Genomic DNA, 222,607 nt, shown 5'->3' with positions numbered 1-222,607 from the left:
TCGAGGTTGGGTTGCTCGCCCTTGCGGATCGATTTCACCGCGCGTTCGAGCATTTCCATGTACAGGGTAAAACCGACTGCCTGAATCTGCCCGCTCTGGCCTTCGCCGAGCAGCTCGCCCGCACCGCGGATCTCCAGGTCGTTGGTAGCCAGAACGAAACCCGCCCCTAGGTCCTGGGTATTGGCGATGGCTTCGAGGCGCTTTTCCGCGTCCGGGGTGATCTGCTGGCGCGGCGGAGTCAGCAGGTAGGCGTAGGCCTGGTGGTGACTGCGCCCCACACGGCCGCGCAGCTGGTGCAGCTGGGCCAGGCCGAATTTGTCGGCACGCTCGATGATGATGGTGTTGGCGCTGGGCACGTCGATGCCGGTCTCGATGATGGTCGAGGCAATCAGTACGTTGAAGCGCTTGTGGTAGAAGTCGCTCATCACCTGTTCGAGCTCGCGCTCGCGCATCTGCCCGTGGCCGATGCCGATGCGTGCCTCGGGCACCAGTTCGGCGAGGTCGGCGGCGCATTTCTCGATGGTCTTCACATCGTTGTGCAGGTAGTACACCTGGCCACCGCGCAACAGTTCGCGCAGCAGTGCCTCCTTCACGGTGCTCTTGTTCTGCTCCATGACGAACGTGCGCACCGACAGCCGCCGCGCCGGCGGCGTGGCGATGATCGAGAGGTCACGCATGCCGGCCACGGCCATGTTCAGGGTGCGCGGGATCGGCGTGGCCGTCAGGGTCAGGATGTCGACCTCGCTGCGCAGGGCCTTGAGCGCTTCTTTCTGGCGGACCCCGAAGCGGTGTTCCTCGTCGATGATCACCAGGCCCAGGTTCTTGATCTTGACGTCGTCCTGCAGCAGCTTGTGGGTACCGATGACGATGTCGATCTTGCCTTCGGCCAACTGCTCGACGGCGGCGCCGACTTCCTTGGCCGACTTGAAGCGACTCATTACCTCGACACTGACCGGCCAATCGGCGAAGCGGTCGCGAAAGCTGTTGTAGTGCTGCTGGGCGAGCAGGGTGGTCGGCACCAGAATGGCCACCTGGCGACCACCGTGCACGGCGATGAACGCGGCGCGCATGGCCACTTCGGTCTTGCCGAAGCCGACGTCGCCGCACACCAGGCGGTCCATCGGCTTGGGCGCCAGCATGTCGTGGCGCACCGCGTCGATGGCCGACTGCTGGTCCGGGGTTTCCTCGAAGGCGAAGCCGGCACTGAACGTGGCGTAGTCCAGCGCCGGATCGGCGAAGGCATAGCCTTTGCGGGCAGCACGGCGGGCATAGATGTCGAGCAGCTCGGCGGCCACGTCGCGGACCTGCTCGGCCGCCTTGCGCTTGGCCTTCTGCCAGGTTTCCGAGCCGAGCCGGTGCAGCGGCGCCAGCGCGTCGTCGCTGCCGGTATAGCGGGCGATCAGGTGCAGGTTGGCCACCGGCACGTACAGCTTGGCGTTCTCGGCGTAGGCCAGGGTCAGGAACTCGGCAACCTGATTGTCGATCTCCAGCGTCGCCAGACCCAGGTAGCGGCCCACGCCGTGGTCGATGTGCACCACCGGCGCGCCTTCACGCAACTCGGTGAGGTTCTTGATGACATTGTCGTTGGCGGCGTCGGCACGCTTGTCGCGACGCCGCCGCTGCATGACGCGCTGGCCGAACAGCGGGCTTTCGGCGATCAGGGCCAGGGCCGGGTCGAGAATCTGCAGGCCCTCGTCCAGTGGCGCGATGGTGATCGCCAGGCGCTCCTTGCCCTGGGCAAACTCCTCCCAACCGTCCACGGTCCTCGGGCGGACCTTGAGCCGCTCGAGCAACTCCAGCAGCACTTCGCGGCGGCCAGCCGATTCGGCGGTGAACAACACCCGTCCGGGGAACTGGTCGAGGAATCCGGCCAGTGCAGCGAGGGGCTGGCTGGCCTTGGCCTCGATGGCCAGGTCGGGCAGTTGCGCCGCGGCGAAGCGTTCGCGGCCCGCTCCCGGCTCCAGATCGTCCTGGCTGACGATGACGCGCGGCCAGGTCTTCAGTTGCGCAAAGCAGTCTTCCACCGGCATGAACAGTTCGGCTGGCGGCAGCAAGGGCCGCGCGGGATCGACCCGGCGCTCTTCATAGCGGTTGCGCACATCGCTCCAGAAATGCTCGGCGGCCTGTTCAATGCCGGGCAGGGAAAACACTTGGGTGTCCTGGGGCAGGTAGTCGAACAGGGTCGAGGTTTCTTCGAAGAACAGCGGCAGGTAGTACTCGATGCCGGCCGGCGTGATGCCGCTGCTCAGGTCCTGGAAGATCGGGCAGCGCCGGAAGTCGACGTCGAAGCGTTCGCGAAAGCGCGCCTTGAAGCGGGTCACCGCCTCTTTCTGCAGGGGGAACTCGCGCGCCGGCAGCAGGCGGATCGATTCGACCTTGTCGATGGAGCGCTGGGTCTCCGGATCGAAGGTGCGCAGGGTCTCGATCTCGTCGTCGAACAGGTCGATCCGGTAGGGCAGTTTGCTGCCCATGGGGAACAGGTCGATCAGCGCGCCGCGCACGGCGAACTCGCCGTGTTCATAGACCGTGTCGACATAGCGATAACCGCTGGCTTCCAGGCGCGTGCGCATCTGCTCCACATCCAGGCGCTGGCCAACATCCAGCACCAGGCTGCTGCCGAGCAGAAACTGGGTCGGTGCCAGCCTGTGTAGGGCAGTGGTGATGGGCACTACCAAAACCCCGTGCGCCAGCTCGGGCAGGCGGTAGAGGGCGGCGATGCGCTGGGAGATGATGTCCTGATGCGGCGAGAACAGGTCGTAGGGCAGGGTTTCCCAGTCGGGGAAATGCAGCACCGGCAACTGCGGGGCGAAAAAGCGCAGTTCCTGTTCCAGCCGATCGGCGCTCTGGCTGTCGGCGGTCAGCAGCAGGGTGAAGCGCTTGGCGGCATTGGCCGCTTCGGCGATCGCCAGGCTCAGGGCGGCCCCGGGCAGGTTGCCCCAGGCATGTTTGCCTGCCGAGGCAGGGAGTTGCGGAAGGCGCAGAACAGGCACGGGAGGTTGAGCTCCAAGCGTTGCGGCGGAAAACGGGGATTGTACCGGGGCGGCCGTGGGCTGTCAGGTGCTGTTATGGCGTTGTACCCATGCGGCGGCCTTTGCGGGCGGATCGCGTAGGTTCTGGGATGATGGGCATTGCCTTTTCTGGCAGCGGACAGTGCCAGCGAGGGGCACGCGACGTTTCTCGCCATAAAACCGCCGGGTACGTTCTACACCATTGGCACCTATGGGTTTTTTTGACGGCCCCATTCGCCAAACTTCACGACGCCGATAAGCGCGGATTGCTCCAGCCGCGCGGCGAAGTCATAATGTAGCCCGTTTTCTCAGCCCCTACATGTGGAAGGTTACCGTGACTCAGAAGCCCGACCAGTGTCTTGGTGAATGGATCGATCGTGAAGCACTCGCCGAAGCGATGATTCCGTTGATCGGCCAGCTCTACCGCAATAACAACGTAGTCACCTCCATCTACGGCCGCAGTCTGATCAACCGTTCGGTGATCGAACTGCTCAAGGCGCATCGCTTCGCTCGCCACCGCCAGTCCGATTCCTCGGAGCTGTCGGTGCACGAGACGTTCCCGCTGATCAAGGCGATGAGCGAACTCAAGCTGGGCGCCGCCTCCGTCGATCTGGGCAAACTCGCGGTCAAGTTCAAGGAAAGCGGCAACGGGCGCAGTGCCGAACAGTTCGTGCGTGAAGAACTGGCAGACGTGGTCGGCAAGCAGAACGAAGGCGAGCGTACCGGTACCGACGTGGTGCTGTACGGTTTCGGCCGCATCGGCCGCCTGCTGGCGCGGATTCTGGTCGAGAAGGCCGGGGCTGGCGATGGTCTGCGTCTGCGCGCCATCGTCGTGCGCAAGGGCGCCGACAACGACCTGGTCAAGCGCGCCAGCCTGCTGCGTCGCGACTCGGTGCACGGTTCGTTCGACGGCATCATTCATGTCGACGAAGCCAACAGCACCCTGACGGTGAACGGCAACCTGATCCAGGTCATCTACGCCAAGAACCCGAGCGAAGTCGACTACACCCAGTACGGCATCAAGAATGCCCTGCTGGTCGACAACACTGGCGTGTGGCGCGATGCCGACGGCCTCGGCCAGCACCTGGCCTGCCCCGGCATCGACCGCGTGGTGCTGACCGCACCGGGCAAGGGCAAGCTGAAGAACATCGTGCACGGCATCAACCACGGCCAGATCACCGCTGACGACAAGATCGTTTCGGCGGCGTCCTGCACCACCAATGCCATCGTGCCCGTGCTCAAGGCGGTCAACGACAAGTTCGGCATCGTCAACGGCCACGTCGAAACCGTTCACTCGTACACCAACGACCAGAACCTGATCGACAACTTCCACAAGGGCGACCGTCGCGGCCGTTCCGCGGCGTTGAACATGGTCATCACCGAAACCGGTGCTGCCACTGCCGCTGCCAAAGCCTTGCCTGAACTGGCCGGCAAGCTGACCGGCAACGCGATCCGCGTACCGACGCCGAACGTCTCCATGGCCATCCTCAACCTGAACCTGGAGAAGGCCAGCACTCGCGAAGAAATGAACGAGTACCTGCGCTACATGGCGCTGCATTCGGACCTTTCCCGGCAGATCGACTTCGTCAACTCGCAGGAAGTGGTATCGACCGACTTCGTCGGCTCGCGCTACGCCGGTGTGGTCGATGCCGAAGCCACCATCTGCAATGACAACCGTGTCGTGTTGTACGTCTGGTACGACAACGAGTTCGGCTACAGCTGCCAGGTAGTGCGCGTGATGGAAGACATGGCGGGCGTCAACCCTCCAGCTTTCCCTCACTGAGCCTGACCGCTGAATGAAAACGCCCCGACTGGTTCGGGGCGTTTTTTTTTGCGGGGTATCAGGCCTGCGCCGCCAACGCAGTACGCTGCGCATGGCGGTCGCCACGAAACAGCACCAAAGTCGCCACCAGGCCCAACACCGCCGCGCCACTGAGCCAGATGCCCGGTGCCGCCTTGTTGTCCAGGGCATGAATCAGATAGGTGCACGCGACCGGGGTGAACCCGCCAAACGTCGCCGTGGCCAGGCTGTAGGCCAGGGAAAACCCGGTGGTGCGCACGTCCAGCGGCATGATCTCGGTCAGCGCCACGACCATGGCACCGTTATACGATCCATACAGGAACGACAACCACAGCTCGACCGTCAGCAGACGCGCGAAGCTGGGGTCAGCCACCAGCCATGACAAGGTCGGATAGGCCGTCAGAATCGCCAGCAGCGTGGCCGCCAGCAGCAACGGTTTGCGCCCGATGCGGTCCGACAGCGCGCCCATGATCGGCAACCAGATGAAGTTGGAAATGCCCACCGCCATGGTTACCAGCAACGCATCCATGTCGGACAGGTGCAGCTCGTTCTTGCCGAATGTCGGCGTGTAGGCAGTAATCAGGTAGAACGACACGGTGGTCATCACCACCAACGCCATGCCCGCCAGCACCAGACGGAAATTCTGCGCCACCGAATGCACGACCTGCTTGAGCGTAGGCCGGTGAGTACGGGCCTCGAACTCGGGCGTCTCTTCCAGCGAACGGCGAATGAAAAAGATCACCGGCACGATCATGCAGCCCACCAGGAACGGCACCCGCCAGCCCCATTCGCCCATCTGTCGTGCATCCAGGAAGTGGTTGAGCAATACCCCCAGCAGGCCGGCGAAAACCACGGCGACCTGCTGACTGGCGGACTGCCAACTGACGAAGAAGCCCTTGCGCCCCGGTGTGGCGATTTCGGCCAGGTACACCGATACGCCGCCAAGCTCGACGCCTGCCGAAAACCCCTGCAGCAGCCGGCCGAGCAGCACCAGCAGCGGCGCCGCCACGCCCAGGGTCGCGTAGCCCGGTACGCAGGCAATTAACACCGTGCCCATGGCCATCAACGCCAGGGTCACGATCAACCCTTTGCGGCGCCCGTGCCGATCGATGTAGGCACCGAGAAAGATCGCCCCGAGCGGGCGCATCAGAAAGCCGGCACCGAAGGTGGCCAGCGATAGCATCAGCGATGCGAAGGCGCTGTCGGCCGGGAAGAAGGTCTTGGCGATTGCCGTGGCGTAGAAGCCGTAGACCATGAAATCGAACATTTCCAGGAAATTGCCGCTGACAACGCGAAAGATCGCCTTGCCTTTACCCACCTCAGACGTCATGGCCGTGCTCACTCTACTTGATCTTGTTGGTGATCCCTGGACTCGAATACCTGGCCCAGCAGGCACGGGTATCCAGCACCGGGAACATATCTTGTAACGATATGTTGCAGATCGACCTCAGGTAAAGTGAATTCGTTCGCTAGCTAAGTAACAGAATGGACAAGTAACTGCCGACTTCGCTCAGGCAGGACGCCAGCTCACTGCGTGAATGCCGAATTTCTCTGCCGAGGGCTGGCTGGTCTTGGCTACGTGTTCACGACCGAATCGACCGATGCGGCCCACCCCGGCGTCGCAGCTCGCCCAGTGCCAGGCTTCGCTGGCGTCCATTTTTTCAGCTCTGATGACGAATGACTTGGGATCGCCGTGAAGGGTGTAGTCGATGACGAACAGTTTCGCGTTGTTCATGGGGCCGGGGTTCTTCCTTGTGATGTGCGGCGTGATGTGCGTCGGAGTATGGCCCGCCAGAAAAATTCCGTCGGATCGGCGCGCCCGCGCCAATCCGCGGATTGCACGGCAGCTCGTTCAGCCCAGGCCGGCCTGGCGGGCCAGCGCGGTTGCCAGGCTCGGGGCCAGCGGCAAGGTCGGCAATAACGTCGCCTGGTAGGCATGGTAGAGATCGGGCTTGCCCGGCCAGATGGTCCCTGCCGGTCGATTGTGCGCGTCGAGTTCGTGGTGCCAGCTGCCGTGCTCGCGGTCGATCAGGTAAAGGTCGATGTAGTCCCAGAACTCGCGATACCAGTGCTCGTAACGGCTATCCCCGGTGCGCTGGTACAACGCTGCGGCGGCAGCCACCGCCTCGGCCAGCGTCCAGTGCAGGCGTTGAGCGACCACTGGCCGGTGCTGCCAGTCGATGGTGTAGACAATGCCCGGCTGGCCGTCCACGGCCCAGCCCAGGTCGCAGGCTGCGGCGAACAGGCGCTGGGCGTCGTCGGCCAGCCAGCCTGGGTTAGCCAGGCCGATGCGGTGCCGGGAGGCTTCCAGGTGCAGCAGCAATCGGGCCCACTCGAATGCGTGCCCTGGAGTTTGCCCGTATGGGCGAAATTCGTCCGCTCGGCGCTCGTGGTTATAGTCCTCCAGGGGTTGCCAGCAGGCGTCGAAATGTTCGACCGGCAGGTAACTGGCAGCGGCCGCGTGGTGGTGAATCAGCCGCTCACTGATCGCCAGTGCACGAGCCAGCCATTTATCCTCGTTGCAGACGTCGGCCAGCGCCAGGCAGGCTTCCACGCCGTGCATGTTGCTGTTGCCACCGCGGTAGCTTTCCCGGTCGGTCCAGTCCTGGGCGAAGGACTCCAGCAATGCCTGCTCCTCCTCGCACCAGAAGCGTCGTTCCAGCACATCGACCGCATCCGTCAGCAACGCTGTCGCGCCGGGCCGTCCGGCGGCAACCGCCGAGCTCGCCGCCAAGGCAACGAAGGCATGCAGGTAGGCTTGCTTGCGCTCTGCAGCCACGGGTTTCTCGCTGGCATGCCAGCCGCCGTGACGTGCGTCACGCAGCGGGCCCTGCAGCGCACGGATACCGTGGTCGACCATGGCCGCGCTGCCTGGGAGTCCCTGCAGGCAGGCGAGGGCGAAGCTGTGGGTCATGCGCGCGGTCTGAATGGTCAGTGCGCCGCTGGACAGCAGCGGTTGGCCGCGGTGGTCGAGGTCGGCGAAACCGTTCTCGATCCGCGCGGCCTTGGCAAACTCCAGCAATCGCTCCCCCTGCAGGGCCAGCCACTGCCGGTGGGCGGGAAGGGTCAACCAACTGTTCGCGGCGGGAGTAAGGGGCTCCATCTGTACCAATGCCTCGCTAGGGAATGCAGGAAGCATCCAGCATAGCGGGGCGCATTGGCGCTTGGGCGGCACCGACCCTCAGAGTCAGGCTTGTGGCAGATTCGGCCTATTGATAGGACTCTTCATCCTCGTCATCTTCTTCTTGAAGCGGCACGGTGGCATCTTTGGTGGTCACTGAGCCAGGATCCTCGCTGCCTGGATCGTTGATGAAGGGCACACCGGTGGGGCCTTTCTCTTCTTTGCCTTCTGTTTCAGGTGTCATGGTCATTCTCCTGTTGGCGACCTGCAGGCGGTCGCCTCAGACGTTGGACGCCCGGGCACGCACGACGTTCATGCTGACCATGGCCACCACCGCAACCAGGGCAACCAGCACGCTGAAAAACTCGGCTGAATGATGCAGGCCGAACTGTGGAATGCTCACGCCGACCGCAATCACCGGCACCGACATGGACAGGTAGTAAACGATGAATAGCGCCGAGGTCACGCCGGCTTTCTGGCCGGCAGGCGCGGCATTGGCCACTGCGCCCATGCCGGCGCGGAAGGTCACGCCCTGGCCGATGCCGCTCAAGGCGCCGCCCAGTACCAATAGCCATAGCTGGGCGCTGGCGATACTCATGCCCAGGCAGGCCACGCCCACGATCAGCACGCTGCAACCGATGCTCATTTGCGCAGTGTCGCGGATCCGCCGGACCCAGGCCTGGCCGACGACCGAGCCGGCAAACAGCACGAAGATCACGGCGCCGATCACAACCCCACCGTCGTGACCCATGACCTGACGCATGATCGACGGCACCAGCGAGGTGAACAGTCCCGTCACGCTGAAACCGGCGAGGCCGGCAATGGCCGCAGGAATGAACGGCCCGCGCACCGCCGCTGGCAGGCTCGGACGCTGGAAAGCGAGCCGCGGCTTGGCCGGGCGTTGTGCGGTCTCTCTGACAGCCAGGATGGCTGCGGTAGCTGCCAACAGCAGCAGCAGGTGGACGATGAACGCCAGGTGTACGGGCCAGGGCAGGAATTGCGAAGTCACCCCGGCCAGCAATGGCCCCAGGCCCAGGCCGAGCATGTTGGCTGCGGTGGCGACCAGGGTTGCATTGCCTTGCCAGCGCTTGGGCGCCGCTTCGATCACCGCCACCGTGCCAGTACCGGTCATGATACCGGCCGAGAAGCCCGAGATCAGCCGACCGACCAGCAGTCCGCCGATGGAGTCGGTGCAAAGGAAGATCAGCGCACTGAGCGCGCCCATGGCCAGGCCGGCCAGCAGCATCGGTCGCCGGCCCAGTTGGTCGGACCAACTGCCGACTGCCAGCAGGGCGAAGATCACGCCGGCGGCGTAGATGGCGAAGATCAAGGTCACCCAGGTCGGACCGAAACCCAGATGCTGTTGATACAAGGCATACAGCGGCGTTGGCAGGGTGGTGCCGATCATGGTGATCAGAAAGGCCAGGGCGATCAGCCAGAAGCCAGCCCGGTCAGTGCAGGTGCCGTCTGTGACGTCAGGGTCTTGCGCAGGTGTTCGAGTCATCGGTTTCGGCCAGATCGGAGAGGGCGGTCGGAGTAACTGCGTGTGGCAATCAGCCGTACGCCCGTAAACAGCGGCGTCCGGCTTTGCCTCACGGGTGCTTGAAATGCGCGCCGCGACGCAACCGGATCGGCCCTTCGGGTTCGCTGTCCGGGTCGAGCCGCACGTCGCCTTGAGTCACGTCGATGATTCGAGCCGCGGCCAGCGCCCTGGCCACCCGGCGAACCTCGGGCATCAGCGCGCGCCACTGTGGCTCATCCGCCTCCAGCGAGCGAGCCACCTCGGAGGGGCAGATCGAAGCGCCGGGAGCGCGCTGTTCCAGCAGTTGCAGGACGCGGCTGGCGATGACGTCGTCGGGATGGCTCATGGAGGGCGTTCGTCCTTGCAGGCGACATGGCGAATATGAAAACAACTTCAGCCATGTTACCTGCAACGTCCCGCAGTGGACATCTCGACCCGTTCGCGATTCAGGCGCTGGCGGCCTCGTCCGGGGTGAACTCTTTCTCCATGTGCCGTTCGATCTGCTCCAGCGACTTGCCTCGGGTTTCCGGCACGCACGTCATCACGAAGATCAGCGACATGACGTTGATCACCGCGAACAACATGAAGGTGTAAGGCCCAAAGCCGGCCAGTGCGATCGGGAACATGAACGCCACCGACGCATTGCACAGCCACTGGAAGCACACTGCCGTGCCGGTCATCAGGCCACGCAGGTGCGAAGGAAACAGCTCGGACATCAGCAGCCAGTAGACCGGGGCGATGAAGGTCTGCATGAACAGCAGGAACATCAGGATACAGGCCAGCGCCAGATAGCTCTGCAACAGCGAAGCGGGCAGCATGGTCAGCACACAGCAGAGCAGCACCTGCGCGAGGATCACGAAGCACAGGCCAGTCATCAGCATCGGCCGCCGGCCATGACGGCCGACCAGCCAGATGCCGATCAACGTGGCGATCACCGAAGCCACGCCGTTGCCGATGGTGGCAGTGAGTGCCGCGTTGGTACCCAACCCGGTGGACTTGAGGATGACCGGAGTGAAGTACATGAATGCGTTCACCCCGGTAAGCTGAGCGACGAAGCCCAGCCCCATGCCCACCAGCAACAGGCGACGCAGCCAGGGCTCTGCCCAGATCGAGGACCAGCTGACATCGGCGCGTTGTTCTTCGTTCTGGGCAATGATCTCCTTCATTTCCTTGTCGACCTGCTTCTTGCTCGATCGCAGTCTTTCCAGCACTTCGCGCGCCTCGTCCATGCGCCCCTTGCTGGCCAGCCAGCGCGGTGAGGTGGGCACGAAGTGCATGCCGATCCACAGCAGGGCAGCCGGGATCACTGCGATGGCGAGCATCCAGCGCCAAACATCGGGGGTGTGGGCGAAATGCGCGAGCAGGGCGTTGGAGACGTAGGCCACCAGCTGCCCGGTAACGATCATCAACTCATTCTGGCTGACCAGGCGGGCACGCTTGTTGGGCCCGGCGATCTCGGCAATGAACATCGGCACGATCGCCGATGCCCCACCGACTGCCAGTCCCAGCACGAAGCGTGTGGCGATCATGATCGCGACCGTCGGCGCGAGGGCGGAACCCAGGGCGCCGATCATGAACAGGATGGCCAGGCCCTTGAGCGCCGTCAGGCGCCCGTATTTGTCGGCCAGATGCCCGGCGAACAATGAGCCGAAGGCGGCGCCCAGAATCAGCGAGGAAGCCACCAGGCCCTCGGTGAACGGAGTGAGGCCCAGGCCACCCTGGTCCGGGCCCTGGGTCATGAAGGGCAGGGCGCCGGAAATCACCCCCGTGTCGTAGCCGAAGGCCAGGGCGCCCATGGTGGCGATGATCGCCACGCGCACGACGATCTGGCCGGGAGAGGTGCGTGTGGCGTCGTTTTCCTCGCCCGCAGGTGGAGTGTCAGGTGCTGTGGTGTTGGAACTGGACAAGGCTCATTCCTTTCATTGCGCGCAGGCAATGCGTCGTGATGCGCCACGCAGGATCGCGCACGAAAGGAGCAGGGCAGGTATCAGCGTTCGGTGTTGCGATGCCGGCCTGGGAAGGGGTCACTCCCAGAGGTCGGCGGCTCCAGCGGATATTATGATTATGTCGAACTGCTTGAATGTTGAAGTCTTCGAACCGCATTCGAAAACACTGCCTGTGCGCTTTTCGCGACCATCTGCCGGTATGGCGCTGGGCTGTGAGTCTTATGAACCAAGTGGTTACAAAAAGTTTTGTATCGTTTGAAATTAAATGATGTCAGTGCGCGCTGTGCAGGCACGGCAGCGGCGCTCTGCTAGCATAGAGGCTCGAATCGCAGGAGAAACCCGTGAGCCGCAAGAATCTGAACCGCACCCCCGAGCAAGTCGCCATGGCCCGCCGCTCCGGGGCGCTTGCCGCTGACGTACTGCGCATGATTGCACCGCACGTGCAGGCCGGCGTGACCACACAACACCTGGACGAGCTGTGCAATGCCTACATCGTCAACGAATTGAAAGTAATCCCGGCCAACGTTGGCTATCACGGGTTTACCAAGACGGTGTGCATTTCGGTGAACCAGGTGGTTTGCCACGGTGTGCCCAGCAACGATGTGGTGCTGGCCGACGGCGACATCGTCAATATCGATGTGGGCGTCATCAAGGACGGCTGGTTCGGCGACACCAGCCGTATGTACTACGTCGGTGAGCCAAGCGCGCTGGCAAAGCGGCTGGTGGACACCACTTACGAGGCAATGCTGGCCGGTATCGAAGTGGTCAAGCCGGGTGCGACCTTGGGCGACATCGGCCACGCCATCCAGAGCGTGGCGCACCGTGAGGGGTTCAGCGTTGTACGCGAGTACTGCGGGCATGGCATCGGACAGATCTACCACGACGATCCGCAAGTGCTGCACTACGGCCGCAAGGGCGAGGGGATGCGCTTGACGCAAGGCATGATTTTCACTATCGAGCCGATGATCAACGCCGGGAAGGCTGGAACCCGCCAGTTGGCGGATGGCTGGACCGTGGTGACTCGCGATCAGTCGTTGTCCGCGCAATGGGAACACATGGTGGCCGTCACTGCCGATGGCCACGAAATTCTCACGCTGTAGCGCGCGAGCGGCGGCTTTTGCGCCTAGACCGGATCCAGCGGGACCAATTCGCGCACGCGTGCCACCACTTCGTTGATGTCGAAGGGTTTGTCGTATACGGCGTTGAAAAGTTCGGGCGTTGCCCGACCGACGTTGCCTTGGGCACCACTCATCAAAAGAATGGGCACAGACTCGAACGAGGCGTGACTACGGATCTTCTGCGCCAGTTCGAGGCCGTTCATGCCAGGCATCATGAAGTCGGTAATGACCAAGGCCGGACGCTCGCGATCGAGGATCTCCAGCGCACGCTTGCCATTACCGGCCTTGACGGCCATATAGCCTTCGTCTTCCAACGCGTAACCAAGAATGTCGGCGATGAGATACTCATCGTCGACGATCAGGATAGTGGCCATGTCAGTTCGACCCCGGCAGCATCACGGATTCGAAATCGTGGAGGCACTACCTGATAACACTGCCTCTGCATTTGTGAACGCCTTTCTCAGGTCGATTCCGTGACCATGAATGACCAGCTCCAATAACGACGGATCGTAGTAGCTGTCTCTCACTTTAAGAATGGACAGCAGGCGCTTTAGTTCAGACTCATGTTCGACGAATCGCGTCAGCAGGATGTTGTCGACAATGCTGGAGAGGTCGGGCGCCGGCGAGGTGATCTCAGGGCCGAACAGGCCGCGAACCTCCCAGGTGGCGAATACCGTCACGCCGCGGGCGCGCAGCTCGCTCATCAGGGTACTGAAGAACTCGGTCAGGCGTACCGTGCTGGTCGCCGTGCGGGCCATGCCGCCCAGGCTGTCGATGAGCAGGCGCTTGATGCCATGGACCTCGACGTGGCGCAACAGCCGTAATCCCAGACCGTCGAGCAGCCCTTCTGTGGTGGGCTGCCAGCACACATGCAGAGCACCGCTGGCTTGCAGCGCTTCGAAGTCATGACCCAGCGATCGTGCCTTGACCTGCAAACGGCGCTCGGATTCGTACATGCCAAACAGCATGCCCGGCTGTTCAGGCGTGGACGCGGCGAGGAAGTTGATCCCCAGGCTGGTCTTGCCGATGCCCGACGGCCCCATCACCAGCGTCACCGAAGAGCGCGGCAGGCCACCGCCAATCAGGTTGTCCAGCGCGGGAATGCCGCTGGGTATGCGGCTGAGATCGGTGGGGTCGGGGCAGGAGGGGCGGCTGTAGAGGCTTTCCAGGCGTGGATAGACCACCAGCCCATCGTCGGTGATCTCGCATTCATGCAACCCTGACAGCGCGCCGCTGCCACGGGTCTTGCGCAGTTGGATGCGGCGAACCGAACGGGTGTTGAACAGCTCCTCGCCCAGTTCGATCACGCCATCGACCATGGTGTGCTCGGGGCTGCCGTCGTCCAGTCGCGAGCTGGTCAGGAACAGCACCGTGCACCCGGCGAACGCCGCGTGACCCTGCAGTTCGGAGATGAACTTCTTGGTGTCGATCTGCGAGTCAGCCTTGGAGCGGGCGTTGAGTACCCCGTCGACGATCAATACCGTCGCTTTCTGTCGACTGATCTCGCGGCGCAGCAGTTTGACCACTTCGTCCAGGCCCTCGTTTTCCAGGGTGTCGAACGCACTGACGAACTGGATTTCGTTGCCTATCCTGGAGGCATCGAAAAAACTTAAAGTGGACAAATATTGGAACAGCCGCTCGTGGGATTCCGCGAGCAGCGTGGCGACCAGAACCCGGCCGCCCTGGCTCACGTGATTGAAGCCCAATTGGTTGGCCAGGATGGTCTTGCCCGAACCCGGACGACCCTGCACGATGTATGACGCACCGGCCACCAGCCCACCCTTGAGCAACAAATCGAGCCCTTCAATCCCGCTCGCGAGGCGCTTTAGCTGTTCCAATATCCGATCTGCCTGTATGGGTTGTGCGTGATCGACCGCGTCTGGACGACGGTAACCGATCCTTCAAATGCTGGGCATTCTATACCTTTTTGACCAAGCCGGTGCATCCGAACCCATGCCCCTGTAGCAGCGGCGCGAGCCGCGTCCGGCAGCACCGCGCAGCCACTGATCTACCTCAACCACCGCTAAACGGACTTGCGCCGACGTTCGTAATGTTCCAGCAACGGCTGGGTGCTGATGCCATGCACCAGAATGCTCAAGGCCACCACCGACAACGTCAGGCTGATGCACACCTGTTCGACCGACTCCGGCAGTTCGTGAGCCAGCGCGTAGCACAGGTAGTAGATCGAGCCGATCCCGCGGATGCCGAACCAGCCCAGCAACGCCCGCTGATGACCATCGAGCAGGCGGCGACTGACCAGCAACCACACGCTCAGCGGGCGGATCACGCAGAACAGTGCCGCCGCCAGGCCGACCGCACGCCAGTCCCAGTAGGCAGACAGGGTCGCTCCCAGAATGGTGATGAGCAGCACTTCCATGGACCGCTCCACCAGATTGCCGAACACCAGAATGTCGCCCATCATCACCCCGGCGGCCAGTTGCCCGTCCTCAAGATCTTTGGGATGGGTGACGGTACCTTCTTCGGGCGCCAGATCCCGGTGACCCACCACCGGCTTGGCCAGATGCTCCGAGGGAACCTCGGATCCCGAGGTACGCACCTCCGCCTGACGCAGCCCCAGGCCGGCCGCGAACACCGCGAGAAATCCGAAGGCGCCCAGGGACGCTGCGCCGAAGTACGACAGCGCGATCAGCGCCAGAGCCAGAAAATCGTTGGGCGAGTCGGTGCTGTCGGCATTGCGCACGCGCAGGTAGATCATCAGGTGACCGATGGCCCGGCCCATCCCGTAACCGACCAAAAGCCCGACCGGCACGCCCCACAGCAGGTTTTCCAAGGCCCACTGGCCCAGCCAGTGGCTGTCCAGACTGCCATGGTGCAGCATCAGCAGGCTCAGGATCACGAAGGGAAAGGCCGTACCGTCGTTGAGCCCGGCTTCACCCGACAGCCCGAAGCGCACGCGGTCGAAGTCCTGCGCGCTGTTCACCTGAACCATGGAGGCCAGCACCGGATCGGTCGGCGCCAGCATGGCCCCAAGCAGGGTACTCACGCCCCAGGACAAGCCCAGGCCGTAGTGCGCCACCAGGCAGACGCCCAGAATCGACACCAGCATGACCGGACCCGACAGCATATAGGCCGCTCGCCACGCGCTGCGCCCCAGGCCAAGTCGTAACTTGATCCCGGTGCTGAACAGCGAGAACAGCACGGCAGCCTCCGCCAGGCGCTCGAGCCACGAGGCGGTGTCCTTGAAATCGGTGGTGAACAGGCCAAGCCCCATGGGACCGATGGCCACGCCGAATGCCAGGCACACCGCAGAGGTCGTCACCGGCAGCCAGCGCAGGTAAGACGCCGTCAGCGCCAGCATCAACAGCAGGACGCCCAGAACGGCCATCCACAAGATAAAGCTCATCAGGCCTCGCCGGGCTTGCGCCCATGAAATGGCTACAAAATGTAACCGCTTCTGCTGTGACTGCCAGAGAGAGCGTTAGTTGAGTGGCAAAACGTCGCGGCCAGAGGCTATTGGCACAGGCGGCGAGCTGACGTTATGGATTACCCGAGAGACCATAGCTCTGCTTGACACGGTCCATGATCCCCGTGCGATTCGACGCATTGACCGTCTTCATCTGCCCCATGAGGTTTTCACCGGTCTTGCTCGCAAGCAGATCCTCATGAGTCTTGGCAATCTCTCCGAGCTCCTCCGCGCCATGCACCACACCGGTCACGGTCCATGCCGTCGACAATACCTTGAGTCCGAACTTCGCTACTGGATGCGGCACCACCGCAGCAGCGCCGTCCAGGCCTGCCTTTACCGTGGCGCCGAACGACAGGCCGGTGATCAGCTTGTCTTGCGTCAGCTCCTGCAGGTCGTGCAGTGACGCTTGCAGTTCCTCGGCCTTGGTATCGGAAAGCGTTGCCAGCTCGGCAGTGCCTTGCACGGCTTTCTGGGTGTTTTTGATAGTGGCCTTGATGCTGTGGGCAACGCCGTTCACCGCATCCGTGGCAATAGCCCCCGCCAGAGGCGCTTTGCTGATTTGCGAAAGGTCGCCGGTCTGGCTGAATTCGACGACGGTGCCGACACCTTCAGCGCCCTTGAGCACTGCATTGACGCCTGGCAGCTGCCCGTGCGCGAGGTGATCCGCCGTCTCCGCACGGCCCTTGGCACTGTTCAGAATCTGTTGCCCAGGGCTGAATTGTTCCTTCATCCGCTGGACCTTGCCAATGGCATTGTCCGCTCGCCGGTCGCCCATGGAGGCGTTTATCGGAGTGGCGGCTGGCTGTGCTGGCGCTTGCGACTGACGTTCGTGGTACTTGTACGCCTCGTAGCTGATCCCGGCTGCGCCGACTCCGCCCTTGAACACGGCGCGCAACATTCGGCCATCGTCATCCACTGCAGACGACGGCGAGTTGCGCACCATGGCATACAGATTGAGCCCATCCACCGTCCCCGCCGGATCGGCGCTCAGCCAGCGTCCGGCCCAGGGCTGATAGTAGCGGTAGCCATAGTAGTAGAGACCGGTGTCGTCGCGTTCCTTGCCCGAGTAACGGAGGGTCTTGTAGCTCGCCTCGACCTGGTTGCGGCAGGCCCAGACCGCCGTGGCGCCGAACGGGAAGAATTCCTCGCGGCTGATTACCTGGCCGTCGCCATCGAGTTCCAGGCCATGACTGCCCAGCAGGTCGGTGTAGCTGTAGCGCAACTGGTCGTTGGCCAGGCCCTCGGGGCTGCCGTCAGGCCAGTGCAGCAAGCGAATATGTTCGCCCACCTTGAGGCAATGCAGGGTCTGGCCGTCCTGCTGGCGCAACTCCAACCCCGGCAGGTAGCACGTACTTCCCTGCGCATGGGTCTTGCGCAGTCGTTGGTGCTGCTGGCCGTAGAGGTAGTGCTCGGTGCCTGCCCCGGCGCGTGTCACGCTGGCCAGCTGCATACGATTGTTCCAGGCTGTAGATTGGGCGCCGTCCAGTGCGCGTTGCTGCCCGGCGGCATCGAACTGGCGATCGATCAGTGCCGGGTCATCGCACACGCTGCTCAACACGGCCCGGTTGCTGCACGCCGAAGTCGTAAGCCTGACGGTGTAGCCGGCATTGGTTGTTGGCACGGTGTGCCGAATGCTCAGCAGGTTGCCGGCCTCGTCGTACGCATAGCGACGCTGGTATGAGGCGTAGGCGCGGGTGTCGACGGGCAGCGCAGAGGGCAGGTTGCTCTGCATCTGGCCGAGTGCGGCCATCTGCCGACCGCTGGCCAGGATCAACTGCGACAGCGAGTCGTAACGGTAGTCCTGCTGCGGATCGATTCTCTGATTGCGCCAGAAGCGTGTCTGCTCCGCTTCGTTGCGCACCTGAGTCACCCGGCCGGTCGGGTCATACCGGTAGCGCAGCTCCTGCAAGGTCTGGTGGTCGCTGGCGCGGTGGGTACGCATGCCGGCCAGGCGTTGGGTGTCGGCTGCATAGGTATGGGTGATGACGACACCGTTGGCATGCCGCTCGACTTCTTTCTGCCCCCCAGCGGCGTAACTCACGTCCAGCACCACCGGCGTCTCCAAGCCGCCATTGCGAGTGACCCAACTGGCCCGGTACTGCCCGCAACGGTCATGGCCATGGCGTTGCCGATGGCCCCTGGCATCCTCGCTGGCGATGATTGCGCCGCAGGCATCGAAGCTCACCGTACTGGTCAGACTTTGCGGTTCCAGGCACCGCGCCTCGCCTTGGGTATCGTCCTGCGCCCAGTCACATTCGGTGTGACCTGCGAGCAGTTGCAGGGTCTCGCCGGCGATTGCACCGAGCAGGCTGCGCGCTTGCACGACGTGTCTGCCGGCGCTGTCGAAACGTGTCTGGCAATGGCCGGCCAGGTTGAACGCTTTGGCCTCTGCGTCAACGCCCGCCCATTGCCAGCGCTCGGCGGTGCGAAAGGCTTGTTGGGCAGAGCGTTCACGGATTGATAGCAGCCGGCCGGGGAGAGGCGCCGTTTCGTAGCAGCGCGTCTGCTCGACACCGTTGGCCTGCCAAGTCATCGCCTCGCGGCCACAGGCGTCGTACAGCGTTCGCGTGTTGCCGGCATCGACACTGCGGATGTACAGGCATCGACCGGTCAAGCTGCGCACCTGTACCAGGTTGGCGGCCATTTCGGGACGCTCGGCCTGGGCTGCGTGAAGGCGCGGATCGATACTGCTGATCATTTGTCCGCCGGCGTCATGGCTGTAACGGGTGATGCGGGCTTGTGCGGGACCCGCTTGGTCGCGGTGGTAGGAGATGTCGCGCAGCACTCGCGCCCGGCCGTCGAAGCAGCGCAGGGCAGGGGTTGCAGCATGGATGGTATGAGCAGCAGAGTCAGTCATGGCAGTACCGATAAACAGGAATCAGGGGTGGGTTTCCTGCAGTTGTAACCTGCCGTGTTTCTGCCCGCCCCGAGTGGGCGCTGTGATGACCCGCGCTACAGCGCTCGGCACCGATTGACAATTCCCCGATCCCTGACCATAGTTCCTCTCACGCAAACGTTTGCGGGTTTCCGCAGGCTGCGCTCGAAAACAATCATAAGATCGGAGTAACCCCATGAAGCTGCCCTTCGCCGGACGCCTGCTCGCTGTCTCCCTGATGGCTGCCATCGGCGCCATCGCCCCGTTGCAATCCTCTTTTGCCGATACCCAGAAGCCCAAGGTCGCGCTGGTCATGAAGTCCCTGGCCAACGAATTCTTCCTGACCATGGAAGACGGCGCCAAAAGCTACCAGAAAGAGCATGCTGCCGATTTCGATCTGGTCTCCAACGGCATCAAGGACGAGTCCGACACCGCCAACCAGATCCGTATCGTCGAGCAGATGATCGTCGCCAAGGTCGACGCACTGGTCATTGCGCCGGCAGACTCCAAGGCGCTGGTACCCATCATCAAGAAAGCCATGGATGCTGGCATCAAGGTCGTCAACATCGACAACCAGCTAGATGCCGGGGTGCTGAAAAGCAAAGGTATCACCGTACCGTTCGTGGGCCCCGACAACCGCAAGGGCGCCAAGTTGGTGGGTGATTATCTGGCCACCCGCCTGAGCGCCGGCGACCAGGTCGGCATCATCGAAGGCGTACCGACCACCACCAACGCGCAGATGCGCACCGCCGGTTTCAAGGACGCCATGCAAGCGGCGCAGATGAACATCGTCTCGGTGCAGTCGGGTAACTGGGAAATCGACAAGGGCAATGCTGTCGCTTCGGCCATGCTCAACGAGTACCCGGACCTCAAGGCCCTGCTGGCCGGCAACGACAGCATGGCGCTGGGCGCGGTGTCTGCAGTGCGCGCCGCCGGCAAGGCGGGTAAGGTCCAGGTGGTCGGCTACGACAACATCAATGCCATCAAGCCGATGCTGAAAGACGGCCGCATCCTGGCCACGGCCGACCAGTTCGCCGCTCGCCAGGCGGTGTTCGGCATCCAGAATGCCCTGGCGCTGGTCAAGGGCGACAAGCTCGACGTCGACGCCAACGGTGTCATCCAGACCCCGGTCGAGCTCGTCACCAAGCCTTGATGCAGTGCACCTCGCGGCAGGTCCGGCCAGTGCCGGCCTGTCGCCCGCAGGTGTGCCTGGAGAAACCTATGACATCCAACGTAGTGCTGTCGGTCAGCGGCATCGGCAAGACCTATGCCCAGCCGGTGCTGTGGGACATCGATCTTGAGTTGCACCGCGGCGAAGTGCTGGCCTTGACCGGCGAGAACGGCGCGGGCAAAAGCACGCTGTCGAAGATAATCGGTGGTCTGGAAGCACCCACCACCGGTCAGATGCAGTTCCAGGGCCAGCCATGGCTGCCGGGCAGTCGCACCGCAGCCGAGCGCGGCGGGGTGCGCATGGTCATGCAGGAACTCAACCTGCTGCCTACCCTGACCGTCGCGGAAAACCTGTTCCTCCATGACCTGCCCAGTCGCGCTGGATGGATCGACCGTCGACGCCTGCGTGAACAGGCCCGCCAGGCCATGGCACAGGTGGGCCTGGATGCCATCGACCCGGACACCCTGGTCAGCGATCTGGGCATCGGCCATCAGCAAATGGTCGAAATCGCCCGCAACCTGATCGGCGACTGCCAGGTGCTGGTGCTCGACGAACCCACCGCCATGCTCACCGCGCGCGAGGTCGACATGCTGTTTGCGCAGATCCTGCGGCTGCGCGAACGCGGGGTGTCGATCATCTACATTTCCCACCGTCTGGAAGAACTGGCGCAGGTCGCCCAACGCATCGCCGTGCTGCGCGATGGACGGCTGGTGTGTGTCGAACCGATGGCGCGCTACGACAGCGAGCAACTGGTGAACCTCATGGTCGGGCGCGAGCTGGGCGAGCGTATCGACCTGGGCGAGCGACGCATCGGCGCGCCGATGTTCAAGGTGCAGGGCATGACCCGTGGCGACAAGGTCAAGGACGTATCCTTCGAGGTGCGCCAGGGCGAGATCTTCGGTATTTCCGGATTGATCGGGGCAGGGCGTACCGAACTGCTCAGGCTGATCTTCGGCGCCGATGCCAGCGATGCCGGTACCGTTGCGATCGGCCAGCCGCCCGTGCCAGTGAGCATTCGCAGCCCTGCCGATGCCGTTGCCCACGGTATCGCACTGATCACCGAAGACCGCAAGGGCGAAGGCCTGCTGCTGTCGCAGTCGATCAGCGCCAATATTGCCCTGGGCAACATGCCGGCGATTTCTGCGGCCGGCATCGTCGATAGCAAGGCCGAACGAGCCTTGGCCCAACGCCAGATCGAGGCCATGCGCATCCGCAGCTCCAGCCCGGCGCAGACGGTCGCCGAGCTTTCCGGCGGCAATCAGCAGAAGGTGGTGATCGGCCGCTGGCTGGAGCGTGACTGCAATGTGCTGCTGTTCGACGAGCCGACCCGCGGCATCGACGTAGGTGCCAAGTTCGACATCTACGCCCTGCTGGGCGAGCTCACCCGCCAAGGCAAGGCACTGGTCGTGGTGTCCAGCGACCTGCGCGAGCTGATGCTGATCTGCGATCGCATCGCAGTCCTCTCGGCGGGCCGCCTGATCGACACCTTCGAGCGCGAACACTGGAGCCAGGATGAATTGCTGGCCGCCGCGTTCGCCGGTTATCAAAAACGCGATGCGCTGCTGGCCGAGCCTGCAGCAAGGACCCCTGCATGAAAACTTCGACACTGCTCAAAGACACGCCCGGCGCAAAAACCGGCGGCACTTATCTGGGCCTTGGCACCTACCTGGGCCTGGCTGGCGCATTGCTGGCCATGATCGTGCTGTTCTCCCTGCTCAGCAGCCATTTCCTCTCGTACAGCACCTTCAGCACCATCGCCAACCAGATCCCCGACCTCATGGTGCTGGCGGTGGGCATGACCTTCGTGCTGATCATCGGCGGCATCGACCTGTCGGTGGGGTCGGTGCTGGCGCTGGCGGCCTCGGCGGTGAGTGTGGCGATTCTCGGCTGGGGCTGGAGCGTATTGCCCGCAGCCCTGCTCGGCATGGGTTGCGCAGCACTCGCCGGCACCATCACCGGCTCGATCACCGTGGCCTGGCGCATTCCGTCGTTCATCGTCTCCCTGGGCGTGCTGGAAATGGCCCGCGGGGTCGCTTACCAGATGACCGATTCGCGCACCGCCTATATCGGCGATGCCTTCGCCTGGCTGTCGGACCCGGTAGCGTTCGGCATCGCACCCTCGTTCCTGATCGCCCTGGGTGTGATCGCCATCGCGCACCTGACTCTGACCCGTACCGTCTTTGGCCGCTACCTGATCGGCATCGGTACCAACGAAGAAGCCGTGCGCCTGGCCGGCATCAACCCCAAGCCCTACAAGGTGCTGGTGTTCTCCCTCATGGGCCTGCTGGCGGGCGTGGCCGCGCTGTTCCAGATATCCCGGCTGGAGGCGGCCGACCCGAATGCCGGCGCTGGCCTGGAACTGCAGGTGATCGCCGCCGTGGTGATCGGCGGAACAAGCTTGATGGGCGGGCGCGGCTCGGTCATCAGCACCTTTTTCGGCGTGCTGATCATTTCCGTGCTGGCGGCCGGCCTGGCGCAGATCGGCGCAACCGAGCCGACCAAGCGCATCATTACCGGCGCGGTGATCGTCATCGCCGTGGTGCTCGACACTTACCGCAGCCAACGCGCGCGCAAGCGGGGCTAGCATGGCGACCATCAAGGACGTGGCGGCGCGCGCCGGTATCTCCTACACCACTGTTTCGCACGTCGTGAACAACAGCCGGCCGGTCAGCGCACACGTGCGGCGCAAGGTCGAGTCGGCGATCGCCGAGCTCAACTACGTTCCCAGTGCGGTGGCGCGTTCCTTGAAAGCGCGCAGCACAGCGACCATCGGCTTGTTGGTGCCCAACAGCGTCAACCCGTATTTCGCCGAACTTGCGCGCGGTATCGAGGACTGCTGCGAACGCAACGGCTACTGCGTGATCCTCTGCAACTGCGACGACGATCCGCAGAAACAGCGCAACTACCTGCGCGTGCTGTTGGAGAAGCGCGTCGATGGTATCGTCTTCGCCTCGGTGGGCGGCGATGCCGCGCTGACCGATATGCTCGCGGCGGTCAGAACGCCCATGGTCATCGTCGACCGTGGCCTGCAGCAGGTGGCAGCGGACCTTGTGTGCATCGATCATGAGCAGGGTGGCTACCTGGCCACCCGGCATCTGCTCGAGTTGGGCCATCGCGCCATTGCCTGCATCAGCGGGCCGCAACATACCCACGTGGCGCAGCTGCGCCTGGACGGCTACCGTCGTGCGCTCGCCGAGTACGCCGTGCAACCCGCGCCCAAGCATGTCCTGCACAGCGATTTCACCAGTCCGGGTGGCTACCGTGCGGCGGTCAAGCTGCTGGCGGGATCGGCGCCCACGGCGATCTTTGCCGCCAACGACATGATCGGCCTGGGCGTGCTGCGCGCGGCCGCCGAGCGTGGTATCCGGGTGCCCGAACAGCTGTCGGTCATCGGTTTCGACGATATCCAGCTCAGTCGCTATGTTTATCCGGCCCTGACCACCGTCGGCCAGCGTATCGGCGAATTGGGCGAGGTCGCTGCCGAGCGGCTTCTGGCCCGCATCGCCGGAGCGGCCGGTGCAGCTGCGACGCAACAGGTCATCGCGCCACAGATCGTGGTGCGCGAGTCCACGGCGCGATACGCCGGTCTTTCCCATGAATTGCGCTGAGAGTGGTAGATGATGCAAGCAAACGTATTGGTAATAGGCAGTCTGAACATGGACCTGGTGGCACAGGCCGAGCGTTTGCCGCAGGCGGGAGAAACCCTGCTGGGCCAGTCCTTCGCGACGGTGCCGGGCGGCAAGGGCGCCAACCAGGCAGTCGCGGCCGCGCGGTTGGGCGGGCAAGTGGCGATGATCGGCTGCGTCGGCGCCGACGCCTATGGCCAGGCGCTGCGCCAGGCGCTGGCCGATGAAGGCATCGACTGCCAGGGCGTGCGGGTGGCTGAGGCCGTGGCGACCGGGATCGCGATGATCGTGGTCGATGCCAACAGCCAGAATGCGATCGTCATTGTCGCGGGCGGCAACGGCCAGCTCGACTGCGCCGACATCGAGCGTTTCGATCGCCTGCTGCTGGGCGCCGATGTGGTGGTGTGCCAGCTGGAAATCCCCTATGACGTGGTGGCTTTCGCCTTGCAGCGCGCTCACGAAGCAGGCAAGACGGTCATTCTCAATCCGGCGCCGGTCAGCGGGCCGTTACCGCAGCAATGGCTGGGCTGGGTCGATTATTTGATCCCCAACGAAACCGAAACTCAGGCGCTCACCGGCCTGAGCGTCAGCTCGGTGGCCGAGGCCGAGCAGGCGGCCAGTCTTCTGCGCCAGGCCGGCGCCGGCAAGGTGCTCATCACCCTGGGTGAGCAGGGCCTGCTGTTTGCCGACGGCGCGCAGCCCCGGCATTATCCTGGACGCAAGGTGCAGGCGGTGGATACCACGGCGGCTGGCGATACGTTCGTCGGTGGCTTTGCCGCGGCGCTGGCCAGAGGCCTGGACGAGTCACAGGCCATTGCGTTCGGCCAGGCCGCCGCTGCACTGTCGGTCACCCGCGCCGGCGCCCAGCCTTCCATCCCGACCCTGGCGCAAGTGGAGCAGGTTGCATCGTGAAAAAGACCGCCTTGTTGAACATATCGCTTTCGCAACTGGTTGCGTCCCTTGGCCATGGCGATATCGTCGTGATCGGCGATGCCGGTTTGCCGGTACCACCGGGCGTGCCCTTGATCGATCTGGCCTTGACGCCAGGCATTCCCAGCTTCATCAGCACGCTGGACGTGCTGCTCAGCGAAATGCAGGTGGAAAGCCACGTGATCGCCGAGGAGATGCTGCAGGTGCTGCCGCCGGCGTCGGCGCGAATCCAGCAGTTGCACGAGCAGGGCGCCCTCGGTGTGCGCCAGTCGGTCAGCCATGCGCGGTTCAAGGAGCTGTCGCGGAACGCTCGCGCCATCGTGCGCACTGGCGAATGCCAGCCCTACAGCAATATCGCCCTGTTGGCGGGCGTCACTTTCTAGACTTACCACTGAGCACAAGGAGTGCAACATGCAACGTTCCCTGCTGACCCTGCTTCGAGGATTTTCATTGATGGCCCTGCTGACCAGCGCTGCCGCCACGGCGGCCGACAAGATCGATCTGATCATCGACACCGACCCCGGCGCCGACGATGTCGTCGCCTTGCTGCTGGCCCTGGCTTCGCCCGAGGAGATCAACGTCCGCGCCCTCACGACCGTGGCCGGCAACGTGCGCCTCGACAAGACCTCGCGAAACGCACGCCTGGCCCGTGAGTGGGCGGGTCGCGAAGATGTGCCGGTCTATGCCGGTGCACCCAAGCCGCTGGTCCGCGAGCCGATCTATGCCGCCAACGTGCATGGTGAGGAGGGCGTGCCTGGTATCGCCGTGCATGAGCCGAGCAAAGGGCTGGCCGAGGGCAACGCGGTGCAGTATTTGATCGATACCTTGAGCAATGCCGAACCCCACAGCATCACCCTGGCGATGTTGGGGCCACAGACCAACCTGGCGCTGGCTTTGATCCAGGCGCCCGGCATCACCCAGGGCATAAAGGAAGTGATCGTCATGGGGGGCGCGCACTTCAATGGCGGCAATATCACCCCGGTGGCCGAGTTCAACCTGTTCGCAGACCCTCACGCCGCCCAGGTGGTACTGGCCAGCGGCGTCAAGCTCACCTACGTGCCACTGGATGTCACTCACAAGGTTCTGACCAGCCCGGCGCGCCTGCAGCAGTTGGCTGCCTTGCAGAACAAGGCCGGGCCGCGGGTGGTGGATATCCTGCAGGCGTACGTGAAGGCCGACATGGAGCACTACGGACTGCCCGGCGGCCCGGTTCACGATGCCAGCGTGATTGCCTATCTGCTGGCGCCAGAGCTGTTCAGCAGGCGCAAGGTCAACCTGACCATCGACAGCCGGGAGGGCCCGAGCTTCGGCCAGACCGTGGCCGACTGGTACGGTACGCTCGAGCAGCCGGCCAACGTGTTCTGGGTGAACGAGGGGAATGCACAGGGCTTTTTCGATCTGCTGACCCAACGCCTGCAGCGTCTGCCCTGACCGGCCGAAGCGCCGGTGCGTCACGGGCTATGGAGTGGGCACGTTCTTCAAGGGATGCGCCACGGTATTGCCCGTCGCTGCCACGTGTTCGTGGGCGTAACGCTCGAACACCTGCATGACGAAGCTGCGCGCCGCATCGGTGCCCAATGCCTTGACCAGCACGTCGACGCCGATGATCGCCAGCTCCTCGGGCGTACCGGGGCTGAAGGAGCTCTGGCCCTGAGGCCACTGGACCTTGATGTCCGCCTTGATTGATACGTTTGCCATGTTGCTCTCGCCAACGGTCACGAGCGAACGACGTTCGCTCCACGTGGCCAAGTAAAGCATTTTCGCCAACGCATTACACCGGCCCTTGGGCAGATGGCAGGGTGCGTGTCAAACTTCGGTCAATTCTTCGGCATGGAGGCTCATGTGCAAATCGACCTCAAACAAAGCGACTCACTCACCCTGTACGCGGTCCGTGCCCTGATCGCCTCGGGCAATCCGGCCATCCACAACCAGCTGCGCGTGACCCGTGACGGCATTGCCTTCCTCTCCACCGAGGCGGTGGGGGGCACGGATATAGAGGGCCTATGCTTCCGCCTGGAAACCTGGGCCGCCGGATCCGGTTACGTAGGCGCTGCTGCGGCATCCGACGCCACCTGGGTGAAGCAGATCCACACCGCTCTGCAGACCCACTGGCCGGTGCCCCGGTCCGACTACATCGACCTGTACTGACCGGCGAACACACATCCGGTGACGATTTCTCTGACACCGCGTGACGTTATGCTCGGGCAGACTAGGCCAAGGTGCAACCAAATTGGCTACAGGCGGTCGCACAACCTTACTTACTGAAAAACCACTGAAAAGAGGAGGCTGCATGCCTTTCCCGCGCAAGACCTTGTTGATCCTGATGGCAACCCTGGCTGTAACGGGCTGTTCTACATCCGGAACCTCGACCGGACAGTCTGCCGCTGCCGCCCCTTCATTCGACGGGCGCTGCAACGCTGATGGCGCACGCTATACCGTTGGCAAGCCGGTTTCCGCAGACCTGCTCGAACAGGCCAGGGTCAAGGCTGGCGCACAGGTGGCCCGTGTCCTGCGCCCGCACGACATGGTAACCCTGGAATACCGTTCCGACCGCCTCAACCTCAACGCCGATGACAGCGGCCAGATCACTCGCGTCAACTGCGGCTGAGCAGACGCTTCACTCGACACGAATCGCAGGCGAAAAAAAACCCGTCACATGGACGGGTTTTTTCAGTTGCCGAGATTACTCTGGGCGAACTTGAGCAGCTTGCATGCCCTTTTGGCCTTTCTCAGCCACGAACGAAACGGTCTGGCCTTCTTTCAGGCTTTTGAAACCGTCGGATTCGATAGCTTTGAAGTGTACGAACAGGTCGTCACCGCCACCTGAAGGAGTGATGAAGCCGAAGCCTTTCTCATCGTTGAACCATTTTACGGTGCCGGTCTGGCGATTAGACATGGTGAATCTCCAAGAAACATAATATTCAGTAGTGCTGTGCTGCTCAGGCCAACTGGGCACACGGGGCCTATCATAGTCCAAAACCTGGACTGTGAACCCCTTTTGATTGGGTCAAGAACCAAAGTTGTCGCAAATTGACCTGTCTGAAACTGCTAAGCCCCTTATTTCATTGAGGTTTGCAGCTGAAAAATGTTTTAAAAAAAAACCGCATTCCGTCGTGCATGATTCGCTTGACCGAAGCGGTCGACCCCAAGAACGCCGTTGACGTCCCTTGGGGCAGTCCTGCATCGCCTCTGCCAGGACTACTGGTTATTGCAAACCAGCACTTCCTTCATCAGCTTCTGGCGCAGAGCCATTGGCGGCTCTACCTGTTTGTTGGTGAGCTGGTCGATCTCGGCCTTGCTGAATTTCTCCTCGATCACTTTCGCGCCGCAGCTGCAGTGTGCCTGCGCCTTGGCGGCATCCACGCCTTGCTTCACGGCCGCAGCCTGGCACTGGGCGGTGTACTCGGCCTTGGCATCGGCGGACAGCGCGGCAGCCTGGGCCGCGAATGGAAGCACCAGGGCCAGGCAGGCACTCAGGGGAAGAAGTCGTTTGAGACCCATAATGAATAGCTCCTTGTTCTCAGGCGGTTTTGACTCATCTCATCTGAGGGGTGAAGAGGGCAGCAAGTTCAGCCAATGGCCCAGTTGCCGTATCGTGCACATGACGCACCAAGTCGACGCATCTTCTGTGCTAGGATGTTCGGCCCTGCGTTCGGCGCTGCCTTGAGTAGGCACCGAGGCGCGGGATTCACCTTTTTCGATTGCTCCAGTCACTCTGGTTCGTATTCCGGTCGGCCGCAAGGCTCCTGCCAACGTAAGGCGGGCATACCGGGCGAATCGCGTACTGGCTCATCCCAACCCATGTGACCTTTGGTAGGGGTCACCACTAGGAGAGGAGGCGCCATGCCCACCATTACTCTTCCCGACGGCAGTCAGCGTTCGTTCGATCACCCGGTTTCGGTCGCCGAGGTCGCCGCGTCCATCGGCGCCGGCCTGGCCAAGGCCACCGTTGCCGGCAAGGTCAACGGCCAACTGGTCGATGCCTGTGACCTGATCAGCGCCGACGCCACCTTGCAGATCATCACGCCAAAGGACGAAGAGGGGCTGGAGATCATTCGCCACTCCTGCGCCCACCTGGTCGGCCACGCGGTCAAGCAGCTGTACCCGACTGCGCGCATGGTGATCGGTCCGGTCATCGAAGAAGGCTTCTACTACGATATCGCCTACGAGCGGCCTTTCACGCCGGACGACATGGCGGCGATCGAGCAGCGTATGCAGCAGCTGATCGACACCGAATACGACGTGGTCAAGAAAGTCACCCCGCGTGCCGAAGTCATCGACGTGTTCACCGCTCGTGGCGAGGACTACAAGCTGCGCCTGGTCGAAGACATGCCGGATGAGCAGGCCATGGGCTTGTACTATCACGAAGAATACGTCGACATGTGCCGCGGTCCACACGTGCCGAACACGCGTTTTCTGAAATCCTTCAAGCTTACCAAGCTGTCGGGTGCCTACTGGCGCGGCGATGCAAAGAACGAGCAGCTGCAGCGTGTCTATGGCACCGCGTGGGCCGACAAGAAGCAGCTGGCGGCCTACGTCAAGCGCATCGAGGAAGCCGAGAAGCGCGATCACCGCAAGATCGGCAAGCGCCTGGGCCTGTTCCACCTCCAGGAAGAAGCGCCAGGCATGGTCTTCTGGCACCCCAACGGCTGGACCGTGTACCAGGTGCTCGAGCAGTACATGCGCAAGATCCAGCAGCAGAACGGCTACCTGGAAATCAAGACGCCCCAGGTGGTGGACCGCAGCCTCTGGGAGAAATCAGGGCACTGGGCCAACTACGCCGAGAACATGTTCACCACGGAGTCGGAAAACCGCGACTACGCCATCAAGCCGATGAACTGCCCGTGCCATGTGCAGGTGTTCAACCAGGGCTTGAAAAGCTACCGCGAGTTGCCGCTGCGCCTGGCCGAGTTCGGTGCCTGCCACCGCAACGAGCCTTCGGGCGCGCTGCACGGCATCATGCGCGTGCGTGGCTTCGTGCAGGACGATGCGCACATCTTCTGCACCGAAGAGCAGATGCAGTCCGAATCCGCTGCCTTCATCAAGCTGACCATGGACGTCTACGCCGACTTCGGCTTCAAGGACATCCAGCTCAAGCTGTCGACGCGTCCTGAAAAGCGTGTCGGTTCCGACGAGTTGTGGGATCGCGCCGAGTCAGCCTTGGCCGCCGCCCTCGACGCAGCCGGGCTTCCCTACGACCTGCAGCCAGGCGAGGGTGCCTTCTACGGCCCCAAGATCGAATTCTCGTTGAAGGATTGTCTGGGTCGCGTCTGGCAATGCGGTACACTGCAGCTCGATTTCAACCTGCCGATCCGCCTGGGCGCCGAATACGTCACCGAAGACAACGGTCGCAAGCATCCCGTGATGCTGCACCGGGCAATCCTGGGTTCGTTCGAGCGATTCGTCGGGATCCTGATCGAGCACTACGAGGGCGCATTCCCGGCCTGGCTGGCGCCGACACAGGCAGTGGTGATGAATATCACTGATAAACAAGCCGATTTTGTACAGCTTGTCGAAAAAAATCTGACGGAAAGCGGGTTTCGTGCCAAGTCCGACTTGAGAAATGAAAAGATCGGCTTTAAAATCCGTGAGCATACTTTGCTCAAGGTTCCTTATCTCCTGGTCATCGGGGACAAGGAAGTTGAAACGCAAACTGTCGCTGTGCGTACCCGTGAAGGCGCTGACCTGGGCTCCATGCCCATCGCGCAGTTCACCGAGTACCTTGCACAAGCGGTTTCCCGGCGTGGTCGCCCAGATTCGGAGTAATTATTATTAAGCGTGAAATGAGACAAGATAAACGAGCTGCACCGAAAGCCCCGATCAACGAGAATATCTCGGCACGCGAGGTTCGGTTAATTGGCGCTGACGGCGAGCAGATTGGCATCGTCTCTATCGATGAAGCGCTTCGTATCGCTGAAGAATCGAAGCTGGATCTGGTGGAAATCTCCGCTGACGCCATCCCGCCCGTATGTCGGGTGATGGACTACGGCAAATCGATCTTCGAGAAGAAGAAGCAGGTTGCCGCGGCGAAGAAGAACCAGAAACAGATTCAGGTCAAAGAAATCAAGTTTCGTCCAGGGACGGAAGAAGGGGATTACCAGGTAAAACTCCGCAACCTGGTACGTTTCCTGAGTGATGGGGACAGGGCCAAGGTATCCTTGCGATTCCGCGGCCGTGAGATGGCGCATCAGGAGCTGGGTATGGAGCTGTTGAAGCGGGTCGAAGGTGACCTGCTCGAATACGGTTCCGTCGAACAGCATCCGAAGATGGAAGGACGCCAGCTGATCATGGTCATCGCCCCCAAGAAAAAGAAGTAACCACCAGGGCACGGCAGGCCTTGCGGTTATGTTTATCAATTGAATGTGGAGTACCCGAACATGCCAAAGATGAAAACCAAAAGTGGTGCAGCTAAGCGGTTCTTGAAAACCGCTAACGGCATCAAGCACAAGCACGCTTTCAAGAGCCACATCCTGACCAAAATGTCGACCAAGCGTAAGCGTCAACTGCGCGGTAGCAGCTTGCTGCATCCGTCTGACGTGGCAAAAGTCGAGCGCATGCTGCGCCTTCGTTAATTTCGGTCAAAGATAGAGGACTAACTCATGGCTCGTGTTAAGCGTGGCGTCATTGCCCGTAAGCGTCACAAGAAAATTCTGAAACTGGCTAAAGGCTACTACGGCGCTCGTTCGCGCGTATTCCGTGTTGCCAAGCAAGCGGTAATCAAGGCAGGCCAATACGCCTACCGTGACCGTCGTCAGAAAAAACGTCAGTTCCGCGCCCTGTGGATCGCTCGTATCAACGCCGGTGCTCGTGTTAACGGTCTGTCCTACAGCCGTTTCATCGCTGGCCTGAAGAAAGCGTCCATCGAGATCGACCGCAAGGTTCTGGCTGATCTGGCAGTGAACGAAAAAGCGGCGTTTGCTGCGATTGTCGAGAAAGCTAAAGCCTCGCTGGCCTAAGTACCCCGACAATCACCTCAGCCTGCCGTCGGCGGGCTTGGGTGTTAAACGTCATGAATAGGGGAAGAGCCTTCAAGCTCTTCCCCTATTTCGTATCTGGAGTCTGTACATGGAAAACCTGGATGCGCTGGTCTCTCAAGCTTTGGAGGCCGTGCAACACGCTGAAGACATCAATGCCCTGGAGCAGATCCGGGTTCAATTCCTTGGCAAGAAAGGCGAACTGACCCAGGTGATGAAGACCTTGGGCAACATGCCTGCCGATGAGCGGCCCAAAGTGGGCGCGCTGATCAACGAAGCCAAGGAACGTGTCACAGATGTCCTCAATGCGCGCAAGACGGCTTTCGAAGAAGCCGAACTGAGTGCCAAGCTCGCCGCCGAGCAGATCGACGTCACCTTGCCTGGCCGTGGCCAGACCACTGGCGGCCTGCATCCGGTCACCCGGACGCTGGAGCGTATCGAGCAGTTTTTCACCCATATCGGCTACGGCATCGCCGAAGGCCCTGAGGTGGAAGACGATTACCACAACTTCGAAGCGCTCAACATCCCAGGCCATCACCCGGCCCGTGCGATGCATGACACCTTCTATTTCAATGCAAACATGTTGCTGCGCACCCACACCTCACCGGTGCAGGCGCGGACCATGGAGTCGCAACAGCCGCCGATCCGGGTCGTCTGCCCAGGCCGGGTCTATCGCTGCGACTCGGATATCACCCACTCGCCGATGTTTCATCAGGTCGAGGGGTTGCTGATCGACCGCGACATCAACTTCGCGGACTTGAAAGGCACCATCGAGGAATTCCTGCGGGTGTTCTTCGAAAAAGAGCTGGCGGTACGCTTCCGCCCCTCGTTCTTCCCCTTCACCGAGCCTTCGGCTGAAGTCGATATCCAATGCGTGATGTGCAGCGGTAAGGGCTGCCGAGTCTGCAAGCAGACCGGCTGGCTGGAAGTGCTGGGCTGCGGCATGGTGCACCCGAACGTGCTGCGCATGTCGGGTATCGACCCCGAAGAGTTCCAGGGTTTTGCTTTCGGCATGGGCGCAGAACGTCTGGCCATGCTGCGTTACGGCGTCAACGACTTGCGCCTGTTCTTCGACAACGACTTGCGGTTCCTCGCGCAATTTCGCTAGCCGTAACGAATCTTTCAGGAGAGCAGGATGAAATTCAGTGAACAATGGCTGCGCGGCTGGGTAAGCCCGCAGGCCTCGCGAGACGAGCTGGTTGCACGTCTGTCGATGGCAGGTCTGGAAGTGGACAGTGTGACCCTGGCCGCAGGTGAGTTCAGCGGCGTGGTGGTGGGTGAAGTGCTTGCCACCGAGCAGCACCCGGACGCCGACAAACTGCGCGTGTGTCAGGTCAGCGATGGCAGCGAAACCTTTCAGGTGGTTTGCGGTGCGCCGAACGTGCGCCCCGGCCTGAAGATTCCGTTCGCCAAGCTCGGCGCCCAGTTGCCGGGCGATTTCAAGATCAAGAAAGCCAAGCTGCGCGGCGTCGAGTCCAACGGCATGCTCTGCTCGCAGTCCGAGCTGCAGGTTGGCGAAGGCAATGACGGCCTGATGGAGCTGCCGGCAGATGCTCCAGCGGGTGAGGATTTCCGGGTGTACCTGGGCTTGGACGATGCCAGCATCGAGGTCGACCTGACGCCCAACCGCGGCGATTGCCTGTCGCTGGCAGGCCTGGCGCGGGAAGTGGGCGCGCTCTATGCCGCGCCTGTGACCCGTCCGGAAATCGCCGCAGTAGCCCCGGTCAGCGCCGACGTGCTGGCAGTGGACGTGTCGGCGCCTGCCGCCTGCCCGCGCTTCCTCGGCCGTGTGGTGCGCAACGTCGACCTGTCCAGGGCCACCCCGCTGTGGATGGTCGAACGTCTGCGCCGCAGCGAAGTGCGCAGCATCGATGCCGCGGTAGACATCACCAACTACGTGATGATCGAGCTGGGCCAGCCGATGCATGCCTACGACCTTGCCGAAATCGACGGCGGCATCCGTGTGCGCATGGCCGAGGAGGGCGAGAAGATCACCCTGCTCGACGGTCAGGAAGTTGCACTGCGCGGCGACACGCTGGTCATTGCCGACCACGCGCGCCTGCTGGGCATCGCTGGCGTCATGGGCGGCGAGAACAGCGGCGTGACCGCCAAGACCCGCGACGTGTTCCTCGAGGCGGCGTTTTTCGAACCGATCTCGGTGGCCGGCAAGGCCCGCTCGTACGGGCTGCACACCGACGCGTCCCATCGTTTCGAGCGTGGTGTCGATTCGAACCTGGCCCGTGAAGCGATGGAGCGTGCGACCGCGCTATTGCTGGAAATCGCCGGCGGCGAACCGGGTCCGATCGTCGAACACGTCAGCCAGGAACATCTCCCGCAGATTGCGCCGATCACCTTGCGTGCCGAGCGGGTCAGCCAGATGCTGGGCCTGGAGATGGGCAGCCGCGAAATCGAAGGGCTGCTGACCGGCCTGGGCCTGGGTGTCACGGCCAGCGGGGAAGGGCAGTGGTCCGTGGAAGTGCCGAGCCATCGCTTCGATATCAGCCTGGAAGTCGATCTGATCGAGGAACTGGCGCGTCTCTATGGCTACAACCGCCTGCCCGTGCGCTACCCGCAAGCGCGGCTGGCGCCTCAGGCCGCCCCCGAGGCACGTTCCGACCTGCCGGCCTTGCGCCGCCTGCTGGTTGCCCGTGGTTACCAGGAAGCTATCACCTACAGCTTCATCGATCCCAAGCTGTTCGAACTGTTCAGCCCTGGCGTCGAGCCGCTGCTGCTGGCCAACCCGATCTCGGCCGACATGGCAGCCATGCGCTCGTCGCTGTGGCCAGGCCTGGTCAAGGCCCTGCAGCACAACCTCAATCGCCAACAGGATCGCGTGCGCCTGTTCGAGAGCGGCCTGCGTTTCGTAGGTCAGCTCGAGGGCTTGAAGCAGGAGCCCATGCTGGCTGGCGTGGTCTGCGGCAGTCGCTTGCCCGAAGGCTGGGCGCAGGGTCGCGAGACTGTGGACTTCTTCGACGTCAAGGCCGACGTGGAAGCTGTGCTCGGCTTCGCCGGTGCGCTGGATGCCTTCACCTTCGTTCCGGGGCAGCATCCCGCCTTGCATCCTGGCCAGACCGCGCGGATCGAGCGCGATGGTCAGTTGGTCGGTTATCTGGGCGCATTGCACCCGGAACTGGTGAAGTCGCTGGGTCTGGATCGCGCTGTCTTCGTCTTCGAGCTGGTGCTTGCCGAAGTGTCCGAAGGTCGTCTGCCGAAATTCCAGGAGCTGTCGCGCTTCCCCGAAGTGCGCCGCGACCTGGCGCTGCTGGCGGACCGGGACGTTGCCGCCAGCGCAGTGCTCGCGGTCATTCGCGAGAACGCAGGGGAATGGCTTACGGACCTCAGGCTGTTTGACGTCTACCAGGGTAAAGGCATTGATCCTCATAGAAAAAGCCTGGCTGTTGGCTTGACCTGGCAGCATCCATCGCGCACTCTTAATGACGATGAGGTGAATGCCACGACTCAAACAATCCTCACCTCGCTCGAACAAAGGTTGAACGCCACGTTAAGGAAGTAGCGCATGGGGGCTTTGACGAAAGCTGAAATGGCGGAACGTCTTTATGAAGAGTTGGGCCTGAACAAACGAGAGGCCAAGGAATTGGTCGAGCTTTTCTTCGAAGAAATCAGGCACGCTCTTGAAGACAACGAGCAGGTCAAATTGTCCGGTTTTGGCAATTTTGACCTTCGGGACAAACGCCAGCGGCCTGGCCGCAATCCGAAAACCGGTGAAGAAATCCCGATCACGGCTCGCCGCGTGGTCACCTTTCGTCCAGGGCAGAAGTTGAAAGCCCGAGTTGAGGCCTATGCTGGAACCAAGTCATAACGACGAGCTCCCGCCCATTCCCGGCAAGCGCTACTTCACCATCGGTGAAGTGAGCGACTTGTGCGCCGTCAAGCCACATGTGCTGCGGTACTGGGAGCAGGAGTTTCCTCAACTCAACCCCGTGAAGCGTCGCGGAAACCGTCGGTATTACCAGCGCCAGGACGTGCTGATGATCCGCCAGATCCGCGCGCTGCTGTACGACCAGGGCTTCACCATCGGCGGCGCGCGTCTGCGCCTGTCCGGCGACGAGGCCAAGGATGACACTACGCAGTACAAGCAACTGATCCGCCAGACGATCTCCGAGCTCGAAGATGTGCTGAGTGTCCTCAAGAAGTGAATTTCTGGAAAAGAATACTTCCATAATTCAAATGCTTAAGGTATATTTCTCGACGTTCTCAGAGGTTCTGGAACAGCTTTACGCTCGGTCGGGGCGTAGCGCAGCCCGGTAGCGCACTTGCATGGGGTGCAAGGGGTCGAGTGTTCGAATCACTCCGTCCCGACCATTTATTTCAATGACTTAGCCACCTTCGGGTGGCTTTGTTGTTTATGCCATAGTGACTTTTCAAGTGACCTTGGCTTTTTGCTCAACCCTGCCTCCTTTTCAGAATCGTCAGCGCTGGTGCGCGCGAGTCGGTTACTGATACCTTGTTTGCCGCGGTAATGAGCTGATCCAACTCTGCTGCCGAGTAGTGGCTGGTAATGCTTCCGTTCTTGTGTCCCAGCAAAGCCTTGCGATCCTCTTCGGTCACGCCTGCTGCACGTAGCCTTCTGCCAAAGGTGTGCTTCAGGTCGTGAACTCGAATCCTGGTGAACCCGTCATGGGCTTTGCGTATATGGGTTTCAAGCCACTTCTTCGTTGCCCTGATGCGGGCGCGCTTCCATGCTGAGTCGTTCATGCGGTTGATGGTGGTGCCCACGCCATGCTCGTCTGGTTTGCCAAACGGGAAGACGTGCTTGGCGTGCTGACCGCGCTGTTTTTCAATGATCGACTTGGCCACATCGTTGAGCACCACCAGGCGCTCGTCGCGATTCTTAACTCCCGCCTTCTCACTCCTCCCGCCAAACCCCGCCGGTATCAGGAACACGCTCGTTTCCAGCTCAGGTACCGCAATCTCCCAATCCCACTGAAGCTTGCACACCTCTTGCTCACGACAGCCGGTGTTGACCTTGAACATTCCCATAATCTGCAGGTGCTCGGGCAACTGCGAAAACAGGATCGTTTGCTCCTCCCAGGACAGTGGGTAGGGCTTGCGTGCCGACGTCCGCTCATCCAGCAGAGAGATCATCGGTACGGTATCAAGCCAGGGTCGCTTTTGTTCGTCGCGCCACTTCCGCGCACACAGGTTCAGAACGCGGATGACGCGCTGAAGGGCAATGTTCACTGTCCTGTTCGTAACCGGGCGCCCCTTGAGCGGATTCAGCTTCGACTTTATGTAGGGCGCCAGCGCATCGTCATCAATGTGCGTGATCGGCATATCGCCTATGAACGGGTCGAGCTGCGCCATGTACGTTGCCGAGATGTGAATGGACGGTTGATCCTTCACCTCCATCAAGAACTTGATAGACGCCTCCCGCCAGGTGCGCACATCCCGAACCCCGTATATCTTCCGCTCCCGGCGCTTTTCCAGCAGGTGAATCAGGTACTGCTCAGCTTCTGCCCGGTCACGAGTGCCAGTACTCTCTTGAATTCGCTCTCCTCGGTATTTCTTGTCGATTTTCCAGATGCCGCTCGGCATTTGCTGGAGGCCAGAGATTGCTTTTTGGGCCATGCCGTTGCTCCTTTACCCCGGCCATGACGCTCGCTGCGGGGCTGATTGTTGTCCTGAACTGGGGTTTTATCAATGGCCTTGGCCTGGATGTAGGCATCGGCCCACTCATCCAACTCATGCCGGTCAAAGGCGATGCCCTGCTTGCCAATCGGGAATTCCCGAACATGGGGCCGGACGGTCTTGTCGAACTCGGCCCGACACATGCCTAGGTAACCGGCGGCGTCGCGGGCACGGATAAACCGGGGTGAGATAGCCGCCTGTGCAGCTGTGGCGTTCGCCATAGGTACTGCTCCGTGCCGCGCTTGGCGGCAGAAGAGGTTAAAGGTTTCGAAGTTCTTTTCGCTGCTCCGGTGATTGAGCGGGATAACCGAAGTGAAAACGCCGCTTGCCCGTGTAACCGCACTCGCTGCATCCTGACGACGGGCCGCAACTGCAGCCACCCTCACATCCGCAACTGCATCCGCTACAAGCCAGCGTCACAACGCCTTCCTCTTCGACCTCGCCTTCATCTGTGATCCAGTACTTACGCCGGCGATCAAGCCTGAAGCCTGCTAACGCTTCAGCCTGCTCATATGTTGCAGGCTCTACTCGAAATCCGTGTTCCGCGCCTGGATCTGCGACTGATCGCATTACTTTTGGCATGCAGAAATCTCCGCCCGCCGATCACCGGCAGGCTGCATAGATGGGAGGGGTTAGCGTTTTTCGAGGGTGGTGCTCACGGCCTCGACGATGATCGGGCCGATGATCCTTGTGTTCGCGATGTGGTCTTTGAAAACCTTGTTCAGGCGACCAATCGCGGCTTCGCGTGCCTGGTCGTGAACTTGACCCGTAGTGCAGTCGGGGCCCCAAGATCCCAGGCTTGATAATTCCAGGGTGACCGTCACCTTTGCGCCGGTGCTTGTTCTCGCGCGTTGTTTGCTCATGGCGTCACCCGCTTGAACTCGACCGCCCACACCCACGGGTTGGCATCCCAGGCAGTCGGACCGTTGATTGACGACCACAACAGCTCGAAAGATTTGCGGGGATCAGCGCTGTAGGTCTCCTTTCCTTCGACGTGGTACCAGTCGCCGAGCGCTGCATGATCGGCGTAGAGCCTCACACCTTCGGCCATGGCCTGCTTATCGCTGATGGCCTGCAGTCGCTCGACCCGCACATCGGTTATCTCGAGCAAGATGCGGCACGCCGCGCGCGGCATGTGAATGCTGGGCTTCCACTTGATGCCGTAATCTTTGCGCGCCTCTTCCGCATAAGATCCTGGGGGGCAATCAGCGGCATATGCGTATCGCTGCAATGGCCCTTCGGGATCTGGCCGGTGCTCAATGCCAGTTCCGCGAAGGTCGGTGAACGTCTCGCGCACCCAAAGCCGGTCGCCTGGCTGGCCGAAGGGGCAGAAGTCCGTGTAGTACCCGATGCTGTTCGGATGCAGCGGGCCTTCGCTTGGCAATTCATGACACTCGCCAAGCTGAACTCCGTAGCCGATGTTCTTCAACGCTTGCGCATTCAGCGCCCGGCGCGTGACTGTCTTCCGGCCATCCAGGATGGCGCGCACCATCGTGGCCGAGAACAGGATCGGGCGTTCCTTGATTTGATTTTCCATGGACATAGCTCCGCCACACCGCTACAGCGGCTGACTTTGAATTGAGGGGGTAGGGGTTACTTGGCGATGACGTCGGCGCTTGCGATGAAGCGGCCGAGGATCATGCCTGCAGGAAGTTGCAGGCAGAGCCACACGATGACGCATTGGGCAATGATGATGGTCATGCTGCTACTGCCTCCCGCGCCGCGGCGCGCCATGGATCGTTTGCTCGGGCAAGTGCGGCCATTGGCGGTGGGCTGACGCTGTTGCCGCACATGTGCACCTGCTCTGTCTTCGTGAACTTCCGGCCGTCGGCGCCCTTGTCGATGATGTAGTCAGCGGGGAAGCCCTGGGCGCGGTACAGCTCGTGCGGCTGCAGCATGCGCAGGCAGATGTCGACGATCACATAGGGGGTGCCTTTGACCATGACGGTTACCAGGGCGAGCCGATCCTTGGTCGTGATCGTCGGCGCCGGGCTGCTGCAGCCGCTGACGTTCTCCGTGCCGTAGTAGCTGATCAGGAACGCCGCAACGCGCAGCGCGCCTTCTTCATGCTCGGGCGACAGCTTCAGCTCCACCAGCGAGCTCTTGCCGCCACCGCCGGCTGTGATCGTCGGTGCCGGTCCGTCGATAGCCTGGCCGACGCTGGCGCCGAACTGGCGCTCCATGAAAGCGGTGACCAGTCCGTGGTGAGTGCCGCCGGCGCTGATAGTGTGAAGTGGGTCGGCGGTGTCACGCGCATCGCAGTTGCCGCGCAGGTGCACCAGGTTGGCGGTTACCAGCTGCTGCTGGCTTCCGGTATTGGTGACTGTGGTCATGGGCTCGTCCATGGGCTTGGCATCGGTGGTGTTGAATCCGCCGTTCATTTGGGCCATGACTGCCGTGCACACGCCCATGGCGTGCGCGGAGCCGGCCGGGCGCTGGTAGTTGCCGCCGCTGGTGATGGTTGGCAGAGGCTCATCGAGCGCTTTGCCGGCATCGTCAAATCGAAACTTCACAAGGTGAGCCGCGGCGATTGCATGGCCGCCGGATGCAGTGACGGTACCGAGAGGTTCCGCAGCTTCCTTGGTGCCCTGGCCCCATCGCTGGACGCCGCCCGGCTTGCCTTCACCATGTGCTACGGTGACCATCACAGGGCTGATCAATGTCAGCTCGCCCCGGTTGGCGCACGTCACAGTTGGCAGCGGCTGGCCTGGATCGTTTATCCGGTCGCTACCCTGATGCGTTGCTGGCGCGATGATAGGGCTGGCCATGGCGAATGATCCCCCGCGTGGCCACGACGTCACCGTGCGCAGCGGCTCATGAGCAGACTGGGCGAGCTCGCCGGACCAGTTCGCGATCGGCACGATGAAAGGGCTGGGGCTGTCTATCACGAACTTCTTCATGCCCTTGGCTACGCGTCGCAGGGTGGCCGGGGCCAGGTCCTTCTTGCGGCCGAAGATGCTTTTGCTCGGCACCGACCAATCGATGCAGTCTGCGGCGGTACGCCACTTCAGCTGGCCCTTGGCGGGCTTGCGAGCGTGCGTTGGCTCTGGCCACACGATGGGCTGGCCATCGCACCGGGCGATCATGAACAACCGCTCTCGGCTGGTGGGCGCCCCGAAGTCGCAGGCCTTGATGACCCGCCACTCGACGGCGTAGCCCATGCCTTCCAGCAGTGCGACGAATCGGCGCCAGGTCGTGCCGCGGCGTTTTGGGTCGGGCACCAGGAACTGCAGGTGCACAGGTACTACTTCGCCCGGCGCGGCGACCTGGCCGCCCAGCTTCATCACCCGCCCGGTGACTTTGTCACGCTTTGCGATCAGCGGGCCCCACTGCAGGATCTGCTTCACGTTCTCCAGGCTGATGACGCGTGGGCGCTTCTTGCCGGCCCACTTCAAACCGATCCACGAAAGGTTACGGATCTCGCGCTTGCGCGGCTGGCCACCGGCCGCCTGGCTGTGATGGGTGCAGTCGGGGCTCATGTGGAACCAGCCCACGGCGCGGCCGCCGGATTCCTCGTCAGGATCACCCTCGAACACGTCGGTGGTGTAGTGGCGAGCAGCCGGGTGGTTGACGGTGTGCATGCTGATCGCTGCGGGGTTGTGGTTCTTGGCCACGGTCACCGCGCGACCCAGACCCATCTCCAGCCCGGTACCGGCGCCGCCACCCCCACAGAAGAAGTCCACCACGATCTCGTCGTCTATCGGGCAAAAGCCGAGGCTGTATTGGGTATTGAAGTCGAACTGGTGTTTCTTTTGGTGTGCGGACATACGAAGCCTATCTGGATAGCGTGATTGGTTGAATTGAGATAGATTGGCGTGATTATTTTGGATGGAACCGATATGAGGCGATTTAGATTCTGGTGCGAAGAAACAACTGATTGGTGGGCCGCTCAGAAAGTCGAATGGTATGCCGCTCATGGGACAGTTATTTATATAGGCATTATCATTTTGGTTGTGGCTGCGAAACTTGACGAATTGCTCCAGCTTAAGTTGAACGAATTGGGGGATTTCTTAGCCGGTGCTTTTGGGCCAGTAGCATTTCTATGGCTTGTCTTGGGGTTTCTACAGCAAGGCCGAGAGCTTAAGCTAAGCTCTGACGCGCTGCGTCTTCAAGCCGAGGAAGTTGCCAAATCAGTAAAGCAACAAGCCTCTTTGGCTGAGGCTCAGCAGCGAAGTCTCGAAAACTATGAGAGATCATTAGAGCCTCTTCTGCAACTTGAATATTTGGGGCCGACTAATTACCTCGAGGTGGGTGATGTCTTAGTGGCAGAAAGATTCTTGCTTGAGAATAAAGGGAGCTACTGCGAACATGTCTTCGCCCAGGCGTTGATCAAAGATGAGGAGGTTGTTAGCGTCAGGCTCAGTCCGTTGTCAAAAGGTGAGTCCAAAGAATTTATGTTAAAAGATGTTTTTCCTATTCATGAAGATTGTGAGATACAAATCCACTATACTAAGTCTAGCGGTTTGTCAGGCAGGCAAAGTTTTTTTGTTTATAGATATCCAGTTGAGAATAAAACACGAATCCAAATAATCAAGAGAACCTTTGAAAATAGCATGCCGGGTGTTCCACCGGTTTTCTTTCCTTCTTGATCCCAGTCTGATCGCTAGTTTGGCCGCAGTAAAAATTTCTTAGTCAGGGAGCATGGTTCGATAAGCTAAGTCAATGAGGCAATGCAGTGATCCTAGATGCCAGCAGTAATCAAGCATGGGCATTTCTCGCCTCTTGGCGCATCTGGCGATTTCTATAGAAGGCGCCGTCTAATGCTTTTCTTGGCAGCGGGAAAAGAAAAGATAGCTGTCAAGCTTTCAAAAAGTTGGCCGATAAGTACCTTATCATAAAGGAGGCTTGACCAATGCGACGAAAAGCAACCAGTGAAAGAGAACTTGCTGACGCTATTAACAGTGGCGCAGACGAAATCGAAATTGAAGGCGATTTGTGCGCGAAGGTTGTCAAGATAAAAGCCAAAGGGAAAGTCGCCTGGCTGATTGCATTCGGCGCGTTGTCCATAGCAGCTGGATCCGCGATAGCAGCCTTCAAGATTCATAACGCCAAAGCTAAAGCTGCTGCTGCAAGTGGAACGCTTTTACTTGGATCAATCCCGGCGGTCTCCCTAGGACCGGTAGTGGCTACAAGTGCAATAAAAATAGCAACCTTTGCTGGCCGTACCTCTGCACTTAACGAACTACGCGAATACAAGATTAAAGAGAGAAACGCGGAATTTTTGATTTTGGCTCGGAAGTAATCGGATCAACCACCCCATTCGCGTGATGTTGCTGAAATATAAGCGCGCTCTTCCGTTGGAAATCCAGGGCCACAGAACGCGTGCGTACATATTTATGGCGCAATACTTTCTGTCTGCCGAGGCGTTCAGAGTGATAGGTCAAGATAGGGGGAAGGGCAACCGAATCAGACGCCGGGGCGGCCTTTGAACGCGAGCCAGATGTAGTGACGGCCTTTGGCGGTGACCTTGATCTTGCTGGTCTGCTTGTTCCAACTGATCAGGCGCAGCTCGTCGAGGATGGTGGTTAGCGTGTGGCCCTGGTGCCAGCCGGCCAGAGCCTTGATGCAGCCTTGGGCGAGCAGACCGCGAAAGTCGGTATGGCCGAAATTAGTGCCGTCGAAAACGGCTTGCATCTGGTTGTCAGACACAAGGTCGATAACAGCCCTCACGTCTGGGTCGCGCCGGTAGCACTTGTGGGTCATGGCAATCTCCATTGCAGGCGCCGCCCTCCGATATCTCGGTGAGTGGCAAATAGGGGTGGGTTTGGGGTATAGATGATGGCCGGCATGAGGCCAAATCAAGGAGCTATGTATGACCCGAATATCGTTCGAAGGGCGGCCAAACAAATTTGTCTACCGCGACGTCAAGTACCGAATCACAAGCATCATCGCCGCCGACGGAAAAGTAGTTCGCGTCAATGTCGATGCTCAGTTCAATGAAGAGCAAGGCGAAGTCCGAATCAAATCCCTTCAGAGCGGCTGGGATAACGAGGAGAGCGCGATAGCTGCAGGGCATGAAACCGCCGAGAGAATAATTGACGATCACCTCGCTCAGCCCTGAGGGGCTAGGACCTCGTCGCCTGGCTCCCTCAGCAGCTCCCGCCGAGTTTCGCTATCGAACCGCTTGCGCCACGATTCCTTAATCTTCAAATCGTGGCGCGGCATGAGTGCTTCCCGGGCCGCTTCAGGCCCCAGAGAGTGGATATACCGGATTGCCAGGGTCATCACTGACGCTTGCTGGCTGTCTTCGGTCCACTCCATCAGCTTTTTCAGCTGATCCCGCGTTCCTTTCATGCACCAGAGCCGCAGTTCCTCCTCTCTGCGCGCCGCCCGGTTATTCGCAGTCACTTCCGATCGCTCTTTTGTATCCATCGCCATCACGCCGCCTCCTGCGCTTGTTCCTCTGGCAGGTAGTTGTCCAGCGCCTGCCACACGATCTGATGCGGCGCCTTGGACATTGCGGCCATGGCCACGATCTTCTTCACGCCTGCGTCCTTGGCGCGGTTACCGGAACTGGCCAGCAACTCGCGCAAAACGCCGGCGGAAGGGTGAAGGTGCGCGGCCAGCGCCATGTGCACCAGCACGTCCAGGCCATCCAGCGGCCGACTTCCAGCGCGCCACCACATGTGCGGCTTGCCCACGGCGCCGCGCTCGCGGCAGGCCTTGCCCTGGGCCTCAAGTTCGGCCAGGTCTGCGCGGGCCTGTTGAATCGTCATGCCGGCCGCATCCGCCAGCTTCTGCGCCGTCATTCCTGCGGCCTGGGTGAGGTAACGCCATAGTGGGGTCATGTTGAATGCCACTCGGTGGGAGGTTGTAGTTGTGGGCGCGGCGCCGGGCGTTGGCCAGCGTGCTGATGCGCCTCATGCTGCGCGGGCTCGCTGCCAGACGCCCATGGCCGTGAACACAGCGTTCGCCTGGGCCTCGGTGAGGCTTACCTGGTCGGGAACAGCTATCCAGCCAGAACCGATCACATGCTTTTGGTTGGCTGACGCGCAGACCTCTGCGTGCTTCTCGATCATCAGCGGCTCAAGGTTCGCCACCAGGTGCATGCCTGCCGTGGTGAACTCCGTTGCCTTGCTGTACTGGGCGCCGGTGGGGTCCTGGCAGAACACCGCGATGTAAACCGTCCAGCGGTGGGCAATATCGCAAAGGGCATTGGCCACCGGCAGGCTGCAGATCTGCTTGCAGGTCTTCCAGTTGACCATGATCTGGATATCGCCAGGCTCGACGTTGGCCACTGCGGCATGATTGGTACGCACCAGGGCCCGGCGGGCGCGGTCGATCTGGACGCGCCGGTTGCAGGCTTTGCGGACCTTGCTCATAGCTGGGCCGCCAGTTGGCGCAGCGCGATGCGATCGCTGCGGGAGAGCGGTGGCTTGCGGCGCTTGAGGACCGTTTCAGGGTCTACCCAGGCCTTGCGGGGTGGCTCGGGCTTGAACTCGTAGGAAGCCAGAACTTGAACCCGGCCGCCCCGGGCGAGGAATGCCGCGCGCGCCGCGTCGATGCGGGCTTGCTCTTCGGCAAGGGCCGCGATTTTCTCGTTGCTGATCATGCTGACTGCTCCAATGGTGTGAGCTCGATTTTTCGCTTGTCCTTCGCTGCAACCACTTGCAAGACCAGGTCGTCGAACCCAATCGCAATTGCCTTGGCAGCATTGAAGGCCGACTGGAGCCCAGCCATGTCGGTAGCGGTGGCAATATCCGCAAGGGCATCAATCAGCAGTTCCTTGGCGCGCGCTTCCGGACTGACACCCGAGTTGAGCCAAGCCAGCAGCTTCTGGCCGGTTGCCTCGGTGATCAGCTCGGGCTTGTCGAACAGCTTCGTTCGATCTTTGCTGGCCATCGCGGTGTGCACGTCGTGTGTCAGATCCAGCACCACGGTGAACTCGTAGTCGGTGCCGTCGCGCTGTTCCGACTTCATGCCCAGCTTCACGATCTTTTTGCCCTCACCCTGGACTGTTTCCGTCTTACTGCGCATGGTGCAGATGACGTGAAGGGTGCTGGTCAGGATCTTGTTGGTCAGCTGACGGTGCCGGGGCGTGGTTTCGTTCCAAGCGGCCCAGGTGTTGCCCCGAAACTTCTGATGGGCGAGCGCCTCATTCGATTCCAGGCAGCCACCTGGCCCGGTCCACTCATGTGAGTAGCTGTCGATGATCAGCACGCTGTAGCCAGCCGCCTCGGCTGCGGTGATGGCTTCAACGTATCGTTCAGGCGAGAAGGGCGCCTGCAGCTCCAGAACATCGAAGTCGGCGATGTCGGAGTAAAGTGAGGCACTGCCCTGCTCGGTGTCGATAACCGCGATCCGTCCTCCCAGACCTTTGGCCATGAGCAGGGCGGAGTAGGTTTTTCCTGAGCCCGACGGCCCGGCAAGTGCCAGCCGTAGCTTGGCCTGCTTGCGTTCAGCTTTCTTGAACATGAGTGGTTGCCTCAGTTGGCGTTGTTTTCCCATTCCCGCTCGATCAAGCGGGCTTCGTCTTCGTATGCGGCGCGGTCGTCGCCAGTGAATTGCTCAGGTGCGAACTCGCCGACCTGGGCCCAATCGAGATGGGCGGCCATGCGTGGTGTGCTCATGGGGTGCTCAGTAAGCGATGGTGATTGCCGGGATCTGCTTGCTGGCAATCAGTGTGATGGCCTGCTTTGCGCAAGCTTCGGTCATGCCGTGGTTCAGGAAAGCTGCGATGGCGGCACGGTTAATGGCGCGTCGATGCTCCACATCCGCCTCGCGCAGCCTTTCCTGACGGATGATCTCTTCGGCAGCTGCCTTCTGGCGCGCAAGCTCGTCGAGTCGGGCCTGTTCCACAGCTTCAGTGTGTCGACGTTCAGCGGCGATTCTGTTTTGCTCTGCGCGCTGCTCAGCGGCCAGGCGATCCGCTTTTTCCTGTGCCGCTGCGCGCTCGGCTTGCTCGGCCTGGAGCTTCAACTGCAGCTCGCGCTGTGCTGCGGCTTCGCGCTCAGCTTGTGCGCGCTGGTCGGCTTCGCGTTGGGCTCGCGCCGCTGCTTCACGGGCAATGGCGGCTTCATGCTCGGCGCGTTCCCACTCAGCTTTTTCAGCATTGAAGCGAGCGATCTCGGCCAGTTCGGCTTCATGCTTTTGCCGCACTGCCAGGGTGTCACGAAGCGTCTTCAGCGAGTCGTCTTTGGCGCGCGCTGCCTCGGTTTCGAACTCTTGCCACCGATCACCCAGTTCAACCGCCTCGACCATTTCGATGCGGCCCAGCAGGTCGTCAACGATGATCCCTTCGAGGTCGGAGGCCAGCACAGTGATGCGCAGGATCGCGTCACGGTGACGATCGATCCGAGCATCCTCTGCGGCCTGCCATTCATCCAGCGGCTTGCGCACTTCCTTTTGCCAAAGCTCCAGGGTGTCCCATACGCGCTTCCGCTCTGCGTCGATCTTCTTCGGGAGCTCCTTCTGCTTGGCAGACAGCGCTTTGCCAACAGCTTCGAGAGCGGTCTTGGACTTGGCAATCTGATGCGCCATCGACGCGTACCGATCACGACCCTTTTGAGTGGTCAGCTCGGGTAGCGTTTTGTTGAACTCGTCCACCTTCAGCCGGACCTGCTGCAACCAAGGCTCCAGGCCTTTTTCAGTGGTGAATACCTGGAGCGCGGTTTCTGCCGGCGGCACTTCTGCCAGCTCTTTGGATTGGGTCATGCTGACTCCTTGCGCTCCATTTTGAGCGTCGTCGTGGGTGAGAGGCCTAGTACCGCAAGCACTCTGCATTTGTTGGATGGCGCGATTTATACGGCCCGGCAGTCCGGCCAATCGCCTACTCTCGGCGGCCTGTCGCCGCGCAGCGATAAGTGCGTTGCTCTCGTCGTCGAACCAGTCGTCAACGGAAGCAGTTGACGACTCGGAGGACATTCGGCGATCGCTTTCGAGAGCTTGGAAGCTGTCCGCATAGCTCTCGTTGACGCTCATTGCCGGCCACCGCCGATTCGATACCTCAGAACGTGAAGGCGCCGGCCGTTCGGTGCAGGATCTTCATACTGCTCGACTGGGGCGCCGTAGAAGCCGCGACGCTCAGCCAGTCGATATGCCTCGCGCATGTCGAACGCGCTGACGTCCTCCAGCTGTTCGTCTCGGATGCTTTTAACCATTGGGGTAGTCATGCAACCTCCCGACGACTTGAGCGGCACAGGAGCGCTACGCGGCGGCTACGCACGGCTTGAATTCGCTGATGCATCAGCGTCGACTCGCTGTGCGTGATATCGCCAGCGTAAAGGGCGTACGAAACGAGTCCGGCTGCCCAGCCCAGCTCATATTCGAACCCGAGCGAATGTTCCAGCGCCATGTTGCTTGCGGTTTCGATGTGACCATCGAAGGCCGACCTGGCTGTTCTGTTGATCATGCTCGAATCCCCCTGATCAGCTGCCGCGCCAAGTCATGAGCGTGCGCAGCATCTGCCAGGCACTGCTGGGCATACTTGAAGTCGCAAGCGACCAAGAAACCGCGCGCTCGGGCGGTGTGGCTGAATGCAACGTCAAAGCACTGCTTGATCGCCGACCGTGGCCAAGCTTGGCTTGAGCGGCGGCGCGGAAGTTTCTCCAATCGTTTGGCCATGGTGGTGTCCTCGGTGGGTTATGCCGCTGAAGCCATCAGCGCCGCGTAGGCATACAAAGCTTCTTGTTTGGTGTCTCCGAATGCGTAGTTGCTGGAAGCCTGGAGATCTTCAAAGCCTTCGCCGACCACGCACCACGCGGTTCCGTCCTTCATCACGCGGACCTTCCACCATGGCTTCTGGAAGCCGTCGCTGTTGCATTCGTTGCAGGCCCAAGTGCCGCCGTAGACGAAACCGGGGGTTCTACACTTGCCGTGCGGGAAGGGATGAACGAAGTAGGCTTTTCCTGCTGCGATCTTTTGATCGGCGGCCCACCATCCCTGCTCGCGCTCCCAGCGGTACGCTCCACGGATAGCGCTGTAGAGCTCTTCGCCCTGAATCCGGGAGTTAAAGCCGCCAGCAACGTGCGGCCCGCAAGCTGCGATGTTTGGAAAGTCTTGAGCGAACTGAATGGCTTTCGGTTGCTTGTTCATTATTCGATCCTCTGACCGCATTGGTCGGATGCCAGGCAACAGGGACCAAGCTGGGCGTGAATAGCCAGCCTGGCACCCGCCGATGCGGTCGTATGGGTTTAAGGGGTAATGCAGGGGGCCGCGTTGCGCGGTGCAGAATCGTCCGCATCCCGCTGCGCACTCTTTGAATGCGCAGGAGGATGGTTCACTTGTGAGCTTCTGGATCTTTCAGGTGCTTATCGAAAAGCTTCCGATGTCGCCGGGCAAAGCGAGCGACGTAGGCGATCACCGCAAGGGTCAACACTGTGAGCAGCAGCGGGTAGAACTTGAGGCTCAGGAAAGCAACCAGTGGACCCAAGATCGCTATGGGGAAAAAGAACAGCAGAACGTCTGGCTGGCTTTCCCCTTTCTTGTCCTTCCACCAAAGGTATTGGCCGCTGCCCTCAGTGGTGTAGGGCGTCCATCCTCGGAGTCGGGCCATCAGCTCCAGCACCGGGTTGCGGCCTGGCTTACCGTCATCAATCCATGCCCAGGTATGGGCCCAAACCTTTCCGGCCAGCACCGACAGCATCATCAGCACGAAGCAGATCCCGCCAGCCACCATGCACACTGCAACCTGTCCCCCAAACTCTTCAGGTAAAGCCATAGCCATATCCTCGTTCGTTGATTTCCCGTCTGGCCCTGTCTCCAAGGCCAGCCAGTGAAATTGTCAGGCCGCGAACAACTCTTGTTGCTTCGGCGCGGGAAGTACGAATGACAGGAGCCTCGCCTCAGGCCAGTCAGTCACATCGGTCCAGCCTGCATAAAGCGCCAGTCGTTCTGCAGGGTGAAGCCAGCGACCAGTGCTTTTGTCAGGACTTATGCAGAATTTGAAACCTTGATCTTTCAGGCTCATCGTCTTGCTCTCCGTCGTATTTCCAAAACGCCCGGTCGCCCAGGCGCTTCAGTAAATCGTTCGGCTCTCCACCACGCGCATCGCCCGAGTCCTCTCTTTGGCCAGGTCACACATTTCGTGTCCGGTGTTCTTCCTGGATGGCTTGCGTGGTTTCGCGTGCTCTCATGAGGGAGCACGGCCAGTTCCAGAGCTGGCATGGGATCGACTGTTTGTTGCTCGCACTTACCTGTGAAGGGGTAGTCGGTCGCGAGGATCTTGGCGGTGGTAAAGAGCGGACCGATCCGCTGAGGGCCTTGTGAGGGGCTGTTGCGTCTCGATGGAGCAAATATGCACCAGTGCAATTCTTATGTCAATGCACCAGTGCATAAATTTGTTCATGCGTGCATGAGAGAGAAATCCGACAGATCAGGGTTCACATTTCGGAAAGGCGTCGCTATGCTTTGCGGATTACTGGATATACATACAGCTTTGGAGGTGCGGTATGGCAAGGCAGGTAGAGGCGGCGCAACAGGAGCGCCAGGGAATGTCAGGGATGGAGCGCCTGAGCTTGCGCGTATCCGAAATGATCAATCACCCGGTAGCGCAGCTTCAGCGGTGGGTGCTGATTCACCGGATCGATAGCGATGGAGATCAGGAGTGGGAAGAGGCGCTGAGCCAGATGGCCGCGACTGACGAGTTGGAACTGGAGCACCGCGAAGATGGGAGCGTGCTGGTGCGATGGGAAGAGCTTGAGAAGACAGGCACGCCAGGTGTGGACGAGTGGGAGCAGGATAGCGGAGTGAAAGCTGATCCATGGGCGGCAAATCCCGACACGTCGCCTTTCTAACAGACACAAAAAAGCCCGCTCATATAGCGGGCCTGCCAAGAATGAAAATCACGTCTCTGTGATAAATAGCCTGTGCAGCTCGCCATCCTTGAACACTGGGCGCGCACGAACCTTGAGGCTGGCGTGACTGCCCATAGCTTGAGTGTATGCATTGTTCGGAAAGGAAAGAGCGATGTCGGTGATTTTCCCATGTACCGAGCCAGAATATCCCTCAATCTGCACCCGACACACGCCTGTATCCACGCTGAGGGCGTAGATCCGGGATATAACGTAGCTTCCGGGCTCGCCAACTGACACCTCGCCGTTAGAGCGAATGGCCAACGCCTCTGGTTCCGTAATCTCGACGGGATGATCAGAGTCTGCGAACTGTGTGATTTGATCACACGACTTGCCAACTGGGGCCAAGGTATTCCGCATGGGAGTTCTCGCGGCCTCAACCAAAATAGGGAGCGTGGCCAGAAGTTTATCTGTCAATCTTTCCATGGATTGATGGGCGTTGTCATTGGCTCTGATCAATCCGTTCGCCATCACGTGTTTGAGATCCGATGAGTTCTTGAGCTCTTCCCTGAGCACCTCTATGAAATCTTTCACGTCCGATTTTCCCGAGAGCGCTTTCTTGACGTAGGCCAGAACCTGGGAGGTCATCCAGTCAAATGTCTTTTTGTAGACATCCGCAAAGGCAGGCATCTGGTGTGTGATACCTGTAAGTATAACCAGTGTTTGCTCGAAAGACCCCTCTTTAGGCGGCGCTGAGAAGCACCTTATGTCGGAGTGTTGGCGCGATGCTAAAACCTCGCCATATATGCAGTAGTGGCTGATTAACCTGTAGAGTCGTGAAGCGCCCTCCACCGATTTGGCGTACTGGCCGGCATCCAGCAAATGGCGGTTGGCGTCCAGTCCCTCGTACTTCATGTTCATGTGACCGGTAACGCCAGTCATCTCATTCCAACCGACCATGGCACATCCTTGATTGCGTCGTTGTAAAGCTCCGGCTGAAGTCTAAGTCCAGTCTCAAATCAAACCGGCGCGCCATTCCATACGTACAGCACCCGCGCCAGTATGTGAGTGTCGTCCACTCTGATCTCTTCAGGATCATGGCGCTCGTTGTCCGAGATCATCTTGAAGCGCTCCTTCCCCTTTTTCTGCAGGCGTTTCACGTACAGCATCTCGTCGTGCGAGAAGAGGTAGATCCCGTCGCCGGTGAACTCCCGGATCGTCACGTCCACCAGCAGTGGGTCTCGATCCTTGATCGTCGGCGCCATCGACTGGCCCCAGCCGGTGATCATCTTGAGGTGGAAGTGCTCCTTAAACCGGACGCCCATTTCCCGCAGGTGGCGCGGGCTAACGCGCACGTCCTGGAGCATTTCAGGGTATTCATGCGGGATCTGCCCGCCACCCATCGCGGCGCGGACGTCGTAGTGAGCAATCCAAACTTCATCGCCGACCTGACCTGGGCGGGAGAAGTCGACGGTGATGACGTTGTCGCCTTGTTCCGCCGTGGCAAGGATTCTCTGCTTCAGTCCGTCGGGCAGCTTCGACGCACGCGCAAGCATTTCCTTCACTGCATCCATAGTGGATGAGGTGCTGGGCTGCGCGACTGACTCTCCCTCAGCTGCCAGGTCCAGAGGCGCATACCCTCTCAGCTGATCAGTGCTGATCTGGAAATGATCGGCGATCGGCCGTACTTGGGTATCGGTAGGGTTTTTGATTCCCTTGGGCCCGTTCGGCTTCAATATTCGCGAGATTGTCGGCTGCCCAACCTTCGTCAGTGCTGAAAGCCTGGCTTGGTTAAGGCCTTCGCGAGCCATCAGCTCAGCCAGAATTTTATCGATAGTTTTATGCATGAGTGCAATCGTCGCCTTGAGCGGTGCATACATCAATAGATCAGGCCGTTGACAGTTATGCACCAGTGCATGATCATGTGCATATCTACAAAAGGAGGCAGCCATGAGCGCTACCGATCTTCCGAAAAAACTGGATGCATTGCTGGGCTCTGGGCTGACCTACAAGGCCATTGCGGAGCGAGCTAAATGCGACATCTCGACCATTTTCCGCATCCGCAACGGCCAGATCAGCAACCCCAGCTACATCGCGGGCATTGCGATCGACCAGATGCACGGTGAACTGGGCAAGTCCGCTAAGCCATCACCCAAGAAATCCGCCGCTTAAACCAATTCATCAGCCACAAGGAGCAACACATGTACGACGAGCCACGCCACCTGAAAGACCGGGAGATCAAGTCCCGCTACGACGACGAAACCTACGAGGCCCTCAAGGCCGTAGCGCGCCTGCACAAGCTGCAGCTCGCCGTGTTCGTCCGCATGTGCGTCGAGGAGAAGCTGGAAAGCATCGTTGAGCGCGATGTTACCGCCAACCAACAAATGGGCTGAAGTCCCTGAAGGAGGCCACGTGCCTGAAACAACCATCAGCCATGGGATCGACGCCCGTCTCTACGAAAAGCTTGAACGGCTGGCCAAAGCCGAGGGGATGACCCCCGACGATCTGGCCGCAAAGCTTGGCGCAGAACGGTTCTTCGAGAAGACCAGGCCAAAGGGGGCAGGGAAGATCCGAAACCTGCCAGTAGCGAAGCGAGCGCCCGCAAGGGACTCGACAGGCCCTGATAAGGGTGAGGGAGGGACTGATGAAGGCCCTGAATAGCTGGACTACCAAATCGCAGGCACAAAAAAGCCCGGCGGCAACCGGGCTTCTTCAACTGCAATTCGTAACGCATCTCTGGAGCGAATAATGACCGAATCCAACGTAACAGGCAAGGGCCTCTCCAGTCCCGCGCCACAAAATGATGGCGATGAAAACGTGGCGCGCACTATGTCGTCGCGTGAGATTGCCGAATTGACCGGTAAGCGTCATCCCGACGTGAAGCGCGACATCGTTTCTATGCTCTCCGACCTGAAAGCAGATGCGCGCAGTTTTGCTCACATCTACCTGGACAGCCGTCGGCGCGAACAGACGGAGTATCTGCTCGACCGTGAGCACACTGACTGCCTGCTCACCGGTTATTCGGCAATGTTGCGGATGCGCGTGATTCGCCGCTGGAAGGAACTGGAAGCCCAGGTTTTCTCCCCACTGAAGAAAATCAACGGCGCCAAGGTAAACGGCGAGATAGCGATCTTCGAATGCTATACGCGCCTGCTCAAACCGTCTCCATCAAGCCAGATGCTCATGCTCTCCAAGATCGCAGCCAATAACGGCTTGGAGTCCACCTTCCTCCCGGGCTACGCCATCGACGCCGCTCCCGATGCCACTGGTGGCGGCTCCATGCCTACCAGAGCGGTCACGGCGCTGATTAAGGATCACGGGCTGCCCACCACGGCTGCCGCCTTCAATCGCGGCTTGGCCGCCGCTGGCTTCCTCAGGAACATGCAGCGCAAGAACTCCCGTCAGGAGATGGTCGACTTCTGGTCGATCACTGAAAAGGGCCTGCGCTACGGCAAGAACCTCACCAGCCCCCAATCACCCCGCGAGACGCAACCTCACTGGTACGTCGACCGCTTCCTCGAGCTTGCCGATCTGATCGGCAAAGGACGTCCGTAATGGCCGGAGACTGGATCAAAATGCGCATCGATCTTCAGACGCATCCGAAAGTTTTCCGCATTGTGTCCGCATTGAAAGCGGACAGGTTGCGGGTCATTGGTGGACTGCATGTCGCCTGGAGCATCTTCGACACCCATTGTGATGACGGTGTGTTGGTCGGATACACCGCTGAAGCGATGGACGCTGTCATCGGCTGGCAAGGCTTTACGCAGGCCATGATCGACGTCCAGTGGGCATCTATCAATGATGCTGGAAGCCTTGTAATGCCCCGCTTTGACGAGCACAACGGCGCCAGCGCCAAGCGCCGTGCAAACGACAATGAGCGGAAACGTGCAGCCCGAAAGTCGGGAAATGTCCGCAATGTGTCCGCTAGCGATGCGGACAGTTTGCGGACCAGAGAAGAGAAGAGAAGAGAAGATCAAAACCCTCTCTCTGCGCGCGAATCTGTCGACCCTCGCATGCCCAGCGAAATGACGCTCGACTGGGCGCCTGACCAAAAGCTGCTCAAGACCTACGCCGTGCACTCGGGTGTGGCTCTGAACCTATTCACCGAGGACGCGCGCCGTGCGTTCACCGCTCACTATGAGCCGCGCGGGCAGGTGAACACCCAGGCCGAATGGGTACAGATGCTGGTCAAGTGGGTGCTGAACGACCGCAACCGTGCCGTAGCCTCGAATGTCCGGCCGTTCCCGGCGCGCCAGAGCAACGAGCCCGACTTCGACGACACCTCATGGGCCGATGGCCTTGTGGTGAAGACATGAAGTCCGTGAACCAGCTGATGGCAGCAGCCACCAATCTGCCGGCGGTCGAGCCTACCCAGGCCATCCCCGTCTCCCCGGAAACCACCGAGGTGGTCAACGCGCTGTTCCGCAAGCTGCGCGGGATCTTCCCGGCCTGGCGCCAGGCATGGCCATCCACCGAAGCGCTGAATGCTGCCAAGGAGGAATGGATCAAGGGTTTCGCCGCGGAGGGTATCCGCTCGCTCGAGCAGATCGAGTTCGGTATCCAGAACTGCCGCAAGGCCAAGAAGCCATTCGCTCCGAGCGTCGGCGAGTTCATCGCCCTGTGTCAGCCCAGCCCCGAAGACTTCGGCATGCCACCGGTGGCGGACGCATGGATCGAAGCGCTGATGGGCACGTACAGCCATGAAGCCGTCCACCTGGCGGCCAAGGCCACCGGTGTGTTCGATCTGCGCGCCGCCAAGCAAGACGACAAAGGCCTGCGTCAGCGTTTCGACCGCAACTACGAAGTGATCCTGCGCCGCGCCCAGGAAGGGCAGCCACTGGACGGCAACATCCTGACCGGCATCGGGCACGACAGCCAGAAGACCGAGCTGGAGCTGGCGAACGAGCGAGCAGATCGGCAGGCGCAGGCGCGGATCATCCAGCAGGGCATACCAGCAGACGGCGCCTCGGCGCGCGCGTTGCTGATGGCGAAATTTGGCAAGCGGAGGGCTTCGTAATGAGCAACGACAAGACACGTCAGGAGTTTGAAGCCTGGGCTGCAACCAAAGGCATGGCCATGCACCTGGCTCGTGCTGAATCCGGGCTGTACGTGAGCCGGGTGACTCAGAACTACATGGACTGCTGGATGGCTTCGCGGGCCGCGGTGGTGGTTGATCTGCCTAAGCCATGGCAAACCAATGTCGGCGCAATGCTGACGCCTAACGGCGTTCGATTCGCCATCGAAGCTGCCGGCCTGAAGGTGAAGCCATGACCGAGATCATCATGCGTAACGCCCAGGACACCAGCCGCCTGATGGGCTTCCTGCGCGGTACCGACTTCACCAAGCCCAAGAAGATCGTCATCAAAGATCTGGACCGTAGCGGCGAGCAGAACAAGCTGCTCCACGCGCGCCTCACCGATATCGCCAGCCAAGTGGAACACGCCGGCAAGAAGTGGGACGTGCTGATCTGGAAGCGCCTGCTGACTGCAGCCTGGCTGCGCGAGTCCGGCGACAAGCCGCAGATGATCCCGGCCATCGACGGACACGGGTTCGACGTAATTTATGAGCGCACTTCGAAACTCACCGTGAAGCAATGCGCCGAGCTTCTGGACTGGGTGGAAGCGTTCGGCGGCGAGCACCGGGTGCGGTGGACGGCCAAAGACAATTGGGGAGGGCGGTACTGATGGGCCATCAATTCAAGCCGGGCGATCTGGCTCTAATCGTCAAGGCTCACCATCCCGAGAACATAGGGAAAGTAGTGGAGCTGATCCGCTTTGATGATAGCGAGCTGATCGACCATCTTCCCTTTGCGGATACATACACCGAAAACCCAGGTCGACAGCCGTGCTGGCTCGTTCTTGGCGAGATTACCATCACGCGCGTGGCTGGCGAGGGCCTAGGGCTCCGTACCAATACCACAGCAGCGTTTCTCCAGTCACACCTGATGCCTTTAAGCAAGGATTCAGAACCAGAGCAGCAGAAGACCAAGGAGGCCGAGCAATGCTGAGCCAGAAGCAGCCACGCCCGAAGAAGTGCAAGGTCGCCACCTGCAGGGCCTCATTCGTGCCCACGAAGAGCTTTCAGACCTGGTGCAGCCCTGACTGCGCCGTGGTGATCGTTCGTGCCAAGCAGGCATCCGAGCGGAAGTCGTTCGAGCAGCGCGAACGCCGGGAGATCAAGGTCCGCAAGGAGAAGCTGAAGAGCAGGGCGGACCACACCAAGGAAGCGCAGGCGGTGTTCAACGAGTGGGTGCGACTGCGCGATGCCGACCTACCATGCATCAGCTGCGGCCGCCACCACCAGGGCAAGTATGACGCTGGCCACTATCGTACCGTCGGTAGCAACCCCGCGCTGCGCTTCGAGCCGCTGAACTGCCATAAGCAATGCGTGCCCTGCAATCAGCACAAGTCGGGCGACATCGTGAACTACCGGATCAACCTGGTGCACCGCATAGGCGCTGTGAAGGTGGATTGGATCGAAGGGCCTCATGAGCCCCAGCGCTACACCATCGAACAGTTGAAAGAGATCAAGGCGCACTACCGGGCGCTGATTCGAGAATTGAAGGGGAGGGAGTCAGCATGACCTATCGAAACGTAGTGGCAGCAGTAGTCCGCGCCCTGGCGGTCGAAACGATCAACAGCGCCGGCGGGTGCGATTTTGAACCCAAGGTGCAGTGCGCGAAGCAGAAGGGCGAGATCGTGGGCAAGGAGGCTGCCTTCCTCGTCGACTGCATGGTATTCAGCCGACTGCACAAGAACCTGAGCGCCAACCACTGGCGTGCGCTGGTGGCCAAGTACTCGACCCACGCCGAGCGCAAGCATGCAGCGATCAGCGAAATCACGAAGGGTTACCGATCACCGGCCCCCGAACGGTTCCGTCATTGCGCGATCGTCACCTGGGCTATGCCGCGGCTCGCCGGGGTGGAGGGTAAGCGCAGCACGAACGTATTGCCGGCTGCCTGGTACGAGATGGACAACTGGAGCGATGAGCCCCATCCAATCAAGACGCAGGAGCGGTGGCGCCGGGACATTCGCAAGGGGCTGGAGGCGATGGTTGACTTGGCCCTGACCGAGGCTCAGCACATCCTGGAAGATGAAGAGCTATTGGTTGCAGATGTCGCTTGACGGATACTGATCCAATGAGCCATTATCTACCCATCCTGTCATTCCTTCGTGTGTAGGGGATTGACCATAATAAGCCCGGTCATAAGCCGGGTTTTTTTGGCTTTGGAGTCATTGATTTTGATCGGTCCCGTCGGACGAGCGCTTTTGTCAATTGTCGCACTCTTCACTCTTTTCATCGCCTGGGGCGGAGTTTGTGTAGAAGTCTGGCTGATATTAGTAGTTGACTCTCTTGTAGTGAAAATACTTTTCACGGTTCTGTCAGCTTTTTCCATATGGTTAGCCTGGAAGTCCACGCCTGAGCTCTTATGGGCGGCAGGCTTAAAGGGAAAGGCCACATAGACGCAAAATTTACTAAGCCTAAGACCCGCCCTTGCGGGTTTTTTTGTGCCTGCGGTTTGCCCAACCCCTCGGAACCTCTGATCGTCATGTTCAGCGAGGGCCTCATTCGTACCTGTGTGCTCCCCTTGGCCGAACCCATCCGGCCCTTTTATTCAACTCTCCCCAAGAGGGAGGAACGTCGGACTACCACCATGCCCGAGAAAAACCCTGACTTCTGGGCTCAGGTCTGGTTAGTCCTTTCGACACCGCTCTGGCAGGGCGCAATCATGGCCACAACCATCTCACTACTGCGTGTGCTCTACGAGGGCAAAGAAGCCAACAAGGGGCGAGTCATCCTTGAGGCCCTGATCTGCGGCGCCCTGAGTTTGTCCGCCAGTAGCGTGATCGAGTGGATGGAGTGGCCTTCGAGCCTGTCCGTCGGTGCCGGCGGTGCGATCGGGTTCCTCGGGGTGACAGCCATACGTGAACTGGTGACCCGCTTCCTGGGCCGCAAGGTGGATTCGATATGACCGTACTCAAGGCTCTAGCCGCAGCGGTGATCATCACGCTCGTGGGGGTACTGCTGATAGGCATCCAGCAATACCGGGTCGTAGCGCTGCAGGGCATGGTCAGCGTAGAGACCAAGGGCAAGAACGACGCCATTGCCGCCAACCTCGAAAGCCAGAAGACCATCACCACTCTCCAGGGCGAGGCCAAGCGCAACGCCGACTACCTGTCTGACCTCACCAAACGGTTGAAGGCCAGCGAGCAAAAAGCCCAGCAGGCGAGGAAAGACTTTGAACAACTCAAGCGCACCAGCAAGCCTGTTCGTGATTGGGCTGCTCAGCCTCTGCCTGACGGCCTGCGCGGGAAGCCCGCAACCGGTAGCGGTAAAGACAACGGCGGTAAGAATTGAGGCGCCCGAGATGGTGCCGTGTGAGCGGGTGAGCGCTACCGACGATGACCTGGCGCTGAATGGCGACCTCTGGGCATTGAAGGATCGAGCCATCAACCTGCTCGACACGTGTGCAGACCAGGTGGACGCGCAGATCCTCCGCAGCCAGACCAAATAACTCGCGCCACAAATTCACCACCGCCATTTCGTGGCGCGGGATAGATCATTTTATGACCACATCAAAACCGCGAATCAAGATTCAGGACGGTAAGGTCGTAACTGCCGACAGCCTTTCGAACATGGTCGCCAACATTGGCACCAACCGTGACAAGCGCACGCACAGCCAATTCGGCTTCGAGTTCGTCAATCAGGTGGAGCTGGAAGCGGCGTATCAGTCCAACTGGCTGGCTCGGCGCATCGTCGACAAGCCGAACGAAGATGCCCTGCGCGAGTGGCGCGCATTCAACGGCAAGCAGGCCAAGCAGATCGCTACCGAAGAGCGGCGCCTGGGTGTGCAGCAAGCCTACCTCGACACCTGCTGCTGGGCTGACCTGTACGGCGGCGCGGCACTGCTGATGGTGACAGGTCAGGATCTGGGCAAGCCGCTCGACCTGGACAAGATCAAGAAGGGTGGGCTGAGGAACCTGGTGGTGTTCGACCGCTGGGACATCCAGCCCATGGACTTCAACTACTCCGACCCGCTGGCCAGCAACTGGATGCTCCCCGAGTTCTACATGATGGTGAATGGGACGCAGCGCATCCATCACAGCCACATCATCCGCCGCACTGGGGCGCGCCTGCCACGTCGTATGCGCATGTTCGAGCAAGGCTGGGGTGACAGCCGCCTGCGTCGCTGCATGGCTGACCTGCGCGATGTGGTGGCGACCAAGGGCGGTATTGCCTCTCTGGTACTGGAAGCCAACGTCGACACGATCAAGGCGAAGGGTTTGAAGGCAGCTTTGGCCGGCCCCCAGTGCGACCAGATCACCGAGCGCTACCGGATGTTCGGCATGATGAAGTCGATCGTGAACCTCGGCCTGCTGGATGCTGACAACGAAGAGTTCGAGCGCAACAGCATCTCGTTCTCTGGCCTGAGTTCGATCATGGAGCAGTTCATGGTGTGGACGGCAGGCGCTGCCGAGATGCCAGTGACTGAGCTATGGGGCCAATCAGCCTCCGGGCTTGGCGCTACGGGTGACGGTGACCTGAAGACCTACCACGGCACCATCAAGGGCAAGCAGGACGGCCAGATGCGACTGGACCTCGAAGCACTTGACCAAGTGCTGATCCGCTCGGCGCTGGGTGCCTATCCCGACGAAATCGAGTTCGAGTGGAATCCTCTGGCGCAGACCTCCGGTGTCGAGCAGGCGCAGGAAGACCTCGCTGAGGCTCAGGCCGACTCGCTCTACCTGGAGAACGGCGTGATCCGCCCAAGCCATGCCATGCGCAAGGCCCAGGCGAAAGGCACCTACGCCATCACCGACGAGCAGATCGCCGCGCAAGAGAAGCTGGAGAAGGATCAAGCCGATGGCAATTTCGACGACGGTGAAGGCCTCCCGGGTTTCTCCCTTGGCAAGTCTGATGGCGATGAACAAGGCGGCACGGGAAAAGCGGAAAAAGAAGCCCCAAGCGCCTAAGCCGATCTACCCCAGCAAAGAGGCAGAGCAGTACTACCGCGGCCAACTGCGCGGGTTGGTGCGGCTGATGGCCTCCGAGCTGGTTGCCGCGGTCGAGCCAGAACTGAAACGCTTGAGGCCCGACTACATCGCCGATAGCCGCATCACCCTGGACGGCAGCTGGACTGACGAGATTCTTAAGGCCATTCGCAGCGTGTCTCAGCGATTCATCTCGCCCCTGTTCGAGGCACAGATACAGCGGGTGGCGGCCAGTACGGTCAGCCGGGCCGAAGCCGACAATGCAGAGGCCTTCCGTGACTCGGTCAACAAGGCCGTTGGCGTCGACTTCCAGATGATTGCCAGACCGCAGGGGATGCAGAACTACCTTGAGGCCTCGACGGCTGAGAACGTCAACCTGATCAAGTCCATCCCGGCCGACTACTTCCGCAAGGTCGAGTCGCTGGTGCTGGGCGGGATGAAGGAAGGCCTGGCCCCCGCGGTCATTGCCAAGCAGATCCAGCAGGAAACCGGTGTCACTGCCCGGCGAGCCAAGCTCATCGCACGTGACCAGATATCACAGCTCAATTCGGACCTGACCCGACAGCGCCAAGTGGCCGCCGGCATCACCTTCTACAAGTCGGTCGATGCTGATGATCAGCGTGTATCGGGCAACCCGGCCGGCAAGTACCCGAACGCGAAGATCAGCTGCTACGGCATCGCCCGGCAGGAAATCGGTCACGGCCCCGGCGTGTACCCCATCGCCGATGGCGCCTCATGGGGTGGCAAGACAGGCCTGCACCCAGGCAAGCACCACCCGCTATGCCGCTGTGTCGCCATCGCCATGATCCCCGGCGTGAATTACTTCCCCGACAAGAACGGGTAACACATGAAACGAATGACATTCGACGAGACGTTCGCGCCTACGTCTCGCTTCCTCACGCCTGAAGGTTTCCTCTGCGTGAAAGGGATTGCAGCACGCACCGGGGTCTATCAGTACCTCTCCAGCGAGCTCGACCTGGACGGGCCTGAGCGCATCGTCAACGTCTACCGATCTCCCGAAGAGGTGTTCTCGCCTGAGTCGATGGCGACCTACCTGCACAAGGACGTCACCAACGACCATCCCGCCGACCTCGTCGACTCGAAAACCTTCAAGGATGTGTCGGTCGGCCACGTGCGCGGCGTTGAGCGCGACGGCGACAACCTGGTCGTCGACATGATCATCAAAGACCAGTCTGCCATCGACGACATCCAGTCGGGCAAGGCCGAGCTGTCCCCTGGCTACCTGGCCGAGTACGTGGAAGCCCCCGGCATCGACCCGGTGTCCGGTACCGCCTACGAGTACGTGCAGCGGGACATACAGATCAACCACAACGCGGTTGTAGAAGCAGCGCGGGCCGGAAAGGTCGCCCGCATTTTTGACCACAAACCGAAAGGTATCCCCAATATGGCGACCCGGAAAGTCTTCCTAGACTCCAAGAAAAGCCGCTCCATCATTCTGGACGAAGAGGCCGCACAGGTAGTCGAAGACGCCGTGTCTGCCCTGCAACGCTTCGCCGACGAGCAATCCGAACGCGCCGACAAGGCCGAAGCCACTAAGGACTCGGCCGAGGAAGAGCTGGAAGAGGCCAAAAAGGCCACCTCCGACGCATCGATCGGCCTGCGCGTCAAAGCCACCCTCGACACCATAGCCCTGGCCGCCAGGGTCGTGAAGTCCTTCGACGCCAAGGGCCTCGTCTCTCCGATCGAGATCAAGCGCGCCGCCATGGCGCAGCTCAAGCCGACACGCGACTGGGCAACCAAGTCCGAGGCCTACGTGGTCGCCGCCTTCGATGCTGCCGTTGACGAAGCGGCCGAGAAGGATGACGACGAAGACGAAGACGGCACCAAAACCAACGACAGTCTGCGCCAGTTCGCCAAGGACGCCTTCAACGCGCCGAAGCTGACCACCGACGGTTCCACTGTCTACGACAAGTTCCTGCGAGGTGAAAAGTAATGGCGACCGCATTCGATACGTTCGGCCAATACGCCGGCAAGGCCTTCGAGGGTCAAATCAATGACCTGGCGATGGCAGACGTCACCAGCGTCGTAGCTGAAGTCGCCATCCCGTTCGCTCGCGCGGTCGTGGTGGGCTCCGCTGCCAAGCGCGGCAAGCTGCCCGTTGCGGCTGCTGGCTTTTTCCTGGGCATCTCCGTCCGCAAGCCGGTGGGCGTGAGCGGCACCTACATGACCGGTCAGGCCGTCGACAACGGCAACACCGTCGGCGCCTACCGCGTCAACGAGGAAGTCAGCCTGGTCAGCCACGGTCGTGTCTGGGTCAAGACCCTGGGCGGCGCGGTAGTCGGCGGCAAGGTCTACGCGCTGCCCACCACCGGTGAGCTGACCAACGCCGCGACCGCTGGCAACCATGAACTGGTGGGGTGCTCGTTCCTGACCGCTGCCGCCGCCGGCGAGCTGGCCCTGGTGCAAGTGAAAGCCATCGCCAACACCACTCTCGCCGCTTAAGGATCGAACGAATGAAGACTTTCGACGCTTCCCCCCAGGCGCAACTGGGCTTCCTGATTGGTCAGCTGACCTACGTTGAACAGGAAGTGCTGCGCCAGCCGTACGCCGACATCAAGTACCCCACGATCCTGAGCGTGGACACCTCCGCCCCGGACTACGTCGAGTCCATCGCCTTCAAGGTCCTCGACTACAAGGGTGAGCCTGCTCCGATCGGTGACGTTTCCCACGACTTCCCCCTGGCTGAAATCGCGGCCAAGGTCGGCGGTGTGGATGTTGTCCAGGCCGGCCTGGGCTACACCTACACTCAGATCGAAGTTGGCAAGGCCATGCAGATGGCCAGCGCCCAAGGCTTCGGCGGTGCGATCAACTACCTGGCCGAGAAGCCAATCGCAACCCGCACCCTGACCGAGCAGTGGCTGGACCGCGTTGCCTTCGTTGGTGATGCGCGCTGGCCTTCGCTGGCCACCGGTGGCCTGGTCAAGTATCCCGGCGTGCCGATCCTGGCAACCGGCACCCTGCTGGGTGGTGCGAACAAGACCATCGCCCAGATCCTGGCCCAAACGCCTGACGCCGCGGCCCAAGAGCTGCTGAGCCTGCTGAACAACCTGATCCTTCAGGTATACGCGACGCAGACCAACAGCATCTTCCGTCCGACGCACATCCTGCTGCCGCTCAAGCAGTACGGCCTGCTGACCACCTTCCGCATCCCGAACACTGCGGAAACGTTGATCAGCTACCTGGAGCGTGTGCTGAACGTGACGTTCGAGCCGATTCTGCAGCTCGCCGGCGCTGGCGTGGGCGGCACTGACCGGATGATGGCGTACACCAAGAATCCTCAGTTCGCCAAGTTCCACCTGCCCATGCCGTTCACCTTGAACGCGCCGATCCCGTCTCACGGCGGCCTGCGCTTCGAAGCTGCCGGTGTCGTGCGCACTGCCGGTACCGAGCTGCGGGTTCCGCTGTCCCACGCCTACGTCGACGGCATCTAAGGGGGTCCCATGACTTCGAAGAAGGTTTACACCAACGTCACCGCCAGCCCTGTGGTGCTTTCCAATGGCACCAGTGTTGGCGCCGGCGAGCAAACCACCGCAGAGCAATACGAACTGGCCAAGGGCTCGTTCTGGGAGGAGCACGGCGTGCTCGTCTCGGGCGAACCGAAGCTGAGCGATGACGGCTCCCGCCAGATCGACGAGCTGCGCGCCGAGAACGACAAGCTGCGTGAGGACCTGTTCAACGAGCAGGCAAAATCGCAGAAGTTGGAAGCGGACGCCAAGGACATGCCCGCCGAGCTGGAGAAGGTTCGCAAGAGCCTGATCGAGGAGCAAGTGCGGTCGCAGAAGCTGGAAGCGGACCTGAAGGCCGCCCTGGCCAAGAAGTAAGCGGCACCTGCGGAGAATCGTATGGTCTCCATCACCAACACCAGTTCGCACCGGATCGATATCGCTGATTTGTCCTTGGCGCCTGGCGAGGCCATCGAGCACTTCGACGATGCCGATGCGGAGCGGCTGAAAAGCTCCATGTTCTTCAAGGCGGGCTGGCTCAGGATCGAGCCGACGCCTGAACCCGTAGCACCCGAATAGCCCCGCCCAGTGCGGGGCTTTCACTTTCTGGAGTTTGCACATGGCCGAGCTGACCATCGAAGTAACGCCCGAGATCATTGCCGACTTCCGAGCGTTCTACCCTGAATTTACTGACAGCGCCGTCTGGTCTGATGCCCAGATCACCCGTGCGCTGTACATCTCGCGAGGCGAATTCGGCGGCTGTGGCTGTGCCGGATGGGGCGACTACAAACCCTATTCGTTCCTGCAGCGCGGCTGGTTCGCCCTCGCGGCGCATTACCTCACCTGGCTAAAGATGCAGACCGCTGCCACTTCGGCAGACGGCAGCGCATCGACGCCATACGCCCAGGCCAGCAAGAGCGTACGAGACGAATCCGTGTCCTACGCCATCCCGGCCGCAAACGCATCGCTCACGACGTGGGAGGCGGCTCTGGCGCTGACCCCTTACGGCGTCGAATACCTACACCTGCGCTCGCGGGCTGGGATGGGAGCCATCTGCGTATGATCCGGCCGACTGTCAGCCTCATCAATACCCAGCAGGTCGAGCAGGCGCTCAAGGATCTTGCCAAGCGCATGACTGGGCCTACTAAGGTGCTGGTCGGCGTTCCCAAGGGCGCAGGCACTTATGAAGACGGTTTAACGCTTGCCACGGTCGCAGCCGTGAACAACTTCGGATCTGCGGACGGCCTTATACCGCCGCGGCCTGTGCTTCAGCCTGCTGTCGAGAAAGGCGCCCCGCAGTACCAGCGTCTGGCTGAAGTGATGATCCCCAAGGTCCTCAGCGGCCAAATGGAAATGCGCATGCTGCTCGAGCAGATGGGCACCCTGGCTGAGGGTCACGTAAAGCAAGAAATCACTGACCTGCGAACCCCCCCGAATGCTGCATCAACGATCGCGGCGAAGGGTTCGGACAATCCATTGATCGATACCGGCGCTTTCCGCCAGTCCATCCGCTATGTCGTCGACGACGGCAGAGAAGCTATCGAAGAGGGTCTGTGATGGGCCTGAACATGCGCGGCCACGTCAGCGGCCCATTCATCACCCACAAGGGCGTCCAGCTCAATCGCTACGACAGCCGCGTTGTGGACTTCGAGCAGAAGCTGACCCTGGTCTACTTCGACACATTCGATGCCAACGTCCAGCCGGTGAGCGACAAGGAAATCGAGTTCTTCCAGATCGGCGCCGAGCGAATCAACGACGTCCGCGTCATCCACCGCAACGACGGCAAGGGCATCGAGGTATCCACCGAGGGCAAACTGGCCGACATCCTCGTCTTCGCGGAGACGCCAGACAAGCCGGCCACATGGTGGAAGTCCATCGCCACTGATTACCGCCCCTGGCACAACTTCTGCCGCGCGGTGATCGCCAAGCTCGACCCGAGCGAGATCGCCAAGCTGCAGGGGCAGACCAATGCTTGATACCAAGGCGCTGTGCAAGACGGTGTGCCGCATCGTCGTCGCGGCCACCGGACTGCCAGCCGATCACGTCATCGTCGGTGATCCGGGCGGGCCAGCGCCGGCTGGCTCCTACTGCGCTGTCCGCCTGCAGAACCCTGAGCAGTTCGGCCAGGCCCACGCCACACAGCGTGATGTGCCGGCCCTCGACGATCCCCAGTACGAGGACATCATCGTCAGGGTGGCGACCCAGTTCACCCTGGGCTTCAGCGTAAACTTTTACCGGGACGGCGCCGTGGCGAACGCAGCGGCGCTATGCGAGGCCAACAAGCGAGAGCCGGTCAAGTCTCTGCTCCGCTCGGCAAAGCTCGGATGGTCCCGTGTATCCGGCATCAACAACCTCACCGGCCTGTACCAAGGCGGCATGGAAGAACGAGCCCAGCTCACCCTCTACCTCTACGGCGAATCCATCGCAGAAGACCGCGTGCAGCGGATCTATCGCGTCGGCTTCGAAGTGCAAACCGAACAATCTGGCGCGATAGCGCAAGGGGAAGTAAATGGCTTATCCGGCTGAAAGCATCATCAACATCAACGCGCTGATCAGTTCGGCCGGACTCGGCACTGCCAACTTCGGCGCGGGCATGTTCTTCGCTGACTTCGACTCGTCCAGCGACGCCACCTTCACCGCTGGCACCTATCGCGACTACGGCTCGGCCTCTGCTGTCGCGGTCGACTTCGATATCGCGTCTGATCCATACCGAGCCGCGCTGGCCTGGTTCTCGGCGCTGCCCAAGCCCAAGACCCTGCGCGTCTATCTGCGCATCGAGGAAGACACCCCTGTCGAGTCGCTGAATGACGCGATCAACAAGGGCATCTGGTTCTACTGGTACGAGTTCGAAACCAACATCCGGGCCAACATTGCTGATGTGCTCGCGCTGCAGGTTGCCGGTGATGCTGCCGGGAAGTTCTGGTCGTTCACCACCAATGACGCCGCAGTGCGCGACCCATCCCTGACAACTGACGTCGTCAGCCAGGCCAGGGCCAAGGGATCGCGCCGCATGTTCCTGCTGAGCCACGCCACCGCGCCTTACGCGGGCTTCGAGCTGGCGGCAGTGTTCAGTCGCGTCAACTTCAACGCCGCGAACACCACCATCACGGGTGAGTTCAAGAAGCTGCCCGGCATCACCGCCGAGAACCTGGCGCTGACCGCCTACAGCGCCATGAAGCAGAAAGGCGCTGTGTTCTACACCGTTGTCGAAACCGGTGGCGAGCAGGACAGCGGCCGAGTGATCAACTCGAAGACGACCTCCACCTACGGTGAGTTCATCGACGACGTGTTCAACCTGGATGCGTTCGTCAACTTCCTGACCGTGGGCCTGTACAACGCCCTGGCGAAGGTGCCGACCAAGATCAAGCAGACGCCCGAGGGCCAGCAGATCCTGATCGACGCCGCCGCGCAGATCGGTGAGAAGTTCATCGACAACGGCTACCTCGGCGCTCGCAACTACACCAGCGAGGCCACCGGCGAGGAAGTTCTGAGTCGTGGCTACGAAGTGCTCACCGTCGCCAGCGACATCCTCAACATCTCCGACGCTGAGCGCTCCGCGCGCGGCGCGGCCCCTATCACCATGCGCATCTTTCGAGCTGGCGCTATTCATGCGGTCGACGTCACCGTCAACGTTGATTAAGGAGCGCTAGACCATGGCACTGAATGACCTGTCTGTAGAAAACACGATCGTCGTGATCACCGGCGTCGGGGTGATTGACGACTGGGGCCGCACTGATCCCCCGTTCATCGTTGAGCCTATCGACGACCAAGCGAATCTCAGTCGCGGCCTTGGCGGGAACGCTGTTCGCTTCCACCGCAAGAATCCCGGCCTTCGCCTTACCCTGAACCTGATGCCCGGCAGCCCGCAAGCGCTGGCGCTTCAGGCGCAGGTAGCAGCAAGGTCGGAGGTGTCCGGCTCGTACGCATCCATCGCCGGGCTGGAAGGCGCAGTCTTCTCCGAGGGTGTTGTGACTCGCGGTAAATCGATGGCTCGCGGCGGCCCAGGCATGAACGACGCCACCTTCATCATGGAATTCAACAAGGGCGTGATCGTATGAACCAGGCCGAGTTGATGGTTCGCACTATCGAGCACGAGGGTGTGACCTACCGCTTCGCCATGCCGAGCGCCGAGAAGCAGCGCGCCATCCTGTTCCGGCTCGGCAAGTACGGCGTCGAGCCCATGATTCGCGGTTTGGCGCTCGCCGAGGTCGGCGCCAGCTCGTCGATCGCGGTCGCTGGCGGCATCGTCGGCACCATGCTGGCGCGGATTCCCGAAGACGACTTCAACCTCATCTGCGACTCGCTGCTGGGCAAGCTCTTCGTCGAAGGCAGCACGACGCCGGTGACGCTGAATGACTTCTCGGGTCGGCTGAAGACGTACTTCACCGTGGTGGTTCTCGCCTTGGGCACCACATTCGAGGATTTTACCGGACTCCTGACCCTCTTCCAGAAATCTACCGATTCAACCGAGTCGGTGGTTCCGGGCCAGGAGAGCGAGTCAACCCAGCCATCGACTGGGAACTCTGGCGACCCTGCATAGGCATTCCGGGCCTATGCCCGCCGCTGTGTCAGTACAAGGATCTGCAGGACGGAACCTACTCGCTCGGGTGGGTGAAGCGGGCCAATCTGGCCATGGATGAAATGCTCTACGCGCGCCACCTCTCAGATCTCAGTCGAGACAGCTGAGCCAGCCGGTGCCGGGCATTTCCCCCACGCAGATGCGCCGTCGCGCGGGTTGGTCTTTTGTGGGCACCAGCCCGCCTGCTTCAGTTCGTCAATGATGCTGTCGCGTTCGCTGCAGTACTCATGCGTCAACGCCTGATCCCCCGAGCCGCCTCTGCACTTGCCATTCAACTCCTCGGCAAGATTTATCAGGGGCTGGGCGCGCTGCAGCTTGCTGTCGGCGCTGACCATCGGCGCGAACAGAACGAGCGCGCATAGAGCTGATACCGCTGGGTAGTTGGTTCTCATGGGTGCGCCCTGCCATTTTCGGAAAGATCCATTTTAGCCCAGGCACGGTCGCACTTGGGGCCTTCAATCATGACTACAAGGTGACTCTGTGAAGGTCTTGGAGCAGTTTTTAATATCGCTCGGCATGAAGGTCGACGAGAAGTCCTTCCAGACCGCCGATAACGCATTCGGCGGCCTGACCCGTTCGGCTCTTCAGCTCGGCGCTGTACTCGCGGGGAAGCTCGCCATCGACAAGGTGGTCGGCGATTTCAAGCAGGCTGGCACCGAGCTGAACAACTTCAACAAGCTCACCGGTCTCGGCGCTCAGAACGTTCAGATGCTGGGCCAGGCCATTGCCGCTCAGGGCGGCAGCGCTGCCGACGCTTTTGCGGACATGAAGAAGATCCAGGACCTGATGGCATCGCCCATCACCGGTGACACCGGATGGTTCGGTGATGTCGCAAAGCTCGGCCTCAACCCTGACGCAATCATCGGCGCGCAGGACACCGCCGAGGCCCTGGCCAATATCGCTGGTGAGTTTGAGCACATGTCGGCGCTGAACCAGCGTCTCGCTGGTAATGCGCTTGGCCTGGACGACTCAACGGTCCGTCTACTGATGCGTGGCCGTGCGGAGGTCGAGAAGCAACTCGACGTGCGCGGCAAGCTTGGCTTGATGACTGAGCAACAGATCGAAGACTCCGCCCGGCTCACGAAGGCATCCAGCGAACTGGACATCGCGTTCACCGACATTGGCAACACCATTGCCGGCGAGCTTGCTCCCGCCTTTGCGGAGATGGCCGAAGACTTCGTGTCGTTCTATCGCAACAACAAGGACCTCGTAGATTCAGGCCTCAAGGAGTTCTTCGGCGGCCTGGCCGACAACATTCAGCTGGTGGCGGTCGCCATGACGCTGATGGGTGGCTCTGCTGCCTTGAAGGGGCTCGCTACGTTGAGGAACCTGGTCGGCTTGGGCGGAGCAGCAGCTGCGGCCCGCACTGCTGCCACCGCTGGTGCTGCCGGTGCCGGTAGCGCTGCTGCTGGTGCAACGGCCGGCGCCTCAATGCTGGCTGTCGGTGCCGGCGGTGTCGCCGCAACGCTGTACTCGAGCAAGCTCAACGAGAACGAAGACACAGAGCTCCTGAACAACAAGCTGAAGAAGGGTGGCACGTTGGCTGCCGGGGCGACGGTCGACTTCTTCAAGGCCAAGGGCTGGACCGAAGAGCAAGCGATGGGCATCGCGGCCAATCTCCAGCAAGAGAGCGCTTTCAAGGCAGACGCCGAGGGCGACAACGGTGCGGCGTACGGGCTCGCGCAATGGCACAAGGATCGCCAGGCCAGCTTCGCGAAATTCGCCGGCAAGGACATCCGGCAATCGACCGGCGCCGAACAGCTCGAATTCGTCAACCACGAACTCACCAGGGGCAACGAGCGGACTGCCGGTAACAAGCTCCGCATGGCCGCGACGCCCTACGAGGCTGCAAGTGTTGTCTCCACCCAGTACGAGCGGCCGAAGGATAGAGATGGTGAGGCTGCTAGGCGTGGCGAAATAGCCGAGTCCTACGCCGGGTCCCGCGCAAGCGAAGCGGTATCGCGCGCGCCAGAGCTGACTGCCGAGCAAGTCGCACAGCTCATTCGTGGGGTCGAAAGGCCGGACAAGCCGGAAACCGGATTGCTTGATGGCGTCGAGTCCTGGATCGAATCCCACCGCAAGCCCCAGCAAGACTATTCGGTGAATACGGTTGTTCAGCACTCTCCAGAGCAAGTGCGCGCGGCATCCCCGGAGCAGGCCTCGAAAGCCCCACCCGCGGCGATGAACGACAACCGGCAATACCACATCCATGGCGCGGACACCGAGAAGGTTCGTCAGCTGCTCAATGAACAGATGGGCCAACTCGCCGAGCAGACCGCGCAAGACTTCAGGAGTCCAGAGCAATGAGCTTGATGAGCATCTTCACCAAGACCCTGCCCAAGATCGGGCCGCTGGAGTTCGACGCCAAGCTCGAAGGCATTGCCAGCAAGGCCGTGGTGCTCACGCAGTACCCGGTCGAGTTTGGCGCGAATGCCAATGACCACGCGATCCTGATGCCGAACCGGTACCTGCTCACCGGTGCCGTTTCCAATACCCCGCTGGGGCTGGGCTTGAGCGATATCGGGATGATGGGTGCCGGCGCCGTTGCCACCGCCGTCGGGGGTGTCGCAGGGGCTGCCATCTCGGCAGTGTCGGCATACCTGCTATCAGGATCAGAGGACACTCGGGCGGCCACCGCCTGGGCGTCGCTTACCGCAATCCTGGAGGCGCGCGCCAAGTTCGACCTCGACACCGGCAAGGAGATCATGCGCGACATGATGCTCATTCGGCTTGATGAGCGGACTCGGCCCGAGAACGAAGACGGCCTGGTCTTCATTGCCGAACTCCAGCAGCTCAGGACGCGCACTTCAAAGGTCGGGCGCGGCGTTACCTCTGCCGACCAGCTTCTCCAGAACGATACGGTGGCCACCCAGGGCGCCCCTATGGTCGACAACGGTTCCGCTTCCGTCGAGGTTATCCAATGAGCCGATTCAAGGTTGAGCTGCAGGCTCTGCCGGCTCAGAAATTCACAGCCAGGCTTGGCAGCAGCACGCTGACGATCGAGCTTCAGTGGATGGCTCGTGCCGAGGTGTTCCGCGTGAACATTTTCACCGCCCAGGGCGCGACCCTGACAGCCGGCCGCTACCTACTGCCCGGCGCAGATCTGCTCGCCGGCCTGTATCCACCGCCGGGCGCGAACTATGGATCGCTGATGCTGGAAGGCGACATGGCCACCCCGGCCAATCTGGGGATCAACAACATGCTGGTATGGGCCGATGAGTGACGAAATATTCCTGCGCCGATATCGCCTGAAGGTGGGCCGGGATACCGGAACTCTCACCTACGAGATGAACCCCTTCGATACTACTGAGGGTGACCGTGACGGTCTCCGTATCGCCTTCCAAGTGACGCATTTCGCCGGCGGCGCCTTCAGTATCGCCGAGATCACTATCTACAACGTCAACCGCTACTCCACCCGGCAAATGCTGGGCGACGGTATCGCCAAGAAGTACGAGTTCATTTCGCTCGAGGCGGGATACGAAAGCCAATTCGGCGCCATATTCAGCGGCCAGATCACAAACGCCCAGCGCGTGCTGGAGGAAGGCGGCTCAACCCGGGGTGTTCGATTCTTCTGCAGGTCGACCGCCAAGGAACGTGATCAAAACCTGATCAACGTCACCCTGGCGCCCGAGACAGATCCGGTCCAGATCATTGAGGAATGCGCCCGTCCATTCGGCGCTGAAGTCCAGTTCTACGGTGACTTCGCCAACCTGAAGAGGCGCTCGCGCGGCACCGTGCTGCAGGGGAATCCAATCGCCTGCATGAACGAACTGGCTGAGGCATACACCTTCGACTGGATGGTAGAGAACGGCGCGATGAAGATCATCAAGCGCGACTTCGCCATGCGCGACCAGGTCTATGTCATCAGCTCCGATACAGGAATGATCGGCTCTCCCATTGTGAGTGATACGGAGGTGGGTATTCGTTGCTCCCTCAATCCGAAGCTACGGCTCGGCGACACCATAAAGCTGGAGTCTATGGCGCCGCGGTTCGAGTTCTCAGGTGCTTTCTACTACGACATCCCCCGCACCATTGGTGAGGGTTACTACAAGATTTATTCGCTGGTGTTTGCTGGCGACTCCCATGGCGATCTGTGGGAGAACCAACTCAGCTGCTTGCGCCTCGGCGCTGCGGCGCAGGCCGGCATATCTGCGAGGGCTACTCGATGAGCGAATCAATGAACGATCCGCTCCCATCCCGCACGCAGTCCAGGTTCAGCCAGATGCTGCGCGACTCGTTCGGCGAATACCTGAAAGACAACATGCGCACCAGCGTCCCAGGGCACGTGCTGACCTTCAACCCAGTAAACCAGATGGCCGAGGTCCAGATCGGCCTGATGCTCGAGGACAGGCTGGGCAACCAGCACGCGCGCCGGCCGATCATATGCGTCCCGGTCCAGTTCTGGGGCGCCGCTGGCGGAACGCTGGAATGTCGGGTGGGCAACGGCACCGAAGGCGCCCTGTTCTTCTCGCAGGAGTGCATCGACTCATGGGTTGACCAGGGCGGCGTGGCGGTCAAATCCGAGCCTCGCCGATTCTCGATGAACGACGCCTACTTCATCCCAGGCATCCGCTCGCTGCCGGGCGCTATCACGGACTTCGCCAATGACGGTATTCGCCTGCGCAGCAACGACGGCAGTGCGTACTTCTGGATCCATGACGATAAGACGCTTGAACTGGATGGCATCTCGCTCAACGTGAAATGCACATCCAACTTCGAGAAGCCGGTCAACTTCGAGCAGGCCGTGACCACCGAAACCACTATCACGAACCAGGGCATCAGCATCGGGTTCGAGCACGGTCACATCGGTGTGCAGGCAGGTAATGGCGTAACAGGGGTGGTGAATCCATGACCGTTCGAAGGCTCGACGAAGACGGCGACCTGGCTATGGGTCAGGTCAAACTGCTGACCGGCTACGCCGCGGCTGAAGTCGCGCAGAACGTGGTCACTCGACTCAAGTTCTTCTTGGGCGAGTGGTTCCTTGACACCTCGGACGGCACCGACTGGTTCGGTAGCGTCCTGGGCAAAGGTTCAGCCATGGCTTCACGCGAGTCCGTCATACGGCGCCGCATCCTGCTGACACCCGGGTGCGCCGGCATGACCGCCTTCGCGGTCACCGCAGACATCGCAACGCGCGAGCTTACGGTGAGCGCCACGATCGTCAGTCAATCCGGCGAAAGCGCCGACATCAACTATGTACAGGCGATTGTCTAATGGCTCAAATCACCGACCAGGGTATCGCTGGGCAATCCCTCAACGACTATCTGGGCGACATCAAAGACGGCACCCTTGCCATCGACCCGGACTGGAACATCGATCCTGACTCGCCAGACGGCCAACGGATCGGGATCGAGGCCGAGCTACTGGCCAACCTCGACGAGAATGTCGTTGACGCCTACCGAAGCAAGGACCCCGACAGCGCCCAGGGCGAGGCCTTACGCAACATCGGGAAGATATCCGGTGTGCAGATCCGAGCCGCGACCTTCTCCGTCGCCAGCATCTCGGTCACTGGCCAGGCCGGTGCGGTCATTCAGGCCGGCTCACAGGTGCGCAGCCGCATCGACAACACGCAGTGGCTGACAACCTCGGCCATCGTGATCGGCGTGAGCCAGACCGGTACCGGATTCGTCACCTGCGCGGTGCCCGGTCGGGTGCTCGCTGCCACTGGCGACCTGACGATCATCGGTACGCCTCAGGCCGGCTGGTCGTCGGTCACGAGCATGGAGGCTACGCCCGGTACCGCTGCCGAGTCCGATTCCGAATTCCGGATCAGGCGAAACCGGTCTGTATCTCTGGCCGGCAGCAACATGAAGGACAACATGCTGGCGAACATTGCCAACGTACCCGGCGTCACTGACGTGAAGATCCTGGAGAACAACAGCGATTCGCCCACTGATCCGGACGGTATCCCATACACAGCTATCGCGGTCATCGTGAACGGCGGCACGGATGCTGACATTGGCCAGGCCATGTACGAGAAGTACAACCCCGGCACGCCGATGTATCCGCGCTACAGCACCAAGACCGATAGCTGGGTCGACGCCCCAGGCGCAACCGGCGTCAAGGTTGAGGTGATCTCCGCTCGCACTGGCAACGTGGAGACGATGACCTTCCAGCGAGCGATAGGGCTTCCAGTCCACGTGGCACTGAACGTCAAAAAGGTCGGGAACCTGCCGAGCGATATCGAAGACAGACTGCGCAAGGCGATCATCGAAGACTCAACACGCACGCTGTTCTCGGGTGAGACGGTCACTGGCTTCAACCAGGGCGGCTATGACATCGGCGAGTTGGTCCCAGTGGGCCGCCTGTACACCCCGGTGAACAAGATCCTCGGCCAGTACGGTGACAGCTACATCCAGACGCTCACCATCGGCCTCTCGGCCGGCAGCCAGGGCCTAACCCCGATTCAGCCTGGAATCGCCCAGATGGCAACCTTCGACGCCGAAAATATTGTGGTAACGGTGACCTCATGAAAATGGATCACGTCGCGCGCGCCAAGCTGCGCATCATCAATCAGTACCGCGGCAAGCCGCGCATGACCAAGTGGCTGACGCTGCTGCCGGACATTGCCAACCGCCGGCTTGAGGCGCCGCTCGACCAGATCACCCAGAGCTACGACGTAGATACAGTCACCGGTGAAATGCTCGACGTCATCGGTCGTATCGTGGGCATTCCGCGGCCCATCCTCAGGGGGGCTGCCTACGACGTCTTCGGGTACGCAGGCAACGACAACTACACCAACTACAACGTCGCGCCGTACATCGGCACCGGTGCGGACGTAGACGCGCCGCTGAACAACGACCTCTACCGCAAGCTGATCAAGGCCAAGATTGCCCGCAACGTCAGCGACGGTACGAGTGACAGCATCATCGAGCTGCTGGAGATCGTGATCGGCGTCAAGGTCACTGCGCTGTCCAGCAACGGCGACAAGTCCTTCGACATCGGGATCGCGTCGGAACTCGACAACACCACCCAGTACCTGCTCGACAACTTCGACCTGATCCCGCGCCCTCAGGGCACTCGCATCGGTCAGATATTCATCCTCCCTACGAACATTGCCGCTATCGAGCAGGCCTCGAATCGCATCTATTCGTTCGCCAATTTCACGCTTCCAGGAGATGTAGCCTAATGGCCAGACAGCCTTTCAATACGCGCTGGGCCCAGGGTGTGGAAACGCAAGACAACGAGAACGTCTACCAAGCCCCTGGCGATGTTCGGTTGGACAAAGGCTGGGAGGGCGGGCAAGACAAGGACGCGCCACGGGCTGGGCAGGAAAACTGGTGGCACAACCGCGTAGATACGGCGCTGCAGGACCTGGAGCGCCGTGGGGCGATGACCTGGCATGCACAAGCGGTATACGCCGCCGGCGCGCCGTGCTTCGCGAGTGACGGCAACTACTACGAGTCGCTTGCCGAAAACAACGTGGGGAACATCCCACAGAGCAGCACATCCTACTGGCGCCTGATCGGCCTGAGCCTCTACTCGAGCTTCAGCGTTGGTGAGTACAAGGACGTGTCGCACAACGGATCGCCTGATTCCGGCTGGCTGAAGTGCACGGGAGCGGTATTGCTGCGCGCTGCTTACCCAAAACTATTTGCGGTTATCGGTACCACCTACAACATCGGGCAGGAATTGAGCACTCAGTTCAGGCTCCCGGATTGGCGCGGGCTTTTTCCTCGCGTTCTAGATGACGGCCGCGGCATCGACAATGGACGCGTGCTAGGCAATGCGCTGCAGGCGAGCCAGAACTTGGCGCACTCGCACAACGCAACCACAGCCAGCGCCGGCCAGCATACCCATACCACCACAATCCCCAGGGAAAGGATTGGTGACAGCCAAATCAACAACAACACCGTACTCGGGGACCAGTCAACAGAAGGCTTCAATAACCTCCAATCAAGCGCCGCCGGCGCGCATACGCACACGGTCAGTATCACTAGTAATGGCGGCTCAGAGGCGCGATCGGTGAACTTGGCCCAGGTCCGATGGATACGATACCTATGAGCCAGAAGACTGTTTACCAGTACGACGCGCAGGGCTGGTACCTGGGCGAAACGACCGCTGACCCTGACCCGCAGGTAGCGGGCAACTGGCTGCTACCCGCCAGCACCACCGAAACCAAACCCCCAACATTCACGGCCGGCAAGATCCCCAAGTGGGTCGGCTACAAGTGGAAATTGATCAACCCTTAGGTGGCATATGGAACGCAAGGTTAAGAGACGCTTCACCGACAAGATGGAGCTCTTCTGCCTCGCCTATGTCGAGACCGGTAACGCCTCCGAGGCGTACCGCCGGGCCTACAACACCACGAACATGGCCGAAAAGACTGCCCAGCGCGAAGGCTACAACACCCTCCAAAAGCCGCAGGTGCAGGCGCGAATCGAAGAGCTAAGGACAAAAGTCATGGAGCGGCATGAAATCACGGTCGACACGCTCCTGCGTGAGCTGGAGGAGGCGCGCAAGGCTGCTCTAGGGGCAGAGACGCCCCAAGCAGCGGCTGCGGTAGGTGCCACCATGGGCAAGGCGAAGCTGCTCGGCCTGGACAAGAAGATCGTGGAATTGAGCGGCAAGAACGGCGCACCTATCGAGACGAAGTCCAGCGTCACAGTTGACCAGCAGGCGCTGAACTCGGTCCTGGGCTGCTTATGAATGATCTGCTCGACTGGGAGGCAATGAGCAGCGCAGAACGGCAGGCAGCAAGACTTATCAGCGAGCATTCACCCCTGTCGTTCATGCGCGTTTGGTTTCAACTCAACCAGGGCATGAAGTTCCTCTGCAACTGGCACCACCGCTACATGGACTACACCGCCCTGCAGGTGCTGGAGGGCAAGCTCAAGAACGTCGTCTTCAACATGCCGCCAGGAGGGACAAAGACCGAGTATTGGTCCATCCACCTCCCGGCCTACGTCATGACGAAGTACGACCGGACGCGCAACCTCAGCGTCTCGTACTCGAAGGCCCTGGTGGAGGAGAACTCCAACCGCATCAAGTCGATCGTCGAGAGCAGCGAGTATCAGGACCTCTGGCCCTGCTCGCTGGGCAAGTCAGACGTGGCCAACTGGATCATCTGTGACGAGGACGGTCGCAACAAACACCAGATGTTCAGTCGCTCAACGGGCGGGCAGATCACTGGCGTGCGTGGCGGCTACATCTCCGGAGGGTTCACCGGCTTTATCAATCTGGACGATCCAGAGAAGGCTGATAGCGCGTTCTCGGCCACAATGCGGGCCAAGGCCCAGCGGATCGTTACGAACACCCTACGTAGCCGGCGTGCGTCACCTGACACGCCTGTGATCTGCACGCAGCAGCGCCTGCATACCGACGACGTGTCTGGCTTCCTGCTCAAGGGCGGCATGGGCCTGGACTTTACGCACATCAAGGTCCCGGCTCTGGTGACGCGCGACTACATCGAAAGCCTGCCTCCAGAGATCCAGGAGCACGCCGAGCGCGACGTTTTCAGCGGGCCTTCGGTAGTGCGGGGCGGCATCGAATACTGGTCCTATTGGCCGGCCAAGGAATCGGTCGCCGATTTGATGGCTCTGTGGGACCGGGATTCCTACACCATGGTGAGCCAATACCAGCAGGAGCCGGTGGCGCTCACTGGCGGCATGATCGATGCGGACTGGTTCAAGACCTACGACCAACTGCCTTTTCTGGTCTGGCGCGGCGTATACGTTGACACAGCCCAGAAGACGGGAGAGCAGCACGACTACTCGGTGTTCAGCCATTGTGGCCTGGGCATCGACGGCAATCTGTACATCATCGAGATCGTGCGCGGCAAGTGGGATGCGGGCGACCTCGAGGCCGAAGCGTTGCGAGTTTGGCAGCGCTGGCAGCCCTGGGACCAGTTCCGGCCGGCAGCGCTTAGATACATGCGCGTCGAAGACAAGTCGTCCGGTACCGGCCTGATCCAAACGATCAGCAAAAAGGGTGCTATCCCGATCGAGCCACAGCCCCGCGGGCCGGCGGCCAACAAGGTCACCCGGTGCATGGATGCGGTGCCATGGTTCAAGTCCGGGCGCGTGTTCGTTCCAGCGCTTTATGACGAGCAGGGCAGAAAGATCGAGCACGTCCGTGATCACCGCGGAGGGTCCGTGGCGATCACTGACTGGGTGGTTCCTTTCCTAACCGAGGCTGCCGCCTTCACCGCAGACGACAGCCACGCATTCGATGATCAGGTAGACACGATCTTCGATGCCGTGGCGGACATGCTTATCAGCAACAGTGGCGACTTCTTCTCCAGCGGCTGGCTTTAACCAAATCTGAAATTCCACGCTGACCAGCCTGGTCGCGCTCATTAAATTCGCCTTAAGGAAATGACATGGCTGACCAGACTCAGCGGCTAGAAATCGCCACCGTAAAAGCGGAGGTCGGTAGCAACATCCTCTACCTGTTCTCGAACGCTGCGGAAAATGCGCAGCCCATCGTGACCGAGTCCGGAGAAATCAGGAACTTGAAGCAGGTGATTGCCGCCATCCAGGAGGATGGAGCTGAGAAGATCAGTGTCGCAACCACGATTTATCAAACCGCTGCCGCCGGCCTCGCTGCTACTGCAGATGGCGGGATCTATCTTGTGCAGTCAGGTGATGCCGATAAGATTTACACCGTGTGGCGAAATCAAGCAGGTGCTGCAGTAAATACCGGCAAAACTGCTATGTCTTCGCAGGCCATTCAGGACGCTCTTGCGGCTTCAAATGATGCTGCTCAGGCGGCCGAGGACGCTGCGGATGTGGCCACCAATCGCACGGCAGGCCTGCTTCAGCCTTCGGCACTTGCTCCAGCAGCGCGAGATAATGGTCTGCCGCTACAAGTTGGCGATCGTTACTTCAATACAGCGTCTCAGGCCGAGTACATATATTCAGCAAATGGCTGGGCGGCAAATGATAGCATTGAGGCTTTAGAAGAGCTCAAAGATGGTCTTGGTGACAAGGCGGACACCAGTAAGGGTATAGCTCTGGTCTCGCTATATCAATTTGGCGCCGCTGCGCCAGGACAAGAAAGGCCTATTAAGAAAGGTTTTTGGACTGATACCCCCAGCGGAGCTAACCTTTGGCGGTTTCGTGACCGAATTCTGGTCGGTGCGGCAGCCCAGGCGAATGGTGCCGATGATCCTGGATCCGACAAGACCTGGGTCGGGTACACCTCTGGCGGCCTAATGACCTATTTTGAAACAAGGTCTACCGCAGCAATATTTTCAGATAACGGGGTCATCGCAGGAGCATTTGCTAGCAGGAGCTCAGATCAGGATGTGGTGAAGGGAGGGCCATGTATTGCGGTTGCAGGCCTGGCCTATAATAATAGGGCCAACAAAACCGCATGGGGTGGATACTTTACAGCTGTAAAAGATAATGACACCGTAATGTATACTCATGGTGCTGAGGTAGATATTGCGAACCGTGGGTCGGTGGTTGATATAAACCCGTACAACATGACCGTACCGGGTCAAACGGTTGCAGCTTGGTTAAGAACAGGCGGTGAAACTGCTGAAAGTGGGCAAGCTGTTAATCCTGCATCCGCGTGTATGGGGGTTGTCGGGAGTGTTAGCAGTAATCCAAATGCAGTATTCAGAAAAGGCATAGTATTTGCCGCGAATGCTATTCAGGTTGACGCGACAGGAAAGGCCCCTGCGATAGTATTGGCCCGCAATCAAAAGATAGAGTGGGTTCTGGATGGTAGCGGCTCTAAAGCGGGCGAGCTAAGGTCTGATGCAACCTCGTCAACTAATAGGCTGAATGCTTCATTCAACAATAATGGATTTAGCTTATTCAGCGTATCATCAGGTGGTTCTGAAGTTGAGTCCTTCAGATTTATCGGGAGCCCCACTGCAGCAAACTTTCTTGAATTTAGGCCCGCTAACTCTGGCGGACGTCCTACTATAACGGTTCAGGGGAATGATGCTAACATAGACGCTGCTATTGCGGGCAAAGGTAGTGGAGGTGTAAGGCTTAGGGATGGCGCGGGCTCCGAGAGAATTCAGGTAAATACCAATGGTGTTGGGTTCTTCGGTAGTGTCCCTATCTCAAAGCCCACGGTTTCTGGTTCAAAGTCTGGAAACGTTGCACTTGACAATCTTCTAAAGGCATTAGCCGATTACGGGCTAATAAGCAACTCTACTAGTTAAAATTCAGGTATCCAAATGCAGGTAGATAGAATCGAACACAAGGAAGCTTTGCTCGAGCTGCTTATGCAAGCTTCATTTCCTGGAAAAATGATAGATTTCGTTCATGAACTGCAGGAGTCCATAAGAAGCGCAGACGTCGTTGCTCCTGAGGGGGTGAGCGAAGGAGGTGACGGATCATGATTTCCTAAGTCCTGTGGTGGCCTAGGATGCCATTAGGGGCCGCGATTATCGGTGACGGCTGTTTTCAAAAAGATAGCACTAGCCTGTATCCAAGCAATCTCCTATGATTGGCGGAAATTCGCCAGATGGAGCAGGCACAGTGGAAGAACCAAACGTGAAGAAATGGAGCGCTAGCGACATATCTAATTCTCCTCACATGGAGCCCGAAGGGGTGGAACTTCTGGCGGCGAGGCTTTCGGGTGCCAAGGTCTTCTTAGAGTATGGCGCGGGCGGGAGTACGGTATTTGCAGCATCCCATGGGGTGGAGTCCATATATTCGGTAGAGTCTGATCGTGGCTTCCTATCAGCAGTATCTGATAAATTATCAACCTTGACCTCGTTCAATCCAAGTTTTACACCTGTTTTTGTAGATCTGGGGCCTACAGGTGATTGGGGGGTTCCTACTGATAAGTCGACAGCCGAAAGATGGCCGTACTACTGTTCAAAAGTATGGGATGGTTTTCTAGCAAACGACGTCTATCCGGACGTGGTTCTAGTGGATGGGCGTTTCAGAGTTGCGTGTTTCTTAGCTTCACTTATATTTGCTAAGGAAGGTTGCACAATACTTTTTGATGATTACACAAACCGCCCCCACTATCATATTGTTGAGAAATTCATTAAGCCAAAGTCTATATCTGGGAGAATGGCCGAATTCGTCGTGACTAAGCGTTTGCCCACTAAAAAGATAGTTCTCGAGCTAATCAAGCATTCTACATCTATGTCTTAATTCAGGGGTGGAGTATTCCGAGTTGCTGTTCGCTATCTCAATTTATCTATAAGCAGCTATATGCTGAATAGCCCGCCTGGTGCGGGCTTTTTTTCGCCTGGAGAAAAGCATGCCCATAACCGAGATGCAGTTTCTGCAGATCATCCCCAACGCCGGCCAGAAAGCCGGCGTTTTTGTTCCTGTACTGAACGCAGCGATGTTCGCCTTCAACATCAGCACGCCGGCGCGCGCCTCGGCCTTCGTTGCTCAGGCAGGCCATGAGTCTGCCAACTTCACCCGACTGGTGGAAAACCTGAACTACTCAGTGGAGGCGCTCCTGTCGAAATTCAGCCGGGCGCGGATCAGCGAGGCCCAAGCCCGGCAGTACGGCCGGACCGCTGCCCGCAAGGCCGACCAGGTGTCTATTGCCAACTGCATCTATGGCGGGGATTGGGGCAGGCTCAAGCTGGGCAACACTGAGCCAGGCGATGGGTGGAAATTTCGCGGGCGGTCACTGATCCAGGTAACCGGCCGCGCGAACTACAAGGCGTGCGGGCGATCGCTCGGGCTGGATCTGCTTACAAGTCCCGAGCTACTCGAGCAGCCCAGGCACGCAGCAATGGCCGCCGGTTGGTTCTGGTCGTCGCAGGAGCTGAATGCGCTGGCGGACGCCGGCAACCTTGGCGATATCGGCAGCATCATCAACACCGGCAAGCCCGGGCGTGTTCCGCTGGGCGCCGAGGAACGCCGAGCCATTTACCAGCGTGCTTTGAAAGCGCTGGCGTAACACCGCGCGACACCCTCTGTAGGTCGTCCGAAATGGGGTTCCAAACACCCTGCAAACAACCAAGCACGCCATTGGGGGCGGCTTTTTCGAGGTAGTCACGATGGCTTCATACACCGCTCAAAATACGTTCGCCTGGCGTCTCTCCAACTCACCGGTCGTGCTGACCGCTGCAATCACGTCCGGCACAGTCGTTGTAGAGAAACAGGCCGGGGAAACGTGGGTACCCGCCTTCACATTCACAGAAACCGGCTGCCAGGCCTTGTGGTTGGGGCGAGGGAAATTCCGTGTCACCCCGACCGGAACTGCAGTCTACGAGGTCGATGAGCTATGACAGTCACCGCAGGCAATGGGATCGCCACCGGGTCGGGCACCAAAGCCTCGATTCAAGGTGTTATTGCCGGCGGCGGTGATCGGCGCGGGCTGCAGTTGATTCCGAACTACAAGTTCGCGGTCGACCTTGCCGGTTGGTCGGCTGATCCCAGCTACGTGCGAAAGACAGAAGCGGGGTTCAATGGCGGCAACCCGTTCGTCGAGTACAACGGGGTATCTGGCGACTTCAGCAACTTCACCACGTCAAACGACGCCGCCTCAGGCCTGCCTGTAGAACCGTCCACGACCTACGTGGTCAGCGGGACCAGAACCGCGAGCTTCACCGGGAACTACCCTCAGGTGCAGATCAACACCGGGGCAGATGATGGCGCAGGTCATGCTTTCCCTGGTACCAACCTTGCGTCTATGCGATTCGCGGCTGCTGCAACCGAAACCCGCTGGTCGCTTCAGTTCACTACGGCCGCCGACACCAAACGAGTCTGGATCAGATTCCAGGGCTTGGGCGGGGTCGGCAGGTTGAGGCTGATGAATTTCAACCTGACCAAGGGCGCCACCGTTCAGCCGTACTGGGACTACTTCAATAATGCTAAGTGAAGTCAGCTCAACGTGTGTTTGGATGTGGCCTAAAGCCAGTACAATGGTAAAACTACTCGCAGTACCCGAGCCTGGATCATTCCATAACAAGCAGCGCTTGTGACGCTCCATGATTACTTGAGGAGCGTCTGTCAGAAAAATTTGACGCTAACCTGGAATCAACCAACGAACCGGCTTCAGCCGTCGTATTAACCAGGTGATCGCACCGGATACCACCGATACACCAGCTAGCAGCGCCGGTACTGCAAACCAAGGGTTAATGAAGTGCCAGTCATACCCCCGGCGCTCAAACTCCCAAATTACTGCCGGATGAATTAGGTAAACACCGAAGCTTAGGCTCCCAAAGAATACCAGCCACCGATCGATCATAGGCCATCGATTGCTGAGTGAATTACTTATCCAGCGCAGTGAGCAGAATAATGCAAAGGCAGCAATTACGACTAAGGGGGCGAAATATTCATAGTACAGCTCCGTATTCACCGCGACGTCCTTGGAGTAATACCACGTGCAGAAGGCAGTAGCGCCAGTTGCCGCTGCCCAAATGAGCATGCCAAGTGCTGCGCGTATTGAATTCATGTGCATGTGCTTGTACAGAAGCGCTCCCGCAAGCATGTATGCGGGGTAAATGTAAAAAAACTGGGTGTCGAACCCTAGCCATCCAGAGTTCAGGAAACGGTTGATGAAGGGGATGACACTGGCTGCAAATAACCAAATCAACAGCACCATGATCTGCATGCGAAGTGCAGTGTTGCGGTAAAAGGCTGCCAAGATGGGAATAACAAAATAAGCAGCCAACAGACTGTACAGATACCAGAAGTGTCCGATTACTGGGCCCCGCGCTATGGTACCCAGCCACGTGGACGGAGGTGCGACAGCCTGTCTTATGGATAAATAGATGAAAAATATTAACGACCAGGCAACCAAGACGTAGAGAATACGCCATGCTCGCTTTAGAACACTGGACACGTTGTGATCGCGTGGCAACAATAGCGCACCAGTGATCATGAAGAACAACGGTACGCAGACCCTAGAAACGCTTTCCCAAATATTGATTGCCCACCAGTGCGACTCATGGATACCGGCAAAACCTTTGCCTGAAATATGAATGAGCAAAACCATGAGAGTGGCTACGATCCGCAGTGCATCGAGAGAAATATCATGCGCAAAGCGAGTAGGGGCAGCCGGGGAAGGCTGGTGATAGCCAGCTGGAGAGGGGGCAGGGCTAGTCATAAAGGGCCATCATCGAAAAAAGCGGAATATATCAGCTAATCATCAAACGGTGTAACTGATGAATTTTCATTGCGTAGGGGACAACATAGGTCATACCGCGATTCCCGAAAATAGTGCAACGAGAGCGTCGCTCGCAGAGCGCTAAGGGCGCTGGATAATTATGTGACCGGTGTGGGATGCTCAGCACAGCCCCATGATGCAGGCCACTATGGCTATCCACGCCAGTCCGGCCAATGCCAAACAGACGGCGAACGGGAAAAGCGGACCGCTTGGACCTTTGCCATTCATGCAGAAGCTGGGTCCACGTTGCCGACGATCCACAGCAGATCGCGCCACGGGAACCTGCTCTGACCGCCCATCAGCTTGCAAGTCGGACTGTGCACGAACGGCTTGCTTGAGTCGCAAAGCTGCTGGTACCCATCGCAGGTTCTGCAGCGAATGTGAGGGAAGGGGTCATCGTGCACGGACCAGAGCTTGGCCCAGGTGTCGATGTCACTCAGCTTGGGTGTGAGGTTCAGCCATTCCAGCGTGTCCATGTGCGCCTCCGTTGTCCTGGTCCAAGCATAGTGAGCGCTGGTGCTCTGCGCTAGTAGGCTCGGCTGGAGACGGATCTGGCGCTGCAGACGTTTCGGGTAAGGGGTAGGGAATCTCAGCTGCTTGCCGGGCGGCCATCTGCATTCCGCGCATCTTGTTGCCGATGGCTGACAGCTCGACGTGAGCAGCGGAGAGGTCGCGCTTGTAGGAAGCCAACAGGTGCAGAGCCTGATCGCGCTCGCGCGCGGTGACGGCATGAATGTCCACCAGCTTCAGGATGTTCGCCCGCGCCTGGCGCAGGTCGGCGGCAACCTGCTCGTACTCTGCCTGGACCAGGGCAGCCTGCTGCTTCCATATCTGGGCTTCGGTGGGTATGCCAAGGCATCCGAACTCTTCGTCTTCGATTTCCATACTGCTGCTCGCCAATACTGTATGCGTGTACAGTAGTCGAGGTCGGTCGGATTGCTCAAGGGTCGGTCGATGGGTGGTGCAGGGGTGAGGGATGTTCGGTCGGCAGAACGCCGGGGGAGGGAAATGCTAGTACGCAGGCGTTTTCGAGTATTTCTGTGAGGTCCGGTAAAACACAGTAGAGCATCGTTGCAGCGAGCGCCCGGCGCGAGGCCTTGTGTTTACTGGGTTTCATCCCCATCCGCTAGCATGGGGTGCAAGGGGTCGAGTGTTCGAATCACTCCGTCCCGACCATTTATTCCTGAGTAAAATCAGACAAGAAAGCCACTTCTCGAAAGTGGCTTTTTTTTGTCTTCATTTTCACACGAGCCCTTATATCGAGGGCAGGCCCAGCGCTAGGGCTGCTTGTTGTGCTCCTGATTCGATACAGCCGCAGGTGGTTGGTGAACTTCGCCACTATCACCAGACGAGTGAGTTTTCAGCGGCGCAACAGGAGCGCCATGGAAGGTCAGAATAAAGCGTCTGAGTCTGCGCGTGTCTGAAGCCCGCCCTTGGCGGGCATCTGGATTTATTTCAAGCAACCAGGCGCTGTACCGCTGCAATCGCATCTCCATGCTCCAGCTCTGCCTTACGTAACTCGTACGCTGTTTGCAGGTTGAGCCAGAACTCTGCAGTGGTATCCAGGCAGACGGCCAAGCGCAAGGCCATGTCAGCCGATACGCCACCACGCTCAAGCAGAATGTTATTCACGGTCGGCGTAGATACGCCTAAAGCTCGGGCCAGAGCAGCGGCACTGAAGCCCATTTCGTGCTGAAAATCCTCGCGAAGAATCTCGCCGGGATGTATGGGACGCATGCCATTCTTGAACATGATGCACCTCAGTGATAGTCGACAATCTCAACGTTTTCAGGGCCGTTCTGGGTCCATATGAAGCATACCCGCCACTGCATGTTGATGCTGATGCTATGCTGGCCGGCTCTGTCACCTTCCAAGGCGTGAAGCCGGTTTCCGGGCGGTGAGCGCAAGTCTCGAAGCTCCTTCGCAGCATGCAGCGCGGCCAGTTTACGCTCCGCGACTGACTTGATGTCTGCCCAGCGCCTTGTCCTGCCGGTGGTGAAAAGAACTTCCGTATCGGCGCATGCAAAGCTTCGAATCATGGATTAAACGCTTAACGTTATTCGTTAAGAGCGAGCATACGCCTTTCAACGCCGTAATCAACTCATTGTTGAACAGGGTGTCCGGCAATCCTTCGAACAACTATTTCGAGGTGGGTTTCGGCGATACTTTCTAGCGGGGTGGCGATGAAACAGCTCCGCTCATGCTCACTGAAGCCATTACCTAACCAAGTCAAACGCTCTCAAAACCTGTTCAAAGGAATCTTCAGGCTGCACAACCCACTTTCATCAGCAGGGGGCAGATTCCCGGCGCGGATATTCACCTGGATCGCCGGCAGCAACAGCGCCGGGACCGACAGGCTGACATCGCGGGCCGTGCGCATGCGTACGAACGACTCGAGATCGGACGCGTCACCGACGTGAATGTTCTTGGCGCGTTGCTCGGCAACGGTGGTGATCCATGACGCTTTCCGGTTGGCAGGAGGATAGTCGTGGCACATGAACAGTGTGGTCTGGGGGGGCAGGCTCAGCAGCCGTTTAATCGAGTCATACATCTGTACGGCGTCTCCGCCGGGGAAATCACATCGGGCAGTGCCCACATCAGGCATGAACAGCGTATCGCCGACAAAGACCTGTGTGTCTGCGACTCGATAGGCGACATCTGCAGGTGTGTGGCCAGGCACGTGCAGAACCTGCACCGGTATGCTGCCGATGTGGAAGATCTCGTCCGCTTCGAACAGCGTGTCGAACTGCGAGCCATCCAGCAGGAAGTCGGGTTCGAGATTGTAGATATCCCGAAACGCGCTCTGCACCACCGTGATCTGCGCGCCGATGCCGATCTTGCCGCCTCGCTTGGCTTTGAGGTAAGCGCTGGCCGAGAGGTGATCGGCATGCGCGTGTGTTTCCAGCAGCCACTGTACCTGCAACCCGTGGCTGTCCACGAAGGCGATGATGCGGTCGGCGTTATCGGTGCCGATCCGCCCGGCTTTGGCATCGTAATCCAGCACCGGATCCACGATTGCACATGCGCCCCCTGATGCTTCGAAAATGACATAGCTCACCGTGGAGGTGGCGGTGTCGTAGAAACCTTCTATCTGGGCCGTCATCGGGCAACCTCTTCGATTCACGTCGTTACACTATATTGAAACATATACTATTCAATCGTAGACTGTCGACCGATCAACCATCGGGGCTTTCCATGACTGCTCAATTATCCACCGAAGAAATCGGTCTGTTGCGCGATTCTGCGTCCAAGGCGTGTGCCTTGCTGAAGGCCTTGGCGAACGAAGACCGTCTGTTGCTGCTGTGCCAATTGACCCAGGGCGAGCGAAACGTAGGGGAATTGGAGGCATTGTCCGGGATCAGGCAGCCGACGTTGTCGCAGCAGTTGGGTGTACTGCGCGACGAAGGAATGGTCAACACCCGCAGAATGGGCAAGTACATCTACTACTCGTTGGCCAGCTTCGAGGTGGTCTCGCTGATGCAGACCTTGTCGGGACTTTACTGTGGCCAAGCGCTGAAGAAGTAAGCCTCTGCACGACCCGTTGCTTGTCGCTGTGCCATCGCACCTTGCGTGGCTCGGCCGGGGCGCGGTGTTGGAACTCTCACACGGTGGCTAAGCCCGGGGTTTGTAATGGAGCAAGTGATAAAGCGAATAGACGCATCGTTCTCGGTGGCGGGCCAACTCGATCCGCAGGACGTGCCTGAGGTGCGAGCTCAAGGGTTCGCCAGCCTGATCTGCAATCGCCCTGACCATGAAGGTGGGGCTGAGCAACCCAGCCATCTGGCCATGCAACGAGCAGCCGTCGCGTCGGGGCTGGAGTTCCGATATCTACCCGTTGCCAGCTCTGGTGCTACGGCAGCACAGGCTCAAGCGCTGAACGCGCTTCTGGAGCAGTTGCCCAAGCCGGTGCTTGCCTACTGCCGTACCGGCAATCGGTCGGCCAAGCTGTACGAGGCGGCAACCAAAGGCAACCTTCTGACACAGCAGTACGATGTAGTCGTCATGGGCGCAGGCTCTGCCGGCATCACTGTTGCGGCCGGTCTGCTCAAGCGAGATTCGTCTTTACGCGTTGCGATCGTTGAACCCTGTACCGAGCATTACTATCAGCCCGCCTGGACGCTGGTGGGCGGGGGCGCTTACCCCATCGATGCCACCGTCCGCCCCATGCAAAGCGTCATTCCTCAAGGCGCATGCTGGATCAAGGCGTCGGTGTCGGCCTTCGCTCCAGACCGCAAGCTGGTGTTGCTCAGCGACGGAACCGAGCTGGCGTACCTGCAACTCATCATCTGCCCGGGTCTGCAACTGGCCTGGGAACAAATCGAAGGGCTTGAAGAGACGCTTGGCAGGAACGGCGTGACGTCGAACTACCGGCACGACCTGGCCCCCTATACCTGGGAACTGGTGCGTTCGCTGCGCAGCGGGAAGGTCTTGTTCAGCCAGCCTCCAATGCCGATCAAATGCGCGGGCGCGCCGCAGAAGGCGATGTACCTGTCCTGTGATCACTGGCGCAAGGAGGGCGTGCTGCAGTCGATTTCGGTCGAGTTCAACCTGGCAGCTCCCGTGCTGTTCGGGGTTGCCACGTTCGTCGCCCCGCTGATGAAGTATGTCGAAGCCTACGGCGCGAAACTCGCCTTCCAGTCCAATCTGGTCAGGGTCGATGGCCCGAGCAAGACCGCATGGTTCGATGTGACAGACACGGCCGGAAACGTGACGCGCGTGGAAAAACACTTCGATGTACTGCACGTCGTGCCACCGCAGCAAGCGCCGGATGTGATTCGCCGCAGCGAGCTCGCCGACAAGGCCGGATGGTTGGAGGTCGATCCAGCCACGTTGCAGCACCCGCGCTACCCTGAAATATTTGCCCTGGGGGATGTCTGCGGCACCAGCAACGCCAAAACCGCAGCGGCTGCGCGCAAGCAGGCAGTCGTGGTCGCAGACAACCTCATCGCACTGCGCAAAGGCCGTCAGCTGCCTCGACGTTATGACGGCTACGGTTCGTGTCCGCTCACGGTCGAAAACGGCAAGGTCATATTGGCCGAGTTCGGCTATGGCGGTAAATTGCTGCCAACGTTTCCGATGGACCCGACCATCCCGCGCAGGTCGGCCTGGTTCCTCAAGGCCCGATTGCTACCGTGGTTCTATTGGAATGGCATGCTCAAGGGGCGTGAGTGGCTCACCGCCTGCTCTTCGAAGTGACCTGATGCTGACATTCATATTGGGCGCATGTGTCGGCCTGGTGCTGGGGCTCACCGGGGCAGGTGGTGGGATCCTGGCGATTCCGGCCCTGACCCTTGGGCTGGGCTGGTCCGTGACCCAGGCCATGCCCATTGCCTTGCTCGCAGTAGGTAGCGCCGCCCTGGTCGGCGCGGTACAGGGCTTGCGCCAAGGCCTGGTGCGCTACAAGGCGGCAGCCACGATGGCCGTTGCCGGGTGGCTCGTCGCCCCCTTGGGGCTTTACGCGGCCGCGCGGGTCTCCAGCACCTTGTTGATGACTGTGTTCGCGGTGGTCATGCTCGTGGTGGCGTGTCGAATGTACGTGCCGGTCAGAGGCGCCGAGCATACATCAAGCACGCTGCAGCGCAACTGCATGCTCGATCCTGCGACGGGCCGCCTCGACTGGAATGCCCGGTGCCTGGCCACGCTGGTCTCGATTGGTGGGGCCTCGGGGTTTTTCACCGGTCTGTTGGGTGTGGGGGGAGGGTTTTTCATCGTCCCCGCTTTTCGAAAGTTCAGCGACGTGCGCATGCATGGCGTGGTAGCCACCTCGTTGATGGTGGTCACGCTGGTCTCGCTGGGTACCTTGGCCCATCTGTTCAATCAGGGCGTTACATTGACTTGGGCGGGTGCCTTGTTCACCGTTTCGGCGCTGGTCGGGATGATCGCTGGTCGACTCGCGGCGCCGAACATACCCGCGCCGCTCTTGCAGCAAGGGTTCTCCCTGCTGTGTGTGGGCGTGAGTTTGATGATGCTGGGCAGGGCATTCTGTGGGGTTGGTTGAGCTATTGATGCACTACCTTGCCGTTGCGTGATCAGGTCGTCATCACTACCAGGCTTGGTTTCGACGCGTCACTGTGTCGGCGCCCACTCTGCAGGTATAGGGTTCAAGGACAGCCCGGTATGTTTGACACCTCTTGGGAGGCTTGTTGAAGCATGTCATTGAGTTCGACCGCATCGCGGCTTGCGTAAATTCGTCCGCCGGTGTGTTCAGCCATGCAGTTGGAAAGAGCGTTTTTACCGATGTTGACGACGTTGACCTTCAGCCTCGGCTGGTTCTGCGCGATACGTTGGGATACGGCACAGGCATCCTGCTGACAGTTGTCTTCGCCGTCAATGAACATCACGATATAGGCATCGCGATTGCGTCCGTCAACTTTTGATGCCGCTTGCGCAAGGCTCTGGGCCAATGGCGTTCCTTGGTCGGCCTCCAGGCCGTGGATGCCTTTGATCAGCCGTAGTCGTTGTGACGTAGGGAATACTCCGTAGTCCGCGACTCTGCCGCAGCCTTCGAATGCCATGAAACCCACGTCGATCTGCGGCTGTAGGTTACCGATCATTTTGGCCAGCGACGCTTTGGCCACTTCAAGCCGAGTGGGCCGGGTCAGCAGTGGTGCCACTTGCGGGTCGCGAGGATCGAGACGAGCGCCAACTTCGCCGTACCATCGATCGTCAGCGGGTGAGGTTTTGACGTTGAGGTTCATCGAGCCTGATGTGTCTAGCACTACGACGAATTGCGGCGGCAACGCCGGGTCCACCGGTTTAGGGCAGGCCTTTGCCGACTTGGGCTCCTCGGCGGTTTCAGGTATTGGTGCCCGGGGTGGCGCTGGGGGATGCTGGGGTTCAGATTCCACAATCGGCTGAGGCGCCGGTTCGGGCAGAAGATCAGGTGGCCGAGCCACGACTTCAGGCTCGATTGCCGAGAGCAATGTTGCCGGCTGCGTGTACAAGGCCGGTGCCTGTAGGAACCACCAGGCGAGCAAGGCCAGCATCGGCAACAGCAGCAATGCTAGCAACATCCATGGCCATCTCTGCCAGCGAACCGGGGCATGTACGGCGACGGCCGTGGCAGCTGAGCTGAGGGGCGGCACATGCCTGGGTTTGAGCATATGCCAGCGGACAACTAGCGGTTCGCCGTTGAGGCTGTAAAGATTTTCGGGCAGTGGTTCGCCGATGAGGCTGCGCAGGCTGGCGGCGATGTCGGGCTCGCCCCGGCTGTGCAGTGCATCGGCGGCTAGGCCAAGCGAGTGCTGGCGCTGCTGATAGGTTTGCATCAGTTGGCGTTGCTGGTCTTCGCTCAAGGCGCTGAACCCGAAGGCCTGGCCACCCAGCTCGGTCCACCACTCCGGCACCGTACCGCTGCCAGCACGCGGAATGGCGTACAGGCTGGCGATGTTGGATGCGCAATGCTTGCGAACGATCTCCATCCTGGCGTCGAGTGCGGGCATGATATCCGCAGGCGTGCTGGCATCTCGGATGATCCGCTGCATGTCAGTTATCTCTTGGGAAGGCACAGACGCTCCTTGCGGAGCGCTGCTTGGTTTTATTGGTCGAAGCCGAGGCTGAGCTGGAGCTTGCTGACTTTTTTCTGCAGCGCTTTTAGCTCTTCTTGCTTGGCCGCAAGCTGCGCGGGGTTGCCGCTCGCAGGCTGGTTCTGTGCGGCTTGCAGTTGGCTTTGGAGCGCGTTGATTTGTTTCTGCACACCGGCCTTGTCGGCATGGCGAGTCTTGAGCGTAGATAGCAGTTGCCCTAACGACAGGTTCAGCGACGCTTGAGCTTGCTGTTGTGACTGCAGGTCCTTGCGAGTCGACGCTTGCTCGGCGGCTATGCCGTCGTAGACACGTTTGAACATTGCATTTTCATTACGAGCGGCGGTCAGCTCGTTTTCCTTGCTTCTGACTTGATCACTGTAGCCACCGGTGTAGTCGCAGTTCATCTTGGTGATCATGCTTGCGTCACGGTCGGTGGCGTCGCATGAGCCGGGAGCCGTGGCGCATCCGGAAAGCGCTATTGCGCCTCCCAGGCAAATAAGCAGGCGAGCGGTCGTGTTCATGAGATCAACCCAAGGTGATTGCGGAGCGTTGGCTGTACAGACCGTCGACTTCTTTCTGCAGCGTGGCGACCTTTTCATTCATTTTCAGAATGTTGATATCGACTGTCTTGAGCTCGGCGCTGGTGCCCTGCGCGCGTTCGGCGTCGGCGACCTTGGTGTACTCGGTCACCTTGCTGCGCATGTTGCCCAGTTCTTTTCGCAGATAAGTGATGTTTTCATCGATGCCCGCGATGTCGGTCTGGGCCTTGGCTTTGTCTAGTTTCTTGGCAGCGATGTCACGCTTGATCTGAGCGATGTTCTGTTGATCGTCGGCGATGACCTGCTGCGCGACCGCTGTACGGGCAACTACTTTGTCGGTGTCGGCCTGAACGTCCCTGGTCATGACCTGCAGGCGCTCGGTGGTATTGGAGTATTGGCTGCGTCGCTGATCCAGATAGTAGTTGGCCCCCATCGCTACGCCGCAGGCCGCGATGCCGGCAACGACGGCGCACGCTGCCTTGTTGCCCGAGTTGGATAAGGCGCAGGCCAACACGCCAGCGCCAGCGGCGACGGCACAGGCCTGATAGCCGGACTTGGTGAAAAACTCGGCCGATGCTCCTTGCGTCAGGCGCGGGTCAGGCGAGTTGCCTGTCAGGCTGCTGCCGGTGGACGCACACCCGGTCAGCAGAATGCTGCCTGCCACGACGAAGCTGATCAACAGCTTGGAATGGAAACGCAGGCCTTGAGTCATGGTGTAGCTCCTTGATGTGTACGGATAGGTTATTGCTTGACGGCTTTGCAAGCGGTTAGCCAAGCATCGGCGTCGATTTTCTGCTTTTGCAGGAAGATTTTCTGATTGCTCCAGTGGGCCTTCAGGTAAGGCTTGAGCGCTTGCAACTGCTTGTTGCGGTCCATGAGCTCGTCCATGACCGGAACCTGTTTTTCCAGCAGCGGCTGGCCGTACAGCGAAGCGGATTCCACCAGACTACTGGCGTAGTAAAGCCCGAGCTTGTGGACGCGGTTCTTCTGCTCTTCGAGTTTGGTTTGACGCATGTCGCAGGTGGGGTCTTTCTCTAAGCCTTCGCAGTTGAGCGCGTAGTTCTTTTGCATGAAGTCCAGATATTGGCCATCATCGAGCATCTTGGTGCATAGGAATGCACCCAGATTCAGACTGGCACGGATGGCCTGGTCACGGTTTTCTTCCTGCAGCAGGTTGGCAGCACGCAACTGGTTTTCCAGCGCCTGTAGCTTTTCCTTCAATGCCTTGTCATCGACGCTGGAAGCGAGGCTGTTCAGCGCCTGGACGGTACCTTTGCCGTCGCTCTGGGCAGGCTCCTCGCTGCCGGTTCCCAGGGTTTTCCAACTGTTTTCGATCGCCTTGACGCGCTCGCGAGAGGTCAGGGTCTGCGAAACCATGGCCAGCCTGAAACCGGTGGTCTTGGTTTTCATCTGGCCATCGGCGTTGTAATACGGATCTTCCTGGCGCAACGAAGTACGGATATCTGCTGATGCTGTCAGGTAGTTGCCACCTCGCACTACATAGCCGCCCGCCTGACCGTGCAGACGATCAAGTTTGTTCAGCCGAAAAGGCTCGAACATCATCTCATCGACATTGCCGAGCAGGTCGTGAAGGCCCAGCGGGTTGGGCTTGAGCAAACCGCCAAGCTGCAGCTGCCCGTTCGAAGACTGAGATCCGGCGAACCATTCGTAGGCGTTGATGTTATCCGGCATGGGGTAGCGGGTGTCGCGAAACTCCGCCGCGTTGACGTCGACGCCACCTCGTGCAGCGAACTCCCATTCCACTTCTGTGGGCAGGCGCAGGAAACCTGCGGAGCCGTCTTCTTTGGGCAATTTGTCTGCCGCATTTCTGCGCAGCCAAAGGTTGTATTTGTCTGCTGTCTGCATCGCGTCGAACCAGCTCACGTTGACTTGGGGCAGGCGCAACTTGTTGGACGGCTCGGGGCACTTTTCATCCGTCAGCGCGCGGTATTGCAGTTGGGTCAGTTCGTATTTGGCCATCAGGTAGTAACGGGATTTGTCGGTCTTGGCACCGGTGAAACTACCCGCGATGAAGGCAGGGCGGGTCTGTTCCACGTAGCCATATTCAGCACCGTCCTGACCCATCTTGATCGGAAAGTCATCCAATGGTCCGGCGAGCGGGATGTAGACTTTGCGAAATACCATGGCTCCGTCGCATGGCATGGGCAGAACCACGTCTTCCTTGTCCGGCAAGGGGTTGAATTGCTTTTCTCCCCAGGCAACCGCTGAGGCGTCGAGCCAAGGGAGCATTGTCAAAGGCAGTAGCAAGGCAATACGTTTAAAGTTCACGCAGACTCTCCGCGGGTTGAATACCGATAGCTCGAACGGCGCCGATGAGGGCGACCAGGACAGCCACAAGTAGGGACAGGACCAACGCGGTAAGCGCGTGCCAGGGCGTGATGTGGCAGACGAAAGCGCCTGTGCTCTGAGTGATGCCGAGCAATTGATCGAACAATCGACTGCCAGCCAGGTAGAACGCCAGTCCGCCAGCGTAGCCGACCAGGCTCAGCATGACGGCCTGCAGGATCACGAACCCAGCGACGGCCGGGCTGCTGAACCCCAGCAGACGCAGGACTGCCAGGCTCTTGCGCTTGCGATCGATGTTGGCCAGAAACGCGCCGACCAGCGAGGCGATACAGCCGGTCAGCGCGGCGGCTGCGATGACGCCAAAAATCAGGCCTAGCACACGGTTGATGGCTTTCACGTTTTCTATGTCGGCCAGCCGACTCGATGTTTGAATGTTCTGTCCTGTCAGCCACTGCTCGAGCGCGGCCACGCTGTCGATATTTCGCGCATACACCCTGGCCCGCGCGTAAAGCGGCTGGAGCGCGCCTAACGGCCTGCCGGAGTTCAGGCCGAACGCCGGAACCTGATAACCGTCGCGAAAATGTTCAAGCGATAGCAGCAGGGTCGGTGCGATGAAAGCTGCCGCGCGACCGAAGCGCGAGGCATCTAGAATTGCCACGACGTTGAGGTTGATTTCGCCCAGTTCGCTGACGCCATCCAAGCGGCGTGCGGCCCGCAGTCGAACGCTGCTGCCGATCTCGGCCTGCAGGCGTTGTGCGGCGGAAGCGCTCAGGATCAAATCGTTGCCCTGCAGCGAGCTGGCTGGCGTGTTCAGCAAGGGATCGCCGGCCTGAGTGGGAATAATTTCTGCGTTTTCGACAAACCGCTGCAGACCGATCTGCAAATCAGCCTGGGCGTTGAGCGAACGGGTCTGACCAATCGCGAAACCTGTCTCGGGCATTTGTTGCAAGCGAATAACCCATGGCTCGTCGAAGCTGCCGCTGCTGAGCATCTTCACTTCCAGATTGCGCGGATCGCGCATGAGTTCATTCTGCAACTGGCTCACCACGCCGTGCTTGAGCCCGAACAACAGCAGCAACGGTGCGATCACCGCGACCAAGGACGCTGCGATACAGAGCGAAACTTTGCGGTCGTGCCACAGATCTTCGACCGCGAGCTTGCAAAGCAGACGCAGCCTATCAATCCATAGGTTCAAAGCGTGTCTCCCCGGCATGGCTGATGGCGCCCATGCGATTTAGCCCGAAGTCCCGGACCAGCGCCCAGTCGTGGGACACCACCAAGGCGCTCAGACCCAGTTCCGCTACCAGACTCAACAGCAGCTCGAACAAACGCTGGGCGCTGTGCGGGTCCAGCGCTGCGGTCGGCTCATCGGCCAACAGCAACTGCGGTTCGTGCGCAATCGCCCGCACGCAGGCCACGCGCTGCCGCTCGCCGATGGACAGCGCGTGTGGAAGTTTGTCGAGTAGAGCATCGAGCCGCAACGCACCGATCGCCCCCTCTACATGACTGCTGTGTTCGCTCATGCCGAGCAGGCGGCGCGGCAGACTGATGTTGTCGCGCACTTTGAGAAACGGCAGCAGGCCGCCACTTTGCAGAATGAAACCCAAATCACGAGAGCGGACCTGAGTCAGCGCGGCCTGATCGTCTGCCGCAAGCATCTGCCCGATGTCCAGTCCATCGCGCCCGAGCCGGAATTGCCCCAGTTGTGAAGGTGCCAACAGCAAACCGATTGCCTCCAGCAAGGTGCTTTTGCCACAGCCGCTTTCCCCGGTGATCGCGAGGATTTCGCCGGCACCGAGCTGCAGGCTTGGCAGGCACACACGGTGGGCTTGTGCACCGTGTCCACGTTGCACAAGCAAATCTTGAATGTCGAGCATGGGCTGAACGATCTCGCTACGGCATCATTTCAAGGGGTACTGGATAGACGTTGTCCCTTGCATCGCTGTCTTTGGCCAAGGCGACCCAACGGTCGACGTCGGCGTTATAGCGCTGGTAATGGCGAAGCTTGGTGCTCAGGTTGCGGATGAATTTTTCCTGCGCAAGTCCGTCCCAACTTTTCCATGTCTCCTCATCTAGATTGAGCACTTCGCTGTGATAGGGCAGGTCTTCAAGGTATTCACCCAGCACACCCAGCTCTGCGACCTTGGCGTTGTTGTTTTGCTTGAGCTGGTTGGGGTCGGCACCCATGGTCGCAGCCACTGCGCGCAATTTTTCGAACATGTCCGTGGGTGAAATCAGACCTTCGTTGGCCGCGTCGAGAATCTGCTTCATCACGTCACTCAGGTCACTGAGCTGAGATTTGGTCAGCAACACGCGCACGTCTGTAGTGGGGATGTTCTGCTTGATCAAATCGCGGTCGGTGATCCATGCCTTGAACACCGGCGGGGCCTGGGTTTGGTTCTTTTCACCCAGATAGGCCAGTTGCATGGCATAGCCGATCAGGGCTGCGTCCTCCAGCATTTTCTTATCGGCGGGATCCTGCCTGGCGTTCGCTGCACTGCCTATCGCCTCGTCGCCCCTGTAAGCGGCCTTGACCTGAGAGGTGATAGCGGTTGCAAGCGAGTCCACCTTGCGGCCGAACTCTTGGACATCTCCGGCATTCACCGGGTAGTACAGGGAGGTATTGGTGCCCGGATAAGTCGATAGATTGCGGTATTGCGCCTCCGCCCGAGCGTGATCCTTGACGCCCGCTGGGGTCTTGAGATGCAGCGTGTACACGGCAACCCCTGGATTGGCTGCTTCGAGACGCACCTGATCGGCGTTCAGCCCCGTGTTGGAAAGTTTGTCAGTGCCTTCCAGCGCGCCGGCGTCGGTAATCAGTACCACATAGCGCGCGCCGAATTGACTCCAGTCCACTTTGTCGATGCTGTGCATGACGCCTGCGTAAGCGTCTTCATCGAAGGCGCCACTGGAAACCTTCGCCTGCTTGAGGTCCGCCACTTTGGCCAGGAAGTCAGCACTGTCCTGCACCTGATTGGGATCCGCGTACATTTTGCTCACGTATTCCAGGCCGGGGACGGCCTTGGTGCTGGAGCGGAACGCGACCAGACCGAATTTCACCTGCTTGCCGAGGTTCTCTTTTTCGATCTGTTGATAGACCTTGCGAATGGCTTCCCGTGTCCGATCAATGTACGGGTCCATGGAAATGGTCGAATCGATGACGAACACCACAGCCGCGCTGAACTCCTTCAACTGGCTCGGGGCAGGGGTGTTGGCAGTACCTGCTGCGCCGGTTGCAGTCTCTGCACCAGCGCTGGCCGTCGCTGGTTTTTCATCGGTCTTGCTGACCGACGCAACGTTGAGAATGCGGGTGCGAAAACCCGTTTCAGTCATCACCTCTTCGCCGCTCAATACCGGTAGCAAATAGAACTGCTTCTGCATGTCGACGAAATATTCAGGCTCCTGGGCCAAAACGCCCGGGGCCAGCGCACCTTGCTTGAGCTTGGCACGCAGCGGGGCGACCTTGCTCACAGGATCTGGTGCATCGAGTATACCTTCCAGCGTCGGACGTTCCTTGAAGAACAACAGACGATCACGGTTCGCGGGATTGGTGAACGCCAATGTCAGCTGCATCTTCCATTCTACGGTGCAGGCAGACGGTAGCCAGCCAATGGTTTTGCCGTAGCTGTCCGCCCCGACCTTGAGCCATTCCGCGTTGGCCGCCTGTGCGCGCTCGTACACGTAGAAACGGCTGAAGGTCGGTTGAGCGATGCCATCCGTGGCGCCGGCAGCGGAGCTCAACTGGCAGCCCGGCGTGGTCAAGACACGTTGGAACAGGGTTTTCTTGCCGGCCTGAATCAGCGGTTTATCGGCCGCATAGGCCCAAGGACCGACAGCACAAAGCGTCATTAGCGCGAAGCTACCCAGCATGCGTTGAAACGCGCTCATGGCTTGAGCTCCTCGAAACGTTGCTTGGCATCGGCATTGTTCGGCTCAAGCCCAAGAATGGTTTCGTACCAATAGGCGGCGGTGGCTTTATCCGGTTCGGCAAAGCAGTCGCTGGGCTGATGGTATTTGGGGTCGTATTCATGGGCGTAGGCAGTAGCGATCAATAGATCGCCTGCCTGCGAGCGGTTGGCGTACAGACGTTGGGCAATGCCGCAATGCTTGCTGGCCTTCGCCGTCTCGATGATCTTCAATAACTCGGCACTGGCAGGCGCCTGCTTGATGCATGCTTGAACGAAGGCCAGTTCAGGTTGGCTGTTCATGCTTTCCAAAGTGCACGCGGCAACCGCCGAGGGCCTCGCGGGTTCGACAGTAACTTCCGGCGTCGCAGGGGCTTGGGTTTTGCCATTGAGGAAAAACCAGAAGCCTGCCGCTGCGAGTATCAATACCAGCAAGCCAAGAATGATCGGCAGCAACCGGCTCTTTTGCGGCGGTAGTGCGACTGCAGGTCGCTCCACCGTCTTGCTTTGAATCGGTTCGGATCGAGGCTCGACCTCAGGCGTGGTGGGCGTAACGGTTACAGGCACTGCCGGGATGTCCAGCGGCTCGCTTGGCACCGTCGGGGTGGCCAGGTCAATGCCGCCATAGATACCTCGGGTTTCACCACCCGCGCTGGACGCAAGCAGCCCTGCTCCGGGACGGACCACGCCACGGTCGCTAAAACTCAATCCTTGCTCGCGCAGCTCGATCTGGAAGTTGGAGTTGGCGCTGCCTTCGAGTAACGGATCGACAACGTCGGGGCCAACCAGAGTTTCCAGCGACTCACCACTGGCCCCTTCGCTGAAATGTGGCACCTTGAACCAGAATGGATTACTGCTCCATTGCTTGTGTTCTTGCAGGTAAAACCCATCCTGGTTGCGCTGGATGGAAAACTCCAGACGCTCGTGGGAGCCTTGCCATTTCTTCACCGTCAGGCAGGCCTGCCCTGGCACGGCGGGTTCCAGGCCCAATAGATCAACTCGAATCGACATCGCTTATCTCGCTTTCAACGCGGCGAGCACATGGCCCAGCCGTTCATTCTGTTCGGATGTGATTTCCCGGCCCGCGCTGTGACCTGCGTTGCCCAAAGTAAGTGCGGCCAGACCTGACAACCAATCGCCGACGAACAGTTTCGCCTGGTTGGCCGGTTGCGCCGGCAAAACCGGCAGCTGCCCCGGTACCACATCGCCGTAAAACGCATAGAGGTGGTCTTTGCTTCCTACCAGACTTTTCGGACGCTGCTCTAAAGGTGTCTGGATAAAGCCGAACCACGAAACGAAATCACGCAACACCAGCTGCACCTCAAGTACCTGACGCTCTACCAATTGATCGCGGCGCGCCCCGCTCTGAGCCCGCTTCAATACGGCTTTGGTCAGTTGTCCGGGTACATTCTGTCGGTAAGCTGCAGTGATCAGTTCGTCGGCCACCGCTTCGATGACCGGTTTGCTCAGACCTAGCAGGTTCAGCAAATTCTGTCGGTTGGCAAGCTCACGAAGATGAGCGATCCAGGCGTTGAACACAGCCTTGGCGAAGCGATGATCGGTACCCTCCAATTCAGGTACGACCGACCAAGGCTCTGCGCCATTATTATTGCCGTCGTCTGCATCGAAAGCCGCGCCAAAATCGGCGAAGTCGAAGCCCCCGCTATTGCCGTAGAGGCTGGTTGGCGGGGTATCGAGTGGAACGTCCTCAATAGCGTGTGCGCTTTGTTCCTCATAAATGCCGCTGAGATACAGATCGCGCACGCCATCGGAAGTCAATTGCAGGTTGTCGATTAATTCGCCAACAATTGCCTGGTTCCTGCCTACGTGTTGCAGAATCGACTGGGCCTGGCTGCGTTTGGCCGCCATCGCGCCGTCACCGTCGCACTGATACCAACTGCTCAGGCCGTGCGTGGTGAGATCTTCGAGGCATTCGGTCAATTGGTCGCGGATACGTGACAGCTTGAACTCGGTATTGGCGACATCCTTGAAGCTTTCGCTGAAGCGCTTGATGCCGCCATCGTTTATTTGCAGCAGCGCTGCCCACGCCTGCGCGGGCTGGTAGATATGCCTGCCGACCAAGCTGTTTGCGCTGAAAGTCTGGCCTAGCAGATCGATGCGCTCCTGTGAGCGTTCGAGGATGCGCAACTCGTCGCCTGTCTGGCCATGAAGCTCGATGAAAGGTGTTTCCATGCGCGGCTTGCGCACCAGATAAGTATTCTGGAAGGGCAGGCCAGCCCAGTCGGTCATCCAGGGGAAGCCGCCGAATCGCTCGATCATGGTCAGCTTGACCATACCTTCCCAGCCGGCATCGAGCATATTGGCCGGCGTGTTCAGTGCGCCGGAGATACGTTTGTCGAGCATAGTCAGTGCCCAGATCAAACCGACGCCTGGGCGTTTGCTCCGTTCGTTAGCATTCACGCCTTGGGTTTTTTCGATCCAGCGGGTGAGGACAGGGCCAACATCCGGAACGTCACTTTGTTTGTCCGATGCAGTGCACACCACCAAAGCGTTCATTTCCTGGCAATCGGTGTAGCGCTCGAACAGGTAAGCGACTTTGCCGCGCAACAACAACTGTGCAACCACATTGTCGTCAGCACCGCTGGAGTCCTTCAGTTCGCGCAGTTTCATTCGGCCGCGATAACCGGGGAAGTCCAGTAGGTCGACTGTGTTGACCACCGCATCTTTGGGTTCATTTATCAGGCAGAACGTCATCTCGGTCGTCAACGCAGCCAGTTGCGCCACGGTGACTGACGTGCTGGCGCCCAACCGCCCCTCGCGCTGAGGCCGAACGTCAATCGACAGGTCGGCACTGGTGTCGAACCGATTAAGTATGTCGACGTTCATGATGCTGTCGGCCTGGCTGTAGTCGCCGTGCCCGTCGCGACTGACCAATGCAGCAAGGGGTACGAACACTGCACGTGGGTGACCCAGTTTGGCCAGCGCCGCACTGAGCTTTTCGTAAACGCGGGTCAACGCGGGTTGCTCGCCCCATAAGATCGAAAACACCTCGGCACGCTGCTGAACGCTCAGGCGTGGCGCCAGGCGCAGCACCTGCGGCCAGTACAGGTGCTGCAGTTTCTTGACCGAGCCTTTGAAATTATCGTTGAGGTAGTCCCATAGCGAAACCACGTCATCGGCGCTGAGGCCAGGCACGTCCACAGGACTTTCCCGGCCTTCGACAGCCTTGAGGATCCGCTGGATGCGTGCCTCGTCGATTTCGTACTCGATCTGCTCCAGATCGAAATCTTTAAACCACGCATTGGCCAGAATCTTGGCAATTTCAATCTCGTTGAATAGCTTGAGTTCTACCGGGAACGCCGGATCCGGGCTCGGCAATGCCGCGCGGCTGAATCGCGTGACCAGCCCGGTCGCTTCCTTGCCACCACCCACCGGATTGATGTGGGCGATGAAGTCCAGAGTCTCGGTACCGAAGCGCGTTTCCAATTGGCCACTTTCACCTGCGGCCAACGCCGAAATCAGGTACGACTTGCCTGCCTGGGAAAGGCCGAAAAAACCAATCGTCATGGGCGTACTGGCGACCCGCTCCAGATTGCCCGCAAGATTGCGGGCGCGATGCAGACGTACGTTGAGGTTGTCGGCTTCACCGTCCAGGCGCGGCGCATTGGCGCGTGTCTGCTCGATCCATTGCAGCGCCTGGCCAGCCCCGTTATGCACCGCAGCCCAGCTGGCTGCCAGCTCGGTTTGTTGTTTGCTCAGGTCGCTCATTTGCGTTTCACACTTCCACTGTCGAGCCAATACTTGGTCTCGCTCAGGCCTGCGTCGAGCATGGTGTTGAGTTCCAGCTCCAGGTCACTGCGCGGGTTGAAGTTGACGTTGTTGCTATTGGATTCAATGCCCGCCACCGTTAATCGGTCGCTGACCAGTCCATGCTTGCGAGTGTGCTTGTCCGGCGCTTTGACTTCGAACCGCACCTTGAGCAGCGGCGCCTGATCGTCGGTGCCGACGGCCCTGGAGAATTTGTCGCGACCTGCCGCCGTGAAACGCAGCGTGTACAGCGGCGATGCCGCCCAGCGCTCGGCAGCGAGCTGGCGGAAGCCCAGACGCAGATCGCCGCGCATTTCCAGTTGTGGACTGTCGGCGTCATCACCGGTACCCACCAGCGGTAGCTGGATCTTGCCGTCGTGGGATTGAACATCGCGGTAAAGGACATCGGCGTCTTTGATGACGTTGTTCAAGTCGATCACGCCAATATGCTTGACTGTCGAGTAGGGCTTGAGCGCTGAAGACCGGAAGTAGAAGTTCGGCACGCTGTGGTTGGCACACAGCAGGCACAGCATCGCCCCTACGGAAGCTGTGCTCTTCGGGTCGTCGATCAAGCCGCTCTTGTGAAACGGGTACCAGCCGCCGGTGCGATAGTTCTGCAGCGGCAGGATTCGTCCTGGGGGTAGCGGCAGCATTTTGCGAATGAACGCCTGTACACCAGGCAGCCGGGACGGTCTACCGGTCAGCAACAGTACGTCACAGGGGTAGTGAAAGATCACCTCGCACAACGCACCAAGAATTTTGCTAATGTTGATTTGGTCGTTGAGAAACGCCGCGTGCAGCTTCTGCAGGTCAAAGGTGATCGATGTATCGAACAACTCGAACGTACAGAGTGCACCGACTTCGCGGCGTACGGCTCCCTGTACGTACTCAAGTACGGCCTGGCCAATCGCTTTGTCGCCCAATAGCTCCCGGTAGCTATGAACGCAGATGTCCGCAGGGGTCTCTGGATCGTACTGCTCGTAAGCCTTGAGTAGTGCCAGGCCTAGGGGTGTGAACACTTGCAGGTTCAACTGCTGGCGTAGAATCATGTCTTGTGCGCTGGCCGTTTCATCGCCGCACAGGCGCGACATCAACGAGCCGGGGGATTGGACGCCCGCGCCGAGCAGCGCTTTTTCAAAGCTGGGCAGCACGAAATCCTGGATGACGTCGAGCAAGATATCGTCGCCGGCCACCTTGAAACCGTCGCGGAAGCGCTGTTCTGGCACGATATGGACATTGCTGCCACTGCCCACACTGCCGGCACGGTCCAGACGATAGTCGGTGATCACCAGGTCGGTGGTGCCACCGCCGATATCGATAGTAGCCAGGGTGATGCGTTCGCGATCGGTTTTATCCGGACGGGCGAGGGTGTCGAAAAACTCCTCCGGGTGTCCGGCAAAATTTTCGTTGATCTCGGTATACAGATACACGAGCTGACCGCAGGAGGCCTCATCCCACTCCACGCGGACGCTGGGTACCGGTGTACGCGGTGGGGTGAGTTCATCGGTCTGCGGGTCTTCTTCGCCAGCGTGCCAGCCCATGCTTTTCCATACCAGACCAATAGCTTGTTGCACCCGCTCGTTAAGAATGTTGCGTTCGGCCTGGGGCATGCCAGGCGGCACGGTCAGGGTGATGCTTTTGAGCTGGCGCGGCACACGGGTGTGGCCTTGACGCGAACGCTGCGCGGGGCTGTTGATCTGCGACATTGCCTGCGCCAGGACCTCGGCAAGCATGAATGTCATCAAAGAACTGCGCGAGTAACGCGGCATGAACACTGGCAACCGGTCGTCGTCATCCAAGGTGTACAGGGCTTCGCCGGTTTCGTTGATTAGATGTGAAAATGGTGCGGCGGTGGCATAGGGCTCGTTGTCGGTCTTGATATACGAGCAATTGAAACGCCAGCCATGGCCGTACGGGTTTTCGTCCCATAAGTAGCGTTTCGGGCTGGAAAGCCCGGTTGAGCCTTCGGTCCCACGACGGCGACTGGCCAGTCGACTGGCTTCACTGCCCACACGGGCAATCGTTGCCCATTGGAAGGCATCGTGTCGCCCGCTTTTGACCGAACAGTGGTCTTTGCCGAAGTACGCCTGGGAAAACTCGACGCGACTTTCGAACGGCTGGTTGTAGGTGTGCTCCGGCGTGATGAGGTCTCGCAGCTCCAGCACGTAATTCTGTTTGAGCCCGGAACCTGCCTGGCCGTGGTTCTCGATCAGAATGCCGCAGGTACGCGAATTGCCGACATCGAGCACCAGATCCACTGGAATCGGCTTGACCTGGCCCCCGCTGTCGTTGGCGACTACTTTCAACTCGGGAATCTCAACCCGGGTCTTGTTTTGCTGACGCGCATGCGTAGCGCTACCGAGCAGGCTCAGCACGTTCAGGTAATGCGCGAGGTGATGACCGGCACGTATGTCGATGTCCAGTTCTTCGCGAGAGCGGTGTGCATTGCCCTCGTTGAAGACCTCCAGCAACCATTCATTGACCCAACCCTGCGCCAGGAACCACCGCGTTTCGCGCGCTTTGGTTGCCAACTTGAAAGACACACCCGAGCTGATGTCCTCTTCGTTCGGGGCCAGATAGGCAGTGCCGTCGCGTTTAGGCATCACGCGGCTGTCGAACGCCATGGTCAGACGGTGGCTGTTGCCATCGATGTCAGGTACCGGCAACTTGACAATACGCATCCTGGCCCAGTTGGTTGGGCCTTCATCGAAGCGGTGGGGCGGCATGAACCGAAAGAACGGCAGCGGTAACCAGAGACCGTCCAGCAATTCCAGACTGCTGCGCATGTCGATGCTGAACACCGGTTTGGTCTTCTCGATTCTCTCGGCCTCTGGTTCGTAGAAGAAAAAGTCCTTTTCTTCGTTGTAGACCAACCGGCAGATGAGCCCATCGGTCATGGGTGCGAACTCGCCGGCTTGTTCTTTTCGCACGTCGAGCCGCAACGCGAAATCCAGGAACTGGACACCTGTGTCGCTGACCAGTGAAACGGTATCTTCGAATTGCGTAACTTCAGTCAACATGTCAGTTCTTCCAGTCTTATTCGGTCAACTGCCGCATGGACATGGGAAATTTCTCGGTACCATAACCGCCGGTGCAATCAGCGATGTTTCTGGCACCTTTCCCACATTCGATCTTTGGCATGTCGTAAGTGCTGCCGTCGCCGCAGGCGGCCTGGGCGCTGCTTTCGATGGACAGATTTCCGTTGTTCATCGCCGCCGTAACCGGCCCGGAACAACTGACGCCGTTCGCCTGGCGAACAGTGACTTCGCCCCTGCCATCCTTGAACTGATATTCCAGACGTAGCGGTCTGCCGGTGCGCCGATCCTGAATCCCTGCGCCTGCCCGGTAGTGACCGTCGAGGAAGTCTGCAGCACCGTCTCGCGCGTTTTCAGGAATGCTCAAGGGCGAAGCCGGTTTGTCGACAGCCGCCTGTGTAGGTTTGAATTCGGGCTTTCCGGCTGACTCGTCGGCTGGTGTCGGCTGTGTTTGCGCGACCGCGTCCTGTGCAGATACCGGAGGCAGCGCCTGGGGCTCGATGTTGGTGGCTTTGTGCGGATCGGGCGCAGCACCGCCGGCTTCATTGGTCACCGCGCCGTTACGGTCGACAACGGGTGCGTTCAATTCGCCAGCGCCATCGAGCTTTGCATGGGGCAGGCTAGGTAAGTAAGACACCTCTGGCAAAGCCGGGGCGGGCATGCCTGGAATTGCCAAAGTCGGTACGCAGCTGCGCAGCCCAAATAGCAACAACAGCAATAGCAGCAGCAAAAGAGGTAACAGCCACCACCAGCGCCGCCACCAGGATCGGCGAACCGGCATGGATGCCGCCGGCTCGACGACAGGCGCCGGCGCAGGTGTAACGGCTGGCTCTACAGTGTCTTCAGGTGGGTACAAACAGCGTAGCGGGTTACGACCCGGGTCGGCGTTGGCGTGTTGAAAGCCCCAAAACGTCAAGACCGGCTTGCCGGCGACCAGGTAGACGAAATTTTCGTCAGGGAAGTGAACGACGCGCTTGAGCAGTTTGCCGAAAACCGCTTTGTCGCCTTGCTGCTGGACAGAGTCCGCGCCCAGAAAGCGTTCACTCAATTGCTTCAGTGCAGCGTCGAGTGCTTCCAGCTGCAGACGAGCAGGCGCGCGTTCCTCTTCGGTTGCTGCGCTCCAGGGAATGACATCGCCGTCGAGGCTGCTGTACCAGTCGATCTTGTTGCCCAGCTCATCGCTTTGAGGGATTGCCAGGTGCTCGACCAGCGTGGGGTTCTTGCGTCGAATCGCTTCGAGTAATTGCAATGCGGCTCGGTACACTGGCTGACCTGTTTCGCCAAGCGCAGTGAATGACTCGCTCTTGCCACTACGTAATAGTGCGCCTTGCATCCTTGCTCCAAACGACAGTTAAGATGGGTAAGCGTTAGCGAAAGGCTCCTTGCTATCCCTGTAACTCGGGACAGTACTGGCAAAGGGCTGGCGCCGTCAATTATGCATGTCGCCAGCATTCACTAAAACCACAAGACCAGGAACTGCAACGGGAATCGCCCTGACCATTCACCGAGCCTTGCTCGGTGAACACGGTGTTAAAGTTGCTTGAACAACTTTTGTCCGTAGCGGCCTTCATGAGCCGCGTATAGGATAGAACGTCATCACACCCGCGATACGTTGATTAATCATTTCATTGCATTACGCCTGACTCATCGCTTTCATGTCATGCCCTTGAATCCGGAAACCCGATGGCAAAGAAACCTGGCACGAAGTCCGCCACCCACGACGTCTCTGAGCGCAAGAAAGCGTCGAGCCTGACTTTGATCGATGTGGCCAAGATTGCTGGCGTTTCCCCTATTACCGTTTCCCGAGCGCTGCATCGCCCTGAAGTGGTGAGTAAACAGGCGAGGGAAAAAGTCTTGGAAGCGGTGCGCGTCACCGGTTATGTATCCAACATGTTGGCCGGGGGGCTGGCGAGCAGCAAGTCGCGGCTGGTGGCGATCTTCCTGCCCACCATTGCCAACTCCATTTTCGCCGACACGGTGCAAGCCTTGATGGACCGTCTTGCCCAGGCAGGCTATCAAACCCTGCTGGGCTTGACGGGCTACTCTGCCGAACAGGAAGAGAAGCTTCTTGAAGCCGTCCTCGGTCGTCGGCCTGACGGCATCGTCCTGACCGGAACCCTGCACACCGACTCCAGCCGCCTGCGTCTGGCCCAATCGGGTATTCCGGTAGTCGAAGCGTGGGACTTGAGCGAGGAGCCGCTGGACATGCTGGTCGGGTTTTCCCACGAAGAGGTAGGGAAAGCTACGGCTGTACACCTGCTCGCCAAAGGCTACAAGCGCTTTTCAGTGATCACCATCAGCGATCCACGCGGCCTTCGCCGTTGCGAGAGTCTGATTGCCGAGTTGCAGCGTCAGGGTGCGGCCGAGGTCCCGATGCAGATCATGACACCGCCCGCCACCCTGGAAGTCGGTCGTGCGGGCCTGCGGCAGCTTTTCGAGCAGGGGGCGACACCTGACGTTGTGGTCTGCAGTTCTGACACCATCGCTCAAGGTGTGCTCGCCGAGGCCGCCAGCCGTGGTCTGCACGTGCCCGCCGACCTGGCGGTAATGGGCTTCGGCGACTTGAGCAGCGCTGCCCATGTGTATCCAGCGCTGTCGACAGTGTGTGTAGACGGCAAACGCATTGGCGATCAGATTGCCAGAGCACTGCTGGAGCGCTTCCACTACCCGGCCGGCAGCACTGCGCCCGTTCGAATCGACACTGGATTTACCCTGGTCGATCGACAAAGCACCTAATTCATTTTGTCTGAAAACCGACGAACGCGCTCTTGAATGATTGCGCAATCAGCGTAGGATTCTCGGCAATATCATCCTGGGCGAGGCAAGGATGACTTTTTTCGATCTTGAAATGATTGCGCAATCACTCGGTCTTCATGCAGTCGACGTCAAGCTCGCACCGCGACAAACACAATAAGGATAATAAAAGTGAAGACACCCGCATCGGCGACGCCAAGACGCCCTTCAGTTGGAAGAATGTTCGCGCCATTGGTGCCAATCGGATGATGCTGGGTATCTACTTCGGTCAGTTCTGTTTGACTTCCATTACCTGGTTCTTCCTGACCTGGTTCCCCACCTATCTGATCGAAGCCAAGGGCATGACCATGCTCAAGGTCGGTCTGGTTCCGGCTATTCCCCCCATCGCCGGTTGCCTGGGCTGGTGCATCGTCGGTGATGTCTCGCCAAAGCGTGCCATGGGCATCAGCGGCGCGATGTTCAACTTCTGCGGCAACATCGCCAGCATCGTTACCCCGATTGCAATCGGCGTGCTGGTCACTCAGCTGGGTTCCTTCGATGCGGCGTTGATGTATGTGGCCGCCATGGGGCTGCTCGGCGCCTTCGCCTACTTGTTCATCGTTGGCCCGCTCAAGCGCATGGACATCGACGAACTCAACGACTCGCCGACGCCTGTATCCGAGCCACTGAAGAGCTAACTGGCTCATGCACGCTCTTGATGACGCATAACCCACTTTCACAACAAGGAAAGCACCATGCTCGGACAACAAACCATGCCTGGACAACAACAAAACCACACATCATCCGACGGCGACCGAATCGCCTACGTCAAGGTCTCCTCGGTCTTTCTGCCCCTGGCCAACCCTATCAGCGACGCCAAGGTGCTCACGGGCCGGCAGAAACCGATGACTGAAATTGCGATTCTTTTCGCCGAAATCGAGACGGTCGATGGCCATAAGGGCCTAGGCTTCAGCTATTCGAAACGGGCCGGTGGTCCGGGGCAATTTGCCCACGCCAAGGAGATCGCGCCGGCGTTGATCGGTGAGAACCCGAGCGACATTGCAAAGCTGTGGACCAAACTGTGCTGGGCAGGAGCTTCGGTTGGCCGCAGTGGCTTGTCAACTCAGGCCATCGGTGCATTCGATGTGGCACTGTGGGACCTCAAAGCCAAACGTGCCAACCTGTCTCTGGCTCGTCTTCTGGGCGCGCAACGTGACTCGGTACGTTGCTACAACACCTCAGGTGGCTTTTTGCACACACCGCTGGACCAACTGTTGAAAAATACGGACCTGTCGCGGGAAAAGGGCATTGGCGGCATCAAACTCAAAGTCGGCCAGCCTGATTGCGCCATTGATGTCGAGCGAGTCAGTACTGTGCGTAGGCACCTCGGCGACAACTTCCCGCTGATGGTGGATGCCAATCAGCAATGGGATCGTCCGACGGCGCAGCGCATGTGTCGGCGATTCGAGGAGTTCAATCTGACCTGGATCGAAGAACCGCTGGACTGCTACGACGCCGAAGGCCACGCTGCGCTCGCGCAGCAGTTCGACACACCGATCGCTACGGGCGAGATGCTGACCAGCGTCGCCGAGCACGCCGAATTCATCCGGCTGCGAGGTGCGGATTTCCTGATGCCCGATGCTCCCCGGGTTGGGGGTATCACCCCCTATCTGAAAGTCGCCGCGATGGCCGAACAGGCTGGGGTGATGTTGGCTCCCCATTTTGCCATGGAGCTGCACGTGCACCTGGCGGCGGCTTATCCGACCGAGCCCTGGGTCGAGCACTTCGAATGGCTCGAGCCACTTTTCAACGAACGCCTCGAAACGCGCGAAGGCCGCATGTTGGTGCCGACGCGCCCCGGCCTGGGGCTTTCCCTGAGCGAGCAGGTCGTTCCTTGGACCGCACAGGTGGCTGAAGCGGGCAATCGTCCATAGTGGGGTCACGGACACGCCAGTGGAGCCTGCGCGATGAACTGATTTATGTCTCCTCTATTCGGCCCTGTGTTCTGCACTACCTGCCCCAGGACGCACTTGGCGTTTTACCGACGTTCAACGCGTCGCGCAAAGATCGCCGATCACCTCGGCGCGGGGCAATTGCTCCATGCGCATGAGGGTATCGCTCAAGGTTGCAACGGCTTGCGTATCCAAGGCCTTGGCCGCGTTGTGGTTGAATTTGGTCATGATGCTCTCCAGAGGGGCTGGCTGGTCGGCGGTCCTGCCGGCCGGACTGTGCGCTCGCACGGTCAGCCGCGTCCCGTTGTGCAATCGAATGTGCAACTCGGTCAGGTAGTTGCCTGGTCTGGCTAGAGAGGGAGTGGGGTGAGGCAGGGCATGTATGCGTTGCATGAGCGCCAGCGCTTCGGCGTCGTTGAAGGCGTTTTCGCTGAAGCTGTCAAGTACGATGCGGCCGTCGATCAGGGCGCGGGCCAGGCAATATTGCACGCTGAATTTGGCATCCAGGCTGGTCCGTAGCAGAGAGCGGTCGACATGGGTCAGACGCAGTGGATGCAGGTAAACCTCGATGCCTGCAACGTCGCGAACCTCGAAAGGGTGGTCACGGCGCAGCGTGAGCAAGGCATCGAGGCTGGTGTGTGTGCTGTCGCAGCAGGGGTAGAGCTTGATGCCGATACCTGGCTCCACGATGTCCAGGGGAGCAGCCCAATTCTGCAATGCCAGTGCTGGCGTATAGTTTCCGGGGCCGTTGAACACTTCGAAGAAACCTTGGCGATGTTCGAAGGCATCCAGGCTTGCGGTGAAACCGTTGCGGGTCAAAAGCGCTGCCATCAAGCCGTTCCTGGCGGCATGGCCGACGTGGTAGGGCTTGGCCATGGTGCCGAAGTTGGCCTTGACACCCGAGGCCAACGACACACACAGCGCCAAGGCCATCGAGGTCTGCTGTTCATCGAGGCCAAGCAACCGAGCACTGGCCGCAGCTGCGCCGAACACGCCTAAGGTGGCAGTTGGGTGCCAGCCCTTGTCGTAGTGATGAAAATTGACGCTCTGTGCCAGGCGTGCCTGCGTTTCGAAGCCGGCCACGTAAGCCAGCAACAGCTGGCGGCCGGTGTGTCCCCCTTCTGCAGCCAAGGCCAACAAGGCCGGCAGGATCGGCGCGGTAGGGTGCCCGCCCATGGCGATGTTCACGTCGTCGAAATCCAGCGCATGGGCTGCAGCACCGTTGACCAGGGCCGCGCACAGCGGGTCCAGTCGTTCGTGTCTGCCCAGTACCGGTACTGCGCCGAGGGTGTTCAGTCCCCCGGTCTGCAGCAGCGTGTGCACCACGGGTTCACGTGCGCCTGCCAAGGCACAGCCCACGGTGTCGAGGATGGCGAGCTTGGCATTCCATAAGGCCTGTGGGGATAAGTGCTCGAAGGTCAGACTGCAGGTGCGTGCTGCGATGGCAGAGGTCAGTTTCATTGTGAGTCCAATCGTGAAGGGAGGTATCGACCAGGCGTGTCGGTACCTCGTTCAAGGCCGCATTGCCGGGATGGAGTCAAATTCGCCATGCAGAGCGGGATCTACCTGGAGACGGAGATTGCCCCGGTCAGGACGGCAAAAGTCATGTAGGCCAGCGATGCCAGCAGCACCCATTTCCAGGCAAATTTCTGGAAGTCGCCCAGGTCTGCCTTGATGATGCCGAGCAAGGCCCACAAGGGCGCCGAGGCCGGGCCTATCGAATGGGCCATCTGGCCGATGACGGCGGCACGAGCGATCTCCATGGCGGGGATGTCGTAGCGCGCGGCCATTTCCGCCAGTACCGGCACGATGCCGAAGAAGTACGCGTCGTTGGCCATGAAGAAGCTCAGGGGAATGCCGATCAGCGCGGTGGCCAGTGGGATCAAGGAGCCGAGGTGGCTGGGCAGACTGCCCACGAAGGCTTCGGCCATCGCCGTGGTCATGCCGGTTTGAGTCAAAATCCCCGTGAAGACCCCTGCGCCTAATACCAGCATCACCACAGGCACGGCACTTGCTGCATGCCGCTGAATGACAGCGCCTTGGTCGGCAGCACGTGGCACATTGACGAACAGTGCGATGACGAAACCGGCGATGAACAACACCATGAGGTTGGCTACACCCAAGACCGGGCACACCAGCAGCAGGACGGTCAGTGCAGCGTTCAATGCCGTCCGCCAGTTGGCGGCGTGCTCGACCTGGCAGCTCTCGGCGATGATCTGCGCTGAAACCTGCGCACTGTGCTGCGGATCGATTGCCTTGCGCGCTTTGCGCCCCAGCACGTAGGCAATGAGGCAGACGAAGGCGCAGGACAGGATCATCGGGCCGAGCATTGCCGCGAAATACTCGCTGGCGTCCAGGTGCAGGATACTGACGGCCCGTGTTGCAGCACCGCCCCAAGGGGTCGTCCCGGACACGGTACCCAGCGCCATGGTGGCGATGGTCGCGATGATCAACGGGTTGATGTGAAGCCTTTTGTAGAGCGGCAGGAAAGCCGAGCAGATGATCATGTAGCTGGTGGTTCCGTCGCCATCCAGGGCGACCAGACAGGCGAGGACGGCGGTGCCCACGCAGATATTGACTAGGTCGCCTTTGGATATGCGGATGATCAGTCGCGATAGCGGATCGAACAAGCGCGCATCCATCATCAAGCCGAAATACAGCACGGCGAACAACAGCAACACGGCAGTGGGTGCTACCGTCTTGATGCCGGCGGCGATCATTTCGCCCAGCTGTGCGCCCTGGCCGGTAAACAGCAGGAAAAATGCTGGCACGACTATGATCGCGACGAAGGCCGTCATCCATTTGCGGATGACGCACAGCATGAACACACCCAAGGTGGCAAAACCGAGGAGAGCCAACATGTTGGTGCTCCTCAGCAGGCGTCGAATGGGACAGGAACAATAAAGGGGACGGGCGGATGGGGCAGGCAGTGATCTGTCTGCGAGACCAGGTTGTGTCGTGGGTTCATGAGCGGTGCCTTTTGTTTTTATTGTGTCTGGGTAGTGCTGCTGACGAGAATTGCAGCGCTTGATAAAAAGATATCAACGCCAGGCCGTTAAGCCTAACGACAAATGCTAAACACAGATTGAAGTCTGGCTTAATAGCTAATAGGCTCTTTCCATGAAGCTCGATATCGAAAAACTCAGAGTGGTGGCACAAGTCGGCAGAGTCGGCTCGATGACCGCTGCCGCACGCAGCTTGCACCTGACCCCCTCCGCGGTTTCTCAAACGGTACAGCGTGTGGAAAGCGTCATCGGGCTGCCACTGTTCGAGCGTCGACCCCATGGCATGGCGCTTACCGATGCCGGGGAGCGGGTCATGCGCCGGGTCAACCTGATCGAGGCACAGATGGCGCAGCTCGAGACGGAACTGCGCAGTGTTGCCGAAGGCCGCGCCGGCCACCTGTCGCTGGGGGTGTTTCCGACGCTGGGGTCTTCATTGTTGCCGCGAATTGTCATGCAGTTCAGGGCGCGGCATCCGACCATCACCTTGGATGTGCGCAGCACTCGTCTGGTGGCGCTGCGTCAACTCATCGGCTCGGGTGAGCTCGATCTGGCCATTACTTGGACATACCCGTGGCTGAACGAACCTGGGTCGACCTTGCAGCTACGCACGGACCCTACGGTGGTATTGCTGCCAGCAGGGCACGCAATGGCGCAGGAGGCAGGACCTCTGAACCTGGCTCAGCTCGCCAAGGAGGCTTGGGTGTGCCGGTCCGATGGTCATGAAATCACCGAGCTGCTGCACCGCACCGCTGCCCAGTGCAAGTTCACGCCACGCATCGCCCTGTTGGCCAACGACTATCAGGAAACCCAGGCAATGGTCGCTGCAGGGTTGGGCGTGGCGCTGGCACCGAAACTGTCCACCACCACCTGTAGGGCGGATATAGTCGTTCGCGATCTGGATGATTCCGTGCCGTCACGGCAATTGCATCTGGTGCAGGCACCCAATCGAAGCAGCCCGGCGGTCGAGCCTATGATCGAGCTGCTGCGCACGCTCTTGAGTGAATAAACACCCGACACCAATCGATGGGCGACACGATGGTCAGGGCCTCACTGTTTCACCAGGCTCAGCACCGCCCGGGCGAATGCCTCCGGTGCCTCCTGCGGAACGTTGTGGCCCACGCTTTCGAGGATCGATCGACGAACAGGGCCGCTGAATCGGCGTAGCGCCTGCTGCTCATCCTGAACCGGGGTGACACCGTCGCAAGCACCGGCCAGGATGACCGTTGGCACGGCAATGACGGGTTGCTTCGCCAGCCTCTGTTCGATGGCCGCGTACTGCGCATCGCCGTCGACCAGTCCAAAGCGATGGCGATAGGAGTGCGTGACCACGTCGACGAAGTCGGGAGTGTGGAACGACTGCGCCGAGGCCAAAAACACCTCATCGGTGAATGCCCAGGTCGGCGACCATAGTTGCCACAGCAGCTTGCAGAAGGCATCCCGGTCGGCTTCAAGGCCTGCGTAGCCACGGGCGTTGTGAAGGTAGTACTGATACCACAAGCGCTGCTCGGCTTGCGGGGCGGCGGGGCGGGTCGCATGGGCAATGTCCTGGATGTTGTAGCCCGGCTCGCAACTGACCAGTCCCACGACGCGCTCGGGCCACAGGGCGGACACCACGCACGCTGCGCGGCCACCCCAGTCGTAGCCGGCAAGTACGGCCTGGGGAATTTTCAAAGCATCCAATAATGCCAGCAGGTCCGACCCCAAGGCTGCTTGCTCACCCGAGCGAGGCGTGTTTGCGTCGACGAAATGCGTGCCCCCGTATCCGCGCAGGTAGGGGACGATGCATCGGCAACCGGCAGCGGTGATCCGTTCGACCACCGCGTCGTAGGCACAGATGTCGTAGGGGAAGCCATGCAATAGCACGACCGTGGGCCCATTGGCTGGGCCAAGGTCCCGGTACGCCACGTCGAGCACACCTGCTTGAATCTGTTTCACTGGCTCATCCTCCTTTGGGTGATAAAGCTGTGACAACGGCGCGACTGTCACATCTCGTTCGATCATGGGCGTGGTTATTGATATGTTATGTTATATCTATTCATATCCTCCACTGATGCGATGTATGCCATGCCCGCCACCCTCCATTACATTCAGTCGCCCGAGCCCGCCGTGCTGGCGGAGATCCTGCGCGACGACATAAACCTGGCCATCTGGACGCGGCAATTTTCGCCCGCGATTGCGAGTTTCACTGATGCGTTGTTGTGCCGTGACGATCCACTATCGGAGTCGCGAGTGATTGAGTTACAGGGGGAGGAGCCGCCGGATCTGACCGGGTTGGCTGCCGCTTTCGCTCAGTGTGAGGGTTACGCCGAGTTCGTCGAGGACGTCGCCTGGTTGATCCAGGCCTACGGTTGCCTGTTGGGTGCCGAGCGTATTGGCCTGCGTCTGCGCATTCTGGACAAGTCGATGTGTCCGCGTTATCACGTCGATTGGGTCTCCGTGCGCTTGATCACGACGTACGCCGGCCGGGGCAGCGAATGGCTCGAAGAGGGTGCGATGCCCAGGGCGGGGCTGGGGCAGGCCGGGTCCGAACCGGTGGATGCACCGCACAAGCTGCTGGCGGCTGACGTGGCCTTGTTCAAGGGTGAGCGATGGATGAGCAACGAAGGGCGCGGAATCATTCATCGCTCGCCGCAGGCACGGGCTGGCGAGCGCCGCCTGATCATGACGCTGGATTGGCTGAAATGAAGGGCGGCTCGCGGACTTAGTGTTGGTGCGCCTCGCCGACGAAGGTCAGCGAGGTGAAGAGGCTGCGCTCTGAAACGTCCTTGCGATCGATCGCAGCTACCTTGGCTTGAGCCGCGATGACGTTCAACCCGGCGTTGCGCACGATGACGGTGGCGCGACCTCGTGCATCGGTGACGACGCTACTGGCGTCCGACATGCCTCGGTAGTCATCGAGCAGGGCAATGCCACCGGCCGGCTTGCCATCGATCGTCAGTTCAACGGGTAATGGATTACCGACGCCTACTTCGCTCGGATCTTTCAACGGCCGAATGACCATGGCCAATTTCAGCGCGTCGGGGATCTGCGCGTGTGCTTTCAGGATCGCCAGGCTGTACTTGTAGCTGTGACTGGCGCTGACTGCGCCAGGTACGTCAGCCATTGCCTTGTTCACCGATTCTCCCTGAGCGTTCTTGCTCCAGACACCGTTGTCCAAAGCAACGGCGAGCACGGCGGGCTGCGCGTCTGGATGCAGACGGGCGTGGTCGCTGAACCGCTCGACCGTCACCGGGATCATCTGCCCGCGTTCATCGTAGGCCCAGGCACCTTTTATTTTTTCCGCCACATAGGCCTGGTCTTCGGCGCCGTGCCCGTAGACGACTTCGAACTGGCCGTAACGCTGCTCCGTCCAGATGCCGTGGGCAGATGCGCCTTGGGCGCCGAGAAGGGTTGCCGCGACGAACACTGACAATACCGTTTTCATGAGTCTTCCTGAGCGTTTTCAAAAGTGGGAATCAGAGGGTTGGACGCTATCGCCAGGCATCGCCTGTCGGGCGCGGCAAGCATTCATTTGGTTCTAGTAAAAGACAGTTTCCACAGGCTATATTAATACGTTATACCATAACTAAATTGGAATGATCTATGTACGGATATGCGTGTCGAGTCAAGCGCCTGATGATGGCCAGCGCCGCCCTGACCGGCAGTTTCGGTTTCTACATGCCGCTGTCGGCTCAGGAGTCAGCGCCTTCAGAGCCGACCGAGCTAGCTCCCATCGAGGTATCCGGCGGTCGAAACGGCACGAGCGCAGCGCCACCGCTGGTGCGCAGCAAGGTCGGTAACGCTTCGCAAAGCCTGCCGGCCGCCGTCTCGACGATAACCGAAGAAGACATCCGCACCCTCAACGTAGATCGCGATATCTCCAACATCTACCGGCGCGTGCCGGGTGTGGTGGCCAACAACATCGACCAGGGCGACACCGGCAATGGCTTTCGGATGCGCGGGTTCGCCACCAACGGCACCCACGGCTCCGACGTGGCTGTGTCCGTCGACGGTGTACCGCAGAACATTCCTTCCAGCCAGGGCGGAGCGGGGCACGGCCCGGTGTTCATGGAATGGCTCACGCCGCAGATGATCAAGCGTGTGGACGTCATCAAGGGGCCGGTGTCTGCGCTGTACGGTGATCAGAACCGGGCCGGTGCGGTGAACATCGAAACCCTTGACGGTGGTGACGTAGCGTCCAGCATCGGGGTGGATGTCGCCAGCTTCGATGGCCAGCGGACTAACTTGGTACTAGGCGGTGAACATGAAGGCCTGGAGTCACTGTTGGTGACTGACCTCTACAGGACCAACGGCTACCGCAAGGCCGCCGAAAACCAGCGCGACAACTATTTCTGGAAGCTTTCCAAAGTCATTGGCGATGCGAAATACTCGGCGCGGTTCAGCCATTACGAATCGGACTTCAGGAATGACGGCTACCTGAGCCTGCCCGCACTGAAGGCGGGCACCGTCGGCCGCCGGGATACCGACAACCTGTATGGCTTCGGCAATGCCAATCGCAATACCTACGTGTTCAATCGGTCGCCGGCCGAGGGCGAGGCGGGCCTGTACTACACGGCCTATTACGAAGACTTCAGGCGCGTACGCGGCATCTCCAACGGCACGAACACACATAACTATGGCAAGGACGATCGTGACATCTACGGTGGGCGCCTGGCCTATAACTTCGTGTATGAAGACACGGCATCGCTCATGGTCGGTACGGACGTGCGTCGCGACAAAGGCGATGCGTTTCGCCAGCAGTACCGCAACTTCCAGCCCACGCAAAACTTCTACTACGACTTCGACATGGACCTCATCACCTATGGGGTCTTCGCGCAGGGCCAGTACAAGCCCATCGATTCGCTCAAGTTGCTCGCCGGTATCCGTCACGATCGGTTCGACTACGATATCGACAACCTGAAGTTCCGAGACGCCAGTACCGGCTACAACAGCTCGGTGACAACGCCCAAGTTCGGCGTGGCATGGACACCGATCGATCAGCTCGAACTGTTCACCAATGTGGCTCAGGGTTTCCGCTCCCCAGCGGCGGAGTACATCAGTTCAGGCAGCAGCAGTGCGCTTCCGCTCAGGGACACGGGTGGACAAATAAACGGCAGCGTGCGCCCCAGCAAGGTCAAGTCCTACGACGTGGGTTTTACCCTGCGGCCTACCGATAGCCTGTCCAGTACCACCGAGTTCTATTACATCCAGAACGACAGCGAGACCGTGCAAACCTCACCGGGTGTGTACGAGCAAGTCGGTGACACCACGCGCAAAGGGCTGGAGACCAGTGTCAACTATCAAGCCACGTCGACCGTCAGTAGCTACATCAGTTATGGCCGGATCATCGATGCGGTCATCACCAACCCGGCGCCGGGTATCGGTGCGCGACTGGTCGTTCCAGAGCACACCTACAAGGCGGGCGTTGAGTATCGAGACGGGTTCATGGGTGGGCAAGTTACTTTGAATGCCGATGCTTATCATCTGGGCGGCATTCCCTATTACGTCGGTACTGGCAGGAAGACCATGCCTGCCTACACGCGCTATGACCTTCGGGCCAGTTACGACTACAGCGACTATCAGTTCAGCGTCTATGGAACGTTCCAGCCTCATCGGTACGGCAGCGAAGTCGCTTATGGTACCAACACCGGTCTGGTGATCGTTCCGCAGCCGTCCACGACTCTGGGTGCCTCGGTCAGGTATTTCTTTTGACGATCAGGGACGTCGTCACCACAGATCATTTTGGGTGATTACTCTGCGCGATTCATCTCGATAGCCCAGCAGTAAGTTGTAATCATCCAGTGCGGTTTCCTGGACGGTCACGATGCCCAACACCTCAGCGACCTCGGACAGATTGGCCAGGGCAGCATTCATCGCCGCTCGGATCGATTCCGGCTCCGGCCCCTGAAAGCCGGTGATGAACGGCAAGGTCGGCGCATCGGCGGTACGTGCCAGCACGCGTACGCCCGCCACTTCGCTGTGTGCATGCCGAGCCAGGTAGGCGAACGTCACGCTGTCGACGGCGGCCAGGTCTGCTTGATCCAGAGCGACATGGGCGATGCTCTGGCGATGACTGCCAGTTGCTTCGAGGTGTTTGAAAAATCGGCCTTCGCGCACATGGGGGATCAGGGCATGGCGCAGCAGGTTCATGCCGCTGTTGGAGTCGATGCTGTTGTAGGCGCCGCGGCAATCGAAAAACTCAGGCAAGGATTGCCGCGGGTCATCGCGTCGAACGAGCAAGAGGCTGCAGTGCTGTCCGGCCGATGCATCGGGCAGGGTGAAACAGGGGCGGCCCACCACGCGGACTTGTTTCTTGAGCTCGGTGACCAGAGGGAAACCGCAGGTTTGCGCAAGCAGCAGTCGCGGATGCAGCCAAAGCTCGTGCAGGGAACTCTGCCAGTTGCCCCGCCGCTGAATGCCCAGCAACTGCAGGGTTTCTTCCAGCCAGCGCTGGTAAGCGCTCCCGACTGCGGTGGGTGCAGGGTACATCGACAGTTCGGCGATCACTTCAGGACTCATGTTCAGGCTCTGGCGCTGCGCGGGTGCAGGGGGCTGTCCACGGGGCGCACCGCATAGTTGCGAAACAGCTCGCTGTAGCCGTTGACCAGAAAATGCCCGCTGCGTTGCAGCCAGTCCGCGCGGCGCTCGCGGTACACACGGGGCAGGTAGTACCAAGGCAGCCCGGGCAGGTCGTGGTGCACCAGATGCAGGTTGAGGTTGAGGAACAGCCAGCGCCAAGGCCAGCCCGCCTCGTTGAGCACCGAGCGCTGCTCTGGCGCGTCGGCAGGGCGATGTTCGTAATAGGAGCGGACCATGGACAGCGCCAGCGCCAGAACGCTCGCCAGCAGGTAATCGAAGACAGCCACGCCGTGGGCGGTGATGAATCCGCACAGCGCCAGCACGCAGAGCAGATGGGTGCCCCACATCAGCCACGCTTGCGCCTCGCCGCGGACCAGGCGTGCGCACTGCTCCTGAACAAGGCCGGCAAGCGCCAGGGCCGGGCCTACGCAGAGACGCCCCAGCAGGGTCTTGTTCAACCAGTGCAGCGCCCGGCCGAGCCCTGCGCTGCCTGACCAGGCCTGGGCATCAAGGTAACGGCTTTCCGGGTCGTCGCGCGGCACCGTGATCGTCTCGTCGCGGTGATGGGCCAGATGGCTGTCGCGGTACAGGGTGTAGGGATACCAGATGGCCAGCGGGGCATAGCCCAGGACCTTGTTGACGCTGCGCCAGCGGGTAGGGTGGCCGTGCAGAAGTTCATGCTGCAGTGACATCCACAGGGTAAGCAGCGGCACCAGCAGCAATACGGTGAGCGGTCGCCCGATGAACGAACCGAATTCGATCAGCGCCCACCAGGCGCCATAGGTGCCGAGCAGCAGCAGCCAGGTTGGCCAGTCGCTGCGCGCGGTCCAGGTAGTCTGCAGTTTCAGGATCGACTGACGGTGACGGGAATCGAGATAATTGGGCATAAGGACGACACGAATGCTGATCGGTATGTCGTCGACACTAGCATTGGTGCTTATGCCTGGATAATCACTAAACGGTTTCAGTAAATTCCTGAATGGAATAAGAGGCTTGTATACTGGACTTTGTGGGATACGAGGCTTTTCGAGCTACGCCGCCTTGGCCATCCTGGATGCGGCCCCTTTTAGATCTTGAATGGACAGGGCCAGAGCGCCCGCCTGGTTTTCAACGAGCAAGACATCATCTATGAGATGGTCGATGTTTCTGCTGCGCAGAAACAGGGCGTGGCCGCGGAGCATTTGGTAGATCATTTCCAACTGACGTGCCGCGTCATGGACGTCTTCCTGCATTTCCGTGATGTGGGTGGTGGGCATGCGGTGCTCCGAGGGCTCTATCGTTGTTTTGGCGTCCTGGCCACGGGATGAGCGTTGTTTCATTTAAGTGTGGTCAGTCTATCGGCCACAGCCCGCGTAGCTTAAATAGTCTTTTCCGATACAGGCTATAGGCCATTATGTTGCTGGATTGGATCGGATACGCCAGCATCGACGGACAGGGCCTTGCATGGCCGCCGGTTTTGCCAAGAGAGGACTTTTCGATGAGCGATGTCAGATACCGCCGCCTGGGCCGCCATGGCCTGCAGGTTTCCGAAATCACCCTGGGCACGATGATGTTCGGCGGCCAGACCGACGACGCCACCGCCAAGCGTATCGTCGACGATGCCTTGGAGCAGGGCATCAATGCCATCGATACGGCGAATAATTACAACGACGGCGCTTCGGAAATCGCGGTCGGCAAGCTGATCGCCGGCCAGCGCTCGCGTTGGGTGCTGTCGAGCAAGTTCGTCAACCCCAACCCCGGCGTGCAAGGGCCGAATGGACGCGGGGCTTCGCGCCACAGCGTGATCGAGTCGGTAGAAGGCAGTCTGCGCCGCTTGCAGACCGATTACCTCGACCTCTATTACGTGCACCGTGAAGACCCTTTCACGCCGGTGGAAGAGACCGTACGCGCCCTGGCCGATCTGATTCGCGCCGGCAAGATCCGCGGCTACGGGCTGTCGAACCACAGCAGTTGGAAGCTTGCCGAATTCTGCCGGGTGGCTGACCTGCTGGGCGTCGAGCGGCCGACCGTGAGCCAGCCGCTGTACAACCTGGCCAATCGGCAGATCGAAGCCGAGCATCTGCCGGCAGCCGAGCATTATGGCATCGGCGTGGTGTCCTACAGCCCGCTGGCGCGAGGCGTGCTGACTGCCAAGTACGACCCCGGTGCCGAACCGGGTGTCGATACCCGGGCAGGGCGCAGCGATCCGCGCCTGCAGCAGACCGAGTGGCGCCCGGAGTCGCTGAGCCTGGCGCAGCGCATCAAGGATCACGCCCAGGCCCGCGGCATCACCTCCGGGCAATTTTCCTTGGCCTGGGTGCTCAACAACCAATTGATCAGCTCGGCCATCGCCGGGCCTCGCACCGAACAGCAATGGCGTGACTATGTGCCGGCGTTGCGGTACCAGTTCACCGCCGAGGACGAGGCGTTCATCGACGCGCTGGTGGTGGCGGGCCATAGCTCGACGCCTGGCTACACCGACCCGAGCTACCCGGTGACCGGGCGTCGCGTTCAGTTCTGAGCCGCGGCGCAAATCGTCAACGGCGCCTGGACGGCGGCGGCGATCGTGCTTCCTGCCTGTGGGCGGCCGTATAGGTAGCCCTGGGCATAGTGGCAACCATTCTCCGCCAGCCATTTCGGCAGGTAGGGCAGGTGGAAGTCCTCGATGCCTTCGGCCGTGACCTTCATTTTCAGACTGCGTGCCATCCCCAGGATGGCTTCCACCATGGGCAGGTGGTCAATGCTGCCGGCCTCGAAGAAGGAGCGGTCTATCTTGATCTTGTCGATGGACAGCCGCGTCAGATGGTACAGACCCGAATAGCCGATGCCGAAGTCGTCCAGCGCCACGCTGATGCCGTAGGCGTGCAGCTTGCTCAGGTTCCGCTGGGCGGCGTCGAGGTTGCCCACCAGCGCTTCTTCAGTGATCTCCACTTCGAAGCGCTCGTAGGGGAAACGTTCATGCCTGAGTTGCTCGGCCAGGCGATCGGGGAACAGCTCATCGGTGATCATGGTGGCGCTGACATTGAGCGACAGGTGCAGTGTGTCGTCCCAGAAGCTGGCTGCCCTGCAGGCTTGCTTGACCAGTGAACGGGTCATGGCCGGAATCAGGCCAAGGCGCTCGAGTATCGGGATGAAGTCGCCAGGCATGCCGGTGCTGCCGTCGGGCCGGGCCCAGCGTGCAAGTACCTCGAAGCCCACGATCGTCTGCGACGGAAGGGTGACGATGGGCTGGAAGAACGGCACGATTTCCTCGCGCTCCACCGCGTGCCTGAGGGCTTGGTCGAGGTCGGCTTGCGCCCGCAGCTGCCGCTCGTATTCGTTGTCGTAGAAATTGAACATGGAGCGGCCCGCGTTCTTGCCTCGGTACATCGCCGTATCGGCGCAGTGCAGCAGTGCGGACGCCTCGGTGGCATCGATCCAGGAACGCGATATGCCAATGGTCGCGCCCAGCCGCACGGGGGTAGAGGGTTCGACAAAGGCTTCGCTGACCTGCTGGATGGTCGTTGCGGCAATGTCGCTCAGCTCGCGCTCATCCCTGTAATCCAGAAACAGCAGGCAAAACTCATCGCCACCCAGCCGGGCCGCGGTGCCACCGTGCAGGCGTGCGATGTGCTTGAGCCGGTCGGCAACCTCGACCAGCACGCTGTCTCCGCCAGAGTGGCCGTGCTGGTCGTTGATGGCTTTGAAGTGGTCCAGGTCGATCAGCATGATCGATACGCAGCGATGCTGTGCAAGCCGTTCGCACAGCAGGTCCATGAAGCCGCGCCGGTTGATCAAGGCGCTGAGGGAGTCGTACCTAGCCAGGGTTTCGGTCTGAAACTGGATCCGCTGCAGACGCTTGTAGCTGATTTGAGTGTTGGTGACCATGCGCTTGAGCACGATGGTCGGCACAATCAGCGAAATCATCGAGAACCCCGAGGACGTCAGCACGAAACGCCAGCGTTCGGCGTCTTCGAAGTCACCGTCGTAGGGCAGGTTCAGCCAATGCATCACATAGGCTTCGAGGTGAAACTCCCACAGAATGGAGAGCCCCACGATCGTGAGCAGCGTCAGTGATAGAAGCATCGGCAAGCGGCATGGATTACGGCGGTTGAGGTCGTTCATGGGTGGCATCGCAAGGTCTTGCGGATAGAGTGATGTCAGACAGCCATCATCTCATAAGCGTTCATACCGCTGATCGTATGGCAGGTGCATTTGGTCGCCACGACAGAAGGTAGGCCCAAGTGGCCACACGGCCTGCGAACACTATTCAAGCTTCCTGCGGCGATGCCGATAGCGGGTTCATACCGCCCACGACGCTAAGGAAAGTGCCGAACCCGGGGCTTTTTTTGGTGGACCTGACAGGATACCTGTATGACGTGGCTTCGCGATGCAAAGTTATCTTCCAAACTGATTGCGGCCTTCGGGTTGTGTGCGTTCATTACCCTGGGCGTCGGCCTGCTGGGAGGCCGTGGCGTCAGTCAGCTGTCGGAGAGCCTCAAACTTGTGTTCTCGAACAACCTGGTATCGGTTGCCAAGACGGCCGAAGCCAAGAGCAAGGCGATTGCCCAGCTCAAGGACCTCTACGCCCTGATAGCCGCCCATGCGGAAAACGATTCGCAGGGCGTCAAGGACTCGATTCGCCAGAGCATGAACACCAACCTGGCTGACAGCGAGAAGGCTTTTGCGGCGTACCGCAAGACGCCACTGGCCGACGACGAGCGTGCCGCCGGCGACAAGATGGAACGTGACTGGCCGCTGTATCAGGCGCAGCTGCAGAAAGTGCTGTCGGTGCTGGACGCCGGTGACGTTTCGGCTGCGCGCTCGCTCATGTCGGGTGAGATCCAGCCGGCCTATCGCACCGTCATGGACGAGCTGACCATCATGGTCGAATCGAACAACCGGCAGATCCAGGAAGGTGCGCGTGACGCCGACGAGCAGGAGCGGGCGGCGATCACCGTGCTTTACATCGGCATCGCACTGGCTTTTCTCGCAGCACTGGCACTGGGGCTGTTCATGAGCCGCCTGATCAGCAGGCCCATTGCCACCGCGGTGGCCAGCGCGAAATTGATCGCCAAGGGTGATCTGACCCACAGCATCGGCAGCTCGGCCCGTGACGAAACCGGGCAACTGCTCGCCGCGCTCGGCGAAATGCAGGAAGGCCTGAAGGCGACTATTCACCAGATTGCCGACGCCTCGAACCAACTCGCTTCGGCAGCCGAAGAGTTGAATGCGGTGACTGAAGACGGCAGCCGTGGGCTGCTGCGTCAGAACGACGAGATTCAGCAGGCGGCCACGGCCGTCACCGAGATGACGTCGGCCGTGGAAGAGGTCGCGCGCAACGCCATCTCCACCTCGGAAGCCTCGAAGACCGCCAGCAGCCAGGCCACCGATGGCCTGACGCAGGCGCGCAATGCTGTAGAAGCGGTGAACAATGCCACCGTCGAAATCCAGTCCTCGACGACCATCGTGGAAGACCTGGCGGTTCAGGTGCGCGATATCGGCAAGGTGCTCGACGTGATTCGCGGTATCGCCGAACAGACCAATCTGTTGGCCCTCAACGCGGCCATCGAAGCGGCCCGTGCCGGCGAGCAGGGGCGTGGTTTCGCGGTGGTTGCCGACGAGGTCAGGGCGCTGGCGGCACGTACCCAGTCGTCCACGGGCGAGATCGAAAGCATGATCGGCGCGGTGCGTTCGCGGGCAGACCAGGCAGTCGCTGCCATGGGCAAGAGCCAAGGGCTGGTGGGGGACACTCAGGTATTGGCCAAGGCCACCGGCGATGCGCTGCAATCCATTGCCACCGGGATCGCGCAGATCAACGACCGCAACCTGGTCATCGCCAGCGCCTGCGAAGAGCAGGCCCACGTGGCTCGCGAGGTCGACCGGAACCTGATCAACATCCAGGACCTGTCGACGCAGACGGCCGCAGGCGCTCACCAGACCAGCGCATCGACCCAGGATCTGTCGCGCCTGGCCATCTCTTTCAACGATCTGGTGGGTCGCTTCCGTCTCTGAATTGGTCTCTCAGGTAGTGAAAAATCGTACAACCGATTCAGCAAATGACCGCAATAGTCCGTACAATTGAGATGGGACGCATTCGCGTCTTCTATCTAGTACGGAGTTACACGCGTGGTCAAGTCGTTGAATCGGGCCCATTCCTGGGTGCTGTTGTGCTCAGTCCTGCCTTGCCTGGCCATGGCGGCCACCGAGGTGCCCTCCAGTGTCATCCAGGCCACCGGCGAAGGTGAGAGTGATGACGGCTACGCCCGCGTGCGCGGCGAAACCGCGAGCAAGAGCGCCACGCAGAACCGTGACGAGGCGCAGACCATCAATTCGGTAACGGCACGCACGCTCGACGACTACCAGGTCAAGGATTTGAACGACGCGATGCGCTTCGTCAGCGGTGTGACCCAGACCAACACCCTGGGCGGCACCAAGGACGCGCTGATCAAGCGCGGCTTTGGCAGCAACGACGACAATTCGATCCTGCGCGACGGCATCCGCTCGGCCATCGGTCGCAACCTGGGGGCGACCACCGATCACGTGGAAGTGCTCAAGGGACCGGCCTCGCTGATGTACGGCGCTCTCGAACCGGGCGGGGTCATCAACGTCGTCAGCAAGCAGCCGCAGTTCACCCGCAGCACCACCCTCGGCGCGTCCGGCTTCAGCGAGGGCGGCGGTTCGCTGTCGCTGGACACCACCGGCCCGCTGGGCGATACCGATCTGGCCTACCGGCTGGTGGCCGAGCGCAGCCACGAGGATTACTGGCGCAACTATGGGACCGACGAGCACACCCTGATCGCACCGTCGATTGCCTGGGTCGGTGAGCGGGCCAGTGCTTCGCTGGCCTACACCTACAACGACTACGCCAGCCCGTTCGATCGTGGCACCGTGTTCGTCGCCGGCCGCCCCGCCGACATCAGCTACCGCGACCGCCTCGACGAGCGCTGGGCCAAGACCGTGGGCATCAGCCAGAGCACCACGGCGAAGTTCGAGTATCAGCTGGGAGACGCCTGGCGCAGTCGCCTGACCTACGGTTGGACCCAGGATCGATACAGCCTGGCCATCGCTCAACCCAATACGCTCACCGGCAACACCTTGCGGCGCATCGCCAATGGCGGTCACTACGATTACGAAAGCCGCTACACGGCGCTTGACCTGATCGGCGACCAGCAGCTGTTCGGCCAGCGTCACGAAATCGTGGTGGGCCTGGACAACGAGTCGCTGGACAAATACCGCGGCAAGACCTACCGCAACGCCAACACCGCCGCCGGCAATATCGACATCCGCAACCCGGTCTATGGCCGTCTGGCCGAGCCGGTCACGGTCAGCGCGGCGCAGAGCAATGCCGAGAACAACCTGGTCACCACATCCCTGTACTTCAAGGATAACTGGCACCTGAACGATCGCTGGATCCTGGTGTTCGGTGGGCGGCAGGCGCATTGGGACCAATACAGCGATCAAGGCCTGGGCCGCTCGTATGCGCCCGGTGCCGATTCCAACGGCGACGAGTTCATTCCGTTCGGCGGGATCGTCTACCAGCCCAGCGAAACGGTGGCGCTGTATGCCAACTACAGCCGCTCGTTCGTGCCCAACGATGCCGACGATGCGGGCAACAGCTTCAAGCCCACCGAGGGTCGCAGCTACGAAGCCGGGGTCAAGTACACGCCAACCGCTGCGCTGAACGTGAACCTGGCGGTGTATGACATCGAGAAGAAGAACCTGGTCAACAGCGTGCTGCAGAGCAATGGCGACAGCCTCGACGAGGCGGTCGGCAAGGCGCGTTCGCGGGGTATCGAGCTGGATGTCACCGGTCAGATCGCCGCGAACTGGAGTGTGATCGGCACTTATGCCTACAGCCACACCGAAGTGCTGAAGAACGCCGAAGCGCCCGAGCAGGAAGGCAATCGGCTGCCCAACGCGCCGATGCACACGGCCAGCCTTTACCTGACCCATCACCTGGCCATGCCCGCGCAGACCGGCCAGTGGCATGTAGGTGCGGGCGCCCGCTACGTGGGTGAGCGGCCGGGCGACAACGCCAACAGTTTCTGGATGGACAGCTACACCCTGGCCGATGCTTTCGTGCGTTGGGACTTGCCCACCCAGGGTTACGAAACGCGCCTGCAGCTGAATATCGACAACCTGTTCAACAAGCAGTATTACCCAGCCACCACCGGCAGCAGCACGCTGCAGGTGGAAGAGGGCGCGTTGCGCACGGCGCGTCTGACGGCGACCGTGAAGTTCTGAGACGCTGATGCGCCTGCGGCACTTACAGCAGCCAGAGGGCGGCGATCAGGGCCGGCGGCATGACCACGGCGCCGAGCTTGAGGAACGTCCAGGCGCTGATTTCGACCCCTTCGCGGCGCACTGCGATCAACCATAGCAAGGTCGCCAGGGAGCCGGTGACCGATAGGTTGGGGCCCAGGTCGACGCCGACCACCAGCGCGCCGGTGACGTTGGGCGGCAGGTGCGCCAGTTCGTTGATGGATCCGCTGAGCAGGCCCACCGGCAGGTTGTTGCCGATGTTGCAGGCCAGCGCAACCAAGCCCCCTGCCCACCAGTGTGCCTGGGCCGGCGCGTGCCTGGCGGCCTGTTCCAGCCAATTGGCCAATTGACCGGTGACGCCGGTCTGGCCAATGCCTTCCACCAGCACGAACAGCCCCGCTACCAGCGGCAGCACGCCCCAGGCCACGCCCTTGCACACCGGCCAGGGATTGCTTCTCTGGTACAGGTGGACGACGGCGAGCGTGGTGACGGCGGCGAGGAACGTCGGCAGGCCCAGCGCTTCGTCCAGGGCCGATACGGTCAACAGCAGCACCGCCGTGACGGCCAGCCCGCAGGCGGTCAGTCGAGCACCTGCGCTCAGGCTGGGCAGTTGCTCGACGAGTTCCAGACGCTGCTGCAGGTGGCGACGCTGGGTCAGGCGCAAAACCAGATAGGTCATGGCGATGGCCGCCAGGGACGGCAGGCTGAACATGGCCAGCCAGTCGAGCAGCGGCGGCATGTGTGTGCCGAATATCACCAGATTGGCCGGGTTGGAAATCGGCAGGACGAAACTGGCCGCATTGGCAATGAACGCGCAGACGAACAGATACGGCAGCGGGTTGACGCGCGCTGCCCGGGTGGCCGCGTACACGGCCGGAGTCAGCACCACGGCAGTGGCATCGTTGGACAGGAAAACAGTCACCACGATGCCGACCACGAACACCAGATCGAACAGCCGTTGCGCACTGCCGCGGGCCTGGCGGGCAGCGACGGTCGCCAGCCAATCGAACAACCCTTCACGGCGGGCCAGTTCGGCCAGCAGCATCATGCCCACCAGAAACAGGTAGACATCGGTACCCTTGAGTACCGCTGCCAGTGCCGAAGACCAGGCGATCAGGCCGCCAGCGACCAGGCCGATCGCTGCCGCCAGCGCCCAGACGTATTCGGGAATCCGCAATGGCCTGGTGATGATGCCCAACGTCGCGAGGAGGCTGACGCCCCAGATGATCAAGCTGGCGTGGGGCAAGGCGTGGCTTCCTGTTCAGTGGCGCGGCGCAGGGTTTCCGGCATGGCGGTGAGCAGCAGGACGAAGGCCGCAGCAGCGACCCCGGCCAGGGTCAGGAAGGCTGCGCTGTAGCCAGCCTCCTGCACGACCAGGCCAGCCAGGCCGTTGCTCAGCGCAGCGCCCAGGCCGAAGGCGGTGGTCAGGGCGCCCAGGCTGACGTTGAAACGCCCGGTACCGTGGGTGAGGTCTTTGACCACCAGCGGAAACAGTGCACCGAACAAGCCGGCGCCGATGCCGTCGAGCAGTTGCACGCCCACCAGCCAGTACGGGTCGTTGGAAAACGTATAGAGCACACCGCGAATCGGCAGGATCAGGAAGCCGGCCAGCAGCAGCGGCTTGCGCCCCCATTGATCGGCACGCGCGCCTACCAGCAGGGCTGCAGGCACCATCACCAGCTGCGCGGCGACGATACAGGCCGAGGTCAATGGGGTGGCCATGCTCAGGTCGATCTGCGACAGCTTCTGGCTCACCAGCGGCAGCATCGCCGCGTTGGCCAAGTGGAACAGCGCGCAACAGACCGCGAACACCAGCAGCGCACGATTGCCCAGCAGCACCTTGAAGCCGGAGGGCTGTTCGTGCTCATCCTTGTGGTGGGCTTCCAGCCCACGGGCGACGTCGTGGTCGATGGCATCGGCCTTCACGCAGCTCACCGCCAGTACGCTGGCCAAGGCCATGGCGGCCATCAGGTAGAACACCGCGACCGGTCCGAACAGGTAGGCGAACCCGCCCGCCAGCAGGGCGGCAAAGGCGTTGCCGGCATGGTTGTAGGTTTCGTTGCGACCGGTGCGCCGGGTGAAGGCCTTGGGCCCAGTGATGCCCAGGGAGATGGCGGCGATGGCCGGAGCGAACACCGAGCCGGCGATGGCGCCAAGCGCCTGGGTAGCGGCGACCAGCCCGAACGAGGTAATGAAAGGCAGGACCACGCAGCTGGCGGTAACCAGCAGGGCGGCGACCACCACCACCGCACGTTTGTGTCGGGTCTTGTCGATCAGGGCGCCGGCGGGGGTTTGCGTGAGCAGTGCTGCCAGCCCGGCCAGGGTCATTACCAGGCCAATACTGCCGGGGTCCCATTTGTGCACCGCCAGCAAGTAGATCGCGAGATAGGGCCCGAGCCCGTCACGGACATCGGCGAGGAAGAAATTCAGGCCGTCGAGAGACAGCGCGTTACGCCGCGAAGTGGCAGATGTGGCCAAGGCAGTGGTCTCGAATGAGGGCAGGCAGGTACAGAACTGAGTGGGCGGATCGGGCGTAAGTTCCGGGCCTCGCAGCGCACTCGAGTGAAGATTCTGCTAGCGGGTTCGGGGCCTGAGAAATATCGCCAGAAAGGCAGGCAGGGCAAAGGCGAAAAGAGCAGCGGTGACACCCATGGCGCCCATCGCCGCACCGAACAACGGCGCGCCGGCCGTCTGCCCGAGTGCCAGGCACAGGAACGGAAAACCCAGGCCCAGGTCGGGTCGATCCGGCAGCAGTGCAGTGCCCTGGATCAGGTACGCACCCGAGGACATGATGTAGGCCGCGCCGAACAGGCCCATGGCGACGAAGCCATAGACGATGCTGAACTCGCTTGCGGCCAGGGTCAGGATCGCCGTGACGATGGCCAACAGCGAGCCGCCATGGATGACGGCCGTACCGAAGCGGTCGATCAGCACGCCGGTGGCGGCGCCGCTGACCCCGGCCGCTCCGAGTACGATCCAGGCCCAGGCGATGCCGTTGTCGCTGACCCCGAACGCGCCGCGCAGGATGTCGGCGCCGAAGGTCCAGATGGCGGTGCTCGACACGCCCATGGCGAAGGCACTCAGGCAGAGCAGGGCCAGCCCCGGTCGGCCGAGCAATTTCAGGGACATGCCCGCGCCGGTTTCACTGCCACCACCCTGCGGCAGGGCCCGCCACAGCCAGACGGTGATCGCTGCGCCGATCAGGGCGAACACGGTATACAGCTCACGCCAGGCGTTCACAGTCATGGCCGCAGCGGCACCCGAGAAGACGATGCCGGCAGCCGTGCCGGCGTTGATCGCCGCATTCGCCTTTGCGCGGCCGGCAGTGTTGAACCGAGCGGCGACTGCACTCGCCAACGGTGGCGAGGTCAGTCCGGTGCTCAGCCCGGCAAGCGCCACTCCGGCGCCCAGCATCCACCCCGATGTAGCGGTCACTATGCAGGTCATTCCAGCCGTGGCGGCCAGACCCGCGAGTACGGCAAGGGTGCGAGGAGTGAGCGTGCCGTTGCATACGAACGTCAGGACGATGCCGGCGCAGTAGGCCGCGAACGCGCCGCTGCCGATCCAGCCTGCCGCCGTGGCGTCCAGCGACAGCTCCACGCGCATCTGCGGCAACAGCAGGCCATAGGCGAAACGCGCCAACCCGTACGAGACCGCGGTGAGGGCAAATGCGGCGGCGACCAGGTTGCGACCGGAGTTCATGATGCCCGGACCTTTTTTGCGTGAATCGCGAGGCTCAGCGCCGCCTGCCTGACCTTATCGATGGCAGCCACGCCAGCCACACTGGCGGCAGCCATGGCACCGTCGAACGACCGCTGGAATTTCTGAGTTCTTGTCCATCAGGCGACTGTAAAGCGATGGTGTTGAGTGTCAACTCAATGATACAACTCACAGCGGAATTAGTTTGATAGCGCTTAGCTATCATTGCTTCGCGAAATGCCAATTGGCTTCCTTGCCAGCAGCGCCGTAACGTCCGCCGCTTCGGCGCGACTCGACCTCCGGTTCGCGCGTCTTTTCCGTCCTCATCGGGCGAACTTTCGAGCCTGCCATGAAAAAACCTCTGTCTCTGGCCACGCGCATAGCCCTGAGCTTCGCGGCCATTCTCGCCTTGTTGGTGATGATCACCGCCATCGGCATCCAGCGCGTTGCGTTCATTGATTCCACGTTGACTGACGTGAGCGAGAACGCGGCAAAGATCCAGCGTTACGCCATCAATTTTCGTGGCAGCGTGCACAACCGCGCCATCGCCATCCGTGACGCGGTGCTGGTGGACAACGATCGCGACCTGGAAAAACACCTGGCGCAGGTGGCCTCACTGGAAAAAGACTATGTCGATTCGGCGGCGCCGATGGAGCAGCTGTTCCAGAGCGCTGGCGTAACCGGCGAGGAGCGTCAGTTGCTGGCGGCCATCAAGGGCATCGAGCGGCAGACCCTGGAGTCCACCCGCACGCTCATCGAGCTGCGTCGGGGCGGTGATGTCCAAGGTGCCCAGGCCTTGCTGCTGCGCCAGACTTCGGCTGACTACAGCGAATGGCTCAAGCGCATCAACGCACTGATCGACTACGAGGAAGCCGCGATCAAGGCCAAGCTGGGTGATGTGCAGGCCACTGCCAGCCAGTTCAGCACGTTGATGCTGGTGGCCACCGGTATCGCGCTGCTGCTGAGTATCGTGCTGTCGACCGTGATCATTCGTTTCGTCAAATCGACGCTGGGCGGTGAGCCGGCCGAAGTGGCCCTGGCAATCGAGCAGCTTGCTGCGGGCAACCTGAACCAGACCATCGTGACCGATCACCCCAACAGCGTGATGGGCGTATTGAAAACCGCCTTGGGCCATTTGCGCGAAACCATCGAGCAGGTGCGCACGGCGGCGCGGGAAGTCAATCACTCTTCGGCGCAGCTGTCGGCGACCTCTACCGCCAACGACGCACATATTCGCCTGCAGACCCGCGAGGCCGAACAGGTGGCCACTGCCATCACGCAGATGGCGGCGACCGTGGGCGAGGTGTCCGGTTACGCCGCCCAGGCCGCAGATGCCTCACGCCTGGCGGACATCGAAGTGGAAAGCGGCAATCGGCTGGTGGCCAGCACTACGCACGCCATCGAGCAGTTGGCGCTCACCCTGGAACAGACCACGGACACCGTCGACCAGGTGTCGCGCCACAGCGAAAAGATCGAGTCGGTCATCGACGTGATCAACTCGATTGCCGCGCAGACCAACCTGCTGGCCCTCAATGCCGCCATCGAGGCCGCCCGCGCCGGCGAGCACGGCCGTGGCTTTGCCGTGGTCGCCGACGAAGTGCGCTCGCTGGCCAATCGCACCCAGCAGTCGACCGAAGAAATCCGCGAAATGATCAGCACCTTGCAGTCGGGCACCGAGACGGCCGCGCAAACCATGCGCAACAGCTGCGAACTGGTGGGGCACACCGTCACCCAGACGCGCAGTGCGCAGCAAGCCCTGGCCAAGATCAGCGAGCAGGTGGGCGCGATCAACCTGATGAACGCACAGATTGCCAGCGCTTCGGTGCAGCAGAATGCAGTTGCCGACGACGTCTCGCAGAACATCACGCGCATCCATGGCTCGACGGTGCAGTCAGCGACCGGCTCGCAGCAGGTCGCGACCGCCAGCACCGAGCTGGCTCGCCTGGCGGACCGGCTTTCGCAGAAGGTGGCCTTCTTCGGCGCTGTCTAGGGAGACGAAGGGCAGTGGTGCTCTTGGGGCAAAGCTGTATACAGTTCCCGGAAAGGCTGCCGATACAGGGATGCAGCCTTGTCTTGAGTGCCTCCCTTTGCGACTGACCATCGGGCAATGAATACCGTGATGACCCACTTCGCTCCACCTTTCCCGGACAACGAGCGCGAGCGCGTTCGCCGCGTAGCCGAGCTCTGCTACCGCGACGCGGTCGACGACGAGGTGCTGGATCGGATCGTGGCGCTGGCCGCTGAAGTCTTCGGCACGCCGATAGCGCTCATTTCCATTCTCGAAGAACAGCAACAGTGGTTTCGGGCGAAAGTCGGCATCACCGTTTCATCCACGCCACGGGATGTGTCCTTCTGCGGTCACACCATTCTGGTCGACGACTTCTTCGAAGTGCCGGACACCCACCGCGACCCCCGCTTTCGACACAACGTGCTGGTCACCGGACCGCCGGGCATACGCTACTACGCCGGGGTGCCGCTGCTGACCGATGACGGTCACGCCCTGGGCAGTCTGTGCGTCATCGACAAGCAGCCGCGCGCGCCGATGTCCACTGGCCAGCGGGAAAGCCTGCGGCATCTGGCGCAGTTGGTGGTGCACCGGCTGCACGACCTGCGCGCCGACTCGTTCATCGACCGGCCCACCCGCCTGATGAACCGTATTCGCCTGGAAGACGACATCCATCGGCATCTGAGCGCAAGGGAAGAGCCGTTGCTGATCGCGGTCGACTTCCTCTCGCCCAGTTTCGTCAACGATATCGTCAAGGCGCTGGGCTATTCGTTTTCCCAGCGTCTGGTCAGCGAAATCAGCCGTCGCGTGGCGGGCTTGATCGGACACGACTGCGTGCTTTATCGGATCGGTCTCACCCGTTTCGCATTCATCAAGCCGCGGGACGAATGCCTGGCGACCTTGTACGCGAGGTTTTCCACGGCCTTCGCCACCCCGGTCGAACATGACGGGATTCCCATTCGCACGCAGATCGGCATGGGTGCGCTGGAACTGGACTGCCACACCATCAACGACCGTGACTGGGTGCGTCTGGTGGTCAGTGCCGCGGACTACGCGCGCGACCGAGGGATCGGCTGGGCCAGATACCAGGCGGAACTGGACATCGCCCAGCAGCGTGCCTTCGTGCTGCTCAGTTCATTGTCGTACGCCCTGGAAGAGTCCGAGCAACTGGGCCTGGTGTTCCAGCCGCGCATCGACTTCGCCAGCGGACGCTGCTGCGCGGTCGAGGCGCTGTTGCGTTGGACCCACCCGACGCTGGGGCCGATAGGGCCGGACGAGTTCATCCCGCTGGCGGAGAAAACCGACCTGATCCGGCTGCTGAGCGTCTGGGTGGTCGAGGCCGCCATCAAGCAGACCCGGCATTGGCGGGATGCAGGCTACGCCTTCAAGGTCGCGATCAATATCAGCCCTTGCGATCTGGAGGGGCCGGCTTTCACCGACCGGCTGATCCAGACCCTGGAACGCTATGGCGTCGAGGCTGCGACCCTGGAGATCGAGTTCACCGAGGGCGCGTTGATCAAGAACCCCGCCGAATGCCGGAACCAGCTGACACGCCTGCGTGCGCTGGGGATCGAGATATCCATTGACGACTTCGGCACTGGCTACAGTAACTGGACCTACCTGCGCGAACTGCCTGCCACCTCGGTAAAGCTCGACCGTTCGCTGCTCAAGGACATCGAAAGCCAGGAAAAGGATCGTCGCCTGGTCACCACACTCATTGATCTGGCGCAGCGTCTGGGCTACAAGGTGGTGGCCGAAGGCATCGAGAACCAGGCCAGTTTCGACGCGGTGAAAGGCTGGGGTTGCAACGAGGGGCAGGGTTACTTCATTGCTCCGCCGATGGCCAGCGAACGACTGATCGAGTGGATCGAGCGCGAAGGCGGTGCCGCTGCCGTTGAGCAGGCCGCGGACGAGGTGTCTTGCTGAACCCGACGTTCGCGCCAAGGTTGCAGCCGGTGACCGCCCTGTGAAGGTCAGATGGGTTTTCGAGACTGATGGATTGCCGGTCAAGCATGGGTGCCGAATCAGCCGTTCTTCGCAAAGCCGCCCATCGCAACCCACGAGTGCGCCATTAAGTGGCAGAATCTGCGCCACTTGATTCCGATGGAGACCCCCATGCTTCGTGCATTCGAACGAAGGCTCGACCCTTTCCCACCCGATGAAGTACCGCCGCCACCCGATGGCCTGGCCCGTTTTCTCTGGGCCTGCACCCGCGGTGCGCGCGGCTATATCCTGGCATTTGCGGTGCTCAGCGCTGCGGTGTCGGTCTATGAAGCCTGGCTGTTTTCCTTTCTGGGCCAGGTCGTCGACCTGCTCACCACCTGGCAGCAGGGCGGCGATGCCGCCGCCCAGGAAAGCCGCGTGTTGTGGGGCATGGGCTTGGTGATGGTGGGCAGCATCGCCTTGGTCGCCTTGCGCACCATGGTCCAGCACCAGATTCTGGCGATCAACCTGCCGCTCAGGCTGCGTTGGGACTTCCACCGGCTGATGCTGCGGCAAAGCCTGTCGTTCTTCTCCGACGAGTTTTCCGGCCGGGTCACCACCAAGGTGATGCAGACTGCCCTGGCCGTGCGCGACGTGCTGTTCACCCTGATCGAGATCCTGCCGGGTATCGGCGTGTATTTCATCGCCATCATCGCTCTGGCCGGTGGTTTCGCACCCAAGCTGATGCTGCCGTTCGTGGCCTGGCTGGTGCTGTTCGGCCTGGCCATGCTCTATTTCGTGCCGCGCCTGGGCAAGGTCGGGCAAGAGCAGGCCCACGCGCGTTCGTCGATGACCGGACGCATTTCCGATGCCTACACCAACATCGCCACGGTCAAGCTGTTCTCCCACTCCAACCGCGAGGCGCACTTCGCCCGTGCGGCCATGGAAGACTTCAAGAACACCGGCTTTCGCCAGATGCGTCTGGTCAGCCAGTTCGAGATCGTCAACCAGGCACTGGTGGTGGGCCTGCTGATGGCGGCCGGTGGCTACGCACTGTGGCTTTGGCATCTGGGCGAGATCGGGACCGGCGCCGTGGCGGCGATCACGGCCATGGCGCTGCGTATCAACGGCATGTCGCACTGGATCATGTGGCAGATGACCTCGTTGTTCGAGAACATCGGCACGCTGCAGGATGGCATGGGCACGCTGACCCGCGGGGCGAAGGTGCAGGACGCGCCCGACGCAGGTGCGCTGACGACTTCGGGCGGGGCGGTGACGTTCGACAACGTGAGCTTCAACTATAACGGCGAACGCCAGGTGCTCGACGGTTTGAGCCTGGACATCCGCCCAGGCGAGAAGATCGGCCTGGTCGGGCGCTCGGGTGCGGGCAAATCGACCCTGATCAACCTGCTGCTGCGCTTCTACGATGTCGACAGCGGCGAGATCCGCATCGATGGGCAGAACATCGCCCATGTGACACAGGACAGTCTGCGCAGCGCGATCGGCATGGTGACCCAGGACACCTCGCTGCTGCACCGCTCCATTCGCGACAACATCGCCTATGGGCGTCCCGATGCCACCGATGAACAGGTGCGCAGTGCGGCCGCCAGCGCTCAGGCCGATGAGTTCATCAGCCAGCTGAGCGACCGTCAGGGCCACAGCGGCTACGACACCCTGGTGGGCGAGCGGGGCATCAAGCTGTCCGGCGGCCAGCGCCAACGCGTGGCAATTGCACGGGTGATGCTCAAGAATGCGCCGATCCTGCTGCTCGACGAAGCCACCAGCGCGCTGGACTCGGAAGTCGAAGTGGCCATCCAGGAAAGTCTCGATCACATGATGCAGGGCAAGACCGTGATCGCCATTGCCCACCGCCTGTCGACCATCGCCGCCATGGACCGGCTCATCGTCATGGACCAGGGACGCATTCTCGAACAGGGCACCCATGCCCAGCTGCTGGCGAAAAACGGTATCTATGCACGGCTCTGGCAGCACCAGAGCGGCGGTTTCCTTGGCGAGGACCAGCAACTGACCGAGGGCGTCAATCAGGACTGAGTGGCGCGCCATGTCCCCTGCGCCGCATCGGCTGGCAGGGGGCACATCGAGGATCCAAGCATGCTCCACAATCAGTTGATCAGGCGGCTGGACCTGGTCACCCTGCAGCTTTTCGTGGCGGTCCATGAGGAGGGCACCTTGACCCGTGCCGCCTCACGGGAAGCGATCGCGGTGTCGGCCGCCAGCAAGCGTCTGGTAGAGCTCGAAGCAGTGCTGGGCATCGCGCTGTTTTCCCGCACTGCCAGGGGCATGACCCTGACCGCTGCCGGCGAAACCCTGCTGCACCATGCTCGGCGCATGCTCACCGAGGTGGAGAAGGTCGGCATCGAAGTGGGCGAGCATCTGCAGGGGCTGCGTGGTTACGTGCGGATGCTGGCCAACCTCTCGGCGATCATCCAGTTCCTGCCCGAGGACCTGCACAGCTTCGTCTCCACCCATGACCGGGTGAAGGTGGATCTGGAAGAGCGACCCAGCAAAGGCGTGGTCGAGGGCATCATCGACGGCGTCGCCGATCTGGGTATCTGTGCCACGGACAGCGACACCAAGGACCTGTGCAGCGTGCCGTATCGCAAGGACCGACTGGCCGTGGTCATGCGCAGCGATCATCCATTGGCGAACCGTGGTGAGGTGGCATTCGCCGAGACGCTTGCGTACGATCACATCGGCCTGCATGCCGCCAGCTCGATCAACCATCGCGTGCATGCGGCGGCCAAGGCCCTGGGCGAGCCCCTGCGCGTACGCATTCACGTTCCCGGGTTCGATGCGGTATGCCGCATGGTGCAGGCCAACATGGGCGTGGGCGTGTTGCCGTGCAAGGCCTACGAACTGTTCGGGCGTGGGCTGGGGTTGCAGGTAGTCAACCTAAGCGACGACTGGTCGCACCGCACGCTGATGCTGGTGGTGCGCGAACGGGACGCGCTGTCGCCCGTCAGCCGGTTGCTGTTCGACCATCTGCAGCAGCCCGCCGGGCAGGTTTGATCGTTCGCCAAACGCGAACGGGCATTGCCGATCCAAGGTTGGAATTCGCTGCCGGTATGCCTCTAGTCTTGGTACAAATTCCAAGAAACATCGAGGCTGCCCATGACTGCTCTTAGCGGAATCCGTGTCATCGAGATCGGAACCCTCATCGCTGCGCCGTTCGCTGCGCGCATGATGGGCGAGTTCGGTGCCGAGGTGATCAAGATCGAAACCCTGGGGCAGGGCGACCCCCTTCGCAAGTGGCGAAAACTCCACGAAGGCACTTCGTTGTGGTGGTACCTGCAATCGCGCAACAAGAAATCTCTGGCGCTGAACCTCAAGTCCGCCGAAGGCATCGAGATCGTCAAGCAACTGGCCGAAAGCGCCGACGTACTGATCGAGAACCTGCGTCCCGGCGCCTTGGAGAAACTCGGCCTGGGCTGGGACGTCTTGCATGCGCTGAACCCCAAGCTGACGCTGGTGCGCATCTCCGGCTATGGCCAGTCCGGCCCTTATCGCGACCGCCCGGGTTTCGGCGCGATCGGCGAGGCCATGGGCGGCATTCGCTACACCACCGGCCACCCGGACTCACCGCCGGCACGGGTGGGGGTCAGCCTGGGTGATTCGCTGGCGTCCATGCATGCGGTGATGGGCGCGCTGATGTCGTTGCTGCGGGTCAAGACCGGTCAGGGTGACGGTCAGGTGGTGGATGTTTCCCTGGCCGAAAGCGTCTTCAACGTGATGGAAAGCCTGGTGCCCGAGTACGCCATGCTCGGTCATGTGCGCGAGCGCAGCGGCGGCGCTTTGCCCGGTATCGCTCCGTCCAATACCTACCCCACTGCCGATGGCGGTTATGTGGTGATCGCGGGCAACAGCGATCCCATTTTCAAGCGCCTGATGAACGCCATCGGTCGAGCCGATCTGGGCGACGACCCGGCTTTCGCTCACAACGATGGCCGAGCTGCGCAGAGCGACCTGCTCGATGGCGCCATCAGCGCCTGGAGCGCCCAGCGCCCCATCGGGGATGTGTTGCAGGCACTGGAAAACGCCGAGGTGCCTGCCGGGCGTATCTACTCGGTCGCCGATATCGTCGCCGACCCGCACTATCAGGCGCGCGATATGATTCTCGATGCGCAGCTGCCCGGTGGCGTGGCAACGAAAATGCCCGGCATCGTGCCCAAACTCTCCGCCACGCCGGGTGTAGTCAATTGGCAGGGGCCAAGCCTGGGGCAGCACACCCAGGCCGTGCTGACCGAGCTGGGCCTGAGCGAGAGCGCTATCCAGCGCCTGAAGGATGAGGGGATCGTGCAATGATCAACGACTACTCGCAACGTCTCATCGTTCAGGAAGTGGCGCCCCGTGATGGTCTGCAGATCGAGCCGATCTGGGTTGCCACAGCAGACAAGATTTTCTTGATCGACCAGCTTTCCCTGGCGGGCTTCAGCCGCATCGAGGCCGGTTCCTTCGTTTCGCCCAAGGCCATTCCAGCCCTGCGCGATGGCGAACAGGTGTTCCATGGCATCGCCCGCCAGCCGGGTGTGACCTACGTGGCGCTGATTCCCAATCTCAAGGGGGCGCAGCGCGCGCTTGCCGCCAAGGCGGATGAACTCAACCTGGTGTTGTCGGCCAGCCAGAGCCACAACCGCGCCAACATGCGCATGACCCGTGAACAATCCCTGGCAGGCTTCATCGAAGTGCTCGAGCTGGCCCGCGGTACGTCGGTCAGCCTTAATGGCACCATCGCCACGACCTTCGGCTGTCCGTTCGAAGGCGCCATCGATGAACGCGTGGTGATGGACCTGGTCGATGCTTACCAGCGGCTCGGCATGCAGGGCGTGACCCTGGCCGACACCACGGGCATGGCCAACCCGCGCCAGGTCTACGCATTGGTCCGGCGGGTGCTGGAACAGTTGCCCGCCGAAGCGCTGACCCTGCATTTCCACAATACCCGCGGGCTGGGATTGAGCAACGTCCTGGCCGCCTACGAAGCCGGTGCGCGGCGCTTCGATGCGTCGCTCGGTGGTTTGGGCGGATGCCCGTTCGCGCCGGGTGCCTCGGGCAACATCTGCACCGAAGACCTGGTGAACCTGTGTGAGGAGATGGGCATTCCCACCGGCATCGATCTGCCCCGTCTGCTCGACCTTTCCCGCACCTTGCCAGCGCTGCTGGGGCATGAAATGCCGGGGCAGGTGGCGAAGGCGGGGCGCAACGCAGACCTTCATCCGCTGCCGCCGGGACTTGGCTGAGCAGCACCGCAGCATCGTCGTTCGTTACCCAGACAACAACAACAAAAGAGCACCCCGCTCGGGGGGTTCGCCTGGAGAAAAACAGACCGTGCTCGAACGTAGGAGCGGCCCGTGGCCGCGAAAGGCGCACCGCGGTGCATCAGGCATACCGCATAACGGCTTTCGCGGCCGATGACCGCTCCTACAGTGGGGACGCGATCGAATGTAGGAGCGGTCCGTGGCCGCGAAAGGCGCACCGCGGTGCATCAGGCATACCGCATAACGGCTTTCGCGGCCGATGACCGCTCCCACAGTGGGGACGCGATCGAACGTAGGAGCGGTCCGTGGCCGCGAAGGGGACGCTGCGGTGTATCAGGCATACCCCATAACGGCTTTCGCGGCCGATGACCGCTCCTACAGTGGGGACGCGATCGAACGTAGGAGCGGTCCGTGGCCGCGAAAGGCGCACCGCGGTGAATCAGGCATACCGCATAACGGCTTTCGCGGCCGATGACCGCTCCTACAGTGGGGACGCGATCGAACGTAGGAGCGGTCCGTGGCCGCGAAAGGCGCACCGCGGTGAATCAGGCATACCGCATAACGGCTTTCGCGGCCGATGACCGCTCCTACAGTGGGGACGCGATCGAACGTAGGAGCGGTCCGTGGCCGCGAAAGGCGCACCGCGGTGAATCAGGCATACCGCATAACGGCTTTCGCGGCCGATGACCGCTCCTACAGTGGGGACGCGATCGAACGTAGGAGCGGTCCGTGGCCGCGAAAGGCGCACCGCGGTGAATCAGGCATACCGCATAACGGCTTTCGCGGCCGATGACCGCTCCTACAGTGGGGACGCGATCGAACGTAGGAGCGGTCCGTGGCCGCGAAAGGCGCACCGCGGTGAATCAGGCATACCGCATAACGGCTTTCGCGGCCGATGACCGCTCCTACAGTGGGGACGCGATCGAACGTAGGAGCGGTCCGTGGCCGCGAAAGGCGCACCGCGGTGAATCAGGCATACCGCATAACGGCTTTCGCGGCCGATGACCGCTCCTACAGTGGGGACGCGATCGAACGTAGGAGCGGTCCGTGGCCGCGAAAGGCGCACCGCGGTGAATCAGGCATACCGCATAACGGCTTTCGCGGCCGATGACCGCTCCTACAGTGGGGACGCGATCGAACGTAGGAGCGGTCCGTGGCCGCGAAAGGCGCACCGCGGTGCATCAGGCATACCGCGTAACGGCTTTCGCGGCCGATGACCGCTCCCACATGAGGACCGCGATCGGATGTGGGGGCGGTCGGTGCGTGATCAGCCTACGCGGTCCAGGCGGGTGTCGAGGTTTTCGCCGTCGCCCTTGTAGTCGTCATGCTTGACGTCGTCGAAGCCTTCTTCGGGCAGATGACCTTCCTCGGCGTAGAACTCGTACTCGCCGTCGCGATACTCGAAGATGCTTTTATCGTCGGGCGCGTCGCGCTGGCCGTAGTTGTACATGTAGGTGTCGAGGAATTCGAAGCGCTTGTCTCCGTCTTCGGTCAGCAGACCCTGTTCGGACAGGTCGGCAAACAACCCTTGCAGGTCGTCGCGGTGGTCATCCATGCGGTTGTTGTGCTTGATGTCTTCGACGATCAGGAACGGCGTCAGCGCCAGGGTGAGGGCTGCCCCCGCCCACAACAGTGGCCCGGTCAACGCCCTGGCCACGTTGGAACCCACCAGCGCGGCCATCTGCGCACCCCCACCGGCCACGTTGAAGGCCCCGGCGGCCACGGTGATCGCGCCCTGTGCGACGACCGTCTGATCGTTGCTGTTGAGCCCGCTCTTGATCTTCAGGCCGCCCAGCACCAGATCGGCCACACCGGTAAAGGTATTGGCGCCGGCGTCCATGACCCGCAGGAATGCCGAAACCGCGCGGGTGCTGGGCGTGCTGCCATTGAGCCCGGGATTCTTGGCGAAGCCGTCGCGGAAGCCCTCGGTCAGGGTCTTCATGTTGTCTTCGGAAAGGTCGAGCTTTTCCGCCAGCTTCTTCTTGTCGTCAATCGGCGCTGCATCGACGGCTGCATTGAAGTCCTCGAACAGCTTCTTCAGATCGCCTTCCACCACACTGAACGGCCGCCCGCCGCCCTGGGGCTGGTCCTTGCCGAAGATCTGCGGCAGCGACTTGTCCAGGCCCAGCATCTGGTTGACCTGAGTGCCACGCACGCTGTCGACGATATTAGAGCCCAGATTGACGAAGTGCTGGCCGGCGCCGAGCACGCTGACCATGTCCTTGGCGATGGCCAGTCGCTCTTCCGGGGTATCGGCCAGGCTGCCGCCTTTGCCGACCAACTGATAGATACCCGAGGCCAGTGAGATCAGTCCGCCGGCCGATCCCAGTACGCCGTTGCCGTTGAGCTCGCTCAAGGTGCGCAGCATGCTGCCATGGGCGCCTTCGCCGAGGGTTTTGTAGACGTCCTTGCCCATGACCTTCTCGATATCGGTCTGGGTCACCGTGCCGTTCTGGCTGAACGTGGCGCCCAGTTCCTTCAAGGCGCTGGCGAAGGTTTTGGCGGTTTGCTTGTTGCCGAGAAATTCCTGGACGAAACGTTCGGTTTCCACGGTACGTCGAGGGATGTCCACGCCGCCTTTCTTCAAGGCTGTCAGCAGCGTCTTGATCGTATCCTGGGTGGCCAGCGCCGTGTTCTGATCGTTGATGCCCGACGGATCGGCCAGCAGCTTGTCCAGGTCCATGGTGGTCGCATCGATCATCATGTGCTGGGAAAACTGCGCGGCTTTTTCGGGATCGAAGGCGGCCAGGGCGGCGTAGGTCTTGCTGATGTCGGCTTCGGCCAGGCCTTCCTTGCCACTGTTCTTCAGGTCGGCGATGTAGCGCGAGTAGTCTTCGGAGAACGCCATGCCTTCAAGCTTTTCGCGCACCGCGGTCTTGTCCGGCAGGGCGTCGAGGGACTTGGCCTGCTGCGCCTGGAAGTCCTTCTGCACGCTTTCGGCGCCGAACAGTTCGGCCGTGCGTTCGTCGACCTTGACCCGGTCGATGATCGACGACAGATCGTCGCCGCTGACCTTGGCGGTGTTCTGACCCATGGACATGTCCAGCACCACCATGTCCAGACCGCCGTCACTGGCGGCCTGCGCGCGCAACGCCGTGTAGAGCTTGGCGCGGTCGTCATCCTTGCCGATGCTGCCGTCCTCCACGCCGGTTTTCCATTGCGCGATCAGGTTCTGCCAGGTCTGCTCACTGACGGTGAGCTTGCGGTTCGCATCGTTGGGGTCGACCGTGCCGGTCTCCAGATTGCCCACATCCAGTTCGGTCATGGCGGGCAGGTCGGCGTCCTTGCGCGCATCGTCCAGCTTGCCGTCGTCGTTGCGGCGGCCCTCATCCACGGCGACGAAACGCTCGTACAGCTGCGGATTGCTCTCCTTGGAAACGATGACCTTGCGACTGCCGCCGTCGGCATCGAACACCTCGGCGCGAACCAGGCCCGGACCGACCTCGTCCTTGACCCCGATGGTCGCGCCGTCGATGTCGGCGTCGGTGAACGGGTTGTCCTTGACCTGCTGGTAACCTTCGTCTTCGCTGGTCTTGATTCCGTCCAGGGTCTTGCCCATGTTGTCCAGGGTATCGAACGCCTCTGGAGTCAACTCGCGGGTAACCACCACCACGCTGTCGTCGTGCTTGTACACCATCAGCACGTCCGGGTTGCTGGGGTCACGTTCGATGGTGCGCACCTGATCCAGGCTCGGCGCCTCTTCAGTGCGCAGCACGCTGGCGTCGTGCAGTTTTTCCTGCAGCTCGATCATCTCCCGGGTTGCGGGGTTCTCGATGGGCAGAGGCTTGGGCTGCTGCTGGGCGATGCTCTTGGCGATCGCGATCAAGGCATCGAAGGTCAGCTCGGGATTGGTTTGCGGTGCGACCGGATCGGTCGAGGTGGCAGGCTGAAGGGTATCGGTCATCGACTTGCTTCCTTGTGAGGTGAATGAGCGCGGCGCGACAGCCAGAAAGCCGCCGAATGTCTACCGTACAGCCCGAGTGTTTAACTTTTGGGTCACCGCCTAGATCAACCGCGCACCGACCAGGATGTCGGCGACTTCCTGGAAGGTTGCATCCGGTACCGCGTCGCCGGCCGCACGCACGGCAATGCGGCGCGCCAGCGGCGCGTTCACGGCATGGGCGATGCCCAGCGTGCGTGCCTGTTCCAGCATCGCTGTCGATTCCTCCGGGCCCGCGCGGCTGACGATCACCGGCACCGGTGTCTCGCCACGGATGTAGCGCAGGCCCACCGCCCATTGGCCCGCCTCGCCGATCACCAGCGTGGCGTTGTGCAGACCGCGCTTGGTGGCCAGCGCATGCATCTGCTTGCGCTGGCGCTGGCGTGCCTGGCGGATCAGGGGGTCGCCGTCGGTGTCCTTGGTCTCGCGCTTGCGATCGCTCTTGGTCATGCGCATCTCCCGGCCGAACAGCCACCGCTGCATGAGCACGTCCAGCCCGCCTACCAACACAAAGGCGATGATCACGGTGGCCAGCAGCGGCCGGAACATTTCCACAAACGAAGCCCGTACGCATTCGGTGCCGCAGCCGGAGGACTGCATCAGGCTCTGCATGCCGGCGCGATACACCAGGACGAAGGCGACGGTCAAAGCGCCGAGCTTGAACAGCCCCTTGAGCAACTCGATGAGGCTGCGCAGCGAAAAAATGCGCTTGAACCCCGCGACCGGGCTGATGCGTTCGAACTCGGGCTTGATCGGGTCGGCGCTGAACACCGGCCCGCCCATGGTCACCAGGTTGCTCAGCACCACGGTGATGACCGTCACCGCCAGCAGCGGCAGGGTGACGCTCAGCAACAGATCCACTGCAGTGCTCTGCACCCGTGGCCAGAGGCTGGCGAACGGTTCGCTCCAGACCTGGGCAACCAGCTCGACGAAGGCCATGCAACGTTGCTGCAGGCCTTCGGCGACGCTGATCAGGTACAGGCTGCAAGTCAGGATGACCATGGCGGTGACCATGTCCTGGCTCTTCGGCAACTGGCCCTTGTTGCGCGCATCGCGCAGCTTTTTCTGCGACGCGGGCAGTGACTTCTCTTCGCTGGGTTGCTCGCTCACGGCGCACCTGTCTGCAGGCCGGCCTGCACCGTCGACTCGACCACGTCGAACCAGCCGCGCATCGCGCCCAGCTGGCTGAGCATGTAGGGAATCATGAAGCTGACGTAGACGACCATCAGGAACGAGAACAGCAGGTTCTTCACCGACAGCGACAGGTCGAACACGTGCAACTGCGGCGCCATGCGTGCCAGGTAGGCCAGCAGCAGGTCGGCGGTCAGGATGGCGATCACCACTGGGGCAATCATCAGCACGCCGGTCTGCATGACCTTGTCCAGCACTCCCACGATCTCCATGACGCTGTGCTCGCCCAGTGCCGGCGCCGCCGCCAGTGCCGGCCACAACTGGTAGCTGCGGTACAGCCCGTCGAGCATCAGGGTGAACCCGCCGGACATGAAGAACAGCGTGATCAAGGTGATGCTCAGCAGCGTCGAGGTGACGCTCGATTCGCCCGAGCTCAGCGGGTCGAGCAGCTGCGCCATGGTCGAGCCACGTTGCAGGTCGATCAGCTCGCCGGCGACCTCGGCGGCCCAGAACGGGATACCGAAGATCAGCCCGATGACCACGCCGATGATCATTTCCTTGATCAGCAGCGCCATCAACATCAGGGTCGACGGTGCCTGCTCGCCTGCCAGGGCGATGAAGATGTCCGGGGCGATCGGAATCGACACCACCACCGCGACCGCGCTGCGGATCATGCCAGTCAGGCCCAGCCGATTGAACGCCGGGGTGATGATGATCATGCCCAGGGCGCGGGCCACGGCCATGCCGAAGGCGCTGAGCAGGGGGTAGGCGAGGTCGAAGAACCCTGCCAGTTGCTCACCGAGCATGGGCCACCGTCAGCGTGTCCACGCGGGAAAGTTGTCGAGCATCTGCCCGGCCAGATTGACCACCTGACTCGCCAGCAGCGGACCGAGTACCAGCAGCACCAGCATGACCGCGACCAGTTTGATCGCCTGCGGCAGGGTCTGGTCCTGGATCTGGGTCAGCGCCTGCACCAGGCCGACGCCGAAGCCCACCACGATGGCCACCAGCAATGCCGGCGCCGACAGCAGCAATACCGTCATCAGCGCGTCTTTCATCACTCTCAGGAAGATGTCCTGGCCCATGACTGCTACCTCGCAAGGGGTGGGTGGTCGACGTTCATGCGCCGTAGCTCATGATCAGTCCGTGCATGAGGCGCGACCAACCGCTGACGGCCACGAACAGAAAGATCTTCAACGGGATCGAGATCAGCGTCGGCGACACCATCATCATGCCCATCGCCATGAGGATGTTGGAGACGATCAGGTCGATCACCAGGAACGGGATGTAGAGCAGGAAGCCGATCTCGAAGGCACGGGTCAGCTCGGAGCTGACGAACGCCGGGATCAATACCACCAGATCGTCTTCGCGAAGATCGGCGCGGGCTTCCTCGGACCAGATGCTTTCGGTCGCCTGCAGAAAGAACGCCCGCTCATCCGGATTGGCGTAGCGCGACAGGTGCGCCTGCAACGGTGCGCGCAGCACGTCGCCGGCTTCGCGAATGCCGTCCACGCTCTGCAGGCTGATGGGCTGGGCTTCGAGGCGGTGCAGCATTTCCCCCACCAGCGGCGTGGTGATATAGACGGTGAGGATCAGCGCGATGCCGTACAGCACCAGGTTGGGCGGCGTCTGCTGCACGCCCAGAGCGTTGCGGATGAGAAACAGCACTACGGAAATCTTCAGGAAGCCGGTCATGGTGACCACCACCAACGGCACCAGGCCGATGGTGGAAACCACGATGATGATTTCGATCAGATTGGGTTGCAGCTCATTCATGGGCTGTACGGCTCGTCAGGCGCACCCCCAGGCCTTCGCCCAGGGTAACCAGTTCGCCTCGGCCGAAGGCTTTGCCATTGGCATGCAGCATGACCTGCTGGCCCTCTCGATCCGGCAGGGGCAAAACACTGCCGCAGACCAGTGCGCCGAGGGTCTGCACCGTCACCTCGAGGTGCCCGACTTCGCAGACCAGGGTGACGGGCAAATGCGCCGCAAGGTGGTCGGGGAATTGCGCCATGATGGTTTCTCCAGAGGAAGGCGAAATGAACGGAAAGGGGGCAGGCGACGGTGAATCGTCCAGGCGCAGGCCGCCGGGGATGAGCGTGGCGAACGCGTGCAGGCGCTCGGCGATGCGTACCAGCACGCCTGCGCAAGGTCGATCGAGCATGACCACGTCGCCTGGCGCCAGGCTGTGCAGTTCGTCAAGGGACAACAGCTGCCAGCCGCAGGCGACCGACACCGGCAGGGGCAGCCAGCCAGGGTGCTCCGGCACGCGTGGCACCTGGGTATCGAGCAGGGCCAACAGACGTCGGGCGGCGTCCGGGTCGAGTGCCAGACCCAGCGTGGCGTGCCATGCTCCTTGGCTCACGCTCAACCCCAGCCGCACCGGCAGCGAATCGTCGGCAAATTGTTCAGGGGTGCATTGCAAAGGCTGATCGGTGGATTTTTCCAGGGCTTCGACGAGGTCGAGCAGCAGGTACTCGAGCAGCAGGCAACGCTGTTCCGGGTTCGCCTGTTGCAGGCTGGTGCTCGTTTCAGGGCCAAACGCATTGGCCAGCAAGCCCCTGGGCAGGTAAAGGACACCTGTGTCCGGGCCCAGCCTGAAGGCGACGTCGAGGCGATCGTCGAGTGGCTCCGGCCAGGCTCGTACAGCCATCTGGCAGGCGTGCCCGCCCAGTGCGAACTCGATGACGGCGCGCGGGTGCAACCATTGGTTGATCAGCTCGCATGCGGTGGCATCGACCGAAGGAAAACAGGCAGTTACCCTCGGCAGCACCGGTGCGCGGCGGATCGGGCGGACGTCACCCATGGGGCAAGCCACCGGGCCGATCTTCAGCTTCCGCTTCGGCGTGCCCCTGCGCGCGCAGGCGAACCAGGCGGACTTCTTGGGCCAGCAATTGGGCCATGGCGTCACACTGTCGCTGGTGCTGTTGACGCTGCTGCCGCAGGGTTTCCAGGCGCGCGTGCACTTGGCTCCGTTCCTCGCCGAGGACTTGCAGCTGCTGCGCAAACTGTCGATCCAGGTGAACCCGCTCGGAGGCCTGCTGCTGGTAGCGCTGGACCTGCCAGTGTTCGACGATTTCACCCAGCAGCGCCGCGCCGTTGCGTGCATCGCGGCGGGCCAGGGCTTCGCTGTGCAGGCAGTGCGCCTGGGTCAGGGTGTCTATGCGCTGCTCCAACTCGTCGCGGCAGCGCGCCTGTCGGGCGGCAGCCATCCGTGCCTTGCGTTCGCGCAACTCGCGCAGTCGCAGCAGCGCCTGCAAGCGCTCGGTGCCGGTCACTGGAGCAACTCGAACAGCGCACGCACGGTCTGTTCATAGTCGCTGCAACTATCGGCCTGCTGGCACAGGAATCGCTCGATGGCCCCCTGTCGCGCGATGGCCGCATCGGTCTGCGGATCGCTGCCAGCGCTGTACTCGCCAACCTGCAACAACAACTGGACGTCGGCGTACAGCGCCATGGACTGACGAATCTGCGCCGCGCTCTGGCGTTGCAGCGGCCGCACCACGGCGTCCATCAGGCGGCTGCGGCTGCGCAGTATGTCGATGGCCGGGAAGTGGTTCTTCTGCGCCAGGGCGGCGCTGAGCACGATGTGGCCGTCCAGGATCGAGGTGACTTCTTCGGCCACCGGGTCCTGGCTGCCGTCGCCTTCGGTAAGGACCGTGTACAGGCCGGTGATGCTGCCGCGTGCGGCCGGCCCCGCGCGTTCCAGCAGGCGCGGCAGGGCGGCGAAGAACGAAGGTGGAAAGCCGCGCCGGGTCGGCGGTTCGCCTGCTGCCAGGCCGACCTCGCGCTGGGCGCGGGCGAAGCGTGTGATGCTGTCCATCAACAGCAGCACATGCAGGCCCTGATCGCGAAAGTATTCGGCGATGCTGGTTGCCACGTGCGCCGCCTGGACCCGCTCCATGGCCGGCCGGTCGGACGTGGCGACCACCGCGACCGTGCGTGCGCGGGCCTGCGCGCCGAGTTGGACGTCGAGCAGTTCGCGTACCTCGCGTCCACGTTCGCCGATCAGTCCCAGCACGATGACGTCGGCGGCGGTGCCGCGCACGATGCTGGTCAGCAGGGATGACTTGCCCACCCCCGGCTCGCCGAAAATGCCCACCCGCTGACCACGGGCGACGGTCAGCAGGCCGTCTATGGCGCGGATACCCAGTGCCAGCGGCTGCTCGATCAGGCTGCGCGAGAACGCCGTCGGCGGCTCACCATGCACCGGGTAGTGACGTGCCGGCCCCGGCGCCAGGGGCGGCGGTGGACCGTCGAGAAAGTGGCCCAGCGGGTCGATGACCCGGCCCAGCAGATGCTCACCCACCCTGACCTTCAGGGGTGCGCCGGTGGGAATCACCTCGCAGCGGGTGGACATGCCTTGCAGCTCGCCGATCGGCGTGAGCAGAGCTTCGTCGCCTTCGAAACCGATTACTTGGGCCGCGACCAGACGCTGGTCGAGGGGATCGCGCAGGTAACACAGCTCACCGATGCGGGCCATTGGCAGGCTGGCGTAGACCATGATTCCGCGAATTCGCCGGACCTTGCCGCGCATCGGTCGGGGTAGGGCCGTTGTGGCGCGCGCGAGCAATTCCGGCAGTGCGCTGTCGAGCACGACGCTCACTGGGCAGCCCCGACGCTTGCAGGCGCGTCCGGCAGGCCCAGTGCAAGGCGCAGGCCGCGCAGCTGCTCATCGATGTCCAGGTCGACCAGCGCGGCCGGGCTCGACAGCGTGGCCTGACGCGGCCCCAGGCTGGCGTCGCTCTGGACTTGTACAGTGCCGAGCAGCCCCTGCAGCAAACTTGCGACCGCCGCCAATTGGGCGGGCGGCACGCGCAGGGTCAGTTGCTGCTGGTCGCGGAAGTCGTGCAGGGCGCGCTGGCACAGCTGGGCGATCAGGGGCGCGGCGTCGAGGTCGTCCAATACCTGGCGCACCAATGTCAGGCTCAGCTCGGCCAGTTGCACCTGCACCGTGGCCAGATAGCGCTCGACGGCTACGGCGGTCTCGACCAGCTGTCGACCCGCCGCCGCCTGGCCCTCGGCAAGTCCTTCGGCGCGGGCGGCAATGCGCAGGTCCCGGGCCTGCCGCTCGGCCAGCTCGAGCAGCTGTCGAGCCTGCTCGCGGGCGTTCTGCAGATATTCCTGACCGTCGATCCAGTGCGCGGCTTCATCGACGCGCACGATGCGCTTGCCAGGCGTTGGCAATGGGCTGGCTTCACTCATCCATGGCTCCATGGGTCGGCGGATCGCTGCGCACTACCCGCCGCACGATCATTGGCCCGTACTGCTCGTTGCGCGGGGTAATCGGCGTGGCGGCGGCCGGGTCAGCGATTTTCAATCGGTACCAGGCGGCCAGTGCGCGAGGTTGTTCGGCCAGCCAGGCGTTGACGCAGGCCTGGCCATCTCGTTCGACCACAGCGTCCAGTTCCTCGAGAGAAGCCGGCAGCTCGTGGCTGGCCAGCGGGCAAGCCAAGGCATGTTCGGCCAGGGCCAACTCGAACAGCGCAGTACCGAAGTGCTCGCGCAGCGCGCGTACTGCCGGTGCGCGAATTTCCCGAACCAGCGCTTCGGCCCAGAACACCACCCCGCAGCGACGCGCCAGTTGCTTCAGTTGCGCGCTGCCCAGGGTGGCCACCGGCACATCCTCGGCCGCCGGGGCCTGCAGCGCCTCGAGGGGTTGCAAGGCAAAGCGTTGCTCGAGCATGCGCGTCAGCCGCTCGCGCAGGCGTGGCTGGGCCAGCATCGCATCGAGGGTGGCTGCGGGCAGGTCGAGGTTGTCGAAGCAGGCCTGCAGGCGTGCCCGGTGCACGTTGTGCAGAGGGCGGGCGGTAAAGGTTTGCCAGCGGCGTTCGTGTTCGGCTGCAGCGATCGTGTGTTCCGGCGTGCTCATGTGACATCCACCAAGGTGTAGCTGCGCGGTCGACGTGCCTGCCACAGCACATAACCCAGCACCCCGGCCAGCGCCACGATGGCCAGCAGCATCACGCCGAACAGGGTTGCGGCGCGGGTCTGACTGCTCTCCAGCACCCAGATGCCCATGACCGAGGAAAACGCAGGTGCCTGGCGTGCGCGCTCGCGAACGGCGGCCTGTACGGGAATGACCGAGACACCGTCGTAGCCCAACCCGGCGATACCGTTGGCGACCAGGGTCTTGATCTGCGGTATCAGTGCATTGATGTCCAGCCCGGCTTCGTAGCGCACGAACACCGAGGCCGAAGAGGGGGTGATGTAGCGCTTGAGCAGATCGTTGTCCGGCAGCACCACATGCACCCGGGCCGAGACCACCCCGTCGACCTGCGATACGGTGTGCGCCAGTTCCTCGCTCAATGCGTAGATCAACTGAGCGCGTTCCTGGGTGGGCGACGAAACCAGGCCGTTGCTCTTGAACACCTCACCCATACTGGCGAAGGTCTGCTCCGGCAGGCCGGCCTGTTCCAGGATCGCCATGGCTTCGGCAAAGCGCTCTTGCGCCACGTTGACGGTCAAGCGCCCGTCCTTCTGCACCACGCGGTCGGCGGGGATGCCTTCGTGCAACAGCGCCGCGACCATGGTATTGGCCTCGCGCTCGCTGAGATTGGTGTACAGCTGGGTCTTGCAGCCCTGCATCAGGCAGGCGAGCAGGACGATGGCCAGCAGGCGGCGTGTAGTGCGCTGCCGTATCGAGAGAGGCATAAGGTTCATCATTGACCCTTGAGCAAGGTGTTGGCGGCGCCGGACACCTGGGTGGCACCGCGCACCACCATCTGCGTTTCGATGGAGTGATCGAACATCAGGCTCAACGACTCCACGACCTTTTGCAGTTGCGGGTCGGCAGCGGCCTGCGCCGGGGCCGGGTGACCGGCCGCCGCAGGGTCGGTCTGTCTGGCGCCGAGGTCGGCGGCGCGCTCGGCGAAGCGCTGGGTGCGATTGAAGAAGCCGTCGAGGTTGTCCAGAACACCGGCCCCCAATTGTGCGGGGCTGGTGCCGGTGGGCGCGACGGCAGGCTGCCGTGCCATGTGCTCGAAGAGGTTCTGCGATGCCTGGTTGGTGCCCACTGCATCGGCGATGGGTGGCTGTGCCGGTACGGCAGTGGCGGCAATGGGCAACATGGTCAGGCTCCTGTTCGACGATGGGAAGGTTCAGCGCGACGCAATCACTCGTCGGACATCGCTTCGTTCAGCATTTCGTTGGCCTTGGGCATGATGATCATCTGGCCAGCCACGGTGACCGCGCCGCTGACCAACTGATCGGTGAACTCGGCGTCGCTGAGTTCCGTGGAGCTGTCCAGCGCGGCGTTGAATTGCGCCTCGCCGTCCGTGCCGGCGGAGGGGTCGAGGTTCGGATCGATAGCATTTGTAGCCATGGTCGTTCTCCTTGCAGGTGAGCCCGAAGGCGGGGTTGAACTCAGTCCAGGCCCGAGACCACCTGGGTCTCGGCGCCGCCACGAAAGATTCGCACACTGCGGGAAGCAGGTTGCCTAGCGGCCGTGTGGCGCAGCGGCGGCCGCAGGGCGGCGAGTTGCTCGTCGATCAGGCTCAGGTAGCCTGGCGAGCCGGCGGCGCTCACCCTGCGAGCGCTGGCATCGATGCTCAGCCGGGCGCGTGGGCCACCGGCGAGTAGCGGGGCCAGTGCGCCTTGAACCGCAGCGGCCGACAGCGTGCCGGTGTCGAAGGTGCGTGCTGCAGTGTCGTTGGCGCTGTCGACGAACAGCGTGCTGCCATCGAAGTACCAGCCAAGCCCGTTGGCCGTGCTCAACGCGGCGAGAAAATCGGCGGCGCTGTCGCCAGCCACCTTGCCGCGGACCTTGCCTTTGACGGCGTCGGCGATGACCACTGCAAAGCCAAGGTTGCTGCCCATTTCCTGCAGAACGCCGCGTACATCCTGGTCGATGATCAGGTAGGGATAGGGCTGTGCGGGCCAGGCCGGCGTGGCAGCTGCCGATGCGCAGGCATCGGGTCCGGCCAGCATGGCGAGGATCAGCAATGCGCATGGCAGCCCCGGCGTGCTGCGCAAGCGCTGGCTGGATCTGGCGGTGATGTCTGGGCCGTGCTGGCTCATGCGCTGTGCGTTCCTGCCGATTGTTTGAACGGGCCGAGTGTAGCCGCGCGCACTTTGCGTTTTTGTGACGGCCGGCAAACGCGTCAGGTACTGAGCGCCATGCACCCCATGCAAGTGGCCGTTGTCACCGGACTGTCACCTGAGTAGGTTTCACTCAGCCCTTTGTCAGCCTTCAGGGGAGGGGTGCAGTGGGTGTTTCAAGACCTGGAAAGTCTCTGCTGGTCACGGCATTGGCCGCGGCCTGCGTGCTGTTGAGCGGCTGCGCAACGCAGACCCCGCCCAGCGATGACGGCGCGCGATTGATGCAACTGGCGGCCGAGGTCGACCGTCGCGGCGATCCCTCATCGGCGGTGGCGCTCTACGAGCGCGCCGCCGTACTCTCCAAGGAGGCGCCCGAGGTCATGCTGCAGTTGGGTGAAGCGCGTTTGGCCAGCGGCGATCCTCAAGGCGCGGCGCGGGCCTTCCGTGGCGTGCTGGTCAACCAGAGCAAGGAGCCGCGAGCGCTGCTGGGCCTGGGCACCGCGTTGCTGCAGAGCGGCGAAGTCAGCCGCGCCAGTGACACCCTGGCGCAGGCAGCGCCGATGATCGGCACGGCCACTGCCTACAATCGCCTGGGTACCGCTGCGATGCTCGCGGGCCGGCAGGCGCAGGGCATTGCCGCGTTGCGCCAGGCCCATGACCTGGCTCCGCAGAACCTGGATATCAGTACCAACCTGGCCTTGGCTCATGCACTTGGTAGTCAGCCGAACGAGGCCGTCGAACGCATGGCACAGGTGGTACGCTCGCCACTAGCACGTCCCAGTCACCTGCGTCAGCAACTGCTGGTGCTGACCCTGGCCGGTCAGGAGCGGCGCATTGCTGCCGAACTGCCCGACCTGAGCGAAAGCGAGCGGATCGCGTTGATCGGCAAGGCACGGGCCATCAAGGTGCTGCAGGATCCGGCCGACCGCGCTCGCGCCCTCGGCATTCTCGCGCGCCAGGCGCGCTGAATCTCAGGGCGCCGGCGCAGCCAGACGTTCACGCTCCAGCTCGCGCCGGCGCTCCACATCGGCCGTTTCTCCAAGCAGATACTGTTGCGCAGCGCGACCTACCGGCGCCGCCAGGGTCGGCCCCATGGCTTGCCCCCGATGCAGGTCGCGGGTGTCTTGCATCATCCGCTGCAGGTTCAAGGCATTGGCACACCCCAGCGGCAAGCGCGCGCGGCCTGCGATGTTATCGGCACCCGTACACGCTGCTGGCACGGTGCGCGCAGCGCCCGTCGACGGTTCGTCGCGCAGGCGCAGGTAATCCATCGGATCGTCCGGGGTGTCCAGCTCGGTGGCGCACCCGCCAAGCATCAGCAGGGGCGCGACACAGGCCAGGGTTCTGCAGCAGGCCATCCATCGACGATAAGCCCACACAGGTTTACTCCACACAGGTTCAGTCCACACAGGCTCAGTCCACATAAAAGCCGAACTCCGTGTGGGCGGTGAGCGCAACGTTGCCTCCCGCCAGCCGCCAGGCCGGGTTGTCGCTGGCCGGGTCAAGCGGTGTGGCCAGGCTGCGGTCGGCCACCGGTTCGACGATGTAGGGCGTGATCAGAATGACCAGTTCGGTTTCACTGCGCTGGAAGCGTTTGGACCGGAACAGGTTGCCCAGCACCGGCACGTCGCCCAGCAGTGGCAGCTTGTCGATGTCCTGCGAACTGCTGCGCTGGAACAGCCCGGCGATGGCGAAGGTCTGCCCGCTGCCGACTTCGACGCGAGTGTCGGCCCGGCGTACCTGAAAGCTGGGTACGCTGAACCCGCTGATCTGCACCTGGCTGGTGGTGGAGAGACTGCTGACTTCCGGCCGGACCTGCAGGCCGATGCGTTTGTTGGGCAACAAGGTCGGGGTGAACTGCAAGGAAACGCCGAACGACTTGTAGTCGATGCCGATCAACTGGTTGCCGACCGGGACGGGCACGGGAATCTCGCCACCGGCCAGGAAGCTGGCGGTCTGCCCGCTCAGAGCGGTGATGTTCGGCTCCGCGAGGATTTCCAGGAAACCGTTGCTCTGCAAAGCGTCGAGCAACACATCGACGCTGGCGCTGCTGGAGTTGAACCCGGCCGACAACAGGTTGGTGGCGCCGGCCACCGCCGAACTGGCTAGCGGGCCGCCGGTGATCAGGCCGAAGGAAAACGAGCCGCTGTTGATCAAGGCATTCCAGTTGACGCCGTAGCGCAGCAACTGCTCGCGGGAGACCTCGGCAAATCGCACACGGATATTGACCTGGGGCGAGCCGTTGTAGGTCGCGGCGTTGATCGGCGGCACGCCCGGCGCCGCGCTGCTGACCAGTAGGGCGTTGAGTTCGATGGCGCTGTCGATGTCGGCCACCGCACCGTCGGCCAGCAAGCGCTTGCCCTGGCTGCGAACCTGCACCTGATTGTCCGGGTTGTGCTGCCGCAGCGCTGTGCCGATCGGCGGGCGGACGCTTACGCCCACGCTGCCCTGCGATGCTTGCTGGGCGTCCAGGGCAATCAGGTTGGTCTGGCCGTCCGTCTTGCCGAACACATAGGCTACGCCGGGCGAAACGATGCGAATGTCGGCGACCGCGTTGTCGGCAACGAATACCGATTCCACGGGCGCGGCAAAGCGCAGGATCCGCCCCTCACCCACACTCAACTGCACCGTTTCGCTGGGCGCCGGATCGAAGTTCATTCCCTGTGCCGGCCCGGCCAGCGCAAGCGCCAGCCATGCGCCGGCGTACGGCACTCGGCGCAGCAGACCGAGCAGCCGGCGGGTGGGCATCGACAGTCGGTTCATGCCAGGACGCCTGTATCGGGAGCGGCGAGCGCAGCCGCAGGGCTGCCGGGCAGGGCGATGGAGCGCAATGTATGCAAGGTGAATTCTCGGGTCAGATCTTGATAGGACAACACGGGGATTTCCAGGTCGTGGCGCACCAGCCACTGGCGCAGATAGCGGCGCAGATCGGCCGACACCATCAACACCACTTGAAAGTCGTCGTCCGTGCGGCTGAACGCTTGACGCAGTTGCTCCAGCAATTCTTGGCCGAGGGCTTCCGGCAGGCCCGCGCTGCGGCTCGCTTCGGTACGGCGCAGCGCTTGGCGAATCGCGTCCTCGGCAGGTCGGGCGAGGACAAAGGCGGCGATGACCCGGTGCTCGTCGGCGTAGCGATGACAGATCTGGCGTGACAGCGCGCCGCGGGCGTGTTCGCTCAGCACATGCAATTCCAGATCGCGCGGGCCCCATTCCACCAAGGCTTCCAGCAGGCCACGCAAGTTGCGCAAGGCAATCCCCTCGTCGAGCAGGCGACGCAGGATGTCCGCCAGACGCTGTAGTGAGGTGTGCCGCAAGGTTTCGCGCACCAGTTCCGGATAATCGGCTTCGATACGGTCGAGCAGACGGCGGGTTTCCTGGATGCCGATGAAATCCGCTGCGTAGCGCGTCAGCACGGTCTGCAGATGTGCGCCCAGCGCCTGTTCCAGCCCATGAAAACCGATGCCCGCCTGTTCCAGCGCCTCGCGGTGAACATGGTCGACCCACAGGGTTTCGCTGCGGCCCACCAAGGCCATGCCGTGCTGCGGCTCGACGTCGAGCAACTGCAAGTGCAGCGGGTCGTCGCGCACCCACAGGTGGGCGGCAGGCAACGGGCCGGCGCTGATCGGAACCCCTTCGAGCAGGACCGCGAACTGATCGGCAGCCATGCCGGGATCTATCCGCGTTCCCACCTCGGGCAGCTCGATGCCCAGTTGCTGCATCACCGCCTGGCGCGCGTCCTCGGCGTGCTCGCGCAGTTCGTCCGCAGTGAGGTGCAGGGCCAGGGTCTGGCCGACCCGCAGCATGATGCGCCGCTCGGGCTCCACCGGCTCCGGCAAGCGTTCCACCGAAGCGGTGGCACTGGCTGCGCCGGACTGATCGATTGACGTGGTGGGCACGCTCTGGGTCAGGGCATGGCGCGCCTGGCGTCGGTGTAACGCCCATGCGGCGGCACCCAGGATCGCCGAGATGATGACGAACACCGGCGCAGGGAAACCGGGAATGAACGCCACCGCCAGCAGAATCACGGAGGTCAGGGTCAGTGCCCGCTGGTTCGAGCCCAACTGGCCGATGATCTCGCTGCCCAGGTCCTGGTCGTCATCGCTGGCAACGCGGGTCACCACGATGCCGGCGGCCACTGCGATCAGCAGTGCCGGGATCTGCGCGATCAAACCATCGCCGACGGTCAACAGCGAATAGGTATGGCTGGCTTCGCTGAACGAAAGCCCGCGCTTGGCCATGCCGATGGCCATGCCGCCGAGCAGATTGACGAACAGGATCACCAGGCTGGCGATCGCATCGCCCTTGACGAACTTCATGGCCCCGTCCATGGCCCCGTACAGCTGACTCTCGCGCTCCAGCAGAGAACGCCGCTGTTTGGCCTGCGCCGGTTCTATGTCGCCGTTGCGCAGGTCATTGTCGATGCTCATCTGCTTGCCGGGCATGGCGTCCAGGGTGAAGCGTGCGGCCACCTCGGCAACCCGTTCGGCGCCCTTGGTGATCACCAGGAACTGGGCCACGGTGATGATCAGGAACACCACCAGACCGATCACCACCTCTCCAGCAATCACGAACTCGCCGAAGGCCGCGACGATCTCGCCGGCGTCGCCCTGCAACAGGATCAAGCGCGTGGTGGTGATCGACAGCGACAGGCGCAACAGGGTGCTGAGCAGGATGATCGGCGGCAAGGCGGAGAAATCCACCGAACGCGAAACGTAGAAAGCCACCACCAGCACCAGCAGGCTGAAGGCGATGTTCACCGCAATCAACGCGTCGACCATGATCGTCGGCAAGGGAATGATCATCATCACCACGGCCAGCATCATGAAGGCGGCAATGACCACGTCGCTGCGCTGCGATGCCAACACCGCCAGGCGGTTGAGTGGGGCGAGATTCATGGGTTCGGAGTCCTTGGCGGGGCAGGCCCCAGCAGGTGACGGGAAAAGCACTCGCGTGCGCCGGCCTGATCGCCGCTGACCCACAGGGCGCGGCTGCGCAGCAGCGCATGGCAGGGGTGCTCGCCTTCCAGGCCGATCAGGTAGTCGAGTGCATTGAGCGCTCGGCGTCCGTCACCCGATTGGGTGAACAAGCCGATCAGGCTGCGCAGGATATGAATGTCGTCCGGACAGATTCGATAGGCCATCAGCAGGTAGGTCAGGCCACGGCGCTCCTGGCCGCTGCGCGCATACGACTGCCCGCGGCTGTGCAGCCACTGGGCGCAGTCACGCGCCGACGGTGCCGCGCGGCTCATTTCCATCTCGCCGGTCAGTTCGCGTTCAGCCGTCATGGTCAGCGCCGGCTTCCAGGTGAATCTCGATGTCGCGCTGCAGTTGCATCTCTTCGTGCAGCAACGCCAGCGCCACCGCTTCGGTTTCCGCATCGGCGCCCAAGTGCGGCACGATGACGTCGATCAGGTGCTGGAGAATCTGCGCGGTGCGGTGCGGGCTGAATATCGTCGGGTCCTGAACCTGAACCTGATTCAGTTGCTCGAGCCGTCCGCGCAGCGATTTGCCGACATCGGCGCGCCGGTTGCGAATGGCTTTCTCGAAGGCCTCGCGGGTCGCCGGCGCGGCACTGGCGGCAGATGGCTGCACCGGCTCGCTGCGCAGGCTGCCGGCCGTGGGCTCCGACCCCTTGCGCGCTTCGACCTTCAAGCCGGTCGCTCCCGCTTGGCCAGCACGTTCATAGGGTCAACTCGAATTCCTTGCCCTGGCGGGCAAGAATCAGCCGATCGTGTTCGATACGCTGCAGAACCCAGCCATCGGCCAGCGCCGTACCGGGGTAGAGCCGCTCGCCGCGCTCGCCCACTACATAGGGCTGCGGGCCCAGCCAGACCGCCCGGAAATGCACCCGCGGCGGAACCAGCGGCGCCGCCGGCAGAACATCGTTGCGCAGCACCGGCGCATTGCCCCAGGTCCGGTCATACCAGCTCTGTACCTCGATCCAGCGGGTACGCTGATCACTGTCGACCAGGCCACTGACCCGCAGCGTGTTGCCCTGGATGTCGATCGACAACGGTTGCAGGCCCGCTTGATCCAGGCGATCGCGCAACGCCGCCAGTGCCTGGGGCTGAGCGCCGCCGATTGCAGGCGGAGCATCGGCAGTCGGGGCATTGCTATCGGCAGCCAGCGCCGGTGCGGCATCGGTCCATGGCTGCCACAGGTAGCCTGCGAGGATCAGCAGGCACGCCACGGCGAGCAGCGTCCAGCGAACGGTGCCCAGCCGGCGCGGTGGTTCTCCGCCGGGCGGATGCGCCAGGCGCAGGGAGGTCTGGCCAACGCCCAGTTGCACCGGCAGGCTGCAGCGGTAGCCGTGGCCTTGGGCAACGCGCACGTCGCCGACCATGACATCGCCGCCGGTGGCCTCGATCGCCAGGAAGCGCCGGTGCACATGCACGGTGAGGTGGGTTGCATGGATCTGGGGGTCGCGCAGGACGATGTCGCAGTCTTCATGGGCGCCGATGCGACAGACACTGCTTTCAAGCGCAACGACCGCACCGGCGTGGGGGCCGCTCAGTACGTTGAGCTCGGGAAGAAGGGGGTGGGCAGTCAATGGCAAGGAGCGGTGTGCAGCAATCACAGGCATTCATCACTCGGCGTCGACAAGAACGGGTGGGTGGCGCAGCACGCCACCCACCAGCGAATCAGTTCTGCGGACGCTGCTTGGCGGCGTCGAGCTCGGACTTCTTCTCGGTGGTGATCTCAGTCACCTTGGCCGATTTCTCGATGGCCGAGTCGAAGGCCGCGGTCATTTTCTCGATCGCTGCGTCGGCGCTGCTGGTGCTTGCTGCTGGCGTGGTGGTGCTCATGGTGTCTCTCCTTGTTGAGGGGATTAATGTCTGATTCGCTGCAACTGCACAGATGCAGACGGCATGTCACCACAGCCACCGTGAGGTGAGTCCCGTTGGCTGCAGGGGTACCCTACAGGCAAGGCGGTTAAGGAATTGTGTCAGCGGCGAAATGCGCAGCGCTCAGTTGTAGCGGCCATACGGTGGTTGTCGGATAATGAAGTCTGAAGGATGGCGCCGTCGCCGAGCACGCTTCAGCCGTTGAGATGGCGGCAGATGTGCTCGACGACGCAGGCCTCGACCTCGCCTTCGCTGGTGTCCTGGGCGAACGCTGCATAACTGGCGCAGACGTCACCCCGGCAGCCTCGGTACACCGCGACGACGCTGCCGGGCCCGCAACCGGTATGCCCTGCCAACACCAGGCCGCCGTCCACCGGACCGCGCATCAGCCCCAGTGCATAGCCCGGTGCCCGCCAGGGTCTGCCGGCAATCGGGCCGCCCAGAGTGTGTGTTTCCTGCATCGCCTGCAGCAAGTTGGCCGGCAGCAGGTGTTCGCTGAACAGACGATCGAGCAGCAGCACGGCCTGTGACAGCGGGCCGATCAGCAAGCCGTGATACACCCAGCCTGGGTCGTAGGTGGCAGGGCCGGTGCAGGCTTGCTGCAGATCGGCTCGCGCGGTGGCGAAACGCACATCGGTGATGCCCAATGGCAACAGCACGCGCTCGTGCACCGCATTGGCCAGCGGCAGGTCGGCGGTGCGTTCGATCAGCCTGGCCACCATCAGGTAGCCAACGTTGGAATAACGCCAGCCCGCGCCAGGGCTGTAGCGGAGCCGATCGGCCTGCAAGCGCTGCAGCATCTCTTGCTCCGACCAGGCCGGCTCGTGGTTGGCGACAGCGGTATGGTATTCGGCCAGCTCGGCATAGTCCGCCAATCCTGCCTCATGCCGCAGCAACTGGCGCAACGTGTAGTCGTGGCCCGTCAGCGGCTCGTCGAGGTTCAGCCTCCCGTCACGCACCAGGGTCAGTGCAGTGGCGGCGAGCACCGTTTTGGTGAAACTCCACCAAGGCAGCGTTGGCTCGGGGTGCTCTGCCAGCAGTAAAGGCTGGCCGTTGAGGACTGCGGAAATCAGCATGCTGGGCTCTTGGGTGAATGATTGGAGGGATGCGGCTTTGCGACTGGCGCATTGCCTGCGCCCGTCCCATGGTAGACCAGACCCGACCGCACTGTGCCTGAACTGTCTGGTCATCTGCGAGCATGTCGTGGAAATCGTGTGGAGTTTTCGGGCGACTTAACTGTGCTGCGGCAGCTTCGCTATCACCTTGATCTCGAAATCGAAGCCATACAGCCAAGTAACGCCCACGCAGGTGATGTTCGGGAAGGGGGCTTGTCCCCAGTATTCGGGAACCACTTCCCAGATGGTCTCGAACCTGGACTGCGGATCGACGATGAAGACCGTGACGTCCACCACGTCATCGAACGTGCAGTCGGCCGCCTGCAGTACGGCGTTGAGGTTCTGGAATGCCAGCCGCACCTGGTCCCGCAGGTCGGGCTCGGGCGAGCCGTCCTCGCGGCTGCCGACCTGGCCGGACACGAACAGCAGGCCATTGCTGCGAACGGCGGGGGAGTAGCGGTTGCGCTCGTAGAGCGCCTGGCGACCGGCTGGGAAAACGACGTCACGCTGAGTCATGGGATTGCCTCCTCGGGCGGGTCGGGGGACCCGTCATCTATCGAGCAGCCACGGTAGACGCTTGCCAGGGCTGCATAAACGAGCAAGTCTGGCCAGAACTGTTTGGATTTCCCAAACAATGGCCAGCCAAGACGAGGTGCCGATGGACCGTTTCGATGCCATGCAGGCCTTCGCGCGAGTGGTGGAGACGGGCAGCTTCACCCGCGCGGCGCAGACCTTGCACATGAGCAAGACCACGGTGACCCAACTGGTGCAGCAGCTCGAAGCGCGCCTGCGGGTGAAGCTGCTGAACCGCACCACGCGCAGGGTCAACGTTACCGCCGACGGTGCCGTCTACTACGAGCGAGCGATACGCCTGCTGGCCGATCTGGACGATGCCGAAACCGGCCTTTCCAGCGCCGCGATCGCGCCGCGCGGCAGGCTGCGGGTAGACGTACCGAGCCCGTTCGCCAGCCATGTGCTGATGCCGGCCATGCCCGACTTTCATCGGCGCTATCCGGATATCCAGATCGACATGGGCGTCAGCGACCGCATGGTCGATATCATCGGCGAAAACGTCGACTGCGTCGTGCGCGGCGGTGAGCTGACCGATCAATCGCTGATGGCGCGTCGCCTGGGTGATCTGCACCTGGGGGTCTATGCCTCACCTGATTATTTGCACCGGCTCGGCACGCCGCAACATCCCAGCGAACTCGACGCCACGCAGCACCGCGTCATCGGTTTCCTCTGGGCGCGCACGGGCAGGGCGCTGGCCTACACCCTGCACCGTGCCGCCGAGAGCATCACGGTACGTGGCCAGCCGGTGCTTTCGGTCGACGACGGCAATGCCTACCTGGCTGCCGGTCTGGCCGGAATGGGGGTGTTGTGGCTACCGGAGTACATGGCCAGGGCGCCACTGGCCCGCGGCGAGCTCGTTCCGCTGTTCCAGGACTGGCAGCTCGATACCATGCCGATGTACATCGCCTATCCGCCCAACCGACACATCAGTTTGAAGTTGCGGGTGTTCATCGATTGGGTGGTCGAGTTGTTGCCATTCGAGGGGCCTGCACGAGGGCGCTGACCTGGCGCGCTCAGCCGATGATCACCGTACCCACCGCGATCACCGTACAGGCCAGCACCTTGCGCACGGTCAGGCTTTCACCGAGGAAAAAATAACCGATCAACGCGGCAAACAGCACGCTGGTTTCACGCAGTGCCGAGACCATGCCCATGGGAGCATCGGTCATGGCATAAATGACGATACCGTACGCCAGCAGCGAGACCAGCCCACCGGCTGCAGCAGTCGCCATTCCAGGCCGCCAGGCGAACAGGCTGCGCGCGCCACGACGTGCGATATACACCGCTGGCATCAGCACGCCCCACAATGCGCACATCCAGACGGTATAGGCCATGGGCGCACCGGACAGGCGCGCGCCGATGCCATCGGTGACGCTGTAGGCCGCGATGAAGGCGCCTGTGCCCAGGGCGTAGGGCAGGCTGGGCACAGCAAGTTTGCCCTTGCTGAAGGCCAGCAGAATGATCCCGCCCGAGACCAGAAAGATACCCACCAGGGCACTGGCCTGGATCTGCTCTCCGGCGAACAGGGCTGCGCCGAGGGTAATCAGAATCGGCGACGAGCCGCGTGCTACCGGATAGGTCTGGCCAAGATCGCCCGCCCGGTAGCTGCGCACCAGAAACAGGTTGTAGCCCACATGCAGCACGCCCGACAGTACCGCATACGGCCAACTCGCCTGGGCTGGCGCGACCATGAACAAAGCCAGGGTGATGCAGGTGACCGCCACGGCCAGGCACATGACGGTCATGGACCACAGGCGGTCTTGGCCGCCGCGCAACAGCGCGTTCCAACCGGCATGCAGCAGGGCGGCGAACAGTACGAGGGAGATGATGGAGATAGGCATGCGCCATGTTAGGCCGCCCATCAGTGGATGTAACAGAGAAGTCTGCTCATTGCATCATGAGCAAAACCTCATGGGACATCACGATCGTACGCCAGTTGTGCTTGCGTTGACTGCTCGCTCAACCATTGCCGGAATGAAACCACGTGGGGTTGGGTTTCGATACCTTTCGGGCAGACGAAGTAGTACGCCACCGGCGAGGGGAATGGCACCTCGAAGAGCCTGACGAGGCTGCCATCGGCGATCTGTGACTCGACGTGGCCGCTGCGAACCAGAGCAATGCCTTGTCCCAGCAGGGCAGCGTCGACGGTCATGTTGGTGTCGGCGAACCGGACATTTTCCTTGAGCGTGGAAATGCTCAGGCCGACGTGCTGGAACCACACTTCCCACCGTGGTACCAGATCGTTTCCGTCACGGGTCAGCAGCGGGTAGCGCAGCAGCTCACCAGGGTGCTGCGGCAGCCCGAAGCGCGCGAGCAAGGCGGGGCTCGCGACGGGGAAGATATGTTCGCGGAACAGAAACTCGGAATAAAGGCCGGGGTAGTTACCGGTGCCCAGGCGGATCGCAACGTCAGGGTCGGTGCCGGAGAATTTGATTGCCGTATCGGTGGTGTCCAGCGTCACCAATATGTCCGGGTGCTGCTGGGCCAGACTCGGCAATCGCGGCAGCAGCCACTTCAGTGCGTAGGAGTAGGTGGTGCTGACCTTGAGCCGCACTCTTCCCTTATGCTCCCTCAGTTCGGCGAGCATCGCCTCCAGGTCCGCGAAAAAACCACGGACGATGGGTGCCAGAGCCGCTCCGGCGGGTGTCAGGGTGAGCGACTTGCCCCGTTCGAACAGCTTCAACCCCCACAGATCCTCCAAGTGCCTGAGCTGATGGCTGACAGCGCTTTGGGTTACATGCAGTTCTTCGGAGGCCGAGGTGAAGGTGGCATGCCGCGTTGCCACTTCGAAGGCGCGCAGGCTGGCGGTTGGTGGCAGGTCTTTCATGGCAGGCTCATGACTGATGCACAAGTGGGCAATATGAGTGAATGCTCATGATAGGCGTCTGGCGGAAACGCATCAATGCACGGTCTGGGACGGCTGGGCAGGGATGCCGCGCGCGTTGGTAAAACACAGTACGACGGGCCGTCTCTAAGCTGGGTGCCAGGCTTGCCGACATCGATTTCTTCTTGAGCATCATCACGCAATTTGGTTGCGGTTTCCAAGAAGATGGACCTGCAGTTGGACAAAGAGCGTAACCTGCCTCAGATCCCCGTCTCGTTGCCCACGAGGTGGGCCGAGATACAGAGCGTGAAACCTGACCCGAGAACGTTTCCATGCCGCCAAGACGCTTCGCCGCTCACGACATGGACTTCGATCTTGGCCCCGATGCCGCAGCCAATTGGTCTGACGTCATGCTCGAGCACCACGGCCTGTACTGCCGGTTCGACGACTCACGCGTGCAGGCTTCCACATCGAAAAGTTGGACATTGGGTCACATAGGCCTGACCCAGGCCGACCTGGCGTGCGTCGTGCTGGCGCCGGTGGGCGAGGAGCGATCCTCGTGGCAGGGCGATTGGCTGTACTTGAAGCTGATGACGCAAGGGCATGTCGACATCGAGGAGGCCGGGCATCAGCGTCGATTCGACGCCGGGAGCATGTTTTTCATTGACCCCGAACGGTCTTTTCAAGAGTCTTTCACCGAGCGCGCTCAGATGACGGTGCTGCGCATTCCAAAGAGCGATTTGCGCGAACGCGGGCTCAGGCATTCCCTGCCCAGGCCGGTGATTGCCGACTCGAGCTCGGCCGACACGCGCGCCGCCCGCGCACTCATTCACTGCATCGCACAGCAACAAGTAGCACCCAGCCCCGTGATTCGCGACCTGATGGGTCGACAACTGCTGGAGTTGATCGACGCGTTATTGGGTGCTCCGGGGGACAAGGCCACGTCGCGCAGCACGGAAGTCGTGTTGCTGCGGGCCCGCCGCTACATCCACACAAGCCTTGCGCACACCGGGCTGGACACTTCGGCGATCGCCGCCGCCGTGCACGTATCGGTCAAACACCTGCAACACGTGTTCAGAAGCCAGGGCACTACCGTCATGGGCCATGTCTGGCACGTTCGCCTGCAACACGCGCAGCGCTTGCTGAGCGCCAGACAGACGCTCACCCCCAGCGCTCAGGAAGTCGCCTGGCAATGCGGATTCGCGACCGCCGCCCATTTCAGCCGAGCCTATCGCGCCGAATTCGGCATTTGCCCCTCGCAGGTCCGAGCCAGTACTCGCTGAACGCCTTCACTTTGAGCCCACTCTTCAAGTGCAATTGGAAAGCGCCTTCCAGGCAAGCAGCAAGCGCCTCTTGGGTAACGGGTCGGGGTTGTTCACGCCCTAGAATCGGTCGTGTCTTCGCAGACAGATTGTTTCCCCGGCGGCTGTGTCCAGCGCCCTTGGTCGTACACCTGCACCTCCTTGCAATGGCTGGCAATGTCGTTCGTTGTCACCCGTTTGAGGGGGTGTTCAAAGGCACCTACATGAACAGCTATACAAGCGCTATGCACAACGCGGACTTCTCGCGTCGTGTCGAACACAATCAACGTCAACTAAAGGCCCGGCTGGCCGACGCTTATGACTACATTGTCTGTGGCTCTGGTACGTCCGGATCGGTGGTTGCCCGCCGCCTTGCGGAGAACCTCGACGTCAGAGTGTTGCTGATCGAGGCCGGCGGCACGGACGAGGTGCCCACTGTCACCGATGCCAGCCAGTGGTTCCTCAACCTGGGCGGTGAGCGCGACTGGCAGTTTCAGGCACAACCCAACCCCCATCTCCATGACCGAGCCATTCCCTTGTCCATGGGCAAGGTGCTCGGCGGGGGTGCATCGATCAACGTCATGGTCTGGTCGCGCGGTCACAGCAGCGACTGGGACTATTTTGCCAGGGAGGCTGACGATCCAGCCTGGAACTACGCTTCGGCCCTGGCAACCTTTCGACGTATCGAAGACTGGCAAGGCGCACCGGATCCGCTGCGGCGCGGCACGGGAGGGCCGGTTTTCGTCCAGCCTGCGCCAGATCCCAATCCGGTTGCACCGGCCATGCTGCGCGGCGCCGCCGCGCTTGGCCTGCCTGTCTACGACGATCAGAACGGCGCAATGATGGAAGGGCCTGGAGGCGCCGCATTGGCCAATCTGTGCCTTGAAGACGGCCGCCGTCGTTCGATCTTTCGCAGCTATGTGTACCCCTTGATGGCTCAGCCCAACCTGACCGTGCTGACGCATACTCATGTGCTGCGGGTGCTGCTGGACGGTAAGCGGGCGGTGGGGGTGGAAGTGCTTCACGAGGGCAAAGTCATCAGGTTGGGGGCTCGACATGAGGTCGTGCTGTCTCTGGGCGCCATCAATACACCCAAGGTTCTGATGCTCTCCGGAATCGGCGACACGCGGCAGTTGAACGCGCAAGGTATCGATGTAGTTCAGGACCTTCCGGGTGTCGGTCAGAACTATCAGGACCACATCATGGTTTCCGGGTGCATCTGGGAGTATCAGCATCCCCAGCCACCGCGTAACAATGCCGGCGAGTCGACGTTCTTCTGGAAAAGCGATCCATCCCTGGATGTCCCGGACATCCAGACCTTTCTCGCGCAAATCCCCATAGCCACGCCCGAGGCTCAGGCCATGTTCCAGCCACCTGCTGCTGCGTGGTCGCTGCTACCGGGCCTGGTGCGGCCCAAAAGCCGGGGCTCGATCACCCTGGCGAGTGCCAATCCAATGGATGCCCCGCTCATCGACAGTGGCGCGCTGTCGGATCCTGAAGACTTGCAGGCCCTTGTGCGGGCAGTCGAGTTTTGTCGCGAGCTCGGCAACAGTTCGCCCATGGCGCCGTATGTACGGCGCGAAGTCATGCCAGGGCTCATGAGCCGCAAGGCGCTGGAGTCGTTCGTGCGCAATACGGCCTCGACCGTGTGGCATCAGTCCTGTACGGCGAAGATGGGCAGGGATGCCATGTCCGTAGTGGATTCGCAGTTGCGGGTCTACGGCATCAGTGGCCTGAGGGTGGCAGACGCCTCGATCATGCCGCGAGTGACCACCGGGAACACCATGGCGCCTTGCGTGATCATCGGGGAGCGCTTGGGCAGTTTGCTGACCCAGACCGCGGAAGCCGAACGCGAAACGACAAACGACCGACCCACAGGTCGAGCGTTTGCCGTTCAAAGGGAGAGAGCCGTCGATTGACGGCCCTGGAGGTCCAGCCGAGGCCTCACTTTGATCACATGAGTGATTCAGACGGTGACGTGCAGGCGAACCTCGACATTGCCGCGCGTGGCATTGGAGTACGGGCACACCTGGTGGGCAGCTTCGACCAGCGCCTCGGCATCGGCCTGTTCCAGACCTGGCAAGTTGATGTTCAGGTCGATGTCCAGGCCGAAACCGCCGGGAATCTGGCCGATGCCCACCTGGGCGGTGATCGAGGTGTCGGCTGGGATGCTGCGTTTGTTCTGGCCGGCGACGAATTTCAGAGCACCGATGAAGCAGGCCGAGTAGCCGGCAGCGAACAGTTGCTCGGGGTTGGTGGCTTCACCGCCGGCGCCGCCCAGTTCTTTGGGTGTAGCCAATGCCACGTCGAGAATCTTGTCGCTGGAAACGGCACGGCCATCACGGCCGCCGGTGGCAGTTGCAGTTGCGGTGTAGAGAACGTTCATGGCTTTTTTCCGTTGATGGCTGGAGGAAGTGCCGTCAGTCGTGTATTTGCGAGCTAGCGGGCTGGGTTTAATCTATCGCGCTAATATTTAGTGCGCAAGATATATTTTACAATACAGTTTGCATTGCGACGCTAGCTGCCAGGGACATCCCCGAAGCTCGGCGTGTTGGCGTTCAGTCGGATTTCGGTTCGCCAATCTCGTCAGCGATACCGCCGCACTCACGGCCAATGCTCGCATGCAGGCTGTCCCACAGCGCCATCATCTGATCGACCGCAGCGTCAAGCGTGGCAGCCGAAACACCGTCGCGTGCCAGGGTCGACAGGCCAAGCATGAAACTGTCGAATGTGGCGGCGAGCACCTCGGGGATCATCGTCTGTGTTAGTTCGCCAGTGCTGACGGCTCGCTCGACACACGCCACCAGACCGGCCCGGTTCACGTTTCTCGTACGCGCCAATGGCTCGGATATCGCCTTGCTTTCCTCCGAACATGCGCTCATGAGGCCCAACGCGACCAAGCACCCTTTGGGATGACCGGGCTCGCATTGCATTTTCGCCGAGCGGCGCAGGGTGAGCTCGATCGCCTTGCGCGGCGGCAGGGTCATATCGAACAGGCTTTCGGTGACTCGACCATGGGTGTCGAGATAACGCTCGATCACCTCATGGAACAGCGCCTGCTTGGAGCCAAAAGCGGCGTAGAAACTGGGCGCACTGATGCCGCCCCCGATTCTGGCCTTGAGCTGGCTCAGCGAGGTGGCGTCGTAGCCATGCTCCCAGAACAGATGCATCGCCTGGGTGATTGCGGCATCACGGTCGAACGTACGCGGGCGTCCCATCTGTGCCATGTCAAGTCTCCTTCTGCAAGACTTAAATACTAACCGATACATAAGTCGTTGACCACTGCACGCTATCGCCTTACATTTATACCGACCAGTATATAAATCGAAGGGGACAGGCATGACCACACATGAGCGACACAGCGACAAGCTTCCGCTTGGCGCATTGCTGGCTTTGGCGATGACCGGTTTCATCTGCATCGTCACCGAGACATTGCCGGCCGGATTGCTGCCGCAGATCAGCAGCGGCCTGGACGTCTCGCCATCACTGGCAGGGCAGATGGTCACCGTCTATGCATTGGGTTCGCTGCTGGCGGCCATTCCGCTGACCATCGCCACGCAAAGCTGGCGACGCAGAACGGTGCTGTTGATGACGATCGTGGGGTTTCTGTTGTTCAACTCCATCACTGCATGGTCTTCCAACTATGAGCTGACCCTGGTGGCCAGATTTTTCGCGGGCGTCTCCGCGGGGCTGGCCTGGAGCTTGATCGCTGGCTACGCTCGACGCATGGTGGTACCGCGACTGCAGGGCCGTGCGCTGGCGGTGGCGATGATCGGAACGCCGATTGCCTTGTCGCTGGGCGTACCCTTGGGTACCTGGCTGGGCGGTTTCATGGGTTGGCGCATGGCCTTCGGATTGATGTCCGGGATGACCTTGGTATTGATCGTCTGGGTGCTGATCAAAGTGCCCGACTACCCGGGGCATTCGTCCTCGCAGCGGATGGCGTTGCGTGAGGTCTTTTCCACACCGGGGGTGCGACCGGTGCTGGGCGTGGTGTTCACCTGGATGCTGGCGCACAACATCCTCTATACCTATGTCGCACCGTTCGTTTCCAAGGCCGGGCTGGCGAAGGACGTGGATCTGGTCTTGCTGGCCTTTGGTGTGGCAGCGCTGGTGGGCATCTGGGCCACGGGACGGCTGGTCGAAGATCATCTACGAAGAACAGTCCTGGTCAGTTTGGCCACTTTTGCGGCGGTCGCGGTCTTTCTCGGCGTGTTCTCGGCGTCGGCGTTGGCCATCTATGTCGGCGTTGCGATCTGGGGCCTGACCTTCGGTGGTGCCGCGACGCTGTTGCAAACAGCGCTGGCCGACTCGGCAGGCAGAGGCGCTGATGTCGCGCTGTCGATGAATGTCGTGGTGTGGAACAGTGCGATAGCGGGCGGCGGATTGCTGGGTGGCGTGTTGCTGGGCCACTGGGGCGTGAGTTCCTTTCCCTGGGTGTTGCTGGTGCTGGTATTGATCAGTCTAGCCATCGCCGCGCAGGCTCGGGTGCATGGCTTCGTTGGAGGAACCAGGGCGTCTGGCCAGATGGTCAGTGGTCACTGATGCATGGGCTGGGCGAGCAGGGGCGCCGCGCCTGGAACGCCCCCGTGACTCGGCCCTTCGAGCTCAGGGCTTCAAGGCAGCGCTGACGGACTGTGCAATCGGTGTCGTGGGGCGTCCCAACAGTTGGCTCAACTGCCGGCTGCCGTCGTACAGATCGCCCTTGGCTGCCGCTGCATCCGAGTCAGCCAGCATTGCCGCCAATTCATCGGGTAATCCAATGCTGACAAGGGCCTCTTTGTACTGAGCTTCCGGCAAGTCGTTGTAGGCAACCGCCTTACCCGATTGCTGCGCCACCTCCGCGGCCAACTCAGTCAAGGTGTAGCTGTCGTCGCCGGCCAGTTCGTAGATCTTGCCGGCTTGGTCGTCTTGCGTCAGCACACTCGCGGCGGCCTCGGCGTAGTCCACTCGAGCCGCCGAGGAGATTCGACCTTCCTTTGCACTGCCCAGGATCACGCCGTGCTCGACAGCCGGTGCGACGCTGGCGGTGTAGTTTTCGTTGTACCAGCCATTTCGCAAAAGCACATGGCTCAAACCGGATTCGGCCAGTGCCTGTTCGGTATCGCGATGCTCCGCTGCCAATCCCAATGTCGATGTGTCTGCGTGCAGCAGGCTGGTGTAGGCCAACAATGCCACGCCTTCTGCCTGCGCGGCGGCGATGACGGCGCGGTGTTGTGCACGGCGCTGTCCCACCTCGCTGGAGGAGATCAGCAACAGGCGGTCAACACCTTTCAACGCGCTGGCCAGGGTTTCAGGCTTGTTGTAATCCGCCGCTCGGATCTCGATACCTTTGGCGTGCAGATCGGTTGCCTTTGCCGGGTCACGTACCAGCGCGATCAGCTCGGCAGGGTCGATGGTTTTCAGCAGCGAGTCGAGAACCAGGCGGCCCAGTTGGCCGTTTGCACCGGTGATAGCAATCATGACAGCACCTTCGTTCGAGTTTGAGAACGTCCGATGCTAGAATATAAGCTTACTAAAAGTAAGTACGTACATAAAGGTAAGTGCAATGGTTGATCTCGAATCCGCTTCCCATACGTTCTCCGAGAAAGTCCGCCGCGGTGAAGTGCTGCAGGCCGATTGTCCGTCTCGGGAAATCCTTCAGCACATGACCAGTCGATGGGGCGTTCTGGTGATGGTGGTCTTGTTGGGCGGCACGCATCGGTTCAGCGAACTGCGACGCAAGATCGGCGGCGTCAGCGAGAAGATGCTCGCCCATACGCTCCAACGGCTCGAAGGGGATGGACTGGTGCTGCGCGTGGCCCGGCCGGTGGTGCCACCGTACGTCGAGTACAGCCTGACGCCACTGGGGACGGCGGCGGCTGCGAAACTGGAGATCGTCGTTGATTGGATCGAGGACAACCTGTCTGCAATCCTGGCATTCAGACGAGCGCACGAACCGGGGGATGAAGGCCAGGCATGACTCCGGGTCTGCCAGGCACAGGCCCTATGAGTCTTGGGTGTCGACCTCAAGCTCGATCAGCAAGCCTGACATCGCCTCCCTGAGTCGTTTCTCGTTGCGTCGGTAGTAGGTCCACTTGCCAACCTTGCTGGCCTCGACGAAGCCTTGGTCGAGCAAGGCCTTGAGGCAGATCGAGGTGGCCGGCTGCGAGAGGCCGGCCTTGTCCTGGATCAGGCTGGCACAGACGCCATGCACGCTGAAATCGTACAGCTGGCTGTAGCCTTCGAACGAGCGATGCGGGTCCTTGAGCCAGGTCAGAACGGCCCGTCGCGTGGGGCTGGATAGAACCTTGAGTGCCTCGTTCAATGCCGTCATTTCGCTGCCTGACCCTTTTGACCGGCGGGAGTGATCGCGCCGAGGAGTGGCTATTTTAGGGCGTCGCGAAGGGATAGTCGACGTAACCTGTCTCACCGCCGCCGTAAAGAGTGGCGTAGTCGACGGGATTGAGCGGCAGACCCCGTTTGAATCGCTTCGGCAGATCGGGGTTGGCGATGAACGTGCGACCGAAACCGAACAGGTCGCCATGGCCGTCGGCAAGCACGCGCTCGGCCTTTTCCTGGGTGTAGCAACCCGAGTACATGATCGGCCGGGTGAACGTCTCGCGCAGCGCCTTGCGAAACGACTCGGGCAGTTCCGGGGCGTTGTCCCAGTCGGCCTCGGCAATGGACAGGTAACCGATACCCAGCTCATTCAACATGGCCGCCGCCTGGATGTAGGTAGCCTGCGGGTCGCTTTCCACCAGGCCCAGATAGACGCGTTCTTCAGCGGTTGTCTCGAACAGTGGCGCGAAACGTACGCCGACACGCTCGCTGCCGAACACCGAGATCACCGCTTCGGTCACCTCGCGCAGGAAGCGCAGGCGATTGTCCAGCGAACCGCCATATTCGTCGGTGCGCTGGTTGGTGTGTTCCGATATGAACTGATTGAGCAGGTAGCCATTGGCCGAGTGCAGCTCGACGCCGTCGAATCCCGCTTCCCTGGCGTTGACTGCCGCGACCCGATACAACTCGACCAGCGCCTGGACCTCCGCAGTTTCCAGGGCCCTGGGCATGCTCGGGTCGGCCAGCGCACCGGCGTCAGGACCGGTTTCGATGAAGACCTTCACGGCCGTTGCGCGAATGGCGGAGGGGGCGACGGGGGGCTGGTTGTCAGGTTGCAGGCTGTCATGAGACACGCGCCCGACATGCCAGAGCTGACAGAAAATCACTCCGCCTTGTTCATGGACGGCGCGGGTGACCTGCTGCCAGCCAGCGATCTGTTCCTGGCTGTAGATCCCTGGCGTCCAGGCATAACCCTGGCCACGCGGCTCTATCTGGGTGCCCTCGGTGATCATGAACCCGGCACTGGCGCGTTGCCGGTAATAGTCGCTCATCAAGGTGTTGGGCACGTCACCGGGCTGAGTACTTCTGGACCGCGTGAGCGGAGGCAGGGCAATCCGGTTCTTGAGGGTCAGGCCACCGAGTGCGAGGGGGGTGAACAGGCTGGAGTCGTTCATGTCAGTTCCGTAGGACAGCGAGAGTGACAACACATTAACACATTCGAATGTGTAAATGTATTAGCTGTCGATGTCCATGAGAGGCACGCGCTAGCTCGCCTTGGATGCAACCCCAGGCACCTGCGCGCGCGTGACCAGACCGATACCGGCGCACACGAGCATCAAAGCTGCCAGGTTCTTCCATTCGAAAATGCTCTCGCCCAGAAATATCGCCGACAGCCCGGCCCCGAACACCGGTACCAGGAATGCGAACACACTGACCCTGCCAACCGGGTTGTATTTGAGGAGCAGGCTCCACAGCGTGAACGCTACCGCCGACAGCAGCGCCAGATAGATGAGCAAAAGGGTCGACGTGGCCGTCATGTGACCCAGGGTCCCGCCCGTCGCATAGCCGCCCACAAGCAACCCCAGGCCGCCAATGGCCAGCTGCCAACCCGTCATCACCATCGCATCCATTCGGTGGGATACATATTTCCCATAGATGGACGCCGCCGACAGCACGAACGCGGCGATCACGATGAAGCCCTCGCCATGCACGGACGGCAAGGCCTCGAGCGGACCCGCACCGGCGTTCACCGTCAATACACCGGCAAAACCGAGCAGGCAGCCCAGGCTCTTGCGCGTGGACAGTTTGTCGTTGTGGTAGACGAAGTGCGCCAGCAGCACGCTGAAGAAGGTGGTGGTGGCATTTAGAATCGACGCGCGGACGCCCGTCGTGTACGCCAGGCCAATGTAGAAGAACACGTATTGAAGCCCTGTTTGCACCAGCCCCAGCAGCGCCACCTGGCCGAACGTGCGCGGGCTCAAGCGCAAGACGGGCTTGCGCATCATGACCGCGAGCAGCAACAGGCACAGGCCTGCCAGAAGGAAACGATAACCTGCGAAAATCAGCTTGGAAGACACGTCATGCGGGGCAATCTGCAGCAGCTCGTAGCCGTTCTTGATCGCCGGGTAAGAGCTGCCCCAAAGGGCGCAACACAGGGTGGCCAAAAGCAATACGGTTTTCGGGTCAGAAAGAAACTGCGACACGTGGCGCGTGGCGGGTGCGTTCATGGGTGGCTCATCATAGGGCAGAAGTAAGGGCGTCGCCGCACATGGTTGTCTGTGCGGCTGGGTAGTGATCTGCGTGATCTTGTTTTTTTTGGAAATGCAGTAATACCGGGTGATAAGACATCGTACAAGATAGGATGCACTATGTTGGTACTGCGCCTGTCTAGCCTTGCCTCACATCCGATGCTGAGCGAGCAAGAAATCCACGAACACCCGCACCCTGGCCGGCATCGTTGCGCCGCCGACGAAGACGGCGTGGATAGGCTCTCGATCACCGGGGTTCCAGTCCTCCAGCAGCGATACCAGATTGCCCTGTTGCAGGTCCGTGGCCACGCTGAACTCGCCGATACGCGCGACGCCCGCGCCTTCGCGTGCCAGTTGCGCCAGTGCTTCTCCACTGCTGCATTCGATGTTGCCGCTAACCTTGAGGGAGAGCGTTCGGCCGTCGCGGGCGAACGGCCAATTGGGCTCGGCGCGGCGGAAATTGAAGCGCAGACAGTTGTGCTGCAGCAGATCCTCGGGTTGTAGCGGGGTGCCGTGGCGCTGCAGATAGTCGGGTGAGGCCACGATGATTTGGCCGGTGTCGCCGATTCTGCGCGCGGTGAGCGGGCTGTCTGGCAGCTGGCCGAAGCGCACGGCCACGTCGGCCTGCCCGCCGAGGATGTCGGCCACCTCGTCGCTGAGCGTGAGGTCGACGATGATCTGCGGGTAGCGCGCGCTGAAAGCCGCGACCAAGGGAACGATGGCCAGCCTTCCGTGACCCAGGGCCGCGCTGATGCGCAGGCGTCCCCTGGGCACTCCCTGGTCGGCGATGGTGTCTTCGACCTCGTCCAGGTCGGCCAGGATACGCCGTGCACCGCGTAGATAGCTCTGGCCCTCGGCGGTAAAGCTGATGGCTCGGGTAGTGCGCAACAGCAGGCGAGTGCCGAGCCGTTGTTCGGTTCGCGCGATGATTCGACTGACCGCCGATGGCGTCAGTCCCAGCGCCCGCGCGGCGGCCGACAAGCTGCCCTCGCGCGCCACGGCGACGAAAACGCCCATTTCTCCTGATCTACCGCTCAGATCCATTTGTGCTCTCAATGCAAAGGTGCATGCCCGAACGGCTATCTACCGCCGCATGATTGAGGATCGTAGCATTGGCCGCACAGATAAGGAGCTTTCCATGCGCATCAATCCACCGCTAGTCGCGTTGTCCATCGGCGCCTTTGGCATCGGTGTTACCGAATTCGCCCCCATGGGTATGCTACCGGGTATCGCGGCAGACCTGGGTGTTTCCATCCCCGCTGCAGGCCTGCTGGTGAGTGCCTATGCCTTGGGCGTGCTGCTTGGCGCGCCCTTGATGACCCTGACCACAGGCCGGATCTCCAGGCGCCACCTGTTGATCGGGCTCATGGCAATTTTCACCCTGGGCAACCTGATGTCGGCGCTGGCGACCGACTACTACAGCCTCATGATCGCCAGGGTAGTCACCTCGTTGAACCACGGTGCGTTCTTTGGCGTGGGTGCGGTCGTCGCCGCCAGCGTCGTGGCTCCAGAAAAGCGCGCCGGCGCAGTTGCTGCCATGTTCATGGGCCTGACCCTGGCCACTATCGGGGGTGTACCGCTCGCCGCCTGGTTCGGCGAACTGTTCGGCTGGCGCACCGCGTTCTGGGGCATCACCGGCCTGGGCGTCGCTACCATGGCGGCGTTATGGTTCGCCTTGCCCAATCTGCCCGCGCCGGCCAGCGTCGGGGTGATGGCCGAAATCCGTGTGCTCGGCCGTGGGCCGGTACTCGGGGCCCTGGCCCTGACAGTGGTCGGCTCGGGTGCCATGTTCACGGTATTCACCTACATCGCTCCGATCCTGAGCAGTGAGACCCATGCGTCGACCGTCTTCGTCACCGCCATGCTGGTGCTGTTCGGCGTCGGGCTGACCCTGGGAAACATCTGGGGTGGCAGGTCCGCCGACCATTCCATCGACCGCACCCTGATCGTTTCATTGAGCGTGCTGATCGTGGTCCTGCTGGCGTTCACCGTGCTGATGCGGTGGCCGCTGCCGGCCGCAATCGCCATCCTGATCTGGGGCATTGCCAGCTTTGCCCTGGTACCGCCGCTGCAGATGCGCGTGATGGAAGCCGCCAGGGACGCCCCCAATCTGGCCTCGGCGGTAAACATCGGCGCCTTCAACCTCGGCAATGCGATTGGTGCCGCGCTGGGTGGCGCGGTCATCAATGCCGGGCTGGGCTACCCTGCGATCTCCCTGGCCGGAGCGGCAATGGCGACCCTCGGGCTGTTCATGGCGCTGGCTTTTGCGTGGCGCTCGCGAACTGCGATGGGTGCAGCTGTTTGATCTTGATTGGTCCCGGTCACACGCGGTATCCGCGAGGATGAAGGCATTCCCTTTCCTTCAGCATCAATCCGCCCGATACCGCAATGCCTCGACCAGCAACGTAAACGCCGGCGACGCTTGCCGGCGGCTTGGGTAATACAGGTGGTACCCCGGGTACCAGGGGCACCAGTCCTCAAGTACGACCTGCAGCTGCCCGCTGGCAATGTACGGCGCAGCCATGTCGTCAGGAATGAAGCTCAAGCCGAACCCGTCCAGGGCGGCGTCGAGCAGTTGGTACGCGCCGTTGTAGATGACCTGTCCAGACACCCGCACGTTGAGGGTTTCATCGTCCTTTTCGAACTCCCACGCATACAGTCCGCCGTGAGTGAGCAGGCGCAGGTTATTGCACAGATGGTTGGTCAGGCAGCGCGGTGTGACCGGGCGTTCGCGTCCGGCGAAGTAGGCAGGTGAACCCACCACGAGCATGCGCATGTCGGGACCGATGCGCGTGGCGATCATGCCATCGGCGACGGCCTCGCCCAGTCTCACGCCGGCGTCGAAACCCTGGGCCGCGATGTCGACGAAGTTGTAGTCGCAGCAGACTTCGATGGAGATGTCGGGGTACTTGGGCAGGAAGGTTTTCAGCACTGGGCGCAGAACCAGCTCCAGGGCATGGTCCATGGCGTTTATGCGGATGTTGCCGGCGGGGCGGTCGCGCAGTTCGCTGAGTGCCGCCAGCGCAACTTCGATATCGTCGAAGCTGGGGCCAACCGTGCTGATCAATCGCTGGCCAGCCTCGGTAGGGGATACGCTGCGGGTCGTGCGCGTCAGCAGCCTCAAGCCCAGGCGCGCTTCCAGCCCACGCACCGAGTGGCTGAGCGCAGACTGCGAAACGCCAAGCTTGCCGGCGGCCTTAGTGAAGCTGCGCTCTTTGGCCACCGCGAGGAAGGCGAGCAGATCGTTGGCGTTGTCGCGAAGCATTGATGAATACCGTTCATTTATCCATGCCGATCATAGTGGCTAATCAGAAGGATATCTAACTGATAGATTGAAAATCTTTGCGCAAGACACAGGAGGACTCTTGGTGAAATCACTCGCAGCCGCCGCGCTCTCATTGTCCTTGTTAACGTTTGAAAGCGAAGGAGCCCAACCCATGAAAGGCACTCAATCCCTCAACGTCACCGTAACACCCGCAGGCTCCCAGCCGTCCGCAGTCGGTCCCGCCGAATACTTTACCGGCAAGGTTCGGGTCGATGCGCCGTTCAAAGGCACTGACGGTGCTCGCATCGGCGGCGCCACGGTCACCTTCGAGCCCGGCGCGCGTACCGCCTGGCACACCCACCCGCTGGGCCAGACGCTGATCGTGACCGCAGGCGCCGGCTACGTACAGCAAGAGGGCCAGGGCCGCCAGCTGATTCGCCCCGGCGATACCGTGTGGATTCCTCCCCAGGTCAAACACTGGCACGGCGCGCGGCCCGATACTGGCATGAGCCATATCGCCATTGCCGAGGCGCTGGAGGGCAAGGTGGTGGATTGGCTGGAGCAGGTCAGCGATGCGGAGTATGGCGAGGCGCAGTAAGGCCAATGTCCAGCGTGCATTGGCAATAATAACCCGTGCACCGAACGGCTGCTGACTGCCAACCCGACTTGCTATAAAATCGATGCCAAAGTGCCATGCCGCTGGACGCTCAGTCTACAACCGGACAGCGGCACGTCCTTGCTCTGACAGGGCACATCGATAGCAAAGGCGGGGAGCCTTGGTATGCCGCTCAGTCGCCAGGAGTTGGGGAGAAGTTTCGCGCGCCGCATCTACGGACCGCGCTCGATAGGCTGCCTGCTCAGCGCGCTCTTCATCGGTGCAGTGTTGCTGGATCAGCCCGGCACGGCCACGTGGGTATGGGGAGCGATGTTGGCCAACCTCGTGGCCTGGCCAACCGGTGCGTACCTGCTCGCACGCAATGCCTTGGATCCCTTCGCTGCCGAACAGCGCAACCTCATGCTGGACGCCCTGTTCGCCGGCGGCTGGGCAGGGCTGATGGCGTTCAACCTGCTGCCGTCGGTGCTGCTGCTTGCCATGGTCGCCATGAACGCCATGGCCGCAGGCGGTTGGCGCCTGTTACGGGCCAGCGTTGCGCTGCAGGTTGTGGGTGTGCTTATGACGCTGAGCCTTGATGGGTTTGAGTTGTCGATGGCGACCACGGCGCTGCAGCAACTGGCCTGTCTGCCGATGCTGATTATCTACCCGCTGATCGTGGCCCGCGCCAGCTACGGCGTTTCGGTGCAACTGGCAGTGCACAAGAAGGCCTTCAAGCTGATCAGCAAGCTGGACGGCATGACTCGTCTGCTCCATCACGCTTCGTGGAGGGAAAAGCTTGACGAAATCTTCCCTCGCTGCAGGAGGGGCGAGGTGATGGCAATGCTGGCCTTGATAGACATCGACAACTTCAAGCGCATCAACGATGAGCACGGTCATCTGGTAGGCGATGCAATCATTGGCCGCCTGGCCAACCTGCTGCGTTCAGGGCTGGGGACTTCCGCCGTGCCGGGACGCTACGGCGGCGACGAGTTCTGTTTGTTGCTGTTCGATGTCAGCGTCCAGGAAGCGGCCCGGCAGTTGGACGACATTCGCCAACGATTCGCCGACTGGGCCGACCTGACCGTGCCCGTGGAGGTGACCCTGAGCATTGGCCTGGTGCCTTACTCCCACGAATACGCGAGCGAGCGAGACTGGATAAAAGCCACGGACGAAGCGCTGTATCGGGCCAAGCGCAGTGGCAAGAATCGGCTTTGTGTGCAGCCGTGGCCGGCCAGCGTTGAGGGCTGATGGCTGCTCATACTGCAAGCCCGGTTTGCCTATACATCTGCAGTAACCCGGCATAGCCCGATCACAAATGCCTGCGTTGACATTCAATATCGCAACCTTCAACCAAGCGCGAGCTTGGGCAGTGAAACCGTAGGATCGCCCAGGATTACCAAGGTCTGGCGATCCATAGCCACCAGTTGTCGATACAGCGCCCAGTTGCGCATGCCCGGTACGTTTTTATCGATCTGGTCAATCGCTTCTTGCCAGGCTCCGTAAAAGTGGCCTGCTTCTTTGTAGACCCCGCTCAGGGCATAACCTATCGGCGTGCGCGGGGCCTGACGATACAAGGCCGGGTAAAGTGCGTCACACACGGCGTAGGCCTGCGATTGGCCTGTCAGCGGGTCCTTGAGGGTCCAATCGAATGTCGGCTCCACATGGCCGACGAATGCGCGTAGCGGCGACGGCGCTCCAAGCAAGGCACGCGGCAGCGGTGCGATGCTTGGCCCGGCGCCCTCGGCGACGGCATTGAGCATTTGGCCGATGCGATTATCTGCATCAAACAGGCCGCGATACCGGGACTTCCCGTCTACACCGGCCGAGCAACAGGCGTGTGCGTACCAAATCGCGCCATTGGCCTTCCAGGGTAAAAGACCTGCAAGCGCGATGGGGCTGCCTGTTACATCCACGGGCAGCCCGAGCTGCGCGGCCAACGCGGTTTTATCGTCGAGCGGGCCGGTCATACCATGGCTGGTAGTCACCACCAACCCAGGCTGCCGTTCGCTCAGCGCAGCGTACAGCGAGGCGGCGGTGGCCGCGTCTTCCTTGAGCTGATGACGCCTGGGCAAGTCTGGATCGCTGCCGAAGCTTTCCCAGACCTTGTCCGCCACCACTCGGCACATCAGGGCGGTGATATCCCCCGCGCCTTGATTGACCTGCCAGATCAAGGGTGCAGCTGGATCGCAAGGTTGATGTTCCGCCCAATCGCCAATCAGTGCATTGACATAGTTCGCCAGACCTTCACCGGTCAAATCGAGGCGTCCTACGAACGTCGAGATGTTCAGAGCGTATTGGACGGCCCACGGAATTTGCCGCGGGCTGGCGTAGATCAACAGGTAGCGAGGTATGTGGCCTTCTTTGATCCCCGGTTTGAGCGAAAGCGACGAAAGATCTTCTGGTGATTTGCCGTCGGCGTAATATCGGCGCAAATAACCTTGCTGCAAGTCCTGCCGCCAGCGCAGGACCGGCGAGCCGGGTCTCGATGCCAGGAGCTGCTGGATAGGGAGTGGCGCATCTTCGGCGCCTGCTCGCTCGTGAGGCGACAGGTCGTCATTGTCGGGTAGCACCAACCCCCAGCCTACTTCTGGATGTTGCCACTCGCGCAGGTCGACCTCGCCAGGCGCCGCCAGCCACTGCGGCGGCTTATCGCCTTGGCGACGCTGGGCGAAAGGCGTGGTGGCACTCAAGTCACCTTCGACAGTGTGCTTGCCGCTCCAGGCGTTCACCTGGAGGGTTACAGGCCGCTCGATAAGAGTCATCAGATATTCCCATTGAGGTCAGGCCAAAGCTGCGCAGGTATCGATGGTTCTTTGGCGAGCAAACCAAGGACATCGGAACGCACTTGTGGCGGCGTGTCGGATGAAAAACCTTGCAAGACCTTTGCTATAGCGTCGATGCGTGTCTTGGTCTTCGCGTCTATCCGCGTGATTTTCAATGGGATGTCGCGCAGATAGACTATCGGCAAGCACCAACGGGCGAAGCCGTTGGGCAGGTCACTGTTCTTCGCACACGCGGTTCTATACAGCACCTCGCGTGCGGCTTTGACGGCCACGCTCAGGTCGATGATGATCGACTGACCTTGGTTGAGGCTTGCAGTGGCTTGATGAATGGTTTTAAGGGCGGATTCATAAAAAGATTCGGCGAACAGCTTGGCGTCCCGATAGTCGATGGGGTCTGCCATGCCGATCGTGATGGGGGATACCGACTTGGCCAGTGTCGCGGCCATGGATGAGAGTTTGGACACCGAGGCTGCGCCCGAACAGCAATTGAGCAAGGTAAACCAGGTGGTACCGGTCGCCGCCAGGCTTTGTTCGAGACGGTCGAGTGAAAGCCGTATCGAGCCTGGAGCGATGTTAGAATGATCAGGGTCCGCGTTTCTATCGTGATCGCTGATCGAAGCGAACTCGAGAAAAGCCTCGCCTTCCCGGATATCACCGTGGGCCAAGAAGTGCAGGATCTGCGCACGATCAGCCTTGAGGGACGCTTCAAACGCCAATGCATTGGCAGGGATAGGCCGGAGCTCAATAGCCTGCGTGCCGTCCAATAAGCTGGCAGCGGTATCGAGTAGTTGCTGTTCACCTACATAGAGATACGTTCGAATGTTCAGGCCTGACTGGCGTACGGTTTTCACCGCCTCGATCAGCGCCTTGCATTCATCAAGAGCATAGATACCGCTAGCGGACAGATACGCACTGAACGTGATGGTGCCGGAATAGTCGCGGGACTCGCTCAGAACAGGTGACCTGCCGCTGGCGATACGAAACATGTTGCAATTGTTCTCCGCCGATAGAAATAGTTTTGATACCGGATTGTAAAGTGCCTCCCAGCGATAAAGGGCCGCGGTCGAAGTGGTCATGTAGAAGGTCAGCGTTGTCGCGATTTTGTTTTGGTTGAATAGGCCCGCCAACTCCAAGGCAATCGGTCCATGAGCATTTAGCGCATCAAGAAGCGCCCGACCGTGGCCTGCCGCATCGTCTCGGGTGTTAATCGACATGGATAACGGCAATATTTGCGCCGGCATCGATGCGAATCGAAGCATTTGATCTGGATCATGCAGGCCGTGCCCTGTAAGTAAACGTACGCCCAAGGACGCGCCCGAATCGCAGATTTCTACCTTGACGAGATGGCTCATGGTCAAGACTCCTTGCCGTCGTGTTTGATATAGGACGCCACCACCGAGGAGATTTCGCTCAACGTTCGTTGTAGGGTCGTCGTGTCCACTTCGGCAGCTGAGTGTTCCGCAAGTGCGCTTCTGCACAAGGTGTCGTGACTGGCGAGTACATCGGTCGAAAGTCTACGAAGCTCCTCCAGGGCCGTAGACTCCAGAAACCGTTGGTAGGCGATTGCCCACCCGGGAGCCTGTTCAGGGATCGCGCTGGTTTTCGAAGTATCGAGCGCCAAGCTGGCCCGTGTGGCAAGGCTGGGGAGCGACGCCCGCTCTATCAGGGCTGTGTTCGTCACCAGCGCGTCGAAAGACCAGGCTGCACGCTTTGACTTGTCTTTGCGGGTGAAATCGGGATGGCAATAAACGAACCCATCCTCAAGCTTAGGCACCTCGTAACTCTGCTGGTCGAACAACAGTTTGCAGGCCTGTCGATAGCCATCGCGGTCATTCAGGCGGTGATACATCACAGCCCCGGTCTGGCGCTGTGCGAAAGTGTCGGCAACGTTAGCCATGGCCTGTGCATGTTCTGGGGCGGACGGCACGAATACCGTGGCCCAACTTCCGGCGCGGTTGAGCTGCAGATTCAGCTCATCGAGTTCCAGTGTGTGGTTGTACACCTGCATATCGCGTGAAGAGGGAGAGCTCGATAACACCAGTTCTGCCGCCGATTCATTCCACCGGCTGCGCCCAACCAGATACACGACATCAAGTGTGCTTCCATTCAGGCCCTGGATAATCCAGTTGACCCAGGCAATCGAAGCCATAGGCATGCCTGGAATGCTGAGATCCTGTTTGACCGCCTCATCACGTGTTGGCGCCAAAGAAGGGTCATGCAAGGTGATCTTGGGGTTATTGCCCAGTATGCGTAGGCATTCGAAGGCTGGCGCTGCGGCGAACACATGGACATGGCTCTGCTCCCTCGAGGATTGCTCGATAATTCCCAGGCAAATGGCGTCGATCATCGATAGCAGGGCCGTAGGATCGATAGGTGCGCAGGCATCAACGATAACTGCGCACTCGAGTACGTAGGGGCGCTGCGTGGGGCTGATCGGAGAGTCGGGCAGACGCAGGAGCGGTCTGCCCAATGCCGTACCGATTTGCTTCTCCCAATCCAGTGCGCCCAATATCCCGTAGGGCCTGCACAGGTTGAGCCAAAGTAGATTGGGTGTGCCGTTCTCCAAGCTGTGCAGGCGGTAGCGAAGATCTTCTTCGAGCGTGGGAGGAAGGCAGAGGGTGTAGTTGCGTACCTGATCGGCATTACGCTCGTGGCCGGCTTTCACAACGTCGGCGAATGGAAATTCCCAGGCAAGTGCTTCGGGCGTGTCATCGGACTCCGGTCTGGCTTGGCCGGGCGCGTACTGGCTGGCGGCCAGCTTGAAGTGGAGCATGGCGGGCTGGGTGAGTGCCAGCTTGATTGACAAGACGCTGGAACCGGGGCTTTCGACCGGCTTTGAACCCCTGTAAGCGCTGACGGCATCCAGCATTTTGCGTCGTCTTCTGCTGCTCATGGTTGCACCCCCGCGCGTAGTTGCAGGTACAACAGCCACGCAGTGATTGGGGTTGCGACATCGCCATGACCGTTAATGCGTTTGTCGATGGTGCCATCGAGGGCGAGCGGAGGATCGCCAAGGTGGATGCGCAAAGAGGTATCACCCGCCTCAGGCACGTTAGCGTGCGGAGCATCCGAGCCAGGTGGCCCATATCCGCCCAGCGCAGCGTACTTGTTGGGAGGCTTACCCGCCTGTTCGGACGGAGAGGCGGGGCGAGGCACGAATTCTCCTACATCCTTGTCTCGCAACAGAGCGAGGTGAAAGAAATCATGCAGTGGCCCATCGTGGCCGCTGTACGTGATCATCAGGGCTTGCCGAACGTTTGTCGCAACGTCACGGAAGGCACCATGTCGGTCAGGCTCGTCGGGTAAGGCCCGGGCCATGCACAAATAGGAAATCGCTGGCTGCAACAACAACACGGATTCGATTTTCTCGCCCTGATAGGAGGCCAGCGCCGACATCACGACTTTGGCGCCGAACGAGTGGCCAACCAGATGCAGAGGTACGAGCGGCGCGGCGGCTTTCAACTGGCTGAGCAGGGCACTTACGCCATTGGTCCCTACCGTGCCAGCACGGTCTTTCATCTGATAGAGGGAGGCGATCCGGATAGCATTGCGTGGATCGAAGATATCCAGGAGGCCGGCCGACTGCGGGTCACCTAAAGAACCAATCAAGGCATGCGCCTCGTCATTGGTGTCATCGGCGCTAACGCTCGACATTGTCAGGCGCTGGACCGAAGTGAGTGCCTTGAACAACTCACCTGCGTCAGGCGCTGTACTTTCCAAAGCCTCAGGAACATGCCCTCCGATGTTGCGCAATGCCCGGCTCAGCAGATCGGTCAGTTGTTTGGCCTGTGCTTGATCGAGTCGGGTGCTGGCCAGTAGCGATATCAGCCTCTGCCGATCGGGCACGGCTAAGTTGGCTGCCCATTCTTCGGCCAGACGTTGGCTCAGTTGCTCTTGCGGATCGGGTAACTCTGCAGCTACGGTTGCACTCGCGCTCCGCGGGCCGGTGTCGAAGGACATCCATGTACTGGGCCAGATAACGCCGACGAACAACAATGGGATAGTCGGCGGATGATCTGCAAAGTGTCGCTGAAGCTCAAAGAGAAAACGACGGTACAAACCAGTTGCATCGCCGTACTCGTTATTCCAGCCGTGGGAAAATAAAACAATGGCAGGTGGAGGAGTGTCGTGCAGATGTTGTAAAAGTGCCTGTTGCGTCTTTTTCGATTCGCAGTTGCCGTGCTTATCAAACTTCAACAACCACGTTTGGAAGTTGACGCCGTCAAGTTTGACGGGTCCGATGATTGGATCGGACATGGTCCGAACTCCTTCGATCGAAGGCAGCGTCCAGCTGTCGTGGACTGCGGGTATTTCGGGCGTTGCATATTCTAGAAGTGTTCGACATGCCAGACGTGCGCTTCATGAAACCACGTAGAGTCATGGCGAATGGCGCTGGGCGGGTATCTGGCATGCTGATTATAGACAGTGGTTCCAAATAGCAAGGACGACCGGCTGTCACGCTGACCAACGGTTACAGTGACTACACGGCGTCTCCTGCTGAATGCCGCAGGCTGACCCTTGCTGCGTGATGTTTACACAGCCGCCGAATCAGCCCTCCACCGCAAACTCTGGAAGCACATACTCCTGCAGTTCCGCAATCACCTCCAGCGCCGGGCGCCGTGTTGGCTTGAGGTTCAAGGCAACATGGTTGACGCCGGCATCGCGTTGGCGCGCGAAGAACGCCTTGAGGGCATGACGGCCGCCGCGCAGCACTCGACCGGTCTGCAACGGTGCGTTGGCATCGGTGTCCAGGTCGAACATCGCGCCATAGCCGAACGGCACGAAACCGCGGGCAGCGGTCACCTCGCGCCAGTGCGGCACCACTTCGGACATCCGCTGCGCATCGCCGTGCCAGATCCAGGCGTCGACGTGTTCGCCCAGCCACTCCAGGCTCTGGCCGGCACGGCCGATGGCGATGATGGGAATGCGTGAAGCCGCTGGCTTGGGTACCAGGTCGATGTCGCCTCGCAGATGGCCGAAATGTTCGGTTTTCAAGCGCGGGAAGGACACCGAGGTCAGGGTCTTGATCAAGCCCACCGCTTCGCGATAGCGCTCGACGCGGGTGGCGAAATCGACGCCGAAGGCCGGGTATTCGGTGGGCCGGTCGCCGGAGGCCATGCCGGCCAGGAAGCGCCCGCCCAACAGTTGGTCGGCGGTGGTGATCTGCTTCGCGGTAATGACCGGCTCGCGCAGGGGCGTGACGAACCCGGCTGTGCCTATGGCGATCCGCTGGGTGAGTGCGGCCAGCCAGCCGGCGTATACCAGCGGGTCCATCACCTGGCCGGTGTCACCGAACGAAGGGTCGTAGAACGGCACATCGCGCAGCCACAAGGCTGCAGCGTCACCGCGGTCGAGGCTTTGTACGATCTCGGCCTGATCGGACAAACCCGGAAAGGGGCTGTCGGGGTAGCCACTGGCGGGGGAAATGAAACCAATGGTCAATTGACCCTGTTGGAAGGTGCGGCTGAACGCGTCGTGGCCAGCCAGATCGTGCGATTGATTGTCCTGATTCACAGTGCCTGCCCCAAGATCCAAGAGATGACACCAGTCTAACGCTCGGCCTGATGCCCGTTTCCGACCTTTTGGATCGACACTGATGAATAACTTTCCCCAATCAGCGTAGTGTGTCTATCAAGAATAGAGTGATGCCATAAGGACATCACTCTTTAGGATAAGTTCAAAAGCTTTACAATAAAATTAATTTGTACAACCTTCTGTAAAGTTCTTCGGATCGCTACCGATACGCACGTTTGACCGCAGAACAATTGTGCGCAGCCACATGGGCCGAACAGAGCCCAGGCGTCCGAGAAATGGACCGTTCTCACCCCAAGACCCATTACGAACCGTCCCATTTCGGGCTGTGAGAACCTCATGAACATCCTTGCTCCTGCCGTAGCACTGGCCAACCGATTACGCTTTCCGACGAAGTTTGCGGTACTGGCCATCATCGTCCTGGTTCCCCTGGCGCTGCTGGGCACCCGTTTCATCATTCAAATCAACGAGAGCCTTGCGGTCATCCGTTCGGAGCAGGCAGGCCAGCGTTACCTGCTGGACGTCACGCCCATCCTGCGCTTGTCCATGATGCAGCGCGCCCAGAGCAATCGCCTGCTCAGCGGTGATTCGACTGCGCAAGCCGATGTACTGGCCAACCAGGCCAAGCTGGAAGATGCATTCTCGAAACTGGCCGCCACGGACCGCCAGTTCAACGAGCCGCTGGAAACCGGTGACCGCGTCCAGGATCTGCACGCAGCAGCCACGCGGTTGATGGCGCAGGCCAAGCCGGGTGCCGACCAGAGCGGCGTGTTCGATGCGTGGAACGACCAACTCACCGAGACGTTGAATTTCGTCTACTACGTGTCGGCTACATCGGGGATGGTGCTGGATGAAGATTACGCATCGCTGTTCATGATCGACCAGAGCACCTTGCGCCTGCCCCGCCAGATCAACATCGTCGGGCAACTGCGTGGGCTCGCCAGCGGCCTGCGTGAAGGGCAGGTGTTGAGCCCGGCTACGCGCGGCGTGATCAAGTCGATGCTCAAGAACGAACTGCTGATCCACAAGGAACTGCAGCAAAGCCTGGCCTTGCTGCGTCGCCGTGAGCCTGCGCTCGCCGATCGGATCCAGGCACCCATCAGCAGCGCTTTCGCAAGCCTTGAGGGCTTCCGTGCGGACCTCGAGGCAGTGACGTCCTCTACCAGCGATACACTGGGCAACGTGCAGAACGTACCCGCCAAGGGCAATGCAGTGGTGGCTGAGTTGTACAAGGCCCAGGACACCCTCCAGGTGGAGTTGCTGAATCGGCTGGAACATCGTGTCGAGGAAAAGAATGCTCAACGCCAGTTCATCATCGGCATGTTCGTGCTTGTCGGCCTGCTGCTGGTGTACGTGTACTGCGGCATCTACAGCGCCATGCGGCGTACCATTCAGGATGTGCTGTTGGCCACCCAGCTCATTGCCCAAGGCGACCTGAGCACGCGCGTCCAGGTCCGCGGCAAGGATGAAATGGCCGACGTAGGCAACAGCCTGAATCATATGGTGCAGGCCTTCAGTGGTTCGCTGGCTCAGGTCGAGCGCAGCTCGCAGTCGGTGTCCGACGCCGCCACGCGCATGGGTGTGTCCATCGACCGCGCCAAACGCTCGATGAACACCCAGCAAAGCGAAACCGAGCAGGTGGCCACGGCCATCAACGAAATGACCACCAGCGTTGCCGACGTCGCGCAGAACACCGAAGGTGCTGCCCACGCGGCCGAACAGGCCAGCCAGTCTTCCCATGCCGGGCTGGCGCAGATGCACGAAACCAAGGTCACCATCGAGGCCCTGGCCGACGAAGTGGAGCGCAGCGCGCAGAAGGTCTCGGCGCTTGCCCAGCACAGCCAGCAGATCGGTGGGGTCATCGAAGTGATCCGCAACATTGCCGACCAGACCAACCTGCTGGCCTTGAACGCCGCCATCGAAGCCGCCCGTGCGGGTGAGCAGGGCCGCGGCTTCGCGGTGGTCGCCGACGAGGTGCGGACCCTGGCATCGCGTACGCAAAACTCCACCGAAGAGATCCGCCGGATCATCCAGGAACTGCAATTGGCTACCGCTGCCGCCGTCGAGCAGATGAAGGCTGGCAAGCAGCGCGCCCAGGAATGCCTGCAGTCCGCCGATGCGGCCTCGATCAGCCTGGATGCCATCAGCGATGGCGTCGAGCAGATCGTCGGCATGAACACCCAGATCGCCAGCGCGGCCGTTCAGCAGCACGCCGTGTCGGAGGACATCAACCGCAACGTGACCGAGATTCGCAATGGCAGCCTGGCGTTGATGGAAGGTATCGAAGACAACGCCGTGACTGCAGAAGAGCTATCACTGCTTGCAACCGAGCTGCGCACCGTGGTGGCGCGGTTCAAGCTATAGGAAGGCGCGCCGGGGCGGCGCCGATCTGCGCCCAAGGGCAAATCGGCGCGCTGTGGTCCATCGAAGCTGACAGTCGGAGCGCTACAGCGATGCAGCCAGCTTGGTGGCCGCATCCAGGGCGGCGTTGAAGCTGGCCTCGGCCGTTGCGGCATCGCCCAGCGTCGCTTCCGACTCCACCGTGTCGATGGCTGGAATCCCCACCATGCGTGCCCAGGTTCTGAGGAATGCAACCTGATGGTCGTAGTCCTCGGTGGGGTAGTCTTCGCCCAGCACCACCCCACGGGTGGCGAGCACCACCACCTTCTTGCCCTTGAGCAGGCCGCACATGCCCTGTTCATCGAAATCGAACAGCACGCCGCGCTGTGACACCGAGTCGATCAAGTGCTTGAGACGATAGGGCACACCGAAATTCCACATCGGCACACTGAAGACAATCACATCGGCGCGATGGAAGCGCTCGCCCAAGGCGTGGATCTGTTTCCACACGGCCGCCTGTTCGGCATTCATTTCCACGCCTTCGAGGTCGGCGTACTTGGCATTCAACGCGGGACCGTCGAAAGGCAGCAGATCGGTGGTCCACACATCCAGCACGTCGACGGTTGCGTCAGGCTGATGGGAGGCGACGGTTTCCAGGTAGCGCGCGGCCAGTTTCAGCGAGGCGGAACGCTCGCCACGCGGAGAGCTGGCAATGTGAAGAATATGCATACTGGGGTTTCCTTTGTGGCGCAGCTGCGCGGGGTTTCGATTTAGTCCTGTGCGCGAGCGCCGATGTTCAATTCTGCAAAGCGTACCGTCGGCAGTGCTCCAGGTACCCTTGCTCATGACTGCCCACCAGATGAACCACGCTGGACCACAGCCAGGACGGCGCGTCCAGCGTATTCGAGCGATTGGTCTGCAGCTCGCGCATCCAGTCAGCCCTGGTCGAAAGGTCCATCTGCCGTGCGTGAGCGGCACCCACGACCCTGGCCAAGTAACTCGCCGCGCGCATGGCTTGGGTTTCGCTCAACTGGTCGAGCTCAAGCTTCATGTCCTGAGGCAGCAGTTCACGAATGAAGAAGCCATGGTCGAGCATCCGCGTGGCCAGCATCCGATTGCCCAAGCCGGGCGACAGATGCCGGGCGCCTTCGACCACGCGCCGGCCGTTATCGCGCGGCATGCCTGCACGAACCGTGCGCGGCGCCGCAGCGGCGACCGCTTCCTTGATGTCCAGCAGACACAGTTCCTGGTCATCGTCGTCGCCCACGCCGAGCAGCACGGCATAGCGCTTGAGGCCCAGGGAGCTGCAACCCTTGACCCAATACGCCGAATCCAGCAGTTCCACGCTGTCACTCCCCGAGCGCCCTTTGAGGGAGGTGACCAAAGCATGGATCTCGTCGGTGGCGCACAGGGTCTTGATAGCGCTGCGCTCGGCCTTGGACAGGGCCCAGAAATGCTTGCCCAGCGGAATCGTCGGGCGCATGTCTTCGATGCGTTCCTGAGCCAGGTGTTTCCAGGTGCGCTGAACAGCGCTGCGCATGCCGGCCTTGACCTGTGCAGGGCGCTGCGGCTGTTCGTCCTGGTTGTTTTCGAAGGCTTGCTCGTAGCCCACCATCATCTCTTCGAGCATGCGCGCGGTGGCCACGCCGGGCAGGTCCGAACCGCGAGCCGCGGTCGCCAGCGACAAGCCGAGCCGAACCAGGTCGTGGACAGGGTTGCCGATCACGGTCTGGTCCAGGTCGCGGATATGGATGTCGATACGACCCTTCAAATCGCCGGTCGGGCCGAGGTTGCCGGCGTGACAGTCGCCACAGATCCACACTGGCGGCCCACTGGGCAAGCGCCGACCGGACTGGGACTGCAGCCATTCATAGAACTGCACGGTACTGCCGCGCACATAGGCATGCGCGGATCGGGCCATCTTCAAATTGCGCAGTTGCTCGAGGGGTTCCAGGCGTGCGGCAGGACGGGGCGTTTTCATGGAATAGTCTTTGGGGGAAAGACTATGGAGTGGTTATCCGAGGTGCATGTTTCAAAATGTTTCTAGTTTTTTGTCCGGGCAAAAACACGACGAGAAGTGCATATGGCTGTGCCAGGCGCTGAGCCGTTCGATGCCGGCCGGCATGAGGCCACCGGCGCAGATGGGTGCAGGGTTCATCCAATACGCGTGGGCTTGGATTCCTCGATGAATACATCTGGCTTGGTATGGAAGCGCTGTGCCAGCGCATAGGCCATCTTGTGGCTGATGGGGCGCGTCCCGGCCAGCACCTTTGACACCACATGCTTATCGCCAATTTCGGGCAAATCCGAACCGGTAAGCCCCAGCATCTCCATGAAGTCACGCAACAGCTGCACGGCAGTGCTGGTGGGTTTCAAATGGGCGTTGATGGCCTCGAACTGCTGCGAATCACGCTCGTAATTCAGAAGCGCATCCTCGAGCTCGACCAGTACCTGCTCTTCATACTTGTTCAGGGTGTGGCCATCAGTCAGCTCGTCGAGCAACGCAGACGCAAGCGCGTATTCAGCGGGGCTATGGATGCCGCCAACGAACGACTCACGTAGCTGCTCAACCAATACTTGAAGGCTTTCCAAGGCAGCACGGATGCTTTGAGGATCTTGAAGTACGGTGGTCATGGTTTCGCCCCCTGGTTGTTTCTGGCATACCAGTTATTTGCAGCGTCATATTCAGCATGGGTATAGATGTGTTTGACGTACAGCTTTTGTCGCTTGTAATTGACGCCTGCGATCAATCTCAATTTGTTGCCGCCGATATCGATCACAACCCACCCCACCTGTGCCCGGGGCTTGAATAGATCCAACCGGCTCCCAAACAGGTCTGCCAGATCGTTGTAACAGCTGGGTTCCAATGCACACAGAATTCGATAGCAGGCTTTGAGGGCAGTGGCGCAGGTAGGGTGCCTACGGCATGCGTCGTCAAATCGATCCTTCTTCAGAACATCCATATGTTTTCCTGGCGTTTATCGTCATGATACGCCAGTTGTCATTTTTGGCAACCTCAAGCCGGCCGTAGCAGTGATGTGCAAGCTAGGGCCCCAAGCATTTGCATGTCAGCCATCAACCCTATGACGAGCCAAGTCGGAACTGCTCTCAACGCGGCCCGGACGGTGGCGGCTTTCGCCCGGTACTATCCGCTTCGGGAACTGCACAACTGCCGTTCCTGCAGCGAGCACTGCCGTCCGGGTGGGGCAGCCAGGCCAGATGCGGACGCCAGCGGCAGAACAGCCTATAGCCAACGTTGAACAGCGGCCTGGCCCACCGCCAGGACAATGGCGCGGCCCATAGGCCAAGGCCCGCGGCGCGCCAGCTCCAGAGGGTCGCGTCCAGGCCGGTGACCCATGTTCCATCGCTGAACCGGGCATGAAGCAACGACTCCATGTGCGCATGGGTGAAGCCCAAGGATTGAGCGTTGAACGCCGGATCGCTGATATCGATGAAATGCAGGCGTTCGGGCAAGGCACGCGCCCTCAGAACCTTGATTTCGTGGGCGCAGAGGGGGCAGTCACCGTCGAAGTAGAGGGTCAGCGGCCACTTTATGCTGTCGTGCATCGATGAGTGTCCTGGGTGGGTGTGCGAATGAAATGTCTGAAATCGAGCGAGGTGTGCTTGATTGGAATAGACACCCGGTTCTCCCTTTCACTCGTTTTTTTTCGTTAGCGCGCAGATTGTTCCGCGCAAAAGCGCGTTCGATCAGCGCCCAAGCGCCTTGCCCCACCCCTGATCCTTTGCGTGGCGCCAATCGCGGTCTTCCTTGCTGTCGATGCCGACATGCCGTTGGAAGTCAGCGATGGCGCTGGCTTGGCATTGCCGGAAGCCGTCGTCCCAGCCGGTGGCGTATTGGCGATCCGAAAGGTAGACAGGCACGTTCTTGCGAAATTCGCCCAAGGCTTGCGCGGCGTGCCGACCACTGCTGCAGCCGTCTTCGAAGCCGGTAGCGAAGGGGGCAGGGTAGCCCTCGGCCAATAGCTGCTCCCGGGTCGTTTGGCAGGCGCTCAACACTACTGCCGATAAGGCCAGGCTCAGCAGCACCCCGGCTCGTCTACCAGTCATCCATAGGGCGTTCATCGCCGGTGTCCCTCGGGCACAAGGGCCGCATCCGGCACAGGTGAAGGCTGTGTCGAGGGGCGGTAGAGAATCCAGCGATAACACAGCACGCAAATCACCCAATCGATCAGCAGCGTCCAGATGTTATGGGAAAGGAAGTGCGCACCTTGCGCCATTCGCCCTAGCGAAAAGACCGATCCCAGTGTCAGCGCCACCGCCAGTGCGATTCGCGCAGTGCGTGGGCGGCGATCGCGCCAGAAAAAGAACAGGGCAAGCAGCGAGAAGCCGCTCGACGCATGGCCGCCGGGCCAGCACAGACCAGGCTTTTCCGTTGCGGCGCGGGGGCTGAGCAACGGTGTATAGGTTTCCTGGCCGCCGAACTCCTTCAGGCTCCAGGGGCAATGCACGGCTGTCAGCACCTTGAGCGGCATGACCACCGACGTCGTCAGCGCCATCGCCAGCACCACATACCCCAATGGTCGACGCCATTGGCGCAGGCGCGTGGCCCACAGACTTCCCACGAAACCTGCAAGTGCAAGTACGGCAAAGGCGATCACCGCCTGCTTGGCGCGATCATGCAGAATGTTTTCCAGCCAGTAGCTCTGGCGTCCGATGAAGCCAACCCCCGGCACGTAGAAGATCTGCGCCAGGGCGAAGTCGAGGGCGGGCGGATACAGCCACAGCATTGTTGCCATCAGCACGAGCGGAATGCCCAGCGCCAATCGAAAGTCAAAATGGCGGGACTCAGGAACAGGTAATGCGATAGCCATGACAGGCTCCGATCCAGTGATGAAGAACAGGTGAAAGTTATGTGGGGAATTAACGACGACGGCCTGTCATCAATGGATCCATTGGCCGCTTGCGTTACGAGCGACGATAAGTTCGCAGCGATCAGAACGACGTAAATGAACTGTGAAAAATACGTCGAGAATGGCCGTCACTCCTACTGACCAAAAAGACCGCACTCCTGTAGTCCAACGGGCAGCTTGAAACGGACTCGCGGCGAGCTTTTCCTCGCGAATCTTTCACGAAAATTTGAATTATCCGCGTCTAGAGTCCGCACCATCGACAACCGTAGCACGGCGCACGGCTCGCTTCTTTGCCCGACGGCAGACTCCCATGTTCAAACTGAAAGCTATACGCCCGGAAACCGCGACGGTGCTTGCCAGTGTCTTTCTGCTGGCGGTGTTCAACGTGCCCCTTTGGCAGCATCTGGCCGCAATCACCGGAGAGGGTGGCGCAGGAACACAACTTGCACTGGCGTTCGCCATCATGTTGCTGGGCGCGTTCAATATCGTACTGACGCTGTTGGCTTTTCCGAAGATATTCAAGCCGGTATTGACGGTGCTGTTTGTCACCAGTGCGAGTGTCGCCTATTTCATGAATCAATACGGCGTTCTCATGGACGTTGGCATGCTTCGCAACCTGGTCGAAACCAATATCACCGAAGTGGAGGGCCTGTTGTCGCCGACGCTCTGGGCCTATCTTTTAGTGTTGGGCGTATTGCCGTCGGTGCTGTTGTGGAAAACGCCCATTCGCTACCGCAAAGTGCATCGCGAGTTGTTCAGCAAAGTGCTGGCAGGCACGGGTTCGGCGGCGGTGATTGCCGCGGTCGCGCTGCTGGACTATCAGGGCCTGTCGTCACTGCTGCGCAATCACCACGAGTTGCGCCTGATGGTGGTGCCAAGCAATTACATCGGTGCCTCGATCGCCTATGTACGCGAACAAGTGTCGACGGCACAACAGCCATTCAGGTCCATCGGCGAAGACGCTGTGCGGGCCGTCAACGTGGCCAGCCATTCGCCCAAGTCACTGACCGTACTGGTGGTGGGCGAAAGCGCACGCGCCGAGAACTTCGGAATCCTTGGCTATCAACGCGAGACCACGCCGCAACTGAGCAAGGAAGCTGGCCTGGTGGCCTTTACCGACATGCATTCCTGCGGAACCGAAACGGCGGTTTCCGTCCCTTGCATGTTCTCCAACATGGGCCGCAAGCAGTACAGAGCGGACATCGCGAAAAACCAGGAAGGCTTGCTCGACGTGCTCAAACGCTCGGGGCTGGATGTGGTGTGGTGGGACAACCAGTCCGGCTGCAAGGGCACCTGCGATCGGGTCACGCTGCTGGACGTCAGCCATGGCAAGGATCCAGCGTTGTGCGCGAACGGCGAGTGCAGGGATGAAATCCTCCTGCAAGGTCTGCAGGCCTTCATCGACCATTTGAGCAAGGATACCGTTCTGGTATTGCACCAGATGGGTAGCCACGGGCCCGAATATTACAAGCGCTACCCCCAGGCGTTCGAGACATTCACGCCGGTGTGCAAGAGCAATGCGCTGGATGCGTGCAGCAGAGAAAGTATCGTCAACGGCTATGACAATACCGTGCTGTACACTGATCATGTGTTGGCACGGCTCATCGATGTACTGCGCAGCAATCAGGACCGTCTGGCCACTGCGATGATCTATCTGTCGGATCATGGCGAGTCGTTGGGCGAATACAATCTGTTCCTGCACGGCACCCCTTACATGCTCGCACCCGAGCAGCAGAAACATGTGCCACTGCTGGTATGGCTTTCCGAAAGTTATCAGCGCGCGCTCACGGTCGACAGCCGCTGCCTGCAGCAGACGCGCAACGAACCGCTGAGTCAGGACAATCTCTTTCACTCGATGCTAGGCTTGTTGCGAGTACAGACTCGGGTATACAGCCCTGCGCTGGATATGTTTGCCAGTTGTAGAGGTACCCGCGTTGCCGTCGATGCCAAGGCCAGCCAGGTAGCATTGGGCGAGTGAATTGCAGCGTTCGGTCGTGCTCGAACCCGTTATAACGAAGAGAATCCCATGCGCATACTGGTCATCGAAGATCACGCCGATATCCTTGCCAACATCTCCGAGTATTTCACGCTCAAGGGCTGTGAAGTTACCGGGGCGCTGGATGGCGTGACCGGGCTGCACCTGGCGATGACCGGCAACTTCGACGCCATCATTCTCGATGTGATGCTGCCCGGCATGGACGGCAATCGGGTCTGTCACAAGCTGCGCTCGGTCTCCAGGCAGAACACGCCCATCCTGATGCTCACTGCCCGTGACGAATTGGAAGACCGCTTGACCGGTTTCAGCGTTGGTGCCGACGACTACATCATCAAACCCTTCGCACTGTCCGAGCTGTTTGCCCGCGTCGAGACGGTGAGTCGGCGGTCGGCAGGAGTGCGGAAAAACGTGCTTCAGGTCCATGACCTGACTTTCGATCTGGATTCGCTGGAGGTGAAGCGGGCGGGCAAGCTGCTCAAACTCAACCCCACCACCCTCGTGCTGCTTGAGCTGCTGATGCGCAAAAGCCCCGCCATCGTGAAGCGTCGCGAGTTCGAACTGGCACTGTGGGGCCAGGAAACGCCCGATTCCGACAGCCTGCGAACGGGCATCTACATGTTGCGCAGAACCATCGACAAAACCTTCGATGTGCCCCTGCTGCACACCGTGCACAGCATGGGCTACAAGCTTCAGGCGCCGTCCGGTGGCGAGGCGTCGATCGACCGGTACTGACCCCGGACCGACCCTCGCAGCTCTCCAGGCTCAGGCGAGTTCTAGCGCTTTCAGCATCTGCACCAGGCGTTCTTTGGACTGCCGGTCGAGCCCCTTGAGGGGAAGAGGCAGGCAGTTGGCTGCTGCATGGCCCATGATCTCGGCTGCGGCAGCGACGACCCGGACACTGCCATATTCACGGAACATTGCCCACAGCGGTTCAAGCCCTGCCGACAGTTCGACGGCGCGGTCAGGGTGTGCACCCCTCGTTGCCTCGATGAGCGTCCGCGCAGTTCGCGGAAACAGTCCGCCCAGCACGGAGTACCACAGCTCGCACCCTGCATTGAGGCCCGTCACTGCAAAGGCATCGCCACTGATGCCGATACTGATGTGGTCAGGGATGCTTGCCCGCAGGCGTGCCACCCGGGCTGAAGCTTGCGCTGGATCGAGGTTCATGCCGGGGATCTTGATCGAGGCGACGTTGGGCAAGGCTGCAATGTGCCCGTGCAGCTCGTCCGTGAACTCGAAGTGCGTAGTGCCGGGGTTGTCGTAGACCACCAACGGCACCGAAACGTGGTTGGCGAGGGTTTCGTAGAACTCGAATACTTCATCGGCACCAAGCTTCTGGTAACTGACGGGTGGCAGCAGCAGCGCGCAGGCTCCAGCGGCCTGCGCATCATCTGCCAGCAGCAGCACATCTCGCGTAGCGACCGAGCCGATCCCGACGATAACAGGCACTTCACCGGCCACGCTGACGGCAAGCTGAGTCGCAAGGCGTCGTTCTTCCCGGTTCAGGTACGCGTAGCTTCCCGTCGAGCCCAGAACGCCAATGGAGTCGACCTTTGCCGACGACAGGTTTTCAATCAACCCGGCGAAAGCCGTTTCGTCGACGATACCGTCACGCAGCGGGGTCAAAGGGAATGCGCTCAAACCTGTGAACATGCAAGAACTCCTCAAATTTCGAACGGAACACGCACGTTTGCATCGGCGCCCGGCGTTGCTATAGGGTACTTGAGTAGATTGTTAGCGACACAACAGAATGGGGCCATCCATGTCGTTCGATATTCACCATCTGCTTTTGGTGTTCGTGACCTATATTGTCGGCGCAGCCAGCCCGGGGCCCAGCAACATGCGAATCATGAGCGTCGCGATGCACCAAGGCAGACGCCCCGCGTTGGTGCTGGCGGCAGGCGTCATCAGTGGTTCGTTCTTCTGGGGTTCCATGGCCGCTACGGGTGTCTCGGCAGTGCTCGTGCAATACGCCGGCGCGCTGTTCATTTTGAAAGTGGCAGGCGGCGCCTATCTGCTTTTTCTGGCCAGCAAGGCCTGCCGTTCCGCGCTGACTTCCAATCAACGTCTTGCCAATGAGCTGGTATCTTCACCGAAGGCATCCTGGCCGAGTCTGTATCGTCGGGGCTTGCTGATGCACCTTACCAATCCGAAGGCCCTCCTGAGCTGGATCGCTACGATGACCCTGGGCTTGGGCCCAGGCGCTACGAGCTCGACCGTGGCGATCATCCTGGCGGGTTGCGCTGTACTAAGCGTGACCATTTTTGGCGGTTATGCCGTGGTCTTCTCCACGGCCCCGATGGTGCGTGGCTATCGAAAAGCGCGCCGTTGGATCGAGGGAACCTTGGCGATGGTCTTTGCCGCAGCCGGATTGAAGCTCCTGTTTGCCCGGCCCTGATCTGCTGCAAGCCCGGCATCGTGCTCGTTTCGCTATCGTCGTGAGCCATATCCGATAGGCGCCGACCTGCCTCATGCTCAAGATTCCCCCCAGCAGGCCGATGATCGTTGTCATCAACCCCCGATCGCAATGGAATCCTGCATGATCATCCGACGCCTCAATCTCGCCCCTCGGGCGATCGCTTTCTTCTCGGCCGTAGTCGCGGTCGTGATCCTTCTGGGCAGTATCTCCATCGTTCAGATGAACAAGCTCTACCAGGCTGAGCAGGACGTGGAAACCAACTGGATGCTCGGCATTCGCGATGCGGGTCAGATGAACAGCGGGCTGCTGAGGTTGCGGCTCGAAAGCATGCGCGGTGCCACCACCACCGATGCCGCGCTTCGTGAACAGACGATCGCTGCGTTTCCGGGATATCGCCGTACTTTCCAGGAAACCATCAAGCACTACGAAAGCACCGTTGCGAGCGACGATGACCGTAAACTTTATGAATCCATACGCTCCGACGCGGCAACGTATGACCAACTGCTGGGTCAGCTCGAACCTATGCTGCGTGCTGCCGACACCACTGCGGCAACTACCCTGATCAACACGGCCATTCGCCCGCTGACCAATACCCTCGAAGGCAAGGTCAACGAACTCATGGCGCTGAACGACCGCGGTGCCACGGATGCCGGCGATGTGGCGCTGGCGACTTTCGAATCGGGACGCAACTGGGTCATCGGGCTGATGGCTGCGGCCGTGCTTGCTACCATCCTGCTCGCTGCGCTATTGATCCGCAGCATCACCCAGCCCATCAAGGAGGCCGTGCAGATTGCCCAGCGCATCGCGCGCAAGGACCTGACCGAAACGATCGTCGTGGTCGGGCAGGACGAGGCCGCCAGCATGCTCACCGCGCTGGCCCAGATGCAGGCCAACCTGCGCCAGACCATCGCGCACATTTCCGACAGTTCCAGCCAGTTGGCTGCTGCCTCGGAAGAGATGAGCGCCGTGACCGAGGAATCCAGTCGCGGTCTGGCGCGCCAGAACGACGAGGTCAATCAGGCTGCCAGCGCCGTCACCCAGATGAGCTCGGCGGTCGATGAGGTGGCGCGCAACGCAGCCGAGGCCGCCGACGCGTCGGCAACCACCCAGTCCCTGGCCAGGGACGGGCTGGGCAAGGTCGAGCAGACTCTGACGGCCATTCAGGCACTGGCAACCAACGTGGGCAGCACCAGCACGCAGGTCAAGCAACTGTCGTCACGGGCGCGCGAGATCAACACCGTCGTCGAGGTGATCCGCGCCATCGCCGAACAGACCAACCTGCTGGCATTGAACGCGGCCATCGAAGCGGCCCGCGCCGGAGAGCAGGGCCGCGGCTTCGCCGTGGTAGCGGATGAAGTGCGTGCGCTGGCTCACCGTACGCAGCAGTCGACCCAGGAAATCGAGAAGATGATCGGCTCCATGCAGACCGATTCGGTGCAGGCCGTGCAAGCCATGGAGCAGAGTCAGCAGATGGCCAGCGATTCGTCGGCCGTGGCCCAGCACGCCAGCACCTCGCTCAGCCAGATATCGGCATCGATCAACCTCATCAGCGAACGCAACACCGTGATCGCCACGGCAGCCGAGGAGCAGGCACAGGTGGCGCGGGAAATCGACCGCAACATCACCAGCATTCGCGACCTTTCGATTCAGAGCGCGGCGGGCGCCACGCAAACGGCCACCGCCAGCGGAGAAGTGTCGAGACTGGCGGTCGGTCTGACCGCACTGGTCGGGGCGTTCGCGATCTGACCGTGGCCGAGTGGGAGCGGCGCAACCTTAGCGTCAGCGATTGTTGCGCAGAATCGAGAAGTTCAGCGCCGCTGCCACGCAGAGCCAGGCCAGGTAGGGGAACAGGATCAGCCCGGTGATGACGTCCAGGCGCATTGCCAGGGCGACCATGGCGGCGGTCACCAGCCACAAGACCACGATGATCACCATCCCGGCGAGCAGGCGATGGGCGCCGAAGAATACCGGCGTCCACAGGGTGTTGAGGGCGATCTGCGCGGCCCACAGCGCCAGGACGGTCTCGCTGCCCGGCAGTTGCGTCAGTCGATAGCCCGCCCAGGCGAGCAGCAGGTAGATGACCGTCCAGGCCACGGGAAACGCCCAGTTGGGCGGGGTGAAACGCGGCTTGACCAGCGAGGCGTACCATTCGCCGGGCTTGAAGATGACACCGGTGCTGGCTGCGGCGGCGCAGGCCAGCAGAAAGATGAAGAAAACCATGATGAGTCCTTGTGCAGGGGCAGGGGGACGCTGCAATAGCGAGATGTGCTATCAAGCTGACGCCTGAACCACGGAAAAGTTTGCGCGGGCGCGCAGTGCGTTCAGCCTTCCTCCCGCTGTCCTGCCTGGCCAACCGCAGCGCTCAGGTGACCAATGGGACGTAGCGGCACCAATCGAATTCCAGCTGAAATTGTGCAAGACAGCCGTGATCATTGTGGTAGGTTTCGATGATCCCCTGCTGCCAAGCTGTTCAATCGACCCTGCGTTTCAGTCCGGAGAATCACCATGTCCCAGAGCAACGTTTCCAAGGCGCCGCGTCAGACCCTGACCGAACAAGTCCTGCAGGCCAAGGCCACGCACAATCTGACCTGGGCGGCGCTGTCCGAGGGGACCGGCCTGAGTACGGTGTATGTGACAGCCGCGCTGCTGGGCCAACACCCGCTGCCGCAGGCGGTTGCCGAAGTGGTGGCCGAGCGTCTGGGCCTCGACGCGCAAGCGGTGATTCAGTTGCAGACGATACCCTTGCGCGGCAACGCCGAAGACGTGTCCAACGACCCGACCATCTATCGCTTCCACGAAATGGTCCAGGTCTACGGCACTACCTTGAAGGCTCTGGTGCATGAGCAATTCGGCGACGGCATCATCAGCGCGATCAACTTCAAACTCGATATCAAGAAAGTCGAAGATCCAGAAGGCGGATCGCGTGCTGTGATCACCCTGGACGGCAAGTTTCTGCCCTACAAGCCTTTCTAGGACCTTCGATATGAACCAGGAAAACCGCCCACCGTTGCCGCCTTTCACCCTCGAAACCGCCATTCAGAAAGTGCGTGGCGCCGAGGATGGCTGGAACTCCCGGGACGCCGCAAAGGTGGCGTTGGCCTATACCCAAGACACCTACTGGCGCAACCGCAGCGAGTTCATCGAAGGTCGAGCCCAGGCCCAGGCGTTTCTCGAACGCAAGTGGCGCAAGGAACTGGACTACCGCCTGATCAAGGAGCTGTGGGCCTTTGCCGACAACCGCATTGCCGTGCGGTACGCCTACGAGTGGCACGACGATTCGGGCAACTGGTTTCGCTCATACGGCAACGAGAACTGGGAGTTCGCCGCCAACGGACTCATGCAACGGCGTTTCGCCTGCATCAACGACCTGCCGATTGCCGAGTCCGAGCGCAAATATCACTGGCCCTTGGGCCGTCGCCCCGACGATCACCCAGGCTTGAGTGATCTGGGGCTTTGATAACGCGTTGACGAAGGTCGTCAGCGCAACGTGCTCAGGCCAGTTTGCCGCGCGACACGCCCGTTTGTTCCGAGGCCGCCACGCGTGCGGCGGCTTCTGCATCGACCGTGCGCAACGACTTGCCACGGGTTTCCCGGGTCAGGCTGACAGCGACGATGGAGATTACCGCAGCCCCGACGAGGTACCAGGCGATCGGCGTTGAGCTGTTGTATTTGTTCAGCAGGGTGATTGCGATCAGCGGCGCCAGCGAGCCGGCGAAAATCGGCGCCACTTGATAACACAGCGACAGCGCCGTGTAGCGCACATGGGTCGGGAACATCTCGGCCATGAGTGCCGAGTAGGGCGCATAGGTCATGGATTCGATGGCCAGGCCCAGGGTGATCGCCGCCATGATCAGCCAGTTGTTGCCGGTGTCCATCATCGGAAAACCGACGAAACCCCAGAACGCCGTCAGCACCGCGCCGGTCAGGTACACCGGTTTGCGGCCGATCAGGTCGGACAGGTAGCCCATCAGCGGAATCATGAAGAAGTGCAGGAAGTGCGCGCCGAACATCAGCAGCAGAATCTGCGACGTATCTTTGTGAACGACCAGTTTCAGATAGGTGATGGAAAAGGTCACCACCGTGTAATACAGAATGTTCTCGGCAAACCGCGCGCCGATTCCTACCAACACTGAACGCCAGTGATGACGCAGTACTTCGACCACACCCAGCTGTTCGGATTGAATCAATGCCTGGCGCGCCTGGGCTTCCTTGAAGATAGGCGCATCGTCGACGCTGCTGCGAATCCAGTAGCCGATCAGTACCACGATGGCCGACAGCCAGAACGCCACGCGCCAGCCCCAGGCCAGGAACTGCTCTTCGGAGAGCCCGGTAGACAGCCCCAGCAAGGCGACGGTAGCGATCAGGTTGCCCGCCGGCACGCCCGCCTGTGGCCAACTGGCCCAGAAGCCGCGGCGGTTGTCGGGGCAGTGCTCGGACACCAGCAGGATTGCACCGCCCCATTCGCCGCCGAACGCAAAGCCCTGGATCAGCCGCAACAGCACCAGCAGCACCGGGGCCGCGTAGCCGATGGTGGCAAAACCTGGCAGGCAGCCCATCAGGAAGGTGGTGATGCCCACCACTACCAGACTCAGTTGCAGCAGGCGCTTGCGGCCGAACTTGTCGCCGTAGTGGCCAAACACCAGCCCGCCCAGTGGTCGGGCCAGAAAGCCCACTGCGTAGAGCGCGAAAGCGGCAATGATGCCGTCGATGGGGCTATCGGTCTGGCGAAAGAACAGCTGGCCGAACACCAGCGCCGAAGCCGTTCCGTACAGGAAGAATTCGTACCATTCGGCGACGGTTCCGGCCATGGCGGCCGCCACGACACGCTTGAGTCCCGCTGGGGTAGTCGCGTTGGAAGAAGTGGACATGATCAGGCTTCCTGGGGGTGGCAATGACAGGTACCCGGGCCTGGCGGAGGCGCCTGGCCCGGTCGTGATTCAAAGACCGACGTCGGGCAGGGTGGGGCGGTTGGCCAGAGCCTTGGCCATGATGCGTTCGACGAACAGGCGGTCTTCGTCGGGCAGGGCCAGGCGCGGTGGGCGAGTCAGGGCGCTGCCGCGGCCCATGATCGCTTCGCACAGCTTGATGCACTGCACCAGGTCCGCACGGGCGTCCAGGTGCAGGATCGGCATCAGCCACCGGTAGATTTCCATGGCTTCGGCAAAGCGTCCGGCCTTGGCCAGGCGGAAGATGGTTTCGCCTTCCTGCGGGAAGACGTTGGACATGCCCGACACCCAGCCCTCGGCGCCCACTGCGATGCTTTCCAGAACGACGTCGTCGAGGCCGGCGAACAGCACGAAGCGGTCGCCCACTTCATTGCGCACGTCGATGAAGCGCCGGGTGTCGCCGGAAGAGTCCTTGAAGCACACCACGTTGTCGCAGTCGGCCAGGGAAATCAGGATCTCGGCGGTGACGTCGTTCTTGTAGATGGGTGGGTTGTTGTAGACCATCAAGGGCACGTCGGCGTGCTTGGCCACGTAGCGAAAATGCTCGGCGGTTTCGAAGGGCTTGGAGCCGTAGACCAGCGCCGGCATCAGCATGACGCCGTCCACCCCGGCCTTGCGTACGGCGTTCGCAGTTTTCGCGGCAGCGACACTGGTGAATTCCGCCACCCCGCAGATGACCGGCACGCGCCCACCGGAGGCGTCGACGGCCACTTCGGTGACAGCGATCTTCTCTTCGGCGGTCAATGAGGTGTTTTCACCTACCGAGCCGCAGACCACCAGGCCTGACACGCCGTCGCGAATCACATTGGAAATCACCTGATGAGTCTTTTCCAGATTGATGGAAAAGTCATCGTTGAATTGAGTGGTGACCGCCGGGAATACGCCACTCCAGTTGATGCGCTTGCTCATTCGAGTTACTCCGTTGATTTATGGTATTTCGTATACGCTTTGGGTCGGATGTACTTTGGACAGGCTGCTGCGGTTCAAGACCATTGATGCGATCGGGCGCAATAGCGAACGACGCATCGGCGGGGCCTATTTGACTGACTTCAGGAACGCGGCCGTTTCCGGCTGCAACGGGTTGCCAATGACCTGGTCCGGGCTACCGATTTCATGCACCAGGCCGTTGCGGAAAAACGCCACGCGATCGGACACATCGCGGGCGAAACGAATCTCGTGGGTCACCAGCACCATGGTCATGCCGTCTTCGGCGAGCATGCGCATGGTGTCGAGCACTTCGCCCACCAGTTGCGGATCGAGCGCCGAGGTGGCCTCGTCGAACAGCATGTAGTCCGGTGACATGGCCAGCGCTCGGGCAATCGCCATGCGCTGTTGCTGGCCGCCCGAGAGCTTGCCGGGAAAGGTATTGAATTTGTCGCTCAGGCCGACATGGGTCAACTGCTGCACGGCCAGCGCCTCGGCCTGCTCCTTGCTCTTGCCCAGTACCTTGCGTGGCGCCAACATGACGTTTTCCAGCACGGTGAGGTGGGGAAAGGCGTTCCATTGCTGGAAGACGATGCCGATTCGCTGGCGCAGCTGATTGAGGTTGGTGCTGCTGCCGTGGACCTCGACCCCGTCGACCCGAATGCTGCCTTTCTGGATCGGCTCCAGGCCGTTGATGCACATCAGCAAGGTGGATTTTCCCGAACCCGAGCCGCCGATGATCGACACCACCTCGCCCTTGCTCACCGTCAGGCTGACGCCCTTGATGACCTCCAGTTGGCCGAAGGATTTGTGTACGTTGTCGATCTCAATCATTTTCCTGCCACCTTCTTTCCAGACGAGCGCCCAGGCGAGCGACCACCAGGCTCATGACGTAGTAGATGAGCCCGGCGATGCACAGCACCAGCAGCGGCTCCTGTATGCGCGTGACGATGGTCTGCGAGGCACGCAGCAGTTCGACGATGCCGATCCACATCACCAGCGCGGTGTCTTTCATCACGCCGAGCACCAGGTTGAGCCAGCCGGGGAAGGCGACCCGGGTGGCCATCGGCAGGACGATGTAGCGCAGGTCCTGCCAATAGCTCAGGCCGAGCGAACGGCTGGCCCGGCGCACCGACGGCGACACGGCCAGCACCCCGCTGCGGACGATCTCGGTGAAGTACGCCGCCGCGTAGACACCCAGCACGATGCAGCCGACGCTGAACGCGCTGATGTTCAATCCGACGATGCTCTTGAGCGAATTGAGCAGCACGAACTGGATCAGCAACGGCACGCTGCGAAACACGTCCAGCACCCAGGCCAGCGGCAGGCTGGCGCGCGGTGACAGGGCCCGCAGCAGGCCGCACAGCAGGCCGCCGAAGGAGCCCGCGAGGATTGCCCAGAAGGTCAGTTGCAGGGTGACCCAGGCGCCATCGAGCATGTACAGGAGGTCAGTCGCGGTGAGGCTGGTGGAAAACATGCGCCGCTCCTCAGTAGCGAAACAGACGCCAGCTCAACAGCCGGGCGAGGCCGACGATCAGCTTGGCGATCAGGTAATAAAGCACCGCGGCCATCGCGAAATATTCGAAGGTGCGGAAGGTCTTCACGTTGTAGTCCTGGGTGACCCCGGTGAGGTCGTCGTTGAGCCCGACCACCACGCCGAGGGACGTCATCAGCACCGCCCAGACCATCTGGTTGCTCAGCGGGTAGAACACCACGCGCAACAATTGCGGAACGATGATCATGCGGTAGGCCTGGAAGGCGCTCATGCCCAACGATCGCGCGGCGCGCATCTGCGTGTCCGGCACCGCCTTGAGACCGCCGCGGAAATTTTCCGCCAGGTAGCCAGCGTTGTTGAAGGTGATGCCGGCCAGCAATGCCAGCCAGGAGCTGACGTGCAGGCCCAGCGAGCCGAGGCCGAAGTACAGGATGTAGATCTGGAACAGCGACGGGGTATTGCGCGCAATCGACACCCAGCCGTCGCCGATGCCGCGCAGCGCCCGGCCGCGGAACGTCCGTTCGGAGCCTGCACGCATCACGGTCAGAAGCAGAGCAATGAGCACACCGAAAATCATCGACAGCGCCGCGGTTTCGAACGTCACCCACGCGCCTTGCAGCATGTCGGGCAGGGCGCGCCACGCAGCCCGCCATTGGAAGGTGTAGTCAAACATGCTCCGCGCCCTCCGCTGCACAGGTCGCCAGCCAGGCGGGCGGTCGAGCGCTGGTGGCGCCGCTGCACGCGCTGTCGACACAGGTGCCGAGGCTGGCGAAGTGAACGCTGCGCCCGACCAGGCCGGGCGCGTAGTGGGCGTACTTGCCCGAGTTGGTCATCAGGCTGCGCACGCCTGCGGGAATGACCGGCTCGCCCAGCATGCACCAGCAGGTGTCGGTGATCAGCGTGGCGCCGAAGGCCTCGAGCACGGCGACATGACCCGCCGCCCGTGCCTGTTCCAGCACCGCTCTACCGCAGGTGATGGCCAGTACCACGTCCGGGTGTCGGCGCAGGCCGCGGCAGAGTTCGGCCAGGCGGGCGAATTCGGTCAGGGAGAAGTGCGGGTTGCCCAGGGATACCATCCTTACCTGGTTGTCCCGCGCGCTGTTGAGCTCCATCCAACTGGCGTGCAGGTCTTGCAGGGAAATCGAGACGCGCGGCAGCGTATCCGGTGAGTCACTCGAATGCGCGAGGTTCAGGGCTTCCGGAGTGACGCCGGCGATATGAAACATCGGTGCAGCGCTGGTGGTGGCGAACGCGGCGCCGAATGCCTTGAGCTCGTCCAGACTGGGGCTGAGGTGCTGCAGACCGCTGATCAATGGAATGCGGCTGCCGCACAGGGTCCCGACGTGATAGCCGAGCAGCGGGTAGAAGCTGTCATCCAGTTCTTTCAACGCCGGTACGTCGATCAGCAGTTGGGCCCGACGTTGCTCTTGGAGATGACAGCCGATCAGCGGCGCACGGCCAGTCAATGCAATGCAGATGTCCAAGTAGTCCGGGTACTTCAGCGTGCGCGCGCCGAGCACGCTGTTGGCGTAGACCACAGCGTTGGACTCGGCCCACACCACTTGCTCGCCGAGGGCTGGCGCGCTGTCGAGCAGATAGGGCGCGCAGGTGAAACTTGCGCGCGCACCCATGGCCATGTACGCATCGCCCAAGGCGCTGGCAGGCTCGCCCAGGGCCGGGTCGATACCCAGTTCGCGCCAGCGGCGCTGGTCCACCGAGATGGCGTTAAGGGTAGTGGGCACCCGCACCCGTGCGCCCCATTGCACCAGTTGTTCGGCAAACCGCAGGCTGGCAGGGCCGGTGTAGATGCACCCGTCGATGTGCGCCTGGATGATATCGACCAGTTCCCGCGCGCCCTGGAGACGGGCCATGCGCAGGACGATCTGCATCGCCACCTGCGCCGCCTTGCCGTGGCTGCCTGCGAGCAACTCATGGTCACGGCTGTCGAGTGCAAAGCCGTCATCGAACGGCTCGGTCTGGCCTGCGCCTGGCTGCGGCTGCCAGTCGTCCGTCGGCGCCTGGCTGTAGAGACCGAGCGTTGCGCCATCCAACCGAGCCCATGCCGCGCCGCGCAGCGTATCGAAGGCTTCCTGACCGATGCACAGCACCGGCAGCGAGCGGGCGAAGAAGTGCTGTGCCACCAGCACGCCCAAGGTGAGGATTTCATCGGCTTCGGCCAGTACCAGCGCCGCCGGTGCGTGGCCGTTGCTGATCAACTCCATCATCACGCTGCTGCCGGTGCAGGACCCGCGACTGCCGGGAATCGCCAGAATGCGGCCCGCCACCCGCTGACCACTGAGCGGATGGTGGCGGTCGATCACCTCGCCACTGCTGGGGTCGACCCCGCCCCAGAAACTCAGGCCGGTGTCGGCAAACAACAGGGCGCCTTGTGCGCTGCCGTCGATCAGGCTGCGTCCACCGACGCTGCGTGGCATGGTCGTCACCTCAGTAGTAGACGTTGGGTACGGTGAGGTTGGCGGGTGCGATGTCGGTGCCGACCCATTTGACGAACAACTCGTTGTAGCGGCCGCTGCGCACTTGCTGGTTGACGAACAGGTTGAGGTAGTTGAGCAGACCGTATTCGGTGCGCTTGGCACCCAGGGAAACGTAGTCGATCACGTAGGGCGCATTGCCGGCGACCTTGAGGTTCTTGTATTTGCCGGATTTCAGAGTGGCGGCTGCCACGGTGTTGGTGACCACGGTGGCCTGGATATGGCCTTGGGCGACGGCCAGGATGGTGTCGTTCTGCGATTGATACGCACGGAAGCTGCCGCTACCCCAGCCCTTCACATCCTTTTCCAGTGCGATGGCCTCGTAGGTGCCGCTGGTGTTGCCCACTGCCTTGCCCTTGAGGTCGTCGAAGCTGTTGACGCCGGTGTCGTCGCGGGTCAGCACGACCATCTGGAAGGCGAAGTAGGGCACGCTGAGGCCCACGGTCTTGGCTCGTTCCAGGGTGTCGGAGGTGGAGGCCACGATCACGTCGGCACGGCCCGAGATGAGCGCCGGAATCCGGTCCGGAAACGGCGTCTCGATGACTTCGGCATCGACGCCCAGCACCTTCGCCAGGTCGTTGCAGTAATCGACGTCGAACCCGGCAGGCTTGTTGGCGCTGTCGCGCATGCCCATGGGCGGGAAGTCCAGTGTCACCGCACAGCGCAGCTTGCCGGAACCAATGATGTCGTCCAGCTTGTCGGCCTGGGCAGTCGCCATGAAAGAAGTACTGAGCACAGCGGTTAGGGCTACAGCGAAGGCAGGAGTTTTCATGGAGGCCTCGGAATGGAGTGAGCACTGGAATGCATCTGAGAATTTCGTATACGATATTTCAAATGCAACAGGCGTGCCTGTTTCTGTCCATGTCCGTACTGTCGTCGTAAGCCCCTGAATCAGGGCGCATTCATTCAGGATCGACGGCGGAGGAAGAGTTGGGTGTGATGCGGTGGGGTGTTACATAAGGGAGCATTGCTCCGCTGACTGCCCGCTAACGGAACATCAGCGGTGGCTTTCGCGGTACAGGCTGGGCGAAAGGTGCGTCAGCGCGCGGAACTGCCGGCTGAACGCACTGTGGTCGGTGTAGCCACAGCGCAGGGCGACCTCCGTGATGGGCAGGTCTTCCTCGCGCAGCAGGCGCGAGGCCTCTTCGAGACGCGCCTTGTGAATCAGCTGGCGCGGGGTCAGGTGGAAGATCCGCTTGCAGTGACGCTCCAGTTGCGCGACCGACAGCCCGGCAATGGCGGTCAGCTCCGCGAGGCTGACCGGGCGATGGAAATGCGCACGGATGTGCGCGTCGACCGCCGCCAGTTTCGCGAAGGCCGGGTGGCTGGACTGAGGCAACTGCAGGTCGCGGGAGATGCCGGCCAGGCCGATGATCCGACCCTGTTCATCGTGCAGGGCGATCTTGTGGGTCAGGCACCACACGGGCTGGTTGCCATAATAGAGGTGCAGCTCCAGCTGATTGGCCAATTCGCGGCCGCTACCCAGGACCTTGCGGTCCTGTTCGGTGTACAGCGAGCCGAAACGCGCCGGAAACACTTGCTCGGCGGTCAACCCCAGCAGCTGCTGACTGGTCTTGAAGCCGCAACGCTTGGCCAGGGTGGCATTGACGAAGGCATAGCGGGCGGCGTCGTCCTTGATGAAAAACACCACGTCGGTCAAGGCGTCGAGCAAGGGGGCCAAGGGTTGCAGGCTCCCCAGCAGGTTCGGTAGTTGGCACGGGCTGGCGCTGAGGAATGCGGCGAGCATGGGGTCGAGGTCCGGAAGTGACTCCCGCAGGATAGTGCTGCCGGGCTGCTGCGCAAAGCCCGAACACTGTATTCAGCAGAGCGGGGTTCAGCAGGGCGGGTGGCCGTCGAGGTGCAGCAGGGTCTCGATCCGTGTCGGGCTGAAGGGCGGTCGCGGTGCCGAGGGTTGCCAGCCGAACAGGTGCGCGGTGGCGGCGCCACACACCCGCCCCTGGCAGGCGCCCATGCCGCAGCGGGTGGCGAGTTTGGCCTCGCGCCAGTTGCAATGGGCGGCGAGCGCCGCAAACGGCACGTCTTCGCAGCGACAGACCAGAGTGTCCGGCGCGCACAGGGCGGCGAGCGCAGGATCAAGGGCAAACGCCCGGTTCAGCGCGGCGGCGAAGCCTTGCCAACGGGTGCGCTGTGGCCAAAGCCGCTGCGCCGCCGCCTGGTCGCCAGCTGCAACGTGCCCGGCGATACTGCCTTCGACCGAGGCCAGCTCGCTGCCGCCGAAGCCGGTGCATTCGCCTGCGGCAAAATGGTCCGCCAGGCTGCTCGCCTGCCAGGCATCGACGGCGATGGCCCGGTCCTGCAGCGCACAGCCCAAGGCCTCGCCCAGCTGCGTGTTGGGCACCAGGCCGAAGCCACAGGCCAGCCGGTCACAGGGCAGTTCCCTGATTCGGCCCTGCTGCATCAGTCGTACGCCTTCCAGGCGGTCGTCACCCAGAGCAGCCAGCACATGGCTGCCGGTGCGATAGGCGGGTGAAAACAGTTGCAACGCCTGCAGCCATTTATGCGGCCAGCGTGGCAGCTGCTTGGCAAATCCCGCCACGGCGCGGGTGCTGGCCTGCTCGGCGATGCGCACGACCCGTGCGCCGTGCTTCGTTGCGCTGTGGGCGCTGGCCAGCAGCAGCGGGCCGCTGCCGGCAACCACCACGCGTTCGCCCGCGACCGGCAGACCGCCCTTGATCAACGCCTGCAGGCCGCCGGCACCGGTTACGCCAGGCAGCGTCCAGCCGGGGAAGGGCAACAGCAACTCGCGGGCTCCGGTACACAGGATCAGCTTTGCATAGCCGATGATCCAGCCGCGCTCGTCGTTCTCCACCAGCAACTGATGAGGTGCAGGCCGGGCGATCACGCGGGTGGAACCCTGGATCTGCACGTTGGTACACGCCTGCAGGCGCTGGCGCAGCTGGGTGGCCTGGTTCGGCAGCGAGGCCTGCGGGCCATCGCGCCAGATCTGCCCGCCGGGCAGCGGATTGTCGTCCAGCAACACGATGCGCAGGCCGCTGGGTGCCGCTGCCAGCGCCGCATGGATGCCGGCCGGCCCGGCACCGATGATGAGAATATCGACGTGCTCGATCATGGCAGGCTCCGTACCTGCATGCCGTCGCGGCAGGACGTCTGGCACGCCAGGCGCCGCGCGCCGTCGATGGTCACACGGCATTCCTGGCAGATACCCATGCCGCACAGCGGCGCGCGCCGTTGGCCGCTGACCGAGGTGCGCGTGCAACCGTCACCGGCCATCGCCAGTGCCGCGGCGACGCTGGTGCCGACTGCGACCTGCAGCGTGCGTCCATCGACGGTCAATTCAAGCATGGCTGGACCCTCCGAGAAAACGTTGCGGCAGGTAGGGCCCTGCCGCCAGCGGCAGTGATTCGTCGAACAGTTGCGCCACCAGCAAATCGGCAGTCGCCGGCGCAGTGGTCACCCCCAGGCCTTCGTGACCCACTGCCAGCCACAGGCCCGGACGCTGGGGGTGCTCGCCTACCAGGGGCAGGCCATCCGGGCTGGCGGCGCGAAAACCGGTCCAGGCCCGAATCACGTTCAGCGTGTTCAGCGCAGGCACGTACTCTGCCGCGCGCCTGAGCATCTTGGCGAGCATCCAGCCCTCGACCTCGGGATCCGTGGTGTTGAATTGCCGCGAGGCGCCGATGAACAATTGTCCGGTCGGGCGCGGCTGGATGTTGCAGGCTGTAGACGGCCCACTGGCGTTGTGGGCGCTGGTGACATAGCCCAGTTCCACCAGCGTGTGGGTGATCTGCGCCGGGTAGCGGTCGGTGATCGCCAGATGGCCTTTCTTGGCCTGGATCGGCAGCTCGGGGCACAGCTCGCTGGCCTGGATGCCGTTGGCTAACAGCACCATGCCAGCACTGAGCCATTGGCCGTCGGCCAGACGCACACGGTTGCCGTCTACCTCGGTGACCGTGGCGCGTTGCTGGCGGATCAACGGATGGTCGAGCATCCACTGGGCGGCAGCCGGCGCATACACTATGCCGTCCCCCTTGATCAACAGACCACCCTCCAGCCCTTCGCGAAGCAACGGTTCGCGCTCGCGCAGAGCGTTGCCAGCGAGGATTTCGCAGGCCTCGCCATGCTCGCGCAACACCTGGAACTTGTGCTCGGCAACGGCCATTTCCTCAGCGTTGGCGGCCAGCCACAGGGTGCCGTTGCTGCGGTAGGCGCAACCGTTGGGCAACGACCCGGCGATGTCACGCCAGCGCTGCAGCGAATATTGGCTCAAGGCCAGTTCCGCCGCGTTGTCATCCAGCACCAGCAGGTGGCCCATGCCGGCGGCCGTGGCACCGGGCGTGCCGGCGTCCAGCACCCGTACGCTCAGCCCGCGCTGGGCCAGGGCCTGGGCGCAGGCAGCGCCGACGATGCCTGCGCCGATGACGATGGCGTCGGCCACGGCCGTGGCGTTCACAAGCGGATACCCCAGGCGAAGGGGTCGTCGGCCTGCAGGATCAGTGTGGCTTCGGCGCTGATGTAGGCCCGGCCGCGAATGGTCGGCACAACCGGCCCGTCGCTGCCGTGTTCCAGGGTTTCATAGGAACCCTCGAACTCGCTGCCGATGACGCTGGCCTGACGCCAGATCTGCCCGGGCTGCAGTTTGCCGTCGGCGGCCAGGCACGCCAGCTTGGCGCTGGTCCCGGTTCCGCAAGGCGAGCGATCGTAGGCTTTGCCGGGGCACAGCACGAAGTTGCGGCTGTCGGCCTGTTCGTCTTCGGCGAACAATTCGATGTGGTCGATCAGGCCGCCGTCTTCGCCGCGTATGCCTTGGTCCTCCAGCGCTTGCTGCACGGCGACGGTGTAAGCCGTGAGGGCGTCGAGGTTGTCACCGCTGACCGCCAGGCTATGCTCGGCGACCAGGAAAAACCAGTTGCCGCCCCAGGCGATGTCGCCGGTGACCGAACCAATGCCCGGCACCTGCAGGGCGACTTCCTTGCGGTAACGGTAGGCCGGCACATTGCGCACACTCACCGAGCCATCCTCGTGCAGCGTGGCCTGGACGGTGCCGACCGGCGTTTCGACGGCGTGTACACCCGGGCCGATCCGGCCCAGATGGGCCAGCGAGGCGATCAAGCCGATGGTGCCGTGGCCGCACATGCCGAGGTAGCCGGTGTTATTGAAGAAGATCACCCCGGCGCAGGCGTTCGGGTCTACCGGCGTGCACAGCAGTGCGCCTACCAGCACATCGCTGCCGCGTGGCTCCAGCACACAAGCGGCGCGCCAGGCGTCGTGCCGCTCGGCGAGCAATTGCTTGCGCTCGGCCATGCTGCCGGTGCCCAGCTCGGGAAAACCGTCGATCACCAGGCGGGTGGGTTCACCACCGGTGTGCGAATCGATCACTTGGATGCGGGTCATGGGGCCACTCGTCGGGTCGGTTAAGTGACCGTTAGAATGGCGCAGATAGCCCACTGCGGCTTGAGCTATTTAGCCCGTGGCAATGACGAATTCGGCACAGTGCCAAGGTTCAGCGGGCGCTTGGCAGATGCTCGAACAGCGTCTGGCAGACGCCGGCGATGTGTTCGTCGAGCAGGCGCACGGCCAGCTCCACGTTACGCTCGCGGCAGGCCTGGAGAATCTCCCGGTGTTCGTGGTCCGCGCGATCTTTGCCGGCCGACAGGCTCATCTGCATGCGCAAGTAGCGCTCCAGTTTATCGTTGACCGAACGAATCATGCTCACCAGGAACGGCCGTTGCGCGGGCTCGTAGAGGCAGGCGTGCAGCGCCCAGTTCAGCTCGGCCCAGCGGCCCACGTCGTTTTCACCGATGAACTCGCGGCAGATGCTCTCGGCGCGGGTGAAAGTCGCCTCGGTCATGTTCGGGATGGCCAGGCGCAGCACCTTGTCTTCGAGCAGCATGCGCACTTCGAACATCTGCGCCAGCTCCGACTCCGACAGGCGCGTGACCATCGCCCCGCGATTGCGCTGGAACATGACCAGCCCCTCGGCTTCGAGGCGCTTGAGCGCTTCGCGGACGGGGATCTTGCTGACATTGAACTGGCGGGCGATGTCGTCCTGACGGATCGGTTCGTCCTCGGCAAAGTGCCCGGCAACGATCGCGTCGCGCAGGTGCCGGGTGATGATCTCCGAGGTCGAGGGAGAGTTGCCGAGGTCCGGCGCGTTGAGTTTGGTCTGGGCCACGGTGCTGGGTCATTCGAGGGATTGAGCGCATATGGTATACAGTTTTGCGGCGGCTTGAACCGGCTTTGATTCGGCTAAGGTCTCAGGCCCTGCCGCTGATGGCGCCGCTGCAGTTTCATCAGCACCCCTGCCAGTACTGCGCCGCAGCCCAGCGCTACCGCTTCCACACTTGCGCGCTGCCAGTCGCCGGCGGCAGCGTAGCGCCAAAGGTTCTGCCCCGTGGTCCAGTGATTGAGCAGCGGCAGGCACAGGCACAGCAGCGCCGCCAAGCCGAGCTGTTCGGCCCATGCGCGGTTGCGCGGCCGACACAGTGCGTGCAGCAGGGTCGCCAGCCAGATCAGCAGAAAACAGCGTATCTCCCAGTTGGCCCGGTCCGGCAACTGCAGTGGCAGCAGCCGGTTGGCATAGAAGTAGGCACAGCACGCCAGGCCAATGCCCACACTGCACGCCACGTTGAGCGCTTCGATACCGTGATAGAAGCATCGGGTCGCAGCGCCGAATTCGTGTTGCCCCTTGATCCGTCGCTTGATCGAGAACAGCAGCGTGCCGGCAACCATCATCAGCGTGCCCAGCAGGCCGCTGGCGAAGTACACCCACCTCAATGCCCAACTGCCGAAATCGGCGAAATGCAGGGAACGCATCACGCCTTCGATACGTGCGCCCATGGACACGCTGTCCGGTTCAGGCAGCCTGAGTTGCAGCACGTCGCCACTGGCCGCGTCGAACAGCACGCTGGCTTGGGGCGTGAATAGATCGGACAAAGGCTGGCCGGGGTCGAGACGACCGATGACGCGCACGCTGGCGCTGGCAGTGCCAGGCTTGTCCACCAACAGCATCTGCGCCGGCTGCCCGGTCAATGCATGGGCCTGTTCAAGCAGCCGCTCCCACGCAGGTGTCAGGGTGTCGAGCGCCGCAGTGTTACGCACAACCGGAGCCTGCGGCGCCAGGTCGGAGCTGAAGCGTGCATGAGCACCGTCGTTCGAACCGTACACGGCGTGCACCGGCCACGGCATGTAACTGCTGGCAAAGATGCACAGGCCTGTGTAGGCGATCATCAATTGGAACGGCAAGGTCAGCACGGCCGCGGCGTTGTGCGCATCGAGCCAGGCCCGCGGCCCGCGGCCGGGTCGGAAGGTAAAGAAGTCGGCGAAGATACGTCGGTGAATCACTACCCCCGACACCAGTGCGACCAAAAAGCCGACGGTCAGCGCGCCGACGATCCAGAAGCCCAGCACCGGCAGTTGCAGCATGTAGTGGAACGACATGAAATGCCGGCCGCCTTCGGTCTTGCGCAGCGCCCCTTGCACCACCGGAGTACCGGTTGCAGGGTCGAGGTCGACCTGCGACGTGCCGCTTGCGTCCCGCCACAGCAGGCGTATGGCTTCGCCCGCGTGCGTTGGCAACTCCACCCGCCACAGCCGCGCGCCGGCGCCGTGTGCCAAGAGGTAGCGCTGCGCTTGCCAGGCAGCAGAACCTTGATTCACCGGCCCCCCGGCGTCGAGTGGGGCGATCGGCTGTGCCTCCATCCAACGGGTGATGGGTTCGCGGAACACGCTCAACGAGCCGGTCAGGAAGATCACGCACAGCAGCCAGCCGCAGACCAGGCCGCACCAGGTGTGCAGCCAGCCCAGGGAGCGGCGCAGGGAGCCGTTCAGCGCACCGATCCCGAAGTCGACGCGATCAGAAATCGCCTCGCAGGGTCAGCATGTAGCTGCGCGGCTCGCCGAACACGTTCGAGCGGTCGACCGCTACCGCAGTGGTGTAGTAACGCTTGTCGAACAGGTTCTCGGCGTTGAGTTGCACCTTCCAGTGCTCGTCCAGCTTCCAGGCCACGCGCGCATCCCAGATCGCATAGCCCTGGCTGCCGAAGTCCAGCCCGGTGGTCGACGAGGCCTTGTAGTAGGACTGCGCCGACACGCCGCCACCGACGGTCAGCCGGTCCCAGGCGCCGGGCGGGTTGTAGCTGGTCTGCAGGCGCAGCATGTGCTTGGGCGTCTCGTAGGCCACCTCGACGTCTTCGGTATTGTTGCGCAGCAGGTTGAAGGTGTAGCCACCGAACACCTGCCAGCCTGGCAGGATCTCGCCGCTGGCTTCCAGGTCGACGCCCTTGCTGCGCTTGATGGTGCCGTTGACGTAGCAGGTGCCCTCGGAGTCGTTGCTGGTGCAATTGGTATTGGCCAGGTCGACCAGAGCGACGTTGGTCTGCTTGATGTAGAACAGCGCCATCGACAGGTTCAGGCGATTGTCGAGCAGCGCGCCCTTGATGCCGGTCTCGTAGTTGTCGCCTTCGGAGGGTGAAAGCGGCGTGCCGCTGGTATCGACGTAATTGCCTTGGGCGTTGAAGATTTCCGCATAGCTGGCATACCACGCCCAGTCGTCGCTGATGTCGTAGATCACGCCGGCGTAGGGGGTGACCTTGCGTGTCACCTTGGACTCGTAGGGCAGGGCGGCGCCGCGCTTGATGTCGTAGTTGTAGTCGTACCAGCTGGTGCGACCACCCAGTACCAGGCTCAGCGGTTCGCTGAGGCGCAGCCGCGAGTTGGCGTACAGGCCCGCGCGCTCCTCGGTCATGTCGATGTCGGTGCTCCATGCCGGTCTGGCAGGCTTGGCGATGGCATGGTGGTCGACATTGAAGATGTTCAGTGGCCGGTTGCCCAGGCTGGCGGTGGCCTGCTGAGTGTTGGCTTCCTGGCGCGACCAGGTGCCGCCCACGGTGACGTCATGGGTCAGGCCGAAAGCATCGAAATTGCCGCTGACATGGCTGTCCACCCCGGTGCTGGTGACCTTGTCCTGGCGAAACAGTGCGGCCTGAAACACCGAGCCGGTATTGGTCACCGGGCTGATGGTGCGTCGCGCGTAGGCGATCTGTTGATCGAAGCTGCCTTCGGAAACGGTCACCGAGGTGGTGCTCGACCAGCGTTCGTTGAAGCGGTGCTCGATTTCCGCGAACGCTTCGCTCATCTCGCTTTGATGGCGGTTCCAATCCTGCACCAGGGAGGTGGAGCGGGAGATGTCCAGGGCGTTGCCGTTGCTGTAGCGCGGCAGGCCGTAGATCGAATATCCGTTGATGACGTTTTCCTGGTGGCGCAGGCTCAGGCTCACGGTGGTGTCCGTGTCGATATCGGCTTCGACGATGCCATACACCAGCGGCGTGCGGGTGTTGCGTTCATCGAGGTAGGAACCGTTGTCTTCGTAGGCCGTGACCAGTCGGCCACGCACGCTGCCGGTTTCGTTGAGCTTGCCGCTGGCGTCCAGGTCCATGCGGTAGCGGTCCCAGGAACCGGCGCTGGCCTGTACCGTCAGTCGCGGTTCGGCGGTCGGCCGTTTGCGCACCAGGTTCACCGCGCCGCCGGGCTCGCCTGCACCGACCAGCAGGCCGGCCGCGCCGCGCAGCACTTCGACCCGGTCGTAGATGGCGGTGTCGGGCCTCATCCACCCGGTGATCTGATAGCCCTGGCCGGGCACACCGTCCACCAGAAAGCTCTCCGCCAGCAACGAAAAACCGCGGGAGGTGTACACATGCCCGCCGAAGTTTCGGTACTGGAACGTGATGCCCGGGGTCTGTTCCAGCACCTTGTCCAGGCTGGTGAGCTTCTTGTCGTCCATCAGCTGACGTGTGACCACGCTGACGGTCTGCGGGGTGTCCTTGAGGCTCAGGTTCAGTTTCGCAGCGGTACTGCTGCTACCGGTGGTGTACGAACCCGTGCCGTCGGTGCTGCTGCCCAGATCGTTCATGGCATTGACGGTGGTGGCGCCCAGAGCCATGGCGGGATCGTCGCGCGCGGGCAGCTTCTGCAGCACCAGGGTGCGTGCATCGAGCATCTGCCAGCCGAAGCCGCTGCCGCGCAGCAGCGTCTCCAGGGCCTGGTCGAGGGTGTATCGGCCTTTCAAGGCCGGTGCGCGCAGGTTGGCCACATCCGAGGAGTTGAAGATCAGACGCACGTTGGCCTGGTCTGCCAGCCGCGTCAGCGCCTGATCCAGGGACTGCTCTACCGATTGCAGGTCCAGGGCAGTGGTCGCCTCTGCGCCATGCGCCAGAGGTGCAAGCGCCGGCAGGCCTGCTGTCATGGCCAGCATCAGCGCCAGGCTCAGGGTGCGACCGGTGACGGGAGTGAACAACGGGAAACGTGCCTGCATCTGAAAAACGTCCGTAAGCCAATGGTGGCGGAATGCCCGAGAATCATGCTTCTCACTCCAACGACGAACGAAGTGACCCGACCTTGCCGTCCAGACTGAAAATATTTTCATTATCATCCGCGTTTCTGATGATAACTGTTCTCAGCTGGGATAGGATGCGCGCCTCAACCGCCGGGGCCGTGCGCATGTCCGTGTCACCCAACTCCAACCCTCTGCTGATGGTCTTTCAGGAGCACTACGCCGACCTGTTGGCCTTTCTGGCACGGCGCCTGGGGAATGTGGAGAAGGCGGCCGACGTGGCGCAGGACACCTACGTGCGCCTGGCTGGCCTGAACGACACAGCGCAGATTCTCGAGCCCCGCGCCTTCGTGTTCCGCGTGGCCGGCAACCTGGCCATCGACCGCCTGCGCCAGGAACGGCGCTATTGTTCGCTGCAGGTCGATGAGCCCGACGAGGAACCCTGCGATCCCATGGCCTCGCCGGAACGCTCCTTTCTCGCCGCCGAAGCCATCGAGCAGCTCGACAAGGCCCTGCAGTGCCTGCCCAGCAATGCCCGCCTGGCGTTGCTGCTCAGTCGCCTCGAAGGCCTCACCCACGCACAGATCGCCACGCGCCTCGGGGTGTCGGAAAGTTCGGTGGGCAAGTACATGGTGCACGCCATGCGGCACTGCCGCGATTGGCTTCGTCAGTCGGAGTGCCTTTAGAATGCAAGGTACTGACGCCTATGCGGCGGCGCCCGCGAGCCGAACACCATGAACGAGCCCATCAAGCCAAGCGCTTCTGCCATCGACCTGGAAGATCAGGCCATCGAGCATTGGGTGCACCTGACATCGGGCCGAGCCAGCGAGGCGGACCACCGCGCCTTCGCCCGCTGGCGCCGACGCAGCGCGGAGCATGAGGCAGCGGCACGCCTGGCCGAGCGGATGTGGCAGGCACTTCCCCAGACGCGCTCCGCGCAGAGCTTCGTCGTACCCGCCAGTGTCGCGCGCAGGCCGCTGCGCTGGGCAGCGCTGGCAACGGGAGTGGGCGCCCTGGCACTGACCGGGTTGAGCGAGCCGGCCAAGGTGTATTTTGCCGACTATGCCACGCCGGTCGGCGAGCGCCGGGCACTGACCCTCGAAGACGGCAGCCAGGTCTGGTTGAACAGCGGCTCGGCGCTGTCGGTTCACTATTCCTCCACGCGGCGCGAGATCAGCCTGATCAAGGGTGAAGCGCTGTTCCAGGTGAGCAAGGACGCTTCGCGACCGTTCGTGGTACAGGCCTCGGGCGGTAGCGTACAGGCGGTGGGCACGCGCTTCGACGTCGATCGTCAGGGTGAACAGGTGCGTGTAGGTGTGACGGAGGGCGAAGTGAAGGTTTCGTCTGGCGGGGCTGTGGTACCCCTGAAGGCAGCCCAGCGTCTTGAATACGCTGCCGGAGCAGCACCCTCGGCGACTGGCGCCCTGGACCTGGGTACCGCGTCGGCCTGGCAGCGCGGCAAGTTGATCTTCAACCGTCAGCCGTTGGCCGAGGTGTTTGCGGACATTGAACGCTATCTGCCCGGTTCGCTGGTGATCGCCGGCAGGCTGCCGAGTACCGCAGTGAGTGGCGTGTTCAACCTCGACGACATTCCCGGCATGCTCGATGTGCTCGCGCGTACCCAGCCGGTGCGGATCTATCGGATGCCTTGGTTGACCTTGGTGGTAGTGAATCAGACGCGTGCATGAGCCTGGCATAAAGCCTTGGCTATCGAGGAAAGTGACATTTCGGGGGGAACAGCGGTATCAAGGGGTAGGACGCTAGGGCGCGAGGCCCTAGCAGACAACGGATATCACTTTTTCTTCTTCGCAGGCTTTTCTGCTTTTTCGATCTTGTCCGACTTCTTGGCCTTTTCCGGCTTGCTGTCGGCTTTCTTGGCAGTTTTCTTCGGCTCGGCGTCTTTCTTCTTGTCTTTTTTCTCCTTGTCGGAGGACTTCGAAAGCGCGGAGGCTGCGGCAGATTTCTTTTCCGGTGACGACTTTTTGTCCTTCATTTCCTTGCTGGCTTTCGAAGCATCGCTTTTGGTTTTCTTCTCGTCTTTAGCCACGTTGACCACCTCTGGGGAAAGTGCCGATATTGACACAGTGCCTGTGGGAATATTCACAAGCTGATCATTAGGTGAATGGCTGCAAAAGCAGTTCAACTTTTTTTTTGCGCGGTCCGCTTCTGCGCCGACGACCTGCTGGCAACCGTCGGCGCAGCCAGCTTCAGGCGGGTTGAGCCACCACGTTGTTGCTGACATTGCGGCCCAACACCAACACCGTGGCGAACCCTGCGCCGACCAGGGCCGTGGCCAGGCTCAACAACACCGAACTCCCCAACTGATCGACGATCTGCCCGCCGAAGAACGAACCCAGGGCGATGATCACCTGGAACAGCGCAACGAACAGCGGCATGCCACGCTCCACATCCTTGGGCGCGACCACGAACATCCAGATGCTGGCGCACGCCGGGAAGGCGCCGAAAGCGAAGCCCCACAGGGCTATCAGCATGGCAGCCCCGGTGATACCGGTGGCGAAATGGGGGAACAGGGCGGTGCTGGTGCCGATCATCAGCGCCACCAGCAACAGCGTGTTGCGCACGCTGCGGTTGGCGGCGAAGCCGGCGAATACATTGCCCAGCACGCCGGCCATGCCGTAGAGCAGCAACAGCGAGCCGATCGTGGATCCATCGAAGCCGGCGCTCTGCTTGAAGAACGGCGCCACGTAGGTGTACGCGGCGAAGTGCGCCAGGCCGATCAGCAATACGGCGATCAAGCCAACCCGTGCCTGCGCATTGGTGAACAGCGCAGGCAGGTCCTTGACGCGAATGGCTCGGTCCGGGTACAGCGGCGGCAACAGGAAGATCTGCGCCAGCAGCACCGGCACGCCCACCAGCGCGGTGACCAGGAAGGTCATGCGCCAGCCCATCAGGCCACTGAGCCAGGTGCCGACGGGTACGCCCAGTACCGTGGCCAGGGTCACACCCATCATGATGATCGACGTTGCCTTGGCGACGCCGACGCCCTTGGGCGCCAGTCGACCGCTCAAGGCGATTGCGGTGGCCCAGAAGCCGCCGATGCTGACCCCCAGCAACACGCGGCCGATCAGCAGGACGTTGAAGTCGCTGGCGAAGGCCACGATGGTGTTGGCGATGATCATGATCAGCGTCAGACCGGTCAGCAGGTAGCGACGGTCCATCGCACCGATGCCCACCGACAGCAATGGCGCCGCAAGGGCGGCCATGATTCCGGGCAGGGTGACCATCAGGCCGGCACGACCGGCAGTGATGCCCAGGTCGCTGGCAACATCGTTGAGCACGCCTACGGGCAGGAATTCACTGGTCACCAGAGCGAAGGCGCCGACGGCGACCGACAAAATCGCCAGCCACTGTTGCTTGACGCTTTGCGGGGTACGTTCGGAAAGGCCGGGGGCGGCCGAGTGAGGGGTGGGCATGGGCATCGGTTCCAAAGGGGCGTGTCGCCTGAGTGCAGGCGTGAAGAGCGGGGAATTGGCGGCGATTATAGGGGAGGGTTGCCGCAGCCTGGGAGGCGCGGCGCTTGATAGTGATCATCAGTGAGATCAATGCGCCGCTCCCCCTTGTGGGAGCGGGTCTCTGCCCGCGAAGGGCGCACCGCGATCTGCCTGATTCACCGCAGCGCCTTTTCGCGGCCACGGACCGCTCCTACGATGGCCTGGCGTATTTCTCCCCCGTAGGAGCGGTCATCGGCCGCGAAGGGCGCACCGCGGTCTACCTGATGCACCGCAGCGCCTTTTCGCGGCCACGGACCGCTCCTACGATGGCCTGGCGTATTTCTTCTCCCGTAGGAGCGGTCACCGGCCGCGAAGGGCGCACCGCGGTCTGCCTGATGCACCGCGGCGCCTTTTTCGC

The 222,607-nt window shown here is 61.4% G+C and carries 232 protein-coding genes, 1 tRNA gene and 4 pseudogenes (1 of these 237 cut by a window edge); 110 read left to right on the top strand and 127 right to left on the bottom strand.

What is annotated here, in order from left to right; translation table 11 throughout:
* On the bottom strand, positions 1 to 2,990 hold the 5' portion of the coding sequence (gene mfd, locus IFT57_RS01155) for a transcription-repair coupling factor (RefSeq protein WP_192150029.1). It extends 460 nt beyond the left edge of the window; 2,990 of the gene's 3,450 nt are visible here — the first part of the coding sequence; it begins with the start codon at positions 2,988 to 2,990; its stop codon lies off the left edge, out of view.
* A gap of 337 nt (positions 2,991 to 3,327) precedes the next feature.
* Between mfd and IFT57_RS01150 the strand changes: the two genes are divergently transcribed.
* Positions 3,328 to 4,791, top strand: coding sequence for a glyceraldehyde-3-phosphate dehydrogenase (locus tag IFT57_RS01150; RefSeq protein ID WP_122712953.1), 1,464 nt, complete (start codon positions 3,328 to 3,330; stop codon positions 4,789 to 4,791).
* 58 nt (positions 4,792 to 4,849) lie between these two features.
* Here IFT57_RS01150 and tcuC read toward each other — a convergent pair whose 3' ends face one another.
* From tcuC to IFT57_RS01115, 7 genes are all read right to left on the bottom strand, one after another.
* The gene (gene tcuC / locus IFT57_RS01145) at positions 4,850 to 6,139 is read right to left on the bottom strand and encodes an MFS transporter (protein ID WP_192150026.1); all 1,290 of its coding nucleotides are present in this window, start codon (positions 6,137 to 6,139) and stop codon (positions 4,850 to 4,852) included.
* A 180-nt stretch (positions 6,140 to 6,319) separates the two neighbouring features.
* Positions 6,320 to 6,544, bottom strand: a complete 225-nt coding sequence (locus IFT57_RS01140) for a DUF6555 family protein (protein WP_192047426.1) — start codon at positions 6,542 to 6,544, stop codon at positions 6,320 to 6,322.
* A gap of 117 nt (positions 6,545 to 6,661) precedes the next feature.
* On the bottom strand, positions 6,662 to 7,912 hold the full coding sequence (locus IFT57_RS01135) for a D-mannose isomerase (RefSeq protein WP_192150024.1): 1,251 nt from the start codon (positions 7,910 to 7,912) through the stop codon (positions 6,662 to 6,664).
* A gap of 106 nt (positions 7,913 to 8,018) precedes the next feature.
* Complete coding sequence (locus IFT57_RS01130; RefSeq protein ID WP_192150022.1) at positions 8,019 to 8,174, bottom strand: hypothetical protein; 156 nt, start codon at positions 8,172 to 8,174, stop codon at positions 8,019 to 8,021.
* 36 nt (positions 8,175 to 8,210) lie between these two features.
* A complete protein-coding gene (locus IFT57_RS01125; protein ID WP_192150020.1) occupies positions 8,211 to 9,434 on the bottom strand; it encodes an MFS transporter in 1,224 nt (407 codons plus the stop codon).
* An 88-nt stretch (positions 9,435 to 9,522) separates the two neighbouring features.
* A complete protein-coding gene (locus IFT57_RS01120) occupies positions 9,523 to 9,798 on the bottom strand; it encodes a DUF3253 domain-containing protein (protein WP_192150018.1) in 276 nt (91 codons plus the stop codon).
* A gap of 100 nt (positions 9,799 to 9,898) precedes the next feature.
* Positions 9,899 to 11,359, bottom strand: a complete 1,461-nt coding sequence (locus tag IFT57_RS01115) for a sugar porter family MFS transporter (protein ID WP_192150016.1) — start codon at positions 11,357 to 11,359, stop codon at positions 9,899 to 9,901.
* A 380-nt stretch (positions 11,360 to 11,739) separates the two neighbouring features.
* Between IFT57_RS01115 and map the strand changes: the two genes are divergently transcribed.
* Positions 11,740 to 12,498: a type I methionyl aminopeptidase gene (gene map / locus IFT57_RS01110; RefSeq protein ID WP_342030323.1), complete on the top strand. Its 759-nt coding sequence runs from the start codon at positions 11,740 to 11,742 to the stop codon at positions 12,496 to 12,498.
* A gap of 23 nt (positions 12,499 to 12,521) precedes the next feature.
* On the opposite strand, the gene IFT57_RS01105 is transcribed toward map, so the two are convergent.
* The 4 genes from IFT57_RS01105 to IFT57_RS01090 form a co-directional block, all read right to left on the bottom strand.
* Positions 12,522 to 12,890, bottom strand: a complete 369-nt coding sequence (locus tag IFT57_RS01105; protein WP_122796837.1) for a response regulator — start codon at positions 12,888 to 12,890, stop codon at positions 12,522 to 12,524.
* Between the two features lie 21 nt (positions 12,891 to 12,911).
* Positions 12,912 to 14,357 carry an ATPase domain-containing protein gene (locus tag IFT57_RS01100; protein ID WP_192150828.1) on the bottom strand — a complete coding sequence of 482 codons (1,446 nt, stop codon included), beginning with the start codon at positions 14,355 to 14,357 and terminating at the stop codon, positions 12,912 to 12,914.
* 182 nt (positions 14,358 to 14,539) lie between these two features.
* Positions 14,540 to 15,880, bottom strand: coding sequence for a cation:proton antiporter (locus IFT57_RS01095; RefSeq protein ID WP_192150014.1), 1,341 nt, complete (start codon positions 15,878 to 15,880; stop codon positions 14,540 to 14,542).
* A 133-nt stretch (positions 15,881 to 16,013) separates the two neighbouring features.
* Positions 16,014 to 18,800 (bottom strand): RHS repeat domain-containing protein, encoded by a 2,787-nt coding sequence (locus IFT57_RS01090; protein ID WP_192150012.1) that lies wholly within the window; start codon positions 18,798 to 18,800, stop codon positions 16,014 to 16,016.
* Positions 18,801 to 19,014: 214 nt separating this feature from the next.
* On the opposite strand from IFT57_RS01090, the gene IFT57_RS01085 reads away from it, so the two are divergent.
* The 7 genes from IFT57_RS01085 (at position 19,015) to IFT57_RS01055 (ending at position 25,976) form a co-directional block, all read left to right on the top strand.
* Positions 19,015 to 19,971: a sugar ABC transporter substrate-binding protein gene (locus IFT57_RS01085; protein ID WP_192150010.1), complete on the top strand. Its 957-nt coding sequence runs from the start codon at positions 19,015 to 19,017 to the stop codon at positions 19,969 to 19,971.
* A 68-nt stretch (positions 19,972 to 20,039) separates the two neighbouring features.
* Positions 20,040 to 21,584: a sugar ABC transporter ATP-binding protein gene (locus tag IFT57_RS01080; RefSeq protein ID WP_192150008.1), complete on the top strand. Its 1,545-nt coding sequence runs from the start codon at positions 20,040 to 20,042 to the stop codon at positions 21,582 to 21,584.
* Positions 21,581 to 22,573, top strand: coding sequence for an ABC transporter permease (locus tag IFT57_RS01075; protein ID WP_192150006.1), 993 nt, complete (start codon positions 21,581 to 21,583; stop codon positions 22,571 to 22,573). The genes IFT57_RS01080 and IFT57_RS01075 overlap by 4 nt, the downstream gene beginning before the upstream one ends.
* Before the next feature lies 1 nt (position 22,574).
* The gene (locus IFT57_RS01070) at positions 22,575 to 23,597 is read left to right on the top strand and encodes a LacI family DNA-binding transcriptional regulator (protein ID WP_192150004.1); all 1,023 of its coding nucleotides are present in this window, start codon (positions 22,575 to 22,577) and stop codon (positions 23,595 to 23,597) included.
* A 12-nt stretch (positions 23,598 to 23,609) separates the two neighbouring features.
* Positions 23,610 to 24,527: a ribokinase gene (gene rbsK / locus IFT57_RS01065; RefSeq protein ID WP_192150826.1), complete on the top strand. Its 918-nt coding sequence runs from the start codon at positions 23,610 to 23,612 to the stop codon at positions 24,525 to 24,527.
* The gene (gene rbsD / locus IFT57_RS01060) at positions 24,524 to 24,928 is read left to right on the top strand and encodes a D-ribose pyranase (RefSeq protein ID WP_192054199.1); all 405 of its coding nucleotides are present in this window, start codon (positions 24,524 to 24,526) and stop codon (positions 24,926 to 24,928) included. The genes rbsK and rbsD overlap by 4 nt, the downstream gene beginning before the upstream one ends.
* A gap of 28 nt (positions 24,929 to 24,956) precedes the next feature.
* A complete protein-coding gene (locus tag IFT57_RS01055) occupies positions 24,957 to 25,976 on the top strand; it encodes a nucleoside hydrolase (RefSeq protein WP_192150002.1) in 1,020 nt (339 codons plus the stop codon).
* A gap of 27 nt (positions 25,977 to 26,003) precedes the next feature.
* On the opposite strand, the gene IFT57_RS01050 is transcribed toward IFT57_RS01055, so the two are convergent.
* On the bottom strand, positions 26,004 to 26,243 hold the full coding sequence (locus IFT57_RS01050) for a hypothetical protein (protein ID WP_122479686.1): 240 nt from the start codon (positions 26,241 to 26,243) through the stop codon (positions 26,004 to 26,006).
* Between the two features lie 144 nt (positions 26,244 to 26,387).
* On the opposite strand from IFT57_RS01050, the gene IFT57_RS01045 reads away from it, so the two are divergent.
* Together IFT57_RS01045 and IFT57_RS01040 are read left to right on the top strand one after the other, a co-directional pair.
* Entirely contained in the window at positions 26,388 to 26,693 is a 306-nt protein-coding gene (locus IFT57_RS01045) for a hypothetical protein (RefSeq protein WP_192150824.1), read from the top strand.
* A 142-nt stretch (positions 26,694 to 26,835) separates the two neighbouring features.
* Positions 26,836 to 27,153, top strand: coding sequence for an I78 family peptidase inhibitor (locus IFT57_RS01040; RefSeq protein WP_192150000.1), 318 nt, complete (start codon positions 26,836 to 26,838; stop codon positions 27,151 to 27,153).
* A 75-nt stretch (positions 27,154 to 27,228) separates the two neighbouring features.
* On the opposite strand, the gene IFT57_RS01035 is transcribed toward IFT57_RS01040, so the two are convergent.
* Complete coding sequence (locus tag IFT57_RS01035; protein ID WP_122478726.1) at positions 27,229 to 27,441, bottom strand: cold-shock protein; 213 nt, start codon at positions 27,439 to 27,441, stop codon at positions 27,229 to 27,231.
* Positions 27,442 to 27,743: 302 nt separating this feature from the next.
* Positions 27,744 to 28,046, bottom strand: a complete 303-nt coding sequence (locus IFT57_RS01030) for a hypothetical protein (RefSeq protein ID WP_122796825.1) — start codon at positions 28,044 to 28,046, stop codon at positions 27,744 to 27,746.
* Between the two features lie 342 nt (positions 28,047 to 28,388).
* On the opposite strand from IFT57_RS01030, the gene thrS reads away from it, so the two are divergent.
* From thrS to IFT57_RS00985, 9 genes are all read left to right on the top strand, one after another.
* On the top strand, positions 28,389 to 30,311 hold the full coding sequence (thrS, locus tag IFT57_RS01025) for a threonine--tRNA ligase (protein ID WP_192149998.1): 1,923 nt from the start codon (positions 28,389 to 28,391) through the stop codon (positions 30,309 to 30,311).
* A complete protein-coding gene (gene infC, locus IFT57_RS01020; RefSeq protein ID WP_172979313.1) occupies positions 30,311 to 30,862 on the top strand; it encodes a translation initiation factor IF-3 in 552 nt (183 codons plus the stop codon). The genes thrS and infC overlap by 1 nt, the downstream gene beginning before the upstream one ends.
* Positions 30,863 to 30,922: 60 nt before the next feature.
* Complete coding sequence (gene rpmI / locus IFT57_RS01015; RefSeq protein WP_002553160.1) at positions 30,923 to 31,117, top strand: 50S ribosomal protein L35; 195 nt, start codon at positions 30,923 to 30,925, stop codon at positions 31,115 to 31,117.
* Positions 31,118 to 31,144: 27 nt separating this feature from the next.
* On the top strand, positions 31,145 to 31,501 hold the full coding sequence (rplT, locus tag IFT57_RS01010; RefSeq protein ID WP_043188388.1) for a 50S ribosomal protein L20: 357 nt from the start codon (positions 31,145 to 31,147) through the stop codon (positions 31,499 to 31,501).
* Between the two features lie 109 nt (positions 31,502 to 31,610).
* Positions 31,611 to 32,627, top strand: a complete 1,017-nt coding sequence (gene pheS, locus IFT57_RS01005) for a phenylalanine--tRNA ligase subunit alpha (RefSeq protein ID WP_122478722.1) — start codon at positions 31,611 to 31,613, stop codon at positions 32,625 to 32,627.
* Between the two features lie 27 nt (positions 32,628 to 32,654).
* Complete coding sequence (pheT, locus tag IFT57_RS01000; protein ID WP_192149996.1) at positions 32,655 to 35,033, top strand: phenylalanine--tRNA ligase subunit beta; 2,379 nt, start codon at positions 32,655 to 32,657, stop codon at positions 35,031 to 35,033.
* Positions 35,034 to 35,036: 3 nt separating this feature from the next.
* Positions 35,037 to 35,339, top strand: coding sequence for an integration host factor subunit alpha (gene ihfA, locus IFT57_RS00995; RefSeq protein ID WP_002553164.1), 303 nt, complete (start codon positions 35,037 to 35,039; stop codon positions 35,337 to 35,339).
* A complete protein-coding gene (locus IFT57_RS00990) occupies positions 35,320 to 35,676 on the top strand; it encodes a MerR family transcriptional regulator (protein WP_043188397.1) in 357 nt (118 codons plus the stop codon). Before ihfA ends, IFT57_RS00990 begins: the two co-directional genes overlap by 20 nt.
* Before the next feature lie 89 nt (positions 35,677 to 35,765).
* Positions 35,766 to 35,842, top strand: a tRNA-Pro gene (locus tag IFT57_RS00985).
* Between the two features lie 81 nt (positions 35,843 to 35,923).
* Here the strand turns inward: IFT57_RS00985 and IFT57_RS00980 are convergent.
* From IFT57_RS00980 to IFT57_RS00965, 5 genes are all read right to left on the bottom strand, one after another.
* The gene (locus tag IFT57_RS00980) at positions 35,924 to 37,075 is read right to left on the bottom strand and encodes a tyrosine-type recombinase/integrase (protein WP_244657244.1); all 1,152 of its coding nucleotides are present in this window, start codon (positions 37,073 to 37,075) and stop codon (positions 35,924 to 35,926) included.
* Positions 36,976 to 37,389 carry a helix-turn-helix transcriptional regulator gene (locus tag IFT57_RS26905; RefSeq protein ID WP_244657228.1) on the bottom strand — a complete coding sequence of 138 codons (414 nt, stop codon included), beginning with the start codon at positions 37,387 to 37,389 and terminating at the stop codon, positions 36,976 to 36,978. The genes IFT57_RS00980 and IFT57_RS26905 overlap by 100 nt, the downstream gene beginning before the upstream one ends.
* Positions 37,390 to 37,800: 411 nt before the next feature.
* A complete protein-coding gene (locus IFT57_RS00975) occupies positions 37,801 to 38,031 on the bottom strand; it encodes a hypothetical protein (protein ID WP_192149993.1) in 231 nt (76 codons plus the stop codon).
* The gene (locus tag IFT57_RS00970; protein ID WP_192149991.1) at positions 38,028 to 38,711 is read right to left on the bottom strand and encodes a hypothetical protein; all 684 of its coding nucleotides are present in this window, start codon (positions 38,709 to 38,711) and stop codon (positions 38,028 to 38,030) included. The genes IFT57_RS00975 and IFT57_RS00970 overlap by 4 nt, the downstream gene beginning before the upstream one ends.
* A gap of 154 nt (positions 38,712 to 38,865) precedes the next feature.
* Positions 38,866 to 40,935, bottom strand: a complete 2,070-nt coding sequence (locus tag IFT57_RS00965) for a DNA cytosine methyltransferase (RefSeq protein ID WP_192149989.1) — start codon at positions 40,933 to 40,935, stop codon at positions 38,866 to 38,868.
* Positions 40,936 to 40,983: 48 nt separating this feature from the next.
* Between IFT57_RS00965 and IFT57_RS00960 the strand changes: the two genes are divergently transcribed.
* Together IFT57_RS00960 and IFT57_RS00955 are read left to right on the top strand one after the other, a co-directional pair.
* On the top strand, positions 40,984 to 41,757 hold the full coding sequence (locus IFT57_RS00960; RefSeq protein ID WP_192149987.1) for a hypothetical protein: 774 nt from the start codon (positions 40,984 to 40,986) through the stop codon (positions 41,755 to 41,757).
* Positions 41,758 to 42,020: 263 nt separating this feature from the next.
* Complete coding sequence (locus IFT57_RS00955) at positions 42,021 to 42,410, top strand: hypothetical protein (RefSeq protein WP_192149985.1); 390 nt, start codon at positions 42,021 to 42,023, stop codon at positions 42,408 to 42,410.
* Positions 42,411 to 42,574: 164 nt separating this feature from the next.
* Here IFT57_RS00955 and IFT57_RS00950 read toward each other — a convergent pair whose 3' ends face one another.
* Complete coding sequence (locus IFT57_RS00950; protein ID WP_192149983.1) at positions 42,575 to 42,871, bottom strand: hypothetical protein; 297 nt, start codon at positions 42,869 to 42,871, stop codon at positions 42,575 to 42,577.
* A gap of 109 nt (positions 42,872 to 42,980) precedes the next feature.
* Here IFT57_RS00950 and IFT57_RS00945 point away from each other — a divergent pair, with 109 nt between their 5' ends.
* Positions 42,981 to 43,229: a hypothetical protein gene (locus tag IFT57_RS00945; RefSeq protein WP_192149981.1), complete on the top strand. Its 249-nt coding sequence runs from the start codon at positions 42,981 to 42,983 to the stop codon at positions 43,227 to 43,229.
* On the opposite strand, the gene IFT57_RS00940 is transcribed toward IFT57_RS00945, so the two are convergent.
* The 12 genes from IFT57_RS00940 to IFT57_RS00885 all read right to left on the bottom strand — a co-directional run bounded on the left by IFT57_RS00940 (position 43,220) and on the right by IFT57_RS00885 (position 49,076).
* Entirely contained in the window at positions 43,220 to 43,546 is a 327-nt protein-coding gene (locus IFT57_RS00940) for a hypothetical protein (protein WP_192149979.1), read from the bottom strand. The genes IFT57_RS00945 and IFT57_RS00940 overlap by 10 nt on opposite strands.
* Positions 43,546 to 43,956, bottom strand: a complete 411-nt coding sequence (locus IFT57_RS00935; RefSeq protein WP_192149977.1) for a DUF7740 domain-containing protein — start codon at positions 43,954 to 43,956, stop codon at positions 43,546 to 43,548. The genes IFT57_RS00940 and IFT57_RS00935 overlap by 1 nt, the downstream gene beginning before the upstream one ends.
* Before the next feature lie 72 nt (positions 43,957 to 44,028).
* Complete coding sequence (locus tag IFT57_RS00930; protein ID WP_192149975.1) at positions 44,029 to 44,490, bottom strand: hypothetical protein; 462 nt, start codon at positions 44,488 to 44,490, stop codon at positions 44,029 to 44,031.
* Positions 44,487 to 44,720, bottom strand: a complete 234-nt coding sequence (locus IFT57_RS00925; protein WP_192149974.1) for a hypothetical protein — start codon at positions 44,718 to 44,720, stop codon at positions 44,487 to 44,489. The genes IFT57_RS00930 and IFT57_RS00925 overlap by 4 nt, the downstream gene beginning before the upstream one ends.
* On the bottom strand, positions 44,717 to 45,583 hold the full coding sequence (locus tag IFT57_RS00920; protein ID WP_192149971.1) for an ATP-binding protein: 867 nt from the start codon (positions 45,581 to 45,583) through the stop codon (positions 44,717 to 44,719). Before IFT57_RS00920 ends, IFT57_RS00925 begins: the two co-directional genes overlap by 4 nt.
* An 11-nt stretch (positions 45,584 to 45,594) precedes the next feature.
* A complete protein-coding gene (locus tag IFT57_RS00915; protein WP_156463100.1) occupies positions 45,595 to 45,738 on the bottom strand; it encodes a hypothetical protein in 144 nt (47 codons plus the stop codon).
* 7 nt (positions 45,739 to 45,745) lie between these two features.
* On the bottom strand, positions 45,746 to 47,089 hold the full coding sequence (locus tag IFT57_RS00910; RefSeq protein ID WP_342030322.1) for a hypothetical protein: 1,344 nt from the start codon (positions 47,087 to 47,089) through the stop codon (positions 45,746 to 45,748).
* Entirely contained in the window at positions 47,086 to 47,280 is a 195-nt protein-coding gene (locus IFT57_RS00905; RefSeq protein ID WP_192149968.1) for a hypothetical protein, read from the bottom strand. The genes IFT57_RS00910 and IFT57_RS00905 overlap by 4 nt, the downstream gene beginning before the upstream one ends.
* Positions 47,277 to 47,519 carry a hypothetical protein gene (locus tag IFT57_RS00900; protein ID WP_192149963.1) on the bottom strand — a complete coding sequence of 81 codons (243 nt, stop codon included), beginning with the start codon at positions 47,517 to 47,519 and terminating at the stop codon, positions 47,277 to 47,279. The genes IFT57_RS00905 and IFT57_RS00900 overlap by 4 nt, the downstream gene beginning before the upstream one ends.
* 230 nt (positions 47,520 to 47,749) lie before the next feature.
* On the bottom strand, positions 47,750 to 48,202 hold the full coding sequence (locus IFT57_RS00895) for a hypothetical protein (protein WP_192149961.1): 453 nt from the start codon (positions 48,200 to 48,202) through the stop codon (positions 47,750 to 47,752).
* A gap of 184 nt (positions 48,203 to 48,386) precedes the next feature.
* Positions 48,387 to 48,827: a hypothetical protein gene (locus IFT57_RS00890; protein WP_192149959.1), complete on the bottom strand. Its 441-nt coding sequence runs from the start codon at positions 48,825 to 48,827 to the stop codon at positions 48,387 to 48,389.
* A gap of 63 nt (positions 48,828 to 48,890) precedes the next feature.
* Complete coding sequence (locus IFT57_RS00885) at positions 48,891 to 49,076, bottom strand: hypothetical protein (RefSeq protein WP_192149957.1); 186 nt, start codon at positions 49,074 to 49,076, stop codon at positions 48,891 to 48,893.
* 481 nt (positions 49,077 to 49,557) lie between these two features.
* Here IFT57_RS00885 and IFT57_RS00880 point away from each other — a divergent pair, with 481 nt between their 5' ends.
* Entirely contained in the window at positions 49,558 to 49,902 is a 345-nt protein-coding gene (locus IFT57_RS00880; RefSeq protein ID WP_192149956.1) for a DUF1654 domain-containing protein, read from the top strand.
* 48 nt (positions 49,903 to 49,950) lie between these two features.
* On the opposite strand, the gene IFT57_RS00875 is transcribed toward IFT57_RS00880, so the two are convergent.
* Both IFT57_RS00875 and IFT57_RS00870 read right to left on the bottom strand, forming a co-directional pair.
* Entirely contained in the window at positions 49,951 to 50,859 is a 909-nt protein-coding gene (locus IFT57_RS00875; protein ID WP_192149955.1) for a DUF7946 domain-containing protein, read from the bottom strand.
* A gap of 59 nt (positions 50,860 to 50,918) precedes the next feature.
* On the bottom strand, positions 50,919 to 51,746 hold the full coding sequence (locus tag IFT57_RS00870) for a LexA family transcriptional regulator (protein WP_192149953.1): 828 nt from the start codon (positions 51,744 to 51,746) through the stop codon (positions 50,919 to 50,921).
* A 103-nt stretch (positions 51,747 to 51,849) separates the two neighbouring features.
* Between IFT57_RS00870 and IFT57_RS00865 the strand changes: the two genes are divergently transcribed.
* From IFT57_RS00865 to IFT57_RS00815, 11 genes are all read left to right on the top strand, one after another.
* On the top strand, positions 51,850 to 52,071 hold the full coding sequence (locus IFT57_RS00865; protein ID WP_192149951.1) for a helix-turn-helix domain-containing protein: 222 nt from the start codon (positions 51,850 to 51,852) through the stop codon (positions 52,069 to 52,071).
* A 29-nt stretch (positions 52,072 to 52,100) separates the two neighbouring features.
* Complete coding sequence (locus tag IFT57_RS00860) at positions 52,101 to 52,292, top strand: hypothetical protein (protein ID WP_134721325.1); 192 nt, start codon at positions 52,101 to 52,103, stop codon at positions 52,290 to 52,292.
* A gap of 19 nt (positions 52,293 to 52,311) precedes the next feature.
* Complete coding sequence (locus tag IFT57_RS00855; protein ID WP_192149949.1) at positions 52,312 to 52,560, top strand: hypothetical protein; 249 nt, start codon at positions 52,312 to 52,314, stop codon at positions 52,558 to 52,560.
* Positions 52,561 to 52,728: 168 nt separating this feature from the next.
* Positions 52,729 to 53,454: a Rha family transcriptional regulator gene (locus tag IFT57_RS00850; RefSeq protein ID WP_192150820.1), complete on the top strand. Its 726-nt coding sequence runs from the start codon at positions 52,729 to 52,731 to the stop codon at positions 53,452 to 53,454.
* Positions 53,454 to 54,215: a DnaT-like ssDNA-binding domain-containing protein gene (locus IFT57_RS00845; protein ID WP_192149948.1), complete on the top strand. Its 762-nt coding sequence runs from the start codon at positions 53,454 to 53,456 to the stop codon at positions 54,213 to 54,215. The genes IFT57_RS00850 and IFT57_RS00845 overlap by 1 nt, the downstream gene beginning before the upstream one ends.
* On the top strand, positions 54,212 to 54,916 hold the full coding sequence (locus IFT57_RS00840) for a replication protein P (RefSeq protein WP_192149946.1): 705 nt from the start codon (positions 54,212 to 54,214) through the stop codon (positions 54,914 to 54,916). Before IFT57_RS00845 ends, IFT57_RS00840 begins: the two co-directional genes overlap by 4 nt.
* Positions 54,916 to 55,170, top strand: coding sequence for a hypothetical protein (locus IFT57_RS00835; RefSeq protein WP_192149944.1), 255 nt, complete (start codon positions 54,916 to 54,918; stop codon positions 55,168 to 55,170). Before IFT57_RS00840 ends, IFT57_RS00835 begins: the two co-directional genes overlap by 1 nt.
* The gene (locus IFT57_RS00830) at positions 55,167 to 55,583 is read left to right on the top strand and encodes a recombination protein NinB (RefSeq protein ID WP_192149941.1); all 417 of its coding nucleotides are present in this window, start codon (positions 55,167 to 55,169) and stop codon (positions 55,581 to 55,583) included. The genes IFT57_RS00835 and IFT57_RS00830 overlap by 4 nt, the downstream gene beginning before the upstream one ends.
* Positions 55,583 to 55,906 (top strand): hypothetical protein, encoded by a 324-nt coding sequence (locus IFT57_RS00825; RefSeq protein ID WP_192149939.1) that lies wholly within the window; start codon positions 55,583 to 55,585, stop codon positions 55,904 to 55,906. The genes IFT57_RS00830 and IFT57_RS00825 overlap by 1 nt, the downstream gene beginning before the upstream one ends.
* Positions 55,900 to 56,481, top strand: coding sequence for a recombination protein NinG (locus IFT57_RS00820; protein WP_192149937.1), 582 nt, complete (start codon positions 55,900 to 55,902; stop codon positions 56,479 to 56,481). Before IFT57_RS00825 ends, IFT57_RS00820 begins: the two co-directional genes overlap by 7 nt.
* Positions 56,478 to 57,023 (top strand): hypothetical protein, encoded by a 546-nt coding sequence (locus tag IFT57_RS00815; protein WP_192149935.1) that lies wholly within the window; start codon positions 56,478 to 56,480, stop codon positions 57,021 to 57,023. Before IFT57_RS00820 ends, IFT57_RS00815 begins: the two co-directional genes overlap by 4 nt.
* A 38-nt stretch (positions 57,024 to 57,061) precedes the next feature.
* Here the strand turns inward: IFT57_RS00815 and IFT57_RS00810 are convergent, their stop codons facing one another.
* On the bottom strand, positions 57,062 to 57,295 hold the full coding sequence (locus tag IFT57_RS00810) for a hypothetical protein (protein ID WP_192149933.1): 234 nt from the start codon (positions 57,293 to 57,295) through the stop codon (positions 57,062 to 57,064).
* Between the two features lie 258 nt (positions 57,296 to 57,553).
* Between IFT57_RS00810 and IFT57_RS00805 the strand changes: the two genes are divergently transcribed.
* The 17 genes from IFT57_RS00805 to IFT57_RS00730 are packed head-to-tail and all read left to right on the top strand — an operon-like array spanning position 57,554 to position 67,895.
* On the top strand, positions 57,554 to 57,871 hold the full coding sequence (locus IFT57_RS00805) for a phage holin, lambda family (RefSeq protein WP_192149931.1): 318 nt from the start codon (positions 57,554 to 57,556) through the stop codon (positions 57,869 to 57,871).
* Positions 57,868 to 58,257 (top strand): hypothetical protein, encoded by a 390-nt coding sequence (locus tag IFT57_RS00800; RefSeq protein ID WP_192149929.1) that lies wholly within the window; start codon positions 57,868 to 57,870, stop codon positions 58,255 to 58,257. Before IFT57_RS00805 ends, IFT57_RS00800 begins: the two co-directional genes overlap by 4 nt.
* Positions 58,172 to 58,414 carry an Rz1-like lysis system protein LysC gene (gene lysC / locus IFT57_RS26890; protein ID WP_342030320.1) on the top strand — a complete coding sequence of 81 codons (243 nt, stop codon included), beginning with the start codon at positions 58,172 to 58,174 and terminating at the stop codon, positions 58,412 to 58,414. Before IFT57_RS00800 ends, lysC begins: the two co-directional genes overlap by 86 nt.
* Before the next feature lie 52 nt (positions 58,415 to 58,466).
* A complete protein-coding gene (locus IFT57_RS00795) occupies positions 58,467 to 59,873 on the top strand; it encodes a DUF1073 domain-containing protein (RefSeq protein WP_192149927.1) in 1,407 nt (468 codons plus the stop codon).
* Positions 59,818 to 60,735: a phage head morphogenesis protein gene (locus tag IFT57_RS00790; protein ID WP_244657226.1), complete on the top strand. Its 918-nt coding sequence runs from the start codon at positions 59,818 to 59,820 to the stop codon at positions 60,733 to 60,735. Before IFT57_RS00795 ends, IFT57_RS00790 begins: the two co-directional genes overlap by 56 nt.
* A gap of 3 nt (positions 60,736 to 60,738) precedes the next feature.
* Entirely contained in the window at positions 60,739 to 61,845 is a 1,107-nt protein-coding gene (locus IFT57_RS00785; protein ID WP_192149925.1) for a DUF2213 domain-containing protein, read from the top strand.
* On the top strand, positions 61,845 to 62,354 hold the full coding sequence (locus IFT57_RS00780) for a structural cement protein Gp24 (RefSeq protein ID WP_192149923.1): 510 nt from the start codon (positions 61,845 to 61,847) through the stop codon (positions 62,352 to 62,354). Before IFT57_RS00785 ends, IFT57_RS00780 begins: the two co-directional genes overlap by 1 nt.
* Before the next feature lie 11 nt (positions 62,355 to 62,365).
* Entirely contained in the window at positions 62,366 to 63,343 is a 978-nt protein-coding gene (locus IFT57_RS00775; protein ID WP_192149921.1) for a major capsid family protein, read from the top strand.
* Between the two features lie 9 nt (positions 63,344 to 63,352).
* Complete coding sequence (locus IFT57_RS00770) at positions 63,353 to 63,733, top strand: hypothetical protein (RefSeq protein WP_192149919.1); 381 nt, start codon at positions 63,353 to 63,355, stop codon at positions 63,731 to 63,733.
* Between the two features lie 21 nt (positions 63,734 to 63,754).
* Complete coding sequence (locus IFT57_RS00765) at positions 63,755 to 63,934, top strand: hypothetical protein (RefSeq protein ID WP_192149917.1); 180 nt, start codon at positions 63,755 to 63,757, stop codon at positions 63,932 to 63,934.
* A gap of 40 nt (positions 63,935 to 63,974) precedes the next feature.
* On the top strand, positions 63,975 to 64,418 hold the full coding sequence (locus IFT57_RS00760) for a DUF4054 domain-containing protein (protein ID WP_192149915.1): 444 nt from the start codon (positions 63,975 to 63,977) through the stop codon (positions 64,416 to 64,418).
* On the top strand, positions 64,415 to 64,912 hold the full coding sequence (locus tag IFT57_RS00755) for a hypothetical protein (protein ID WP_192149913.1): 498 nt from the start codon (positions 64,415 to 64,417) through the stop codon (positions 64,910 to 64,912). Before IFT57_RS00760 ends, IFT57_RS00755 begins: the two co-directional genes overlap by 4 nt.
* Positions 64,912 to 65,331, top strand: coding sequence for a hypothetical protein (locus tag IFT57_RS00750; RefSeq protein ID WP_192149911.1), 420 nt, complete (start codon positions 64,912 to 64,914; stop codon positions 65,329 to 65,331). Before IFT57_RS00755 ends, IFT57_RS00750 begins: the two co-directional genes overlap by 1 nt.
* Positions 65,324 to 65,881 carry a phage neck terminator protein gene (locus IFT57_RS00745; RefSeq protein ID WP_192149909.1) on the top strand — a complete coding sequence of 186 codons (558 nt, stop codon included), beginning with the start codon at positions 65,324 to 65,326 and terminating at the stop codon, positions 65,879 to 65,881. Before IFT57_RS00750 ends, IFT57_RS00745 begins: the two co-directional genes overlap by 8 nt.
* Complete coding sequence (locus IFT57_RS00740; protein WP_192149907.1) at positions 65,865 to 66,995, top strand: DUF3383 family protein; 1,131 nt, start codon at positions 65,865 to 65,867, stop codon at positions 66,993 to 66,995. The genes IFT57_RS00745 and IFT57_RS00740 overlap by 17 nt, the downstream gene beginning before the upstream one ends.
* 13 nt (positions 66,996 to 67,008) lie before the next feature.
* On the top strand, positions 67,009 to 67,413 hold the full coding sequence (locus tag IFT57_RS00735; protein WP_192149905.1) for a hypothetical protein: 405 nt from the start codon (positions 67,009 to 67,011) through the stop codon (positions 67,411 to 67,413).
* Positions 67,410 to 67,895, top strand: a complete 486-nt coding sequence (locus IFT57_RS00730; RefSeq protein ID WP_192149903.1) for a phage tail assembly chaperone — start codon at positions 67,410 to 67,412, stop codon at positions 67,893 to 67,895. Before IFT57_RS00735 ends, IFT57_RS00730 begins: the two co-directional genes overlap by 4 nt.
* A 122-nt stretch (positions 67,896 to 68,017) precedes the next feature.
* Here the strand turns inward: IFT57_RS00730 and IFT57_RS00725 are convergent, their stop codons facing one another.
* Positions 68,018 to 68,326: a hypothetical protein gene (locus IFT57_RS00725; RefSeq protein WP_192149901.1), complete on the bottom strand. Its 309-nt coding sequence runs from the start codon at positions 68,324 to 68,326 to the stop codon at positions 68,018 to 68,020.
* A gap of 88 nt (positions 68,327 to 68,414) precedes the next feature.
* Between IFT57_RS00725 and IFT57_RS00720 the strand changes: the two genes are divergently transcribed.
* The 16 genes from IFT57_RS00720 to IFT57_RS00645 all read left to right on the top strand — a co-directional run bounded on the left by IFT57_RS00720 (position 68,415) and on the right by IFT57_RS00645 (position 82,691).
* Complete coding sequence (locus IFT57_RS00720; protein ID WP_192149899.1) at positions 68,415 to 70,241, top strand: phage tail tip lysozyme; 1,827 nt, start codon at positions 68,415 to 68,417, stop codon at positions 70,239 to 70,241.
* A complete protein-coding gene (locus tag IFT57_RS00715) occupies positions 70,238 to 70,858 on the top strand; it encodes a phage baseplate protein (protein WP_192149897.1) in 621 nt (206 codons plus the stop codon). The genes IFT57_RS00720 and IFT57_RS00715 overlap by 4 nt, the downstream gene beginning before the upstream one ends.
* A complete protein-coding gene (locus tag IFT57_RS00710; protein ID WP_192149895.1) occupies positions 70,855 to 71,157 on the top strand; it encodes a phage baseplate plug family protein in 303 nt (100 codons plus the stop codon). The genes IFT57_RS00715 and IFT57_RS00710 overlap by 4 nt, the downstream gene beginning before the upstream one ends.
* Positions 71,150 to 72,103, top strand: coding sequence for a baseplate hub protein (locus IFT57_RS00705; RefSeq protein WP_192149893.1), 954 nt, complete (start codon positions 71,150 to 71,152; stop codon positions 72,101 to 72,103). The genes IFT57_RS00710 and IFT57_RS00705 overlap by 8 nt, the downstream gene beginning before the upstream one ends.
* 8 nt (positions 72,104 to 72,111) lie before the next feature.
* Entirely contained in the window at positions 72,112 to 72,786 is a 675-nt protein-coding gene (locus IFT57_RS00700) for a Gp138 family membrane-puncturing spike protein (RefSeq protein ID WP_192149891.1), read from the top strand.
* Positions 72,783 to 73,148, top strand: a complete 366-nt coding sequence (locus IFT57_RS00695; protein ID WP_192149889.1) for a hypothetical protein — start codon at positions 72,783 to 72,785, stop codon at positions 73,146 to 73,148. The genes IFT57_RS00700 and IFT57_RS00695 overlap by 4 nt, the downstream gene beginning before the upstream one ends.
* Positions 73,148 to 74,407, top strand: a complete 1,260-nt coding sequence (locus tag IFT57_RS00690; protein WP_192149887.1) for a baseplate J/gp47 family protein — start codon at positions 73,148 to 73,150, stop codon at positions 74,405 to 74,407. The genes IFT57_RS00695 and IFT57_RS00690 overlap by 1 nt, the downstream gene beginning before the upstream one ends.
* Entirely contained in the window at positions 74,404 to 75,063 is a 660-nt protein-coding gene (locus tag IFT57_RS00685; protein ID WP_192149885.1) for a DUF2612 domain-containing protein, read from the top strand. Before IFT57_RS00690 ends, IFT57_RS00685 begins: the two co-directional genes overlap by 4 nt.
* Entirely contained in the window at positions 75,063 to 75,938 is an 876-nt protein-coding gene (locus tag IFT57_RS00680; protein WP_192149883.1) for a tail fiber protein, read from the top strand. The genes IFT57_RS00685 and IFT57_RS00680 overlap by 1 nt, the downstream gene beginning before the upstream one ends.
* A complete protein-coding gene (locus IFT57_RS00675; RefSeq protein ID WP_192149881.1) occupies positions 75,935 to 76,126 on the top strand; it encodes a hypothetical protein in 192 nt (63 codons plus the stop codon). The genes IFT57_RS00680 and IFT57_RS00675 overlap by 4 nt, the downstream gene beginning before the upstream one ends.
* Positions 76,127 to 76,133: 7 nt before the next feature.
* Entirely contained in the window at positions 76,134 to 76,583 is a 450-nt protein-coding gene (locus tag IFT57_RS00670; protein ID WP_192149879.1) for a terminase small subunit, read from the top strand.
* Positions 76,580 to 78,190 carry a phage terminase large subunit gene (gene terL, locus IFT57_RS00665; RefSeq protein ID WP_192149876.1) on the top strand — a complete coding sequence of 537 codons (1,611 nt, stop codon included), beginning with the start codon at positions 76,580 to 76,582 and terminating at the stop codon, positions 78,188 to 78,190. The genes IFT57_RS00670 and terL overlap by 4 nt, the downstream gene beginning before the upstream one ends.
* Before the next feature lie 65 nt (positions 78,191 to 78,255).
* Positions 78,256 to 80,055, top strand: a complete 1,800-nt coding sequence (locus IFT57_RS00660; protein WP_192149874.1) for a hypothetical protein — start codon at positions 78,256 to 78,258, stop codon at positions 80,053 to 80,055.
* A gap of 319 nt (positions 80,056 to 80,374) precedes the next feature.
* Positions 80,375 to 81,001: a hypothetical protein gene (locus tag IFT57_RS00655; RefSeq protein WP_192149873.1), complete on the top strand. Its 627-nt coding sequence runs from the start codon at positions 80,375 to 80,377 to the stop codon at positions 80,999 to 81,001.
* A 109-nt stretch (positions 81,002 to 81,110) separates the two neighbouring features.
* Positions 81,111 to 81,767 carry a glycoside hydrolase family 19 protein gene (locus tag IFT57_RS00650; protein WP_192149871.1) on the top strand — a complete coding sequence of 219 codons (657 nt, stop codon included), beginning with the start codon at positions 81,111 to 81,113 and terminating at the stop codon, positions 81,765 to 81,767.
* Between the two features lie 327 nt (positions 81,768 to 82,094).
* Positions 82,095 to 82,691, top strand: a complete 597-nt coding sequence (locus IFT57_RS00645; protein WP_192149869.1) for a hypothetical protein — start codon at positions 82,095 to 82,097, stop codon at positions 82,689 to 82,691.
* A 147-nt stretch (positions 82,692 to 82,838) separates the two neighbouring features.
* On the opposite strand, the gene IFT57_RS00640 is transcribed toward IFT57_RS00645, so the two are convergent.
* Both IFT57_RS00640 and IFT57_RS00635 read right to left on the bottom strand, forming a co-directional pair.
* Positions 82,839 to 83,921 (bottom strand): acyltransferase, encoded by a 1,083-nt coding sequence (locus IFT57_RS00640; RefSeq protein WP_192149867.1) that lies wholly within the window; start codon positions 83,919 to 83,921, stop codon positions 82,839 to 82,841.
* 284 nt (positions 83,922 to 84,205) lie between these two features.
* Entirely contained in the window at positions 84,206 to 84,457 is a 252-nt protein-coding gene (locus tag IFT57_RS00635; RefSeq protein ID WP_192149865.1) for a hypothetical protein, read from the bottom strand.
* Between the two features lie 217 nt (positions 84,458 to 84,674).
* On the opposite strand from IFT57_RS00635, the gene IFT57_RS00630 reads away from it, so the two are divergent.
* Positions 84,675 to 84,902, top strand: a complete 228-nt coding sequence (locus IFT57_RS00630) for a hypothetical protein (RefSeq protein WP_192149863.1) — start codon at positions 84,675 to 84,677, stop codon at positions 84,900 to 84,902.
* A 534-nt stretch (positions 84,903 to 85,436) separates the two neighbouring features.
* Here IFT57_RS00630 and IFT57_RS00625 read toward each other — a convergent pair.
* From IFT57_RS00625 to IFT57_RS00615, 3 genes are all read right to left on the bottom strand, one after another.
* Complete coding sequence (locus IFT57_RS00625; protein WP_122478697.1) at positions 85,437 to 85,733, bottom strand: HigA family addiction module antitoxin; 297 nt, start codon at positions 85,731 to 85,733, stop codon at positions 85,437 to 85,439.
* Between the two features lie 8 nt (positions 85,734 to 85,741).
* On the bottom strand, positions 85,742 to 86,020 hold the full coding sequence (locus tag IFT57_RS00620; RefSeq protein WP_192047412.1) for a type II toxin-antitoxin system RelE/ParE family toxin: 279 nt from the start codon (positions 86,018 to 86,020) through the stop codon (positions 85,742 to 85,744).
* Positions 86,021 to 86,220: 200 nt separating this feature from the next.
* The gene (locus IFT57_RS00615; RefSeq protein WP_192149862.1) at positions 86,221 to 87,084 is read right to left on the bottom strand and encodes an MBL fold metallo-hydrolase; all 864 of its coding nucleotides are present in this window, start codon (positions 87,082 to 87,084) and stop codon (positions 86,221 to 86,223) included.
* A 92-nt stretch (positions 87,085 to 87,176) separates the two neighbouring features.
* Between IFT57_RS00615 and IFT57_RS00610 the strand changes: the two genes are divergently transcribed.
* From IFT57_RS00610 to IFT57_RS00600, 3 genes are all read left to right on the top strand, one after another.
* Positions 87,177 to 87,506 (top strand): ArsR/SmtB family transcription factor, encoded by a 330-nt coding sequence (locus IFT57_RS00610; protein ID WP_122478691.1) that lies wholly within the window; start codon positions 87,177 to 87,179, stop codon positions 87,504 to 87,506.
* Between the two features lie 105 nt (positions 87,507 to 87,611).
* Complete coding sequence (locus IFT57_RS00605; protein ID WP_192149860.1) at positions 87,612 to 89,177, top strand: bifunctional protein tyrosine phosphatase family protein/NAD(P)/FAD-dependent oxidoreductase; 1,566 nt, start codon at positions 87,612 to 87,614, stop codon at positions 89,175 to 89,177.
* 1 nt (position 89,178) lies between these two features.
* Positions 89,179 to 89,979, top strand: coding sequence for a sulfite exporter TauE/SafE family protein (locus IFT57_RS00600; protein ID WP_192150817.1), 801 nt, complete (start codon positions 89,179 to 89,181; stop codon positions 89,977 to 89,979).
* Positions 89,980 to 90,082: 103 nt separating this feature from the next.
* Here IFT57_RS00600 and IFT57_RS00595 read toward each other — a convergent pair whose 3' ends face one another.
* From IFT57_RS00595 to IFT57_RS00545, 11 genes are read right to left on the bottom strand one after another with little or no spacing between them, the layout of a single operon-like run.
* A complete protein-coding gene (locus IFT57_RS00595) occupies positions 90,083 to 91,465 on the bottom strand; it encodes a vWA domain-containing protein (protein ID WP_192149858.1) in 1,383 nt (460 codons plus the stop codon).
* A 53-nt stretch (positions 91,466 to 91,518) separates the two neighbouring features.
* Complete coding sequence (locus tag IFT57_RS00590) at positions 91,519 to 92,028, bottom strand: hypothetical protein (RefSeq protein ID WP_192047407.1); 510 nt, start codon at positions 92,026 to 92,028, stop codon at positions 91,519 to 91,521.
* A 4-nt stretch (positions 92,029 to 92,032) separates the two neighbouring features.
* The gene (locus IFT57_RS00585; protein WP_192063045.1) at positions 92,033 to 92,758 is read right to left on the bottom strand and encodes a hypothetical protein; all 726 of its coding nucleotides are present in this window, start codon (positions 92,756 to 92,758) and stop codon (positions 92,033 to 92,035) included.
* 29 nt (positions 92,759 to 92,787) lie between these two features.
* Entirely contained in the window at positions 92,788 to 94,296 is a 1,509-nt protein-coding gene (locus IFT57_RS00580; protein WP_192150815.1) for an SUMF1/EgtB/PvdO family nonheme iron enzyme, read from the bottom strand.
* A 28-nt stretch (positions 94,297 to 94,324) separates the two neighbouring features.
* Positions 94,325 to 95,548, bottom strand: a complete 1,224-nt coding sequence (locus IFT57_RS00575) for an ABC transporter permease (protein WP_192047405.1) — start codon at positions 95,546 to 95,548, stop codon at positions 94,325 to 94,327.
* Positions 95,532 to 96,230 (bottom strand): ABC transporter ATP-binding protein, encoded by a 699-nt coding sequence (locus tag IFT57_RS00570; RefSeq protein WP_192047404.1) that lies wholly within the window; start codon positions 96,228 to 96,230, stop codon positions 95,532 to 95,534. Before IFT57_RS00570 ends, IFT57_RS00575 begins: the two co-directional genes overlap by 17 nt.
* Before the next feature lie 16 nt (positions 96,231 to 96,246).
* Positions 96,247 to 98,223, bottom strand: coding sequence for a vWA domain-containing protein (locus tag IFT57_RS00565; protein ID WP_192150809.1), 1,977 nt, complete (start codon positions 98,221 to 98,223; stop codon positions 96,247 to 96,249).
* Between the two features lie 14 nt (positions 98,224 to 98,237).
* Positions 98,238 to 99,269, bottom strand: a complete 1,032-nt coding sequence (locus IFT57_RS00560) for a hypothetical protein (RefSeq protein ID WP_192149856.1) — start codon at positions 99,267 to 99,269, stop codon at positions 98,238 to 98,240.
* A gap of 3 nt (positions 99,270 to 99,272) precedes the next feature.
* Positions 99,273 to 101,987, bottom strand: a complete 2,715-nt coding sequence (locus IFT57_RS00555) for a putative virulence factor (protein ID WP_192149854.1) — start codon at positions 101,985 to 101,987, stop codon at positions 99,273 to 99,275.
* On the bottom strand, positions 101,984 to 105,046 hold the full coding sequence (locus IFT57_RS00550) for a virulence factor SrfB (RefSeq protein ID WP_192149852.1): 3,063 nt from the start codon (positions 105,044 to 105,046) through the stop codon (positions 101,984 to 101,986). The genes IFT57_RS00555 and IFT57_RS00550 overlap by 4 nt, the downstream gene beginning before the upstream one ends.
* 16 nt (positions 105,047 to 105,062) lie before the next feature.
* Positions 105,063 to 106,394 (bottom strand): SrfA family protein, encoded by a 1,332-nt coding sequence (locus IFT57_RS00545; RefSeq protein ID WP_192149850.1) that lies wholly within the window; start codon positions 106,392 to 106,394, stop codon positions 105,063 to 105,065.
* A 350-nt stretch (positions 106,395 to 106,744) separates the two neighbouring features.
* On the opposite strand from IFT57_RS00545, the gene IFT57_RS00540 reads away from it, so the two are divergent.
* The 3 genes from IFT57_RS00540 (at position 106,745) to IFT57_RS00530 (ending at position 109,728) form a co-directional block, all read left to right on the top strand.
* Positions 106,745 to 107,797, top strand: a complete 1,053-nt coding sequence (locus IFT57_RS00540) for a LacI family DNA-binding transcriptional regulator (RefSeq protein ID WP_192047399.1) — start codon at positions 106,745 to 106,747, stop codon at positions 107,795 to 107,797.
* Positions 107,798 to 107,934: 137 nt separating this feature from the next.
* Complete coding sequence (locus IFT57_RS00535) at positions 107,935 to 108,492, top strand: hypothetical protein (protein ID WP_244657225.1); 558 nt, start codon at positions 107,935 to 107,937, stop codon at positions 108,490 to 108,492.
* 75 nt (positions 108,493 to 108,567) lie between these two features.
* Positions 108,568 to 109,728: an L-talarate/galactarate dehydratase gene (locus IFT57_RS00530; RefSeq protein ID WP_192047575.1), complete on the top strand. Its 1,161-nt coding sequence runs from the start codon at positions 108,568 to 108,570 to the stop codon at positions 109,726 to 109,728.
* Between the two features lie 114 nt (positions 109,729 to 109,842).
* Here the strand turns inward: IFT57_RS00530 and IFT57_RS00525 are convergent, their stop codons facing one another.
* Complete coding sequence (locus tag IFT57_RS00525) at positions 109,843 to 111,207, bottom strand: MmgE/PrpD family protein (protein ID WP_192149848.1); 1,365 nt, start codon at positions 111,205 to 111,207, stop codon at positions 109,843 to 109,845.
* Between the two features lie 101 nt (positions 111,208 to 111,308).
* Complete coding sequence (locus IFT57_RS00520) at positions 111,309 to 112,607, bottom strand: CitMHS family transporter (protein WP_192149846.1); 1,299 nt, start codon at positions 112,605 to 112,607, stop codon at positions 111,309 to 111,311.
* 259 nt (positions 112,608 to 112,866) lie between these two features.
* Here IFT57_RS00520 and IFT57_RS00515 point away from each other — a divergent pair, with 259 nt between their 5' ends.
* Complete coding sequence (locus tag IFT57_RS00515) at positions 112,867 to 113,757, top strand: LysR family transcriptional regulator (RefSeq protein WP_192149844.1); 891 nt, start codon at positions 112,867 to 112,869, stop codon at positions 113,755 to 113,757.
* A 41-nt stretch (positions 113,758 to 113,798) separates the two neighbouring features.
* On the opposite strand, the gene IFT57_RS00510 is transcribed toward IFT57_RS00515, so the two are convergent.
* A complete protein-coding gene (locus IFT57_RS00510) occupies positions 113,799 to 114,686 on the bottom strand; it encodes an alpha/beta fold hydrolase (protein ID WP_192149842.1) in 888 nt (295 codons plus the stop codon).
* Positions 114,687 to 114,815: 129 nt separating this feature from the next.
* On the opposite strand from IFT57_RS00510, the gene IFT57_RS00505 reads away from it, so the two are divergent.
* Positions 114,816 to 115,436 carry a DUF1826 domain-containing protein gene (locus IFT57_RS00505; RefSeq protein ID WP_446731173.1) on the top strand — a complete coding sequence of 207 codons (621 nt, stop codon included), beginning with the start codon at positions 114,816 to 114,818 and terminating at the stop codon, positions 115,434 to 115,436.
* A gap of 16 nt (positions 115,437 to 115,452) precedes the next feature.
* Here the strand turns inward: IFT57_RS00505 and IFT57_RS00500 are convergent, their stop codons facing one another.
* Positions 115,453 to 116,175 (bottom strand): DUF4198 domain-containing protein, encoded by a 723-nt coding sequence (locus IFT57_RS00500; protein ID WP_192149840.1) that lies wholly within the window; start codon positions 116,173 to 116,175, stop codon positions 115,453 to 115,455.
* Between the two features lie 158 nt (positions 116,176 to 116,333).
* Between IFT57_RS00500 and IFT57_RS00495 the strand changes: the two genes are divergently transcribed.
* On the top strand, positions 116,334 to 118,442 hold the full coding sequence (locus tag IFT57_RS00495; protein ID WP_192149838.1) for a TonB-dependent receptor: 2,109 nt from the start codon (positions 116,334 to 116,336) through the stop codon (positions 118,440 to 118,442).
* Positions 118,443 to 118,457: 15 nt separating this feature from the next.
* Here the strand turns inward: IFT57_RS00495 and IFT57_RS00490 are convergent, their stop codons facing one another.
* The 3 genes from IFT57_RS00490 to IFT57_RS00480 form a co-directional block, all read right to left on the bottom strand.
* Positions 118,458 to 119,249, bottom strand: coding sequence for a phosphate/phosphite/phosphonate ABC transporter substrate-binding protein (locus IFT57_RS00490; RefSeq protein WP_192149836.1), 792 nt, complete (start codon positions 119,247 to 119,249; stop codon positions 118,458 to 118,460).
* A 2-nt stretch (positions 119,250 to 119,251) separates the two neighbouring features.
* Complete coding sequence (locus IFT57_RS00485; protein ID WP_192149834.1) at positions 119,252 to 120,196, bottom strand: fatty acid desaturase; 945 nt, start codon at positions 120,194 to 120,196, stop codon at positions 119,252 to 119,254.
* A 144-nt stretch (positions 120,197 to 120,340) separates the two neighbouring features.
* The gene (locus tag IFT57_RS00480) at positions 120,341 to 120,565 is read right to left on the bottom strand and encodes a hypothetical protein (RefSeq protein ID WP_122712920.1); all 225 of its coding nucleotides are present in this window, start codon (positions 120,563 to 120,565) and stop codon (positions 120,341 to 120,343) included.
* 221 nt (positions 120,566 to 120,786) lie between these two features.
* Here IFT57_RS00480 and IFT57_RS00475 point away from each other — a divergent pair, with 221 nt between their 5' ends.
* Positions 120,787 to 121,809, top strand: coding sequence for an aldo/keto reductase (locus IFT57_RS00475; protein WP_192149832.1), 1,023 nt, complete (start codon positions 120,787 to 120,789; stop codon positions 121,807 to 121,809).
* Here IFT57_RS00475 and IFT57_RS00470 read toward each other — a convergent pair.
* Positions 121,800 to 123,392 carry a putative bifunctional diguanylate cyclase/phosphodiesterase gene (locus IFT57_RS00470; protein ID WP_192149830.1) on the bottom strand — a complete coding sequence of 531 codons (1,593 nt, stop codon included), beginning with the start codon at positions 123,390 to 123,392 and terminating at the stop codon, positions 121,800 to 121,802. The two genes, IFT57_RS00475 and IFT57_RS00470, sit on opposite strands and share 10 nt — an antisense overlap.
* 249 nt (positions 123,393 to 123,641) lie before the next feature.
* On the opposite strand from IFT57_RS00470, the pseudogene IFT57_RS27200 reads away from it, so the two are divergent.
* From IFT57_RS27200 to IFT57_RS00460, 3 genes and pseudogenes are all read left to right on the top strand, one after another.
* Positions 123,642 to 124,424: pseudogene (locus IFT57_RS27200) on the top strand (MCP four helix bundle domain-containing protein); the annotation flags it as partial.
* Entirely contained in the window at positions 124,419 to 125,282 is an 864-nt protein-coding gene (locus IFT57_RS27195; protein WP_446731183.1) for a methyl-accepting chemotaxis protein, read from the top strand. The pseudogene IFT57_RS27200 and the gene IFT57_RS27195, both read left to right, overlap by 6 nt.
* 180 nt (positions 125,283 to 125,462) lie before the next feature.
* Positions 125,463 to 127,514: a TonB-dependent siderophore receptor gene (locus tag IFT57_RS00460; RefSeq protein ID WP_192150805.1), complete on the top strand. Its 2,052-nt coding sequence runs from the start codon at positions 125,463 to 125,465 to the stop codon at positions 127,512 to 127,514.
* Between the two features lie 22 nt (positions 127,515 to 127,536).
* On the opposite strand, the gene IFT57_RS00455 is transcribed toward IFT57_RS00460, so the two are convergent.
* The 3 genes from IFT57_RS00455 to IFT57_RS00445 all read right to left on the bottom strand — a co-directional run bounded on the left by IFT57_RS00455 (position 127,537) and on the right by IFT57_RS00445 (position 131,234).
* Positions 127,537 to 128,778, bottom strand: coding sequence for an arsenic transporter (locus tag IFT57_RS00455; RefSeq protein WP_122796809.1), 1,242 nt, complete (start codon positions 128,776 to 128,778; stop codon positions 127,537 to 127,539).
* Positions 128,760 to 130,010, bottom strand: coding sequence for an MFS transporter (locus tag IFT57_RS00450; RefSeq protein ID WP_122796808.1), 1,251 nt, complete (start codon positions 130,008 to 130,010; stop codon positions 128,760 to 128,762). The genes IFT57_RS00455 and IFT57_RS00450 overlap by 19 nt, the downstream gene beginning before the upstream one ends.
* Positions 130,011 to 130,106: 96 nt before the next feature.
* Entirely contained in the window at positions 130,107 to 131,234 is a 1,128-nt protein-coding gene (locus tag IFT57_RS00445; protein WP_192149828.1) for an MFS transporter, read from the bottom strand.
* Positions 131,235 to 131,580: 346 nt separating this feature from the next.
* Between IFT57_RS00445 and IFT57_RS27190 the strand changes: the two are divergent.
* The 7 genes and pseudogenes from IFT57_RS27190 to IFT57_RS00415 all read left to right on the top strand — a co-directional run.
* Positions 131,581 to 132,090: pseudogene (locus IFT57_RS27190) on the top strand (MCP four helix bundle domain-containing protein); the annotation flags it as partial.
* A 609-nt stretch (positions 132,091 to 132,699) separates the two neighbouring features.
* Positions 132,700 to 133,221 (top strand): annotated as a pseudogene (locus IFT57_RS27185) (methyl-accepting chemotaxis protein); the annotation flags it as partial.
* A gap of 129 nt (positions 133,222 to 133,350) precedes the next feature.
* Positions 133,351 to 135,162: a putative bifunctional diguanylate cyclase/phosphodiesterase gene (locus tag IFT57_RS00435; protein ID WP_192149823.1), complete on the top strand. Its 1,812-nt coding sequence runs from the start codon at positions 133,351 to 133,353 to the stop codon at positions 135,160 to 135,162.
* 189 nt (positions 135,163 to 135,351) lie between these two features.
* Positions 135,352 to 137,211: an ABC transporter ATP-binding protein gene (locus tag IFT57_RS00430; RefSeq protein ID WP_122478667.1), complete on the top strand. Its 1,860-nt coding sequence runs from the start codon at positions 135,352 to 135,354 to the stop codon at positions 137,209 to 137,211.
* Positions 137,212 to 137,271: 60 nt separating this feature from the next.
* Positions 137,272 to 138,189 (top strand): LysR family transcriptional regulator, encoded by a 918-nt coding sequence (locus tag IFT57_RS00425; RefSeq protein WP_192149821.1) that lies wholly within the window; start codon positions 137,272 to 137,274, stop codon positions 138,187 to 138,189.
* Positions 138,190 to 138,291: 102 nt separating this feature from the next.
* Positions 138,292 to 139,482: a CaiB/BaiF CoA transferase family protein gene (locus IFT57_RS00420; RefSeq protein WP_192149819.1), complete on the top strand. Its 1,191-nt coding sequence runs from the start codon at positions 138,292 to 138,294 to the stop codon at positions 139,480 to 139,482.
* Complete coding sequence (locus IFT57_RS00415; RefSeq protein ID WP_192149817.1) at positions 139,479 to 140,414, top strand: hydroxymethylglutaryl-CoA lyase; 936 nt, start codon at positions 139,479 to 139,481, stop codon at positions 140,412 to 140,414. The genes IFT57_RS00420 and IFT57_RS00415 overlap by 4 nt, the downstream gene beginning before the upstream one ends.
* Positions 140,415 to 141,699: 1,285 nt before the next feature.
* On the opposite strand, the gene IFT57_RS00410 is transcribed toward IFT57_RS00415, so the two are convergent.
* The 6 genes from IFT57_RS00410 to sctQ form a co-directional block, all read right to left on the bottom strand.
* The gene (locus tag IFT57_RS00410) at positions 141,700 to 144,336 is read right to left on the bottom strand and encodes a hypothetical protein (protein ID WP_192149815.1); all 2,637 of its coding nucleotides are present in this window, start codon (positions 144,334 to 144,336) and stop codon (positions 141,700 to 141,702) included.
* 99 nt (positions 144,337 to 144,435) lie between these two features.
* Positions 144,436 to 145,482 (bottom strand): EscU/YscU/HrcU family type III secretion system export apparatus switch protein, encoded by a 1,047-nt coding sequence (locus IFT57_RS00405; RefSeq protein WP_192149813.1) that lies wholly within the window; start codon positions 145,480 to 145,482, stop codon positions 144,436 to 144,438.
* A complete protein-coding gene (gene sctT, locus IFT57_RS00400) occupies positions 145,479 to 146,309 on the bottom strand; it encodes a type III secretion system export apparatus subunit SctT (RefSeq protein ID WP_192149811.1) in 831 nt (276 codons plus the stop codon). Before sctT ends, IFT57_RS00405 begins: the two co-directional genes overlap by 4 nt.
* A gap of 9 nt (positions 146,310 to 146,318) precedes the next feature.
* A complete protein-coding gene (sctS, locus tag IFT57_RS00395) occupies positions 146,319 to 146,588 on the bottom strand; it encodes a type III secretion system export apparatus subunit SctS (protein WP_192149809.1) in 270 nt (89 codons plus the stop codon).
* 34 nt (positions 146,589 to 146,622) lie between these two features.
* Complete coding sequence (gene sctR / locus IFT57_RS00390; protein ID WP_122796795.1) at positions 146,623 to 147,279, bottom strand: type III secretion system export apparatus subunit SctR; 657 nt, start codon at positions 147,277 to 147,279, stop codon at positions 146,623 to 146,625.
* On the bottom strand, positions 147,272 to 148,309 hold the full coding sequence (gene sctQ, locus IFT57_RS00385) for a type III secretion system cytoplasmic ring protein SctQ (RefSeq protein ID WP_192149807.1): 1,038 nt from the start codon (positions 148,307 to 148,309) through the stop codon (positions 147,272 to 147,274). The genes sctR and sctQ overlap by 8 nt, the downstream gene beginning before the upstream one ends.
* Between sctQ and IFT57_RS00380 the strand changes: the two genes are divergently transcribed.
* Complete coding sequence (locus IFT57_RS00380; RefSeq protein ID WP_192149805.1) at positions 148,308 to 148,820, top strand: hypothetical protein; 513 nt, start codon at positions 148,308 to 148,310, stop codon at positions 148,818 to 148,820. The two genes, sctQ and IFT57_RS00380, sit on opposite strands and share 2 nt — an antisense overlap.
* Here IFT57_RS00380 and IFT57_RS00375 read toward each other — a convergent pair.
* From IFT57_RS00375 to IFT57_RS00345, 7 genes are read right to left on the bottom strand one after another with little or no spacing between them, the layout of a single operon-like run.
* Entirely contained in the window at positions 148,778 to 150,109 is a 1,332-nt protein-coding gene (locus IFT57_RS00375) for a FliI/YscN family ATPase (RefSeq protein WP_446731172.1), read from the bottom strand. The genes IFT57_RS00380 and IFT57_RS00375 overlap by 43 nt on opposite strands.
* On the bottom strand, positions 150,106 to 150,708 hold the full coding sequence (locus IFT57_RS00370; RefSeq protein WP_192149803.1) for an HrpE/YscL family type III secretion apparatus protein: 603 nt from the start codon (positions 150,706 to 150,708) through the stop codon (positions 150,106 to 150,108). The genes IFT57_RS00375 and IFT57_RS00370 overlap by 4 nt, the downstream gene beginning before the upstream one ends.
* Complete coding sequence (locus IFT57_RS00365; protein WP_192149801.1) at positions 150,701 to 151,375, bottom strand: type III secretion protein; 675 nt, start codon at positions 151,373 to 151,375, stop codon at positions 150,701 to 150,703. Before IFT57_RS00365 ends, IFT57_RS00370 begins: the two co-directional genes overlap by 8 nt.
* Entirely contained in the window at positions 151,372 to 152,157 is a 786-nt protein-coding gene (sctJ, locus tag IFT57_RS00360; protein WP_192149799.1) for a type III secretion system inner membrane ring lipoprotein SctJ, read from the bottom strand. The genes IFT57_RS00365 and sctJ overlap by 4 nt, the downstream gene beginning before the upstream one ends.
* 8 nt (positions 152,158 to 152,165) lie before the next feature.
* A complete protein-coding gene (locus tag IFT57_RS00355) occupies positions 152,166 to 152,579 on the bottom strand; it encodes a hypothetical protein (RefSeq protein ID WP_446731182.1) in 414 nt (137 codons plus the stop codon).
* 38 nt (positions 152,580 to 152,617) lie between these two features.
* The gene (locus tag IFT57_RS00350; RefSeq protein WP_122796789.1) at positions 152,618 to 152,827 is read right to left on the bottom strand and encodes a hypothetical protein; all 210 of its coding nucleotides are present in this window, start codon (positions 152,825 to 152,827) and stop codon (positions 152,618 to 152,620) included.
* 41 nt (positions 152,828 to 152,868) lie between these two features.
* Positions 152,869 to 153,522, bottom strand: a complete 654-nt coding sequence (locus IFT57_RS00345) for a type III secretion protein (protein ID WP_192149797.1) — start codon at positions 153,520 to 153,522, stop codon at positions 152,869 to 152,871.
* Positions 153,523 to 153,710: 188 nt separating this feature from the next.
* Between IFT57_RS00345 and IFT57_RS00340 the strand changes: the two genes are divergently transcribed.
* On the top strand, positions 153,711 to 154,511 hold the full coding sequence (locus tag IFT57_RS00340; RefSeq protein ID WP_192149794.1) for a tetratricopeptide repeat protein: 801 nt from the start codon (positions 153,711 to 153,713) through the stop codon (positions 154,509 to 154,511).
* Between the two features lie 3 nt (positions 154,512 to 154,514).
* Here the strand turns inward: IFT57_RS00340 and IFT57_RS00335 are convergent, their stop codons facing one another.
* From IFT57_RS00335 to IFT57_RS00295, 9 genes are all read right to left on the bottom strand, one after another.
* Entirely contained in the window at positions 154,515 to 154,922 is a 408-nt protein-coding gene (locus tag IFT57_RS00335) for a hypothetical protein (RefSeq protein ID WP_192149792.1), read from the bottom strand.
* Between the two features lie 34 nt (positions 154,923 to 154,956).
* Positions 154,957 to 156,201 carry a type II and III secretion system protein family protein gene (locus IFT57_RS00330; RefSeq protein ID WP_192150801.1) on the bottom strand — a complete coding sequence of 415 codons (1,245 nt, stop codon included), beginning with the start codon at positions 156,199 to 156,201 and terminating at the stop codon, positions 154,957 to 154,959.
* A 101-nt stretch (positions 156,202 to 156,302) separates the two neighbouring features.
* Positions 156,303 to 158,438 carry a type III secretion system export apparatus subunit SctV gene (gene sctV, locus IFT57_RS00325; protein WP_192149790.1) on the bottom strand — a complete coding sequence of 712 codons (2,136 nt, stop codon included), beginning with the start codon at positions 158,436 to 158,438 and terminating at the stop codon, positions 156,303 to 156,305.
* A complete protein-coding gene (locus tag IFT57_RS00320; protein ID WP_244657223.1) occupies positions 158,435 to 158,827 on the bottom strand; it encodes a tetratricopeptide repeat protein in 393 nt (130 codons plus the stop codon). Before IFT57_RS00320 ends, sctV begins: the two co-directional genes overlap by 4 nt.
* Complete coding sequence (locus tag IFT57_RS00315; protein ID WP_192149788.1) at positions 158,817 to 159,194, bottom strand: hypothetical protein; 378 nt, start codon at positions 159,192 to 159,194, stop codon at positions 158,817 to 158,819. Before IFT57_RS00315 ends, IFT57_RS00320 begins: the two co-directional genes overlap by 11 nt.
* A gap of 28 nt (positions 159,195 to 159,222) precedes the next feature.
* Positions 159,223 to 160,125, bottom strand: coding sequence for a SctD/MshK family protein (locus tag IFT57_RS00310; protein ID WP_192149786.1), 903 nt, complete (start codon positions 160,123 to 160,125; stop codon positions 159,223 to 159,225).
* 58 nt (positions 160,126 to 160,183) lie between these two features.
* Positions 160,184 to 160,348 carry a hypothetical protein gene (locus tag IFT57_RS00305; protein WP_167335519.1) on the bottom strand — a complete coding sequence of 55 codons (165 nt, stop codon included), beginning with the start codon at positions 160,346 to 160,348 and terminating at the stop codon, positions 160,184 to 160,186.
* Between the two features lie 233 nt (positions 160,349 to 160,581).
* On the bottom strand, positions 160,582 to 161,463 hold the full coding sequence (locus IFT57_RS00300; protein WP_192149784.1) for a serine hydrolase domain-containing protein: 882 nt from the start codon (positions 161,461 to 161,463) through the stop codon (positions 160,582 to 160,584).
* 156 nt (positions 161,464 to 161,619) lie between these two features.
* Positions 161,620 to 162,018, bottom strand: a complete 399-nt coding sequence (locus IFT57_RS00295; RefSeq protein WP_122796780.1) for a RidA family protein — start codon at positions 162,016 to 162,018, stop codon at positions 161,620 to 161,622.
* Between the two features lie 142 nt (positions 162,019 to 162,160).
* Here IFT57_RS00295 and IFT57_RS00290 point away from each other — a divergent pair, with 142 nt between their 5' ends.
* Positions 162,161 to 163,078, top strand: coding sequence for a LysR family transcriptional regulator (locus tag IFT57_RS00290; RefSeq protein ID WP_192150800.1), 918 nt, complete (start codon positions 162,161 to 162,163; stop codon positions 163,076 to 163,078).
* A 10-nt stretch (positions 163,079 to 163,088) separates the two neighbouring features.
* On the opposite strand, the gene IFT57_RS00285 is transcribed toward IFT57_RS00290, so the two are convergent.
* Both IFT57_RS00285 and gcvA read right to left on the bottom strand, forming a co-directional pair.
* Positions 163,089 to 163,916, bottom strand: coding sequence for an EamA family transporter (locus tag IFT57_RS00285; RefSeq protein ID WP_192149783.1), 828 nt, complete (start codon positions 163,914 to 163,916; stop codon positions 163,089 to 163,091).
* A 68-nt stretch (positions 163,917 to 163,984) separates the two neighbouring features.
* Positions 163,985 to 164,902, bottom strand: coding sequence for a transcriptional regulator GcvA (gene gcvA / locus IFT57_RS00280; protein ID WP_192136590.1), 918 nt, complete (start codon positions 164,900 to 164,902; stop codon positions 163,985 to 163,987).
* 329 nt (positions 164,903 to 165,231) lie between these two features.
* Here gcvA and IFT57_RS00275 point away from each other — a divergent pair, with 329 nt between their 5' ends.
* Complete coding sequence (locus IFT57_RS00275; RefSeq protein ID WP_192149780.1) at positions 165,232 to 166,182, top strand: AraC family transcriptional regulator; 951 nt, start codon at positions 165,232 to 165,234, stop codon at positions 166,180 to 166,182.
* 242 nt (positions 166,183 to 166,424) lie between these two features.
* Positions 166,425 to 168,119, top strand: coding sequence for a GMC family oxidoreductase (locus IFT57_RS00270; protein WP_192149778.1), 1,695 nt, complete (start codon positions 166,425 to 166,427; stop codon positions 168,117 to 168,119).
* A gap of 47 nt (positions 168,120 to 168,166) precedes the next feature.
* On the opposite strand, the gene IFT57_RS00265 is transcribed toward IFT57_RS00270, so the two are convergent.
* Entirely contained in the window at positions 168,167 to 168,586 is a 420-nt protein-coding gene (locus tag IFT57_RS00265; RefSeq protein WP_122796776.1) for an organic hydroperoxide resistance protein, read from the bottom strand.
* Positions 168,587 to 168,758: 172 nt separating this feature from the next.
* A complete protein-coding gene (locus IFT57_RS00260) occupies positions 168,759 to 169,427 on the bottom strand; it encodes a TetR/AcrR family transcriptional regulator (RefSeq protein WP_192149776.1) in 669 nt (222 codons plus the stop codon).
* A 112-nt stretch (positions 169,428 to 169,539) separates the two neighbouring features.
* On the opposite strand from IFT57_RS00260, the gene IFT57_RS00255 reads away from it, so the two are divergent.
* Positions 169,540 to 170,745, top strand: coding sequence for an MFS transporter (locus IFT57_RS00255; RefSeq protein WP_192149774.1), 1,206 nt, complete (start codon positions 169,540 to 169,542; stop codon positions 170,743 to 170,745).
* A gap of 63 nt (positions 170,746 to 170,808) precedes the next feature.
* On the opposite strand, the gene IFT57_RS00250 is transcribed toward IFT57_RS00255, so the two are convergent.
* Entirely contained in the window at positions 170,809 to 171,663 is an 855-nt protein-coding gene (locus IFT57_RS00250) for an SDR family oxidoreductase (RefSeq protein ID WP_192149772.1), read from the bottom strand.
* A gap of 85 nt (positions 171,664 to 171,748) precedes the next feature.
* Between IFT57_RS00250 and IFT57_RS00245 the strand changes: the two genes are divergently transcribed.
* Positions 171,749 to 172,162, top strand: coding sequence for a winged helix-turn-helix transcriptional regulator (locus IFT57_RS00245; RefSeq protein ID WP_122796772.1), 414 nt, complete (start codon positions 171,749 to 171,751; stop codon positions 172,160 to 172,162).
* A 24-nt stretch (positions 172,163 to 172,186) separates the two neighbouring features.
* Here the strand turns inward: IFT57_RS00245 and IFT57_RS00240 are convergent, their stop codons facing one another.
* The 4 genes from IFT57_RS00240 to IFT57_RS00225 form a co-directional block, all read right to left on the bottom strand.
* Entirely contained in the window at positions 172,187 to 172,516 is a 330-nt protein-coding gene (locus IFT57_RS00240; RefSeq protein ID WP_192149770.1) for an ArsR/SmtB family transcription factor, read from the bottom strand.
* Positions 172,517 to 172,571: 55 nt separating this feature from the next.
* Positions 172,572 to 173,696, bottom strand: a complete 1,125-nt coding sequence (locus IFT57_RS00235) for an alkene reductase (protein WP_192149767.1) — start codon at positions 173,694 to 173,696, stop codon at positions 172,572 to 172,574.
* Between the two features lie 90 nt (positions 173,697 to 173,786).
* Positions 173,787 to 174,749: a DMT family transporter gene (locus IFT57_RS00230; RefSeq protein ID WP_192149765.1), complete on the bottom strand. Its 963-nt coding sequence runs from the start codon at positions 174,747 to 174,749 to the stop codon at positions 173,787 to 173,789.
* Positions 174,750 to 174,920: 171 nt separating this feature from the next.
* Entirely contained in the window at positions 174,921 to 175,814 is an 894-nt protein-coding gene (locus IFT57_RS00225; RefSeq protein WP_192149763.1) for a LysR substrate-binding domain-containing protein, read from the bottom strand.
* A 94-nt stretch (positions 175,815 to 175,908) separates the two neighbouring features.
* Here IFT57_RS00225 and IFT57_RS00220 point away from each other — a divergent pair, with 94 nt between their 5' ends.
* The gene (locus IFT57_RS00220; protein ID WP_192149761.1) at positions 175,909 to 177,075 is read left to right on the top strand and encodes an MFS transporter; all 1,167 of its coding nucleotides are present in this window, start codon (positions 175,909 to 175,911) and stop codon (positions 177,073 to 177,075) included.
* A 63-nt stretch (positions 177,076 to 177,138) separates the two neighbouring features.
* On the opposite strand, the gene IFT57_RS00215 is transcribed toward IFT57_RS00220, so the two are convergent.
* A complete protein-coding gene (locus tag IFT57_RS00215; RefSeq protein ID WP_192149759.1) occupies positions 177,139 to 178,035 on the bottom strand; it encodes a LysR family transcriptional regulator in 897 nt (298 codons plus the stop codon).
* Between the two features lie 103 nt (positions 178,036 to 178,138).
* On the opposite strand from IFT57_RS00215, the gene IFT57_RS00210 reads away from it, so the two are divergent.
* The gene (locus IFT57_RS00210; RefSeq protein ID WP_446731171.1) at positions 178,139 to 178,633 is read left to right on the top strand and encodes a (R)-mandelonitrile lyase; all 495 of its coding nucleotides are present in this window, start codon (positions 178,139 to 178,141) and stop codon (positions 178,631 to 178,633) included.
* A 183-nt stretch (positions 178,634 to 178,816) separates the two neighbouring features.
* A complete protein-coding gene (locus IFT57_RS00205) occupies positions 178,817 to 179,878 on the top strand; it encodes a diguanylate cyclase (RefSeq protein ID WP_192149755.1) in 1,062 nt (353 codons plus the stop codon).
* 98 nt (positions 179,879 to 179,976) lie between these two features.
* On the opposite strand, the gene IFT57_RS00200 is transcribed toward IFT57_RS00205, so the two are convergent.
* From IFT57_RS00200 to IFT57_RS00180, 5 genes are all read right to left on the bottom strand, one after another.
* On the bottom strand, positions 179,977 to 181,392 hold the full coding sequence (locus IFT57_RS00200) for a hypothetical protein (protein WP_192149753.1): 1,416 nt from the start codon (positions 181,390 to 181,392) through the stop codon (positions 179,977 to 179,979).
* Positions 181,392 to 182,765, bottom strand: a complete 1,374-nt coding sequence (locus tag IFT57_RS00195; protein WP_192149751.1) for a CHAT domain-containing protein — start codon at positions 182,763 to 182,765, stop codon at positions 181,392 to 181,394. Before IFT57_RS00195 ends, IFT57_RS00200 begins: the two co-directional genes overlap by 1 nt.
* 2 nt (positions 182,766 to 182,767) lie before the next feature.
* Positions 182,768 to 184,282 carry a hypothetical protein gene (locus IFT57_RS00190; RefSeq protein ID WP_192149749.1) on the bottom strand — a complete coding sequence of 505 codons (1,515 nt, stop codon included), beginning with the start codon at positions 184,280 to 184,282 and terminating at the stop codon, positions 182,768 to 182,770.
* Positions 184,283 to 184,302: 20 nt separating this feature from the next.
* The gene (locus IFT57_RS00185) at positions 184,303 to 185,670 is read right to left on the bottom strand and encodes a hypothetical protein (RefSeq protein ID WP_192149746.1); all 1,368 of its coding nucleotides are present in this window, start codon (positions 185,668 to 185,670) and stop codon (positions 184,303 to 184,305) included.
* A 291-nt stretch (positions 185,671 to 185,961) separates the two neighbouring features.
* A complete protein-coding gene (locus IFT57_RS00180; RefSeq protein WP_192149744.1) occupies positions 185,962 to 186,927 on the bottom strand; it encodes a TIGR03571 family LLM class oxidoreductase in 966 nt (321 codons plus the stop codon).
* A 357-nt stretch (positions 186,928 to 187,284) separates the two neighbouring features.
* On the opposite strand from IFT57_RS00180, the gene IFT57_RS00175 reads away from it, so the two are divergent.
* Complete coding sequence (locus IFT57_RS00175; protein ID WP_192149742.1) at positions 187,285 to 189,309, top strand: methyl-accepting chemotaxis protein; 2,025 nt, start codon at positions 187,285 to 187,287, stop codon at positions 189,307 to 189,309.
* Between the two features lie 81 nt (positions 189,310 to 189,390).
* Here IFT57_RS00175 and IFT57_RS00170 read toward each other — a convergent pair whose 3' ends face one another.
* The 7 genes from IFT57_RS00170 to IFT57_RS00140 all read right to left on the bottom strand — a co-directional run bounded on the left by IFT57_RS00170 (position 189,391) and on the right by IFT57_RS00140 (position 194,117).
* Positions 189,391 to 190,014, bottom strand: a complete 624-nt coding sequence (locus IFT57_RS00170; protein ID WP_192149740.1) for an FMN-dependent NADH-azoreductase — start codon at positions 190,012 to 190,014, stop codon at positions 189,391 to 189,393.
* Positions 190,015 to 190,081: 67 nt separating this feature from the next.
* Complete coding sequence (locus IFT57_RS00165; protein ID WP_192149737.1) at positions 190,082 to 191,266, bottom strand: DUF2252 domain-containing protein; 1,185 nt, start codon at positions 191,264 to 191,266, stop codon at positions 190,082 to 190,084.
* Positions 191,267 to 191,439: 173 nt separating this feature from the next.
* Complete coding sequence (locus IFT57_RS00160; RefSeq protein WP_192102238.1) at positions 191,440 to 191,919, bottom strand: helix-turn-helix domain-containing protein; 480 nt, start codon at positions 191,917 to 191,919, stop codon at positions 191,440 to 191,442.
* The gene (locus IFT57_RS00155; RefSeq protein WP_122478623.1) at positions 191,916 to 192,248 is read right to left on the bottom strand and encodes a type II toxin-antitoxin system HigB family toxin; all 333 of its coding nucleotides are present in this window, start codon (positions 192,246 to 192,248) and stop codon (positions 191,916 to 191,918) included. Before IFT57_RS00155 ends, IFT57_RS00160 begins: the two co-directional genes overlap by 4 nt.
* A gap of 145 nt (positions 192,249 to 192,393) precedes the next feature.
* Positions 192,394 to 192,852, bottom strand: a complete 459-nt coding sequence (locus IFT57_RS00150) for a thiol-disulfide oxidoreductase DCC family protein (protein WP_192149735.1) — start codon at positions 192,850 to 192,852, stop codon at positions 192,394 to 192,396.
* A 141-nt stretch (positions 192,853 to 192,993) separates the two neighbouring features.
* Positions 192,994 to 193,353 carry a hypothetical protein gene (locus IFT57_RS00145; RefSeq protein ID WP_192149733.1) on the bottom strand — a complete coding sequence of 120 codons (360 nt, stop codon included), beginning with the start codon at positions 193,351 to 193,353 and terminating at the stop codon, positions 192,994 to 192,996.
* 11 nt (positions 193,354 to 193,364) lie between these two features.
* Positions 193,365 to 194,117, bottom strand: a complete 753-nt coding sequence (locus IFT57_RS00140; RefSeq protein WP_192149730.1) for a phosphatase PAP2 family protein — start codon at positions 194,115 to 194,117, stop codon at positions 193,365 to 193,367.
* Between the two features lie 349 nt (positions 194,118 to 194,466).
* On the opposite strand from IFT57_RS00140, the gene IFT57_RS00135 reads away from it, so the two are divergent.
* Positions 194,467 to 196,134, top strand: coding sequence for a phosphoethanolamine transferase (locus tag IFT57_RS00135; protein ID WP_192149728.1), 1,668 nt, complete (start codon positions 194,467 to 194,469; stop codon positions 196,132 to 196,134).
* A 48-nt stretch (positions 196,135 to 196,182) separates the two neighbouring features.
* Complete coding sequence (locus IFT57_RS00130) at positions 196,183 to 196,884, top strand: response regulator transcription factor (protein ID WP_122796752.1); 702 nt, start codon at positions 196,183 to 196,185, stop codon at positions 196,882 to 196,884.
* 30 nt (positions 196,885 to 196,914) lie between these two features.
* Here IFT57_RS00130 and IFT57_RS00125 read toward each other — a convergent pair whose 3' ends face one another.
* Positions 196,915 to 197,805 (bottom strand): dihydrodipicolinate synthase family protein, encoded by an 891-nt coding sequence (locus IFT57_RS00125; RefSeq protein ID WP_192149726.1) that lies wholly within the window; start codon positions 197,803 to 197,805, stop codon positions 196,915 to 196,917.
* A gap of 109 nt (positions 197,806 to 197,914) precedes the next feature.
* Between IFT57_RS00125 and IFT57_RS00120 the strand changes: the two genes are divergently transcribed.
* The 3 genes and pseudogenes from IFT57_RS00120 (at position 197,915) to IFT57_RS27175 (ending at position 200,317) form a co-directional block, all read left to right on the top strand.
* Complete coding sequence (locus IFT57_RS00120) at positions 197,915 to 198,550, top strand: LysE family translocator (RefSeq protein ID WP_192149724.1); 636 nt, start codon at positions 197,915 to 197,917, stop codon at positions 198,548 to 198,550.
* A 129-nt stretch (positions 198,551 to 198,679) separates the two neighbouring features.
* A pseudogene (locus IFT57_RS27180) lies at positions 198,680 to 199,462 on the top strand (MCP four helix bundle domain-containing protein); the annotation flags it as partial.
* Complete coding sequence (locus IFT57_RS27175) at positions 199,454 to 200,317, top strand: methyl-accepting chemotaxis protein (RefSeq protein WP_446731181.1); 864 nt, start codon at positions 199,454 to 199,456, stop codon at positions 200,315 to 200,317. The pseudogene IFT57_RS27180 and the gene IFT57_RS27175, both read left to right, overlap by 9 nt.
* A 33-nt stretch (positions 200,318 to 200,350) precedes the next feature.
* On the opposite strand, the gene tspO is transcribed toward IFT57_RS27175, so the two are convergent.
* Positions 200,351 to 200,791 carry a tryptophan-rich sensory protein TspO gene (gene tspO, locus IFT57_RS00110; protein WP_122712873.1) on the bottom strand — a complete coding sequence of 147 codons (441 nt, stop codon included), beginning with the start codon at positions 200,789 to 200,791 and terminating at the stop codon, positions 200,351 to 200,353.
* Positions 200,792 to 201,076: 285 nt separating this feature from the next.
* Between tspO and cynS the strand changes: the two genes are divergently transcribed.
* Complete coding sequence (gene cynS / locus IFT57_RS00105) at positions 201,077 to 201,544, top strand: cyanase (protein ID WP_192149720.1); 468 nt, start codon at positions 201,077 to 201,079, stop codon at positions 201,542 to 201,544.
* A gap of 10 nt (positions 201,545 to 201,554) precedes the next feature.
* Entirely contained in the window at positions 201,555 to 202,028 is a 474-nt protein-coding gene (locus tag IFT57_RS00100; protein ID WP_192149718.1) for a nuclear transport factor 2 family protein, read from the top strand.
* 34 nt (positions 202,029 to 202,062) lie between these two features.
* On the opposite strand, the gene abaF is transcribed toward IFT57_RS00100, so the two are convergent.
* From abaF to IFT57_RS00025, 15 genes are all read right to left on the bottom strand, one after another.
* Complete coding sequence (gene abaF, locus IFT57_RS00095; protein ID WP_192149716.1) at positions 202,063 to 203,439, bottom strand: fosfomycin efflux MFS transporter AbaF; 1,377 nt, start codon at positions 203,437 to 203,439, stop codon at positions 202,063 to 202,065.
* A gap of 69 nt (positions 203,440 to 203,508) precedes the next feature.
* Positions 203,509 to 204,426 carry a dihydrodipicolinate synthase family protein gene (locus IFT57_RS00090; protein ID WP_122478602.1) on the bottom strand — a complete coding sequence of 306 codons (918 nt, stop codon included), beginning with the start codon at positions 204,424 to 204,426 and terminating at the stop codon, positions 203,509 to 203,511.
* 126 nt (positions 204,427 to 204,552) lie between these two features.
* Positions 204,553 to 205,275 carry an amino acid ABC transporter ATP-binding protein gene (locus tag IFT57_RS00085; protein ID WP_122796744.1) on the bottom strand — a complete coding sequence of 241 codons (723 nt, stop codon included), beginning with the start codon at positions 205,273 to 205,275 and terminating at the stop codon, positions 204,553 to 204,555.
* Positions 205,268 to 205,918, bottom strand: coding sequence for an amino acid ABC transporter permease (locus tag IFT57_RS00080; RefSeq protein ID WP_192149714.1), 651 nt, complete (start codon positions 205,916 to 205,918; stop codon positions 205,268 to 205,270). Before IFT57_RS00080 ends, IFT57_RS00085 begins: the two co-directional genes overlap by 8 nt.
* Positions 205,919 to 205,928: 10 nt before the next feature.
* A complete protein-coding gene (locus IFT57_RS00075; protein WP_122712866.1) occupies positions 205,929 to 206,609 on the bottom strand; it encodes an amino acid ABC transporter permease in 681 nt (226 codons plus the stop codon).
* The gene (gene lhpI, locus IFT57_RS00070; RefSeq protein WP_192149712.1) at positions 206,602 to 208,371 is read right to left on the bottom strand and encodes a cis-3-hydroxy-L-proline dehydratase; all 1,770 of its coding nucleotides are present in this window, start codon (positions 208,369 to 208,371) and stop codon (positions 206,602 to 206,604) included. Before lhpI ends, IFT57_RS00075 begins: the two co-directional genes overlap by 8 nt.
* 10 nt (positions 208,372 to 208,381) lie before the next feature.
* The gene (locus tag IFT57_RS00065) at positions 208,382 to 209,200 is read right to left on the bottom strand and encodes an ABC transporter substrate-binding protein (RefSeq protein ID WP_122712864.1); all 819 of its coding nucleotides are present in this window, start codon (positions 209,198 to 209,200) and stop codon (positions 208,382 to 208,384) included.
* A 225-nt stretch (positions 209,201 to 209,425) separates the two neighbouring features.
* The gene (locus tag IFT57_RS00060; RefSeq protein ID WP_192149710.1) at positions 209,426 to 210,175 is read right to left on the bottom strand and encodes an AraC family transcriptional regulator; all 750 of its coding nucleotides are present in this window, start codon (positions 210,173 to 210,175) and stop codon (positions 209,426 to 209,428) included.
* An 87-nt stretch (positions 210,176 to 210,262) separates the two neighbouring features.
* Entirely contained in the window at positions 210,263 to 211,519 is a 1,257-nt protein-coding gene (locus tag IFT57_RS00055) for an NAD(P)/FAD-dependent oxidoreductase (protein ID WP_192149708.1), read from the bottom strand.
* Positions 211,516 to 211,752 (bottom strand): (2Fe-2S)-binding protein, encoded by a 237-nt coding sequence (locus IFT57_RS00050; RefSeq protein ID WP_192047320.1) that lies wholly within the window; start codon positions 211,750 to 211,752, stop codon positions 211,516 to 211,518. The genes IFT57_RS00055 and IFT57_RS00050 overlap by 4 nt, the downstream gene beginning before the upstream one ends.
* Positions 211,745 to 212,860 (bottom strand): FAD-dependent oxidoreductase, encoded by a 1,116-nt coding sequence (locus tag IFT57_RS00045; RefSeq protein ID WP_192149706.1) that lies wholly within the window; start codon positions 212,858 to 212,860, stop codon positions 211,745 to 211,747. The genes IFT57_RS00050 and IFT57_RS00045 overlap by 8 nt, the downstream gene beginning before the upstream one ends.
* On the bottom strand, positions 212,857 to 213,801 hold the full coding sequence (locus tag IFT57_RS00040; RefSeq protein ID WP_192149704.1) for a 4-hydroxyproline epimerase: 945 nt from the start codon (positions 213,799 to 213,801) through the stop codon (positions 212,857 to 212,859). Before IFT57_RS00040 ends, IFT57_RS00045 begins: the two co-directional genes overlap by 4 nt.
* A 109-nt stretch (positions 213,802 to 213,910) precedes the next feature.
* Positions 213,911 to 214,582: an FCD domain-containing protein gene (locus IFT57_RS00035; protein WP_122796736.1), complete on the bottom strand. Its 672-nt coding sequence runs from the start codon at positions 214,580 to 214,582 to the stop codon at positions 213,911 to 213,913.
* A gap of 74 nt (positions 214,583 to 214,656) precedes the next feature.
* The gene (locus tag IFT57_RS00030) at positions 214,657 to 216,204 is read right to left on the bottom strand and encodes a PepSY-associated TM helix domain-containing protein (protein ID WP_274605174.1); all 1,548 of its coding nucleotides are present in this window, start codon (positions 216,202 to 216,204) and stop codon (positions 214,657 to 214,659) included.
* A gap of 58 nt (positions 216,205 to 216,262) precedes the next feature.
* Positions 216,263 to 218,719 carry a TonB-dependent siderophore receptor gene (locus IFT57_RS00025; RefSeq protein WP_192149702.1) on the bottom strand — a complete coding sequence of 819 codons (2,457 nt, stop codon included), beginning with the start codon at positions 218,717 to 218,719 and terminating at the stop codon, positions 216,263 to 216,265.
* A gap of 185 nt (positions 218,720 to 218,904) precedes the next feature.
* Here IFT57_RS00025 and IFT57_RS00020 point away from each other — a divergent pair, with 185 nt between their 5' ends.
* Positions 218,905 to 219,423 carry a sigma-70 family RNA polymerase sigma factor gene (locus IFT57_RS00020; RefSeq protein ID WP_122796734.1) on the top strand — a complete coding sequence of 173 codons (519 nt, stop codon included), beginning with the start codon at positions 218,905 to 218,907 and terminating at the stop codon, positions 219,421 to 219,423.
* Positions 219,424 to 219,471: 48 nt separating this feature from the next.
* Positions 219,472 to 220,425: a FecR family protein gene (locus IFT57_RS00015; protein ID WP_192149700.1), complete on the top strand. Its 954-nt coding sequence runs from the start codon at positions 219,472 to 219,474 to the stop codon at positions 220,423 to 220,425.
* A 104-nt stretch (positions 220,426 to 220,529) separates the two neighbouring features.
* Here IFT57_RS00015 and IFT57_RS00010 read toward each other — a convergent pair whose 3' ends face one another.
* Together IFT57_RS00010 and IFT57_RS00005 are read right to left on the bottom strand one after the other, a co-directional pair.
* Positions 220,530 to 220,793 carry a hypothetical protein gene (locus tag IFT57_RS00010; protein ID WP_192047565.1) on the bottom strand — a complete coding sequence of 88 codons (264 nt, stop codon included), beginning with the start codon at positions 220,791 to 220,793 and terminating at the stop codon, positions 220,530 to 220,532.
* Between the two features lie 151 nt (positions 220,794 to 220,944).
* Positions 220,945 to 222,171 carry an MFS transporter gene (locus IFT57_RS00005; RefSeq protein ID WP_192149698.1) on the bottom strand — a complete coding sequence of 409 codons (1,227 nt, stop codon included), beginning with the start codon at positions 222,169 to 222,171 and terminating at the stop codon, positions 220,945 to 220,947.
* A gap of 104 nt (positions 222,172 to 222,275) precedes the next feature.
* Here IFT57_RS00005 and IFT57_RS26870 point away from each other — a divergent pair.
* Positions 222,276 to 222,607, top strand: a 332-nt coding sequence (locus IFT57_RS26870) for a hypothetical protein (protein WP_207106056.1), incomplete at its 3' end; no start/stop codon positions are given.

The sequence above is a fragment of the Pseudomonas sp. CFBP 13719 genome (genome assembly GCF_014842095.1).
Lineage (GTDB): Bacteria > Pseudomonadota > Gammaproteobacteria > Pseudomonadales > Pseudomonadaceae > Aquipseudomonas.
Note: the sequence above shows the minus strand (reverse complement) of the source record. Positions and strands in the feature narration are given on the sequence as shown.

Excerpts from the sequence above, each read along its gene's own strand:
- IFT57_RS01150 (WP_122712953.1), top strand. The coding sequence starts at position 3,328 with ATGTGGAAGGTTACCGTGACTCAGAAGCCCGACCAGTGTCTTGGTGAA.
- tcuC (WP_192150026.1), bottom strand. The coding sequence starts at position 6,139 with ATGACGTCTGAGGTGGGTAAAGGCAAGGCGATCTTTCGCGTTGTCAGC.
- IFT57_RS01140 (WP_192047426.1), bottom strand. The coding sequence starts at position 6,544 with ATGAACAACGCGAAACTGTTCGTCATCGACTACACCCTTCACGGCGAT.
- IFT57_RS01135 (WP_192150024.1), bottom strand. The coding sequence starts at position 7,912 with ATGGAGCCCCTTACTCCCGCCGCGAACAGTTGGTTGACCCTTCCCGCC.
- IFT57_RS01130 (WP_192150022.1), bottom strand. The coding sequence starts at position 8,174 with ATGACACCTGAAACAGAAGGCAAAGAAGAGAAAGGCCCCACCGGTGTG.
- IFT57_RS01125 (WP_192150020.1), bottom strand. The coding sequence starts at position 9,434 with ATGACTCGAACACCTGCGCAAGACCCTGACGTCACAGACGGCACCTGC.
- IFT57_RS01120 (WP_192150018.1), bottom strand. The coding sequence starts at position 9,798 with ATGAGCCATCCCGACGACGTCATCGCCAGCCGCGTCCTGCAACTGCTG.
- IFT57_RS01105 (WP_122796837.1), bottom strand. The coding sequence starts at position 12,890 with ATGGCCACTATCCTGATCGTCGACGATGAGTATCTCATCGCCGACATT.
- IFT57_RS01095 (WP_192150014.1), bottom strand. The coding sequence starts at position 15,880 with ATGAGCTTTATCTTGTGGATGGCCGTTCTGGGCGTCCTGCTGTTGATG.
- IFT57_RS01090 (WP_192150012.1), bottom strand. The coding sequence starts at position 18,800 with ATGACTGACTCTGCTGCTCATACCATCCATGCTGCAACCCCTGCCCTG.
- IFT57_RS01085 (WP_192150010.1), top strand. The coding sequence starts at position 19,015 with ATGAAGCTGCCCTTCGCCGGACGCCTGCTCGCTGTCTCCCTGATGGCT.
- IFT57_RS01080 (WP_192150008.1), top strand. The coding sequence starts at position 20,040 with ATGACATCCAACGTAGTGCTGTCGGTCAGCGGCATCGGCAAGACCTAT.
- IFT57_RS01075 (WP_192150006.1), top strand. The coding sequence starts at position 21,581 with ATGAAAACTTCGACACTGCTCAAAGACACGCCCGGCGCAAAAACCGGC.
- IFT57_RS01070 (WP_192150004.1), top strand. The coding sequence starts at position 22,575 with ATGGCGACCATCAAGGACGTGGCGGCGCGCGCCGGTATCTCCTACACC.
- rbsK (WP_192150826.1), top strand. The coding sequence starts at position 23,610 with ATGCAAGCAAACGTATTGGTAATAGGCAGTCTGAACATGGACCTGGTG.
- IFT57_RS01055 (WP_192150002.1), top strand. The coding sequence starts at position 24,957 with ATGCAACGTTCCCTGCTGACCCTGCTTCGAGGATTTTCATTGATGGCC.
- IFT57_RS01050 (WP_122479686.1), bottom strand. The coding sequence starts at position 26,243 with ATGGCAAACGTATCAATCAAGGCGGACATCAAGGTCCAGTGGCCTCAG.
- IFT57_RS01040 (WP_192150000.1), top strand. The coding sequence starts at position 26,836 with ATGCCTTTCCCGCGCAAGACCTTGTTGATCCTGATGGCAACCCTGGCT.
- IFT57_RS01035 (WP_122478726.1), bottom strand. The coding sequence starts at position 27,441 with ATGTCTAATCGCCAGACCGGCACCGTAAAATGGTTCAACGATGAGAAA.
- IFT57_RS01030 (WP_122796825.1), bottom strand. The coding sequence starts at position 28,046 with ATGGGTCTCAAACGACTTCTTCCCCTGAGTGCCTGCCTGGCCCTGGTG.
- thrS (WP_192149998.1), top strand. The coding sequence starts at position 28,389 with ATGCCCACCATTACTCTTCCCGACGGCAGTCAGCGTTCGTTCGATCAC.
- rpmI (WP_002553160.1), top strand. The coding sequence starts at position 30,923 with ATGCCAAAGATGAAAACCAAAAGTGGTGCAGCTAAGCGGTTCTTGAAA.
- rplT (WP_043188388.1), top strand. The coding sequence starts at position 31,145 with ATGGCTCGTGTTAAGCGTGGCGTCATTGCCCGTAAGCGTCACAAGAAA.
- pheS (WP_122478722.1), top strand. The coding sequence starts at position 31,611 with ATGGAAAACCTGGATGCGCTGGTCTCTCAAGCTTTGGAGGCCGTGCAA.
- pheT (WP_192149996.1), top strand. The coding sequence starts at position 32,655 with ATGAAATTCAGTGAACAATGGCTGCGCGGCTGGGTAAGCCCGCAGGCC.
- ihfA (WP_002553164.1), top strand. The coding sequence starts at position 35,037 with ATGGGGGCTTTGACGAAAGCTGAAATGGCGGAACGTCTTTATGAAGAG.
- IFT57_RS00990 (WP_043188397.1), top strand. The coding sequence starts at position 35,320 with ATGCTGGAACCAAGTCATAACGACGAGCTCCCGCCCATTCCCGGCAAG.
- IFT57_RS00980 (WP_244657244.1), bottom strand. The coding sequence starts at position 37,075 with ATGCCGAGCGGCATCTGGAAAATCGACAAGAAATACCGAGGAGAGCGA.
- IFT57_RS26905 (WP_244657228.1), bottom strand. The coding sequence starts at position 37,389 with ATGGCGAACGCCACAGCTGCACAGGCGGCTATCTCACCCCGGTTTATC.
- IFT57_RS00975 (WP_192149993.1), bottom strand. The coding sequence starts at position 38,031 with ATGAGCAAACAACGCGCGAGAACAAGCACCGGCGCAAAGGTGACGGTC.
- IFT57_RS00970 (WP_192149991.1), bottom strand. The coding sequence starts at position 38,711 with ATGTCCATGGAAAATCAAATCAAGGAACGCCCGATCCTGTTCTCGGCC.
- IFT57_RS00965 (WP_192149989.1), bottom strand. The coding sequence starts at position 40,935 with ATGTCCGCACACCAAAAGAAACACCAGTTCGACTTCAATACCCAATAC.
- IFT57_RS00955 (WP_192149985.1), top strand. The coding sequence starts at position 42,021 with ATGCGACGAAAAGCAACCAGTGAAAGAGAACTTGCTGACGCTATTAAC.
- IFT57_RS00950 (WP_192149983.1), bottom strand. The coding sequence starts at position 42,871 with ATGACCCACAAGTGCTACCGGCGCGACCCAGACGTGAGGGCTGTTATC.
- IFT57_RS00945 (WP_192149981.1), top strand. The coding sequence starts at position 42,981 with ATGACCCGAATATCGTTCGAAGGGCGGCCAAACAAATTTGTCTACCGC.
- IFT57_RS00940 (WP_192149979.1), bottom strand. The coding sequence starts at position 43,546 with ATGGCGATGGATACAAAAGAGCGATCGGAAGTGACTGCGAATAACCGG.
- IFT57_RS00935 (WP_192149977.1), bottom strand. The coding sequence starts at position 43,956 with ATGACCCCACTATGGCGTTACCTCACCCAGGCCGCAGGAATGACGGCG.
- IFT57_RS00930 (WP_192149975.1), bottom strand. The coding sequence starts at position 44,490 with ATGAGCAAGGTCCGCAAAGCCTGCAACCGGCGCGTCCAGATCGACCGC.
- IFT57_RS00925 (WP_192149974.1), bottom strand. The coding sequence starts at position 44,720 with ATGATCAGCAACGAGAAAATCGCGGCCCTTGCCGAAGAGCAAGCCCGC.
- IFT57_RS00920 (WP_192149971.1), bottom strand. The coding sequence starts at position 45,583 with ATGTTCAAGAAAGCTGAACGCAAGCAGGCCAAGCTACGGCTGGCACTT.
- IFT57_RS00915 (WP_156463100.1), bottom strand. The coding sequence starts at position 45,738 with ATGAGCACACCACGCATGGCCGCCCATCTCGATTGGGCCCAGGTCGGC.
- IFT57_RS00910 (WP_342030322.1), bottom strand. The coding sequence starts at position 47,089 with ATGAGCGTCAACGAGAGCTATGCGGACAGCTTCCAAGCTCTCGAAAGC.
- IFT57_RS00905 (WP_192149968.1), bottom strand. The coding sequence starts at position 47,280 with ATGACTACCCCAATGGTTAAAAGCATCCGAGACGAACAGCTGGAGGAC.
- IFT57_RS00900 (WP_192149963.1), bottom strand. The coding sequence starts at position 47,519 with ATGATCAACAGAACAGCCAGGTCGGCCTTCGATGGTCACATCGAAACC.
- IFT57_RS00895 (WP_192149961.1), bottom strand. The coding sequence starts at position 48,202 with ATGAACAAGCAACCGAAAGCCATTCAGTTCGCTCAAGACTTTCCAAAC.
- IFT57_RS00890 (WP_192149959.1), bottom strand. The coding sequence starts at position 48,827 with ATGGCTTTACCTGAAGAGTTTGGGGGACAGGTTGCAGTGTGCATGGTG.
- IFT57_RS00885 (WP_192149957.1), bottom strand. The coding sequence starts at position 49,076 with ATGAGCCTGAAAGATCAAGGTTTCAAATTCTGCATAAGTCCTGACAAA.
- IFT57_RS00880 (WP_192149956.1), top strand. The coding sequence starts at position 49,558 with ATGGCAAGGCAGGTAGAGGCGGCGCAACAGGAGCGCCAGGGAATGTCA.
- IFT57_RS00875 (WP_192149955.1), bottom strand. The coding sequence starts at position 50,859 with ATGGTCGGTTGGAATGAGATGACTGGCGTTACCGGTCACATGAACATG.
- IFT57_RS00870 (WP_192149953.1), bottom strand. The coding sequence starts at position 51,746 with ATGCATAAAACTATCGATAAAATTCTGGCTGAGCTGATGGCTCGCGAA.
- IFT57_RS00865 (WP_192149951.1), top strand. The coding sequence starts at position 51,850 with ATGAGCGCTACCGATCTTCCGAAAAAACTGGATGCATTGCTGGGCTCT.
- IFT57_RS00860 (WP_134721325.1), top strand. The coding sequence starts at position 52,101 with ATGTACGACGAGCCACGCCACCTGAAAGACCGGGAGATCAAGTCCCGC.
- IFT57_RS00850 (WP_192150820.1), top strand. The coding sequence starts at position 52,729 with ATGTCGTCGCGTGAGATTGCCGAATTGACCGGTAAGCGTCATCCCGAC.
- IFT57_RS00845 (WP_192149948.1), top strand. The coding sequence starts at position 53,454 with ATGGCCGGAGACTGGATCAAAATGCGCATCGATCTTCAGACGCATCCG.
- IFT57_RS00840 (WP_192149946.1), top strand. The coding sequence starts at position 54,212 with ATGAAGTCCGTGAACCAGCTGATGGCAGCAGCCACCAATCTGCCGGCG.
- IFT57_RS00835 (WP_192149944.1), top strand. The coding sequence starts at position 54,916 with ATGAGCAACGACAAGACACGTCAGGAGTTTGAAGCCTGGGCTGCAACC.
- IFT57_RS00830 (WP_192149941.1), top strand. The coding sequence starts at position 55,167 with ATGACCGAGATCATCATGCGTAACGCCCAGGACACCAGCCGCCTGATG.
- IFT57_RS00825 (WP_192149939.1), top strand. The coding sequence starts at position 55,583 with ATGGGCCATCAATTCAAGCCGGGCGATCTGGCTCTAATCGTCAAGGCT.
- IFT57_RS00820 (WP_192149937.1), top strand. The coding sequence starts at position 55,900 with ATGCTGAGCCAGAAGCAGCCACGCCCGAAGAAGTGCAAGGTCGCCACC.
- IFT57_RS00815 (WP_192149935.1), top strand. The coding sequence starts at position 56,478 with ATGACCTATCGAAACGTAGTGGCAGCAGTAGTCCGCGCCCTGGCGGTC.
- IFT57_RS00810 (WP_192149933.1), bottom strand. The coding sequence starts at position 57,295 with ATGGAAAAAGCTGACAGAACCGTGAAAAGTATTTTCACTACAAGAGAG.
- IFT57_RS00805 (WP_192149931.1), top strand. The coding sequence starts at position 57,554 with ATGCCCGAGAAAAACCCTGACTTCTGGGCTCAGGTCTGGTTAGTCCTT.
- IFT57_RS00800 (WP_192149929.1), top strand. The coding sequence starts at position 57,868 with ATGACCGTACTCAAGGCTCTAGCCGCAGCGGTGATCATCACGCTCGTG.
- IFT57_RS00795 (WP_192149927.1), top strand. The coding sequence starts at position 58,467 with ATGACCACATCAAAACCGCGAATCAAGATTCAGGACGGTAAGGTCGTA.
- IFT57_RS00790 (WP_244657226.1), top strand. The coding sequence starts at position 59,818 with ATGGCGATGAACAAGGCGGCACGGGAAAAGCGGAAAAAGAAGCCCCAA.
- IFT57_RS00785 (WP_192149925.1), top strand. The coding sequence starts at position 60,739 with ATGAAACGAATGACATTCGACGAGACGTTCGCGCCTACGTCTCGCTTC.
- IFT57_RS00780 (WP_192149923.1), top strand. The coding sequence starts at position 61,845 with ATGGCGACCGCATTCGATACGTTCGGCCAATACGCCGGCAAGGCCTTC.
- IFT57_RS00775 (WP_192149921.1), top strand. The coding sequence starts at position 62,366 with ATGAAGACTTTCGACGCTTCCCCCCAGGCGCAACTGGGCTTCCTGATT.
- IFT57_RS00770 (WP_192149919.1), top strand. The coding sequence starts at position 63,353 with ATGACTTCGAAGAAGGTTTACACCAACGTCACCGCCAGCCCTGTGGTG.
- IFT57_RS00765 (WP_192149917.1), top strand. The coding sequence starts at position 63,755 with ATGGTCTCCATCACCAACACCAGTTCGCACCGGATCGATATCGCTGAT.
- IFT57_RS00760 (WP_192149915.1), top strand. The coding sequence starts at position 63,975 with ATGGCCGAGCTGACCATCGAAGTAACGCCCGAGATCATTGCCGACTTC.
- IFT57_RS00755 (WP_192149913.1), top strand. The coding sequence starts at position 64,415 with ATGATCCGGCCGACTGTCAGCCTCATCAATACCCAGCAGGTCGAGCAG.
- IFT57_RS00750 (WP_192149911.1), top strand. The coding sequence starts at position 64,912 with ATGGGCCTGAACATGCGCGGCCACGTCAGCGGCCCATTCATCACCCAC.
- IFT57_RS00745 (WP_192149909.1), top strand. The coding sequence starts at position 65,324 with ATGCTTGATACCAAGGCGCTGTGCAAGACGGTGTGCCGCATCGTCGTC.
- IFT57_RS00740 (WP_192149907.1), top strand. The coding sequence starts at position 65,865 with ATGGCTTATCCGGCTGAAAGCATCATCAACATCAACGCGCTGATCAGT.
- IFT57_RS00735 (WP_192149905.1), top strand. The coding sequence starts at position 67,009 with ATGGCACTGAATGACCTGTCTGTAGAAAACACGATCGTCGTGATCACC.
- IFT57_RS00730 (WP_192149903.1), top strand. The coding sequence starts at position 67,410 with ATGAACCAGGCCGAGTTGATGGTTCGCACTATCGAGCACGAGGGTGTG.
- IFT57_RS00725 (WP_192149901.1), bottom strand. The coding sequence starts at position 68,326 with ATGAGAACCAACTACCCAGCGGTATCAGCTCTATGCGCGCTCGTTCTG.
- IFT57_RS00715 (WP_192149897.1), top strand. The coding sequence starts at position 70,238 with ATGAGCTTGATGAGCATCTTCACCAAGACCCTGCCCAAGATCGGGCCG.
- IFT57_RS00710 (WP_192149895.1), top strand. The coding sequence starts at position 70,855 with ATGAGCCGATTCAAGGTTGAGCTGCAGGCTCTGCCGGCTCAGAAATTC.
- IFT57_RS00705 (WP_192149893.1), top strand. The coding sequence starts at position 71,150 with ATGAGTGACGAAATATTCCTGCGCCGATATCGCCTGAAGGTGGGCCGG.
- IFT57_RS00700 (WP_192149891.1), top strand. The coding sequence starts at position 72,112 with ATGAACGATCCGCTCCCATCCCGCACGCAGTCCAGGTTCAGCCAGATG.
- IFT57_RS00695 (WP_192149889.1), top strand. The coding sequence starts at position 72,783 with ATGACCGTTCGAAGGCTCGACGAAGACGGCGACCTGGCTATGGGTCAG.
- IFT57_RS00690 (WP_192149887.1), top strand. The coding sequence starts at position 73,148 with ATGGCTCAAATCACCGACCAGGGTATCGCTGGGCAATCCCTCAACGAC.
- IFT57_RS00685 (WP_192149885.1), top strand. The coding sequence starts at position 74,404 with ATGAAAATGGATCACGTCGCGCGCGCCAAGCTGCGCATCATCAATCAG.
- IFT57_RS00680 (WP_192149883.1), top strand. The coding sequence starts at position 75,063 with ATGGCCAGACAGCCTTTCAATACGCGCTGGGCCCAGGGTGTGGAAACG.
- IFT57_RS00675 (WP_192149881.1), top strand. The coding sequence starts at position 75,935 with ATGAGCCAGAAGACTGTTTACCAGTACGACGCGCAGGGCTGGTACCTG.
- IFT57_RS00670 (WP_192149879.1), top strand. The coding sequence starts at position 76,134 with ATGGAACGCAAGGTTAAGAGACGCTTCACCGACAAGATGGAGCTCTTC.
- terL (WP_192149876.1), top strand. The coding sequence starts at position 76,580 with ATGAATGATCTGCTCGACTGGGAGGCAATGAGCAGCGCAGAACGGCAG.
- IFT57_RS00660 (WP_192149874.1), top strand. The coding sequence starts at position 78,256 with ATGGCTGACCAGACTCAGCGGCTAGAAATCGCCACCGTAAAAGCGGAG.
- IFT57_RS00650 (WP_192149871.1), top strand. The coding sequence starts at position 81,111 with ATGCCCATAACCGAGATGCAGTTTCTGCAGATCATCCCCAACGCCGGC.
- IFT57_RS00645 (WP_192149869.1), top strand. The coding sequence starts at position 82,095 with ATGACAGTCACCGCAGGCAATGGGATCGCCACCGGGTCGGGCACCAAA.
- IFT57_RS00640 (WP_192149867.1), bottom strand. The coding sequence starts at position 83,921 with ATGACTAGCCCTGCCCCCTCTCCAGCTGGCTATCACCAGCCTTCCCCG.
- IFT57_RS00635 (WP_192149865.1), bottom strand. The coding sequence starts at position 84,457 with ATGGACACGCTGGAATGGCTGAACCTCACACCCAAGCTGAGTGACATC.
- IFT57_RS00625 (WP_122478697.1), bottom strand. The coding sequence starts at position 85,733 with ATGTTCAAGAATGGCATGCGTCCCATACATCCCGGCGAGATTCTTCGC.
- IFT57_RS00620 (WP_192047412.1), bottom strand. The coding sequence starts at position 86,020 with ATGATTCGAAGCTTTGCATGCGCCGATACGGAAGTTCTTTTCACCACC.
- IFT57_RS00615 (WP_192149862.1), bottom strand. The coding sequence starts at position 87,084 with ATGACGGCCCAGATAGAAGGTTTCTACGACACCGCCACCTCCACGGTG.
- IFT57_RS00610 (WP_122478691.1), top strand. The coding sequence starts at position 87,177 with ATGACTGCTCAATTATCCACCGAAGAAATCGGTCTGTTGCGCGATTCT.
- IFT57_RS00605 (WP_192149860.1), top strand. The coding sequence starts at position 87,612 with ATGGAGCAAGTGATAAAGCGAATAGACGCATCGTTCTCGGTGGCGGGC.
- IFT57_RS00595 (WP_192149858.1), bottom strand. The coding sequence starts at position 91,465 with ATGCAGCGGATCATCCGAGATGCCAGCACGCCTGCGGATATCATGCCC.
- IFT57_RS00590 (WP_192047407.1), bottom strand. The coding sequence starts at position 92,028 with ATGAACACGACCGCTCGCCTGCTTATTTGCCTGGGAGGCGCAATAGCG.
- IFT57_RS00585 (WP_192063045.1), bottom strand. The coding sequence starts at position 92,758 with ATGACTCAAGGCCTGCGTTTCCATTCCAAGCTGTTGATCAGCTTCGTC.
- IFT57_RS00580 (WP_192150815.1), bottom strand. The coding sequence starts at position 94,296 with ATGCTCCCTTGGCTCGACGCCTCAGCGGTTGCCTGGGGAGAAAAGCAA.
- IFT57_RS00570 (WP_192047404.1), bottom strand. The coding sequence starts at position 96,230 with ATGCTCGACATTCAAGATTTGCTTGTGCAACGTGGACACGGTGCACAA.
- IFT57_RS00565 (WP_192150809.1), bottom strand. The coding sequence starts at position 98,223 with ATGCTGGGTAGCTTCGCGCTAATGACGCTTTGTGCTGTCGGTCCTTGG.
- IFT57_RS00560 (WP_192149856.1), bottom strand. The coding sequence starts at position 99,269 with ATGTCGATTCGAGTTGATCTATTGGGCCTGGAACCCGCCGTGCCAGGG.
- IFT57_RS00555 (WP_192149854.1), bottom strand. The coding sequence starts at position 101,987 with ATGAGCGACCTGAGCAAACAACAAACCGAGCTGGCAGCCAGCTGGGCT.
- IFT57_RS00550 (WP_192149852.1), bottom strand. The coding sequence starts at position 105,046 with ATGTTGACTGAAGTTACGCAATTCGAAGATACCGTTTCACTGGTCAGC.
- IFT57_RS00545 (WP_192149850.1), bottom strand. The coding sequence starts at position 106,394 with ATGCAAGGCGCACTATTACGTAGTGGCAAGAGCGAGTCATTCACTGCG.
- IFT57_RS00540 (WP_192047399.1), top strand. The coding sequence starts at position 106,745 with ATGGCAAAGAAACCTGGCACGAAGTCCGCCACCCACGACGTCTCTGAG.
- IFT57_RS00535 (WP_244657225.1), top strand. The coding sequence starts at position 107,935 with ATGCAGTCGACGTCAAGCTCGCACCGCGACAAACACAATAAGGATAAT.
- IFT57_RS00530 (WP_192047575.1), top strand. The coding sequence starts at position 108,568 with ATGCCTGGACAACAACAAAACCACACATCATCCGACGGCGACCGAATC.
- IFT57_RS00525 (WP_192149848.1), bottom strand. The coding sequence starts at position 111,207 with ATGAAACTGACCTCTGCCATCGCAGCACGCACCTGCAGTCTGACCTTC.
- IFT57_RS00520 (WP_192149846.1), bottom strand. The coding sequence starts at position 112,607 with ATGTTGGCTCTCCTCGGTTTTGCCACCTTGGGTGTGTTCATGCTGTGC.
- IFT57_RS00515 (WP_192149844.1), top strand. The coding sequence starts at position 112,867 with ATGAAGCTCGATATCGAAAAACTCAGAGTGGTGGCACAAGTCGGCAGA.
- IFT57_RS00505 (WP_446731173.1), top strand. The coding sequence starts at position 114,816 with ATGCCCGCCACCCTCCATTACATTCAGTCGCCCGAGCCCGCCGTGCTG.
- IFT57_RS00500 (WP_192149840.1), bottom strand. The coding sequence starts at position 116,175 with ATGAAAACGGTATTGTCAGTGTTCGTCGCGGCAACCCTTCTCGGCGCC.
- IFT57_RS00495 (WP_192149838.1), top strand. The coding sequence starts at position 116,334 with ATGTACGGATATGCGTGTCGAGTCAAGCGCCTGATGATGGCCAGCGCC.
- IFT57_RS00490 (WP_192149836.1), bottom strand. The coding sequence starts at position 119,249 with ATGAGTCCTGAAGTGATCGCCGAACTGTCGATGTACCCTGCACCCACC.
- IFT57_RS00485 (WP_192149834.1), bottom strand. The coding sequence starts at position 120,196 with ATGCCCAATTATCTCGATTCCCGTCACCGTCAGTCGATCCTGAAACTG.
- IFT57_RS00480 (WP_122712920.1), bottom strand. The coding sequence starts at position 120,565 with ATGCCCACCACCCACATCACGGAAATGCAGGAAGACGTCCATGACGCG.
- IFT57_RS00475 (WP_192149832.1), top strand. The coding sequence starts at position 120,787 with ATGAGCGATGTCAGATACCGCCGCCTGGGCCGCCATGGCCTGCAGGTT.
- IFT57_RS00470 (WP_192149830.1), bottom strand. The coding sequence starts at position 123,392 with ATGAACGACCTCAACCGCCGTAATCCATGCCGCTTGCCGATGCTTCTA.
- IFT57_RS27195 (WP_446731183.1), top strand. The coding sequence starts at position 124,419 with ATGCAGGAAGGCCTGAAGGCGACTATTCACCAGATTGCCGACGCCTCG.
- IFT57_RS00460 (WP_192150805.1), top strand. The coding sequence starts at position 125,463 with ATGGCGGCCACCGAGGTGCCCTCCAGTGTCATCCAGGCCACCGGCGAA.
- IFT57_RS00445 (WP_192149828.1), bottom strand. The coding sequence starts at position 131,234 with ATGAACTCCGGTCGCAACCTGGTCGCCGCCGCATTTGCCCTCACCGCG.
- IFT57_RS00435 (WP_192149823.1), top strand. The coding sequence starts at position 133,351 with ATGACCCACTTCGCTCCACCTTTCCCGGACAACGAGCGCGAGCGCGTT.
- IFT57_RS00430 (WP_122478667.1), top strand. The coding sequence starts at position 135,352 with ATGCTTCGTGCATTCGAACGAAGGCTCGACCCTTTCCCACCCGATGAA.
- IFT57_RS00425 (WP_192149821.1), top strand. The coding sequence starts at position 137,272 with ATGCTCCACAATCAGTTGATCAGGCGGCTGGACCTGGTCACCCTGCAG.
- IFT57_RS00420 (WP_192149819.1), top strand. The coding sequence starts at position 138,292 with ATGACTGCTCTTAGCGGAATCCGTGTCATCGAGATCGGAACCCTCATC.
- IFT57_RS00415 (WP_192149817.1), top strand. The coding sequence starts at position 139,479 with ATGATCAACGACTACTCGCAACGTCTCATCGTTCAGGAAGTGGCGCCC.
- IFT57_RS00410 (WP_192149815.1), bottom strand. The coding sequence starts at position 144,336 with ATGACCGATACCCTTCAGCCTGCCACCTCGACCGATCCGGTCGCACCG.
- sctT (WP_192149811.1), bottom strand. The coding sequence starts at position 146,309 with ATGCTCGGTGAGCAACTGGCAGGGTTCTTCGACCTCGCCTACCCCCTG.
- sctS (WP_192149809.1), bottom strand. The coding sequence starts at position 146,588 with ATGGGCCAGGACATCTTCCTGAGAGTGATGAAAGACGCGCTGATGACG.
- sctR (WP_122796795.1), bottom strand. The coding sequence starts at position 147,279 with ATGAATGAGCTGCAACCCAATCTGATCGAAATCATCATCGTGGTTTCC.
- IFT57_RS00380 (WP_192149805.1), top strand. The coding sequence starts at position 148,308 with ATGGGGCAAGCCACCGGGCCGATCTTCAGCTTCCGCTTCGGCGTGCCC.
- sctQ (WP_192149807.1), bottom strand. The coding sequence starts at position 148,309 with ATGGGTGACGTCCGCCCGATCCGCCGCGCACCGGTGCTGCCGAGGGTA.
- IFT57_RS00370 (WP_192149803.1), bottom strand. The coding sequence starts at position 150,708 with ATGAGTGAAGCCAGCCCATTGCCAACGCCTGGCAAGCGCATCGTGCGC.
- IFT57_RS00365 (WP_192149801.1), bottom strand. The coding sequence starts at position 151,375 with ATGAGCACGCCGGAACACACGATCGCTGCAGCCGAACACGAACGCCGC.
- sctJ (WP_192149799.1), bottom strand. The coding sequence starts at position 152,157 with ATGCCTCTCTCGATACGGCAGCGCACTACACGCCGCCTGCTGGCCATC.
- IFT57_RS00350 (WP_122796789.1), bottom strand. The coding sequence starts at position 152,827 with ATGGCTACAAATGCTATCGATCCGAACCTCGACCCCTCCGCCGGCACG.
- IFT57_RS00345 (WP_192149797.1), bottom strand. The coding sequence starts at position 153,522 with ATGAGCCAGCACGGCCCAGACATCACCGCCAGATCCAGCCAGCGCTTG.
- IFT57_RS00330 (WP_192150801.1), bottom strand. The coding sequence starts at position 156,201 with ATGAACTTCGATCCGGCGCCCAGCGAAACGGTGCAGTTGAGTGTGGGT.
- sctV (WP_192149790.1), bottom strand. The coding sequence starts at position 158,438 with ATGAATCTCGCCCCACTCAACCGCCTGGCGGTGTTGGCATCGCAGCGC.
- IFT57_RS00320 (WP_244657223.1), bottom strand. The coding sequence starts at position 158,827 with ATGACGGCTGAACGCGAACTGACCGGCGAGATGGAAATGAGCCGCGCG.
- IFT57_RS00310 (WP_192149786.1), bottom strand. The coding sequence starts at position 160,125 with ATGCCTGTGATTGCTGCACACCGCTCCTTGCCATTGACTGCCCACCCC.
- IFT57_RS00305 (WP_167335519.1), bottom strand. The coding sequence starts at position 160,348 with ATGAGCACCACCACGCCAGCAGCAAGCACCAGCAGCGCCGACGCAGCG.
- IFT57_RS00300 (WP_192149784.1), bottom strand. The coding sequence starts at position 161,463 with ATGCTGATTTCCGCAGTCCTCAACGGCCAGCCTTTACTGCTGGCAGAG.
- IFT57_RS00295 (WP_122796780.1), bottom strand. The coding sequence starts at position 162,018 with ATGACTCAGCGTGACGTCGTTTTCCCAGCCGGTCGCCAGGCGCTCTAC.
- IFT57_RS00290 (WP_192150800.1), top strand. The coding sequence starts at position 162,161 with ATGGACCGTTTCGATGCCATGCAGGCCTTCGCGCGAGTGGTGGAGACG.
- IFT57_RS00285 (WP_192149783.1), bottom strand. The coding sequence starts at position 163,916 with ATGCCTATCTCCATCATCTCCCTCGTACTGTTCGCCGCCCTGCTGCAT.
- gcvA (WP_192136590.1), bottom strand. The coding sequence starts at position 164,902 with ATGAAAGACCTGCCACCAACCGCCAGCCTGCGCGCCTTCGAAGTGGCA.
- IFT57_RS00275 (WP_192149780.1), top strand. The coding sequence starts at position 165,232 with ATGCCGCCAAGACGCTTCGCCGCTCACGACATGGACTTCGATCTTGGC.
- IFT57_RS00270 (WP_192149778.1), top strand. The coding sequence starts at position 166,425 with ATGAACAGCTATACAAGCGCTATGCACAACGCGGACTTCTCGCGTCGT.
- IFT57_RS00265 (WP_122796776.1), bottom strand. The coding sequence starts at position 168,586 with ATGAACGTTCTCTACACCGCAACTGCAACTGCCACCGGCGGCCGTGAT.
- IFT57_RS00260 (WP_192149776.1), bottom strand. The coding sequence starts at position 169,427 with ATGGCACAGATGGGACGCCCGCGTACGTTCGACCGTGATGCCGCAATC.
- IFT57_RS00255 (WP_192149774.1), top strand. The coding sequence starts at position 169,540 with ATGACCACACATGAGCGACACAGCGACAAGCTTCCGCTTGGCGCATTG.
- IFT57_RS00250 (WP_192149772.1), bottom strand. The coding sequence starts at position 171,663 with ATGATTGCTATCACCGGTGCAAACGGCCAACTGGGCCGCCTGGTTCTC.
- IFT57_RS00245 (WP_122796772.1), top strand. The coding sequence starts at position 171,749 with ATGGTTGATCTCGAATCCGCTTCCCATACGTTCTCCGAGAAAGTCCGC.
- IFT57_RS00240 (WP_192149770.1), bottom strand. The coding sequence starts at position 172,516 with ATGACGGCATTGAACGAGGCACTCAAGGTTCTATCCAGCCCCACGCGA.
- IFT57_RS00235 (WP_192149767.1), bottom strand. The coding sequence starts at position 173,696 with ATGAACGACTCCAGCCTGTTCACCCCCCTCGCACTCGGTGGCCTGACC.
- IFT57_RS00230 (WP_192149765.1), bottom strand. The coding sequence starts at position 174,749 with ATGAACGCACCCGCCACGCGCCACGTGTCGCAGTTTCTTTCTGACCCG.
- IFT57_RS00225 (WP_192149763.1), bottom strand. The coding sequence starts at position 175,814 with ATGGATCTGAGCGGTAGATCAGGAGAAATGGGCGTTTTCGTCGCCGTG.
- IFT57_RS00220 (WP_192149761.1), top strand. The coding sequence starts at position 175,909 with ATGCGCATCAATCCACCGCTAGTCGCGTTGTCCATCGGCGCCTTTGGC.
- IFT57_RS00215 (WP_192149759.1), bottom strand. The coding sequence starts at position 178,035 with ATGCTTCGCGACAACGCCAACGATCTGCTCGCCTTCCTCGCGGTGGCC.
- IFT57_RS00205 (WP_192149755.1), top strand. The coding sequence starts at position 178,817 with ATGCCGCTCAGTCGCCAGGAGTTGGGGAGAAGTTTCGCGCGCCGCATC.
- IFT57_RS00200 (WP_192149753.1), bottom strand. The coding sequence starts at position 181,392 with ATGACTCTTATCGAGCGGCCTGTAACCCTCCAGGTGAACGCCTGGAGC.
- IFT57_RS00195 (WP_192149751.1), bottom strand. The coding sequence starts at position 182,765 with ATGAGCCATCTCGTCAAGGTAGAAATCTGCGATTCGGGCGCGTCCTTG.
- IFT57_RS00190 (WP_192149749.1), bottom strand. The coding sequence starts at position 184,282 with ATGCTGGATGCCGTCAGCGCTTACAGGGGTTCAAAGCCGGTCGAAAGC.
- IFT57_RS00185 (WP_192149746.1), bottom strand. The coding sequence starts at position 185,670 with ATGTCCGATCCAATCATCGGACCCGTCAAACTTGACGGCGTCAACTTC.
- IFT57_RS00175 (WP_192149742.1), top strand. The coding sequence starts at position 187,285 with ATGAACATCCTTGCTCCTGCCGTAGCACTGGCCAACCGATTACGCTTT.
- IFT57_RS00170 (WP_192149740.1), bottom strand. The coding sequence starts at position 190,014 with ATGCATATTCTTCACATTGCCAGCTCTCCGCGTGGCGAGCGTTCCGCC.
- IFT57_RS00165 (WP_192149737.1), bottom strand. The coding sequence starts at position 191,266 with ATGAAAACGCCCCGTCCTGCCGCACGCCTGGAACCCCTCGAGCAACTG.
- IFT57_RS00160 (WP_192102238.1), bottom strand. The coding sequence starts at position 191,919 with ATGACCACCGTACTTCAAGATCCTCAAAGCATCCGTGCTGCCTTGGAA.
- IFT57_RS00155 (WP_122478623.1), bottom strand. The coding sequence starts at position 192,248 with ATGGATGTTCTGAAGAAGGATCGATTTGACGACGCATGCCGTAGGCAC.
- IFT57_RS00150 (WP_192149735.1), bottom strand. The coding sequence starts at position 192,852 with ATGCACGACAGCATAAAGTGGCCGCTGACCCTCTACTTCGACGGTGAC.
- IFT57_RS00145 (WP_192149733.1), bottom strand. The coding sequence starts at position 193,353 with ATGACTGGTAGACGAGCCGGGGTGCTGCTGAGCCTGGCCTTATCGGCA.
- IFT57_RS00140 (WP_192149730.1), bottom strand. The coding sequence starts at position 194,117 with ATGGCTATCGCATTACCTGTTCCTGAGTCCCGCCATTTTGACTTTCGA.
- IFT57_RS00135 (WP_192149728.1), top strand. The coding sequence starts at position 194,467 with ATGTTCAAACTGAAAGCTATACGCCCGGAAACCGCGACGGTGCTTGCC.
- IFT57_RS00130 (WP_122796752.1), top strand. The coding sequence starts at position 196,183 with ATGCGCATACTGGTCATCGAAGATCACGCCGATATCCTTGCCAACATC.
- IFT57_RS00125 (WP_192149726.1), bottom strand. The coding sequence starts at position 197,805 with ATGTTCACAGGTTTGAGCGCATTCCCTTTGACCCCGCTGCGTGACGGT.
- IFT57_RS00120 (WP_192149724.1), top strand. The coding sequence starts at position 197,915 with ATGTCGTTCGATATTCACCATCTGCTTTTGGTGTTCGTGACCTATATT.
- IFT57_RS27175 (WP_446731181.1), top strand. The coding sequence starts at position 199,454 with ATGCAGGCCAACCTGCGCCAGACCATCGCGCACATTTCCGACAGTTCC.
- tspO (WP_122712873.1), bottom strand. The coding sequence starts at position 200,791 with ATGGTTTTCTTCATCTTTCTGCTGGCCTGCGCCGCCGCAGCCAGCACC.
- cynS (WP_192149720.1), top strand. The coding sequence starts at position 201,077 with ATGTCCCAGAGCAACGTTTCCAAGGCGCCGCGTCAGACCCTGACCGAA.
- IFT57_RS00100 (WP_192149718.1), top strand. The coding sequence starts at position 201,555 with ATGAACCAGGAAAACCGCCCACCGTTGCCGCCTTTCACCCTCGAAACC.
- abaF (WP_192149716.1), bottom strand. The coding sequence starts at position 203,439 with ATGTCCACTTCTTCCAACGCGACTACCCCAGCGGGACTCAAGCGTGTC.
- IFT57_RS00090 (WP_122478602.1), bottom strand. The coding sequence starts at position 204,426 with ATGAGCAAGCGCATCAACTGGAGTGGCGTATTCCCGGCGGTCACCACT.
- IFT57_RS00085 (WP_122796744.1), bottom strand. The coding sequence starts at position 205,275 with ATGATTGAGATCGACAACGTACACAAATCCTTCGGCCAACTGGAGGTC.
- IFT57_RS00080 (WP_192149714.1), bottom strand. The coding sequence starts at position 205,918 with ATGTTTTCCACCAGCCTCACCGCGACTGACCTCCTGTACATGCTCGAT.
- IFT57_RS00075 (WP_122712866.1), bottom strand. The coding sequence starts at position 206,609 with ATGTTTGACTACACCTTCCAATGGCGGGCTGCGTGGCGCGCCCTGCCC.
- lhpI (WP_192149712.1), bottom strand. The coding sequence starts at position 208,371 with ATGCCACGCAGCGTCGGTGGACGCAGCCTGATCGACGGCAGCGCACAA.
- IFT57_RS00065 (WP_122712864.1), bottom strand. The coding sequence starts at position 209,200 with ATGAAAACTCCTGCCTTCGCTGTAGCCCTAACCGCTGTGCTCAGTACT.
- IFT57_RS00060 (WP_192149710.1), bottom strand. The coding sequence starts at position 210,175 with ATGCTCGCCGCATTCCTCAGCGCCAGCCCGTGCCAACTACCGAACCTG.
- IFT57_RS00055 (WP_192149708.1), bottom strand. The coding sequence starts at position 211,519 with ATGATCGAGCACGTCGATATTCTCATCATCGGTGCCGGGCCGGCCGGC.
- IFT57_RS00050 (WP_192047320.1), bottom strand. The coding sequence starts at position 211,752 with ATGCTTGAATTGACCGTCGATGGACGCACGCTGCAGGTCGCAGTCGGC.
- IFT57_RS00040 (WP_192149704.1), bottom strand. The coding sequence starts at position 213,801 with ATGACCCGCATCCAAGTGATCGATTCGCACACCGGTGGTGAACCCACC.
- IFT57_RS00025 (WP_192149702.1), bottom strand. The coding sequence starts at position 218,719 with ATGCAGGCACGTTTCCCGTTGTTCACTCCCGTCACCGGTCGCACCCTG.
- IFT57_RS00020 (WP_122796734.1), top strand. The coding sequence starts at position 218,905 with ATGTCCGTGTCACCCAACTCCAACCCTCTGCTGATGGTCTTTCAGGAG.
- IFT57_RS00015 (WP_192149700.1), top strand. The coding sequence starts at position 219,472 with ATGAACGAGCCCATCAAGCCAAGCGCTTCTGCCATCGACCTGGAAGAT.
- IFT57_RS00005 (WP_192149698.1), bottom strand. The coding sequence starts at position 222,171 with ATGCCCACCCCTCACTCGGCCGCCCCCGGCCTTTCCGAACGTACCCCG.